General features: G+C 59.5%; 163 protein-coding genes and 2 tRNA genes. 107 read left to right on the top strand and 58 right to left on the bottom strand.

Going from position 1 to position 197,334, the window contains the following annotated elements:
- Positions 1-186: 186 nt before the first annotated feature.
- Complete coding sequence (gene hutC, locus DA915_RS17375; RefSeq protein WP_192886586.1) at positions 187-909, bottom strand: histidine utilization repressor; 723 nt, start codon at positions 907-909, stop codon at positions 187-189.
- Between the two features lie 54 nt (positions 910-963).
- Positions 964-2,310, bottom strand: coding sequence for a formimidoylglutamate deiminase (locus DA915_RS17370; RefSeq protein ID WP_107676723.1), 1,347 nt, complete (start codon positions 2,308-2,310; stop codon positions 964-966).
- A 114-nt stretch (positions 2,311-2,424) separates the two neighbouring features.
- On the opposite strand from DA915_RS17370, the gene hutI reads away from it, so the two are divergent.
- The 5 genes from hutI to DA915_RS17345 all read left to right on the top strand — a co-directional run bounded on the left by hutI (position 2,425) and on the right by DA915_RS17345 (position 8,343).
- Positions 2,425-3,684, top strand: a complete 1,260-nt coding sequence (gene hutI / locus DA915_RS17365; protein ID WP_107676722.1) for an imidazolonepropionase — start codon at positions 2,425-2,427, stop codon at positions 3,682-3,684.
- Complete coding sequence (gene hutH / locus DA915_RS17360) at positions 3,681-5,225, top strand: histidine ammonia-lyase (RefSeq protein WP_003505803.1); 1,545 nt, start codon at positions 3,681-3,683, stop codon at positions 5,223-5,225. Before hutI ends, hutH (DA915_RS17360) begins: the two co-directional genes overlap by 4 nt.
- Position 5,226: 1 nt before the next feature.
- Complete coding sequence (gene hutG / locus DA915_RS17355) at positions 5,227-6,027, top strand: N-formylglutamate deformylase (protein WP_107676721.1); 801 nt, start codon at positions 5,227-5,229, stop codon at positions 6,025-6,027.
- Between the two features lie 11 nt (positions 6,028-6,038).
- Positions 6,039-7,712, top strand: coding sequence for a urocanate hydratase (hutU, locus tag DA915_RS17350; RefSeq protein WP_003505808.1), 1,674 nt, complete (start codon positions 6,039-6,041; stop codon positions 7,710-7,712).
- A 61-nt stretch (positions 7,713-7,773) separates the two neighbouring features.
- Entirely contained in the window at positions 7,774-8,343 is a 570-nt protein-coding gene (locus tag DA915_RS17345) for a HutD family protein (RefSeq protein WP_107676720.1), read from the top strand.
- A gap of 58 nt (positions 8,344-8,401) precedes the next feature.
- Here DA915_RS17345 and DA915_RS17340 read toward each other — a convergent pair whose 3' ends face one another.
- The 4 genes from DA915_RS17340 to DA915_RS17325 form a co-directional block, all read right to left on the bottom strand.
- Positions 8,402-9,880 (bottom strand): M81 family metallopeptidase, encoded by a 1,479-nt coding sequence (locus DA915_RS17340; RefSeq protein ID WP_107676719.1) that lies wholly within the window; start codon positions 9,878-9,880, stop codon positions 8,402-8,404.
- A 71-nt stretch (positions 9,881-9,951) separates the two neighbouring features.
- The gene (locus DA915_RS17335; protein WP_107676731.1) at positions 9,952-11,040 is read right to left on the bottom strand and encodes a D-TA family PLP-dependent enzyme; all 1,089 of its coding nucleotides are present in this window, start codon (positions 11,038-11,040) and stop codon (positions 9,952-9,954) included.
- A gap of 31 nt (positions 11,041-11,071) precedes the next feature.
- Positions 11,072-11,467: a RidA family protein gene (locus DA915_RS17330; protein WP_020009231.1), complete on the bottom strand. Its 396-nt coding sequence runs from the start codon at positions 11,465-11,467 to the stop codon at positions 11,072-11,074.
- 385 nt (positions 11,468-11,852) lie between these two features.
- Positions 11,853-13,238: an FAD/NAD(P)-binding protein gene (locus DA915_RS17325; protein ID WP_107676718.1), complete on the bottom strand. Its 1,386-nt coding sequence runs from the start codon at positions 13,236-13,238 to the stop codon at positions 11,853-11,855.
- Positions 13,239-13,672: 434 nt separating this feature from the next.
- Between DA915_RS17325 and repA the strand changes: the two genes are divergently transcribed.
- The 6 genes from repA to DA915_RS17295 all read left to right on the top strand — a co-directional run bounded on the left by repA (position 13,673) and on the right by DA915_RS17295 (position 19,634).
- Complete coding sequence (gene repA, locus DA915_RS17320; protein ID WP_026363408.1) at positions 13,673-14,887, top strand: plasmid partitioning protein RepA; 1,215 nt, start codon at positions 13,673-13,675, stop codon at positions 14,885-14,887.
- Positions 14,884-15,897, top strand: a complete 1,014-nt coding sequence (gene repB, locus DA915_RS17315; protein ID WP_003505821.1) for a plasmid partitioning protein RepB — start codon at positions 14,884-14,886, stop codon at positions 15,895-15,897. Before repA ends, repB begins: the two co-directional genes overlap by 4 nt.
- 185 nt (positions 15,898-16,082) lie before the next feature.
- The gene (repC, locus tag DA915_RS17310) at positions 16,083-17,360 is read left to right on the top strand and encodes a plasmid replication protein RepC (protein WP_107676717.1); all 1,278 of its coding nucleotides are present in this window, start codon (positions 16,083-16,085) and stop codon (positions 17,358-17,360) included.
- Positions 17,361-17,818: 458 nt separating this feature from the next.
- Complete coding sequence (locus DA915_RS17305; RefSeq protein ID WP_003505824.1) at positions 17,819-18,031, top strand: hypothetical protein; 213 nt, start codon at positions 17,819-17,821, stop codon at positions 18,029-18,031.
- Positions 18,032-18,096: 65 nt separating this feature from the next.
- The gene (locus tag DA915_RS17300; protein ID WP_107676730.1) at positions 18,097-18,381 is read left to right on the top strand and encodes a hypothetical protein; all 285 of its coding nucleotides are present in this window, start codon (positions 18,097-18,099) and stop codon (positions 18,379-18,381) included.
- Between the two features lie 53 nt (positions 18,382-18,434).
- Entirely contained in the window at positions 18,435-19,634 is a 1,200-nt protein-coding gene (locus DA915_RS17295; RefSeq protein WP_107676716.1) for a low temperature requirement protein A, read from the top strand.
- Positions 19,635-19,641: 7 nt separating this feature from the next.
- On the opposite strand, the gene DA915_RS17290 is transcribed toward DA915_RS17295, so the two are convergent.
- Positions 19,642-21,111, bottom strand: coding sequence for a glycosyl transferase family protein (locus DA915_RS17290; RefSeq protein WP_107676715.1), 1,470 nt, complete (start codon positions 21,109-21,111; stop codon positions 19,642-19,644).
- A 147-nt stretch (positions 21,112-21,258) separates the two neighbouring features.
- Here DA915_RS17290 and DA915_RS17285 point away from each other — a divergent pair, with 147 nt between their 5' ends.
- Both DA915_RS17285 and soxR read left to right on the top strand, forming a co-directional pair.
- The gene (locus tag DA915_RS17285; RefSeq protein ID WP_107676714.1) at positions 21,259-23,367 is read left to right on the top strand and encodes a TonB-dependent siderophore receptor; all 2,109 of its coding nucleotides are present in this window, start codon (positions 21,259-21,261) and stop codon (positions 23,365-23,367) included.
- Positions 23,368-23,523: 156 nt separating this feature from the next.
- Positions 23,524-23,979: a redox-sensitive transcriptional activator SoxR gene (soxR, locus tag DA915_RS17280; protein ID WP_003505833.1), complete on the top strand. Its 456-nt coding sequence runs from the start codon at positions 23,524-23,526 to the stop codon at positions 23,977-23,979.
- Between the two features lie 30 nt (positions 23,980-24,009).
- Here the strand turns inward: soxR and amyA are convergent, their stop codons facing one another.
- From amyA to DA915_RS17250, 6 genes are all read right to left on the bottom strand, one after another.
- Positions 24,010-25,497, bottom strand: coding sequence for an alpha-amylase (gene amyA, locus DA915_RS17275; protein ID WP_107676713.1), 1,488 nt, complete (start codon positions 25,495-25,497; stop codon positions 24,010-24,012).
- Positions 25,498-25,609: 112 nt separating this feature from the next.
- Positions 25,610-27,343: a biotin carboxylase N-terminal domain-containing protein gene (locus DA915_RS17270; RefSeq protein WP_003505838.1), complete on the bottom strand. Its 1,734-nt coding sequence runs from the start codon at positions 27,341-27,343 to the stop codon at positions 25,610-25,612.
- Positions 27,340-28,956: a 5-oxoprolinase/urea amidolyase family protein gene (locus tag DA915_RS17265; protein WP_107676712.1), complete on the bottom strand. Its 1,617-nt coding sequence runs from the start codon at positions 28,954-28,956 to the stop codon at positions 27,340-27,342. The genes DA915_RS17270 and DA915_RS17265 overlap by 4 nt, the downstream gene beginning before the upstream one ends.
- A 7-nt stretch (positions 28,957-28,963) precedes the next feature.
- A complete protein-coding gene (locus DA915_RS17260) occupies positions 28,964-29,773 on the bottom strand; it encodes a putative hydro-lyase (RefSeq protein ID WP_003505842.1) in 810 nt (269 codons plus the stop codon).
- 11 nt (positions 29,774-29,784) lie between these two features.
- Positions 29,785-30,552 carry a LamB/YcsF family protein gene (locus tag DA915_RS17255; RefSeq protein ID WP_003505845.1) on the bottom strand — a complete coding sequence of 256 codons (768 nt, stop codon included), beginning with the start codon at positions 30,550-30,552 and terminating at the stop codon, positions 29,785-29,787.
- Between the two features lie 20 nt (positions 30,553-30,572).
- Complete coding sequence (locus tag DA915_RS17250) at positions 30,573-31,829, bottom strand: NRAMP family divalent metal transporter (RefSeq protein ID WP_003505852.1); 1,257 nt, start codon at positions 31,827-31,829, stop codon at positions 30,573-30,575.
- Positions 31,830-32,095: 266 nt separating this feature from the next.
- Between DA915_RS17250 and DA915_RS17245 the strand changes: the two genes are divergently transcribed.
- The 19 genes from DA915_RS17245 (at position 32,096) to glpK (ending at position 55,551) form a co-directional block, all read left to right on the top strand.
- Positions 32,096-32,761, top strand: a complete 666-nt coding sequence (locus DA915_RS17245) for a GntR family transcriptional regulator (RefSeq protein WP_107676711.1) — start codon at positions 32,096-32,098, stop codon at positions 32,759-32,761.
- Positions 32,762-32,862: 101 nt separating this feature from the next.
- Positions 32,863-33,450, top strand: coding sequence for an ANTAR domain-containing response regulator (locus DA915_RS17240; RefSeq protein ID WP_003505855.1), 588 nt, complete (start codon positions 32,863-32,865; stop codon positions 33,448-33,450).
- Positions 33,451-33,485: 35 nt separating this feature from the next.
- On the top strand, positions 33,486-34,781 hold the full coding sequence (locus DA915_RS17235) for a CmpA/NrtA family ABC transporter substrate-binding protein (RefSeq protein ID WP_107676710.1): 1,296 nt from the start codon (positions 33,486-33,488) through the stop codon (positions 34,779-34,781).
- Between the two features lie 378 nt (positions 34,782-35,159).
- Positions 35,160-36,452: a CmpA/NrtA family ABC transporter substrate-binding protein gene (locus tag DA915_RS17230; RefSeq protein WP_003519750.1), complete on the top strand. Its 1,293-nt coding sequence runs from the start codon at positions 35,160-35,162 to the stop codon at positions 36,450-36,452.
- 113 nt (positions 36,453-36,565) lie between these two features.
- Positions 36,566-37,459 carry a nitrate ABC transporter permease gene (gene ntrB / locus DA915_RS17225; RefSeq protein WP_003505862.1) on the top strand — a complete coding sequence of 298 codons (894 nt, stop codon included), beginning with the start codon at positions 36,566-36,568 and terminating at the stop codon, positions 37,457-37,459.
- A gap of 13 nt (positions 37,460-37,472) precedes the next feature.
- The gene (locus DA915_RS17220; RefSeq protein WP_035225183.1) at positions 37,473-38,270 is read left to right on the top strand and encodes an ABC transporter ATP-binding protein; all 798 of its coding nucleotides are present in this window, start codon (positions 37,473-37,475) and stop codon (positions 38,268-38,270) included.
- A 5-nt stretch (positions 38,271-38,275) separates the two neighbouring features.
- The gene (gene nirB, locus DA915_RS17215; protein ID WP_020812588.1) at positions 38,276-40,723 is read left to right on the top strand and encodes a nitrite reductase large subunit NirB; all 2,448 of its coding nucleotides are present in this window, start codon (positions 38,276-38,278) and stop codon (positions 40,721-40,723) included.
- 5 nt (positions 40,724-40,728) lie between these two features.
- On the top strand, positions 40,729-41,064 hold the full coding sequence (gene nirD / locus DA915_RS17210) for a nitrite reductase small subunit NirD (RefSeq protein ID WP_003505867.1): 336 nt from the start codon (positions 40,729-40,731) through the stop codon (positions 41,062-41,064).
- A gap of 214 nt (positions 41,065-41,278) precedes the next feature.
- Positions 41,279-43,927, top strand: coding sequence for a nitrate reductase (locus tag DA915_RS17200; RefSeq protein WP_107676708.1), 2,649 nt, complete (start codon positions 41,279-41,281; stop codon positions 43,925-43,927).
- Complete coding sequence (cysG, locus tag DA915_RS17195; protein WP_162722653.1) at positions 43,899-45,377, top strand: siroheme synthase CysG; 1,479 nt, start codon at positions 43,899-43,901, stop codon at positions 45,375-45,377. Before DA915_RS17200 ends, cysG begins: the two co-directional genes overlap by 29 nt.
- 119 nt (positions 45,378-45,496) lie before the next feature.
- A complete protein-coding gene (locus DA915_RS17190; protein ID WP_003505873.1) occupies positions 45,497-46,270 on the top strand; it encodes a DeoR/GlpR family DNA-binding transcription regulator in 774 nt (257 codons plus the stop codon).
- A gap of 108 nt (positions 46,271-46,378) precedes the next feature.
- Positions 46,379-47,902, top strand: a complete 1,524-nt coding sequence (locus DA915_RS17185) for a glycerol-3-phosphate dehydrogenase (RefSeq protein WP_107676706.1) — start codon at positions 46,379-46,381, stop codon at positions 47,900-47,902.
- A gap of 37 nt (positions 47,903-47,939) precedes the next feature.
- Entirely contained in the window at positions 47,940-49,010 is a 1,071-nt protein-coding gene (locus DA915_RS17180; protein WP_060723061.1) for an ABC transporter ATP-binding protein, read from the top strand.
- Between the two features lie 12 nt (positions 49,011-49,022).
- Positions 49,023-50,093 (top strand): ABC transporter ATP-binding protein, encoded by a 1,071-nt coding sequence (locus DA915_RS17175; protein WP_107676705.1) that lies wholly within the window; start codon positions 49,023-49,025, stop codon positions 50,091-50,093.
- Positions 50,094-50,095: 2 nt separating this feature from the next.
- Entirely contained in the window at positions 50,096-50,962 is an 867-nt protein-coding gene (locus DA915_RS17170; protein ID WP_107676704.1) for a carbohydrate ABC transporter permease, read from the top strand.
- Positions 50,963-50,965: 3 nt separating this feature from the next.
- Positions 50,966-51,889, top strand: a complete 924-nt coding sequence (locus DA915_RS17165) for a carbohydrate ABC transporter permease (protein WP_107676703.1) — start codon at positions 50,966-50,968, stop codon at positions 51,887-51,889.
- A 2-nt stretch (positions 51,890-51,891) separates the two neighbouring features.
- Positions 51,892-52,185 carry a DUF2160 domain-containing protein gene (locus tag DA915_RS17160; RefSeq protein WP_107676702.1) on the top strand — a complete coding sequence of 98 codons (294 nt, stop codon included), beginning with the start codon at positions 51,892-51,894 and terminating at the stop codon, positions 52,183-52,185.
- Positions 52,186-52,260: 75 nt separating this feature from the next.
- Positions 52,261-53,982, top strand: a complete 1,722-nt coding sequence (locus DA915_RS17155) for an ABC transporter substrate-binding protein (protein ID WP_003505894.1) — start codon at positions 52,261-52,263, stop codon at positions 53,980-53,982.
- Between the two features lie 69 nt (positions 53,983-54,051).
- Positions 54,052-55,551, top strand: coding sequence for a glycerol kinase GlpK (gene glpK / locus DA915_RS17150; RefSeq protein WP_107676701.1), 1,500 nt, complete (start codon positions 54,052-54,054; stop codon positions 55,549-55,551).
- 55 nt (positions 55,552-55,606) lie between these two features.
- On the opposite strand, the gene DA915_RS17145 is transcribed toward glpK, so the two are convergent.
- Positions 55,607-56,467, bottom strand: a complete 861-nt coding sequence (locus DA915_RS17145) for a LysR family transcriptional regulator (RefSeq protein WP_060723063.1) — start codon at positions 56,465-56,467, stop codon at positions 55,607-55,609.
- 98 nt (positions 56,468-56,565) lie between these two features.
- On the opposite strand from DA915_RS17145, the gene DA915_RS17140 reads away from it, so the two are divergent.
- On the top strand, positions 56,566-57,585 hold the full coding sequence (locus DA915_RS17140) for a bile acid:sodium symporter family protein (protein ID WP_107676700.1): 1,020 nt from the start codon (positions 56,566-56,568) through the stop codon (positions 57,583-57,585).
- 62 nt (positions 57,586-57,647) lie between these two features.
- Here DA915_RS17140 and hspL read toward each other — a convergent pair whose 3' ends face one another.
- Positions 57,648-58,130, bottom strand: coding sequence for a heat shock protein HspL (hspL, locus tag DA915_RS17135; RefSeq protein WP_107676699.1), 483 nt, complete (start codon positions 58,128-58,130; stop codon positions 57,648-57,650).
- Positions 58,131-58,291: 161 nt separating this feature from the next.
- Between hspL and DA915_RS17130 the strand changes: the two genes are divergently transcribed.
- Both DA915_RS17130 and DA915_RS17125 read left to right on the top strand, forming a co-directional pair.
- Positions 58,292-58,537, top strand: a complete 246-nt coding sequence (locus DA915_RS17130) for a hypothetical protein (RefSeq protein WP_020810333.1) — start codon at positions 58,292-58,294, stop codon at positions 58,535-58,537.
- Positions 58,509-59,450, top strand: coding sequence for an alpha/beta fold hydrolase (locus tag DA915_RS17125; RefSeq protein ID WP_107676698.1), 942 nt, complete (start codon positions 58,509-58,511; stop codon positions 59,448-59,450). Before DA915_RS17130 ends, DA915_RS17125 begins: the two co-directional genes overlap by 29 nt.
- A 20-nt stretch (positions 59,451-59,470) precedes the next feature.
- Here DA915_RS17125 and hisN read toward each other — a convergent pair whose 3' ends face one another.
- Positions 59,471-60,247: a histidinol-phosphatase gene (gene hisN / locus DA915_RS17120; RefSeq protein ID WP_020810332.1), complete on the bottom strand. Its 777-nt coding sequence runs from the start codon at positions 60,245-60,247 to the stop codon at positions 59,471-59,473.
- A 318-nt stretch (positions 60,248-60,565) separates the two neighbouring features.
- The gene (locus DA915_RS17115) at positions 60,566-61,450 is read right to left on the bottom strand and encodes an N-formylglutamate amidohydrolase (RefSeq protein ID WP_107676697.1); all 885 of its coding nucleotides are present in this window, start codon (positions 61,448-61,450) and stop codon (positions 60,566-60,568) included.
- A gap of 181 nt (positions 61,451-61,631) precedes the next feature.
- Here DA915_RS17115 and cpdR point away from each other — a divergent pair, with 181 nt between their 5' ends.
- Together cpdR and DA915_RS17105 are read left to right on the top strand one after the other, a co-directional pair.
- The gene (gene cpdR, locus DA915_RS17110; RefSeq protein ID WP_003497910.1) at positions 61,632-61,994 is read left to right on the top strand and encodes a cell cycle two-component system response regulator CpdR; all 363 of its coding nucleotides are present in this window, start codon (positions 61,632-61,634) and stop codon (positions 61,992-61,994) included.
- Positions 61,995-62,075: 81 nt separating this feature from the next.
- Positions 62,076-62,150: transfer RNA gene (locus DA915_RS17105), tRNA-Val, on the top strand.
- 311 nt (positions 62,151-62,461) lie between these two features.
- Here DA915_RS17105 and DA915_RS17100 read toward each other — a convergent pair.
- A complete protein-coding gene (locus DA915_RS17100; protein ID WP_107676696.1) occupies positions 62,462-63,568 on the bottom strand; it encodes a class I SAM-dependent methyltransferase in 1,107 nt (368 codons plus the stop codon).
- Positions 63,569-63,844: 276 nt separating this feature from the next.
- Here DA915_RS17100 and DA915_RS17095 point away from each other — a divergent pair, with 276 nt between their 5' ends.
- The 11 genes from DA915_RS17095 (at position 63,845) to DA915_RS17045 (ending at position 78,411) form a co-directional block, all read left to right on the top strand.
- Positions 63,845-64,660, top strand: a complete 816-nt coding sequence (locus DA915_RS17095) for a class I SAM-dependent methyltransferase (RefSeq protein WP_107676695.1) — start codon at positions 63,845-63,847, stop codon at positions 64,658-64,660.
- Between the two features lie 437 nt (positions 64,661-65,097).
- Complete coding sequence (locus tag DA915_RS17090) at positions 65,098-66,111, top strand: substrate-binding domain-containing protein (protein WP_107676694.1); 1,014 nt, start codon at positions 65,098-65,100, stop codon at positions 66,109-66,111.
- Positions 66,112-66,180: 69 nt separating this feature from the next.
- Positions 66,181-67,701: a sugar ABC transporter ATP-binding protein gene (locus DA915_RS17085; RefSeq protein WP_087746183.1), complete on the top strand. Its 1,521-nt coding sequence runs from the start codon at positions 66,181-66,183 to the stop codon at positions 67,699-67,701.
- A 12-nt stretch (positions 67,702-67,713) separates the two neighbouring features.
- Positions 67,714-68,715, top strand: a complete 1,002-nt coding sequence (locus DA915_RS17080) for an ABC transporter permease (RefSeq protein WP_003505919.1) — start codon at positions 67,714-67,716, stop codon at positions 68,713-68,715.
- Positions 68,716-68,756: 41 nt separating this feature from the next.
- On the top strand, positions 68,757-69,731 hold the full coding sequence (locus DA915_RS17075; RefSeq protein ID WP_020009189.1) for a sugar-binding transcriptional regulator: 975 nt from the start codon (positions 68,757-68,759) through the stop codon (positions 69,729-69,731).
- On the top strand, positions 69,728-70,726 hold the full coding sequence (locus DA915_RS17070; RefSeq protein ID WP_107676693.1) for an aldo/keto reductase: 999 nt from the start codon (positions 69,728-69,730) through the stop codon (positions 70,724-70,726). Before DA915_RS17075 ends, DA915_RS17070 begins: the two co-directional genes overlap by 4 nt.
- 120 nt (positions 70,727-70,846) lie before the next feature.
- Positions 70,847-72,571 (top strand): glycerol-3-phosphate dehydrogenase/oxidase, encoded by a 1,725-nt coding sequence (locus DA915_RS17065; protein ID WP_107676692.1) that lies wholly within the window; start codon positions 70,847-70,849, stop codon positions 72,569-72,571.
- Positions 72,572-72,573: 2 nt separating this feature from the next.
- Complete coding sequence (locus tag DA915_RS17060; RefSeq protein WP_107676728.1) at positions 72,574-73,416, top strand: class I fructose-bisphosphate aldolase; 843 nt, start codon at positions 72,574-72,576, stop codon at positions 73,414-73,416.
- Entirely contained in the window at positions 73,409-74,908 is a 1,500-nt protein-coding gene (locus DA915_RS17055; RefSeq protein WP_192886585.1) for an FGGY-family carbohydrate kinase, read from the top strand. Before DA915_RS17060 ends, DA915_RS17055 begins: the two co-directional genes overlap by 8 nt.
- A 279-nt stretch (positions 74,909-75,187) precedes the next feature.
- Positions 75,188-77,392, top strand: a complete 2,205-nt coding sequence (locus DA915_RS17050) for a methyl-accepting chemotaxis protein (RefSeq protein ID WP_107676691.1) — start codon at positions 75,188-75,190, stop codon at positions 77,390-77,392.
- 113 nt (positions 77,393-77,505) lie between these two features.
- A complete protein-coding gene (locus tag DA915_RS17045; protein ID WP_003505935.1) occupies positions 77,506-78,411 on the top strand; it encodes a LysR substrate-binding domain-containing protein in 906 nt (301 codons plus the stop codon).
- A gap of 62 nt (positions 78,412-78,473) precedes the next feature.
- On the opposite strand, the gene DA915_RS17040 is transcribed toward DA915_RS17045, so the two are convergent.
- Positions 78,474-79,166 carry an SDR family NAD(P)-dependent oxidoreductase gene (locus DA915_RS17040; protein WP_099086284.1) on the bottom strand — a complete coding sequence of 231 codons (693 nt, stop codon included), beginning with the start codon at positions 79,164-79,166 and terminating at the stop codon, positions 78,474-78,476.
- Positions 79,167-79,176: 10 nt separating this feature from the next.
- Complete coding sequence (locus tag DA915_RS17035; protein ID WP_107676690.1) at positions 79,177-80,379, bottom strand: pyridoxal phosphate-dependent aminotransferase; 1,203 nt, start codon at positions 80,377-80,379, stop codon at positions 79,177-79,179.
- A 425-nt stretch (positions 80,380-80,804) separates the two neighbouring features.
- Here DA915_RS17035 and DA915_RS17030 point away from each other — a divergent pair, with 425 nt between their 5' ends.
- From DA915_RS17030 to DA915_RS17015, 4 genes are read left to right on the top strand one after another with little or no spacing between them, the layout of a single operon-like run.
- Positions 80,805-81,737, top strand: coding sequence for an ABC transporter permease (locus DA915_RS17030; RefSeq protein WP_020810717.1), 933 nt, complete (start codon positions 80,805-80,807; stop codon positions 81,735-81,737).
- Positions 81,734-82,537: an ABC transporter permease gene (locus DA915_RS17025; RefSeq protein ID WP_003505942.1), complete on the top strand. Its 804-nt coding sequence runs from the start codon at positions 81,734-81,736 to the stop codon at positions 82,535-82,537. The genes DA915_RS17030 and DA915_RS17025 overlap by 4 nt, the downstream gene beginning before the upstream one ends.
- Positions 82,538-82,562: 25 nt before the next feature.
- Positions 82,563-83,639 (top strand): ABC transporter substrate-binding protein, encoded by a 1,077-nt coding sequence (locus tag DA915_RS17020; RefSeq protein ID WP_003505945.1) that lies wholly within the window; start codon positions 82,563-82,565, stop codon positions 83,637-83,639.
- A gap of 9 nt (positions 83,640-83,648) precedes the next feature.
- Positions 83,649-84,752: an ABC transporter ATP-binding protein gene (locus DA915_RS17015; RefSeq protein ID WP_107676689.1), complete on the top strand. Its 1,104-nt coding sequence runs from the start codon at positions 83,649-83,651 to the stop codon at positions 84,750-84,752.
- Between the two features lie 135 nt (positions 84,753-84,887).
- On the opposite strand, the gene DA915_RS17010 is transcribed toward DA915_RS17015, so the two are convergent.
- Genes DA915_RS17010 through accB form a run of 6 tightly spaced genes read right to left on the bottom strand, consistent with a single transcriptional unit; the run spans position 84,888 to position 89,681 of the window.
- Positions 84,888-85,655: a 5-oxoprolinase subunit PxpA gene (locus DA915_RS17010; RefSeq protein WP_107676688.1), complete on the bottom strand. Its 768-nt coding sequence runs from the start codon at positions 85,653-85,655 to the stop codon at positions 84,888-84,890.
- A 25-nt stretch (positions 85,656-85,680) separates the two neighbouring features.
- Positions 85,681-86,679, bottom strand: a complete 999-nt coding sequence (locus DA915_RS17005; protein ID WP_107676687.1) for a biotin-dependent carboxyltransferase family protein — start codon at positions 86,677-86,679, stop codon at positions 85,681-85,683.
- A complete protein-coding gene (pxpB, locus tag DA915_RS17000) occupies positions 86,676-87,389 on the bottom strand; it encodes a 5-oxoprolinase subunit PxpB (RefSeq protein ID WP_107676686.1) in 714 nt (237 codons plus the stop codon). The genes DA915_RS17005 and pxpB overlap by 4 nt, the downstream gene beginning before the upstream one ends.
- Entirely contained in the window at positions 87,386-87,826 is a 441-nt protein-coding gene (locus tag DA915_RS16995; protein ID WP_107676685.1) for a biotin/lipoyl-containing protein, read from the bottom strand. Before DA915_RS16995 ends, pxpB begins: the two co-directional genes overlap by 4 nt.
- Positions 87,823-89,217 carry an acetyl-CoA carboxylase biotin carboxylase subunit gene (gene accC / locus DA915_RS16990; RefSeq protein WP_107676684.1) on the bottom strand — a complete coding sequence of 465 codons (1,395 nt, stop codon included), beginning with the start codon at positions 89,215-89,217 and terminating at the stop codon, positions 87,823-87,825. Before accC ends, DA915_RS16995 begins: the two co-directional genes overlap by 4 nt.
- Positions 89,214-89,681, bottom strand: a complete 468-nt coding sequence (gene accB, locus DA915_RS16985) for an acetyl-CoA carboxylase biotin carboxyl carrier protein (protein WP_107676683.1) — start codon at positions 89,679-89,681, stop codon at positions 89,214-89,216. Before accB ends, accC begins: the two co-directional genes overlap by 4 nt.
- Before the next feature lie 194 nt (positions 89,682-89,875).
- Between accB and DA915_RS16980 the strand changes: the two genes are divergently transcribed.
- Positions 89,876-90,802, top strand: coding sequence for a DMT family transporter (locus tag DA915_RS16980; protein ID WP_080864689.1), 927 nt, complete (start codon positions 89,876-89,878; stop codon positions 90,800-90,802).
- Here the strand turns inward: DA915_RS16980 and DA915_RS16975 are convergent.
- Entirely contained in the window at positions 90,783-91,700 is a 918-nt protein-coding gene (locus tag DA915_RS16975; protein WP_107676682.1) for a DMT family transporter, read from the bottom strand. The genes DA915_RS16980 and DA915_RS16975 overlap by 20 nt on opposite strands.
- A gap of 209 nt (positions 91,701-91,909) precedes the next feature.
- Here DA915_RS16975 and DA915_RS16970 point away from each other — a divergent pair, with 209 nt between their 5' ends.
- The 15 genes from DA915_RS16970 to DA915_RS16900 all read left to right on the top strand — a co-directional run bounded on the left by DA915_RS16970 (position 91,910) and on the right by DA915_RS16900 (position 105,298).
- On the top strand, positions 91,910-92,797 hold the full coding sequence (locus DA915_RS16970) for a LysR family transcriptional regulator (RefSeq protein ID WP_020810704.1): 888 nt from the start codon (positions 91,910-91,912) through the stop codon (positions 92,795-92,797).
- 94 nt (positions 92,798-92,891) lie between these two features.
- Positions 92,892-93,845 (top strand): tripartite tricarboxylate transporter substrate binding protein, encoded by a 954-nt coding sequence (locus DA915_RS16965; protein ID WP_107676681.1) that lies wholly within the window; start codon positions 92,892-92,894, stop codon positions 93,843-93,845.
- Positions 93,846-93,931: 86 nt separating this feature from the next.
- Positions 93,932-94,600, top strand: a complete 669-nt coding sequence (locus DA915_RS16960; protein WP_107676680.1) for a 4-carboxy-4-hydroxy-2-oxoadipate aldolase/oxaloacetate decarboxylase — start codon at positions 93,932-93,934, stop codon at positions 94,598-94,600.
- Positions 94,601-94,674: 74 nt separating this feature from the next.
- Positions 94,675-95,133, top strand: coding sequence for a tripartite tricarboxylate transporter TctB family protein (locus DA915_RS16955; RefSeq protein WP_107676679.1), 459 nt, complete (start codon positions 94,675-94,677; stop codon positions 95,131-95,133).
- Positions 95,130-96,641 carry a tripartite tricarboxylate transporter permease gene (locus DA915_RS16950; protein ID WP_107676678.1) on the top strand — a complete coding sequence of 504 codons (1,512 nt, stop codon included), beginning with the start codon at positions 95,130-95,132 and terminating at the stop codon, positions 96,639-96,641. Before DA915_RS16955 ends, DA915_RS16950 begins: the two co-directional genes overlap by 4 nt.
- Before the next feature lie 43 nt (positions 96,642-96,684).
- Positions 96,685-97,671, top strand: coding sequence for a D-erythronate dehydrogenase (gene denD, locus DA915_RS16945; protein WP_107676677.1), 987 nt, complete (start codon positions 96,685-96,687; stop codon positions 97,669-97,671).
- Positions 97,668-98,423 carry an SDR family oxidoreductase gene (locus DA915_RS16940; RefSeq protein ID WP_020810699.1) on the top strand — a complete coding sequence of 252 codons (756 nt, stop codon included), beginning with the start codon at positions 97,668-97,670 and terminating at the stop codon, positions 98,421-98,423. The genes denD and DA915_RS16940 overlap by 4 nt, the downstream gene beginning before the upstream one ends.
- 9 nt (positions 98,424-98,432) lie before the next feature.
- Positions 98,433-99,368, top strand: a complete 936-nt coding sequence (locus DA915_RS16935; protein ID WP_107676676.1) for a 2-hydroxyacid dehydrogenase — start codon at positions 98,433-98,435, stop codon at positions 99,366-99,368.
- 169 nt (positions 99,369-99,537) lie between these two features.
- The gene (locus tag DA915_RS16930; RefSeq protein WP_003505984.1) at positions 99,538-100,341 is read left to right on the top strand and encodes an SDR family oxidoreductase; all 804 of its coding nucleotides are present in this window, start codon (positions 99,538-99,540) and stop codon (positions 100,339-100,341) included.
- The gene (locus DA915_RS16925; RefSeq protein WP_003505985.1) at positions 100,338-101,045 is read left to right on the top strand and encodes an amino acid ABC transporter permease; all 708 of its coding nucleotides are present in this window, start codon (positions 100,338-100,340) and stop codon (positions 101,043-101,045) included. Before DA915_RS16930 ends, DA915_RS16925 begins: the two co-directional genes overlap by 4 nt.
- On the top strand, positions 101,042-101,803 hold the full coding sequence (locus DA915_RS16920; protein WP_003505987.1) for an amino acid ABC transporter permease: 762 nt from the start codon (positions 101,042-101,044) through the stop codon (positions 101,801-101,803). The genes DA915_RS16925 and DA915_RS16920 overlap by 4 nt, the downstream gene beginning before the upstream one ends.
- The gene (locus tag DA915_RS16915) at positions 101,800-102,564 is read left to right on the top strand and encodes an amino acid ABC transporter ATP-binding protein (RefSeq protein ID WP_107676675.1); all 765 of its coding nucleotides are present in this window, start codon (positions 101,800-101,802) and stop codon (positions 102,562-102,564) included. Before DA915_RS16920 ends, DA915_RS16915 begins: the two co-directional genes overlap by 4 nt.
- A gap of 33 nt (positions 102,565-102,597) precedes the next feature.
- A complete protein-coding gene (locus DA915_RS16910) occupies positions 102,598-103,434 on the top strand; it encodes an ABC transporter substrate-binding protein (protein ID WP_026363393.1) in 837 nt (278 codons plus the stop codon).
- A 94-nt stretch (positions 103,435-103,528) separates the two neighbouring features.
- Positions 103,529-104,203, top strand: coding sequence for a 4-carboxy-4-hydroxy-2-oxoadipate aldolase/oxaloacetate decarboxylase (locus tag DA915_RS16905; RefSeq protein WP_107676674.1), 675 nt, complete (start codon positions 103,529-103,531; stop codon positions 104,201-104,203).
- 63 nt (positions 104,204-104,266) lie between these two features.
- Positions 104,267-105,298: an L-idonate 5-dehydrogenase gene (locus DA915_RS16900; RefSeq protein ID WP_020810697.1), complete on the top strand. Its 1,032-nt coding sequence runs from the start codon at positions 104,267-104,269 to the stop codon at positions 105,296-105,298.
- 73 nt (positions 105,299-105,371) lie between these two features.
- Here the strand turns inward: DA915_RS16900 and DA915_RS16895 are convergent, their stop codons facing one another.
- A complete protein-coding gene (locus tag DA915_RS16895; RefSeq protein WP_107676673.1) occupies positions 105,372-106,313 on the bottom strand; it encodes a bifunctional helix-turn-helix transcriptional regulator/GNAT family N-acetyltransferase in 942 nt (313 codons plus the stop codon).
- A gap of 234 nt (positions 106,314-106,547) precedes the next feature.
- On the opposite strand from DA915_RS16895, the gene DA915_RS16890 reads away from it, so the two are divergent.
- Complete coding sequence (locus DA915_RS16890) at positions 106,548-106,892, top strand: hypothetical protein (protein WP_003505998.1); 345 nt, start codon at positions 106,548-106,550, stop codon at positions 106,890-106,892.
- A 40-nt stretch (positions 106,893-106,932) separates the two neighbouring features.
- Here the strand turns inward: DA915_RS16890 and DA915_RS16885 are convergent, their stop codons facing one another.
- From DA915_RS16885 to DA915_RS16845, 9 genes are all read right to left on the bottom strand, one after another.
- Positions 106,933-108,078, bottom strand: coding sequence for an alpha-hydroxy acid oxidase (locus tag DA915_RS16885; protein WP_003519654.1), 1,146 nt, complete (start codon positions 108,076-108,078; stop codon positions 106,933-106,935).
- A gap of 50 nt (positions 108,079-108,128) precedes the next feature.
- Positions 108,129-109,790 carry an acyltransferase gene (locus DA915_RS16880; RefSeq protein ID WP_107676672.1) on the bottom strand — a complete coding sequence of 554 codons (1,662 nt, stop codon included), beginning with the start codon at positions 109,788-109,790 and terminating at the stop codon, positions 108,129-108,131.
- A gap of 5 nt (positions 109,791-109,795) precedes the next feature.
- Entirely contained in the window at positions 109,796-111,661 is a 1,866-nt protein-coding gene (locus DA915_RS16875) for a DUF2264 domain-containing protein (protein ID WP_107676671.1), read from the bottom strand.
- 71 nt (positions 111,662-111,732) lie between these two features.
- Complete coding sequence (locus DA915_RS16870; RefSeq protein WP_003506006.1) at positions 111,733-113,013, bottom strand: sugar ABC transporter substrate-binding protein; 1,281 nt, start codon at positions 113,011-113,013, stop codon at positions 111,733-111,735.
- 48 nt (positions 113,014-113,061) lie between these two features.
- A complete protein-coding gene (locus DA915_RS16865) occupies positions 113,062-113,769 on the bottom strand; it encodes a DUF624 domain-containing protein (RefSeq protein ID WP_065695008.1) in 708 nt (235 codons plus the stop codon).
- Between the two features lie 19 nt (positions 113,770-113,788).
- Positions 113,789-114,898, bottom strand: a complete 1,110-nt coding sequence (locus DA915_RS16860; protein ID WP_107676670.1) for an ABC transporter ATP-binding protein — start codon at positions 114,896-114,898, stop codon at positions 113,789-113,791.
- 13 nt (positions 114,899-114,911) lie between these two features.
- Positions 114,912-116,090 (bottom strand): glycoside hydrolase family 88 protein, encoded by a 1,179-nt coding sequence (locus tag DA915_RS16855; RefSeq protein ID WP_107676669.1) that lies wholly within the window; start codon positions 116,088-116,090, stop codon positions 114,912-114,914.
- 4 nt (positions 116,091-116,094) lie between these two features.
- Positions 116,095-116,931 (bottom strand): carbohydrate ABC transporter permease, encoded by an 837-nt coding sequence (locus tag DA915_RS16850; protein ID WP_003506013.1) that lies wholly within the window; start codon positions 116,929-116,931, stop codon positions 116,095-116,097.
- A gap of 3 nt (positions 116,932-116,934) precedes the next feature.
- On the bottom strand, positions 116,935-117,864 hold the full coding sequence (locus DA915_RS16845; protein ID WP_112357198.1) for a carbohydrate ABC transporter permease: 930 nt from the start codon (positions 117,862-117,864) through the stop codon (positions 116,935-116,937).
- 246 nt (positions 117,865-118,110) lie between these two features.
- On the opposite strand from DA915_RS16845, the gene DA915_RS16840 reads away from it, so the two are divergent.
- Both DA915_RS16840 and DA915_RS16835 read left to right on the top strand, forming a co-directional pair.
- A complete protein-coding gene (locus tag DA915_RS16840) occupies positions 118,111-119,898 on the top strand; it encodes a heparinase II/III family protein (RefSeq protein ID WP_107676668.1) in 1,788 nt (595 codons plus the stop codon).
- Positions 119,899-119,908: 10 nt separating this feature from the next.
- Positions 119,909-120,706: a carbohydrate-binding protein gene (locus DA915_RS16835; RefSeq protein WP_107676667.1), complete on the top strand. Its 798-nt coding sequence runs from the start codon at positions 119,909-119,911 to the stop codon at positions 120,704-120,706.
- 55 nt (positions 120,707-120,761) lie between these two features.
- Here DA915_RS16835 and DA915_RS16830 read toward each other — a convergent pair whose 3' ends face one another.
- The 7 genes from DA915_RS16830 to DA915_RS16800 all read right to left on the bottom strand — a co-directional run bounded on the left by DA915_RS16830 (position 120,762) and on the right by DA915_RS16800 (position 132,518).
- Positions 120,762-121,514: a FadR/GntR family transcriptional regulator gene (locus tag DA915_RS16830; protein WP_020810734.1), complete on the bottom strand. Its 753-nt coding sequence runs from the start codon at positions 121,512-121,514 to the stop codon at positions 120,762-120,764.
- Positions 121,515-121,676: 162 nt separating this feature from the next.
- On the bottom strand, positions 121,677-122,669 hold the full coding sequence (locus tag DA915_RS16825; RefSeq protein WP_107676666.1) for a 2-hydroxyacid dehydrogenase: 993 nt from the start codon (positions 122,667-122,669) through the stop codon (positions 121,677-121,679).
- Between the two features lie 61 nt (positions 122,670-122,730).
- A complete protein-coding gene (locus DA915_RS16820) occupies positions 122,731-124,353 on the bottom strand; it encodes an ABC-F family ATP-binding cassette domain-containing protein (protein ID WP_003506023.1) in 1,623 nt (540 codons plus the stop codon).
- Positions 124,354-124,493: 140 nt separating this feature from the next.
- The gene (locus DA915_RS16815; RefSeq protein WP_080864705.1) at positions 124,494-125,732 is read right to left on the bottom strand and encodes a TadE/TadG family type IV pilus assembly protein; all 1,239 of its coding nucleotides are present in this window, start codon (positions 125,730-125,732) and stop codon (positions 124,494-124,496) included.
- Between the two features lie 169 nt (positions 125,733-125,901).
- Positions 125,902-126,780 carry a transglutaminase family protein gene (locus tag DA915_RS16810; protein ID WP_060723102.1) on the bottom strand — a complete coding sequence of 293 codons (879 nt, stop codon included), beginning with the start codon at positions 126,778-126,780 and terminating at the stop codon, positions 125,902-125,904.
- 4 nt (positions 126,781-126,784) lie between these two features.
- The gene (locus DA915_RS16805; protein WP_107676665.1) at positions 126,785-129,190 is read right to left on the bottom strand and encodes a circularly permuted type 2 ATP-grasp protein; all 2,406 of its coding nucleotides are present in this window, start codon (positions 129,188-129,190) and stop codon (positions 126,785-126,787) included.
- A 1-nt stretch (position 129,191) separates the two neighbouring features.
- The gene (locus tag DA915_RS16800; protein WP_107676664.1) at positions 129,192-132,518 is read right to left on the bottom strand and encodes a DUF2126 domain-containing protein; all 3,327 of its coding nucleotides are present in this window, start codon (positions 132,516-132,518) and stop codon (positions 129,192-129,194) included.
- Between the two features lie 293 nt (positions 132,519-132,811).
- On the opposite strand from DA915_RS16800, the gene DA915_RS16790 reads away from it, so the two are divergent.
- Positions 132,812-134,620, top strand: coding sequence for an ABC transporter ATP-binding protein/permease (locus DA915_RS16790; protein ID WP_060726977.1), 1,809 nt, complete (start codon positions 132,812-132,814; stop codon positions 134,618-134,620).
- 31 nt (positions 134,621-134,651) lie between these two features.
- Here the strand turns inward: DA915_RS16790 and DA915_RS16785 are convergent, their stop codons facing one another.
- Positions 134,652-134,885 (bottom strand): hypothetical protein, encoded by a 234-nt coding sequence (locus DA915_RS16785; RefSeq protein WP_107676663.1) that lies wholly within the window; start codon positions 134,883-134,885, stop codon positions 134,652-134,654.
- Between the two features lie 134 nt (positions 134,886-135,019).
- Between DA915_RS16785 and DA915_RS16780 the strand changes: the two genes are divergently transcribed.
- The 4 genes from DA915_RS16780 to DA915_RS16765 all read left to right on the top strand — a co-directional run bounded on the left by DA915_RS16780 (position 135,020) and on the right by DA915_RS16765 (position 139,807).
- Positions 135,020-135,409 (top strand): acyl-CoA thioesterase, encoded by a 390-nt coding sequence (locus DA915_RS16780; protein ID WP_003506036.1) that lies wholly within the window; start codon positions 135,020-135,022, stop codon positions 135,407-135,409.
- 168 nt (positions 135,410-135,577) lie between these two features.
- A complete protein-coding gene (locus tag DA915_RS16775; RefSeq protein WP_107676662.1) occupies positions 135,578-137,821 on the top strand; it encodes a polysaccharide deacetylase family protein in 2,244 nt (747 codons plus the stop codon).
- A 233-nt stretch (positions 137,822-138,054) separates the two neighbouring features.
- A complete protein-coding gene (locus DA915_RS16770; RefSeq protein WP_107676727.1) occupies positions 138,055-139,095 on the top strand; it encodes a four-carbon acid sugar kinase family protein in 1,041 nt (346 codons plus the stop codon).
- A 4-nt stretch (positions 139,096-139,099) separates the two neighbouring features.
- Positions 139,100-139,807, top strand: coding sequence for a FadR/GntR family transcriptional regulator (locus tag DA915_RS16765; protein ID WP_003506041.1), 708 nt, complete (start codon positions 139,100-139,102; stop codon positions 139,805-139,807).
- Positions 139,808-139,853: 46 nt separating this feature from the next.
- Here DA915_RS16765 and DA915_RS16760 read toward each other — a convergent pair whose 3' ends face one another.
- The 4 genes from DA915_RS16760 to DA915_RS28965 form a co-directional block, all read right to left on the bottom strand.
- Positions 139,854-140,981 carry an iron-containing alcohol dehydrogenase gene (locus DA915_RS16760; RefSeq protein WP_107676661.1) on the bottom strand — a complete coding sequence of 376 codons (1,128 nt, stop codon included), beginning with the start codon at positions 140,979-140,981 and terminating at the stop codon, positions 139,854-139,856.
- A complete protein-coding gene (gene pdxA, locus DA915_RS16755; RefSeq protein ID WP_107676660.1) occupies positions 140,978-141,934 on the bottom strand; it encodes a 4-hydroxythreonine-4-phosphate dehydrogenase PdxA in 957 nt (318 codons plus the stop codon). The genes DA915_RS16760 and pdxA overlap by 4 nt, the downstream gene beginning before the upstream one ends.
- Positions 141,931-143,127 carry an exo-alpha-sialidase gene (locus tag DA915_RS16750; protein WP_003506046.1) on the bottom strand — a complete coding sequence of 399 codons (1,197 nt, stop codon included), beginning with the start codon at positions 143,125-143,127 and terminating at the stop codon, positions 141,931-141,933. Before DA915_RS16750 ends, pdxA begins: the two co-directional genes overlap by 4 nt.
- Before the next feature lie 123 nt (positions 143,128-143,250).
- Positions 143,251-143,415, bottom strand: coding sequence for a hypothetical protein (locus DA915_RS28965; RefSeq protein ID WP_174014772.1), 165 nt, complete (start codon positions 143,413-143,415; stop codon positions 143,251-143,253).
- A gap of 33 nt (positions 143,416-143,448) precedes the next feature.
- Here DA915_RS28965 and DA915_RS16745 point away from each other — a divergent pair, with 33 nt between their 5' ends.
- The 14 genes from DA915_RS16745 to DA915_RS16680 all read left to right on the top strand — a co-directional run bounded on the left by DA915_RS16745 (position 143,449) and on the right by DA915_RS16680 (position 161,552).
- A complete protein-coding gene (locus DA915_RS16745) occupies positions 143,449-144,957 on the top strand; it encodes an ABC transporter substrate-binding protein (RefSeq protein ID WP_107676659.1) in 1,509 nt (502 codons plus the stop codon).
- A 76-nt stretch (positions 144,958-145,033) separates the two neighbouring features.
- The gene (locus tag DA915_RS16740; protein WP_003506052.1) at positions 145,034-145,948 is read left to right on the top strand and encodes an ABC transporter permease; all 915 of its coding nucleotides are present in this window, start codon (positions 145,034-145,036) and stop codon (positions 145,946-145,948) included.
- A 15-nt stretch (positions 145,949-145,963) separates the two neighbouring features.
- Positions 145,964-146,887 (top strand): ABC transporter permease, encoded by a 924-nt coding sequence (locus tag DA915_RS16735; protein ID WP_060726971.1) that lies wholly within the window; start codon positions 145,964-145,966, stop codon positions 146,885-146,887.
- Positions 146,880-148,523 (top strand): ABC transporter ATP-binding protein, encoded by a 1,644-nt coding sequence (locus DA915_RS16730; protein ID WP_107676658.1) that lies wholly within the window; start codon positions 146,880-146,882, stop codon positions 148,521-148,523. The genes DA915_RS16735 and DA915_RS16730 overlap by 8 nt, the downstream gene beginning before the upstream one ends.
- Positions 148,520-149,401 carry a dihydrodipicolinate synthase family protein gene (locus DA915_RS16725; protein ID WP_107676657.1) on the top strand — a complete coding sequence of 294 codons (882 nt, stop codon included), beginning with the start codon at positions 148,520-148,522 and terminating at the stop codon, positions 149,399-149,401. Before DA915_RS16730 ends, DA915_RS16725 begins: the two co-directional genes overlap by 4 nt.
- Before the next feature lie 197 nt (positions 149,402-149,598).
- Positions 149,599-149,688 (top strand) — tRNA-Ser (locus tag DA915_RS16720).
- A 377-nt stretch (positions 149,689-150,065) separates the two neighbouring features.
- Complete coding sequence (locus tag DA915_RS16715) at positions 150,066-151,652, top strand: hypothetical protein (RefSeq protein WP_107676656.1); 1,587 nt, start codon at positions 150,066-150,068, stop codon at positions 151,650-151,652.
- Between the two features lie 237 nt (positions 151,653-151,889).
- Positions 151,890-153,035, top strand: a complete 1,146-nt coding sequence (locus DA915_RS16710) for a hypothetical protein (protein ID WP_107676655.1) — start codon at positions 151,890-151,892, stop codon at positions 153,033-153,035.
- A 300-nt stretch (positions 153,036-153,335) separates the two neighbouring features.
- Positions 153,336-153,617: a hypothetical protein gene (locus tag DA915_RS16705; RefSeq protein WP_107676654.1), complete on the top strand. Its 282-nt coding sequence runs from the start codon at positions 153,336-153,338 to the stop codon at positions 153,615-153,617.
- Positions 153,618-153,623: 6 nt separating this feature from the next.
- Positions 153,624-154,934 (top strand): hypothetical protein, encoded by a 1,311-nt coding sequence (locus DA915_RS16700; protein ID WP_107676653.1) that lies wholly within the window; start codon positions 153,624-153,626, stop codon positions 154,932-154,934.
- A 477-nt stretch (positions 154,935-155,411) separates the two neighbouring features.
- Positions 155,412-157,214: a site-specific DNA-methyltransferase gene (locus DA915_RS29290; protein WP_107676726.1), complete on the top strand. Its 1,803-nt coding sequence runs from the start codon at positions 155,412-155,414 to the stop codon at positions 157,212-157,214.
- A gap of 5 nt (positions 157,215-157,219) precedes the next feature.
- Positions 157,220-159,829 (top strand): DEAD/DEAH box helicase, encoded by a 2,610-nt coding sequence (locus DA915_RS16690; protein ID WP_192886583.1) that lies wholly within the window; start codon positions 157,220-157,222, stop codon positions 159,827-159,829.
- Between the two features lie 66 nt (positions 159,830-159,895).
- Positions 159,896-160,501 carry a hypothetical protein gene (locus tag DA915_RS16685; protein WP_107676652.1) on the top strand — a complete coding sequence of 202 codons (606 nt, stop codon included), beginning with the start codon at positions 159,896-159,898 and terminating at the stop codon, positions 160,499-160,501.
- Positions 160,502-160,694: 193 nt separating this feature from the next.
- The gene (locus tag DA915_RS16680; protein WP_107676651.1) at positions 160,695-161,552 is read left to right on the top strand and encodes a hypothetical protein; all 858 of its coding nucleotides are present in this window, start codon (positions 160,695-160,697) and stop codon (positions 161,550-161,552) included.
- Between the two features lie 1,321 nt (positions 161,553-162,873).
- Here the strand turns inward: DA915_RS16680 and hutH (DA915_RS16670) are convergent.
- From hutH (DA915_RS16670) to DA915_RS16650, 5 genes are all read right to left on the bottom strand, one after another.
- Positions 162,874-164,382 carry a histidine ammonia-lyase gene (gene hutH / locus DA915_RS16670; protein ID WP_107676650.1) on the bottom strand — a complete coding sequence of 503 codons (1,509 nt, stop codon included), beginning with the start codon at positions 164,380-164,382 and terminating at the stop codon, positions 162,874-162,876.
- Positions 164,375-165,205, bottom strand: a complete 831-nt coding sequence (locus DA915_RS16665) for a glycine betaine/L-proline ABC transporter ATP-binding protein (protein ID WP_107676649.1) — start codon at positions 165,203-165,205, stop codon at positions 164,375-164,377. Before DA915_RS16665 ends, hutH (DA915_RS16670) begins: the two co-directional genes overlap by 8 nt.
- The gene (locus tag DA915_RS16660; protein WP_003506072.1) at positions 165,198-166,055 is read right to left on the bottom strand and encodes a proline/glycine betaine ABC transporter permease; all 858 of its coding nucleotides are present in this window, start codon (positions 166,053-166,055) and stop codon (positions 165,198-165,200) included. The genes DA915_RS16665 and DA915_RS16660 overlap by 8 nt, the downstream gene beginning before the upstream one ends.
- Before the next feature lie 95 nt (positions 166,056-166,150).
- Positions 166,151-167,188, bottom strand: coding sequence for an ABC transporter substrate-binding protein (locus tag DA915_RS16655; RefSeq protein ID WP_003506073.1), 1,038 nt, complete (start codon positions 167,186-167,188; stop codon positions 166,151-166,153).
- A gap of 91 nt (positions 167,189-167,279) precedes the next feature.
- Positions 167,280-167,765, bottom strand: coding sequence for a hypothetical protein (locus DA915_RS16650; RefSeq protein ID WP_244600750.1), 486 nt, complete (start codon positions 167,763-167,765; stop codon positions 167,280-167,282).
- Between DA915_RS16650 and hutC (DA915_RS16645) the strand changes: the two genes are divergently transcribed.
- Positions 167,752-168,492 (top strand): histidine utilization repressor, encoded by a 741-nt coding sequence (gene hutC, locus DA915_RS16645; protein ID WP_020012277.1) that lies wholly within the window; start codon positions 167,752-167,754, stop codon positions 168,490-168,492. The two genes, DA915_RS16650 and hutC (DA915_RS16645), sit on opposite strands and share 14 nt — an antisense overlap.
- 26 nt (positions 168,493-168,518) lie before the next feature.
- On the opposite strand, the gene DA915_RS16640 is transcribed toward hutC (DA915_RS16645), so the two are convergent.
- A complete protein-coding gene (locus DA915_RS16640; RefSeq protein ID WP_003506076.1) occupies positions 168,519-169,133 on the bottom strand; it encodes a TetR/AcrR family transcriptional regulator in 615 nt (204 codons plus the stop codon).
- 304 nt (positions 169,134-169,437) lie between these two features.
- Here DA915_RS16640 and DA915_RS16635 point away from each other — a divergent pair, with 304 nt between their 5' ends.
- From DA915_RS16635 to DA915_RS16620, 4 genes are all read left to right on the top strand, one after another.
- Entirely contained in the window at positions 169,438-170,514 is a 1,077-nt protein-coding gene (locus DA915_RS16635; protein WP_107676647.1) for an efflux RND transporter periplasmic adaptor subunit, read from the top strand.
- On the top strand, positions 170,514-171,599 hold the full coding sequence (locus DA915_RS16630) for an efflux RND transporter periplasmic adaptor subunit (protein WP_020808556.1): 1,086 nt from the start codon (positions 170,514-170,516) through the stop codon (positions 171,597-171,599). The genes DA915_RS16635 and DA915_RS16630 overlap by 1 nt, the downstream gene beginning before the upstream one ends.
- The gene (locus DA915_RS16625) at positions 171,596-174,667 is read left to right on the top strand and encodes an efflux RND transporter permease subunit (RefSeq protein WP_020808555.1); all 3,072 of its coding nucleotides are present in this window, start codon (positions 171,596-171,598) and stop codon (positions 174,665-174,667) included. Before DA915_RS16630 ends, DA915_RS16625 begins: the two co-directional genes overlap by 4 nt.
- Before the next feature lie 197 nt (positions 174,668-174,864).
- Positions 174,865-175,581: a FadR/GntR family transcriptional regulator gene (locus tag DA915_RS16620; RefSeq protein WP_003506080.1), complete on the top strand. Its 717-nt coding sequence runs from the start codon at positions 174,865-174,867 to the stop codon at positions 175,579-175,581.
- On the opposite strand, the gene DA915_RS16615 is transcribed toward DA915_RS16620, so the two are convergent.
- Entirely contained in the window at positions 175,550-176,977 is a 1,428-nt protein-coding gene (locus DA915_RS16615; RefSeq protein WP_244600749.1) for an aspartate ammonia-lyase, read from the bottom strand. The genes DA915_RS16620 and DA915_RS16615 overlap by 32 nt on opposite strands.
- A gap of 270 nt (positions 176,978-177,247) precedes the next feature.
- On the opposite strand from DA915_RS16615, the gene DA915_RS16610 reads away from it, so the two are divergent.
- From DA915_RS16610 to DA915_RS16575, 9 genes are all read left to right on the top strand, one after another.
- A complete protein-coding gene (locus DA915_RS16610; protein WP_003506083.1) occupies positions 177,248-178,705 on the top strand; it encodes an amino acid permease in 1,458 nt (485 codons plus the stop codon).
- Complete coding sequence (locus DA915_RS16605) at positions 178,702-179,655, top strand: asparaginase (protein ID WP_107676645.1); 954 nt, start codon at positions 178,702-178,704, stop codon at positions 179,653-179,655. The genes DA915_RS16610 and DA915_RS16605 overlap by 4 nt, the downstream gene beginning before the upstream one ends.
- A gap of 318 nt (positions 179,656-179,973) precedes the next feature.
- On the top strand, positions 179,974-180,063 hold the full coding sequence (gene kdpF, locus DA915_RS16600) for a K(+)-transporting ATPase subunit F (RefSeq protein ID WP_003506089.1): 90 nt from the start codon (positions 179,974-179,976) through the stop codon (positions 180,061-180,063).
- Between the two features lie 33 nt (positions 180,064-180,096).
- The gene (gene kdpA / locus DA915_RS16595; protein ID WP_060723125.1) at positions 180,097-181,800 is read left to right on the top strand and encodes a potassium-transporting ATPase subunit KdpA; all 1,704 of its coding nucleotides are present in this window, start codon (positions 180,097-180,099) and stop codon (positions 181,798-181,800) included.
- A gap of 9 nt (positions 181,801-181,809) precedes the next feature.
- Positions 181,810-181,974, top strand: coding sequence for a hypothetical protein (locus DA915_RS28960; RefSeq protein WP_020012266.1), 165 nt, complete (start codon positions 181,810-181,812; stop codon positions 181,972-181,974).
- Positions 181,975-182,018: 44 nt separating this feature from the next.
- A complete protein-coding gene (gene kdpB, locus DA915_RS16590; RefSeq protein WP_107676644.1) occupies positions 182,019-184,103 on the top strand; it encodes a potassium-transporting ATPase subunit KdpB in 2,085 nt (694 codons plus the stop codon).
- A gap of 12 nt (positions 184,104-184,115) precedes the next feature.
- Positions 184,116-184,682: a potassium-transporting ATPase subunit KdpC gene (kdpC, locus tag DA915_RS16585; RefSeq protein ID WP_107676643.1), complete on the top strand. Its 567-nt coding sequence runs from the start codon at positions 184,116-184,118 to the stop codon at positions 184,680-184,682.
- 55 nt (positions 184,683-184,737) lie between these two features.
- The gene (locus DA915_RS16580; protein WP_003506098.1) at positions 184,738-187,440 is read left to right on the top strand and encodes a sensor histidine kinase KdpD; all 2,703 of its coding nucleotides are present in this window, start codon (positions 184,738-184,740) and stop codon (positions 187,438-187,440) included.
- Positions 187,441-187,488: 48 nt separating this feature from the next.
- Positions 187,489-188,178, top strand: coding sequence for a response regulator transcription factor (locus DA915_RS16575; protein ID WP_107676642.1), 690 nt, complete (start codon positions 187,489-187,491; stop codon positions 188,176-188,178).
- Between the two features lie 31 nt (positions 188,179-188,209).
- On the opposite strand, the gene DA915_RS16570 is transcribed toward DA915_RS16575, so the two are convergent.
- Positions 188,210-189,262: a low specificity L-threonine aldolase gene (locus tag DA915_RS16570; protein ID WP_003506102.1), complete on the bottom strand. Its 1,053-nt coding sequence runs from the start codon at positions 189,260-189,262 to the stop codon at positions 188,210-188,212.
- A 369-nt stretch (positions 189,263-189,631) separates the two neighbouring features.
- On the opposite strand from DA915_RS16570, the gene gltB reads away from it, so the two are divergent.
- Genes gltB through DA915_RS16560 form a run of 3 tightly spaced genes read left to right on the top strand, consistent with a single transcriptional unit; the run spans position 189,632 to position 196,014 of the window.
- Positions 189,632-194,377 (top strand): glutamate synthase large subunit, encoded by a 4,746-nt coding sequence (gene gltB / locus DA915_RS16565; RefSeq protein WP_107676641.1) that lies wholly within the window; start codon positions 189,632-189,634, stop codon positions 194,375-194,377.
- 8 nt (positions 194,378-194,385) lie between these two features.
- Positions 194,386-194,544: a hypothetical protein gene (locus DA915_RS28955; RefSeq protein ID WP_154073954.1), complete on the top strand. Its 159-nt coding sequence runs from the start codon at positions 194,386-194,388 to the stop codon at positions 194,542-194,544.
- 15 nt (positions 194,545-194,559) lie between these two features.
- Positions 194,560-196,014: a glutamate synthase subunit beta gene (locus tag DA915_RS16560; protein WP_080864730.1), complete on the top strand. Its 1,455-nt coding sequence runs from the start codon at positions 194,560-194,562 to the stop codon at positions 196,012-196,014.
- 84 nt (positions 196,015-196,098) lie between these two features.
- Here the strand turns inward: DA915_RS16560 and DA915_RS16555 are convergent.
- Positions 196,099-197,334: HAMP domain-containing sensor histidine kinase (locus tag DA915_RS16555; RefSeq protein ID WP_107676640.1), on the bottom strand; the 1,236-nt coding region annotated here is incomplete at its 5' end.

Raw genomic sequence — 197,334 nt, 5'->3', positions numbered from 1 at the left:
CAACACAGCAATATCAAAAAAATCAAGAAATGTGACAGATCACTGATTTTAAAAGGGAATTTGAGATTAATCGTACAGATTAACGGATTTTAACGACTTTCGCCGTGCAAACGATAAGTGGGATTAGCCTTCCCCTATATAGGGTTTCCATTTCGCAATTAAAGGACGCGAGAGACCTTGCGGATATCAGTCGGAAGACGGGCTGAAACGGGCGACCAGAGCATGGGCATTGCCAGGATAGGTGAAGCGCACATAGGTCACGGCACCGGAATTGCTCCAGGTACGACGCTCGACCACAAGACAGGCCTGCCTGTCGGAGATGCCGAGCAGGCGCGCGATCTCCTTCGACGGCGCCTCGGCGCTGATCCGATGTTCGGCAGTGCTCCACGGAACATGGCCAAGCAGCCAGGGGCCCGGCGCAATTTCGGTAAAATCGGTTTCAGCCGCTTCCGGCACCGCCGTCAGACTGATAAGACGCTGCTCGACACAGAATTCGCGCGCACCGGCGAAATGGATGCAGAGAATCTCGAGCAACGATGTGCCGACGGAAACGTCGAGCCGCTCACGATCCCCGCTTTTGGCGCTGCGCTTTTCGCGCTCCAGGATCTTGAAGCCATATTCGAGGCCAAGGGATTCGACTTCCGCCCCGATGTCATGAATTTGCAGAACGGCAGACTGGATCTGCGGCTGGCGAACGAAACTGCCGGATTTCTTGCGGCGTTCGATCAAGCCGGCCTTGGCGAGTTGGCCCATGACCTTGTTCACCGTCATGCGCGAACAGTGATACTGATCGGCGAGGTCTACCTCGAAAGGCAGCCGGTGGCCCGGCGGCCATTCTCCCGAAACGATCCGGCCCTCGATGTCGCTGAGGATACGCTGGTGCAGGGTTTGCCCGGCCGCTGCTTTCATCACGTCCGCAATGCCTTTCCCCACTGGCTTTTTCCCGTTTCTGCCGAGCCCATATCAGCTATCGAGAAGTTCGGCCATGACCTTGTTGAAACGATCGGATATTTCACGACGGTGGATATGCCGGCCGGCTTGCACACGCTTTTTGCCACGCACCCAAACGGAATCGACGCCAACACCACCCGCAAATATCCACTGATCGAGAAACTGGGATATCGGAAGATAAGAAACGGCGGAAACATCAAGAGCGACAAAATCCGCACTTTTCCCGCTTTCCAGACCATTTGGCGACGCCAGAGCCCTTCCGCCGCCCTCGAGCGCCTGCCGGAAGAGTTTTTCTCCCGTGGAATGGCCGGCATCGGCGATGACATTGCGTGCCCGATGTGAGAGACGCTGCGAATATTCGAGGGTTCGCAATTCTTCCGGCACGGAAATCAGAATGTTGGAATCGGATCCGACGCCGTAATGGCCGTTTTCGCCGAGAAACGCCGGAGCCGGGAAAATACCGTCGCCGAGATTAGCCTCGGTGATCGGGCAAAGACCGGCCACTGCACCGCTTTTCGCCATACGGCGCGTTTCGGTTTCCGTCATATGTGTCGCGTGGATAAGGCACCAGCGACCATCGACCGGCGCGTTTTCAAGCAGCCATTCCACCGGTCTCGCACCGGAAAAAGCGAGTGAATCGTCCACTTCCTTCGTTTGTTCCGCCACATGAATATGGATCGGCCCACCCTTTGCCAGCGGCTCGATGGCTGCCAGCTCGTCGCCGGTTACGGCACGCAGGCTGTGTGGCGCAATGCCGAGGACCGCACCCGGCAATTTGTCCGCCACGGCCTGTGCGCCCTGCATCAGCTTTCCATAACTGTCGAGCGAATGGATGAAGCGTTTCTGCCCATCGATCGGAGTCTGGCCGCCGAAACCGGAATGGGCGTAAAAGACCGGCAGCAAGGTGAGACCGATGCCCGTCTGCGACGCGGCCGCGCCGATGCGTTCGGCCATTTCGGCGATATTGCCGTAATGCGAACCGTCCCTGTCATTATGCAGATAGTGAAATTCGCCGACCCTTCCGAAACCGGCCTCCAGCATTTCCATATAAAGCTGGGCGGCAACGGCCTCGACATGGTCAGGCGTCATGGAGAGCGCGAATTTGTACATGACGGTGCGCCAGCTCCAGAAACTGTCGTCACCCGGGCCGCGGATTTCGGCAAGCCCGGCCATGGCCCGCTGAAAGGCATGGCTGTGGAGATTGGGCATGGCTGGAACGATGACGGCGTGACGCTCATCCTGCGGCTGCGGGGAAACACCGGTTTCGACGGATGAAATAACGCCGTCATCGCAGATGATGCGAACATCCTTCGCCCATCCACCCGCCAGAAGCGCTGCGCCCGCGTGAATTGCCGTCATGCCACCCTCTCCTTTGGTTCTGTCCGGCAAGGCTATTTCAAACGCGAAATTGCAGCTTGCCAAGCCGATTATTATGTATATACATTTAACTCACAAAGGAAAGGCGAAAAGCAAATGCCAGGGAACAAATCTGCAAACGGAACGGCGACGGGGAACGCCACGGCTTTGTGGCGCAACGCCCGGCTGGCAAGCTTCAACCCCGACATGGATGGCATCGGCGCCGTCGAAAATGCCGTGATTGCCGTACGTAACGGCCGCATCGCCTTTGCTGGTCCTGAAAGCGATCTGCCCGCCGATCTGGCGACAGCCGATGACACCACCGATTGCGGCGGCCGCTGGATCACCCCTGCCCTGATCGACTGCCACACCCATCTTGTCTTCGGCGGCAATCGCGCCATGGAATTCGAGATGCGGTTGAACGGTGCGACCTATGAAGAGATCGCCAAGGCCGGCGGCGGCATTGTTTCTTCGGTGCGCGATACGCGCGCGCTTTCGGAAGAGGTTCTGGTGGCGCAGGCGCTTCCGCGTCTCGACACCCTTCTTTCCGAAGGCGTTTCCACAGTCGAAATCAAATCCGGTTACGGTCTCGACATCGAAACCGAACTGAAGATGCTGCGCGTTGCGCGCAGGCTTGAGGCATTACGGCCGGTGCGTATCGTCACCAGCTATCTCGCCGCACACGCGACACCTGCAGACTATAAGGGCCGTAACGCCGATTATATTGGCGACGTTGTTCTGCCGGGGCTGGAAAAGGCGCATGCGGAAGGACTGGCGGATGCGGTTGACGGCTTCTGCGAAGGCATCGCCTTTTCCGTCGCGGAGATCGACCGGGTTTTCAAGGCCGCTAAACAGCTCGGACTTCCGGTCAAGCTGCATGCGGAGCAGCTTTCCAACCTTGGCGGTTCCGAGCTTGCGGCATCCTATAATGCGCTGTCGGCCGATCACCTGGAATATCTTGATGAAGCCGGTGCGAAGGCGCTGGCGGAAGCAGGAACCGTGGCCGTGCTTCTTCCCGGTGCCTTTTATGCGCTGCGCGAAAAGCAGCTGCCGCCGGTACAGGCACTGCGCGATGCCGGAGCCGACATTGCGCTCGCAACGGACTGCAATCCCGGCACTTCGCCGCTCACCTCCCTGCTGCTGACCATGAATATGGGCGCCACGCTTTTCCGCATGACCGTGGAAGAGTGTCTGACGGCGACGACACGCAATGCGGCAAAGGCGCTCGGCCTGCTTGCGGAAACCGGCACGCTGGAGGCCGGAAAATCGGCTGATTTTGCCATCTGGGATATCGAGCGTCCGGCCGAGCTTGTCTATCGCATCGGTTTTAATCCGCTCCATGCCCGTATTTTCAAGGGACAGAAGGTTTCCCCATGACCATAAAAGCCATCACCCTTCATCCAGGCGCCGTGACGCTTGCCGAGCTTTCCACCATATACTGGGAAAACGGTACGGCAAAGCTCGACCGCAGCTTCGATGCCGGCATTGAAAAGGCAGCAGCCCGCATCGCGGAGATTGCTGCCGGCAATGCGCCGGTCTACGGCATCAATACCGGTTTCGGCAAACTTGCCTCCATCAAGATCGACGCGGCCGATGTGGCGACGCTGCAGCGCAATCTCATCCTGTCGCATTGCTGCGGGGTCGGCGCACCGCTTCCCGAAAATATCGTGCGGCTGATCATGGCGCTGAAGCTGGTTTCGCTCGGCCGCGGCGCATCCGGCGTGCGGCTGGAACTGGTGCGGCTGATCGAAGCCATGCTTGAGAAGGGTGTCATTCCCGTCATTCCCGAAAAGGGTTCGGTCGGCGCTTCCGGCGATCTCGCGCCGCTGGCCCATATGGCCGCGGTGATGATGGGCGAAGGCGAGGCCTTTTATGAGGGAGCGCTTCTGCCCGCCGGCCAAGCGCTTGCGAAAGCCGGATTGACCCCGGTGGTTCTGGCAGCCAAGGAAGGGCTTGCACTTATCAACGGCACGCAGACCTCGACGGCGCTGGCGCTCGCCGGTCTTTTCCGCGCCCATCGCGCGGCACAGGCGGCGCTTATCACCGGCGCGCTTTCCACCGATGCCGCCATGGGGTCGTCTGCACCTTTCCATCCCGATATTCACAGCCTGCGCGGCCATAAGGGCCAGATTGACGCGGGAGCGGCGCTTCGTAATCTGCTGGATGGTTCGGAAATCCGCGTTAGCCACATCGAGGGCGACGAGCGGGTGCAGGACCCCTATTGCATCCGTTGCCAGCCGCAGGTGGATGGCGCCTGCCTCGATCTTCTGCGGCAGGTGGCCCGCACACTGGAAATCGAAGCCAATGCCGTAACCGACAATCCGCTGGTGCTTTCAGACAATTCCGTCGTCTCCGGCGGCAATTTCCACGCGGAACCGGTTGCATTTGCCGCCGATCAGACGGCGCTTGCCATTTGCGAAATCGGCGCGATCGCCCAGCGTCGTGTGGCGCTTCTGGTCGATCCGGCCCTTTCCTATGGGCTGCCGGCCTTTCTTTCCAAGAAGCCAGGGCTGAATTCCGGCCTGATGATCGCCGAAGTCACCTCCGCCGCGCTGATGAGCGAGAACAAGCAGATGGCGCATCCGGCCTCGGTCGATTCGACGCCGACCTCCGCCAATCAGGAAGACCATGTGTCCATGGCCTGCCACGGTGCACGACGTCTGCTGCCGATGACGGACAATCTCTTCGCTATCCTTGGCATCGAGGCGCTTTCGGCAATTCAGGGTGTGGAGTTACGCGGGCCGCTGAAAACCAGCCCCGAATTGCAGAAGGTGATTGCCGCGCTACGCGCCACGATCCCGTCGCTGGAAGAAGACCGTTATATGGCGCCGGACCTGAAGGCGGCGGCAGAGCTGATCGCTTCCGGCGCTCTGGTCTCGGCAATTTCGGGCGGCATTCTGCCGAAGCTGGAGGTTTGAGATGCGTGTCTTTGACATCAAGGAAGGTTCATCGCCGATCATTCTCGGGCTACCCCACACCGGCACGGATGTGCCGGCGGATATCTGGCAACGCCTGAACGAAAACGGCAAATTGCTGGCCGATACCGACTGGCATATTCACGAGCTCTATGCGGATCTGATCCAAGAAGCGACGACGGTGCGTGCCACCTTTCATCGGTACGTGATCGACGCCAACCGCGACCCCGCCGGGGTGAGCCTTTATCCGGGCCAGAACACAACAGGGCTTGTTCCGGAGACCGATTTCGACGGCAAGCCGATCTGGAATGAAGGGCAGGAGCCCACTCAGGACGACATCGCATACCGTCTGGAAACCTTTCACGCGCCCTATCACGCAGCGCTTGCGGCGGAAATCGAACGGGTCAAATCCATTCATGGCATCGCCATTCTCTATGATTGCCATTCGATCCGTTCGCATATTCCCTTCCTGTTCGAAGGCAAGCTGCCGGATTTCAACATCGGCACGGATATGGGCGCAACTTGCGACCCCGCGATCGAAAAAATCGCTGTCGAAGCGACCGCCGCTGCAGAGGGTTACGACAGCATCCTGAACGGTCGCTTCAAAGGCGGCTGGACGACGCGCCATTACGGAAAACCGCAGAGCAGCGTGCACTCCATCCAGATGGAGCTGGCGCAGTCCACCCATCTTCAAACCGAGACGCCGCCTTTCGCCTATGACGCGGGCAAGGCCGACCGGCTTCGCTCCCATCTCAAAACCATTCTCACGCGCATGGAAAAATTTGCGCTCGACACGAAACGATAAGGGGAAAACACATGAACAATCCACGCCACAATATTCGCGATGTCCGCGCGCCGCAGGGCACTGAACTCAATGCCAAGAGCTGGATGACGGAAGCCCCGCTGCGCATGCTGATGAACAATCTCGACCCCGATGTCGCCGAGCGCCCGCATGAGCTGGTGGTTTATGGCGGTATCGGCCGCGCTGCCCGCACCTGGGACGATTTCGACCGCATCGTCGCCACGCTGAAAGATCTGAACGAGGATGAAACCCTCATCGTGCAGTCCGGCAAGCCGGTCGGTGTATTCCGCACCCACAAGGATGCGCCGCGCGTCCTGATCGCCAATTCCAACCTCGTGCCGCACTGGGCGAACTGGGATCACTTCAACGAGCTGGATAAGAAGGGCCTTGCCATGTACGGCCAGATGACGGCCGGTTCGTGGATCTACATCGGTACGCAGGGCATCGTGCAGGGCACCTATGAAACCTTCATCGAGGCCGGCCGCCAGCATTATGACGGCAACCTGAAGGGCAAGTGGATCCTGACCGGCGGTCTCGGCGGCATGGGCGGCGCACAGCCGCTGGCCGCCGTCATGGCCGGCGCCTGCTGCCTTGCCGTCGAATGCGATGAAACCCGCGTCGATTTCCGTCTGCGTACCCGTTATGTCGATGCGAAGGCGCATACGCTCGATGAGGCGCTGGCGCTGATCGACCAATGGACCAAGGCGGGCGAGGCGAAATCCGTCGGCCTGATCGGCAATGCGGCGGAAATCTTCCCGGAACTCGTCCGTCGCGGCGTTCGTCCCGATATCGTCACCGACCAGACCTCGGCGCATGATCCCGTCCATGGTTATCTTCCGGCCGGATGGACCGTTGCCGAATGGCGTGCCAAGCAGGAAAGCGACCCGAAGGCCGTTGCCGCCGCAGCGCGCGCCTCCATGAAGGTGCATGTTCAGGCCATGGTCGATTTCTGGAACGCCGGCGTTCCGACGCTCGATTACGGCAACAATATCCGCCAGGTCGCCAAGGATGAGGGGCTGGAGAACGCCTTTGCCTTCCCGGGCTTCGTGCCGGCCTATATCCGCCCGCTGTTTTGCCGTGGCATCGGCCCGTTCCGCTGGGCGGCCCTGTCAGGTGATCCGGAAGACATCTACAAGACCGACGCCAAGGTGAAGGAACTGCTGCCTGACAACAAGCATCTGCACAATTGGCTCGACATGGCGCGCGAGCGCATCGCATTCCAGGGCCTGCCGGCACGTATTTGCTGGGTCGGCCTTGGCGACCGCCATCGTCTTGGGCTTGCCTTCAATGAAATGGTGAAGAACGGCGAGCTGAAGGCGCCTGTTGTCATCGGCCGTGACCATCTCGACAGCGGCTCCGTCGCCTCGCCCAACCGCGAGACCGAAGCCATGAAGGACGGCTCGGACGCCGTTTCCGACTGGCCGCTCCTCAATGCGCTGCTCAACACGGCATCCGGCGCGACCTGGGTTTCGCTGCATCACGGCGGCGGCGTCGGCATGGGCTTCTCGCAGCATTCCGGCATGGTCATCTGCGCCGATGGCACCGACGATGCGGCCCGCCGGCTGGAGCGCGTGCTCTGGAACGACCCGGCAACCGGCGTGATGCGCCATGCCGATGCCGGTTACGACATCGCCGTGGAATGCGCCAAGGAACAGGGCCTGCGCCTGCCCGGCATCCTCGGCAATTGATCCTGCCACGGCCGGAAATGGGGAACACCGTTTCCGGCCGATCTTTCAAAAGTGGACAACCATGACCCTGCTGCGCACAAGCGACTACAAGCGAATGCCCTGGAAAAACGGCGGCGGCGAGACCGTGGAAATCGCCATCTTTCCGCCAGGCTCTTCCGTCGATGATTTCGACTGGCGTATCAGCATGGCGACGGTCGCAAGCGACGGGCCGTTTTCGATCTTTCCCGGAATAGACCGCACCCTGTCCATTCTTGAGGGAAACGGCATGGCGCTGGCAATTGCGGCCGCCGATCCACTGATGCTGACCGTGGAAAGCCAGCCCCTGCCCTTTCCGGCCGATGTTCCCGTCAATGCGATCTTATCCGACGGCGCGATCACCGATCTGAACGTCATGACCCGCCGTTCGACCTTTCGCCATGTCGTCAGGAGGCACTCCGGGCCGTTTTCGGGGAAAACAGGCGGCAACACGACACTTATCCTGGCACTCGATCCGCTGACGGTTTCCACCGGTGACGGCAAGGAGCAGCTGGGGAAGCTGGATGGTCTGCTGATCGAAGGCGGCTTACCGTTCACAGTCGAAGCAGGTCAAAACGAAAGCGCGTTTTTCCTGATCACGCTTGAGCGCCTCTGAAGCCTTTCCAGAAAAAGGCTTCAGAGTTCCGTCCCGATAGTGCTCGAACGGCTGCCGCTCAATCCAGGCCCAGCGGATCAGCCACCCGTGGCCAAAGCTCGAGGCTCGCCTTGCGATAGGGCGTTTTTGCCGGATCGGTCGGATAGGACGTCGGGGCCGCGATATAAACGATCTCGGAGGCGACCGGCGCAAAGCCGGCATGGAAATGGTTGGTCGACTTGACCAGCAGCACGTCTTTTTTCGCGAAATCGATGCCTAGATTGGAAAAGATATCCGGCTCATAAGTCTGCGTCCGGCTGGTAATGAGGATGATATCGATCTCCGTGCCGAGCGGCCGCACGACAGCGGCGCGGCCGAGTGTTACGCGGCTGTTGCGGAAACTCTGCCAGCCGGCCTCGGCCGTGCGCATCACCTTTATACGGAAATCGAGCGGTTCGCCGCCTTGCGGGCTGGATTTTCCGCCGATGCGCAGGTCAATCTCGGCACCCTCCCCCGCCGCGTGACAGAAAGACACGGCGATCGGGTCCCAGATCGTCGCGACAGCGAAATTGTCCATGCCGTGGTCCACCATGCGCCGCAGAATATGGGTGGCATCACCGGCGACACCGCCACCCGGATTGTCCCAGATGTCCGATACCACGACCGGCTTCTCCTGATTGCCGCTGCGAATGGCGAGAACCCGGTCGAGACCCGTTTCCGTATCCAGCATTGGCATGGCTGTCAGCTTGCGCATGGCATAGAGCTCGCGGCCGAGCTTTTCAGCCAGCGCCTCACCCTTCGCCCTGTTATTATCGGTGACGACAACGATGCGCGTTCCCATATCCGGTACGTCGCCGGCCATGAAACCATGAATGACCGAAATCGACAGGATGCCGTCCCTGCCCTCCATTGCCTTCAGCCGGTCGACATAAGAACGCATCGGCTCGCGGCTGGTGGGATAAATAGTGATCATGCGGCAATCGAAAGTCGAGATGACCGGTTTGATCTCTCCCCGAAGCGTGCGCAGCGCCATCTCCACCACATGTTCGCCGCGCTCTTCGAAATCCGTGTGCGGAAACTCCAGAAACGTCGCCATGATGTCGAGATTTTTGACCCGGAGCGCCGTCAGGTGGCTGTGGGGATCGAATTCCGCCGCGACCAGCACTTCCGGTCCAACCATCGCGCGGATGCGGGAGAGGAAATCGCCTTCCGGATCGTCATAACCCTGCGCCACCATGGCTCCATGCAGGCCAAGGACCACGGCATCGACGGGCATGGCGGCGGCGAGTTCGGCAAGAATCGTGTCCCGCAACGTTTCATAAGTCTGGCGCTGGATAAGTCCCGCCGGTTCCGCCCAGCAGGAGGTTCCCTCAATCACCGTGAACCCTTCCGCCTTGCCGCGACGACGCAGGATCGGCACGGGCGACGAGCAGAGCGTCGGCGTTTCGGGATGCTCGCCCGGCCCGGCATAAAAAGCCGCACGAAAAGCGTCCATATCCGTCGGCACGGGGGAAAACGTGTTGGTTTCAGTGGCGAGCGACGCCGTGAAGATGCGCATATTTCCAGATTCTCGTTGCCGGTATCTGCATTTTCGCAGCTTCCGATTCCAGTTTAATTAGCCGGGTAACTTTACCAGACGGTACCGCGCGCTGCGACCTTCTCAACGCGTGTTACGACACCGTTTCGATGGAAAACCATCCTGTCGAAAAGATTGCTGACGACGCAGGTATGGTTTGGCACGACCTTGACCACATCACCGATTTCAGGCCGCCCGGAGGCGCAGCCGGACAGATCAACGACGGCGTGTTCTTCCGAAAGCGAGACGATTTTTGCGCCCTCATAACCTTCGATCAGCCCATAATCGCTGAAACCCAGGAGATCCGAGGTCAAGGCCTTGGATCCGCTGTCCAGCACGGCCCGATCGGCCGTAGGCCTCGAAACGACGGTGGCGAGAACATGCATGGCGAGATCGCCTGCCGTGCAATGTCCCGCGCGCAGCATGGCGCGATCATTATAGACATAGGTGCCTGCCCGATGTTCGGTCGCGGAAGGAACGAGATGGGCGGAATAAAAATCGGGCGAACCGCCGCTGGAACGGACCGGGCAGTCAATGCCCCTTGCCGCAAGCAACGCCATGGTTTTGCGAAGGAAGTTTTCCACCGTCTCGGCCCCATCAGGTGCCGGATAGGTCAAAATACCCTTGAATGTGAGGCCCGGGGCCGCAACAATCTTTTCCGCAAGCGCCAATGCCGCTTCCGGCGTCTGCACACCGCAGCGCTTGCCGCCCGTATCGCATTCGACAAGTACGGCAAGCGGCTTTGCCGCCTCGAATGTATCGGCAAGACCGGCAATCGTGACCGCGCTATCGGCAACCACGCTCAGCCCGCCGATGCGCGCATTCAACGCCTTCAGTTGCGAAAGCTTTGCCGCACCGAGAATATTGTAGGTGATCAGGATATCATCGAAACCGGCATCCGCGAAAACTTCCGCCTCACTGACTTTCTGGCAATTAATGCCGATCGCGCCGGCCTGCAGCTGCTGTTTTGCGACAGCCGGTATCTTGTGCGTCTTGATATGCGGACGGAAAGCCTTACCGTGTTCATCCAGATAGGATTGCGCCCTGAGGATATTGGCACTGAGCCTGTCCTCGTCAATGACGGGCATTGGCGTCGAAATCGCATTGAGGGGTGTGCCCGCATCAGGCCAGGGATAGGTCATCATTTACTCTCAAAAATAGGCAAATTGGGCTTCAAGCCAGCGGCTTATAAGCGATAACGTCCATTTCCACCTTGGCATCGACCATCAGCGGTGATTGCACGGTCGAGCGCGCGGGTGGATGATCGATGAAATATTTCTGGAAAACGGCGTTGAAGCTCGAAAAATCCCGCGCATCATCCAGCCAGACATTGACCTTGACCACATCGGCAAGCGTACAATCCGCCAGCGCCAGAACATCCCTGATATTCGCGACCACCTGCTCGGTCTGCGCCACGATTCCGCCGGTCACGACCTCGCCATCAACAGTCGGCACCTGCCCCGAAACATAAACGAAATCACCGGCGCGAACGGCCTTGGCAAATGGCCGACGCTGTCCGCCGGCCTGACTGTCCGCCGTCTCGTATCTTACCAGTTTCTGTTTCTGCATTGGTCCTCGCAAATTATTTTCATAATTTCAGAAATTTACAGGGTTTATAGCCTCTTTTATGACGAACTTCCATAAGCTATGTAAATTATTTAGCAATCGCGGACATTACCCCGCAAAGACGGTCTCGTTCTATTACCCCAGTTGATTGCGGGAATGCGCGCTTTGAAGGCAAAAAGCGGTACTTCACCAAAGAACGTTTGTTGCTATCGTGCGGAAAGCCCACGCGACATTCATCAGCCGCCTCGAATCCGCGAATTCGGCCTCCAATGAATAGTCCGCACATTCATTCAAAGAAAAAGTTTGCCGCGGCTAACATCAGAATCAAGAGGCGCCGAGAATGTCTGTTATGACGGCACCTCTCGCTATGGTCGATTCTTCGGCCGGATCAGCCCTGTGCAGCAACCCGATCATTCGCGGTCACTCTCCGCGTAATCTCCCGTGCGATCTTCTGTGTCTGCACACGAATATCCGGAACAGCGGTTATCTCCCAGAACCGGCCTGCCGTCAGCGCACCCGCAGCGAAAAGACCGGGCCAGCTTCGTCCGTCCGTCCGCAGCAAATGGGAGTGGTCGTCAACCTCGACCCCGAGCCCGAAAGGGTCGAGTGAAATAACACCCTCGCCGCACATGGCTTCAAGAAGCCGCGAATGACCGATGCCGGCCCGCTCCATGCCCGTGCAATTGACGACCCAATCGACCTGAAGTTCCCTCACCACTTGTGTATGTCTGCGGCGGTAGCGCACGGCAATCCCCTCCTCCCCTTCGTCTATGGACCGGAGGTAACCCGCATGAATTTCCAGAATGCCGTCCGAGAGCAACTTCTCGAAAGCACCAGAGACCTCAGGCGCGATGCGGTGCCGATGGATATTCCACCAAGGCAAGGCATGCCGAAGAAACCGGCTGCGCTGCGCAGGTGTAAGGCGTTGCCACAGCAATTGTGTTTTCGGCCGCAAACCATCCATAACGGTGCGCCACGGTGCGCCATCGCTGACCTGTTTGCGTAGAGACTGCAGCAATAGGCTGATCTCCGTCGAGCCATCAGGCAGCTCAGGCTCCGTGGGGGGAGCAGGCGGGCTGACATGCGGATGCGGCACCAGGCCGCGTCGGGAGAGAACATGGATCGGGCCTTGATGCCCTTTTCCCCGCAGGGTTAGAACCTGATCGATCATCGTCAGACCCGAACCCAGAATACAGATGCGATCTCCGGCCTTGACTTTGGACAGCCATCCCGGCTGCCAGCAGTGACCGATGATACGTTGTGGCCCCTCTTCTTCCCTCGCGACAGTTTGCACCGGCAAACTCGCCGCGCCGACACCGAGACACAAAACGACATTTTGCGCGCGCAGCTGCTCGCCATTCTCCAGAGCGAAAGAGAATCCACCCTTGCCATCCGGGCGACAGGCCGAAGCCTTGGCCCGAACGAAATCCACCCGCGCCCGTTGCTCCCTACTTCTAAGCAAACCCGCCAGCCTGTCGCGAAGATAAAGACCATAGTCTCCACGCGAGGCGAACAGCAGAGGATCCTCCGCTATCCCATTTTCCGCCAACCAGTCGACAAAATCACCGGGGCGGTCAGGGAAGACACTCATTCGCCCGGCTGGCACATTCAGCCGATGATAGGGAAGTTCGGTACGATAGGCGGTGCCGCGCCCGAAATCCGATTCATCGCCCACGATAGCGATCGAGGCTTCCGCCGGCAGGGACGATAAAAGATGAGCGGCAGTACAAATGGCCGAGAAACCCGACCCGACGAGAGCGACATCATAGGACATTCATTCCTCCAACCTGCGACAGCTTGAACAGCCAGACGACGGGCGTCGAACCCAACGATACTCTAGTCAATGAGTAGAGATTAAACATCCGCGAATGTCCACCCTTCACTTTTTGCCGCGGGATGATCGGATGTGCCGTGGGTCAAAACCAAAAAGTTGGCCGCGGCAAACTTCTGCGCGGGCATGCATTCCTTGTGTGAAAAGACGCGATCCGCGCCCGTCTGTCTGATCGTCAGGGCGAAGTTAGCCGCGGCTAACCGTCAAACTGTCACAAAAAACAAAAGTGATTCTTCCACAATGCCTTAGCGGCACTTTCGCACCTGAGAAAAAAGCCTATTGCGCCAAAAAGAGAATCGGCGCTTATATCTCAGTTGCGGAAAAAACCGCCTTTTTCGAAAAAAACCGCTACTGCAATTTCGAGCGAAAGAAGACCGATGACACAGAGTGCCGATTTAAGACGTGCCGCAGGAGCACCCGACCTGACGAGTCTTATACAACAGCATTCGGCTGCGTTGTCAGCCCAATTGCAGGCTCATAATGCAAATACATTTTCACCACACACCGAAAAGAGCATGCGCCATTTCTCACCGGCAGAAACCGCGCGGCTGATCGGTATCGGCGAGGCCTATCTTCGTCAGATCGCCGCCGAACGCCCGGAACTCGATGCGGCCCAAGCCTCCGGCCGCCGTTCCTATTCGGTTGAGGATATGGACGAGATCAGAAAATTCCTTGATCAGGGCGCGCGCGGCACCCGCCGTTATCTGCCACACCGCCGTGATGGCGAAGAGTTGCAGGTCATCGCCGTCATGAACTTCAAGGGCGGTTCTGGAAAAACCACGACATCTGCACATCTGGCGCAATATCTGGCGCTGCGCGGTTACCGGGTGCTCGCCATCGATCTCGATCCGCAGGCCAGCCTGTCCGCGCTCTTCGGTCATCAGCCAGAGATTGATGTCGGTCCGAATGAAACGCTTTATGGCGCCATTCGTTACGATGACGAACGCCGGCCGATCGCTGAAATCGTTCGCGGCACCTATATTCCTAATCTCCATATCGTTCCGGGCAATCTGGAACTCATGGAATTCGAACATGACACGCCCCGCGCTCTGATGCGCCGCGCACCCGGCGATACACTCTTTTTCGCCCGCATTGGTCAGGCAATTGCCCAGGCGCAGAATTTCTACGATGTCGTCGTCATCGATTGCCCGCCGCAGCTTGGTTATCTGACGCTTTCGGCGCTGACCGCCGCCACATCCGTCCTCGTCACCGTTCATCCGCAAATGCTGGATGTGATGTCGATGAACCAGTTCCTTGCCATGACCGGCGACCTTCTCGCCGAAATCGGCAGGGCGGGCGCACGTTCCGACTATAACTGGATGCGTTATCTGATCACCCGTTTTGAACCGAGCGACGGACCGCAGAACCAGATGGTCGCCTTCCTGCGCTCGATTTTCGGTGAAAACGTCCTCATCCACCCGATGCTGAAGAGCACGGCCGTCTCGGATGCCGGACTGACCAACCAGACACTTTTCGAAGTGGAAAGAACCCAGTTCACCCGGTCCACCTATGACCGTGCGCTGGAAGCCATGAACAACGTAAACGCTGAAATCGAAGGACTGATTAAAAAAGCGTGGGGTAGGGCAGCATGAGCAGAAAACAGATATTCGCCAATCTTGGCACTCCGGCCGCCGACAGCAATGAGACCGCATCCGAGCGGTCGCGTCCGCGTATCAGGCCCATCCTTGGTTCCCCGGAACTCGTGACCGACGTTCTGAATTCCCCGGTTGGTATGATCGGCCAGTCGCTCAGCGAGGTATCGGAACGCGCCAAGCGTGCGGAAGAAATCGAAAGGCAGCTCGCAGAAGGTCTCACGATCGTTTCGCTCAACCCTGCCGATATCGATCCCTCTTTCATACCTGATCGCATGCCAGCCTCCGAAGAGGCGGATGCAGGTCTGGTTGAAGCCATTCGTGAACAGGGCCAGCAGGTTCCCATTCTGGTGCGCCCGCATCCCGAATTCCCCGGCCGTTATCAGGTCGCCTTTGGTCACCGTCGCCTGCGCGCCGTCTCCAGCCTCGGTATTCCGGTCAAGGCCGTCGTACGTGATCTCAGCGATGAGCAGCTCGTCGTTGCCCAGGGACAGGAAAACAACGAGCGTCGGGATCTCACCTATATCGAAAAGGCGCGCTTTGCCCAGAAACTGCAGATACGGTTTCCGCGGGATACGATCATGGCCGCCATGTCGCTGCACAAGGGCGATCTCTCCAACATGCTGTCGGTTGTCGGCCGCATTCCGGAGGATCTTGTCGATCTTATTGGCCCCGCCCCAACTGTTGGCCGTCGTAACTGGATGGACCTTGCCGATCAGCTTTCCTCTTCTCAGGTCAAGGAAGCGGCCCGTGCCTATGTGAGGGATGCCTCGGTTGCTGCCCTGCCATCGGAAGACCGTTTCAAGTCGCTTCTGGATTTTCTGAAGCCCAAGGCGCAGGCAAAAAAAACCGGTGTCTGGTCATCCGAAACCGGCGGCCGGCTGGCAAAGGTCGTCGAAAGCGACCGCAAGCTGGATATCTCTATCGACAAGAACGAAGCACCGGAATTTGCCGAGTTCGTTCTGGAACATCTTCAAACGCTGTTTGCCGAATACCGGTCCAAGCAGTGAGTTTTAACTCGAACGACTAACAGGAGACGCATCACAAAAGAAAAAAGCCCCCGAACGTTGCCGCGCGGAAGCCTTTCTTTGATTTAAGCACCCGAAGAATCTCATTTCCGCGAATCATAGTCAAGAGTCTTGGCATCGAATTTTTCGGTGAGCGATTTTCTTTTGCCTTGTGAAAGGTGAAAGACATGGACAGCACATGTGTAACGACGCCCTTTGGGCGGCGAGCGATGTCGTTTGGCGTCCTCGCGACTCAATTTGCCACGCAGAAAAACAAGAAGATCGAAGCGGTCGATAAATGGAAACTCTATCGTTCGGTCTGTGAAGCCAGGCCTTTGCTTGGCGTGACCGATCGCTCGCTTGCGGTCCTGAACGCGCTTTTGAGTTTTTATCCCAAGAACGAACTTTCCAGCGAAGCCGGTTTGGTCGTCTTCCCGTCGAATGCGCAATTGTCACTCCGTGCCCACGGCATGGCCGAACAGACATTGCGCCGGCATCTTTCGGCTCTTGTCGAAGCCGGCCTCATCATTCGCAAGGACAGCCCGAACGGAAAACGATACGCCCGCAAACACCGGGGAGGGGAAATCAGCGAGGCGTACGGTTTTTCGCTGGCACCGCTTCTTGCCCGCAAAGCGGAAATTGAGGAACTCGCCGAACGCATCGTCAGCGAGCGGCTCGATCTTCAGCGGCTTCGTGAAAGTATCAGCCTTTGCCGCCGCGATATCCAGAAACTCTGCGACATGATTGCTGCGAGCGGTCAGGTCGAAGCCTTCGAAGGGTTTCAGACACGTTACAACGCCATTGCCCGCTCTCTCGGTCGCAATTCCAAGCCCGCGGAACTCAAAGAAATCGGCGGTTTTTTGGCCTCTTTGCGTGCTGAAGTAACCAACTATCTGGAAAATATTGAAAAATCGGAAAATTTGGGCGGCAATGACTGCCAAAATGAGCGCCTCATAAAGAATTCAGAATCCGAATCCATATCTAAACGGCAGGATTTGCACGAACCGGTAACCACTGCACCTGCCAGCACGGTAAGCGCCCAGCCGGCATATGCGGCACCCATCAGTGCAAAACCTTCACCGCCATCGCCAAAGCCTGTTCTTCATAAGCAATTTTTTGTTCCTGATATTGTTTTGGTTTTGAAGGCTTGCCCTGATATCACGCTCTATGCCCCAGGCGGAGCGGTTACAGGCTGGCGCGATCTGGAAGTGGCGACATCGGTGATCAAAACCATGTTCAACATCAGCCAGTCCGCCTATCAGGATGCGCTTGCCACATTTGGCCGACAGGGAACCGCAGCCATTCTCGCCTGCCTTCTGCAGAAAGCAGACCAGATAAGTTCGCTTGGCGGGTATCTGCGCAATCTGACCCGTAAGGCGCAGGAAGGCGGCTTCGACCTGCAGACAATGCTTCTGGCGCAGTTGAGAGGGCGTAAGGACACTATGGAGGCCAGCATGCCATGCTGAGTTAACGGAGCGTGGAAAACGGTCTCTGCTTGCGGAAAAAGCAGACCGAAGTTACATTGACGCCGTTTCCGCAAGAAAAAGAGATTCGCATGAGGCTGCTGATATCAACAGTGCAGCCAAGGGGTTTCTATGGTTAATGCAGGGTAATGAAAACTAAGTCCGAATTAGCTTTCGTTTGCGTTTTTCCGTGATTGCTTTCAAACGCTTGAGTCGGGCATACTTTTCGTCGGAAAAGCGCTGGCAAGGGCAGAAAAGTGCAATCTGTATGCACCGATCACCTGTCAAAGTGGGCGTGTAGCACCGGATAAAAGGCGTGTCCGGCCGCTGTAAAAACCCGGGATGAGTTCCACGGGAATGCACATTTGAAAGACGATGGGCCTCGGGTGGAGGCGGGCGATGTTGAACTTTCGGCAAGGTCCCGCGTTTGCGCTTCATTGCTTAAACGGATGGCTGAGCCGATGAATTTTCCGGATGATATGGAACTCTCCGTCGCTCTCTATATGGCGGACAACGCTTTGCCCCGGGACAGGGCCATTGAAAAGCTTCTGAGGGCGGAGCTCGAAAACGCCGGCCATCTTCCCGGCGGTCAAGGTAGGCCGCCCGAAATCATCGATGGGCAACCGAGCGCGGACTATGTCCAATATAGCTCCTACCTCGATGAGGACATCTGAAAGGGGCGGAACCAAAGCGGGCGAGGGCGGTTTATGGCGCAAACAATTGTGCCAGGATGCGTCCCATGTTTCCAAGATCATTTTTTCTCGCAGCCGCGCTCGCCACTATGACGGGCTTGCCGGTATTTGCCCAACCTATCGAGGTCAGCACGCTCGAGGTTTCCAGGGCAGATAGCACCCCACTTCCGCCAAAGGTCTTGGTCCCGAACTACATCACCGACGTGTCGGGAAAAAAGGTTCGTCTGGTCGGGCCGCGTTTTTATCCCGACAGTGCGCGGGCGCTGGAGTTTCCCGGTCAAAAATTGAACCCGGTCGAAGCGGGCAGCGAAGAGATTTTTTCCCAACGGTGAGAGGCCATTGGTGAGCGGACGTATCGCGACAACCAACATCTGACGGGGGTGGCATGAGAGCCAAGGGCGAGACTTATTCACGCAAGGCGGATGGGGAAAGCTGGATAAGGCGGGAGGGGCAGGATGCCGGAAAAGCCAGTTTCCCCGAATTGTTCTTCGATCTGGTCTTCGTTTTCGCGCTGATCCAGCTCTCTCACGCCCTCGCCAAAGATTTTGGGCCGACGGCCGCGCTTGAGGCGGGCATCCTGATATTATCGCTTTGGTGGCTATGGATACACACCACCTGGATCACAAACCTGTTGAACACGGAAAAGGAACCGGTCAGGATTTTGCTGTTTGTCCTGATGTTCGGTGGCGTTTTGCTCGCCATCGCGCTGCCGGAGGCTTTTGCGGAACAGGGCCTTGTCTTCGCCCTGATCTACAGCGCGATGCAGGTGGGGCGAAGCCTCTTTGCGCTGTATGCTTTCAAGGATGAAGACCGGCAGTCTTTTCTGGTATTTGTGCGCGTGACGATCTGGCTCGCGGTATCAAGCCTGTTCTGGCTGGCCGGTGGATTGGTCGATCTGGCGGATCGCATTCTTCTGTGGGGCATCGCGCTTGCAATAGAATATGCCGGTCCCGCCTGCCGTTATGTCGTGCCGGGCGTGGCCTCAAGCGACGAGGACAGGCTGCATCTTTCCGGCGAGCATCTGGCGGAGCGATGTGCGCTTTTCGTCATCATCTGCCTAGGAGAAACGATCCTCACCACGGGGCGCACGGCCACGGAATATATGAATTCTGGTCTGACATTCATCGTCTTCTGCTCGGCTTTCGTCAGCACCGTGGCGATGTGGTGGATCTATTTTCATCACGGGCAGGAAGAGGCTTCGAGAAAAGCCGAGAACGCCGAAGAAAAAGCGAAGATTGCCCATAATCTTTTTAACTACGGGCACTTGCCCATTGTAGCCGGCATTATCCTGACGGCGGTAGGTGAGGATTTCAGCCTCTCCCACGCGCGCGAAGGCGCGACCATGCGGGAGGCCATCGCCATTCTCGGCGGTCCCGTCCTGTTTCTGGCCGGCAATATCGGCGTCAAGATTGCCGCCGCCTATCAGCGGCCGGTTTCGCATTTTGCCGGCGTGGTGGCGCTCTGCCTGCTTTTGCCGGTACCGGGTATTCCGCTTTTTGTGCTGCAACTGGCAAGCACGGGAATTCTCCTGCTCGTCGCCCTCTGGGAATATCTGGCGCTAAAAAAAGCAGGCACCAATGCCTGACGGCTAGTCACGCATTGGCCAGATTACGCGCCCTGTCGTTCCAGAGCCGAAGGCTACGTGCATAGGCTTCCTCAAAGGGCAGAGTCATATCATTGACCAGCATCAGCGCGATGGCGGCGGTGGAAATGATGATGGTTTCGGCTCTTTCGTCCCTCGCCGCCCCCGTCCAGACCGCCCGCCAATATTCGAAAGTGGTGAACATGGTCGGCATTTCGGCGGGCGGCGCCTCGCGGGCGGGAATGAGGAATTCGATATCCCTGCCCTTTGAAAGGCCAAAAATCCGGGTGGTGCGGAAAGGGGTGAATTGCGCAAAATCCCGCGTATTGCCGAGAATGGCGAGGTTTTCCACCGAAAGCAGCCGCGCTGTGTCCCGGTGAAGTTCCTGATAGGATGGCCGGGCCACGCCGATGATAGTGCTTCGGGCGCGAAGCGGGTTGAGAAGATGGACGACCGTGTTGAGCGGCAGGCGCATCTCCAGAATGCCATGCAGGCCGAGCAGGCTCTGAAATTGCAGGGACAGGCCACCGATCGGCAGATAGGCGATACGTTCTGAGGATGTGGCTTCGGCCGCCTGTGAAAGCGAATGGCAAAGGGGAATGCCGCAGGCCTGTGCGGCAAGTTCAAGCTTGCCGCCGTTTTCGCCCTGACCCACATGGCCGTGCAAGAGAACGCTGTATCCCGCCATGGAAACCAGGCGGGCTGAATGCAGGAACCATGGCGCATCGCGATGTTTCGGCGACATGTAGGCCGGCCAGTCAAGATCCGCCGCCGCCGGCTGCTGCCGATCTCTTTCGATATGTTGCCACATGGCCTCGATGAAGCCGGCAAGTTCGGCCGCGGTCACGCCGCGATAATGCATGGTGGCGAGCAGTGCGCCGATCTGTATGGGATCGGCATCGCCCTCGAGAATGATCGACAGCGCATCCATCGCCTCGTCTTGGGCGAGCGGTCGGCTGTTGCCGATGCCCATTGCCGAGGTCGCGATATATTTGGCAAGCCGGTGCTGCGGATCGGCATTGTGCCCAATGCGGGCGAGACGGTCGGCAATATTTTCCGGTGTCGGCTGGCCTTCCAGAAGAACGCTGGGGCGAAGGGAAAGCGGCGGCGCCTTCATCAATACCGGCTGTTCCCAACCGCTTTTATCGAAGGCGGCCGGCGCCTCCGGTCTGTCCTGCGAATAGTCGATCAGGTTTTCGGCCTCCGCCGCCAGCGAACGAATGCGCAGCCGCATATTCTCCGCAAAGGGGGTAGGGCGCAGGCCCTGGCCAGTACGCAAAAAAAGTTGGTCTCCGTATCTTTCCCGGAGCTGTTGCAGGATGCGGCTCATTGAAGATGTCGGCAGTCCCATGCCCGCCGCAGCCCGGCTTACACTGCCTTCCCGCAACAACGCATCAAAAGCGACAAGTAATTTCAGTTGTCCGAGCCTGTCGGGTTTTGTCGTGGAGGCTGGTTCTTCTTTTCTCTTGCCGGTTGTCATCTTGCGATTTTTTTACTCCGCCGCTTATTCGGGGAGCCCTTTTTGCAATTTCTGGAATTTAGAACTGTTCGAAAACAAACGCGTTGCGCCCGCACCCCCTCCTAAATAAGTGGGGTTAAATTCTCAAGTTAAATGCGGGGGCGTAACATGGAATTGAAGTACCGCGGTCAGAACAGGGCTGCGACAATAATAAAGACCGGTGTTTCTGCAGCAATGGCGGGCACGGCTTTGGGCCTTGCTATGCCGGCTTTCGCGCAGCAGGCCCCCGAGGGAACCACGGTTCTTCAGCAGATTGTGGTCACCGCATCCGGCTTCGAGCAGAATGTGAAGGATGCTCCGGCCAGCATCACGGTTGTCACGCGGGAAGATCTGGAAAAAGGGTCCTACCGCGATCTGACCGATGCATTGCGCGAAGTTCAGGGCGTGTCCGTCACCGGCATTGCCAATGAAAAGGATATTTTCATTCGCGGATTGCCCGGCGCTTACACGCTGGTTCTGGTTGACGGCAAGCGGCAGAGCACACGCGATGCCCGCACAAACGGCAATTCCGGCTTCGAACAGAGTTTCGTGCCGCCGGTTTCGGCGATCGAACGCATCGAGGTAGTGCGTGGGCCGATGTCCTCGCTTTATGGTTCGGATGCCATGGGCGGCGTCATCAACATCATCACCCGCAAGGTCGGCGATGTCTGGTCCGGCTCGGTCACGACCGAAGGCACGGTTCAGCAACATTCCAAATTCGGCAATAGCGGTCAGGTCTCCTGGTATGCCAACGGACCGATCCTGAAGGACCAGCTCGGCCTGCAGGTCTGGGGCAGGGGCTTCACGCGCGGCGAAGATGGTATTCTGAACGGCACCACAGGCGCCAGGGAATATGATTTCAACGGCCGCCTGACATTCACGCCGAATGAAGATCATGACATCTATCTCGAAGGCGGCAAGACGCGGCTGCGTCGCGACGCCGAACCCGGCGAGACGCTGGCAGCGACGGATGCCAACGGCACCTACAACACCAATACGCGTGACCATTGGTCCCTGTCGCATACCGGCCGCTGGGGGCCGACCACATCCGAATTCTCGTTCCAGCAGGAATGGGCGGAGCGCACCAACTTCACCAGAAATATCCGCACGGGCCGCGTGACCGAAAACCCGCGCTCGCCGGAAGTGCGCAATACCGTTCTCGACGGCAAGTTCACCACGCCCTTCGAATTGTTCGGCAACCACACGCTGGTCACGGGCGGACAATATTTCGAGGCGCGGCTGACGGACCAGAATCCGGGACGCCGCACCGGTCGCGATGAGACATTTTCGGCGACGCAATGGGCGCTCTTCCTTGAGGATGAATGGCGCATTGTCGATAATTTCGCGCTGACGGGCGGTCTTCGTCTCGATAATCACGAGAAGTATGGCAATCACTTCAGCCCGCGCCTTTATGGCGTCTGGAGTGCGACCGAAGAGCTGACCATCAAGGGCGGCATTTCCACCGGTTTCCGCGCCCCGGAAATCCGCCAGATCGCGCCGGGTTACGCCTATACGACGGGTGGCGGCGGCTGCAGCTATGGCCCAAGCGGCACCTGCGGCGTGATCATCGGTGATCCCAACCTCGAAGCGGAAAAGAGTACGAGCTACGAAGTCGCCGCCCTCTGGGACAATGGCGATGTTGCTCTCGGTGCCACCTATTTCTACACCGATTTCAAGGACAAGATTTCCAACGCGCTGGTGCTCAATCCGGATGGAACACCGGCCCGCTGGAGCGAAGACCGCAACTATCGTCTCTGGTATAACTACAACATCGACGATGCGGTCATTCAGGGTGTGGAACTGACGGCGACCTGGTATGCGACGCCGGAACTGACGCTGCGCGGCAACTATACCTATACGCATTCCGAACAGAAAACCGGTGACTACGAAGGTTTCCCGCTGGCGCGCACACCTGAGCATATGGCCAATCTACGCGGCGACTGGGTGACCCCGATCGATGGTCTGGAAGCCTGGGCCTCGCTGAATTACCACGGATCGGAAATCAACGCCGGCCCGCGCATCGGCACGAATGGCACGCCGGTGACGATCAATGGCAAGGCCGGTCGCAAATATGACGCCTACACCACGTTGGATATCGGGGCGAAATACGCGGTCGCCGAAAATGTCGACCTCAATGCCGCCGTCTACAATGTCTTCGACAAGGATGTCGGCACCGACGATTTTAACACCGTCATGGAAGGCCGACGTTTCTGGATCAGCATGACAGCGAAGTTCTGATCTGGACACAGTCACGAAATTCAGAGGCGCCTTCTGGCGCCTCTTTTTTTGACCATTCTTCTATTGACCTCAACTATGGTTGAGGAATTATACCGGCTGCTCTTCAGTGTGTTTCCGCGTTTTCCGAGCGGAAATCGTCCGGAAGCAGGAGCCAGAATGGAAAATACCATATTTAAACACAGCCTGACGGTCGGGGAGGTTGCCCGTCGCAGCGGTATTGCCGTCTCCACAATCCATTTTTACGAGGCGAAAGGATTGATCGAGGGCTGGCGCACCGCCGGTAATCAACGTCGTTATCATCGCGCCGTTCTGAGGCGCATCGCCATCATCCGCATCGCGCAGCGGGCCGGTATACAGCTCAGCATCATCAGGGATGCGATGGCCGATCTGCCGCAAGACAGGGTAGCGACGACGGCCGATTGGCGCAGGTTTTCCCAATCCTGGCGGGAAATGCTCCAGCTTCGCATCAACAACCTGATCATGCTGCGCGATCAGCTTACCGGCTGTATCGGTTGCGGGTGCCTTTCGCTGGATGATTGTCCGTTACGCAACCCGAATGATGTTCTGGCCGATGACGGCGCGGGTCCGCGCCGTCTCGTGTCCGCCGAGTGAGCAGAAGTTTCGGGACGGGGCGATTGTCCCTCACTCGGAATCGGCTGGAACCCACACGCTGACGCTGCCGCCATTGGTGGGAAAGACGCCCTTGCCGCTCTCATCAAAGGTAATATGTTCTTCACGGTGCCCGAGAAAGTCGCGCCAGACCGCCCCGGCGTGATCGGGACCGAGATCGATCTGCTTTTCCGCCGGCTCGCCATTCGACATCACCACCACACAGCCCGGCGCATCGGCGGTGCCGTGGCGAATAAAGGCAATGCAACTCGGGTCGTCGAAAATATCCGTCTGGGCTCCGTTGGCGAAAAGGCTGCGGGCCTCGATGAGTTTCGGCAGGCATTCGATGGCGGGAATGATGATCTCGTGTTCGTTGCCGTCATTTCCGGTGTCGGTATAACGGGTGCCGAACAGATCGGGATAAAAGACGCAGGGCACGCCCTCTTCGCGCAGCAGAATGATGGCATAGGCAAGAGGCTTGAACCAGGGTTCCACCGGCGCTTCCAGCGATTGCAGCGGCTGGGTGTCGTGATTATCGACCAGCGTGACGGCGTGGTCGGGAACGGCGGAGACAAGCGAGCCATCGAAGATGTTGCGCATGTCGAAATCACCGCCCTGTTTCGAGGCGTCATGGAAGCTGTGGTGAAGCGCGACGTCAAAAAGCATGAGCTGCTTGTCGACCAGTTCGAGATAGCTTTTCAGCGCCTCGAGATCGGGGTGCCAATATTCCGCCACGACGAAGAGATCCGGATCGACCGTTTCGCGCATATGGCCGACCCAGTCACGGAAGAACCAGGCCGGGATATGTTTTGCGGCGTCCAGGCGGAAGCCATCAACCTGCACCTGCTCGGAGAGCCAGCGGCCCCAATATTTGAGTTCCTCGTAAACCGCCCGGTTCCTGAACTCGACATCCGCACCCATCAGATAGTCGAAATTGCCGTTTTCCTGATCGACTTCCTCATTCCATTCCCCATCGCCATATTCGTTGACGAGGCGGAAAATGCCGTCTTCGGTCGGTTCCTCGATATGGTCGACACCGCTGAAGCACTTCAGGTCCCATATGAATTTGGAATGTTTGCCGTTGCGACCGGGAAAGGTGAAGCGTGTATAGGCAAGCGCCGGAAAGTCTTCATCATCGATCTCGGGTCGGTCCTCAGGATTGACGCGGCGAACCCGCACCTTTTCCTTCTCGTCGGCACCCATCTTATGATTGAGAACGACATCGTGAATGACGCGGATGCCGTTTTCCTTCAGCGTTCGTCCGGCATGTTCGAGCGCGGCGCGATCACCATATTTGGTGGCGACGGTGCCCTTCTGGTCGAATTCGCCGAGGTCGAAGAGATCGTAGGTGTCATAACCCACCGAATAACCACCGGCGGCGCCCTTGTAGGCGGGCGGCAGCCAAACATCGGTGATACCCATTTTCGCAAGGCTTTCGGCCTTTTCGGCCACCTCGCTCCATAATTTCCCTCCGTCCGGATAATACCAATGGAAGAACTGAAGCAAGGTGCGTCCGGCCATATTTCCCTCACAGTAGTTAGCAGGTCGCGCCATAAACGGCCCGGCGGCGAAAGGGTTCCGCCGCCGGGGATGCGCGATCTGCAATTGTGAGGCCTGATGGCCCGTCCGTATATTAGCCGGCTATGTCGAGAAGAGCAGCGCCCGCCTGCAGATAGTCGCCTTCCTTGACGATCAGACGGACTTTGCCGGCCTTGGGGGCGACAATCTGCGTCTCCATCTTCATGGCTTCCATGACGGCCAAAAGATCGCCTTGCGAAACCGTGTCGCCGTCTTCCACCTTGAAGGACTGCAAGGTGCCGGAAACCGGGGCGAGGATTTCACCTTCCTTTTCCTTGGTGGCGGCGGCGCCCGGAACAGCCGCGCTGCTGCCGCTAACCGCACCGAGACTGGAGAGCAGCAGGCTGGGCAGGCCAACCGATACGCGCTTGCCGTCGATTTCCAGAAAAGTGCGAGTAACGGAAGGGTCGTCGGCCGGTGCCGGTCGTTCCATCGCATCCGGCATGGCGGCGAAATCGGTCTCGATCCAGCGGGTATGAACCTTGAACCCATCCGTGCCGATGAAGTCTTCGGTTTCGATCGCGGCGCGATGAAATGGTAGCACCGTGGCGATGCCTTCGATGCGGAACTCCTTCAGCGCGCGGCGGGCGCGACGCAGGACCTGATCGCGGTCGGCACCGGTGACGATCAGCTTCGCCATCAGCGAGTCGAATACGCCAGGCACGCTGGAGCCGCTGACGACACCGCTATCCACGCGAATCCCGGGACCTGAAGGTGCGTCGAAAACCGAGATCGAGCCGGGTGTGGGCAGGAAACCCCGGCCGGGATCTTCGGCATTGATGCGGAACTCCATGGAGTGGCCACGCGGCTCCGGCGTTTCGAGCACCCGTAGCTTGTGGCCTTCGGCAATGCGGAACTGTTCGATGACGAGATCGATGCCTGTGGTCTCCTCGGTAACCGGATGTTCCACCTGCAGGCGCGTATTGACCTCGAGGAAAGAAATCGTGCCGTCGACGCCGAGAAGGAATTCGACGGTGCCGGCGCCGGAATAACCGGCGGCAGCGCAGATCGCCTTGGCGGCCGCGTGGATTTTCTGACGCTGTTCGGCGGACAGGAAGGGGGCAGGGGCTTCTTCGATCAGTTTCTGGTTCCGGCGCTGCAGCGAGCAGTCGCGGGTGCCGAGTACCAGCACATTGCCGTGCTTGTCGGCGAGAACCTGCGCCTCGATATGGCGCGGCCGGTCAAGGAAACGTTCGAGGAAGCACTCGCCGCGGCCGAAGGCGGCCGTCGCCTCGCGCACGGCGGATTCGTAGAGATCGGCGATCTCTTCCATCTTCCACGCAACCTTCAGGCCGCGACCACCGCCGCCATGCGCTGCCTTGATGGCGACGGGCAGGCCGTGTTCTTCGGCAAAGGCGGTGACTTCGGCGGCGGAAGAGACCGGGCCGTCGCTGCCGGCGACCAGCGGTGCGCCGACGCCTGTGGCGATGCGCCGCGCCTCGACCTTGTCGCCCAATGCTTCGATAACCTGCGGGTCAGGGCCGATCCAGATCAAGCCGGCATCAAGCACGGCCTGCGCGAATTCAGCACGCTCGGACAGGAAGCCGTAGCCGGGATGCACGGCATCCGCGCCGGCACGTTTGGCAATCGCGATCAGCTTGGTGATATCGAGATAGGTCTCGGCCGGGCGCACGCCTTCCAGCGCATAGGCTTCATCCGCCAGCCGGACGAAAAGCGCATCCTGATCGGGATCGGCATAAACGGCGACCGATTGCAGGCCATAATCGCGACATGCGCGGATGATGCGCACCGCGATCTCGCCGCGATTGGCAATCAGCACTTTTTTCATCGCTCTTCTCCTAGGAATTCTATGTTCTTGGCCGCGATTTCGGCGAATGGGCCGATCGGGCGGAATTTGATTTTGGCGTTGACGGGGATCTGCCCGGCAAGATCGAGATGATATTCCGCCACCGCGCCGATGACGGGATAACCGCCGGTCAGCGGGTGATCGGCAAGGAAGAGAACCGGTTGGCCGCTATGCGGTATCTGGATCGCCCCTGTCGCCGTGCCTTCACTCGGCAGTTCGGCGCTGTCCTTGCGTTCCACCGGCACGTCGCCGGCAAGGCGGATGCCGACGCGGTTCGATTGCGGCGTGACCTGCCAGAGCTGGCCGGTCAGCGTCTCGATACCCTTCTGCGTGAACCAGTCGGTACGGGGGCCGAGAACGACGTCCAGTGTCACGACCTCACCGGTTGCCGGCGGTTCGAAGGCCGGAACTTCGTTGATCGATACGCTGGAGAGGCCGGACGTCTCACCCTTGAGCGAAAGGACGGCGCCAGCACCCACCGGTTCGGGACCGACAACAGCCAGCGTGTCGGTTGCGAAACTGCCGAGTACCGGCTCGACATCAAAGCCGCCGCGTACCGCAAGATAACAGCGCATGCCCTTCGGCGGCTGGCTGAAAGTCACGACATCGCCGGGTTCGAGGGATACCGGGCCATCGGTCTTTGCCGCGAAGCTGCTCTCCGCCGTATTGATGGTGACGGGGCAGGGCGCACCGGCAATGCCGATGACAGTGCGGCTTGTGCTCCTGAAGGAAAAACCGCCGAGCGTCAGTTCAAGGCACGGCGTATTAACCGGATTGCCGACGATGCGGTTTGCGGCGTTGAACGCACCACGATCCAAGGCGCCGGAAGCCGATACACCCTGCCCGGTCTGGCCGAAGCGACCGAGATCCTGAAAGATGGCGGGCATGGGTGCGGCGAGCACCTCGAAATGTGGGCCGTCCTTTGTCGGTTCTTTTTGGGAGCTACGCGGTGTCGAGACGGGAATATCGACCGTCTTGCCGGCCTTGCTCATGTCGAAGAAACGCACCCGGTAACCCGGCTGGAAAAGTGCGCCGGGATCGCGGTCAATATCCCACATTTTCACCGGCGTCGTGCCGATGATCTGCCAGCCGCCGGGGCTGTTTTGCGGATAGACGCCGCTGAAGGCTCCGGCCAATGCCACTGAACCGGCCGGAATGCGGGTGCGCGGGCTTTGCCGGCGCGGCACATGCAGGCCCGGATCGCCGCCGACCAGATAACCGAAACCGGGGGCGAAACCGCAGAAGGCCACGGTGAATTCGCTTTCGGTGTGGCGACGGATGACCTCTTCTATGCTCATGCCGGTCAGTTCGGCAACATCGGCGAGGTCCTCGCCATTATAATGGACTGGGATTTCGACGAGATTGTCCGAAGGTGCAATTTTCGCCGAAAGATCACGGCTTGCGAGCTGCGCGGCCAGCGTCTCCGCACCGATCTTTTCGGGGCGGAAACGGATCATCAACGTGCGGGCCGCCGGCACCGTCTCTTCGATGCCCTCAACCGGATCACTCTGAAGCGAGGCGAAAAGCGCCAGCGTTTCATCGAGATCGGCAAGTTCGACAAGAATGGTGGTGAGGCTGACGGGGAGAAAACGCATCATATCCTCACGCGTGATAGGCGGAATCGGGAATATCGGTGATGAACATGTGGCCCGGCGCATGGGTGATCGCAAAAGGCACGCCGGATGCCATGACCGCGGCCTGAGGGGTCACACCGCAGGCCCAGAAGACCGGAACCTCACCCGGCTCGATCCGCACTGCATCACCGAAGTCGGGTTTGGCAAGATCGATGATGCCGATTTCTTCCGGCGCGCCGACATGCACGGGCGCGCCATGCACCGCCGGAAAACGTCCCGAAATTGTTGCCGCATCGGCAACACGCGACGCCGGGATCGGCCGCATGGAAACGACCATATTGCCCTTCAGCCGACCCGCCGGACGGCAGGGCCGGTTGGTGAGATACATTGGCACATTACTCTTGTCGGTCATGTGGCGGATTTCGATGCCCGCTTCCACCATCGGCGTTTCAAAGGTGAAGCTGCAGCCGATCAGGAAAGCGACGAGATCGTCACGCTCAGCCCAGGCAGCGGTGGCATCAGCCGTTTCCTCGGCAAGCTTGCCGTCCCGCCAGATGCGGTAGAGCGGCAGATCAGTTCTGAGATCGGCACCGGGTGCGAGAAGCGTGGTGGGCGAGCCGGGATCGGAGACATCAAGCACCGGGCAGGGTTTGGGATTGCGCTGCGCATAAAGCAGGAAATCAAAGGCCCAGTCGCGCGGCAGCACGATCATGTTCGCCTGCGTGAAGCCGGGTGCGATGCCAGAGGTTGGTGCGACGAGGCCGTCGCGATAGATGGCGCGGGCCTTTCGCGCGGCGTCCGCGTCCGTGTGGTTGAGATAGGATGTCGGTATCGTCATCGGCTACCCTTTCAGCGATTGGATGCGAAGGAGCGGATGTCGATGCCATCAGCCTCGAAACGGCGGCGGATTTCCTGGGCGATGGCAACCGCGCCGGGGCTGTCGCCATGCACGCAGATGGATTGCGCCTCGATTTTTATGATGCTGCCATCGATTGCCTCCAGCGTGCCTTCGCGGGCGAGCTGCACCATGCGGTCGGCGATCTTTGCCGCGTCATGCAATACGGCACCGGCTTCCCGGCGGGAAACGAGCTGGCCCTGAGGCGTATAGGCACGATCCGCAAAGGCTTCGGCAACGACGGCAAGACCGGACTTGCGGGCGAGATCGAGGATGGGGGCATTTGCAAGACCCATCAATACCAGCGACGAGTCTATCGCCTTGATGCCGTCGATAACGGCCTGCCCCTGTTTCGCGTCATTGGCGATGCGGTTGTAGAGCGCGCCATGCGGTTTGACGTAACGCACCGTGGTGCCGGCAGCGGCGGCGACGCCTTTCAGCGCGCCGATCTGATAGATGACATCTGCAATCAGCTCTTCCGAGGTCGCGTCCAGATCACGGCGGCCGAAGCCGACGCGGTCCGGATAGGAGACATGGGCGCCGACAACCACGCCTTTTTCGGCAGCGGCCTTGACGGTGCGGTAGATGCCGGCCGGATCACCTGCGTGAAATCCGCAGGCGATGTTGGCGCTGGAGACGATGGCGAGCATCGCCTCGTCGTCACCCATGCGCCACGCGCCGTAACTTTCGCCAAGATCGCTGTTGAGATCGATAGCGGCCATGTTTGCCTCCCTTGAATTTATCAGTAGCCGAGCAGGGCGAAGATAGCGCCCGCCGACTTATAGGCCATATACCAGGTGAGTGCGCAGGTCAGCACGCCAAGCACCAGCAACCAGCGCGGGTAGTGATAACCGTGCATCAGGTCCGCGCGTTTCCAGGCTGCATACATGAAGATCGAAAGGCCGATCGGCAGAACGAGACCGTTGAGGCCGCCGACGAAGACGAGCATGGCTGCAGGTGGTGTGGTGATGATGACATAGGCGATCAGCGAAATGGCGATGAAGCCGACGGTTGCCAGGTTTCGCTGGCGCTCCGTTATGTCAGGCTTGAAAGCCGTCAGGAACGACACGGAAGTATAGGCCGCACCAATGATGCTGGTCATGGCCGAGGCGAGGAAGACCGCGCCGAACAGGCGGAAGCCGATATCGCCGGCGGCGGCATGGAAAGCCTGGCCGGCGGGGTTTGCCGCCTTGCCGGAGAGATCGATGACCACGCCGCTGGCGACGACACCGAGGATGGCAAGGAACAGGATGTAGCGCAGCACGCCGGTAATCGCGATGCCGCTTAGCGCCGCACGATTGACCGCGTTGATATTTTCAACGCCCACCATGCCCTTGTCCAGCAGGCGATGTGCGCCAGCATAGGTGATATAACCGCCAACCGTGCCGCCGACGATGGTGGTGATGGTGACGAAATCGATGGTATCGGGCAGGAAGGTCTGGCGGAAGGCTTCCGCCACGGGCGGGCCGGAGACGTAAGCCGCATAAACGATCAGCGCGAGTTTGACGAAGGCGGCCACGAAAACGACGCGGTCCATGGCGATGCCCGCCCGGCGCGACAGGAAGATGCCGATGGCCGCCAGCGCGCCGATCGCGCCACCGATCTTCGGGTCGAGATCGATCATGGCGTTGAAGCCGAGGCCAGCGCCGCCGATATTACCGATGTTGAAGAACAGGCCGCCGATGATGACGAGAATGGCGAGCAGATAACCCGAGCCCGGAATGGCGGCATTGGCAATCGCCGGCGCGCGCATGCGGGTGATGGTGACGATGCGCCAGATATTGGCCTGCACGACGAAGTCGATCAGTATGGAAATAATGATGGCGAATGCGAATGCGGCGCCCAGTTTCACCGTGAAATTCGCCGTCTGCGTGATGAAGCCCGGTCCGACGGCCGACATCGACATCAGGAACATTGCCGAAAGCAAGGCATAACGCTGATTCTTCGCCTTGCGCGCAACCTCGTTAGGGTCGGCGGGCGAGAGCTTGTTCTGCTCCATGGATTTTCTCCGCTCCAATCGCAATCCGCCCCTCGCGGATGCTTTATGCGGCCGATCTTGTCGTGTTCCGCGAAATTGTCAATATTGTTCAACAATAAATAATAATCGTTCTCTTATTCTGTTCATTTGTTGGACGTTATGCGCAGGAATTCATCACGTTTTTTTCGTGCTTTGCTAATGCTTTGTGCTATGGGCAATCATGCCGTGTCCGAACATGCCTGTCACGGAATTCCCGATGCTGCATTGCTCTTACGGAAAGGAGCGTCATGACGGAAACGATAGAGGGTCTGCCGCTTGCGGATCGATTGGCCAAGGGTATCCGCACCCTGCTGATATCAGGCGAGCTGATGCCGGGGCAGCGCCTTTCAGAGGCAGCCTTCAGTGAACGTTTCGACGTCTCCCGCAATTCGCTGCGCGAAGCTTTCCGGCTTCTGACCAAGGACGGCCTGTTGCGCCACGAGGCCAATCGCGGCGTGTTTGTCGCCGTTCCCACCATGTCTTCGGTCATCGATATCTATCGGGTGCGGCGCATGGTGGAATGTGGCGCGCTGCGCCAGGCCTGGCACAAGCACCCCGCGATCAAAGTGATGCGGGCAGCGGTCGAAGATGCCAAGGTCAAGCGTGACGAGGCCGACTGGCTGGGCGTGGGCAGCGCCAACATGAAATTTCATGCCGCCGTCGTCGATCTTCTAGACAGCGCCCGTCTCAGCGACTTTTACGAGCGTATCGCTGCTGAGCTCAGGCTTTGTTTCGGTTTGCTGAAGGATCCCGAACAGCTTCATTCCCCCTTTGTGGACATGAACAGCAAGATTTTATCGCTGATGGAAGAAGGAAAGGCGCAAGAGGCTGGCGACGAGATGGAAATCTATCTCAATCTTTCCGAGCGGACGGTTTTGAAGGCGCTCGAACGCGCCGTCGAACACGCATCCTGATATGATGGGCGGCAGGGGAGAAAACGGCCCTTGTCGCTTCATCCATTTTTTGCATCCGCAGCCGATTGCCAAGTTTGCTGCGCTGCGTCATCAATGCTGACATGACGCTTCGCGACCTGACCATTCTCGTTTTAGACGAAAACGCGATCCGCGCCTCCATCATTGAAGAGGGGCTGCGCGAAGCCGGTTATAGTCGCGTCACTGTTATCCATGAGGTGAACGGGGTCGCGCGTACCATCGAGACGCTGCAGCCCGATGTCATCTTCATCGATCTCGAAAATCCCAATCGTGACATGATGGAGCATCTGTTCCAGCTCACCCGCACGGTCGGCCGGCCTATTGCCATGTTCGTCGATCGCTCCGATACGGCCTCCATCGAGGCTGCCGTCGAGGCGGGCGTTTCCGCCTATGTGGTGGACGGGCTGAAGAAGGAGCGGGTCAAGCCCATTCTCGATATGGCGGTCAGCCGCTTCAATGCTTTCAGCCGATTGCAGCGGGAACTCGCCGATGCCAAATCGGCGCTGGAGGAGCGCAAGGTCATCGAGCGCGCCAAGGGCATATTGATGAAGATGCGCGGCCTTTCCGAAGAGGAGGCCTTTGCGCTTCTGCGCCAGACGGCGATGAATGAGAAAAAGAAGATTTCCGAGATCGCGCAAAGCGTGGTCACCGCGGCTGGTTTGTTGATGTGACGAACCGCCGGTCGGACAGTCAAGGAGTGCATGATATGGCGGCACCGGAAAAAACGGCCGGATCAGACAGCGGAGTAACGAAAGCCCCGGGCGCGCCGGCAATCGTCGGCAGCGACCGGCAGAAAATCCTGCGTGCCGGCTTTATCCCGCTTGTCGATGCATCCGTCCTGATCGCCGCTGCCGAATTCGGTTTTGCCGAACGCGAAGGCCTTTCGCTCGATCTCGTCAAGGATGTCTCCTGGGCGAATGTGCGCGACCGGCTGGCGTTCCGGCAATTCGATATCGCCCATATGCTGTCGCCGATGCCCGTCGCCTCCATGCTCGGGCTCGGTTCCAACCCGTCGCCGACGATCACGCCTTTTTCGCTCGGACGCGGCGGCAATGCGATCACGCTTTCGACCCGCCTGTTTGCCCGGATGAAGGCCTTGACAGGGCTTTCCGAAATGGCGGGCGCACTCGAAAATGCCGAAGCGTTGAAGCGGGTACTCGATGATATGCGGGCGCGCGGCGAACCGCCGCCGACACTCGGCATGACCTATCCGTTTTCATCGCATAATTACGAATTCCGCTATTGGCTCGCCGCCGGTGGCATTCACCCCGATCACGACGTCAAGCTTGTGGTGGTGCCGCCGCCATTGACGTCGGACGCGTTGGCCGCAGGGGCTATCGACGGTTTCTGCGTCGGAGCGCCTTGGAACATCGTCGCCGCCGAGCGCGGTGTTGGCCGGATCGTTGCCGCCAAGCAGGACCTGTGGCCTTCTGCGCCGGAAAAGGTCATCGGCATGCGACCGGAATGGGCGGAAAACCAGCAGGAAACGGTCGGTCGGCTTCTGACGGCGCTCGATGCTGCCGCACGCTGGTGTGACCTTGCCGAAAATCACGACCAACTGAGCTGTGCACTCGCCGATCCCCGTTATATCGGCGCGCCTGAGGGTATCATCCGCCGTGTGCTTGCCGGTGAATTCAGCATCGACAGCAAGGGCAACCGCCGGGTGATCGACGATTATTTCATCTTCCACGGCGGTCACGCCAATTATCCGCGCCAGAGCCAGGCATTGTGGATTTACAGCCAGATGATCCGCTGGGGGCAGGCCGAATTTTCGCGAGGGGGCGTGGAAGCCGCCTTATCTGCCTACCGTCCGGATATCTACCGGGCGGCGCTGGGAGACGCCAATGCACCCGATGATGCCGATATCCGCATCGAAGGGCAGGAAGAGCAGGACCGTTTCGTGGACGGCCTCGTGTTCGATCCCGCCGACATCGAGGGCTATGTGAACGGCTTTTCCGTGCGCACATCAGCGCCTTTTTCTTCGGCTTCAGGAGAGGCATAAGCGGCGTCATGCTTGGCAGGCTGCGCAAATTTCAAGCGCGGAATTCTTCTATTTGCACAAATGGAAGACAAAAAACGCGCTGATTAAAATTTAATCAGCAAATTGGTCTCCCAAAATACCCCTTTATTTTCAGTGTTATGACCCAGTTTCGATAAACTGGCACGCCTCTTGCTTCTCATCTTGTGCACCGGTCAACGGCGATCGGGGCAAGCAGGGCGCGGCATAGGCGCTTTCAAAGACACAGACGTCGCAAGGTTTTGCTGCCCGGAACACCTCCCGTTCCGCCGGTGCAAACACCGAGCGGCGTTTTTTATTTTCAGGTTTTTTCGCAAGCGAAAACGTCACCCGCAGAGGTGGCCCAATAAGGGGAACATGCGAATGAAAAAGATATTCTCCGGCGCTGTCAGCCGCCGCACGATACTGAAGACGACCGCCACCGCAGCCCTTGTCAGCGCCGTGCGCGTGGCCTTTCCATCGGGTGCTTTCGCAGCCACCGCCGAGCCGGAAGTAAAAGGTGCGAAAATCGGCTTTATCGCGCTGACCGATGCCGCCCCGCTCATCATCGCGGCGGAAAAGGGGCTGTTCGCCAAGCATGGCATGCCTGATGTCGAGGTTCTGAAGCAGGCCTCCTGGGGCGCGACGCGCGACAATCTCGTGCTTGGTGGCGCATCCAACGGCATTGATGGCGCGCATATTCTGACGCCGATGCCCTATCTCATGCACACCGGCAAGGTGACCCAGAATAATGTGCCGGTGCCGATGACCATCCTCGCCCGCCTCAACCTCGACAGCCAGGGCATTTCCGTCGCCAAGGAATATGCCGAAACCGGCGTTCAGCTCGATGCTTCCAAATTGAAGGCTGCTTTCGAGAAGAAGAAGGCCGAAGGCAAGGAAATCAAGGCCGCGATGACCTTCCCCGGCGGCACCCATGATCTCTGGATCCGCTACTGGCTCGCCGCTGGCGGCATCGATCCGGACAAGGACGTCTCCACCATCGTCGTTCCGCCGCCGCAGATGGTTGCCAACATGAAGGTCGGCAATATGGACGTCTTCTGTGTGGGCGAGCCGTGGAATGAACAGCTCGTCAATCAGGGCATCGGCTTTACTGCCTGTACCACCGGAGAGCTCTGGAAGGGCCATCCGGAAAAGGCGCTCGGCATGCGCGCCGACTGGGTGGAAAAGAACCCCAATGCCACCAAGGCGCTGTTGATGGCCGTGATGGAAGCGCAGCAATGGTGCGATGAAATGGCCAATAAGGAGGAGATGTCCACCATCCTCGGCAAGCGCCAATGGTTCAACGTGCCGCCGAAGGACGTTCTTGGACGCCTCAAGGGCAATATCAATTACGGCAACGGCCGCGTGCTCGAAAATACCGGTCTGCAGATGAAGTTCTGGCAGGACCATGCGTCCTATCCCTTCCGCAGCCATGACAGCTGGTTCATCGCGGAAAACATCCGCTGGGGCAAATTCGCGCCCGATACGGACGTGAAAGCGCTGGTGGAGAAGGTAAACCGCGAGGATATCTGGCGCGCGGCGGCCAAGGATCTCGGCGTTGCGGATCTTCCCGCTTCCACCTCGCGCGGTAAGGAAACCTTCTTCGATGGCAAGGTGTTCGATCCTGAAAATCCATCCGCCTATCTCGAAAGTCTGTCCATCAAGGCGGCCTCCTGAGGAGGAGACCCGGGCGTCGCTCCTCATCCGCCAGCAGCTCTGCCCAACCGGCGCTGCTGAAGACCGGATGAGGGGCGAGCCCAGACCGCAACCGAAATCAAGAGGAAATGCCCATGTCCGCATTGGCCCGAAAATTCAACGAAGAGCCGCAGCAGCCGGTGGCGCAGAAGGCAAACGTCGTGGCGCTTGCACCGAAACAGTCGCCGCGGATCGATCTGCGCAAATGGGGTGCTGCGGCGGCTCGTAACATCATACCGCCGCTTGTCGTTCTCGCCATGCTGCTCGGCGTCTGGCAGCTGCTCTGTTCCGCGCCCGGCTCCTCGCTGCCGCCGCCTAGCCAGGTCTTCGAGGAAAGCTACGATCTCATCGTATCGCCGTTTTTCCAGAATGGTTCGCAGGATATCGGCCTTGGGCTGCGCGTTCTGGTCTCGCTTGAGCGTGTGGCCTATGGTTTCGGCCTCGCCGCCATTGCCGGCATCATCCTCGGTGCGGTGATCGGCCAGTCGGTCTGGGCCATGCGCGGCCTTGATCCGATCTTTCAGGTGCTGCGCACCGTGCCGCCGCTCGCCTGGCTGCCGCTTTCGCTGGCTGCCTTTCAGGACAGCAATCCATCGGCCATTTTCGTGATTTTCATCACCTCCATCTGGCCGGTCATCATCAATACGGCGGTTGGCGTACGCAATATTCCGCAGGATTACCGCAATGTCGCGCAGGTGCTGCGGCTCAACCAGCTCGAATTCTTCTTCAAAATCATGCTGCCGTCGGCCGCTCCTTACATCTTCACCGGCCTGCGCATCGGCATCGGTCTTTCGTGGCTCGCCATCGTGGCTGCGGAAATGCTGACCGGCGGCGTCGGCATCGGCTTCTTCATCTGGGATGCGTGGAATTCCTCGCGCCTGCCCGACATTATCGTGGCGCTCGCCTACATCGGCGTTGTCGGCTTCATGCTCGACAAGCTCGTGGCGGCGCTTGGCAAGGTCATCACCCGCGGCGCTGCGGCGAATTGAGAGGGCCAATATTATGAACGCTTATCTGAAGCTCGATCATATCGACAAATATTTCGACAAGGGCGGCTCGCGCGCCGAGGTGCTGAAAGGCATCAACCTCACCATCGAAAAAGGTGAATTCGTCTCGGTCATCGGCCATTCCGGCTGCGGCAAGTCCACCATGCTCAACCTCATCGCCGGGCTGACGAAAGTCTCCGCCGGTGCGGTGCTTCTCGAAAACCGGGAGGTCAATGAACCCGGGCCTGAACGCGCCGTCGTGTTCCAGAACCACAGCCTGCTGCCCTGGCTTTCGGTCTATGAAAACGTCAATCTTGCCGTGGAAAAGGTCTTCCGCAACACCAAGACCCGCGCCGAGCGGCATGACTGGGTCATGCGCAATCTCGATCTCGTGCAGATGGCCCATGCCAAGGACAAGAAACCTTCGGAAATTTCCGGCGGCATGAAACAGCGCGTCGGCATTGCCCGCGCGCTCGCCATGGAGCCGAAAATCCTGCTGCTGGATGAGCCCTTCGGCGCGCTGGACGCGCTGACCCGCGCTCATCTTCAGGACGCGGTGATGGAAATTCACGCCCGTCTCGGCAACACCATGGTCATGATCACCCATGATGTGGACGAGGCGGTGCTGCTTTCCGACCGCATCGTGATGATGACCAACGGGCCCGCCGCCCATATCGGCGAGGTGCTTGACGTGCCGCTGGCACGCCCGCGCAACCGCATCGAGCTTGCCTCCGACAAGACCTACCTCAAATGCCGCGAAGCCGTGCTGAAGTTCCTTTACGAACGTCACCGCTTCGTCGAAGCCGCGGAGTAACGACTATGGCGCAAAAACTCGTCATCATCGGCAATGGCATGGCGCCGGGGCGCATGCTGGAGAACCTGTTCGAAACCGCCCCCGGCCTTTACGACGTCACGATTTTCAACGCCGAACCGCGCGTCAATTACGACCGCATCATGCTCTCGCCGGTACTCTCAGGCGAAAAGAGCTATGAGGACATCGTCATTCATAATGACGAATGGTATGCGGCTAATAATGTGACGCTGCACAAGGGCGCGAAAGTCACCGGCATCGACCGTGACAAGAAAACCGTGACCAGCGAAAACGGCATCACGGCCTCTTACGACAGGCTGGTGATCGCCACCGGTTCCCTGCCCTTCATCATTCCCGTTCCCGGTCATCAATTACCCGGCGTGCTCGCCTATCGCGATCTCGACGATGTGACGAAGATGCTGGAAATCGCTGAAGGCAAAGGCCGCGCCATCGTCATCGGTGCGGGTCTTCTCGGGCTGGAGGCGGCTTACGGGCTGAAGCGTCAGGGCATGGATGTCACCGTCATCCATCTGATGCCGACGATCATGGAGCGTCAGCTCGATCCGGCAGCGGCCTATCTCCTAGAAAAGGCGCTGAACGAGCGCGGCATCGACATCATCACCAAGGCCAACACCAAGTGCATTCTCGGTGAGGACAAGGTCGAGGGCATCGAGCTCGAGGACGGCCGGATCATCAAGGGCGATATGGTGGTGATGGCGGTCGGTATCCGCCCGGCCTCGGGTCTCGCCAAGGAAGCCGGCATCGCTGTCAATCGCGGCATCGTGGTGGATGACGGCATGATGACGTCGGACGCCTCGATCTACGCGCTCGGCGAATGCGCCGAGCATCGCGGCATGTGTTATGGCCTCGTTGCGCCGCTTTATGAATCGGCCCGCGTGCTGGCTGACCGGCTTTGCGGCGGTTCGGCCGAATATCACGGCTCTGTCACCAATACGAAGCTGAAGGTGACAGGCATCAACCTGTTTTCCGCCGGCGACTTCGCCGAAGGCGATGACCGCGAGGAAATCGTGCTGCGCGATGCCACCGCCGGCGTATACAAGCGTCTCATTCTCAAGGAAAACCGCATCATTGGCGCGGTGCTTTACGGCGAGACGGCGGATGGGTCGTGGTTCTTCGACCTGATGAAGAAATCGACCGATATCTCCACCATGCGCGAAACCCTTATCTTCGGCCAGGCCTATCAGGGAGGGTCTCCGCTGGACCCTATGGCGGCCGTTGCAGCCTTGCCGGATGATGCGGAAATCTGCGGCTGCAACGGCGTCTGCAAGGGCAAGATCACTTCGGTTATAACTTCCAAAGGGCTGACCTCGCTGGACGATGTGCGTGCCCACACCAAGGCGTCCGCCTCCTGCGGTAATTGCACCGGTCTTGTCGAGCAGTTGATGACGATAACGCTGGGCGACAGCTACAATCCCGCCGCCGTGCAGCCCATGTGCAAATGCACCGATCTCGGCCATGACGATGTGCGCCGCCTGATCAAGGCCAAGGGTCTGAAGACCATTCCTGCCGTGATGCAGGAGCTGGAATGGAAAACCTCCTGCGGCTGCGCCAAGTGCCGGCCGGCGCTCAATTATTACCTCGTCTGCGACTTTCCGGATGAATATGCCGACGATTATCAGTCGCGTTATATCAATGAGCGCGTTCACGCCAATATCCAGAAGGACGGCACCTATTCCGTCGTCCCGCGCATGTGGGGCGGCGTCACCTCTTCCTCTGAGCTCCGGGCAATTGCGGATGTGGTCGACAAGTTTGAAATCCCGATGGTGAAGGTGACTGGCGGCCAGCGCATCGATCTTCTCGGTATCGAGAAGGAGGATTTGCCGGCGGTCTGGGCCGATCTTGGCAAGGCCGGTTTTATCTCCGGTCAGGCCTATGCCAAAGGCCTGCGCACAGTGAAGACCTGCGTCGGCCAGCAATGGTGCCGTTTCGGCACGCAGGATTCCACCGGTCTAGGCATCCGCATCGAAAAATTCATGTGGGGCTCATGGACGCCCGCCAAGCTTAAGCTCGCCGTCTCGGGCTGTCCGCGCAACTGTGCGGAGGCCACCTGCAAGGATATCGGCGTCATCTGCGTCGATTCCGGTTTTGAAATCCATTTCGCCGGTGCCGCCGGTCTCGATATCAAGGGCACGGAAGTGCTCGGTCTCGTGAGGACCGAGGATGAGGCGCTGGAGCATATCGTGGCGCTGACCCAGATGTACCGCGAACAGGCGCGTTACCTCGAGCGCATCTACAAATGGGCCAAGCGTATCGGCTACGACGAAGTCCGTCGCCAGATCATGGACGATGCTGAAAAGCGCAAGGGCTATTTCGACCGCTTCGTCTTCAGCCAGAAATTCGCGCAGGTTGATCCATGGTCCGAACGTGTATCCGGCCACGACAAGCATGAGTTCAGGCCCATGGCGGCAATCGGTTTCAGTGAAGCGGCGGAGTGAGAACGATGGACAGCAACTGGATTGATATTGGCGACATCTCCGACATCCCGCTGCGTGGTGCGCGTTGCGTGAAAACGCCGATGGGCAAGATCGCCGTATTCCGCACGGCGGAAAATCAGGTCTTCGCCATCGAGGATCACTGCCCGCACAAGGGCGGGCCGCTGTCTCAGGGCATCGTGCACGGGGCTTCGGTGACGTGTCCGTTGCACAATTGGGTGATTTCGCTGGAAACCGGCAAGGCCTTGGGGGCGGATGAGGGTGAGGTGAAGACTATCCCCGTCCGCAATCTCGACGGCCGGCTTTCCATCGCGCTTGAAACTCTGATGATTGCGGCGGAGTGAATTGCGATGGCGGCGATTTTACCCCCCTCTGTCCTGCCAGACATCTCCCCCTCAAGGGGGGAGATCAATTGCGGCACGCGCTTCCGTTCCCAGCTGGCCGCGCCGCCCGTCGATATAGAGCGGGGAGCCTTACGCTTGTCGACCTCCCCCCTTGAGGGGGAGATGTCTGGCAGGACAGAGGGGGGTAAACGCCGCTCACTGAGAGGGCAAACCCATGCCCATTGAAACCAAAACCACCTGTCCCTATTGCGGCGTCGGCTGCGGTGTCATCGCCACGGTCAAAGACAATGGCGTCGTTTCCGTCAAAGGCGATCAGGATCACCCCGCCAATTTTGGGCGGCTGTGCTCCAAGGGTTCGGCTCTGGCCGAAACCATCGATCTCGACGGCCGCCTTCTCCATCCCGAAATCGACGGCAGACGGGCGACGTGGGACGAAGCCCTTGATCTCCTCGCTTCCCGCTTCTCTCAAGCAATTGCAGAGCATGGCCCGGATTCGGTGGCCTTTTACGTCTCCGGCCAATTGCTGACGGAGGATTATTACCTCGCCAACAAGCTGATGAAAGGTTTCATTGGCTCCGCCAATATCGATACCAATTCAAGGCTCTGCATGTCGTCCTCCGTCGCCGGCCACCGCCGTGCCTTCGGAGCCGATACGGTGCCGGGCACCTATGAGGATATGGAGCTTGCCGATCTGGTGATCCTCACCGGTTCCAATCTCGCCTGGTGCCATCCGGTTCTTTATCAACGGCTTGCCGCGGCAAAGGCAGCACGGCCTGAGATGAAGGTCGTCGTCATCGATCCGCGCCGGACGATGAGTGCCGATATTGCCGATATGCATCTCGCCATCCGCCCGGATGGAGATGTGGCGCTGTTTGTCGGCTTGCTGGCGCATCTTGCTGATAGTCCTGCAATCGATCACGGCTATGTGGAAAACCATACGGTCAGCTTTGGCGCTGCGATGCAGGTAGCAACCGAATACAGCCTGCCGGAGATCGCTGAAGCGACCGGCCTGACGATTGCCGAACTGATTTCCTTTTACGAATTGTTCGAACGCACGCAAAAGACCGTCACCTGTTACAGCCAGGGCGTCAACCAGTCGGAAAGCGGCACCGACAAGGTCAATGCCATCATCAATTGCCATCTTGCCACCGGCCGTATCGGCAGGTCGGGCATGGGGCCGTTTTCGCTGACTGGCCAGCCGAACGCCATGGGCGGTCGCGAAGTCGGCGGGCTGGCAAACATGCTGGCCGCCCATATGGCCATCGAAAGTGCGGAGGACCGCGACCGTGTGCAGCGCTTCTGGGCCTCGCCCGCCATTGCGCAAAAGCCCGGCCTGAAAGCGGTGGATATGTTCAGGGCGGTGGCCGACGGCCGCATTAAGGCGCTGTGGATTATGGCCACCAACCCCGTCGTTTCCATGCCGGATGCCGGTGCCGTCGAGGCGGCCATCAAGGCCTGTCCTTTCGTTGTGGTCTCCGAGGTCATGGCCAGTACCGACACGGCCCGCCACGCCGATGTCCTTCTGCCCTCGCTCGGCTGGGGCGAAAAGGACGGCACCGTCACCAATTCCGAACGGCGGATCTCGCGCCAGCGCGGTTTTCTCGATGCTCCGGGTGAAGCGAAGGCTGACTGGTGGCAAATGGCGGAAGTGGGTCGGCGCATGGGTTTTGACGCAGCCTTCGCCTTTGGCCAGGCATCGGAGATTTTCGCCGAACATGCCGCTCTTTCCGGCTTTGAGAATGCGGGCAATCGCGATTTCGATATTAGCGGTGTCGAACGGGATTCCTATGATGCGATGACACCCTTTCAATGGCCGAAAGCCGAATCCGGTGACGCCACCGTTACCCGCTTTTTCGCGGATGGCCGGTTTTATCATGGCGATGGCAAGGCGCGGTTCATAGCCACCGCCTTGCCGGAGACCCGCAGGACGTCACCCGACTATCCGCTGACACTGAATACCGGCCGCATCCGCGATCAATGGCACACCATGACCCGCACCGGCAAAAGCGCGCGGCTTACCGCCCATATCGCCGAACCCTTCGCCGAGCTTCACCCGCGCGATGCGCAGGCGCTGGGAATTGAAAGCGCCGATCTGGTGGAGCTGGAAAGTCCCCATGGCAAGGTTCTGCTGCGGGCGCTGGTCAGCGAAAGGCAGGCGCGCGGTTCGGTCTTCGCACCGATGCACTGGAACGATCAGTTTGCCTCGCGGGCGCGCATCGATATGGTTGTGGCACCTGTTACGGATCCGCATTCCGGCCAGCCCGCTTCGAAAAACGTGGCGGTGAAGGCAAGGCGTTTTGCGGCGAAGGCCTATGGTTTTGCCATTTCCCGCACCCGGCCCGATGCGCCGGATTGCGCCTACTGGGCCATCGCCAAAGCCGATGGCGGCTATCGCATGGAGCTTGCCTTTGCCGAAGAGCCGCAGGACTCGACGCTCTGGGCGCGACAGGTTTTCGGCATCGATGCCAGGATCGAGCCGCTGGGTTACAGCGACCGGCAGACGGGAGATTTGCGTCTCGCCTTTTTCGACGGCGAAACACTGCTTGCGGCACTCTTCATTGCCAATGAACCGGTGGCCGTTGCCCGCAACTGGGCGATCTCGCAACTTACTGAGCGCCACGAGGATTTGCGCATGCGCTTTGCGCTGGTCGCCGGGCGTCCCGGTGCGGGCCGGGCTGATCCGGGTGCGACGGTCTGCTCCTGCTTCAATGTCGGGGTGAACCAGATCACGGCCGCTATCCGTGATGGCTGCCACAGTGTCGAAGCCATCGGCAAGGCGTTGAATGCCGGAACCAATTGCGGCTCCTGCCGCGCTGAAATCAGGGGGATCATCGATGGATGCCTTAAAACCGCAGCGGAATGAACCGGCTCGTATGGAGAAGCTCGCCAAGTTGCCTGTCTTCTGGGGACTTGAGGGCAAGCGCGTGGTGCTAGCGGGCGGATCGGATGGGGCGGCCTGGAAGGCGGAACTGCTGCTGGCCTGTGGGGCGGAACTTCATCTTTATTGCGAGGAAAGCGAGCTTTCGGAAAGCTTCGCGACGCTCGTCGCAAAAAGCCCGATGCTGATATGGCATGACCGTTCATGGGGTGCGGATATTTTCAAGGGCGCGGAACTGGCGCTGGCGGATTGCGAGACCGATGAAGAGGCGGAAAGATTTTACCGTGCCGCACGAGCGGCCGGCATTCCCGTCAATGTCATCGACAAGCCGGAGTTCTGCCAGTTCCAGTTCGGCTCCATCGTCAATCGCTCGCCGGTGGTAGTGTCGATTTCCACCGATGGCGCCGCACCCATCCTGGCGCAGGCCATCCGCCGGCGCATCGAAACCTTGCTGCCGCTGGCCCTCAAGGACTGGGGCGCGCTTGCCCAGACAATCCGCGAGCGCGTCAATCTGCGACTCGTGCCGGGTCCGGCGCGACGCTCTTTCTGGGAAAAATTTGTCGATCGGGCGTTTACCGAGAGGTTGGATGAAGGCAGCGAAGAACGGCTGCTTGCGGATATCGGAACGCAGGCCGGTCGGGTGGGTTCGCGCGCCGGGCTGGTGACGCTTGTGGGTGCCGGACCGGGCGATGCCGAACTGCTGACTCTGAAAGCGGTGCGCGCTTTGCAGGCGGCCGATGTCATCCTGTTCGACGATCTCGTTTCAGCCGAGGTACTGGAACTGGCGCGGCGGGAGGCGAAGCGCATGCTGGTCGGCAAACGTGGCGGCCGGGAAAGCTGCAAGCAGGAAGACATCAACGAGATGATGATCCGCCTCGCCAAGGCAGGCAAACGGGTGGTGCGGCTGAAGTCGGGCGATCCGATGATTTTCGGGCGTGCAGGTGAGGAGATAGCGGCGCTTGAGGCCGAAAATATCCCGGTTGAAGTTGTGCCCGGCATCACTGCCGCAAGCGCCATGGCCTCGCGCCTGGGCGTGTCCTTGACCCATCGCGACCATGCCCAGTCGGTACGCTTCATCACTGGTCATTCCCGGCAGGGGAAGCTGCCGGAGAATATCGACTGGCAGTCCCTGTCGAACCCCTCCGTTACCACTGTCTTTTATATGGGCGGACGAACCGCCGGCGATATTCAGTCCTGCCTGCTTGCCCAGGGAATGCCCGCGTCGACACCAGTGGTGGTGATGATTTCCGTCAGCCGCGCCAATGAGCGACGATGGTGCGGTTCGCTTGCGCAACTGGCTGCCGCAGTCGAGAGACTGGGCGTGAACGAACCTGTGCTGATTGGCATCGGTGATACGTTCCATAACGCCTCCGCGGCATTTTCCGTTACCCGCAACGAGGAAGCCGATGCTGGGCCTGTTCAAAAAGCCGGCTAACAAGATTTTCGACGGTTTCCGCTAACCGGCGATCCTTCTCACCGTAAACCCTCCCTTGACATTGGTTTTTCGTTCGCTCTTCAATAAAACGAAAAAATTGAAAGAGGAGAGAGGGTGAAATGCTGCTCACACCGCGTCAGGATGAAATCGTTGCGCTGGCGAAAGCGAACGGGCGGGTGCTGGTCGATGAACTGGCGGCGCGGTTTTCGGTGACACCCCAGACGATCCGCAAGGATCTGAACGACCTCTGCGATACGCGGGTGCTGACTCGCATCCATGGCGGCGCGCTCTTTCCAAGCGGCAATGAAAACGTCAAATACGAGGCGCGCCGCGCCATCGCATCCTCCGAAAAACAGGCGATCGGTGCCGCTGCCGCGGCCCTCATCCCCAATAACTCGTCGCTTTTCATCAATATAGGCACCACGACCGAGGCAGTTGGTGAAGCGCTCGCGGATCATCACGAGTTGATGGTTATTACCAACAACATCAATGTTGCCAACAGGTTGAGGGTTTTCCCCGGCATCGAAGTGGTGATTGCCGGCGGTGTCGTGCGCGGTTCCGATGGTGGTATCGTCGGCGAGGCGGCTGTGGATTTCATCCGCCAGTTCAAGGTTGATTTTGCCGTCATCGGCGTTTCGGCCATCGATGAAGACGGGGCTTTGCTCGACTTTGACTTCCGTGAGGTCAAGGTGGCGCAGGCGATAATCTCCAATGCGCGCCATGTCATTCTGGTGTCGGATTCGCTCAAATTCGAGCGCACGGCCCCCGTGCGTATCGGTCATCTTTCCCAGGTGCACACCTTCATTACCGATCATTGTCCTGTTGATTCCATCCGTACCATCTGTGCCGATCACGATGTCCGGCTGATCGAAACCGAGGGTCGCGACGCCTGATTCAAGGGGCTTTTTGATTTCGTTTGACATTCGTTTTGTCTTCGAATTAGATGGCTGTGCTTTCAATATATCGATGAGGAGAGCGTCGATGAAAGCACGGGAGGGTCCATGTCTGACGAGGCAATTCACGATATTTTCGTGATCGGCGGCGGTATCAATGGCTGCGGCATCGCGCGTGACGCCGTTGGCAGGGGCTATTCCGTGGCGCTTGCGGAAATGAACGATTTTGCCTCCGGAACCTCGTCCGCCGCGACCAAACTCATCCACGGCGGTTTGCGTTATCTCGAACATTACGAATTTCGTCTGGTGCGCGAAGCGCTTATGGAGCGTGAGGTGCTGTGGGCCATGGCGCCGCACATCATCTGGCCGATGCGCTTCGTACTACCGTTCCAGAAGGGTGGCGTGCGCCCGGCCTGGCTCGTGCGTCTCGGGTTATTTCTTTACGACCATCTCGGCGGCCGCAAGCTTTTGCCCGCCACACGCTCGCTTGATCTGCGCCGTGATCCCGCCGGAAAGCCGCTGAAGCCGATTTTCGCCCGCGCCTTTGAATATTCGGATGGCTGGGTGGACGATGCCCGTCTTGTGGTGCTGAATGCCCGCGATGCCGCTAATCGCGGTGCTTTGATCCTCAATCGCACGCAGGTGGTTTCGGCCCGGCGCGAAGGCGCCTTCTGGCGGATTGAAACGAAAAATGTCGCCGGAGAAGCCAAGACCCACCGGGCGCGCATGCTGGTGAATGCCGCCGGCCCCTGGGTGGACAAGGTGCTGTCTTCGACATTCGGCAAAAACAATGTCCACAATGTCCGCCTCGTGCAGGGCAGCCACATCATCGTGCGCAAGAAGTTTTCCGATCCGCGCGCCTATTTTTTCCAGAATCCTGATGGCCGCATTATCTTCGCCATCCCTTACGAACAGGACTTTACGCTGATCGGCACGACGGATCGCGACTATACCGCCGACCCCCGTGCTGTTAAGATCAGCGACGAGGAGATCAGCTATCTTTGCAATGCGGCGAGCGAATATTTCGCTGAACCGGTGGAGCCGGCGGATATCGTCTGGACCTATTCCGGCGTGCGGCCCTTGTTCGATGACGGCGCGTCAAAAGCGCAGGAAGCGACCCGCGATTATGTGCTGAAAACCGAAGGGGCGGAAGGCGAAGCGCCGCTTCTCAATATTTTCGGCGGCAAGCTCACCACCTATCGGCGGCTTGCCGAACATGCTCTTGAAAAAATCGGCGATGCGCTGGGTGAAAAGGGTGCGCCATGGACGGCGGGCTCGCATTTGCCGGGTGGAGATTTCGGTGCCGAAGCCTACGTCGCGGAAGTTTCGGCGCTGCGTTCGCGTTACCCCTTTCTCGAAGAGCGTCATGCAAAGCGGCTTGTGCGCTGCTACGGAACGGATGCGACGGCGCTGATCGGCAATGCGACTGAGACGGCGGCACTGGGGCGGTTTTTCGGCGGCACGCTCTACGAGGCTGAGGTTCGCTGGCTGATGGCGAGGGAATGGGCGCTGACGGCGGAGGATATTCTGTGGCGCCGCACCAAGCAGGGGCTGTTTTTAACCCCCGAAGAGGTGCGTGGGCTGGAGGATTATATCGAAGACATTGCGGGTGAACGCTTGAAGGCAATCTGACGATCCGATCGAAAAGCGGAGGAGGCTTTGGATCACCATGCTTGAATTGCGAAACGTCTCGAAGATGGTTGGCGGTGAATATCATATTCACCCGATCGATCTGACGTTGCAGCGCGGAAGCCTGAACGTCCTGCTTGGACCGACACTTTCGGGCAAAACGACGCTGATGCGGCTGATGGCCGGGCTGGACAAGCCGAGCGCCGGCTCGATCTTTTTTAATGGCGAGGACGTGACGGGCTTTCCGGTGCAGAAGCGTAATGTCGCCATGGTCTATCAGCAGTTCATCAACTATCCGGCGCTCTCGGTTTATGAAAATATCGCTTCGCCGATGCGGGTTGCCGGCAAGGATCAGGCAACCATCGACAGGGAAGTCAGGAAGGCCGCTGAGCTTCTGAAGCTGACGCCCTATCTCGACCGCACGCCCCTCAATCTTTCCGGCGGCCAGCAGCAGCGCACCGCGCTTGCAAGAGCCATCGTCAAGAACGCCAATCTGGTGCTGCTCGACGAGCCGCTGGCCAATCTCGATTACAAGCTGCGCGAAGAATTGCGCGAGGAACTGCCGCGCATTTTTGCGGAATCCGGTGCGATCTTCGTTTATGCCACGACCGAACCGTCAGAAGCGCTGCTGCTGGGCGGCAATACCGCGACGCTTAACGAGGGCAGAGTGACGCAGTTCAGCCGCACGATCGAGGTCTACCGGCGTCCGGTGGATATCGTGACTGCGGAAATCTTCGCCGACCCGCCGCTCAACACCATCGAGGTCATCAAGACGGGTGGGGCTTTCACCCGTGCCAATCAGGCCGTTGTCACGGTGCCGGCGCATCTTGCGGCCGTGCCGGACGGACCTTTGACCATTGCTTTCCAGCCGCATCATCTTTTCCCGCATGCGAAGGGTGAGGCGCGGCAATCCATCCGGGCGCGGACGCTGATTTCGGAAATCGCCGGATCGGAGAGCTTCGTGCATGTGGAATTTTCCGGCAGGCGATGGGTCATGCTGGCGCATGGCATCCACGACATCGAACCGGACAGAGATATCGAGCTGTTTCTCGATACAAAACACCTGATGGCCTTTGACGCGAATGGCCGCGCCATCGGCGAAGCGGCGTAAGGGAGATCGGTCATGGCACGCATCACGCTCGATCATATCCGCCACGCCTATAATGCCAAGGCGCAGGCTGCCGGCGAATATGCCCTGAAGGAAGTTCATCACGAATGGGAGGACGGCGGTGCCTATGCGCTGCTTGGGCCTTCCGGCTGCGGCAAGACCACGCTGCTCAACATCATTTCCGGCCTGCTGCGTCCGTCGGAAGGCCGCATCGCCTTTGACGGAACTGACGTGACCGATTTTGCCACCGAAGACCGCAATATTGCGCAGGTGTTTCAGTTCCCGGTCGTCTACGACACGATGACGGTCTACGACAATCTCGCCTTTCCGCTGCGCAACCGGCATGTGCCGGAGGCCGAGGTGGATCGCCGGGTGCGGGAAATTCTCGAAATGACCGATCTTTCCGGCATGGCCAAACGCCATGCGCGCGGGCTGACGGCGGATCAGAAGCAGAAGATTTCGCTGGCGCGCGGTCTTGTACGTTCCGACGTCAATGCCATCCTTTTCGACGAACCGCTGACGGTGATCGATCCGCATATGAAGTGGGTGCTGCGCTCGCAGCTGAAGCGCCTGCATCGCCAGTCCGGGTTCACCATGGTCTATGTGACCCATGACCAGACCGAGGCTTTGACCTTCGCGGACAAGGTGGTCGTCATGTATGACGGGCAGATCGTCCAGATCGGCACGCCCGCCGAGCTTTTCGAACGGCCGGGACACACTTTCGTCGGTTATTTCATCGGCTCACCGGGCATGAACGTGCTGCCCGCCAGCATCGAAGGGGCGACGGCGGTTGTCGGCGGTCTCGGCGTGCCGCTTGCCGGTGTGCCGAAGGTTGATGGAAAGCAGCGGATCGAGATCGGCATCCGCCCGGAATTCGTCCGGCTTGAACGCGGCGGTATGCCCATCACTGTCGACAAGGTCGAGGATATCGGCCGGCAGAAGATCGTGCGCGCCCGGTTCGCCGGCCAGAAGCTCGCGATCGTCGTTGCGGAAGACGAGGAAATTCCGGCGGAAGCGGGTGTTCGCTTCGATCCGGCCGCGATCGGTGTCTTTGCCGATTCCTGGCGCGTGAAGATGGGAGCCTGACCATGGAAAAGAGCTGGAACAACAAGGCGTGGTTCATGGTGCTGCCGGTGCTGGTGCTGGTCGCCTTTTCCGCCGTCATTCCGCTGATGACCGTCGTGAACTACTCGGTGCAGGATACGTTCGGCAATAATCAGTTCTTCTGGGCGGGAACCCAATGGTTCGAGGAAATTCTGGCCTCGGACCGTTTCTGGAATGCGCTGGGGCGCAATCTCCTGTTCTCCGGCATCATCCTGTCGATTGAAATTCCGCTTGGCATCTTTATCGCGCTCAAGATGCCGAAATCCGGCATTGGCGTGCCGGTCTGCCTCGTCACCATGGCGTTGCCGCTGCTCGTGCCGTGGAACGTGGTCGGCACGATCTGGCAGGTTTTCGGCCGCAGCGATATCGGGCTGCTTGGTTATTACGCCAATCAGCTCGGGCTTGATTACAACTATGTCAACGATCCGCTCGATGCGTGGATCACCGTCGTCATCATGGATGTCTGGCACTGGACGAGCCTTGTGGTGCTTCTTTGTTACGCCAGTCTCGTTTCCATTCCGGATGCCTATTATCAGGCGGCAAGGATCGACGGCGCTTCGCGTTTTGCGGTGTTCCGGTTCATCCAGCTGCCGAAGATGAAGCGGGTGCTGCTCATCGCTTTCCTGCTGCGCTTCATGGACAGTTTCATGATCTATACCGAGCCCTTTGTCGTCACCGGCGGCGGCCCGGGCAATTCCACCACCTTCCTGTCCATCGATCTCGTGAAGATGGCGCTCGGCCAGTTCGATCTGGGGCCGGCAGCGGCCATGTCGCTGATCTACTTCCTGATCATCCTGCTGCTGTCCTGGGTGTTCTACACTGTCATGACCAGCCACGACGCGGAGACCTGAGACATGAGCGCTTCGAACGTCACGACCGGTGTGGAACGTAATGGCATGGGTACTGGTTCTGCGGCAGTTGCCGGCTCGGTACGGCCCGGCTTTGCCGCAACGGCAAGGTCACGCCGCCACCATGGGCCGTCCAGGTTTTCCTGGCTTGTGCCGACGATCTATATCCTGCTGCTGCTGGTACCGATCTACTGGCTCGTCAATATGAGCTTCAAGACGAACACGGAAATCGTGTCGTCGATGACGCTTTATCCGCATCAGCCGACGCTGCAGAACTACCGGACGATCTTCACCGATTCATCCTGGTATTCGGGCTATATCAATTCGATCATCTACGTCGTCATGAACATGGTGATCTCGGTTGCCGCGGCGTTGCCGGCGGCCTACGCCTTCTCGCGATATCGCTTTCTTGGCGACAAGCACCTCTTCTTCTGGCTTTTGACCAACCGTATGGCGCCGCCCGCCGTCTTCGCGCTGCCTTTTTTCCAGCTTTATTCGGCATTCGGGCTGATCGATACACATATCGCGGTGGCGCTGGCGCATTGCCTGTTCAACGTGCCGCTGGCGGTGTGGATTCTCGAAGGTTTCATGTCCGGCGTGCCGAAGGAAATCGACGAGACCGCCTATATTGACGGCTATTCCTTCCCGAAATTCTTCGTGAAGATCTTCATGCCGCTCATCGCTTCCGGCATCGGTGTCGCCTGCTTCTTCAGCTTCATGTTCTCGTGGGTCGAGCTTCTGATCGCCCGCACGCTGACGACGACGGACGCCAAGCCGATTGCCGCGACCATGACGCGAACCGTTTCCGCCGCCGGCATGGACTGGGGCCTGCTTGCCGCCGCCGGCGTGCTGACACTGATCCCCGGCGCGCTGGTGATCTGGTTCGTGCGTAATTACATCGCCAAGGGCTTTGCGCTGGGGAGGGTTTGACCATGACGAAGATGCCCGATTTTACCTGGATGGCCTGGACCTGGCAGACGGCTGCGTTTTTCGGCGCCATTGCCGTGCTGCTCGTCGGCATGTGGTTCTGGGAATATCTCTCGCCCGGCGGCAATCCCCGCTTTGGCCTCTTGCGCTTCGAGACCACACGCGGCGACCGTTTGTTCATCTCGCTGCTCGGCAGCGCCTTCATTCATCTCGCATGGCTCGGGCTGGTCGGCCCGAACCTGTGGTGGGCTCTCGCTCTGTCTGCGGTCTACGCCATCGGCGTTTTCCGTTTTGTCTAGAGCAGGAAAAAGGTGCGGCGGAGGAAAACCGCACCAGCAGACTTCATGCAATCGCAAACCCTTGGGAGGACTGATATGCGACGGCATCTGATGACGACGACGGCGGCCATGCTGCTGGCAATGACGGGTTCCGCTTTCGCCGGAATGGAGGAAGCAAAGCAGTTTCTGGACAAGGAAATCGGCGATCTCTCGTCGCTTTCGCGTGGCGATCAGGAAAAGGAGCTGCAATGGTTTGTCGATGCCGCGAAACCTTTCGCGGGCATGGAGATCAAGGTCGTTTCCGAATCGCTCACGACCCATGAGTATGAATCCAAGGTTCTGGCTCCGGCCTTCACCGCCATTACCGGTATCAAGGTCACGCACGACCTGATCCAGGAAGGTGATGTGGTCGAAAAGATCCAGACCCAGATGCAGACCGGTCAGAACCTCTATGACGGCTGGGTCAATGACAGTGACCTCATCGGCACCCATTGGCGTTACCAGCAGGTGCGCAACCTGACCGACTTCATGGCCAATGAAGGCAAGGACGTCACCAATCCCGGTCTCGACCTCAAGGATTTCATCGGCAGCGCCTTTACGACGGCGCCGGACAAGAAGCTCTACCAGCTTCCCGACCAGCAATTCGCGAACCTCTACTGGTTCCGTTATGACTGGTTCAACAACGAAAAGAACAAGGCCGATTTCAAGGCCAAATATGGTTATGACCTCGGCGTGCCCGTCAACTGGTCGGCCTATGAGGACATCGCCGAATTCTTCACCGGCCGCGATGTCGACGGCAAGAAGGTCTTTGGCCATATGGACTATGGCAAGAAGGACCCGTCGCTCGGCTGGCGCTTCACCGATGCCTGGCTTTCCATGGCCGGCAACGGCGACAAGGGCCTGCCAAACGGTCTGCCGGTCGATGAATGGGGCATCAAGGTCAATGACAAGTCGCAGCCGGTCGGTTCCTGCGTGGCGCGCGGCGGCGATACCAATGGTCCGGCTTCCGTCTATTCCATCGAGAAATATCTCGAATGGTTGAAGAAATATGCGCCGCCCGAAGCGCAGGGCATGACCTTCTCCGAATCCGGCCCGGTGCCGGCGCAGGGCAACATCGCCCAGCAGATCTTCTGGTACACGGCCTTCACCGCCGATATGGCCAAGCCCGGCCTGCCTGTGGTGAACGAGGACGGTTCGCCGAAATGGCGCGTCGCACCTTCGCCGCATGGCGTCTACTGGAAGGACGGCATGAAACTCGGTTATCAGGACGTGGGTTCGTGGACGCTGATGAAATCCACCCCCGACGACCGCGCCAAGGCCGCCTGGCTTTACGCGCAGTTCGTGACTTCCAAGACCGTGGATGTGAAAAAGAGCCATGTGGGTCTGACCTTCATTCGCGACACCACCATCCACCACAAGAGCTTCACGGACCGGGCCACCAAGCTCGGTGGTCTCATCGAGTTCTATCGTTCACCGGCCCGCGTGCAGTGGTCGCCAACCGGCACCAACGTTCCTGACTATCCGAAGCTGGCACAGCTGTGGTGGCAGGCGATCGGCGATGCGTCTTCGGGCGCAAAGACGGCTCAGGCGGCAATGGACTCTCTCTGCGCCGAGCAAGAAAAAGTCATGAGCCGTCTGGAACGTGCCGGCGTGCAGGGCGATATCGGTCCGAAACTGGCGGAAGAGCACGATATCGAATACTGGAACAAGGATGCCGTCTCGAAGGGCAATCTGGCGCCGCAGCTGAAGATCGCCAACGAAAAGGAAAAGCCGGTCACCGTCAATTACGACGAACTGGTCAAAAGCTGGCAGAAGTGATGTCTGCGTAAAATCTTAAACCGGGGCGGCTTTGCCGCCCCGTCATTGCGTCTGAAAGGGAGTAGCATAATGGGCGGTTATATTCTGGCGATCGATCAGGGAACGACATCGACGCGATCGATGGTCTTTGATCGCGACATGCGGGTCATCGGTGTCGGGCAGCGAGAATTTCCGCAACATTTTCCGGCCTCCGGCTGGGTCGAACACGATGCAGAGGATATCTGGAAAAGTGTGCTGGAAACCATCCGGTTGGCGCTTGCCGATGCCGGCATCGCCGCATCCGATATCGCGGCGATCGGCATCACTAACCAGCGCGAAACGACCGTGCTTTGGGACCGCAATACCGGTGAGGCCGTGCATCGCGCCGTCGTCTGGCAGGATCGACGCGCCGCGCCTATCTGCGAGGATCTGAAACGCCGGGGACTCGAGCCGCTTTTTTCGAAGAAGACCGGGCTGCTGCTCGATCCCTATTTTTCCGGCACGAAGCTGAAATGGCTTCTCGACAGCGTCAGCGGCCTTCGCGAAAAAGCCGTGAAGGGGGAAATCTGCTTCGGCACGGTCGACAGTTTCCTGATCTACCGTCTCACCGGTGGCCGCCGCCATGTGACCGACGCCACCAATGCGTCGCGAACGCTGATCTACAATATCGAAGACAACGCCTGGGATGATGAACTCCTGTCGATCCTCGATATTCCGCGCGCCATGCTGCCGGAAGTGCTGGATTGCGCCGCCGATTTCGGCGTGACGGACAGGTCGCTGCTGGGTGCGGAAATCCCGATCCTTGGCGTCGCCGGCGATCAGCAGGCGGCCGTGATCGGCAACGCCTGCTTCGAGCCGGGCATGATGAAATCCACCTATGGCACCGGCTGCTTTGCGCTTCTCAACACCGGCACTGATCGCGTCGCCTCTACCAACCGCCTGCTGACGACGATCGCTTACCGCCTCGATGGCGTCACGACCTATGCCCTCGAAGGCTCGATCTTCATCGCCGGTGCTGCCGTGCAATGGCTGCGTGACGAGCTTGGCTTCATCTCGGTTGCATCAGAAGTCAGTGCGCTCGCCGAAAAGGCCGATCCCAGGCAGCGTGTTTATCTCGTACCGGCCTTTACCGGTCTTGGCGCGCCTTACTGGGACGCCGAGGCGCGGGGTGCGATCTTTGGCTTGACACGCGGCACCGGCCCGGCGGAATTTGCGCGCGCGGCGCTGGAAAGCGTGGCCTACCAGACCTTCGATCTGCTGGACGCCATGCGCAAGGACTGGGCGGGTGACAATGGCAAGACGGTGCTGAGGGTCGATGGCGGCATGGTCGCTTCCGATTGGACCATGCAGCGGCTGGCGGATATTCTTGCAGCACCCGTCGATCGTCCTGTCTTCCTCGAAACGACCATTCTCGGTGCCGCATGGCTCGCAGCATCGCGCGCTGGTATCTGGCCGGACCGCAAGGCCTTTGCCGACCATTGGCGGCGTGACCGCCGTTTCAGCCCGGATATGGAAGAGGGCGAGCGGAAAAACGCTATTGCCGGTTGGCGCGACAGCGTCGGCCGCTGCCTCTCGAAACGGGAAAACTAGAGTATTTCCAGCAAAGGTGTGAAGCGGCTTTGCTTTCGGAAATGCGTCAGGAAATCTATACGAAGCTGCCGGGTGCGATGCTCTTGCTCGACACGAGATCGGAAAGGGCGCGCACCAGCTTCGTATCCGCGCCCTTGCTGGGCTGAAGCACGAATTCCACATCCTCCAGAGCCGGCAGCACACCCGCCGCAATCTCCTTGAGGCCTGCCGGCGCCATGCTGCGCGGCTGCACCAGAATGCCCATGCCCGCTCTTGCAGCAGCGGTAAGTCCGCTAAGGCTGCCACAGGTGCAGACGATCCGCCAGGAGAGGCCGGCCCGGTCCAATGCTTCCTGCGCCGCCTTTCGGGTGATGCTGGGCGGCGGGAAGGCGATCAGCGGCAGGGCGTCCGGCTGGTTCAGCATGCGTTCCGGGTCGCGCGCCAGCCAGACCAGCGGTTCGCGGTAAAGGAAGTGACCCAGTTTGTCGCCGAGGCGGCGTTTGGCGAGCACCACATCCAGCTCACCATTATCCTGCATCTGGTAAAGCACGCCGCTCAGCGAGACCGTCAATTCGAGATCCACCAACGGATAAAGGCGGATGAATTCCTCCAGAATGGCCGTCAGCCGGCTGGCGACGAAATCCTCCGAGACGCCGAGCCGCAGCCGCCCGCGCAGACGGTTTTCGCTGAAGAGCGATGAGACCTTGCTGTCGATCTCCAGCATGTTGCGGGCATAACCAAGCAGCGCCTCGCCCTCGCCAGTCAGTTTCACCTGATGGGTGCTACGGGCGATCAGCCGGCGGCCAAGGGCTGCCTCAAGCCTTTGAATATGCTGGCTGACGGTGGATTGGCCAATACCCAGCCGCTCGGCAGCAAGCGTGAAACTGCCGGTTTGCTGAAGCATGACGAAGCTGGCAAGATGTTGAAGGTTCAGCATTATCTCAAATCGTGATAACTGTTAATCTTTGCATCCGAAATCATGATGAGCGATAGTGACGCCCGTTTCAAGCAAAACCGATGCCGGAAAGACCTCCCATGACCCGCTTCCTGCCCGATCGTTTCACCATGATGCTGGTGGCCACCGTGATTTTGGCCTCCATCTTGCCGATTAGCGGCGAGCCGGCGGAGTATTTCGGCCTTGCGACGAAACTGGCGATCGCGCTTCTCTTCTTTCTGCATGGTGCGCGGCTTTCGCGGGATGTGGTGATTGCGGGCATCCTGCACTGGCGCCTGCATCTGGCGATCCTGCTCGTCACCTTCGGCCTTTTCCCGCTTCTCGGCGTGGCAATCGGTTTCATTCCCGAAAGCATCCTGCCGGCACCGCTTTATATGGGTGTGCTGTTTCTCTGCGTGCTGCCATCCACCGTGCAGTCTTCCATCGCCTTCACCTCCATGGCGGGCGGAAACGTGCCAGCGGCGATCTGTTCGGCCTCGGCCTCGAATATCTTCGGCATGTTCCTGACGCCATTGCTGGTTGGCCTGCTGTTTACGGTGGGCGGCCATGGCGGCGGCTTTTCGCTGGACGCGTTCCTGCAAATCTTCCTGCAGCTTCTGTTGCCGTTCATCGTCGGGCAGGCTCTGCAGCCCTGGATTGGCGACTGGATCCGGGCGCGCAAGAAGCTGCTGTCCCCGGTCGATCGCGGTTCGATCCTGATGGTGGTCTATCTCGCATTCTCCGACGCTGTCATCGAGGGCATCTGGCACACGTTTTCGCTCAGGGATATCGGCGTTGTCATCCTCATCAACATCGTGCTTCTGGCGCTTGTTCTGTGCGTAACCATGTTCGGCAGCCGTCTGCTCGGTTTCAAAAAGGCTGATGAAATCACCATTACCTTCTGCGGATCGAAGAAGAGCCTCGCAAGTGGTGTTCCCATGGCGGGCGCGATTTTCGCCGGCCAGAGCATTGGCGCGATCGTTCTGCCGATCATGCTCTTCCATCAGATACAGCTGATGGTCTGCGCGGTTCTTGCCCAGCGTTATGCCCGCAAGGCGCATGAAAAGGCAGCGATCGCGGAAACGGCTGCCGCAGAGGGTGCGGCGGCGTCCGCTCGCTAACAGGATTTCCGCAAACAAAAACGGCCCCCTAAGGGGCCGTTCTTTTTGCATGTCAGAAAAGCTTAGTTGACCTGAGTCGGGGAAATCTGGGCTTCGATCGTCTTCGGCGCATCGGCGCTGTCGGACGAGATCGCGATGCGGCGCGGCTTCATTGCTTCCGGAATATTGCGGACGAGGTCGATGTGAAGCAGCCCGTTCTTCAAGGAAGCGGTCTGGACTTCGACGTGGTCGGCAAGCTGGAAGCGGCGTTCGAAAGCGCGCGTGGCGATGCCGCGATACAGGAATTCTCCCTCGGTCGTTTTTTCGTCCGTGGCCTTCTCGGCCTTTACCGTCAGCGCATTGGCGCGGGATTCGATGCTGAGTTCGTTCTCATCGAAACCGGCAACGGCCATGGTGATGCGATAGGTGTTTTCGCCGGTCCGCTCGATATTGTAGGGCGGATAGGACTGGGCCTGTTCGGGCTGGCCGAGGCCGTCAAGCATCGAAAAAAGACGGTCGAAGCCGACGGTGGAACGATAGAGGGGGGAAAAATCAACGTGACGCATGGTGTCCTCCTTAAGAAGCGACTGTTTGCGGTTAAGTCCGGCGTCCCGTTCTGGCTACGGCCGGACATATGGCGCGGTCCCGTTCTGGCGACCGCATGAATGAGATGGGAATGGCTTGCCGCCGCGTCAAGGGGCGTGAAAAGGTGAAAGCAACATGAACCATGGCTGAACGTCAGGTTCCGGCATCGTTCAGTTTGAGAGCCATAAAACATCGGTCATCGGAGACATTCTCCGTGGACAGAAGCAATAACGTCCCTTCTTCTTCTGTCTTATTCGCCGGAACCGCGACTGCTTTAACCGACGGTTCCGGCAATTTTTTCTTTGACCTTCCCGCGCCGCCGACCTATCCCGAAAAGGCACAAAAGCCGGAAAAGACCGATGATCGAAGCCACATTGCGCGCCAGTGAAGACAACCCGGTTCCCGGCAACCATACCGTCGGATATTTTACCGGCCATGGCGGCAAACAGCTTCGATATGCGATCTTCCGCACCAGCCGCCATATTGCCCGCGGAACCGTGGTTCTGCTGCATGGCAGGAATGAATGTATCGAGAAATATTTCGAAACGGTTGGCGATCTTACCGCCATGGGTTTCTGGGTTGCGACCTTTGATACACGCGGGCAGGGCGGTTCCGAGAGGTTGCTGAAGAAGCCTGGTGCCGGGCATGTGCGGCGGTTCTCCGACTACCAGCATGACATCAGCCTTTTTCTCGAGCAGGTGGTGCTGCCGGATACGCGGCTGCCATTCTTCATGATCGCGCATTCCACCGGCGCGCTTGCAGCACTTGCAGCTGCTCCCGGCCTGTCGAACCGCATTGACCGTCTGGCCCTTTGTTCGCCCTTCATCGAGCTGGATAGCCAGCAATCGGTTCCCTCACCCGTGATCCGGATTGTTGCTACGGTCTTGAGTCTTGTCGGTCTCGGCAGGGTTCAGCTCGGAAGAGACCAGCGCGAGCGGGATTTCGACGGCAATCCGCTGACCTCGGACGCCAGGCGTTTTGCCAGAAATCTGACCCTGCACCGGCAGTTTTCGGAATTGTTCATCGGCGCGCCGACGGCGCGCTGGGTCTATGAAGCGCTGAAGACCATGGGCCGCGTGATCCGCCAGGATCACCTGACGAACATTACCGTACCGACGCTTATTCTGGCGCCGATGCTGGACACGATCACGCCCTATAAGGCGCAGGAAGAACTCTCACGCAATTTCCGGGCGGCGCAGCTTCTTCCGATAACCGGCGCGCGCCACGAATTGCTGCATGAGCGCGATGTTTTCCGCAAACAGGCGCTGGCGGCCATCGACGCGTTTTTCGCGCCGGAGTGATGGCCGCCCAAGCGGGCTGCCTAGAGTTTGGACAGAATGGCGAGCGCCTGTTCGTGCACCGCTTTTGAGCCGGCTGCGAGAATGCGACCACCATTTTCCGGGCGCCCGCCATCCCAGGTGGTCATGATGCCGCCGGCCTGTTCGATGACGGGGATCAACGCGCCGACATCATAGGGCTTCAGGCCGGATTCGATCACCAGATCGACATGGCCGGCCGCAAGCAGGCAATAGGCGTAACAATCCACGCCGTAGCGGAAAAGGCGGACCTGATCCTGCACTTCTTCGTAAAGGGGCTTTTCTTCCGCAGTGAAGATGTGGGGAGTCGTGGTGAACAAAACGGCGTCCGATAGCGAAGCGCAATTGCGCGTGCGGATCTTCCGCTCGCCATCCGGCCCGAAATACCACGCCGCTTCGCCATCGGCGAAATAACGCTCCTTGGTGAAGGGCTGGTCCATGATGCCCATCGTGGCGCGGCCGGCCGACTGGAAGCCGATCAGCGTGCCCCACACAGGCACGCCCGAAATGAAGGCGCGGGTGCCGTCGATCGGGTCGATGACCCAGATATGGTCGCGGTCGAGACCGACATTGCCGTGTTCTTCGCCGAGAATACCATGCTGCGGAAAATGTGCTTCAATCAGGGTGCGAATGGCGGTTTCCGCTGCCTGATCGCCTTCCGTCACCGGGTCGTAGCCACCATCCTGCTTATTGGTGACGGCAATGCCCGTGCGGAAGCGGGGAAGCGTCTCGGCGCTGGCGGCATCGGCAAGTTTGAAGAAGAAATCCCGGTCGGGCAGCATGCGAAACCTCATCGCCTGAATATTGGGTCTGAATTCTGTGGCGCAATGCATAGACCGGAATCACATCCGTCGTCCACTGATACGGATGACGGGACCGGTGTTTCCATATTTTCAGCAGAAGCCTAAAAAATATGCATAAAATAAAATGATTGACAATTGTGCAGATACTGCGTAGCGTGACCCTGCAGTCTTTGACTGTAAATACCCTCCTTGGGTGTTTCCTCCCTAGACTTGACCGCGCCAAGGCGCGGTTTTTTTTGCCCGGCAAGCCGCCAGGTGATCCGGGATAAAGATTGAATTTGTGGGTGATTCGAGCTGCTACTCGGCAGCGAGCGACGTTTCGATTGCGTATTCGGAAACGAAGACGCCGAGCTGGCGCATGAAGATTTCAAGCGATGCCTGAATGGCCGGAAAATCGGCTTTTTTAAGAAGCGTCTTTTCATCGACATAAAGTGCGCGATTGACCTCTATCTGCAGCGCATGCAGCGAGCGGATCGGCCGGCCATAATGTTCGGTGATGAAGCCGCCGGCATAGGGTTTGTTACAGACCGCGACAAAACCCAGTTCCTCGAGAAAATGCAGGGCGGCGCGGGAGACTTCCTGGGATGCGCTGGTGCCGTAGCGATCGCCGATGATCACATCCGGCCTGAGATTTGAACCGGCGACACGGATATTGCCCGGCATGGAATGGCAATCGATCAGCACCGCCATTCCGAAATTGGCGTGGGTGCGTGACAGCAGGCGGCGCAGGCAGGCATGGTAGGGCTTGTAGATCGTCTCGATCCGCAAAAGCGCCTCGTCGACCGGCAGGCGGTGGGCGTAGATATCCATATTCTCGGCGACGATGCGCGGCACCGTTCCCAGACCGCCGGCGACCCGCATGGAGCCGATATTGGCATAAGGCGGCAACGTGCCTTCGAACATGCGAGGATCGAGTTCGTAGGGTTCGCGATTGACGTCCAGATAGGCGCGCGGGAAATTCGCCTTCAGAAGCGGTGCGCCGATCTCCGGTGCTGCCGCGAACAGCTCGTCGACGAAGTGATCTTCGGAGCGGCGGATCTCGTGCGAATCGAGCCGTGCCGATTCCAGGAAGGAAATGGGGTAGCAGCGGCCGCTATGGGGGGAATTATAGACAAATGGCAGGGTTTGAACGGCAGGTTCCGTTACCTCAAAAAGCTCATATTCACCCGTTACCCAGTCCATTCAGTGCCATTTACCATGTCGCAAACAATCGGGATGTTCATGTTGCCAGTTACGGTGCGGCAAGTCCATACTATCGCCTAAGCAGCGCTATACCGATTCACGTGTTCACACGATATTTACCGTGAAAATCCTATAATCGGGCTAGGGTATTTCAAACATTGAGTAGTTACGGTCACTTATGATGAATCAGAAAATTCTTCTCGCTGAAGACGACAACGATATGCGCCGCTTTCTCGTCAAGGCGCTGGAAAAAGCCGGTTACAAGGTTTCTTCCTTCGACAACGGCGCCAGCGCCTATGACCGGCTTCGCGAAGAGCCCTTTTCGCTCCTGCTGACCGATATCGTCATGCCCGAAATGGACGGCATCGAGCTTGCACGGCGCGCGACCGAACTCGACCCGGACCTCAAAGTCATGTTCATCACCGGCTTTGCAGCCGTTGCACTGAACGCCGATTCGAAGGCTCCGAAGGACGCCAAGGTGCTTTCCAAGCCGTTCCATCTGCGCGATCTGGTGGATGAGGTCAACAAACTCCTTGTGGCGTAAGGCCTCTCAAAAAACCTTCACAAAACCGAAAAAAAGCAGTTGACGCATCAACCGGTTTTGTGGTCTATCCGCCGCCACGGAGGGCGTGTAGCTCAGCGGGAGAGCACTACGTTGACATCGTAGGGGTCACAGGTTCAATCCCTGTCACGCCCACCATCCGAATTCCTTTGACAAAAAGGCCTTGCGAGAGATTGCAGGGCCTTTTTACATAATAGCCCCAAGGTTCAGCAAAACTCCGCCCCTATGAAGTACGTGCCAGCGTCCTAAGGAGGGTGAGCAATATGGCTCCGTCGGATCGCGAGCGAGATAGACGCACCACTTTGGAGGACGCACGCGAAATAACATGCCGCGAGTTTATGGATATACCGGGTGTCCTGATTGTGGGTAGTGGATGCCGGTGGACGGCCCCCAAAAAGGCCACCCAGAGGCGACCGTTTCATTTTTTCATGTCTTGGTCGTCGGACCGACTAACTGGTGAATACCAAGTTGCCATGCTCGGTCACCGACAGCGAAACCGTCGTGTCACCGCTGGCAACGCCGCCGAAGTGGATTCTCCGAACTGGTGATCGATCTACGGAGCCTATTCGTGGGAAGAAGTCAGATACTTGAAATGAGAACACGCTCGTTCCAACAGGGAAATCGCGCCAGAGATCAGCTTCTGCGCCATCCTCAGTGACAAAACAGAAGCGTAATGAACACCCTTTGTCTCCTGACACGGAAACTTTTGCTGACATCACCGAGCGCTGATTTATATTGAGCAACGTGGGTTCAAAAACGACATCGTCCCATTCGCCCGTTGCAGTCAAAGCGTGTTCATTCGAAAGCGCGCCCGCCGGCAGATGCAAGCCTCTTTTGGCGGCGAGATAATTTGACCTCAACTGATTTACAACGTCCGCATTCCAAACCCTGAGACGATCATGTAGGTCTAAACCAACCTCATAATTCGACACGAACAGTTGGCTTACTCCCAAGTCAACAGGCCCACCTTCGTGAGCAAACGAGATAGATGCTGTGACAGGATTAAACCCGATCTGCCTGAATTCCCTCCGCCACCAGCCGATGTTTTCAAGCAAACTGTGAGTCGGATCTCGGTGAAGGATTTCATCCACGATTTCCTTCTGTCCCGAATACGGCCCTTCACCTACAATCGGCAGCATGTGGAAATGGATTGCTGCTCCACTAACCCGCTTCAACTCTGAGAACGCGGAACCCTTTAGCGCGGTCGGGATATGTTCCAGAGCATGAACGGAATACACAAAGTCGAAATGACCATCAATGTACGGCAATTGCTCGGCACCGGCTAATGCGACGTTCTCATGCTCCCGATTAGAGATCGCCCATTCAGAAACATCGATACCATGCGCTTCAACGCCAAGGTCGTTGAGGTGCTTGACGATGATTCCTGTGGCACAGCCGATTTCTAGTGTCCTTTTGGGGCGGAAGACATCAAAAATAAGCTTGGCAATTTCCCGATAAATTGCCGAGGACCTCGCGACCTCAAGGTAATTGTTGTAAACGGTTCCCTTCGTCTGGCCGTTCTGAAAATAGTCCGCATCAAAGTAATCGTATTTCATGACGGCTCCCTTTGTCGGGAAACTACCACTCGGAAATTTCAAACTCAATGCGGTCGCAAGACTAGGCGGTTCACTGCCTCTTGCAATATCGCGTCAATCTGTGGCTCTGTCAGATCGCGAGGATGAAGCACGGACAAAAAATGGGTGACGTGGTTTAACGTGCCGGCATCTACCCATTGGATCTTTGTGTCTTCCTCCTCCAAGCCTTGGGTTTCTTTTGTTGCGCTCGGAGCGGCCACTCACTAATGTCGCGCAAATTTACTTTCGGGGGCCAAAATGAACCGCAACATTCACGACACGAGCGATATCGGGAAATTGTTCCCCATCGCTTCGCAAACATCTGATACTGACAAACTATTCCTAAAGAACGTGATTAGCCTGATGTCGGAAAAGACTGGGGCATTCTCATACATCGAGCTCGGCTCATTTTTGGGCGGCACTCTTGCGCCTTTTCTGGTTGCGAAAGACTGCAACAAAGTTCTATCGGTCGATGACCGTGAACGCCAGCAGCCTGATGAGCGCGGGCCAAAGTATGATTATGCCGGCATAACCAGCCAAACGATGATCGAAAATCTCCAGAAAAACGGACTACCAACTTCGAAGCTCGAGACTTTCGATGGGTCAGTTGAAAATCTTCCGTTGTCTCAGTCGAAATTTGATCTTGGGTTTATCGATGCCGAACACACTGACGAGGCGGTGTTCCGGGATTTCGTGTACCTTCTTGAGCATATGAAGCGTGATTGTGTTGTGATGTTCCACGACAGTTCCCTGACTGCAAAAGGGATCGCCAACATTATCACGCTTGAGCAACAGAAGCGTCACAATAAGAAGTCAGGAATATCCAGGGTTCTTTCCGGCCAGAAGAAGATCGGGGCGTGCAAATTCTTCAAGAAGCGCGATTCCGAGATATCGTGCATGCTTTTCGGTAAGTTCGCGCACATCAATGTGCCGGCTTATCTCGGAGAGCAGGAGCCCACCGAGGAATATATGGCCCGATCTGCACGCTATATTCTTGAACAAAAAATCATCCATCAGGTCGAATTTGATGGCCAATTCAAAATCTTGGATACAAGGGTCTTGAAAGCGTATTGAGTAATATTGGCGTGCCGCTTTGTTAGCGGCGCGCCCTCAGGCCGTTGGCCATCTTCAGGGTCGCGTCGATGAAGCCACTGGTACTCGGCTGCTGATATTCCCCTGCTTGCACCTTGGCCAGCCAGTTCGCCAGATGCGTATTCCCACTCCGTCACGCCACACGACAAAGGCGGATGCCTCTCTCCTCCATTTTGGGTTCGTGGAGGACACATAAGAGGGGAATGTTACTCCCTCTCTCGGAACCGGCGCTCTCTTGCGGTGCTGTCGACAAGGTTTTGGATGCCTGTAGCCGCGCTTCTGCAATAAATTTCAAGTTACAAAATAAAATTCAACCCACGTTGACGTGACCTCGGTTTCCGGCTATCTCAAGTGACGTGCAATAAATTACATCAGATAAAATTTATTGCGGACTAAGTCATTGTCCTTGGGAGGGGAATATGTTGGCTTTTCTGAAATCGACCGCTGCCGCGGGTGTTATAGCCGTGGCGATTTCCGCTGGTGCCGGCTCTCAGGCCGTCGCTGCGGACAAATTCGCCTGCGAGCCGGGCGAGACCTATGTGATGAACGTCATGGTTTCCAGCCACCCCTATTGGGTGCCGGTCTTTGAGGGCTTCAAGCAGGCAGCAAAGGCGCTCGGCTGCGAGGCCGTTTTTACCGGTACGCCGGAATATGACATCACCAAGCAGATCGCGTCCTTCGAGCAGGAACTCGTGAAGAAGCCGAAAGGCATCCTGCTGCACCCGATGCAGGCCGATCCATTTATCGAACCCATCAACAAGGCGATTGGCTCCGGCGTTTCGGTGACGACTTTTGCGGCGGATTCTCCGAAGTCGAAGCGCACTGCCTACATCACCTCTGATAATGTCGCCGAGGCGAAATTCGCGGCTGACGAAATCGTCAAGAAGCTTGGTGAAAAAGGCGAATATGCCGTTCTGGAAAATCCGGGACAGAGCAATCACGATCTGCGCGTCACCGCCCTCATCGACTATATGGGGCGCACCTATCCGGGAATGAAGCTGGTCGGCCGCCAGGCGACCAACCAGGATGCGAATGTCGCCTATCAGGCAGTTGGCGCCCTGCTGCAGGCCAATCCAAATCTCGGCGCATTATGGATACCCGAGGCCGGTTCGGCTGAAGGCGCGACCACCGCTGTTCTCGAGGCAAAAAAGAAGGTCCTGATCCTGCATGCGGATATCACGCCTGCAACGCTGGAACATATCAAGCAGGGCAATATCTACATGTCCATCAATCCCAATCAGGGCGTTCAGGGTTTCATGGGTTTCATGAATACCTTTCTCGGCGCCCATTCGGACCTGATCGACCCGTTCAACGACTACAAGGTTTCCGGCTTCAACCCGATGCAGGTTCCTTCGATGGACAATGGTTTCGCCGTCATCACCAAGGCGAACGCCGCTTCCTTCGATCTCAACGACTATATGAAGGGGCGCTGACGCGTCGCTCTGGACCCGGCGAGGTTTGTGCCTCGCCGGCCATAAGGGAAGCAGGTTCGGGAGGGCGTTATGGGTGAGGTCATCCTCAGCATGACGAATATTCAAAAGGCGTTCGGCCCCGTGCGGGCGCTGCGCAATGCGGCATTTGAGCTGCGGCGTGGCGAAATCCACGCACTGGCGGGTGAAAACGGCGCCGGCAAATCGACGCTGATGCATATCATCGACGGCATTCTGCAGCCGGATGGTGGGGAAATTCTGCTGGATGGCAAACCGGTCAAGATATCCTCGCCCAATGCGGCGAACCGGCTTGGCATCGGCTTCGTGCATCAGGAGATCGCGCTCTGTCCGGAGATTTCGGTCGCCGAAAACATGTTCATGTCGCAGACCGGCCAAAGCCGTTCCTGGTTCATGAACTATCGCGACCTCGAAAGGCAGGCGGCAATCGTGCTACGGGAAATCGGCGATATCGATCCCACCCGCCGCGCCGGCGACCTTTCGATTTCGCAACAGCAGATCGTTGAGATCGCCAAGGCGCTGACGCTGGATTGCCGCATCCTGATCCTTGACGAACCGACGGCGGCTTTGACCGAGACCGAAGCCCAGACGCTATTCAGGATCATGCACCGGCTAGCGGAACGGGGCATTGCCATCATCTATATCTCGCATCGCATGGCGGAGATTTTCGACCATTGCGACCGCATCACCGTCATGCGCGACGGCTGCCATATCAGGACGGAGAATATTGCCGACATTTCGCCCGAGGAGGTCGTCAACAGCATGGTCGGACGGGTGCTCGACAAGCTCTACCCGCCAAAGCTTTCGGACGACGAGAAGTCCGATGACGTCATTCTTTCGGTTCGGGGCTTGAATGAAGGAAAGCGCGTTTTCGATGTCAATTTCGATCTGCGTCGGGGCGAAATCCTGGGATTGGCAGGGCTGATCGGTGCGGGAAGAAGCGAGATCGCCCGGGCGGTCTGCCGGCTGGAGGGGAAGCCGAGAGGCGAGGTAACGCTGCGCGGCCGGCCGCTGAGGCTGAAAGACTACCGTGACAGCATCCGCGAGGGGCTGGTCTATCTGTCCGAGGACCGCAAGGGGGACGGGCTGTTCCTCAATATGTCCATCGCCTCGAATGTCTCCGCGCTCGATATCGGCAGGGTATCGAACGGCATGGGCTTCATCGAACGGCGCAAGGAGATGAAGCGGGCCGATGAGCTGGGACGTCGGCTGAAATTGCGGGCGAACAGTGTTGGCGATGCGGTGTCGACCTTGAGCGGCGGCAACCAGCAGAAGGTAGCGCTGGCGAAGATGCTGTCGGTAGAGCCGGAGGTCATCTTTCTGGATGAGCCGACACGCGGGGTGGATGTGGGCGCGAAGGCGGAAATCCACCGCCAGATCCGGGAACTGGCGCGTGAGGGGGTCGGCGTGGTCGTCATTTCTTCGGAACTGCCGGAACTTATCGGCGTCAGCGATCGCGTGCTGGTGGTGCGCGAGGGACGGATCACGGGTGAGGTCGAGGGCGAAGACATGACGGAGGAAAAGATCATGCAGCTTGCATCGATCAATATTGTGCATAGCCCGGAAAGGGCCTGAGGGAGCGGGAAAATGGCAACATCGGAAACACCTTCAAGCCTTGCCGAAACGGCGGTTCGCCGCACCGCCTGGTGGGAGCCGGCGCTCAAGGCGCGGGAAACCGGGCTGATCGTCATCATCCTTGCGCTTTTTGCAGTGATGTCCTTCATATCTCCCTATTTCCTGACCGTGGACAATCTGCGGGCCATGGCCATGGTCTTCGCCATTGAAAGCATCGTCGTGGTTGGCATGACGATCCTGTTGATCTCGGGCGGCATCGATCTTTCGGTCGGCTCCGTCACCGCACTGGCGATGGTAGCGGCCGGCTGGCTGTTCCTTAACGGTGTCGATCCCTGGGTGGCGGCGGGGCTGGCGATCTGCCTGACGACATTGGTCGGCATGGCCATGGGATTCCTGACCACGGTCATCGGCCTGCATCATTTCATCGTATCGCTGGGCGTCATGGTGATTGCGCGCGGTGTTTGCCTGCTGGCAACGGGCGGGCGGCCGCTCGGGCTCTATTCCCTGCCGCCCGAATTCAAGTTCATCGGCCAGGGTGTGATTGGCGGCATTCCGCTGGTGCTGATCATATTTGCGGTGGTGGTCGTCTCTTTCGATCTGCTGCTGCGGCGCACGACCGCCTTCCGCAAGGTGTTCTATACCGGCAGCAATCCCAAGGCCGCAGCCTATTCCGGCATCCGCGTCGGCCGGGTCGTGTTTGCCACCACCACGCTTTGTTCGATGCTGTGCGGTGTTGCAGGCGTTATCTATATGGCCCGCTTCGGTTCTGCCCAGCCGAGCTTCGGCGTCGGCATGGAACTCAACGTTATTGCGGCGGCGGTTATCGGCGGCGCGAGCCTTTCGGGCGGCTCGGGCACCATTCTCGGTGCAATCCTTGGGGCGATCCTTCTCTCGGTCGTTTCCAGTTCGCTTGCCTTGCTCAATGTGTCTGTCTACTGGCAGGACATCATCAGGGGAAGCATATTGCTGACTGCGGTTCTGTTCGACCACTATCTGGTCAGGCGTCGCCGCTGAGCGCCCATTGAACGCCCATGGGTAACTGGAGAAAGACGATCATGCTGGATATCAAGGACGATTTCGATCAACAGAGACAGATGTATTCCGTCCTGGTGCTGCATTTCATCGAGGGGGTGAAGCAGTCGGAGATCGCCGAGCGGCTCAATCTTTCCCATACCAAGGTGAACCGCATGATTGCGGCCGGCCGCAAGGCGGGCATGGTGAAAATCACCATTGCCAGCCCCTATCAGCGGTTGGTGGATCTCGAAAGCGAGATCACCCGTCGTTTCGGCCTCAGGCAGTCTGTGGTCACACCGACGGTATCCGATAATCCGGAAACCGCCTTGCAGATGGTGGGTCGGGTGGCCGCCAACCACTTGCTGGAGACGATCCGTGACGGTGACGTGATCGCGATTACGGGCGGCAAGGCGGTGAGCGCGGTTGTCGACAATCTGCAGGCGGAGCGTCGTTTCGATGTGCGGGTGGTGCCTTTGACGGGCGGCGTGCAGGGCAAGCACTATACGGATGTCAATCATCTCGCCACGCAGCTGGCGGAGAAGCTCGGCGGCAGCGCCTCGCTCGTGCATGCGCCGCTGTTTGCCGAGGATGAGGAGCAGCGCGATCTGCTGATGAATGTCGCATCGATCCGCGAGGTCTTCGATCTGGCGCGTCAGGCGCAGGTGGCGCTGGTCGGCATCGGGTCGGTGGAAGCGCCGGGTTCCGGTTATTACGATCTTCTGCCGGATGCCGCCCGCGGCGGGCAGGCGCTGGTGGATGCGGGCATCGCCGGGGAGTTTCTCGCCCACCTCACCATGGCGGACGGTCAGCTGGCGCGGATCGATCTCAACTCGCGCGTCGTGGCGCTGGACCCCGGGCAGCTTGCCCGGTGTCCGAATATCATCGGCGTGGCGGCGGGCGCAATCAAGGCCGGCCCGGTGGCTGCCACGCTTGCCGGCCGCTATCTGACCTCGCTCGTCGTCGACGAGGCGATAGCCGGCTATTTACTGGATCATGAAGAAGGGGAAACCTCGTGACGGACAATTCAATATTGACCCGGACGATCGGCGGCAGCGCCATCAGCGCATCCGCCGTGGGGCTTGGCACCTGGGCCATCGGCGGCTGGATGTGGGGCGGCACCGACGAACGGCAGTCCATCGCCGCTATCCAGGCCTCCATCGATGCGGGCATTTCCCTCATCGACACCGCGCCGGCCTATGGCATGGGGCTTGCAGAAACCATCGTTGGCAAGGCAATTGCCGGCAGGCGCGACAAGGTTGTGCTGGTCACCAAATGCGGGCTTGTCTGGCATGTGAATGAGGGCTCTTATTTCTTCCATCAGGATGGCAAGCCGGTTCACCGTTATCTCGGTGCAGCATCCATAAGGCACGAGGTCGAAGAGAGCCTGAAACGGCTCGGAACCGACTATATCGACCATTACGTCACCCATTGGCAGGACGCCACGACACCGATTGCCGAGACGGTCGGGGCTTTGGTGCGGCTGAAGGAGGAGGGAAAGATCCGTTCCATCGGGGCAAGCAACGTCTCGCAGGACGATCTCGAAGCCTATATCGCAACCGGCGCGCTGGATGCCATTCAGGAAGAATATTCCATGGTGAAGCGCGGTATCGAGACGACGCTGCTGCCGCTTTGCCTGGAGAACGCCGTCTCGGTTCTCAGCTATTCGTCCTTGGCGCTCGGTCTCCTCTCGGGCAAGGTCGGGCCGGAGCGGGTTTTTGCGGAAGACGACCAGCGTCACGGAAATCCGCGCTTCAGCCAGGCGAACCGCCAGAAAATCGCGCGGTTGATGGGGGTGCTGGAACCGGTGGCGGCCACCCATGAGGCTTCGGTCGCGCAGGTGGTGATTGCCTGGACGATTGCGCAGCCCGGCATAACATTTTCGCTGTGTGGCGCGCGTGATCCGGCTCAGGCGGTTGAAAACGCCGCCGCGGCGCGTCTTCGCCTCACGGAGAGTGAACTGGCGCTCATCAGCGCCGGCGTCGCGGAGCATCTTGTGGGGCTCGATACCTGATTATGTAAGCTGAGACGGGACTTCAGGCGAACAGCGCATCATTTTCGTCCCGTCTCTCACGTCGCTTTAAACGGTCAACAACATTGGGACGCTGGTCATCAGCCAGCGAACGGTATTTCTATGCCCAGTTTTCGCGAGGACGCTCTGCGCCGCATCCGGCACGATGGTGATTTTGATGCCGTCGTTATCGGCGGCGGCATCAACGGAATTGCCGCCTATCGCGATCTCGCCTTGCAGGGGCTGCGGGTGCTGCTGGTCGAGCGCAACGATTTCTCCTCAGGCTGCAGCGCCGCACCCTCGCGCATGATCCATGGCGGCCTGCGTTATCTCGAAAATGGTGAATTCAGCCTCGTGGCAGAGTCTTTGCGGGAGCGGGACGCACTTCTGAGACTCGCCCCGCATATGGTTCGTCCGCTGCCGACCACGATCCCGATTTTCTCGACTTTCAGCGGCCTTTTCAACGCGGCAGCAACCTTTGCCGGCTCAGGCGGAAAACCCGCAAGCCGGGGCGCTCTCGCCATCAAGGCGGGTCTCATGCTCTATGATTTTGTCACCCGAAAAAACCGTATTCTGCCCCGTCACGCGTTTCGAGGCGCCCCCGGGACTTTGCAGCATTGGCCGGATCTGACGCCGGAAATCAGATACTCCGCCACTTACTACGATGCGTGGATAAGCCAGCCCGAACGGCTTGCGCTGGAGCTTCTGATCGACACCCGTACCGATGCGCCGCAAAGCATTGCGCTCAACTATGCCGAACTTGTCCGTCTTGACGATGAGTACCGTCTTCGGGTGGAGGGCGCGGATGAAACCCTACCCATCCGCCCAAGGATCATCGTCAATGCGACCGGCGCATGGATCGACGAGACGATTGGCACGCTGACCGCCGGGCCAGTGGCGGAGAAAGCAAAACCGACCGTCTCCGGAACCAAGGGATCACATCTGATCATCGCCAACGACGCGCTTCTCAACGCCCTGAACGGCCATATGATCTTTTTCGAGAATGCCGATAATCGCGTTTGTATCCTCTTTCCCTATCTCGGCCGGGTTCTCGCTGGCTCGACCGACATCAAGGTGGATCGTCCCGAACGGGTGCGCTGCGAGCCCGAGGAGCGGGACTATATTCTGGACGCGATCCGGCAGGTCTTTCCGCAGATTGACATCGACCATTCCGACATCGTCTTCAGTTTCAGCGGCATACGCCCGCTGCCGCGCAGCGATGCCGCCTTTACCGGAAAAATATCCCGCAGCCATTTCATCCACCGCGTTGCGGGCGATCCGCCACAGCTCTGCATGATCGGCGGCAAGTGGACCACCTTCAGAGCCTTTGGTGAGCAGGTGACCGACGAGGTTCTGGCCTTTCTTGGACGCAGACGACTGACCGGCACCATGGATCGCCCGATCGGCGGCGGCAGGAATTTTCCCACCGGCGCAGGCAGCCTACCGGCCTTGCTGTCGGAGGAGTTCTCGATCGCCGGAGACCGGGCGGAGCATCTGGCTCTGGCTTACGGCTCCCGCGCCTTCGATCTGATGGGCTTTTGCCGGGACCGCGCAGATGATGCACCGCTTTCAGAAAAATCGCCGATAACGGCCGCGGAGGTGATCTGGCTGATCCGCTGTGAACACGTGCGACACCTGACCGATCTCGTGTTGCGGCGTACGACGCTCGCCATCACCGGCGTCGTCGATGCCGAACTGATCGACGCGATCTTGAACGTCGCGGCACGCGAGCTGGGCTGGCCGACCACCCAGGCGGCAGCGGAACGGCAGCGGCTTACCCATGAGCTGGAGACTTTTTACGGCGTCACGCCGGCAATGCTTCAACACAGATGCAAGGAGAATGCATGATGATGCGGATTTCGAAAAAGGCGCGCATGAACCGGCTGTTTCGCAATGGCGGCTGCCTCGATGTGGCCATCGATCACGGGGTTTGCAACGAGCCGAGCTTCCTTGTCGGGCTGGAGGATATGGCGCAGACCGTGGGCAGGCTGGTCGAGGCCGGTCCCGATGCTATCCAGATGGCCTATGGGCAGGCCGATCTGCTGCAGCAGCGGTCGGAGCGCGACAAGCCGGCCCTCGTCATGCGTATCGACATGGGCAATCCCTATAATTCCACGCGCCACAGAACGATGTGGTCGCAGCTACAGAACCATCATGATCCGATCATCGGTGCGCTGGAAATGGATGCCGCCTGCGTCGTCGTGAACCTGTTCATGCTGCCGGACGAGCCGGACCTGTTTCGTCAGTGCGTCGAAAACATCAGCCGCGTGCGGGCAGATTGCCATCGTTTCGGCATGCCGCTGATGATCGAGCCGCTGGTGATGCTGCCCAATGATATCAGGGGCGGTTATCAGGTGGATGGCGATGCGGAAAAGATCGTCACGCTGGTGCGTCTTGCCTCGGAAATGGGAGCCGATATCATCAAGGCCGATCCGACCAGCGATCCGCGCGATTTTCACAAGGTGATCGAAGCCGCGCGGTGCCCGGTGCTGGTGCGGGGCGGGGGGCGTGAGGACTTGCGCAATGTACTGGCAAAATCGGCGACTCTGGTGGCCGAAGGCGCGAACGGCATGGTCTATGGGCGCAATATCTATCAGCACGACAATCCCAAGGCCGTCGTTGCGGCGTTGATGGCCATCATCCATCAGGGTGCAGGTGGTGAGGAAGCATGGGATATCTATAATCGTGGCTGACAAAAATTACATATTGGGTCTCGATGTCGGCAACACGGTCATCAAGGCCGTGCTGTTCGACACGGCGGGCCGGCAGATCGCGCAACACGCCATCGATGGACATTCGACGTTCCCCCAGCCCGGCTATGTCGAGCGCGATCTCGAGGAATTATGGCGGAACGGCTGCGAGGCGATCCGCCAGCTTCTGGTAAAATCCTCTGTCGATCCCTCCAGCATCCTGGCGGTGGGCTGCGCCGGCCACGGCAATGGTCTTTACCTCCTGGACAAGAACCAGCAGCCCCTGATCGGCATCCAGTCGCTCGACAGCCGCGCCGCCGATGTGGCGGCCGAGCTTGACCGGAAAAGCGGAGCGCAGTTGCAGGCTCGTTGCCTGCAGCGGCCATGGCCTGCGCAAACACCCAGCCTGCTTGCCTGGGTCAAACGGCATGCGCCCAATCTATACGGGCAGATCGGCACGGTCCTGTTCTGCAAGGATTTCGTCAATTTCCGCCTGACGGGTTGCCTTGCCAATGATATTTCCGACCTCAGCGGCGCGGGGCTGCTGGCCTTGCCGGAAGCGCGGCTCGACCGCGAGCTTCTGTCACTTTACGATCTTGAGGACGCGTTCGCGTTTTTCCCCCGTCTCGTGGAATCGGCCGACATCGTCGGCCATGTGACGGGCGAGGCCGCGGCTATGACGGGGCTTTCCGAAGGCACACCCGTCATCGGCGGCTTCTTCGATGTGGTCTCCAGCGCCATGGGGTCGGGCGTCATCAATGCCGGGGAAGCTTCCATCATCGCTGGCACCTGGAGCATCAATCAGGTTTTCGCAGACAAGCCGGTCATCAGCCCCGATGTCTTTATGGTCACGACCTTTGGCCGTGACCGCTATGTCAATATCGAATCCAGCGCCACTTCCGCCGCCAATCTCGAATGGTACGTGCATCGTGTTCGCGGCGACCATGGCGACCATGCCTTCGAGCGCTGCAACGAACTGGTCGGCTCCGTCACGCCGCGCGCTGACGATCCGTTCTTCCATCCGTTCATTTTCGGATCGAGGCTGGGTGCGGAATTTCGGGGCGGCTTTTATGGCCTCGCCGGATGGCATGGTGAGGGCCATATGTTGCGTGCCCTGTTCGAAGGCGTGTGTTTCGAACATCGCCGCCATATCAGTGTCCTGCGCGAAGCGGGATTGCCGGTGGAAACCGCCGTGATGTCCGGCGGCGGTTCCCGCAGCCAGCATTGGCCGCAGATCATGGCTGATGTTCTGGAAATTCCGCTGCGTGTCGCGGAGGCGCGCGAGACGGGCGCACTCGGCGCGGCCATTGGCGCGGCCGTGGCGATTAGGCTTTATCCTGATTATGAGGAGGCGGTTGCGGCGATGACACGGGTTGCGAATGCTTATCAGCCGGATGCTGCGCAAGTCTCGCACTATGGGCGGCGCTATCGTCTCTATGCAGAATTGACCGCACAGTTGCGTGGCTTCTGGAGCGCCTTGAGGTTACCGCAATAGTCTCCGGCTTCGGCAGAGCGCAATCCCGCGCTGCATCAAGCAGAGCCCCTGCGCAGAGAAGTATCTGTGCAGGGGATAAAATATCGCGTAATAGTTTGTATATACTTCAGTATTGCAACTTTATAAAGTATTGATGTTTTTTAATTGCGCATGAAAAATAGAATTGAAAGTAAATCTTAAGCTTAACTTCTTAAGCTCACTCTCCAGCCCGGTCGCCAACAGTTGCGCACGCACCCGTAACTCCCGCTACCGTCGCAGCATAGTTTTGAGGGATGGGACATGCTTTTTAAATCGACAACGGGCCGGAATATTTTTGCGGTTGCCGCATGTGGTGTCTTTGCGACGATCGCGGCTTCGGCCGTGCTGTTTTATCGGTCCATGGAGGATACCAGGGCCAACAATCTCGAGCGTATGCGGCAGATCGCCCATGCCGAAGCGCTAGTGACCGAAAAGAATATCGGCGGTACCATTCACATCGTCAACAGCCTCGCCTCGGTTCTGGAATCGATGAAACAGTCAGGTGATGCCGACCGGGGCAAGGCCGATCAGATCATTCACCAGATGCTGGTCAATAACCCCGATATCCTTGGCCTCTGGACCGGATGGGAGCCCAATGCGTTTGACGGTAAGGACGCGGATTTCGCTAACAGGGAAGGCCATGACGCGACAGGCCGGTACATACCCTATTGGGTGCGCAGCGGCGGCAAAATAAGCAATACCGCTTTGACCGACTATGCCACCGCAGGCCCGGGCGATTATTATCAATGGCCCTTTACCCTGAAGAAAACGGTCGTCATCGAACCCTATTCTTATGCAATCGACGGCAAGGAGGTTCTGATCACCTCGATCGCCAAGCCGGTTATGGTCGATGGCAAACCTCTGGGCGTTGCTGGCCTCGACCTGTCGCTTGATGAAACAGGCAAGGCGCTTTCGACCGTGCGGCCCATGGGAACGGGTTTCGTCAGTCTCGTCAGCGGCGGCGGCAAGATCATCAGCCACCCGGATGCGGCGATCATGGGAAAAAGCCTTGCGGATGGCGGTGCGCAGACCGCTGGCTGGGATCAGCTGATTGCAAATCCCGGTGCGGAGCGGGAGATTACCACACAGGACGGAACGAAGTCCTTCGCCATCGCCTTGCCCGTCATGCTTACCCAGGACATGAAATGGTACGCAATCATCTCGGTGCCGGAAGAAACAGTGCTTGCGCAGCTGCATGCCATGATGCGTGACGCCGCTGTGACGATCGTGACGGCCACCGTGCTGCTGGCGCTGGCGGGATGGTTCATCGCGCGGCGGTTCATCGGGCGCATCGCCAACATCATCGATGAGACCGCCCAGATTGCGCAGGGAAATCTTCAGCTGACACTGAAGGATATCGAGACAAGGGACGAGATCGGCGATCTTGCCCGCTCGCTTGACGTTCTGCGCGAAAACAATCGACAAAAGGCCTCGCTGGAACAGCAGGCGGAGAGCAACCGCGCGCTTGGCGAAGAAGAGCGCACGGTCCGGGAACGCAGGGCCGCCGATGAGGCGAGCAGCATCCGCTTTGCCGTCGACAGCCTGGCCTATGCGCTGGCAAAGCTCGCCGACGGCGATGTGTCCTGTCGAATAGACGATCCCTTTGTCGAGCAGCTCGATGCGGTGCGGAGCGACTTCAACGGCTCGGCCGGGAAATTGCAGGACGCGCTTCTGCGGGTATCGGAAAATGCCTCTGGCATCGATGCCGGCGCCAATGAAATCAAGGCGGCGTCCGATGATCTGGCGCGGCGAACGGAGCAGCAGGCGGCGGCCGTTGAAGAAACCGCTGCCGCCCTTGAGGAGATCACGATCACGGTAAAGGACGCCGCGAACCGTGCACATGAGGCGGGCCGGCTCGTTTCCCGCACGCGCATCGGCGCGGAACGGTCGGGTGAGGTCGTACGGCAGGCCGTGCTGGCGATGGAGCGGATAGAGAAATCGTCAAACGAGATTTCCAGCATCATAGGCGTGATCGACGAGATCGCCTTCCAGACGAATTTGCTGGCGTTGAATGCCGGGGTGGAAGCGGCGCGTGCCGGAGAGGCGGGCAAGGGTTTTGCCGTGGTGGCGCAGGAAGTGCGTGAGCTTGCCCAACGCTCCGCCGCCGCGGCGAAGGAAATCAAGTCACTGATCACAAAGTCGAACCAGCAGGTCGAAGAGGGCGTGAATCTTGTCGGCGACACCGGCAAGGCGCTCGATGTCATCGTTGCCGAAGTGCAGGAGATCAACCAGCACGTCGCCGCGATCGTGGAATCCGCGCAGGAACAGTCGTCCGGCCTCCAGCAGATCAACGTTGCCGTCAACCAGATGGATCAGGACACGCAGAAAAATGCGGCAATGGTCGAGGAGATGACTGCCGCTAGCCACACGCTTGCAACGGAGGTCGATGCGCTGAACCGGCTGCTCGGCCAGTTCGAACTCGGTCAGGGAACGGGTGTCCATCGGGGTTCTCTCAGGGCGGCCTGATTGGACGCCTTCGCCATCGGCGCTGTTGGGGCCGGCGGGGAAATGGAAGATGGACTTTGTCTGCAAATTGAGCATCTTATTCCTGCAAGCAGTAATGGGATGATCAACAGCAGATGGATATCAGGCGCCTGAAATCGTTTATCACGATTGTCGACATGGGTAGCATAACCAGGGCGGCCGATGTGCTGCATATTGCCCAGCCGGCGCTTAGCCAGCAACTGGCGAGTATCGAGGAGCATTTCCGCCAGAAACTGCTGACCCGAAGCCAGCAGGGCGTGGTCATGACCGATGCCGGCAAGGTCGTCTACAGGCATGCGCAGGTCATTCTGCGACAGATGGAGCAGGCGCAGGCGGAGGCTCTGGAAGCGGGCGCGGTGCTTTCCGGCAAGGTATCGGTGGGGCTTGCGCCTTTCAGCAGCGCCGCGACGCTCTCGCTGCGTCTGATGGAAGAAACCAAGCGGCTTCATCCCGGCATTCTGCTGCACATCACGGAAAGCGTCAGCCAGCCCTATAGCCAGATGATCATGAATGGTCGTCTGGAAATGGGCTTGATTCACGGCACCGGGCCGATCAGGGGCGTCAAGTTCACGCCGCTGTTGCGTGAGGAATTCGTGCTGGTCGTGCATCGCAGCTTCGGCGTGGAACCGGGCGACGCGCCGATCACGGTGGCGGATCTGGCGTTTCTGCCCTTCCTTCTGCCGCCGACCTATAATTTCGTACGCCGTGCCATCAATCTCGCTTTCACCCGCAGCCGCAAGGATCTGATCGTCATGGCGGAGCTGGAATCGGTAAGAACCATCGCGCGCGGCGTGGATGCCGGGCTTGGCGCGACCATAACGCCCAAGGCCATCGCCGACCGTATCGTGGCGGAATCCAATGAGGAAATCGTCGTCAGGCAGATCGCCAGCCCGATGATCGAGGAAACGCTGTCCTTCTGCGTATCGGACAATACGCCGCTCTCCGAGCCTGCGCTGGCCGTCAAGGAGATATTGCTGCAACTGGCGGAGACCCTGAAATAAAAGGGTCAGGCCGGTTTTAAACTACGCGCGGCACAGTCATTCTGTACCGCGCGCAGAAAAGATTAAAGCATTGATTCCTTGCGGCAATTCACCAGCAATTCGGCCACCGAAAGGTTGTTCGGCAGGCAAAGCAGGGTTTCCACCATTTCAGCGAGATCCTCCGGCTGGGTCATATCCTCGCGGCTGACTTCCGTTTCGCCTGCTGTCATGTCGGTCGCGATGTAACCTGGGCAGAGGGCGGTAGCGCGCACGCCGCTGTCCCATAATTCCTGGCGGATGCCGTGGGTGAGGGCGACGACGGCGAATTTCGTCATTGCATAACCGACATTGGAGCCAACGCGGCGTCCCGCCAGCGAGGCGACATTTATGACCCTGCCCTTTCCGGACTTGACGAGATGGGGAATGGCGGCGCGTGTTACCCTCAGGGGCCCCTTGACGTTGATGCGCCACATCTGGTCGAGGCTTTCTTCGCCCGCATCCATGACCCGGACCTTCGGGTTGATGCCGGCGCAATTTACCAGACCGTCGATCCGGCCATATCTTGTTGCGACGGCTTCAACCCAGGCCTCGGCCGAGCCCGCCTCTTCCGCATCGTATCGATCAGCCGAAAGCCGGTCCTTTACCGCAACAGCGGCCGGATTTCGCGCTCCCGCCGCGACGGTGAAACCGGCTTCGTGAAGCCTCTTGGCGATCGCAAGGCCAAGGCCTCGCGATGCGCCGGAAACCATGATGACACGGCCACTTCCTCCCAACATGCTGCTCTCCCTATTTCATTCCATTGCAGAATTCGGCGATGCGGGCGCAGCCTTCGGCCAGGTTCTCCATGCTGGTGGCATAAGAAAGCCGGAAGAAGGGGCTCAAGCCATAGGCCGCACCCTGCACAGTCGCAACGTGATGTTCGGCGAGAAGCGCCATGACGAAATCGGTGTCGTTCTCGATCTTCGTGCCGCCCTTCGTCGTCTTGCCGATCAGCGCCCCAATGTTCGGGAAGATGTAGAAGGCGCCTTCGGGCTTGTGGCAGCGGATGCCGTCGATCTCGGCGAGCTTGCCGAGCACGAAGTCGCGGCGCGTCTTGTAGATATCGGCGCGTTCCTTCAGCAGATCCTGCGGACCGTCGAGAACCGCGACGGCGGCAGCCTGTACGATGGTTGCGACACCACCGCTGTTCTGGGTGTTGACGTTGCTGATGGCCTTGATGAGGTCCTTCGGGCCGCCGCAGAAGCCGAGACGCCAGCCGGTCATGGCATAGGCTTTCGATGCGCCGTTGACGGTCAGAACCCGATCATAGAGCCGCGGTTCGACTTCGGCGATGGTGCAGAATTCGAAGTCGTCATAGATCAGATGCTCATACATATCGTCAGTCATGATCCAGACATGCGGATGCCGCAGCATGACTTCGGCGATCTCTTTCATTTCCGCTCGCGAGCAGGCGGCGCCGGTGGGGTTGTTTGGGAAGTTGAAAAGCAGCCATTTGGTTTTCGGGGTGATGGCGGCTTCGAGATCTTCGGCCCGCAGGCGGAAACCGTTATTTTCGGGGCAAACCACCGGCACCGGCACGGCGCCCGAAAACTTGACGATATCGGCATAGCTGATCCAGGACGGCGCGGGGATGACGACTTCGTCGCCTGGGTCGCAGGTGGCCATGATGGCGTTGAAGATGATCTGCTTGCCGCCGCCCGCCACCAGAATCTGGCTTGGATCGTAGTCGAGATTGTTATCACGCTTGAACTTCCGCTGGATGGCGGCGCGCAGGGCAGGCGTTCCGTCGGCGGGCGGATATTTCGTATCGCCGGCAAGGGCGGCCGCGTGCGCCGCTTCAACCGCGTGGGCAGGGGTCGGGAAATCCGGCTCGCCGGACGACAGGCTGATGACCTTGATGCCCTGAGCCGCGAGGTCGCGGGCTTTCTGGGTCATGGCAAGCGAGGCTGAAACGGTGACGTTGTTGAGGCGTTGGGCGATAGCGGGCATGGATCATTTCCGATTGTAACGGTGAAGGCAGGCATCTTCGTGGTGCCAGTGCATGACAAAGAGGTTACGGGAAATTTCCGCCGTTTCCCCAATACGACTTCGATGTGAGGTCATACGGGATTTTGATGCATCGCTCTGAGAGGGCGCAGGTCCATACTCGTATGCGATGACCTAAGAGCAATAAACTATTATGCAGCGCGTCGGCTTAGCCCCTAAGCTCCTGACAACAACAAGGGAACGACGCATCGGACAATATTACCCAAAGAGGTAACCGGCGCGAAAATGCAGAAACATGCGACAGGGGCCGGCAAAAGACCGGATACCTCGACAGGGAGCACACCAGCAAATTCTAGTCATAGGGCCTGGACGATTTCGTTCGGCTCAACGCGATGCCTCGTGCCGTATTCAACGCGACGGGAGTATAGATGTCGGATATTGCGATCATGGAACCACATGCCCCGCCACGCCGTGGAGTTTCCGGCTGGAAAGCCATCGAGCGCCGGCTGTTTTCGCCCGGCATACTCATCCTGCCGCTTCTGATCTTTCTCACGATCTTTTTCTTCTGGCCGGCAATTCGGCTGATGACCTTCAGCGTCATGACGCAGAATTCGCAAGGGTTGATCGGTGCCCCCTTCACGCTTGCACACTATGTGAGGTTTTTCGAGGTCGATCTTTACCAGAAAGTGCTCTGGGCGACGATCCGCATCAGCCTGATCACTTCGGCTCTCGCGGCTATACTCGCCTATCCGGTCGCGACCGTTCTCGTGCGCGGCAATATCGTCACGACCCGCATCATCACGCTGATCGTCATCGCACCGCTGGCCGTCAGCGTCGTGGTTCGCGCTTACGGCTGGCAGCTCATTCTGGGCAATGGTCCGACCGGTCTCTTGAACTACATCCTGATGAATCTGGGCATCATAGATAGCCCGTTGACGCTGCTTTTTTCGGACGCCGCCGTCATCATCGGCTCTCTGCACATCTTCTTCCCGATGATGGTGCTGCCGCTGTCGTCCGCGCTTGGCAAGATCGATCCCAATCTGCAGCAGGCCGCGCGCACGCTCGGCGCGCCAGCGTGGAAAGTTTTCCTGCGGATCACTTTCCCGCTCAGCCTTCCCGGCCTCGTGGCGGGTTTCACGCTGGTGTTCTCACTCGCCTCCGCATCCTATGTCATTCCTGCTTTGATCGGCGGTCCCGGCTCGCAAATGCTCGGCAACATGGTCGAACAGCAGGTTCTCGCGGTCTATGACTGGCCGTTCGGCGCCACCATCGCCACCATCCTCGTCTTCATCGTCATTCTGATCAACGCCGTCTCGATGAGGCTGCTCGGCGGGCGTCGTATCAAGGCAAGTGCATCATGAACAACAAGCTGACCGGCACACCCGCCATCGTACTTTATGCGATCACCGCTGCCATGATGGTCTTCATTTTGGCTCCGATCGTCCTTGTCGTCGCCATCTCGTTTTCCGACAGCTATTTCGTCACCTTCCCGCCGCAGGGTTTCACCTTCCGCTGGTATGCGGCGGTAATGCAGAACGAGGAATTCACCGCCGGCCTCACCTTCAGTGCGGCGCTTGCGGTGGCGACCACCATTCTGTCGCTGGCACTTGGCGTTCCCGCAGCCTTCGCGCTCTCCCGGGGTAAATTCATCGGCCGCTCGCTGATGAAGGGGCTACTGCTTTCGCCGCTGATCTTTCCCGTGCTGGTGACCGGCCTTGCGCTGCTGCAGCTCTTTTCCGGCTATGGCTGGATGGATACCAAGCTGAAGCTTCTCATCGCCCACACCGTCGTGACGTCGCCCTATGTGATCCGCACGGTGTTGACCAGCCTCCAGCTCGTCAATGTCAGCCTCGAGGAAGCGGCGCGCACGCTTGGCGCCACCCGCTGGAAAACCTTCACGCGGGTGATCTTTCCGCAGATCGCGCCCGGTGTCGCCTCCGGCTCGATCTTCTGCTTCATGGTTTCTTTCGACAATTATCCCGTTTCGATGTGGCTGGCCGATTCCGCGAACCTGCCCGTGCCCATCGTTCTCTATCGCCAGATTGGTACGGTCTTTGATCCTTCGGTCGCGACCATGTCCACCATCATCATCGTTCTGGCGGTTACCGTCGTGCTCGTTCTCGACAGGCTGGTTGGGCTGCGCCGGGCAATGGCAATGTAAATCAACAACAAGAGGGGTACCGGAAATGACAGACAAGACCATCATCATGAAACGGCGCAGTTTCCTCACAGTCACCGCAGGCGCGCTCGCCACACCCTATTTTTATACCGCGGCTTCCGCGCAGGACCGCACCATGTATGTCGGCGTCTATAATTCGGCGCAGGGCGGGCTGATCAAGAAGGAAGTGATCCCGGCCTTCGAAAAGGAATATAAGTGCCGGGTCCTGACGACTGAAGGCGCAACGCTTGCCAATATCGCCACGCTGCGCGCCACCCGCGAAAATCCGCAATATAGCGTGATGTCGATGGACGATGTCGGCGTTCCCCAGGCCAAGGAGGAAGGCCTGATCGAGCAATTGCCGATCGACGAAATCCCCAACCTCAAGAACGTCTATTCCCGTTATCTTTTCGAAGACAATTTCGGCGTCGGTTTTGCAATTTCGATTGCCGGCCTGTTCTACAATCCGACAACGGGCAAGCCGTTCGAAAGTTACGAACAGATGTTCGACAAGAAATATGCCCGCCGGATGCTTCTGAATACGCCGAAGAATACCCAGAGCGTTCTGATGCTGATGGTGGCAGCCGCACTTGCGACCGGCAAGCCGCTGAAAGAAGCGCAATATGCCACCGATGCAGGCTGGGCGAAACTTGCCGACCTGAAGCCGAACGTCCTTTCCATCTATGATGCGGAAGCGCAGACGATGATGGTTGCGCAGGGCCAGGCGGATTTCGGCGGCATCGAATATTCCAAGGCCGTTTATCCACACACCAAAAAGGGCGTGCCGCTGGACATGACCTTCCCGAAGGAAGGCGCATTCACCGGCATCAACTCCATCGCGCTGGTCAAGGGCGGGCCGCACCGCGATCTCGCTCTCGCCTATATCAACCGCATCCTCGACCCCGGCGTGCAGAAGATGCTGTCTGAAGCCACGCTCAGCGCCCCCTCCGTCAAGGGCATCGAGTTCGGCGCGGATACGGCGAAGTTCCTTGCCTATCCGGAAGCGAAGATGGAATCGCTGAACCTCTTCACGCCGGACTGGAAATACATCATTCCGCGCCGCGCGCAGTGGCTCGAAAAATACAACCAGACCTTTAACGGCTGAGGAACGCAAATGAAATCCGTAGAAGTCCGCCTGGAAAGACTGACCAAGCATTACAGCGGTCAGGTCGTTGCCGTCGATGATGTTTCGCTTACCGTCAAGGCAGGGGAAATCCTGGCGCTTCTCGGTCCGAGCGGATGCGGGAAAACGACCTGCCTTCGCATGATTGCGGGGCTCGTCGATCCCACCTCGGGTGAAATCGTGGTCGGCGGCAAGCCGACCACGCGCACCCCGGTTCATCGCCGCAATGTCGGCATGCTGTTTCAGAACTACGCCCTGTTTCCCCATATGACCGTTGCCGAAAACGTCGCCTTCGGTCTCGAGATGCGGGGCGTTTCCAAGGCCGATCGGGAAGGGCGTGTGAAGCAGGCGCTCGATCTCGTTCAGCTGCACGCCTTCGGCGACCGGCTGCCGGCGCAGCTTTCCGGCGGCCAGCAGCAGCGTGTCGCACTGGCGCGCGCTCTGGTGATCGAACCTTCGATGCTGCTTCTGGACGAGCCGCTTGGGGCGCTCGACAAAGGCCTTCGGGAAAGCATGCAGGTCGAAATCCGCAGCCTGCAGCAACGGCTTGGCCTCACCACCATCATGGTGACGCATGATCAGGACGAGGCCCTGACCATGGCGGACCAGATCGCCGTGATGCGGGACGGTAATCTCGAGCAGATCGCGCCGGCAGGCGAAATCTACCAGAAGCCGCTGACACGTTTCGTCGCCGGTTTCATCGGCGCCTCGAACTTTTTCGAGGCGACTGTCAAGGAACGCAATGGTCGCGCAGCGCGGCTTGTGACCGGTGCCGGGGTGCGGCTGGATGTGGATGACATGGGTACGGTCCAGGGCGACAAGGTCGTCGTGACCGTCCGCCCCGAGGCCATCTCGGTCTCACCGCTTGCGGCCGATACGGATGAAAACGCCGCCAATTCCACGATGGCGCGGGTGGAGCAGGTCGTCTATCGCGGCTTCATGCTCCACTATTATCTGCGGCTTGATAATGGCGAGCCGATGATCGCCTACCGGCAGACCCAGACGGAAGGGTTCACCAATGCCGTCAGTGCTGCTGGCGACCGGGTGAGGCTGAGCTGGACGAACGACAGCAATCACGTGATCCAGCTGAATTGATGCTTCGTCGGCCGGATCGGTTCACCAGTCCAGCCGACGAACAATACCTGAAAATGTAACGGCACCGTGCTCCAGAAATGATGCACGGTGTCGTAATTGTTTGATTGTCAATGATAAGGGCAAAGCGGGCCGCCCTCAGACGACCACTTCGCGGGCCGGAACGACGCTGCCGCCGCAGGCTTCCACTTCGCTGCGCACCGTGCGAGCAAGCTCCAGCGAACCGGGTGTATCGCTGTGAACGAGGATCGATCTGGCGCGAACGGGGATGATCTCGCCTTCGATCGTCGTGACCGTGCCTTTTTCCAGAAACTGGCGCACGCGTGCGCGCACTTTTCCCTCTTCCTTGATGACGGAATTGGGCAGCTTGCGCGGCACGAGCTGACCTTTTACATCATAGGCACGATCGGCGAGGAAGAGGTTGAGCACCTTCAGCCCGCAATCCAGCGCGGCCTTTTCGATCAGCATGTCCGGCATCGAAAAGACGATGAGATTGGGATCGACCGCTTTGATCTTTTTCATGATCCGTTCGGCAAGGGCCGCGTCGCGGTTGATCATGTTGCCCATGGCAGCATGGAAGCTGATGTGAGAAAGCGCGACATCCTGCGCCCTCGCAATCGCCGATAGCGCGCCGAGCTGGTAGAGAACCTGCTGTTCCATTTCTTCCGCGTCGACGGGAATTTCGCGGCGGCCAAAGCCGAGACGGTCGGCAAGGCCCGGATGAGCGCCGACGCCGACGCCGTTCTGTTTGGCCAGACGCACCATGCGCGCCATCATTTCCGGATCGCCCGCATGGAATCCGCAGGCGATATTTGCCGAAGAGACGACTTCCATAAGTTTCTCGTCGTCGCAGACCTTATAGACGCCGAAACCTTCGCCCATATCGGAATTAACATCGATCTTCATGGTTCCCTCTCCTTGTTTTTCAGGATTATCGTTTTGCGAGCGTGCCGAGTGCGGCGGTAATCAGCGGCAGGGTCTTGCGGATATCTGCGAAATAGGCGTCGATCGCCTGTTCGACTTCCAGCGCTTCGCGCACCGTTGCCTGCACGAAGCGGATGCGGCTGCCGATGCGCGCCTGTCCGAGCCGCCACAGATCGCTGTCGATGATGCCGGCCATCTTGGGATAACCGCCGGCCGTGTTTGCGTCGCTCATCTGGATGATCGGCTCGCCGCTTGGCGGCACCTGAACCACCCCGGGAATGACGCCGTAAGAACGCAGCTCCACCGGGGCCGAAAGTGTCATCGGCGTTCCGGCAAGCCGGTAACCGGTGCGGTCGCTCTGTGAGGTGATTTTCCAGGCCTCCGACCAGAAACGTTCGGCGCCTTCGCCGAAAAGATCGTGCTCGGCGGCTGGAATGGCGCGCAGCAGCAATTCGCCATTGTCGGACACTGGAAACATATCCGGCATCGCATCGGCAAGCGGCATGACGCCAAGACCGCTTGCGGGCAGCGCTGGGGCCTCGGATAGCAGAACGGCAAGCCTGTCGCCGGTGGCGAGATGGCGTCCTTCGTGGCCGCCAAAGGAACCGCGAAGCGAGGTGCTGCGCGATCCCATCACCACCGGAACGTCGATACCGCCCTGAAGGCAGAGATAGGCACGGGCATTCTTCAGCGGTGTCGAAAGCTCGAGTATTTGACCTTTTTCAGCCCGAGTGCACCAGTAGGGTGGCAGGTCCGCACCATCAAGCCGTGCCGCGCAATCTGCGCCGGTCACGGCGAAGGTCAGGGCCTCTTCGAACTCGATGCGGAAAGGGAAGGTCTGGATTTCAATCGCGGCGGCGTCTTCGCCGTTGCCGACGAGGATATTGCCGACCCTGAGCGCAATGGGATCCATCGCGCCCGTGGCGGTGATGCCGATATTGCGGTAACCCGCGCGGCCGAGATCCTGGACGGTGTTCAGCGGTCCGCAGGCAAGAATATGGATCATAGTTCGATCCTTTCAGGAAGGAAACGAACCCGGTCGCCGGGCGCAAGCACCGCCGGCTGCTCGGCCGCGGCGTCGAACATGGTGATTTCGGTGAAACCCAGCGAATTCCAGCCATTAGGCCCGGTCAGGACCGAGATGCCAGACTGCATACCGCCGATCGTCACCATGCCTTTCAGCATGCGCAGCGACGGGACTTTCTTGCGTGGCATGAAAATGCGTGGATCGAGACCGCCGAGATAACCAAAGCCCGGCGCGCTGCCGACGGCGAAAACCGTATAGGTCTGCTCGAAGTGCAGGCGCACGACTTCCTTGTCCGGCAGACCCGAATAATCGCAGATCGCGGCAAGGTCGATGGCGTGCTCGCCGCCATAGGTCGTCGGCACCTCGATGGTCTTGCCCAGAAGATCGAGTTCGGTCGTGCGTTGCCAGATGTCGAGAAGCTCGTCCTGCAAACGCCCGGCATCTTCAGGCGTACCACGCAGCACGATCAGGAGGTTGGTCATGCCGGGTATCAGTTCCAGCACATCGGGGCGGTCCTTCAGCGCGCGTGTCAGCGCCCAGATGCGCCGCTGTGCAGGCAGGTCCAGCTCGCCGGGCGCTTCGATCAGAAAGGTCTTGTTGCCGATCATCGAGATTTTCGGCAGGCCCAGATGGGCGGGGGAAAGATGGGGCGTTTTCAGCGGGAGGTTGCTCATTGACGTCACCATCATGCTTCGGTCTTGAGAAGGGTGGAGCCATATCCGACAAGCGCACCGGCTTCTGCCACCACTTCGGTGACGGTGCCGGCTTTGTCGGCGATCACCGGAACGATCACGGGTCCGACTGTCACGAATGCAACGATTTCGCCCTTCACTACCGATTTTCCTGTCTGGATCGGGCGGTCGGGGCGCTGCGGATGCGCTGGGGTGAAGATGCCGGCAATCGGTGCGCGGGCAAGGATGTCTCCGGTCTTTGCCGGCGCCTTGGCCGTCTCGGCAGGGCGCGGTGCGGCAGGAGCCTGGCCCCCTGCCATGGCGACGATCTTCAGTGACCCATCCGGCGTCTCTATTTCGATGGCGGATACGTTGTTGCGCTCAAGGTAAGCGGCAAGATCGGCAATGATGCCAGGCTCGCTGTAGCGGGATATCGAAACAGACTGTCGCTTCATTTTGAACTCCGCGCTGCAAGCCAGTGTTCGAGGTAATGGATGTCAGTGCCGCCTTCGGAGAAGGCCGGGTCTTCCAATATTTCCCGATGCAGCGGCAGGTTGGTGGAGACGCCTTCTATGCGCATTTCGCCAAGCGCGCGGCGCATGCGCATGATCGCCTGCTCGCGCGTCGGCGCATGGACGATGAGCTTGGCGATCAGGGAATCGTAATGGGCGGAAACCCGATAGCCCGCTGTTACATGGGTATCGACCCGCACGCCGGGGCCGCCCGGCAAGTGGAGAGCCGTGATCAGACCGGGGCAGGGAATGAAGCTGTAGGGATCTTCGGCATTGATGCGGCACTCGATCGAGTGTCCCTCGCAGACGATGTCCTCCTGCGAAATTTCCAGCGGATGGCCGAGAGCGACGAGAAGCTGCTGGCGCACCAGATCCACGCCCGAGGTCATTTCCGTTACCGGATGTTCGACCTGCAGACGTGTGTTCATCTCGATAAAGTAGAATTCGCCGTTTTCGTAGAGAAACTCGAAGGTGCCGACGCCGCGATAACCGATCTGGCGGCACGCTTCAACGCAGCGATTGCCGACAAAGGCCGCAACATCAGACGGGATGCCGATGGCCGGACCTTCCTCGACGACTTTCTGGTGCCGGCGCTGCATCGAGCAATCGCGCAGGCCAACCCAGACGCCGCCGCCCTGACCATCGCAGAGAACCTGAATTTCGACATGGCGCGGATGTTCGAGGAATTTTTCGATATAGAGTTCCGGCGTTCCGAAGGCACGGCTTGCCTCTTCGCGCGTAACGAGAACGGCGTCGTGAAGGGTGGAGGCATCATGAACGACGCGCATGCCACGTCCACCGCCGCCGCCGGCTGCCTTGACGATGACGGGATAGCCGATCTCAGTGGCGATTTTCGAAACCTCCGCCATATCATCCGGCAGGGCGGAATCGGGGCCGGGAACGCAGGGCACGCCGGCCTCCATCATCGCCCGTTTTGCCGCGATCTTGTCGCCCATGGTGCGGATGGCGTCGGCACGTGGGCCGATGAAAACCGCACCCGCTTCCTCAACCGCTTCCGAAAACGATGCCCTTTCGGAGAGAAAACCATAACCGGGATGAACTGCACCGGCGCCCGTCAGCTTCATGGCAAGCAGGATAGCCGGCACGTTGAGATAGCTCTGGCCGGGAGAAGCCGGGCCGATGCAGATGGCGGTATCGGCCGCCTTCAGATAATCCGCATCCTTGTCCGCTTCCGAATAGACCATGATGGTCTTCAGGCCGAATTCACGGCAGGCGCGCTGCACGCGGAGTGCGATTTCGCCGCGATTGGCGATGAGGACGCTGTCGAATGCCCTTTGCCCGGCTGCTTCCTTTGGAAGTGTTGCATCCATCATTCGAACTCCAGCACTGGCTGTCCAAGTTCGACGTCTTCGCCGTCATTGGCGATGAATCTGGCGATCCTGCCGCTTCGTTCGGCTCTCACGGTGTTGAACACTTTCATCGCTTCGATGATGAAGAGTTCCTGCCCTTCCCTAACCTCGTCTCCGGCTTCAGCGAAGGGTGCCGAGCCCGGGCTCGGAGCGCGATGGAAAAGACCGAATGAGGGTGCCGCGACGATGCCGGAGGGCGCCGGTGCCGCTGTGGCGGATGCCGGTGCCTGTTCTTCGGCGCGGGGTGCCTCGTCGGGTGCCGCTTCCGCCACCGGAATGGTGCGGGGCTGCGATGATGTCGCGTGCTGTGAAACGGCATTGTTTTCGCGAATGATCCGGACCGTGGTTCCCTCCTGGCTCACGGTCAATTCGGACACTCGCGAAGAGCCGACAAACTCGATCAGTTTCTTGATCTTTTCCAGATCCATATTGGTTTCCAACGTCTTTTTTGTCCCCACGGCGGCGGGCAAGCGGAGCGGAATCCGCACCCTGTCCATCAGCAACAGCTACCATGGAGGCGGGATTGATGGGGTCAGACGAAGTTTCTATGGACACGGGTTTGAGGTTTGATATCCCGCCGCCGCGTGGTGAAACGGTTCGAAGACGTCCGAAGGAACGAACCATGGATTCCCGCAAAGGCATTCTCCTCAAAATCTCCGCAGCGCTCGCTCTGGTGCTTATGGGCGCCTGCATCAGCGGTCTCAGGGGCGAAATACCCATCGGACAGGTCGTTTTTTTCAGGTCGGCGGTGGCCATGCTGCCGCTCTGTCTGTGGATGGCCGTGCAGGGAGGATTTCGGAAACAGGTTGCGACCAGCCACATTGGCGGGCATCTGGTGAGGAGTTTTTCCGGCACCGGCGGCATGGTCTTCAGCTATCTGGCGCTGGCTTACATTCCGCTCGCCGATGCGACGGCCATCAGCTATGCCACGCCGCTTTTTACCGTCATTCTGGCGGTCTTTCTTTTGAAGGAGGTCGTGAGGATTTATCGCTGGACGGCGGTGGTCTTCGGGCTGTGCGGCATCGTGCTGATCCTGTCGCCGCATTTTTCCTTCGATGTTTCGGATGTCGCCTCCGGTTCGGGTGTTGCCATGCTCGGTGGTCTGTTCGGTCTGGCAGCGGCTTTTTTCTCCGCCATATCGATGATCCAGATCCGGCATCTGACGCAGACGGAAAATACCGGTGCGATCATCTTCTATTTCACTCTCCTCACAACGGTCATCGGTTTTGCCAGCATCGGCATGGGCTGGACAATGCCGACCGCGTGGCAATGGACCCTGCTGATCGGCACCGGTCTCATTGGCGGGATCGCGCAGATACTGGTGACGCTGAGCCTGCGTTATGCCGAGGCTTCGCTGCTGGCTCCGTTCGATTACACGACGATGATCTGGGCGCTATTGATTGGTTATGCCTTCATGGATCAGGTGCCCGCACTGACGACCATTCTCGGAGCCTCGATCGTGGTTGCCGCCGGCTTGTTCACGTTGTGGCGGGAAAGGCGGCTGCACAAAAAGCGCGTCACGGAACAGCTTACGCTGTCGGCTCCCTGACGGCCTGTTTCGTCAGCCGGTTTTCGCGCCACATGGCGAACAGCCCGGCGGCGATGACCGTCAAAGCGCCAATGATGGTCGCACCTGTCGGCACTTCGGCCATGAAGAGATAACCGAGGGCGATCGCCCAGATCATCGTCGTGTAATCGAACGGCGCCAGCAGGGAGGCCTGGGCATGGCGCAGGCTGAGCGTCATGGTGATCTGGCCGATGCCGCCGGCAAGCCCGCCGCCGGCGAGCAGCAGAAACTGGTTGAAATCCGGCATCTTCCATCCAAATCCAAGCGTGGCGAAGCCGGCGACGACACCCGTCAGCGTATAGATGAGCACGATGCGCGACGGCTTTTCGATGCTGTTCAGATGGCGGACGGCGATGGAGGAAAAGGCCGCGCAAAGCGCGCCGGTCAGCGCCAGCGCCGTTCCGATCATCGCAATGCTGTCGATCTGGGTGGGGCCTGACACGGCGTCAAACACCAGGTTGGGCGAGAGCGTTATGAAGACGCCGATGAAGCCCGTCAGTACGGCGGACCAGCGATATATCCGCACTTTTTCGCGCAAAAGCAGCGCGGCCAGCATGATGGTGAAAAGCGGTGTCGTGTAGCTCAGCACCGTGACATTCACCAGCGGCAGATAGGCGAGCGCCAGAAAACCGAAGAACATGCCGCCCAATCCAGCCGAGCTGCCCGCAAGCAGGCGGCCGATATTTTTCGCGGCCGGCACGGTTATTCGCTCGGAGGAGGCGATGAACCAGAGACAGAGGGGAATGAGGGCAAAAAATCCCCGGCAGAAGACGACTTCGCCGACCGGAATCGCCCCCTCCAAACCCTTCACGCAGGCGGACATGACTGTGAATGCCAGCATGGCCGCCAGCTTGAGCAAAATACCTGTCTTAGGATCCATCCCGCTCCCCATCGCAGCAAAGACCGTGTCATGGGGAAGAGGCGGAGAATAGCCATGGTTGCTGGCCATAAGAATCTTGTCTTACCCCATCATGCGCAGCTTGCCCCTTTGAAAAGCGGTGGAACCACTCGATGGTGCTTTTGCCCTAGGCTCCGGCGGCGATTTGGTGTCATGATCGCATCTCGAACCGGTGGGAGGTTTAAGCCGACATGTTGGATTTGCGCAGGCTGCGATATCTGGTCGCGATTGCCGATTGCGGTTCCATGTCGGCGGCGGCGCGGCAATTGGGGATCGCCCAGCCGGCGCTCAGTCACCACATCACGGAACTGGAGCGGCTGGTGGGTTTCCCCGTGCTGCACAGGCTGGCGCGCGGCGTGAAGGCGACGGAGAAGGGTGAAATACTCCTTATTCATGCCCGGGAGATTACCGAGAAGGTCAGGCAGGCGGAGGCGGAAATCCGGGCCATGGCCTATCTGGATGAACGGGTGATCCGGCTGAGCCTTATTCCCTCCTGGGCCACGGCCTTTGCGCCGAACATCATCAGTGAGGTTGCCGCTTCTATGCCAAAGGTTTCGCTGCGGCTGATAGAGGCGCGCAATGACGAATCTCTGCGCCTCATTCGTCTCGGCAAGGTGGATATGGCTGTCGCGCTGGTCGGCGCGGAGGACAAGGCCGATGATCTTATCATCAAGGAGAGCCTTTTTGCGGTGTCTTCCCGACCCATCGGTCGGTCGATGCCGCTCGAGGCTGTGGCGGGGCTCAACCTTATCCTGCCGCCGAAGGACAACCCGCTGCGCGTATCGATCGACGAGGCCGCCGCCCGCGCCGGCATCACGCTGAACGTGACCATGGAGATCGACGGGCAGGATACAATCAAACGCGCCGTCAGCGCCGGTATTGGCGCGACGATTCTGTCATGGAATTCGGTGCAGCAGGAACAGGAGGCCGGTCAGCTTCAGGCCGCTCATATTACCGATCCCGTCATTTATCGCTCCATCCATTTGCTGAGGAACAGGGAGGTGGACGAGCGGACGTTCAGGCTGTTCCGAGACCTGTTGCGGGCCGTCGCAAGACGCGAGTCGGCATTCAACCCATAAACGATTTGTATGGGTAAGTTGAAAACTCGGTATTTGTATTGTTGATGGCTTCTTCCTAGCCTCCCCGGTGAAAGTATATCGGGGAGGAAAAGATATGCGTTTGAAGACATCTCTGTTCGGCATGCTGGCGGCTGCGGGAATTCTGGCTGCCGGAGGGGCGGCGGCGGAATATCCGGAGCGGCCGGTGACGCTCGTCATCGGTTATCCGGCCGGCGGCGGCACCGATATACAGTCACGGGCGCTGGTGCCCTATCTCGAAAAATATCTCGGCACATCGGTCGTGGTGGAAAACCGCGAAGGTGCTGGCGGGCTGATCGGCGCGACCTATATCGCCAATGCGAAACCTGACGGATACACGATCGGGGCGTTGAATTTCCCCTCCATGTATTCGCCGATCGTGCAGGGCAATGCCAGCTATAAGCAGGACGCCTTCACGCCGCTCGCCAACCAGATCGGCGGCGATCTGGCGTTGACGGTCAACAAGGTATCGCCGATCAAGACAGCCAAGGAATTCGTTGAAGCGGCCAAGGCGAACCCGGTCGTCGTTGGCGTGACGGGTATCGGCCATCCAAGCCAGATCACCGCCCTGCTGTTCGAGGAAGCGGCGGGCGTGAAGCTCAATTTCGTCCCCTTCAATGGGGGCGGACCAGCACGGCTCGCCATGCTCGGCAACCACGTCACACTCGGTTTCATGAACTTGAACGAGGTTTTTGCCGACAATCGTTCGGGTGCGCTTCGTGTTCTGGCGACATCAGGCACTGAGCGCTCGCCGCTCTCGCCAGATGTGCCGACCTTCAAGGAAGCCGGTTACGACGTTCAGTTCAGCCTGCTTGCAGGTTTTGGTGCACCGAAAGGCCTGCCGGCGGATGTCGAGGCCAAGCTGGTCGATGCATTCCAGAAGGCGCTGAAGGACCCGGATTATCTTGCCGAGGCCAAAAAGCGCGAACTGACCATGCTGCCGCTGACCCAGGCGGAATTTGCCGAGGCGCTCAAGAAGGGCAACGCCAATCTGGCCGAGCTCTGGAAAAGCAAGCCCTGGACGAAATAAGCGGCGCTTCTCTCACCACTAACCGAAATGACGCTTGGGCCTGTGCGTGGCCCGGGCATGACCCACTGTTGAAAGGAATCCGGCCAATGGCCCATGTCATCCGCAATTTCCAGCGCCCCTCAAGGGCTGATATTGAGGCGATCAGCAAATTCAGCCCCGCAACCATTCACGAGGCGCAGGGCAAGCTTGGCGCTCTCGATTATCGCATCAAGCCGATCAAGCCCGGCCTGAAAATCTGCGGCCCGGCAATCACCGCAAAATGCCATATCGGCGATAATCTGATGATTTTCGAAGCTATTAATCTGGCAAAGCCCGGCGACGTGCTGGTCATCGATGGCGGTGACAATCCAAATCAGGGCGGCTTTGGCGATGTGCTGGCCGCCGCCTGTATCGGCAAGGGCATTGTCGGCTTCGTGGTCAGCGCCGCGGTGCGTGATGGCAAGGGGCTGCGCGAAATCGGTTTTCCGGTTTTCTCGCTCGGGCTTTGCATGAAGGGCACGTCCAAGGACACGCTCGGCACCATCAACCATCCGGTCGTGGTGGGCGGTGAACTGATCAGCCCCGGCGATATCGTCTGTGGCGACGATGACGGCGTTGTCGTCGTGCGTGAGAAGGATATCGCGAAACTCGTCAAGGCCTGCCAGGAGCGCGACGACCACGAGAACCACATGATGGGACTGCACCGCCAGGGCAAGATGGATATCGAGGATCGTTACGACATGATGCGCTCGAAGGGGTGCGTCTGGGCGGATTGAGCCGGATATTCGATATTTGGATACGCCGTGTCGGGAGGCACGGCGTATCCCTCAACGAGGAGGGGAGAAAAAACATGGCCGAACACAAAAACGGCTCGAAACTGACGGCGAATATTCTGTCCGGGGTCTTCTTTCTGGTGGCCGCCGCCGGGCTTTATTACGGCGCGCGGCCGCTGAGCATGGGCACCAATTTCCAGCCCGGGCCGGGCTACATGCCAACGGTCATCGCGGCATTGATGTTCGCGCTCGGTATCGCACTGCTCTTGCAGGATCTGTTGGGAAAGACACCTTCCGAAGCCTGGGTGGCCCCGAAGATGCGTCCGTTTCTGGCAGTGGCCGGCATTGCCGGTTTTGCGCTGCTGATCGAGCCATTGGGCTTCATCGCCGCCGCTTTTGTGCTGATCCTGCTCGCCTGCATCGCCTATGGCAGAATCCGGCCGGTTGAGGTGCTGCTGCTTTCCGCGGTGCTCATCCTCGCCTGCATCCTCATTTTCGTCGTCGGCCTCGGACAGAGGATACCCCTGCTGCCATGACCGATCTTCTTGCCAATATCGCCCTCGGTTTCGGTGTTGCTGTCACGCCGGTCAACCTTTTCTATTGTCTGCTGGGCGTCACGCTCGGCACGATGATCGGCATCCTGCCGGGCATCGGCCCTTCCGCGACCGTCGCGCTGCTTTTGCCCATCACTTATACGATGCCGGACACGGCGGCGTTGATCATGCTTGCGGGCATTTTCTATGGTGCACAATATGGCGGTTCGACTACGGCGATTCTCGTCAATCTGCCGGGCGAATCCTCATCCGTCGTCACCTGCATCGATGGTTATGCCATGGCCCGGCAGGGCAGGGCGGGGGTGGCGCTGGCCACTGCGGCGCTCGGGTCGTTTTTTGCCGGCACGGTGGCGACCATTCTGATCGTCGTGGTCGCAAAGCCACTCTCCGCCATTGCGCTTGCCTTCGGGCCGGCTGATTATTTCAGTCTGGTGATCTTCGGGCTTCTGTTTGCCGTGTTCCTGTCCAGCGGATCGCCGGTCAAGGCGGTCGGCATGGTCGCCTTCGGCATTGCGCTGAGCCTCGTCGGCATCGATCCGACATCGGGTGAGCAGCGTTTCACCTTCGGCATGGCGGAACTGTTCGACGGCATCGATTTCGTCGTGCTGGCCATCGGGCTGCTCGGTGTCAGTGAAATCCTTTTTAACCTGCAGCAGGGTGTGGAGCGTGATGCAGGAACAACAAAGACCGGATCGCTGATGCCGACCCGGCAGGATTTCAAACAGGCATTTCCGGCCGTCCTGCGCGGCACGGCGCTCGGCTCCTTCCTCGGCGTACTGCCCGGCGGCGGTGCGATCATGAGTTCTTTCGCCAGCTACGCGCTGGAGCGCAAGATCGCCAAGGATCCATCCCGGTTCGGCAAGGGTGCGATCGAAGGGCTGGCGGGGCCGGAAAGCGCCAATAATGCCGGCGCGCAGACCTCTTTCATTCCGCTCCTGACGCTTGGCATTCCCGCCAACGGCCTGATGGCGCTGATGGTCGGGGCGATGATGATCCAGGGCATCACCCCGGGACCGGAGGTCATGCAGTCGCGGCCCGATCTCTTCTGGGGGCTGATCGCCAGCATGTGGGTGGGCAATCTGCTGCTCCTGGTACTGAACCTGCCGCTGATCGGCATCTGGGTTCGGCTTCTCGGCATTCCATACCGCTTCTTGTGCCCCGCCATTCTGATGTTTTGCGCCATCGGGGCCTATGGGCTTTCCTACAGCGTTGTGGACGTTCTGTTCTGCGCGGTCTTCGGCATCGTCGGCTTCTTGCTGCGCAAGATCGGCTGCGAGCCGGCGCCTCTGGTTTTGGGCTTCGTTCTCGGTCCGCTTCTGGAACAGAACATGCGCCTCGGGCTGCTGATTTCGCAGGGCAGTTTCTCAACATTCGTCACCCATTCGATCAGCGCCACGCTGCTCGCTTTGTCCGGCATGGTCGTCATCATGATGGCGATGCCGGCGATCATGCGCCGCCGCGAGGTGGTGTTTCAGGGTGATGACGACTGACAATCAATCGAGCCGGTGCCGCCGGCCAAGCAAAGGTGAAATAATGCATATTCTGATAATCGGCGCGGCCGGAATGATCGGCCGCAAATTGACGCAACGCCTTTCTTCCGACAGAACGCTTGATGGTGCGAAGATTACCGAAATGACGCTGACGGATGTTTTCGAACCGGCCGCGCCGAAAGGCTTCGGCGGTGCACTGACCATCGAGCGCAGTGATCTGTCGAATGCCGGCGTGGCCGAAAAGCTGGTCGCAAAACGGCCGGATGTTATCTTCAACCTCGCCGCCGTGGTTTCGGGCGAGGCGGAAGCCGATTTCGAGAAAGGCTATCGCATCAATCTCGATGGCGGGCGCTCATTGTTCGAAGCCATTCGTCTGGAGCATCAGAAGGACGGATATCGGCCGCGCGTGGTCTTCTGCTCATCGCTTGCCGTGTTCGGCTCGCCATTCCCCAAGGTGATCGGCGACGAGTTCCTGACGGCGCCGTTGACGAGCTATGGCACGCAGAAGGCGATCGTGGAGCTGTTGCTTTCGGACTATAGTCGCCGCGGTTTCTTTGATGGCGTCAGCATCCGTCTGCCCACCATCTGCATCCGCCCCGGCAAACCGAATGCGGCCGCCTCCGGCTTCTTCTCCAATATCCTGCGCGAACCGCTGGTGGGTCAGGAAGCGGTGCTGCCAGTTGCCGATACCGTGCGTCACTGGTTCGCCAGCCCGCGCTCGGCGGTCGCCTTCCTGCTGCGCGCCGCGACGGTGGATCTCTCCGGGCTTGGCGTTCGCCGCAATCTCATCATGCCGGGGCTGTCGGCCACGGTTGCGGATGAAATCGAGGCGCTGCGCGCCTTTGCCGGGCAAAAGGCTGTAGCGCTTATCAAACGCGTTCCCGACGAGCGGATCATCCGGATCGTCGACGGCTGGGCCGAGGATTACGATCCGCAACTCGCGCTGTCGCTCGGGTTCAGGGCGGAGGCCTCCTTCGCAGAAATCATTCAGGCGCATGTGGAAGATGAGCTGGAGGGGAAAGCAGCATGAGTGATGGAAAGATCGCGCTCGTCACGGGTGGAGGAACAGGGGTCGGCAAGGCGATTGCCAAAGCGCTCCTGGAAGATGGTTACAAGGTCGCGATAACGGGCCGGCGGCGGGAGGTTCTCGACACTGCCGCCGCCGAATGGAGCGAACATAAAGACTGTGTTCTGGCCGTCGCGGCTGATATTTCCGCTCCGGCCGATGTCGAGCGGCTGTTTGCGGAAATCATCGGGCGTTTCGGTCGCCTCGATCTTCTGGTCAATAATGCCGGCATGTCCGCACCGGCGGTGCATATCGAAGATGTGCCGTTCGAAACCTGGAATGCCGTGGTCGGGGCTAACCTCACAGGGGCTTTTCTCTGCACCCAGGCGGCGTTTCGCCAGATGAAGACGCAGTCGCCGCAGGGTGGCCGCATCATCAACAATGGCTCGATTTCCGCCACCACGCCGCGGCCGCGGTCTGCGCCATATACCGCGACCAAACATGCGATCACCGGACTTACAAAATCGGCCGCGCTGGATGGCCGGCGGTTCAACATCGCCTGCGGACAGATCGATATCGGCAATGCCAGCACCGAAATGACGCGCGCCATGGCAACCGGCGTGCTGCAGGCGGATGGCAGCACCGCCATCGAACCGACCATCGATGCCGGCATCGTTGCCAAGGCCGTGGTGCATATGGCCTCGCTGCCGCTCGAGGCGAACGTGCTGACCATGACGGTGATGGCGAGCGGCATGCCTTTCGTCGGTCGCGGGTAAGGAGCGCGCATGAAGCCCGATCTTCTGCAAACCTATCCGCTTCAGCCGCAGATCGAAGCCGAACTGCAAAAGCGCTTCAGGGTCCATCGCTGGCACGAAATATCCGACAAGCAGGCGTTTCTTCAGGCGGAGGCGGCGTCGATAAAGGCTGTCGTCACCGGCGGCCATATCGGGGTTGCTCCTGAACTCGCTGCCGGTCTGCCCGCTCTCGAAATCGTTGCCATCAATGGCGTCGGCTTCGACAAGGTCGATCTCGACCAGGCCCGCGCGCGCGGTTTCAGGGTGACGAACACGCCTGACGTGCTGACCGAGGATGTGGCCGATCTTGCCATCGGTCTCTCCGTCATGCTGCTGCGCCAGCTTGTGCGCGCCGATCATCATGTCCGCTCCGGGGAGTGGAAAAGAGGCGAAATGCCGCTGGGTAACAAGGCCTCGCGGCGGCGTTACGGCATTTACGGGCTTGGCCGCATAGGCCGCGCCATCGCGGTGCGGCTGGAAGCTTTCAATGCGGAGATTTCCTATTTCAGCCGGCAAAAACAGGACGTGGCCTATGAGTATCATTCGACGGCCATGTCGCTCGCGAGGGACTGCGACGTCCTGATTGTCGCGGCGGCGGCAACGCCGGAGACCAAACACGCGATCAACCGCGAGGTGCTGGAGGCGCTGGGACCGGACGGTGTTCTTGTTAACGTCGCCAGAGGGTCTCTGGTGGATGAAAAGGCGCTGATTGATGTTCTTGTGGCAGGCGGGCTGAAGGGTGCAGCGCTCGATGTCTTCGAGAATGAACCGCATGTTCCTGAGGCGCTGATCGGCATGCGCAATGTCGTTCTCGCTCCGCATATCGGCGCTGCGACGCATGAGACGCGGCTTGAGATGGGCGCTCTGGTTCTCGCCAATCTGGATGCACATTTCGCGGGACGGGACCTGCCGACCGCAGTGGTCTAGAATGTGCTGGTGGCTGGCATCGGCAACGTACGCGCCATCGGCCGGGTTGCCGCATCGCCGAATGTGGCGCATTCGCCATCCATACAAGTTGCTTATTACTCCAAAAAAAATCGGTCTTAGGCAAGCGATGAAAGCTTCACTACTGTTTGCTCAACGATAGGGGACAAACATGCCATTCTCAGACTACAAGACCGCACTCGTAACCGGCGCATCTTCCGGAATTGGCGCTGCTGTCGTCGAGCGACTTTGCCGTGAAGGGCTGGAAGTGCATGCTGTTGCCAGAAGTGTGGACGCTCTCAACCAGCTGGCGAAGCGCACGGGCTGCTTCGCACATGCCATAGATGTGACAGACCGGGCGGCGCTCGCGAAGCTCACCAGTGAGGTGGCGTTCGATGTCCTCGTGAACAATGCCGGTGTCGACCGCCCGAAGAAATTTCTGGAAGCGGATGAGAGTGACATCGATCTCCTGATCGACGTCAACCTGCGCGCCGTGCTGCATCTCTGCCGCATGGTGGTGCCGGGCATGGTGGCGCGCGATCGCGGCCATGTCATCAACATCTCCTCCATTGCCGGCAATTATAATTTCGGTGGCAATTCCACCTATCACGCCAGCAAGGCAGGCGTGGCGATGCTGTCCAACCAGCTGCGCATCGATGCTTTCGGCAAACGCGTGCGGGTAACGGAAATCTGCCCCGGCCGCGTCGCAACCGACATCTTCAACCATGTTCATGGTGATGATCCGAGCATTCGCGAACGTTTCATCGATGGTTTCGAGCTGCCGCAGGCCTCCGATATCGCCGATGCGATCGCGTTTGCCATCGCTGCGCCCGTGGCCATGAATATTGGCCACATGGAAATTACCCCGACGCTTCAGGTCATGGGCGGTCTGCAGACGGCCAAGCCCCAAACGGTTGAAAATCGACCGACTGAAAATAAGGCTGCGGCGGGTGGAGCCGGAGGAAGAGTCGCGTGAGCGGTTTTGACCTCTGGGCAATTCTGAACAATGCGGACTACGTCTCGATGTTTTTGCATGGCATCCAGATGACGTTCATCATCTATGCCGGCTCATGGCTGCTTGCCATGTCGCTCGCCATCGTGCTGCTTGCCATCCGCCTGTCGCCTTTCCGCTTCGGTGATCCGCTGGTGGCGGCCTATGTGTCCTATCACCGCAACGTGCCGACGCTGGTGCAGCTGATGCTCTGGTATTTCGGCGTGTTCACGCTGCTGCCGAGCGGACTGGCCAGCTGGCTTTCGAGCCATAATGCCGAAGCGATCTTCGCCATTATCGGTCTCGGTCTTTGTCAGGCGGCATATTTCAGCGAGGATCTGCGCTCCGGCGTTCGTTCGATCAATCCCGGCCAGATGGAGGCCGCACGTGCGCTCGGGCATAGCTATGTCTCGGCCATGCGTTTCGTCATCATGCCGCAGGGCGTGCGTAATGCGCTGCCGCCGCTGATCAATCACAGCACGTCCCTCTTCAAGAACAGCAGTCTCGGCGTTCTGATCGGTGCACCGGAACTGACCCATGCCGTCAAGGAAGTCGAGAATCTGAGTTTCCGGACATTTGAGGTCTATCTGGTCGCCACCGTGCTTTATCTGTTCTTCTCGCTGCTGATCATGGGTCTTGGAGCCTATATCTCCATGCGCGCCGATCCTCTCCGGAGGGCACGGGCATGATCCACGACATGATCGCAATCATCCAGGATTACTGGCTGCTGCTCCTCATCGGCCAATATCCCAACGGGCCGCTCGGCGGGCTTGCCAACACGCTTATCCTGTCGGCGCTCAGCATCGCGCTCGCCTTTCCCGTCAGCATCCTGATGGCGCTGGCACGGCTGTCGAAATGGCGGCTCCTGCGCTGGCCGGTCACTGCCGTGGTCTATTTCACCCGCGGCGTGCCGCTGCTGATGCTCATTCTCTGGAGCTATTTTCTCGTTCCGCTCTGGACCGGCGCCGACGTGCCGAGCTTTGTCACCATGCTGACCACGCTCGTCATCTATCAGGGCGCTTTCATGAGCGAAGTCGTGCGCGCCGGCATCGTATCGCTGGGCACGGGGCAGATGGATGCGGCGCGGGCGCTCGGCCACGGTTATTTCAGCGCGATGCGTTACATCATCTTGCCGCAGGCGCTCTACAACATGATCCCGAGCCTGATCTCGACCTTCGTATCCACCATCAAGGACACGACCCTCGGCTACGTCATCAATGTGCCGGATCTGACCTTTGCGGCGAACCAGGTGAACAACCAGCTCCTGACCCAGCCCTTCCAGGTCTTCCTCATTCTGGCGCTGGTCTATTACATCATCTGCTGGTCGCTCACCCAAGTCGCCAATCTTCTCGAGCGCCGCATCGCCCGCCGGCGCGCCGGCCCGCGCGGCAAGCTTGCCGTTGACACCGCACCGGCCCCCGCCAATATCGTTACGGAGCAGCTATGACCGCGCCAGTTTCCGCCACTCAGGACTACACCATCACGCTTTCGCAGGTCTGCAAAAGCTATGGCGATTATCAGGTGCTCAAGGATGTCAACGAAAACGTCACCCGTGGCGAGGTCGTGGTCATCTGTGGGCCGTCGGGTTCCGGCAAGTCCACCCTCATCCGCACGATCAACCGTCTGGAGGAGATCAGCAGCGGCTCGATCATGCTGGATGGCAGGAACATCCATGCCCAGATGCGCGCCAAGGAGCTGAATGCGCTGCGCAGCCGTGTGGGTTTCGTCTTCCAGAGCTTCAACCTCTTCCCGCATCTTTCCGTGGTGGAAAATGTCTCCGTGTCGCCGATCCGGGTGAAGGGTGTTTCCCCGGCGGTTGCGCATGAAAAGGCGCTGAAGCTTCTCGATCGCGTCGGCCTTGCCGACAAGGCCGGTTCCTATCCCGCCCAGCTTTCCGGCGGCCAGCAGCAGCGCGTCGCCATTGCGCGGGCGCTCGCCATGGAGCCGCCGGTCATGCTGTTCGACGAGCCGACCTCAGCGCTCGATCCGGAAATGGTCGGTGAGGTGCTCGCCGTCATGAAGAGCCTCGCTGCCGAAGGCATGACCATGCTCTGCGTCACCCATGAAATGGGCTTTGCCCGTGAAGTGGCCGACCGCATCTGGTTCATCGATGCCGGGCGCATTCTCGAAACCGCGAAACCGGACGAGTTTTTCAAAAATCCGCAACATCCGCGTGCCCAGCGGTTTCTTGCCGATCTGAGACACTAGGACCCAACCTCTATAATAACAGGGAGAACTGAAATGAACTGGAAGTGCATTACTCTTACCGCCATATTGGCGACCTCGGCTGCGGTCATTCCGGCCAAGGCGGATCAACTCGATACGATCATTGCAAACAAGACGCTGCGTTGCGCGACATTCGCCGACGTCCCGCCTTTCGCCTCGCCGGACCCGAAGACGCGTGAAATGGCAGGCTTCGACGTCGATTTGTGCGGCGCTATCGCCAAGGAACTGGGCGTCAAGGCCGAGATCAAGCCGGTGTCGGTCGAAGCGCGCGTTCCAGAAGTCAAGCTCGGCCGCGTCGATCTCTCGGTGGCGAACCTTGCCTATACCCAGAGCCGCGCGGAACAGATCCAGTTCAGCGATCCCTATTATCTGGCTAAGGAAATGCTGATCGTTCCGGTCGACGACCCCGGCACCAAGAAGTCCGATTTCGTCGGCCAGCGCATCGCTTCCAGCAAGGGCTCGACGTCGGAACTCTCCGTCAAGCTCAACAAGTCCGAGCCGCTGACGTTCCAGGATACGGCGTCCGCCTATCTCGCCGTGCAGCAGGGCAAGGCGCGCGGCATCGTTGGCAACACCATGACGATGACCAAGTTCGTCAACGAATCCAAGACCAAGGGCAAGCAGATGCGCATGATCGAAGAGCCGATGCTCTTCCAGCCGATCGGCATTGGCATGGCCAAGGACAATCCGGCGCTGACGGCCAAGATCAACGAGATTCTCCGCAAGCTCGATGCGGATGGCGAGATCAACCGTATCTGGGACAAGTGGCTCGGCCCGAACACCGAATACAAGATGACGCGCACCGACAAGGTCGTGCCTCTGTCCGAACTGAAGTTCGATCCGATCCCCTGAGCCTCGGCTCAGCCTCGGCCATCATTCCATCCATTCAACACCATCATCGGTCGGCGAGACGTTCTCGCCGACGGTTTCAACGTGGGAGGTTTTCATGATCCACATTAAAGATATCGCGCAGCGTCCGGCCAAGGCGGATGTCGAAGCCCTAGCCAAATTCTCTCCCGCCACGATTCATGAGGCACAGGGACGTCGCGGCGCATTGTCATCGCGGCTGAAGCCGGTCGATTATCGCATGAAGCTCTGCGGTCCGGCCTTCACGGTCAAATGTGCGCCGCGCGACAACATCATGCTGCAGCTTGCCATCAACTATGCCAAGCCGGGCGACATCATCGTCGTTTCCGCCGGCGAATATGAAGAAGCCGGTTCGTTCGGCGACGTTCTCGCCAATGCCTGCCTCGCAAAGGGTATCGGCGGCCTGGTGACCGATACCGGCGTGCGCGACACGCTGCAGCTGCGAGACCTCGGTTTCCCGGTCTTCTCGCTCAGCGTCTGCATCAAGGGCACGGTCAAGGAGACCATTGCCGCGGTCAATGATCAGGTGATCGTCGGCGGCGAGATCATCAATCCGGGCGATATCATTGTCGGTGATGCCGACGGGCTGGTTGTCGTCAGACTTGATGAAGCGCAGGAAGCGGCCAAGCTTTCGCAGGCCCGTGAAGATGCCGAGGCCGGTTACATCGAAGCCTACAAGCAGGGCAAGTCAGTGATCGAGGTCAGCAAGCTCGAGGCCGTGCTGAAAGCCAAGGGCCTCGTGGTCGATATCTGAGAAATCCGGGGAATGGCCTGGCGGCATTAGCCGCCATGCCGAACCCTCATGGGAGGAGAGACTATGAAAGCGGTCGTCATCCACGCGGCGAAGGATCTGCGGATCGAGGAACGGCCGGACGAACAGCCCGGCCCGGGACAGGTCGAGGTCGCCATCGAGGCGGGCGGCATCTGCGGCTCCGACCTGCATTATTACAATCACGGCGGTTTCGGCACCGTGCGCGTGCGTGAGCCGATGATCCTTGGCCATGAGGTGGCCGGTACCATCAAGGCTTTGGGAGAGGGGGTTTCCGGTCTAGCTGTTGGCGACCGTGTTGCCGTATCGCCGAGCCGGCCCTGCAACCATTGCGAATTCTGCCTGAAGGGTCAGCAGAACCAGTGCCTGAACATGCGCTTTTATGGCTCCGCCATGCCCATGCCGCATATTCAGGGCGCATTCCGTCAGCGTCTCGTCGCCGAAGCATACCAGTGCCACAAGGTGCGGGATGGCGTCTCCATCCATGAAGCGGCCATGGCCGAACCCTTCGCGGTAACGCTGCACGGCGTCAACCGCGCCGGCGCATTGACCGACAAACGTGTTCTGGTCACCGGCTGTGGGCCAATCGGTGCGTTGGCGATCATTGCCGCCCGTGCTCATGGGGCTCGGGAAATCGTCGCGACCGACATCATGGATGCGGTTCTGCAAAAGGCGCTCGCCATCGGCGCCGACCGCGTCATCAATGTGGCGAGCGACCCGGATGCGCTCTCCGCCTATTCGGCAAACAAGGGTTATTTCGACGTTCAGTTCGAGGCGTCCGGAAATGAAAGAGCCGTCCGTTCGGGTCTCGAAGCGCTGAAACCCCGCTCTACCGTGGTTCAGCTTGGCCTCGGCGGCGATGTGTCCATTCCGCAGAATATGGTGGTTGCCAAGGAAATCGAGATGAAGGGCACGTTCCGGTTCCATGAGGAATTCGGACTTGCCGTCGATTTCATCAACCAGCGCCGCGTCGACCTGAAGCCCCTGCTGACTGGAACCTTTCCATTGGAAGAAGCGGTTGCCGCATTTGAAGCCGCCGGTGACAGAAGCAGGTCGATGAAGGTTCAACTCGCCTTTTAACGGGCGCCGTTCCCTGGTTTCGAAACGGTCGCAGGAAGATTTCGATTGCGGCCGTTTACGCGCGGTTGAAAGATCATTCGGGCCGTGGCCGGACGAAGCGCTGTTCCAGCACCTCGCTTCCCCATTGGCTGCCCGGATGTTCCTCGACACATGCGAAACCATGGGCTTCGTAAAGGTATCGCGCGGCCAAAAGGCCGTTGAATGTCCAGAGGTGGGTTTCGGCAAACCCTCTTTCATCAACGAAGGCCAACGCAGTCTCCAGCAGTCTGCGTCCCACACCGCCACCGCGTACGCCGTCATCAACGATGAACCAGCGCAGATGCGCAATATCCGCTCCGAGATCTTCACCATCGATAGCGACGGAGCCGATGATCTCCTGTCCGCGCATTGCGACCCAGATCGCATTCTTCGGGCTTTCGAGCCGGTTGCAGAAAGCCGCGAGGCCTTCGGCCACGACGGATTCGAAACGCTGGCCGAAACCGGATGTCCGGGCGTAATAAAGCGCATGCATCTGCGTGATACGGGCAATGATACCCGGCCTGTACCCCTCCTGGATCTCTATGGAGGGAGCAACGGTATCGGTCCGGTCTCCCAGCGCATCGGCGTAAAGACGGAGCCCTTGGAGGATCGTGTGGGCATCCGCCGACGTAAGCTGCGTCAGGGCGTCGGAGACCTGCCGGTTCGCAAAGCCGTGAATGGCGCCCGCCTTCTCCTGCCCTTTCCCCGTCAGACGCAACCGCTTGATACGGCTATCCTCCTCATCCGTTTCTTCGCGAACATCGCCGGACAGCACGAGCTTGCGCAGCATGCGGCTGACACTCGATTTTTCAAGCCGCAGCAGCTTTCCCAGATCCCGCGCCGTGATGTTGGGGCATGTCTCGATCTCGATCAGTGCATGCACGGCGGAGGGCGGCAGATCGGTGCCGGCAAAATCTCCGCCCATGAAGCCGAGTTCGCGGACGAGCCGGCGCGAGGTGGAGCGGATATCGCTTACGGGGAAAGGTTGCCGGGACACGGTCGATCCATTATGGTTGCATCATGCAACCGTAATCACATTCTGCTTCGCTTGCCAAGATTGCTGCCAACGTAAAAGGCTGGCTTTCTCAGCAAAAGCGGGCAATCTGCTCTCCCGGTCGCCGACAATGGTGGCTAAACCGATATCATTGGCAAGATGGATGGTCGCTGAGACCGTACGGTGGAATTTCCCGGCCGCGTTCGCGGCAGTTGATTATCCGGCTATGGAGCAGGCATGCCCGACACGCCCCGATTTTTCCGTTATGCGGTTTTGGCCGCCATGTTTCCCGTGGCCGTCCTCGGCCTGGTGGCGACTCCGAACGAATATCGCGCCATCGGCATGGAGGCTGTCGATTGCGATGGCCCCATATCCGTTCTGATTGCCGCCGTGCCGGCGCTTGCGGTCTATGCAATTATCGGCTGGATGTTTCTCTCCGGAGCCAAGCGCCATCGGTCGCTGATTTCAGCCTGTTTTTGTGGACTTGTGTGCCTGGCGCTCGTCTGGAATATCGGCATGGCGCTTCAGGAGCAGCGACGAAACGCGGCTGAAATGGCATGCGGTTTCAGTGGTCGATTGTGACCGCGCTCCGCTCAAGTCCTTCTGTAACCGTCCTGCCTGCTCAACGGAACCGAAGGTTTCGGCGTGTGAGCTGATCGACGGAGGTGCAACCCATCAGCTTCATGCCGCGCTCGATTTCGATACGCATCAGCTCAAGCGCCCGTTCCACGCCCGGTTGTCCGGCGGCGGCAAGGGGGAAAAGGTAATAGCGGCCGAGCCCCACGGCTTTCGCGCCGAGAGACAGTGCTTTCAGAACATGGGTGCCGCGCTGCACACCGCCATCCATCATCACGTCGATCCGGTCGCCGACCGCATCGACGATCTCGGCCAGTTGATCGAAGGCGCTGCGGGAGCCATCGAGCTGGCGCCCGCCGTGATTGGAAAGCACAATGCCGCTGCAGCCGATTTCCACGGCGCGTCTGGCGTCATCCACCGACATGATGCCTTTAAGGCAGAACGGCCCGCCCCATTCGCGCACCATCTGCGCCACATCGTCCCAGTTCATCGAAGGGTCGAGCATGTCGGTGAAGTAGCGGCTGATGGAAAGAGCGCCGCCGTCCATTTTGATGTGGTCATCGAGCTGCGGCAGGCTGAAGCGCTCATGTGTCAGGTAATTGATGCCCCAGGCCGGCTTGATGGCGAATTGCGCGATGCCGGAAAGATTGAGCTTGAACGGAATGGCAAAGCCGGTGCGTTTGTCGCGCTCGCGGTTTCCGCCCGTGATGCTGTCGACGGTCAGCATCATCGTCTCGACACCGGCGCTCTTGGCACGCGCCATCATATCGCGGTTGAGGCCTCGGTCCTTGTGGAAATAGAACTGATAGACCTGTGGGCCGCCGCTGATCCGGCGCGCTTCTTCCAGGCTCGTGGTGCCGAGCGAAGAGACGCCGAACATCGTGCCGTATTTCCCCGCCGCTGCCGCAACCGCCCGTTCCCCTTGATGATGGAAGAGGCGTTGCAGCGCCGTCGGGGAACAATAGACCGGCATGGACAGCTTCTGCCCCATGACGGTGACCGACATATCCACATCGGCCACGCCCCGCAGCACATCGGGAACGAGATCGCATTTTTCGAAGGCGGCCGTGTTTCGCCGATACGTCACCTCGTCATCGGCAGCACCGTCTATGTAATTGAAGATCGGTCCGGGAAGACGCTGTTTGGCCATGCGGCGAAAATCGTGGAAATTATAGCAGTCTTTGAGTTGCATCTGTTACCCGACCGGTCCGGTTTGAAAGCTTTCAAAAGAGTATCGGAAACCTATACCGGAGATTTAGGGCGGGCAATCATGCCATGGACGATTTCCGCAGGCTCAAAGCGATGGATGCCGCGAGGTCGGAACGGCAAGAGCTGTTCTGCACCGAGAAGCTTCGCTGAAAGCCAGAGAACCGACATCCACATTTCCGTGCCCTGCAGCCCGGCCGGGTGCCCCTCGGCGAAGGCAAAGCCCTTGCCTCTTTGCCAGCGCGCCTCATTTCGGCGCAGAATTTCCCGGGCTATCTCCTTTGCCTCATCTTGCCGGTGATCCGTCTGTTTCAGGCAGAGAAGAAGGGGATGGATCGTATCGAGCAGGTTGCAGGCATTAAAATTCTCGCCATGAAAACCGCCATAGGCATGATAATTGGCGATGACGGAGTCTATTGCTGCTGCCGGATAGGGAACGGGCAGGCCGAACTGGGCATGGGAGCCGCGGGTAAGCCGGTAAAAGCCGTTGACCGGTTGCAGCAGGCCCTGTGTGGAGGTCGGCTCACCCCAAAGCCCGATGGTTTTCTCCACGTTCATGGCCAGCCAGCCGAAGAGAACGGTGAGATTGTCGCCGGATGTGAAATAGCGCCTGTTGACATAAAGCGCGGTGGCGATGGCGTCTATGGTGGCGCCGCAATGCCATGCCCGGCTTTGCCACGGCAGTTTTTCCAGCAACAGGATGAGTTCGTCGGCACGGAGATGCTCGACGAAAGCGATCGGCTGTTTCGGCGCGGCGCCGAAACATTCAAGCGCATATCCGACCGCCAGAATATTGTAGAGGACGGCAGGGTCCTTCTCGGGCGGCGTTAACGGGCGGTGGTCACCGGCGAAAAACAGTCCGGTTTCCTGATCCTGCAGGGCCTGAAGGCTGGCCACGGTTTCTCCGGCATCGAAAGCGATATCCTCCTGTCCGAAGGCCGCCGCGATCTCGATCGCATCGCACAGATGCCTGACGCTTTCGACCTCATGTCCGGATGCATCGGCGGAACGATAGATGCCATCTTCGCCATAGGAGCGGATGGCGGCAAGCCAGTCGCCGGCAATCTCCTTGCCGAGTTCTTGCAGCAGATGATCGGGCAGCTTCGGTGCGGCCGCTTTTCCTCCGCGGTATCGCAGAACCCGGGCGGGAACGCCGCCTGCAATGGCCATGGCGGGAATGTTTTTCGCCACCACCGCGCCTGCGGCGATAACAGCGCCGCGTCCTATCTTCACGCCATCAAGCACAACCGCATTGGCGCCGATCCAGACGTCGTCACCAATCTCTATCCCGAGCGAGGTCAGCGGTTGGCGATAGATCGGAGTTTCAATGTCGTCGAAACCATGGTTGAAGCCGACGATGCTGACATGTGAGGCGATACGCACGCCGTTGCCGATCGTCACCTTGCCGGAAAGACAGGCATAGGGATTGATCGAGACATTTTCACCCAGTTCGATATTGCCGCGCACGATTGCATAACCGGCGACCCACGACTGCGCACCCATCAATAACCTGTCCGTATGCACCTCGGCCTTGTCGGCAATGTAAACGCCCTGCTCGAAAACGGCGTTGGCGGAGCGCTCAAGGCCGCGCAGCCGCGCCTGATGGTCGGGGCTGTCGATATCCTCCTGCTTCCGCTCCCAGGTCAGGATGTTCAGCCGATCCGGCCTTTGGGAAACACCCGGTGTGTCGTCGGTCATCTCCGTCAGCCTGCGCGGTTTTCATCGAGAGCATGGGCGGGGACGCGCCGTCCTTCCCGCTTGAACATCTTTTCCAGCCCTGCGAGATCAGGAATATCGGGAAGGGCAGCCAATGCAGCCTCTGCCTCTTTGCCGACCGGCAGTGCCATGGCCATCGTCACCAGCAGCGTGTCGCCGGAGGCGAGGGTGCCGCGCAATTGCGGAACAAGGGTTCTGGCGTGGATAAGGTTGGTATTGGCGATCGCCTGATGGCATAGGCCTTCGCGCCGAATACCAGCCGAAAGATCGGCGATGAGGCTGGTGTCAGTCTGTCCGTAACAGACGGCGCGACCTTCGCCCGCCTCGGTGCGGTCGCTATTGAAATCGGCCCGCTCTATGGCAAATCCGCCTTCTGATGTTTGCAAGGGGCGTGGGGTGCGGATGCGGTGCAACCTTATGTGCCAGGGGTTTTGCGGCACGAGCCAGGTCTCGATCTCGACATCCGCCCATGGCCGCCAGCGGGAATAGAGGCAGTCTTTGGCAATCAACGCCTCTTCCATCGTCTCGCGGGTGCGGAAGTGCACCCCATCGTCGGAAAGGCCGAGCATGCCGTCGAAACTCGCGGCGGCAAAATGCCGGTCATCCGCTTCGATATTGAAGGCATAACGGGTGGAATAGACGAATTTCGAATATTTTTCCTGCGCGCCGCGCATCCTGTCGTGCTGCTGTCCGGAGGATAGAACCACGATATTGCCGGGTGTATGAAAGGCCACCATGCCCGGCTCCGGTAAGGCAACCGGTTCGCTAAACGCCTGCGGTTCGGCCTCTTCCGCAGCCCAGAAGGGATGATCGGCGGGCAGCGCCAGCGGCAGGAAAAATTTAAGCGCCCAATAGGGCGAACAGGGAGAATTATAGCTCTCGCTCATCAGAAGGTTCGGATAGGCGTATCCAACTGACAGGACGCCATCGCGATCGGCGATAGGCCGCTTCGACCACCAGCGGATATGGCGCATGTAGTAGCCCTTTATCTCCGGCCACGGCAGCGCTTCCAAACCTGAAAAGGCGAGAGCGCCCCAGAAACCGCCTGCAGCAAAACGATAGGTCTGGCTGCGCCCGAAGGCGAGCGAGGCTCCGTCCGGCCCGAACCAGTGGCGCATGTCGCGGGCGAAGATGTGCGAGCGTTCCAGCAACCGTGTTTTTCGCGCGTCGTCCCCTTTTGCCAGCACGGTATAGATCAGACCGTAAAAATGCATGGCGAAGGGAATATAATGATCGACCCGGCGCACCGGCCCGTCTCGATACCAGCCATTGCCGATATCGAAAGCCTCGAGCTCATCGAGATAGGCTTGGGTTTTGGTCCGGTCGAAATCCACACCCACCCTTTCCAGTCCGAGATCGATCAGGACGCGGAAGAATTTCCAGTTATTGTCGACGAATTCCCGCTCGCGGGCGGCCAGCAGATAGGCGGCGACAGCCTGTTTGTCCGTTTCGGCGAGTGGCTCCCAGATATGCTCGGGAACCATGGCGAGCGCAAATCCTATGGCCGCCAGTTCGACCAGCCGCTGATGACGGTCGGCGGTATCGCCCCAATATTCGGGGTGAGCCGGGTTGGCGCCATTGGCCAGTCCACGCCGATAGAGATCCCAATGCGGAAAGTCATAACCACCGGCGGCAAGCGGGACGATGCCCCATAATGGCCGGGCAAAACCCTCCAGTTCCGCCGCAGGAAAATCGAAAATCGCCCCGGTTGCACCGAGCCGTACACGCGCGCCGCCGGGCGAAAAACAGGCAAGCAGCGGGTTGAAGAGATCGATCACCGCCTTTGCGAGATCGTCCCTGCTGCGAAGCGGGTTGTGAAAGAGTGGATTGGCTTTGGCGGTCTCGTGAGGCACGGTTACGAATGTCCGGAATTCATGATCAAAGGAAAGGGCCGCGGGCTTATCGCCCGCGGCCCCCGCGATAATTATTTGATGGCTTTGACGCCGTCATTCATGTCCTTGATGCCGTCATCGATGGAGATATTGTCGGTCATCAGCGCGTCATGCACGCGGTTCAGAACGACCTCGATCTTGGCTGCATTCGGGTTGACCGCCATTTCCAGATAGGCCTTGCCCGCCTGCAGCGCGTCCTTGCTGTTCTGATCCTGCGGAAAGCCCGGCAGCGCTGCGATCTTCTGAGCTACATCGTCGGTTCTGAGTGCAGGGAAAGTGCCGGTGGAGGCGATGATCGCCGCACCCTCAGGTCCGGTGACGAAGTGGATGAAATCCAGCGCTGCTTCCTTGTGGCCGGAGTTGGCATTCACCGACAATCCGGCAATCTGCGCAGCCGTCGCGCCTGCCGCGACCCCATCCGGATGGGGGAATTTCACGATACCCCAGTTGGCGCTTTTCGACTCGCCCGATTTTACCTTGGCGATCTGGGTTCCGACGAACCATGTGCCCATGGGCAACATCCCGATCGTTCCGTTGAAGAACAGGGCGGAATAGTGGGTGTTGGATGTTTTCAGCGAGGCATAGGACGGTATCGCGCCGCTCTTTTGCAGGGCAAGTGCCCGCTCATACCAGGGTTTCAGGAATTCATAATTGCCGTCCACCAGCGTGTGTTTGCCATCCTGAATTCCCGGCAGCTGCACCGTCGAACGCCAGGTGTGCAGCAGCGCGCCATAGGTGCGGTTGGCGCCCATGCCGCTCTTCAGCTTGCCGGCGATTTCATCGAATTGCGCCCAGCTCATGTCATTGCTGGGGTAAGGCACGCCCGCCTTGTCGAAAATATCCTTGTTGTAATAGACCACCCAGAAATCCGAGCGGAACGGCAAAGCATAAATCTTGCCATCGATGGTCAGTTCCTCGATCAGGCCGCCATAGGGGGCCGTCTCGATCTTCTGGTCCTTGATGAAGCCGCTGAGATCGGTGATGTTGCCGGCGCGCACCAGATTGGCGTAGCCGGGCACATCCTTGATGGTGACGACATCAATATCCTTGGAGCCGCCGGTCAGCTGCGTGGATATCATCTGCGTATAGTCCTGCGAGCCGAGGTCCACCACCTCGAACGTCACATTCGGATGCTTCTGCTTGTAGGCCTCCATCAAGGGCTTGAAATAAGCGCCCTTATCCAGATCCCACAACGCCCATTTAAGCGTGACGGGTGCATCACCCGCAGCAAGCGCGGTTCCTCCCATGCCGATCGCAATGCCGAGACCGGCGGTTGCGAGAGCAAATGCACGTCTGGTTGTCGTAAACTCCATAGCCCGTTTCTCCTTCCCTGACTGATGTCGTTTTGATTTTGGTCTGCCTTAAGTGCCGCTCCCCGCCGGTTCGGGCATCCGCACACGCGTTTTCGCGGCGGCGTTTCTCGCCGCGAAACACAGGGCGAACATGCCGAGCGAAAAATTGATGGTTGCCGGCATGAACACGGACACCGGATAAAAAAGGATATGTGCGAGCCAGAGCGCTGCGACGAACCCGAGCGCCGCCAACATCGGCAACGGTTTCGTGAGTGCAAGAAATGCCGCCTGCCGCAGGGTTTCCGAAAGCGGCAGGTCCTGCTGCCTGGCCAGAACAACACTGGCATAGGCACTGAGGAGGATGAGGAATAGCGTTACCGCCAGGCTGATCGCAAAAGGCAGGCTGTAAGCGAGCTGAAGCCGGGCGGCCCCGGCATAACTGACAGTCGCATAAGTACCGGCGCTCACCAGCAATGCGCTTAACACCACAAGCGCGGTGCCGCGCAGGGCGAGTTTTCGCAGGGCTTCGAGAAAGTCACGTAGCAGATAGGTATTTTTATCGTCCGCGAAGGACACACAGATGCGGGCCATGGCGAACATCGCCGCCGGCATCGTCACCACCGGCAGACTGGCGATGATGAAGAGGATGTTGAGCTTCACCATCTCCCACCATTCGCGTTTGAGGATATCCAGGAAGAGCGCAAGGCCGGTCAGCGGCGGGGCGTTCTTGTCGATCCCGGCTCCTTCCTTCGTCCATAACCCTTCCAGCCATTGCATCGCGTTTCTCCCGGCCGCGTCAGTAAAGGATCGATCGTTCGGTGACAGGATCGAAAAGCTGCGCATTTGTCAGATCGGCCACCAGTTCGACGGGATCGCCGATCTTTGCCCTGAAACGTGGTGAGACGCGCGCAACGAGGTTTCTGCCGCCGGAGACGAGGTTGAGATGCACTTCCGATCCCATCGGCTCCGCCAGTTCCACCGTCGCACTGAAGGGCGCGACATTGCCGGCATCGATATCCGCGGGGGCGAATTCGTGGAAATTTTCCGGTCGGATGCCAAGAATGATGTCCTTTTCCTCGTAAGGTCGCAGACGCCCGGCATCGATTTCGGTTGGCAGCGGCAGGGAAGTGCCGTCGAACAGGGCGGTGAAACGGTCCCCGTCACGGCGTAGCGTCACGGGGAGCATATTCATCTGTGGTGCGCCGATGAAACCTGCGACGAACATGTTGATCGGCCGGTCGTAGAGGTTTTGCGGCGTATCCACCTGCTGGATATGGCCGTCCTTCATCACCACGATGCGATCCGCCATGGTCATGGCTTCCACCTGATCATGGGTCACGTAAATGAAGGTGGCGTCCAGCCGCTTGTGCAGCTTGGAAATTTCCGACCGCATGGTGCCGCGCAGCTTGGCGTCCAGATTGGAAAGCGGTTCGTCGAGCAGGAAAACTTCCGGATTGCGCACCATCGCCCGGCCGAGAGCGACACGCTGGCGCTGGCCGCCGGACAGCGCCTTGGGCTTGCGGTTCAGCAGATGGGTGATGTCGAGAATTTTCGCCGCTTCCTTGACCTTGGTATCGATGAGATCGCGCGGCGCTTTCCTAAGTTCCAGGCCGAAGGCCATGTTCTTGTAGACGGTCATATGCGGATAAAGCGCATAATTCTGGAACACCATGGCGATATCGCGATCCTTGGATGGCACGTCATTCATCACGTCTTCGCCGATGCGCAACTCGCCGCCGGAAATTTCCTCCAGCCCGGCGATCATCCTGAGCGTGGTGGATTTTCCACATCCGGAAGGGCCGACCAGAATAATGAATTCCTTGTCGGCAATATCCAGATCGATATCGTGAACGACCTTGAGTGCGCCGAAGGTTTTGTTGAGTTTTTTCAGGGAAATGCTAGCCATCTGTTCCTCGCGCTCACCAATAGGAAGACCAGTTGCGCGAAAGCCGGATCAGCGCTTCCAGATAATAATAATCGCCCCATGAGACGCACTCATCGACGCCTTCGCCCCGGCAGGTATTATGGGGCGTCTTCTTGGAATAGGTGCCGTGCAGAAGCTGCCCGTTGGAGATCGCGGGATCGCGAACCGAATAGATATCGGCAAGGCTTTTCACCATGCGCCTCGCCAGATTGCGGTATTCTTCTGCCTTTTCCGGCGTCTCCAGCTCCGCCATTTCCAGGAGGCCGCAGGCGACGATGGCCGCTGCCGAACTGTCGCGCGGCTCTCCATCGCCATCGCCATCGGCAAAGATCAGGTCCCAATAGGGCACGAGATCGTCGGGCAGGCGTTTGAGATAGAAAGCGAGAAGCCGCTCGAACGTGTCGCGATACGCGGGCAGCCGCTCGTAACGATAGGAGATGGCCATGCCGGCGATGCCCCAGGCCTGTCCACGGGCCCAGTAGCTCTCGTCGCTATAACCCTGCTTCGTGACGCCGCGCACCGGCGCGCCGGTTTCCGGGTCCATGTAAAATGTATGATAGGTGGAATCGTCAGGCCGGACGGAATGGGCAAGTGTGGTGCGGGCATGGGCGAGTGCGACGGTCCGGTAGTCTTCCCGGCCCGTTTCGCGGCTAGCCCAATAAAGCAGCGGCAGGTTCAAAAGGCAGTCGATGATGTAGCGATATTCGTTGGGGTTGTCCCTGCGGCCCCAGGCCTGAATGAATTGCCCGACGGGCTGGAACCGCTCCATCAGCTGATCGGCCGCCATAAGCGCCGCGCGCCTGCCGTCTTCGTCTCCCACCAGTTTCCATGCGGCGATGCAGGAGGGCGAATAGAGAAAACCCATATCGTGATGGTCGGTCTCGATGCGGTTTTCGATACGGTGCAGGAAGCTCTGCACCTGTATTTGCGCCGCATGCTGAAAGGTCCTGTCGCCGGTATGTTCGAAGGCGAGCCATATCTGGCCCGGCCAGAAACCGGCGGTCCATTGGTCGTTGGCGACTGCCGGGTAAAAATTCTTCACGCTCGAATGGTTCTGCGCCGCGTAGGTGAATTGCGGCAGATTGCGCCTGACCTGCGCGATGGCGGCCGTCAGCGCAGCATCGATTTCCGCTGTGGTGATCGGGGTTGGAAGGGACGTGGTCAAATCGAGCATGAAATCAACCCTTGAGGCCAGTGGAAGCGACGCCTTCGACGAAGAAGCGCTGCAATGCCAGGAAAACGACGAGAACCGGGATGAGGGCGACGACCGAGGCGGCCATGATCAACCCGTATTCGGCCGAATATTGCGAAATGAACATGCGCAGGCCGATCTGGATGGTCTTCAGCTCGGTTTTGGTGAGATAGATCATCGGCCCGAGAAAATCGTTCCAGGTCGTGACGAAGGTGAAGATCGTCAATGTGGAAAGCGCCGGTTTGGAAAGCGGCAGCATGATCTTCGCCCAGATCTGGTACTCGTTCATGCCGTCGATGCGGGCCGCTTCGCATAGCTCGTTCGGGATCGACATGTAGAACTGCCGCATCAGGAAAACGCCGAAGGCGGTGAAGGCTTGCAGGAAAATCAGGGCGAGATGGGTGTTGTTGAGCCCGAATTCTCGCATCAGCAGGAATTGCGGCACCATATAGACCTGCCAGGGCATGGCGATGGTGGCGATATAGCCGAGAAACAACGTGTTCTTGTAGGGAAAATGCAGCTTGGCAAAGGCATAGGCCGCAAAGCTCGATGTCAGCAATTGCAGCAGCGTGACGATGATCGTCAGCTTCGACGTGTTGTAGATGAACAGCGCCAGCGGGATCTTCGTCCAGATTTCCACGTAGTTCTCCCAGCGCGGCTGAGAGGGTATCCATTCGATCGGGAAGGCGAAGACATCACGGCTGAGCTTCAGCGATGCCGACAGCATCCATGCGAAGGGCAAAAGCATGACGATGGTGACGACGATGACGGTCAGATAGATGCCGATCGTCGCGGTGGGGATTTTACGGCCCATGATGCGCATGGATCAATCCTCCCGCTGCCGTTTGAACTGGACGATGGTGACGACAAGGACCAGGAAAAACAGGACGAGGGCGATCATGCTGGAATAGCCGAGATCCCAGGAAATGAAGGCCTCATTGTAGATGTGGTAGACGAGAACGAGCGTCGAGGTGCCGGGGCCGCCTTGCGTGATCATGTAGACCTGATCGAAAACCTTGAAGGACTGGATCGTCAGCATGACGGTGACGAAGAAGGTCGTCGGCGCAAGCTGGGGCAGGGTGACGTGGATGAATTTCTGCCAGGCATTGGCGCCATCCAGCCCTGCGGCTTCATAAAGCTCCGAATTGATGCCCTGCAACCCGGCGAGATAGATGACCATGTAATAGCCCATGCTCTTCCACACGCCGAAGAGAATGACCGTGACCATGGCCCAATGCCGGTCGGCCGCCCATCCCGGCATGTCGGCGGGATCGAGGCCGAGCGTATAGAGCAGCATGTTGACCGGACCCATCTCCGGATTGAAAATCATGTTCCAGACGACGGCCACGGCGACCAGCGATGCGACATAGGGAAAGAACATCGCGGTACGAAAGAAATTGCGGCCGCGGATTTTCTGGTTGAGCAGGATCGCAAGCCCCAGCGCGCAGGCGAGCGTCGCCGGCACCGATGCGACCGTGTAGATGACCGTGTTCCAGAAGGCAGCGATGAAGGCCCTGTCTTCGAAAAGCCGCCAGAAGTTATCGAGGCCGGCGAAACGCATTGCATTGGAGCCATCCCAATGCATGAAGGCCAGCGCAAAGGCGAAGAGGATCGGCCCGAGCGTGAAAATCGCAAAGCCGATAAAATTGGGTGCAATGAAGGAATAGGCGACGAGCGCATTTTCAATCCTGCGCCGCCGCTTGGAGACGACCCGGACTTTCTTCTTCCCATACGGAACCGCCTGCTTGTCGGACATGGTCGCGGTTGCGATTGCCACAGCCTACCTCCCATTGCTGCCGTTTCACCGCGTCATCGGTGTCGGCTGCTGCGTTTTCCATTACGGCCGGGGTTTTCACCCTGCCGCCTCCCGCGCTCTGGATAACACAATATCAATATTGGTCAAACAACTTTGCATAAAGTCAGACAAATTTTCTGGTTTTCTAGAAATACGTATGATAGGAGCCGCATATCGGATTGCGGAACGCGCGGGAGGTTTGAGGGCGTGTTTGTCGAAATGATGCGGCTCCTGCCCGAACGGCTCGCCGATTTCGGTGTGGAACTGACGGTGGAAAAAATACGGTCTTCAGCGCCCGATACGGTTTGCCGCAACCTCGTCGAGGCGGCGGAAAAGGCGCTTGGCGAGCCGTGGTCCGTCATTTTGGCGGGCGATTACCGGGAATATAGCCGCACCGGCAATCGCGATCGTTTCGAGGGGCTTTATTTTTCCCGGCGACTTAAGCTGAACGCGCTGGTTCTGGGGGAATGCGCCGAAGGGCAGGGCCGTTTTCTCGATGCCATCATCGATGGTCTCTGGCTGATATGTGAGGAAAGCGGCTGGCAATTGCCCGCCCATAATTCCCATATTCGCGGCGGTCCGCGAGATTCTCTGCCCGATCCGCAAAATCCGGTGATAGACCTGTTCGCTGCCGAAACGGGTGCCAACCTCGCTTTATGTTTGCATTTGCTTGCACCGGGACTGGAAGGGACAAATGCAAACCTTGTTTCTCGCGTCCGCGTCGAGATCGATCGGCGGATCACGAAACCCTATCTCGCCCGGCATTTCTGGTGGATAGGGAATGGCGACGAGCGGATGAACAACTGGACGGCCTGGATCACCCAGAATGTCCTGCTCTCGACCCTGCTGTTGCCTACCGACCAGCCGACGAGACGTTCGGTTGTGGAAAAGGCGCTTAGAAGTCTAGATGCCTTTCAGAAGGATTATGCAGAAGACGGCGCCTGCGAAGAGGGCGTTCTCTATTACGGTCATGCAGCACTTTGTATGTTCGGGGCGATGAGCATTCTCGAAACCTCCGCGCCCGGCTCCATGGCACCGCTCTTTCATGCGCCGAAGCTTCGCAACATGGCCGAATTCATCGTCAACATGCATGTGGCGGGGGACAAGTTTTTCAACTTCGCCGATGCGCCGGCGAAGATCGAGACATCCGGCGTGCGGGAATATCTTTTCGGCAAGGCCGTTTCTTCGCCGTCACTCCAGACTTTCGCTACCGCCTGCTGGAACCGCTCGCCGGACCGGCTTATGCACAAGGAGTGGAGCCTCTGGTATCGCGTCCAGGCGGTTCTGGCCACACAGGAATTGTCTGCGCTCACTGCCGCCGACCCCGCAAAGACCGACATCGTCTATCCCGGCATCGGTCTGGCGATTGCCCGCGACGGGGTTTTCGATCTTGCCGTGAAGGCGGGCAATAATGGCGAGAGCCATAACCACAACGATGTCGGCAGCTTTACGCTTTATAAGAACGGCAGGCCGTTCATCATCGATGTCGGGGTGGAAACCTACACTGCAAAAACCTTCTCGCCGCAGCGCTATGACATCTGGACGATGCAGTCGGCCTTTCACAATCTGCCGACTTTCGGCGGCGTCATGCAGGTCGCCGGGGCAGAGTTTGCAGCTGCAGATTTTGTGACCAGGTTTTCTGAAGAAGAGGCGGAATTTTCTCTCGATATGGCCGGGGCCTATCCCAGCGTCGCGGGTGTTGAACATTATCGTCGCCGTGTACGACTGCTGCGCGGCCGCCATGTGGAAGTCCTTGACGATTATCAGGGTGGCCCGGAGGCGGTTCTGTCGCTGATGGTCGCCGAAAAACCTGCCCTCATGCCGGGTGGCCTGATCTTTGCGGGGCTGGGAGAGATAGCCTGCGAAGGCGCAGGAGAACCTGCCATCGAAGCCATAACAATCAACGATGCCCGCCTTCGCCAGTCCTGGCCGCCGGAAATCTATCGCGTTCTCATTCCCATCAAAGCCAAACGTCTGTGCCTGACGATCAGTTAAGGAAGTGCCGATGAAGCTCACACTCAAGGTCGTCAATGCGGCGGGAGATGTTCTGGCGGAAGCCGGAGCGGAGGATGAAGTTTTGCTGGTCTATCGCGCAGAATATTGCGAGGGAGACAGGCTTATCGTCGCGGTTTCGCAGCCAGGCCACATCTGGCTCGCGCTCGATGCCGGCATGCCGCCGACGCTGGTTTTCTTGCACGGGAACGAGTTCATCCTGCCTGTTCCTTCCGCTGCAAAGCGCAAATCCTATCCGCCGCAGGCCTTCAGCGGTAACCTTCACCGGATCGCTGCCCGCCGCACACTTGCCGGCGAGATTGGAGTTCGCAGGAATCTGGCCCTGAACCCGTTTGATGATCATGAAAACACCTCGCTGTTTCCGCATGTCTATGCGAGCACCGAAACGCGTGGGGAGGCGGCCTTTGCAGCCCGCAACGTCATTGATGGCGAAAAGGCGAGCGCCGGTCATGGTTTCTGGCCCTATACCAGCTGGGGCATCAACCGCGATCCCGAAGCCTCGTTGACACTGGTATTCGGCCGCGCAGTCCTCATCGACCAGCTAACCTTTTATCTGAGAGCGGATTTCCCCCATGATGCCTGGTGGGAAAAAGCGAGCGTCACTTTTTCCGACGGTGAAAGCGCGAGCTTTTCCCTGCAAAAAACCGGGGCTGCCCAGAGTTTTCCGGTCGTGCCGCGCCGGGTGGAGTGGATCCGTCTCCATGATCTCAAGAAAGCAGACGATCCTTCGCCCTTTCCCGCACTGACGCAGATCGAGGTCTGGGGTGCGGATCTGCGGGAAGCGCCGTAGTTCCTGATCGCGCCCTTCAGAGCATAGAGCGACGACGCAGTTTACCGGAAATCCCTTAGCTGTGCGCGATGCCGCGCAGGTCGCGCATCATGTCGCGGTAGCGGTGCTGGCTGCCCCGCAGATGCGCCTGCATCGCAAGCTTCGCGGCCTGTTCGTTTCGGTCGGATATGGCGATGACGATGGCTTCATGCTCCTTGTGGATCAATCGCCGGTAAGCTGTCTGGTCGTTCTCCACGGTTTCGGAAACCACGCGCGATTGTGGAATCACGGCCTGGCCGTGCAGTTCGAGAAACTGTGTGAAGAGCGGATTGTTGGTGGCGGCCGCAATGGCCAGATGCAGCGCGAGATCGGCTTCGCGAATGGAACGGTTCTCTTCGATACATTGCAGAAGCCGGGCGTGACAGTCGAAAATCGCCTCCTCCTGTGATGGCGAGCGGCGAAGGGCGGCGAGCCCCGCCGCTTCGATTTCGAGCGGCGTCCTGATTTCAAGCACTTCCAGATCGGAAGAGAGGCGGGCGCGGTCGATACCGGGCGTGGGTGACGCTTCCTTTTCACGCTTCAGCACGAAAATGCCTGCCCCCTGGCGAACTTCTACCAGCCCGTCGCAGCGTAGCGCCGTGACCGCCTCGCGCACGACGGTGCGGCTGACACCATGGGTTTCCGTCATCTCGATTTCGCTGGGCAAGCGGTCACCGGGTCCGTATTGCCCTGATGCAATCGCGTTTCTCAGACTGAGGCTAACTCTGCTGACCAGAGAACCGGAGGATTTGCTGCGCTGTTTTTGCTGTTCAGGCACGTCGGTCACCATGCATTAAAATCGAGGCAGGCGTGGAGCCTGTCAAATATGTATGATGAATTTCAATAAAACTCAATGATCATACCAATTTTACCCGCTTTCCTGCAGAAGTCGGGCAGGATGGCATTAAAATCTTCCCGACTCTGGCAGGAGATACTAGGCTGGGCCGGCAAACTATTCCGTGGAAACGGCATGCAACGCCCTGCCGGTTCTGAAAAAGCTCTCGATATTGCCGATCGTGGTGTCCGCGATGTTCGTGAGGGCTTCCTGCGTGAAGAAGCCCTGATGGCCGGTCACCAGGACATTGGGGAAGGTCAGCAATCGGGCGAAAACGTCATCGCGCAGCACGTCATTGGAAAGGTCCTCGAAAAAGAGATCGGCTTCTTCTTCATAGACATCGATGCCGAGGCTGCCGATCGTGCCGTCTTTCAGACCCGCAATCGCGGCCTGCGTGTCGATGATGGCGCCGCGGCTGGTATTGACGAGCATCACGCCCTTTTTTAGCAGCGGCAGTGTCTCCCTGCGAATGAGGTGACGGGTCTCCGGTGTGAGTGGGCACATCAGCGCCAGAATGTCCGATGTCCGGAATAGTTCCTCGCGCGTGACATATTCCATGCCCAGCGCCTCGCAATCGGGATTTGGCCGGAGATCGTGGCCGACGAGACGGCAGCCGAAACCGGCCACAATGCGCGCGAAAATCGCCCCAATCTTCCCCGTACCCACAATGCCGACGGTCTTGCCGTGGAGATCGAAGCCAAGCAGCCCATCAAGGGCGAAGTTTCCTTCACGGACACGGTTATAGGCGCGGTGAATCTTGCGGTTGAGCGACAGGATGAGCGCCATGGTGTGTTCGGCAACCGCATAGGGCGAATAGGCCGGGACGCGCGCAACGGTCAGGCCGAGCTTTTCGGCGGCGGCGAGATCGACCTGATTGAAACCGGCGCAACGCAGGGCAATGAGCCGAACACCCATTTCCGCCAGTTTCTCAAGCACCGGTCGCGACAGGTCGTCATTCACGAAGGCGCAGATCGCCGTCGCCCCTTCCGCCAGCGCCACGGTCTCGGGAGACAGGCGTGCTTCGCAATATTGCATCCGCATGCCAGGGCGGGCGGCGGCGTCAAAGAACTGCCTGTCATAGGGTTTGGCGCTGTAGACCACGATCCGCATCTGTTTCTCCAGTCTCCAAACGAAAGCTGCCGTTACAGGGCGGTGCCGTCCGGCAGGTGGCTTAGCTGCGAAGGCCCGGCGCTTCCTGTCCCGTGCTTTCGACATATTCGGTATAGCCGCCGCCATATTGGTGGATACCATCAGGCGTCAGTTCTAGCACCCTGTTCGAGAGCGCAGCCAGGAAATGGCGATCGTGCGAAACGAAGAGCATCGTGCCTTCATAACCCGACAGGGCCTTGATCAGCATTTCCTTGGTGTCGAGATCAAGGTGGTTCGTCGGCTCGTCCAGCACGAGGAAGTTCGGCGGATCGAACAGCATGGCGGCCATGACGAGACGGGCTTTTTCACCGCCGGAAAGAACACGGCAGCGTTTTTCCACGTCGTCGCCGGAAAAGCCGAAACAGCCAGCAAGGGCGCGCAACGGCGCTTGACCCGCCTTCGGAAAACGCTCCTCCAGCCATTCGAGAATGGTGCTGTCGCCATCCAGCACATCCATGGCATGCTGGGCGAAATAGCCAAGCTTGACGCTGGCGCCGAGGGTGACATTGCCGGAATCCGGTTCCGCCGTGCCGGTCACCAGTTTCAGCAGCGTCGACTTTCCAGCGCCGTTGACGCCCATGATGCACCAGCGCTCCTTGCGCCGCACCATGAAGTCCAGCTCACCATAGATCGTGCGGCTGCCATAGGCCTTGTTGACCTTCTTCAGCGCCACGACATCCTCGCCGGAGCGAGGCGCCGGCGCGAATTCGAAAGCAACCGTCTGACGCCGTTTTGGCGGCTCGACGCGGTCGATCTTCTCGAGTTTCTTCACACGGCTCTGCACCTGCGAAGCGTGAGAAGCGCGAGCCTTGAAGCGTTCGATGAACTTGATTTCCTTGGCGAGCATGGCCTGCTGGCGTTCGAACTGCGCCTGCTGCTGCTTTTCGTTCTGCGCGCGCTGCTGTTCGTAAAAGCCGTAATCACCGGAATAGGTGGTGAGGTTGCCGGCATCGATTTCGATGATCTTGGTGACGATGCGGTTCATGAATTCGCGGTCATGCGAGGTCATCAGCAGCGCGCCGTCATAATTCTTCAGGAAATCCTCGAGCCAGATCAGGCTTTCAAGATCGAGATGGTTCGAGGGTTCGTCGAGCAGCATCACATCCGGGCGCATCAGAAGAATGCGGGCAAGCGCCACGCGCATCTTCCAGCCGCCGGAAAGCTTGGAAACATCGCCGTCCATCATCTCCTGGCTGAAGCTCAGCCCGTCCAGCACCTCGCGGGCGCGGCCTTCCAGTGCGTAGCCGTCCAGCTCCTCATAACGCGCCTGCACTTCGCCGTAACGTTCGATGATGGCGTCCATCTCGTCCATCCGGTCGGGATCGGACATGGCCGCTTCCAATTCGCGAAGTTCGGCTGCCACTTCACTGACCGGGCCTGCGCCTTCCATGACTTCGGCGACGGCAGAGCGGCCGGACATTTCACCGACATCCTGATCGAAATAACCGACCGTCATGCCCTTCTCGACAACGACCTGGCCCTCATCGGGCTGCTCTTCACCCGTTATCATCCGGAACAGCGTGGTCTTTCCGGCGCCGTTCGGACCGACAAGACCGATCTTCTCGCCGCGATTGAGCGCGGCGGAGGCCTCGATGTAGAGAATGCGGTGACTGTTCGACTTGCTGATATTTTCGATGCGGATCATGACAGGGCCTGTGAATGGGAGCGGCCCTCCTATGCCACGGGCCGCCGCCGCTGTCACCTGCCGTGCGTGTCTTGCCAGCCATGCAGTCTGGCAACATCAGCCCCGAAGCAATATCGCCCCGGGGATTCCTTGTGCGCTTGTCAGTTGGTCAGCGTGGCCATGCTGCCGGCTGCCTTGCGGGCGATTTCACCAAATGCGGTGACGATCTGCTCCATGTTTTCAGGGGCGTAATAATTGTCGATGCTGGATGCGCAATATTGCAGCAGCGACTTGCCCTTGTCCGGCGCCATGAAAGCGACGCTGAAAATCTTGATCCCATCTTTCTTGGCAGTCTCGCAGGTGGTGCGTACCGACTGGTCGATGCTCGAATTCCACGCGGCGCTGTTTCCCGTCATTTCACCGTCGGTCATGAGAACGATATAGCGCTCGAAGGATTCACTCCCCTTCGTTTTATGTGCTTTCGCTTCATCCGGGTTGGCTTTTTTAAGGGCGTTATATGCGGCGTTCAGGCTGCTGCGGGCGTCGGTGCCGCCGGATGGAAATTCCGGGATTTGTTTGTCGACATAGCTGGCAACGCTGCTGGTGCCCCAGCTGATGGTCTGCGCGGCATAGGTCTCATGTGTATAGACCGACGCACCCGTGCGAACGAGCTCGGAACCGCCGTTGGCGGTATAGGTCGGATCGGCCTTGTTCAACGTCGCGACCAGGAACCCGACGGCGGTTTTGAGCGACGTGGCCTTGTTGACATAGCAGGGCGATGTCTTGCCCAGATTGGGATATCTATTCCAGTTGTCAGCCGTATAGTTCTGGCATGACGTTTTTTTTGTATCGATCGTATCCGTCTTGAATGACATCGAACCGGAACGATCAAGCGCCAGATACATGGAGATCGGTGCGCCCTTGTTGACGGTGCTCTTTGCGGTACCGGTTACCGAAAGATCGAGTGTTTTTGCGCCAATGAACCCCAGCAGTGGGTTGAGCTGTACCCGGTGGTTGATCGTCGTCTCGACGGTGTAGGTCTTGCCGCGGGCATTTTCCGTCGTCGTGATAGCGGTTGGAGAGTTCTGCTCCAGTTCCTTTTTCTCTTCCACGGTCAGGTTCTTTTCCATCTGGGCCGCAATGAAGTTCTTGGCGATTGCCCTGATCTGCTCGTCCGTCAGGTCGCCCATTTTCAAACGGGCCTCGGTCGCCGCCGCAAGGGCTGCAGAATCCGCGGTATTCTGCAGATCGGCTTTCACCTGCATCACATTCGCCAACTCCATGCCGGCGCCGGCAAAACCCAGCAGGACCGGCAGCAGAATGGCCGTCATCATGCCGAAATTGCCGCTCTTATCGGCAAGGAAACGGCGCTTCAATTTGTGAGGTGCGGAGGCGGTCATAGTGGTGCTCACCGATTAGAATATTCGATTGAGCGCAGGAAACCCGCAAACGATGTAGAATCCGCTAACGTGATCGGTTCAATTTTACGCAGCGTTCAATTTGGTGCAGTTTTCAAAGTATTTTCAAGAATTGTTTCGCGCGATGGCCGCAATAATACACATCGTATCATTACTGGACGGGGATGACGTCGACGGCCTGTTTTATCTGCTGGTTGCCATAGCTCTTCAAGACACCGATGACCGGGGCGACATCGGAATAATCCCGGCCATAACCGACGACGATGTGGTCGCTTCCCGCGACGATATCATTGGTGGGATCAAGCTCCAGATAACCGGCTGCCTCGCCGCACCAGATGCGAACCCAGGCATGCATGGCATCGGCGCCTTCCAGCCGTTCCTTGCCCGGTGGGGGAATGGTACGCAGGAAGCCGCTGACATATCCGGCGGGAATGCCGAGGCTGCGCAGCGCCATGATCATGATATGCGAAAAATCCTGACACACGCCGCGCTTCAGCTTGAAGGCTTCCGATGGCGTCGTATCCACCGTCGTCGCCTCGCCATCATAGGTGAAATCCCTGTGGATGCGTTTGCACAGAGAGCGCGCGATTTCGCGAATGGTCATTCCGGGTTTCAGCAACTCCCGGGCATAGGCGGATATCGCCGCGTCCATTCCAATCCTCGGGCTTGCGCCAATGAAATGGTGCGGCGACTGGGAATCGAGCGACCAGACATCGGCAAGCTCCTGCGGCAGGCGGTAAAGCTCCGGAGAGAAATCCGCCGTCAGCGCCGGTGCCTCCACCATCACGCGGGCCTGCATGCGGATGTCGAGTTTTTCATGCGGCGCGCGCAGATGCACCGAGGTCGCCGATTGATGAAAGAAATCATCGAAGGCGACACGTTCTTCCGGTGTCGGCGAAACATCGATGGAACCGGCGACAAGCCGCTGCCGGCCGGGAATGGAGAGCGGCAGGACGCGGATGATGTGGCGCGCGCCGTGGGCCGGTGTGTCGTAGGTGTAACCCATATGCAGGGAAAGGTCGTAGAGCATAGGATTATCCGAGATAGGTTCGGGCAAGAACATCGGAGAGATGTTCCATATCGGTTTCGAGCTGACGATAGATCGCGCCGTTCATGTTTTCAGGCGTCATGACCGCCAGCCCGGAATGCAGGCGCATCGCCTCGCGGTAGAAGGGCGACATCTGGCCATTGACGAAGGCGTTAGGAAGCTGCTCCACCTCGGTGCGGATCTCGTTCAGCTGGAACAGGATCGAACGGGGATTGAGCGGGTCGAGCGCCAGAAGATCGGTCACGGTCAGGCCGGCCGTGCTGACATTGTAGCGGCGGCGATGGGTCATGACGCTGTCACCGATTTCGAGCAGCATGTCATAGGAACCGTCAGGCGCATCCGGGCCGGTCATATGGCCGAGAAGACGTGTCATATGCAGGCCACGTTCGAGATAACGGCCGATCGACAGGAAACGCCAGCCGGTAAAGCGATACATGTTTTCGTGCACGAGACCGGCAAAGCCCGCAAGTTTGCGCAAGAGGATCGTCATGGCATGGGTGGCATCATCGCCGGGGGCCACTTTCGCGTGGAAGCGGCGGGCGGTCTTGGCAAGATCGTTCAGCGCCAGCCATCCGTCAGGCGAAAAGCGGTCGCGGATATTGCTGGCGGAATAAAGCGCGCTGTTGATGTTGTTCAACAGGCTTTCCGGCACGGCGTCGTTCATCTCCACGTCCAGCGCTTCGAGATAATGCGTCACATGGGCGAGCAGCGGCTGGCGTGGATCAGCGGATTCGGCATAACGTCCATGCCAGGCGCGCAGGATGCGCAAGGCGCCTTCCGAACGCTCGATATAGCGGCCAAGCCAGAAGAGATTGTCGGCCGCACGGCTCGGCAGGCTTCCGGGCATGTTGCGGGTGAAGCTCTCCTCTGCGGGCAAAAGGGTGGTGCGTTCCACCGGCTTGTCGCTGACGATCCAGACGTCCGCCGCGCTTCCGCCAGATTGCATGGCGATTGCGGAAACGTCGTCGCCGCTTCCAATCCGTGCGAAGCCACCCGGCATGATCTGCCAGCCATCCTGGGTGCGGGCGGCAAAAACGCGAAGGCTCATCGGGCGCGGCACGAGCTTGTTGTCGATATAGGCCGGGGTGGTTGAAAGCTTCACCACTTCCTGACCCACCAGCCTGTGGCCGTCAGAGGCAAGCCAGTCGCTGATCGATTCCTTTGCCGTTTCCCGCAGCGAAGAGCCGAGCACGGATTGGCCGTTATCGTCAAAGAAAGGCATCCGCGAATAGGCCGGGCCGATGACCATACCTTCGATATTGCCGGCAACATGGCGGCGCTCGGCCTCCTGCCCGCACCACCAGGTGGCGATGGAGGGCAGCTTCAGTTCCTCGCCCAGAATGTGGCGGCAGATGCGCGGCATGAAGGCGAGCAGCGCCCGCGTTTCGAGAATGCCGCTGCCAAGTGCGTTGACGATGGTCAGCGCTTCATTGCGCAGCGCCTGCACCATGCCCGGCGTGCCGATATGGGATTGCTGGTTGAGTTCCAGTGGATCGGCATAGGAAGCGTCCAGACGCCGCCAGAGAACGCCGACGGGTTTGAGCCCCGCCACGGTTCTGACCATGACGCGGCCGTTGACGACGGTGAGGTCCTCGCCCTCCAGCAGCATGAAGCCGAGATAACGGGCGATATAGGCGTGTTCGAAATAGGTCTCGTTGGCGGGGCCGGGCGTCAGCACCGCGATGCGGTCGTCAGGGTGTTTCCGGTGCGCCTGCAGCGTATCGCGGAAAGCGCCGAAAAACGACGCCAGACGGTGCACATGGGTTTCCGCGTAGATGTCGGACAGCGCACGGGTAGTGGCCACCCGGTTTTCGAGCGCGAAACCAGCGCCGGAGGGCGCCTGCGTCCGGTCGGCCAGCACCCACCAGTTTCCATCGGGCCCGCGGCCGATTTCAAACGAGCAGAAATGCAGATAATGGCCGCTTGCCGGTTTTACGCCGACCATGGGCCGCAGATATTCCGGATTGGAAGCGATCAGTGCCGGCGGCACGTAACCTTCCTTCACCAACCGGTTTTCGCCGTAGAAATCAGCGACCATGGCTTCCAGAAGATCGGCGCGTTGTTTCAGCCCTTCGGAAAGGACGGCCCATTCCCTGTCGTCGATCAGCACGGGAATATGGGAGATCGGCCAGTTTCTTTCGCTGCTGCCCTTGCCGTAATCGCGGTAGAACACGCCGGCATCGCGCAGATAACGGTCTGTGCGGGCAAAACGCTCGTGCAGTTCCCGTTCAGACATGCGCGACAGGGCATCGAGCAGGTTTTTCCAGACCGGCCTCACCTTGCCGTTGGTATCGAGCATTTCGTCAGCGACGCCCGGCAAGGGGGAATATTCAAGCCCGCGCGGTTGCGCGCTCGTTTCCGTTTTGCGTTCCGTTGCCGGGGCTTTGGACAATTTACACTCCGTAAGGCCGACGCAGATCGAGCGTCAGCGGAAATTCTGGCGACACGGTTTCCGCCTGTAGCGGATATTGCCCTGCCGTATGCCCCCATGGTTCGAAACGGGCGAGGCGGCGTGCCTCGGCCTCATTGCCGTTGACGGGAAAGGTCTCGTAATTGCGCCCGCCCGGATGAGCAACATGGTAGATGCATCCGCCGATCGATCGCCTCGACCATGTATCATAAATGTCAAAGGTCAAGGGTGAATTGACGGGCAGAACGGGATGCAGGCCGGAGGCGGGCTGCCATGCCTTGAAGCGGACGCCGGCCACCGCAACGCTGCGGTTTTCCGTCGGCGTCAGCGGAACGGCGCGGCCGTTGCACGCCACGGTGTAGCGGGCGGGATTGGAGGTCTCCAGCCGCACCTGCAGGCGCTCGACAGAGCTGTCGACAAAACGCACGGTGCCGCCAATGGCGCCCTGTTCGCCCATCACATGCCAGGGTTCCAGCGCCTGGCGCAGTTCCAGCTTCGCGCCCTCATATTCCACCTCGCCGAAGAAGGGGAAACGGAACTCCTGCTGGGCGGTGAACCATTCCGGTTTCACGTCGAAGCCGTTTTCCCTGAGATCGGCGAGCACATCCAGAAAATCCGCCCAGATATGATGCGGCAGCATGAAACGATCGGCGAGCGCTGTGCCCCAGCGCACGAATTTGCCGGCGACCGGGTTTTTCCAGAAGCGGGCAATGAGGGCACGCACCAGCAATTGCTGGGCAAGCGACATGCGTGCGTTCGGCGGCATTTCAAAGCCGCGGAATTCCACAAGGCCGAGGCGGCCGGTCGGCCCGTCAGGCGAAAACAGCTTGTCGATGCAGATTTCGGCGCGGTGAGTATTGCCCGTCACGTCTGTCAGCAGGTTGCGGAACAGGCGGTCGACCAGCCACGGCAGCGGCGGCACGCCCTCGCCGGGTGCGGGCACCTGCGCAATCGCGATTTCCAGCTCGTAGAGACTGTCATGGCGCGCCTCGTCGATGCGCGGCGCCTGGCTTGTCGGGCCGATGAACAGGCCGGAAAAGAGGTAGGAGAGCGACGGATGTCGCTGCCAGTGCAGGACGAGACTCTTCAGAAGGTCAGGACGGCGCAGGAAAGGGCTGTCATTGGGGTTAGCGCCGCCCACGACCACATGGTTGCCACCGCCGGTGCCGGTGTGGCGGCCGTCGATCATGAATTTGTCGGCGCCGAGACGCGACTGGCGCGCTTCTTCATAAACGGCGGTAGTGATATCGACACAGTCCTTCCAGCCCGCGGCGGGGTGGATGTTGACTTCGATGACACCGGGATCGGGCGCGACGCGGATGACATTTATACGCTCGTCATGGGGCGGCGCATAACCTTCGATATGGACGGGTAATCCAAGATTGGCTGCTGCCGCTTCCGCAGCGGCGATCAGTTCCAGATAATCCTCGATGCGCTCGACCGGTGGCATGAAGACGCAGAGCCGGCCATCGCGCGGCTCGACGGAGAGTGCGGTGCGCACCGCGCCGCCGATTTCGCCGAGCGTCTGCTCGATGCGCTCCTGCCCCGCCCCTTCACTCGCCTGGAAGGAAGCCTCAGGCATGGCGCGGCCAGATGGCGTCAGGACATCGGGAAGCGGACCTCTCGGGATCGAAGGGTCGGCCTCATGAATATAGGGATAGGCGGATGGCGGCACATGAGGCAGGGTGCCGAGCGGCAGGCGGTAACCCACCGGGCTATCACCGGGAACGAGGAATATTTTACCGCGTCGCGTTTTCCATTTTTCGCTGATCCAGCGCTTGCCGACGGCGCGTGCATTCCACGCCTGAACAGGAAGAATATAGCCGGTCGGTGTCGTCAGTCCCCGCTCGAAGACGCGGGCAATGCGGTTTCGCTCTTCCGGGTCTTTCAGTCTGGAATTGGACGGGTCGACATTGTCGGGAAGACTGCCTTCCTTGATGATCCATTCGGCTGGATCCTCATAGGCCGGCAGCACCAGCTCCGGCTCGATGCCGAGGTGGTTGGCTATGCCGTCCAGCAATTTCTGCGCATCCTCCGCCCTGACGCCTGTATTGGCGCCCTCTTCGGCGATTAGTGCCGGGTTCTGCCAGATCGGCAGGCCGTCCTTTCGCCAATAGAGCGAGAAGGTCCAGCGGGGCAGGCTTTCGCCCGGATACCATTTTCCCTGTCCGTAATGCAAAAAGCCGCCCGGTGCGAAACGCTCACGCAGGCGGCGGATCAGGGCGTCGGCCTTTTCACGCTTCGTCGGCCCGACCGCGCCGGTGTTCCACTCGTCGGATTCGAAATCGTCGACGGAAACAAAGGTCGGCTCGCCGCCCATCGTCAGCCGGACATCATGTCTATTCAGAACCTCATCGACCTCCTGACCAAGCGCATTGAGTTCCTCCCAGCTTTCATCCGAAAAAGGCTTGGTGATGCGCGGCGTTTCGGCAACCCGACGAACCTGCATGTCGAAGGCGAATTCCGTGTTGGCATGGCCGAAATAGCCGCCGGAAATCGGTGCGGCATTACGATAATGTGGCGTTGCCGCCAGCGGAATATGGCTTTCGCCGGTCAGAAGACCTGAGGTGGGGTCGAGGCCGATCCAGCCTGCGCCGGGCATATAGACTTCCGCCCAGGCGTGAAGATCGGTGAAATCCACCTCGGTGCCGGATGGGCCGTCCAGCGCCTTGAGGTCTGGCGTCAGCTGGATGAGGTATCCCGACACGAAGCGAGCGGCGAGGCCAAGGTGCCTCAGAACCTGCACGAGCAGCCAGCTGGTATCGCGGCACGACCCCTTGCCGGAGGCAAGCGTTTCCTCAGGCGTCTGCACGCCTGGTTCCATGCGGATGACGTACCCGATCTCCTGTTGCAGGCGGGCATTGAGGCCAACAACCATGTCCACAGTCGGTTGCCCCGGTGCGCGGTCGACGGTGGCCATGAAGGCGGCGAGCAGCGGGCCGGTCGGTTCCGGCTTCATGTAGATGGAGAGATCGTCACGCAATTCCTGCGGATAATCGAAGGGCCACTTTGTCGCTTCTTCCTCCACGAAGAAATCAAACGGATTGTAAACCGTCATATCGGCGACAAGATCGACCTCGATCTTAAACTCCGTGGCCGGTTCGGGAAAAACGAAACGGGCGAGGTAATTACCGTAGGGGTCCTGCTGAAGGTTCACGAAGTGATTGGAGGGTGAAACCTTAAGCGAATGGCTGATGACGCGGGTTCTGGAGTGCGAGGCGGGCTTTAGTCTTATGATCTGTGGTCCAAGGCGAACCGGGTTGTCGTATTTATAATGCGTCAGATGATAAATGCTCGCTTTGATCGCCATTAATCTGCCTTGCCCGGTTTTTCCGGTTTATGCGGTTTGTCCGCCCCTCTGAAATTATTCGGATTTTGTGCAATGCAGGAAAAGAAAGCAAGGATCATTTCCGGGGGCAATCGCATTGTTGGTTGAGACCACGATGTTTGCCCGAACGAAGAATTGCCCGGGCTTTTCAATCACCGTCGCGGAGATTTCGCCGGGATTGTGGACAAGGTTAAACAGCATGTTATTGCTTGGCATCGCAAGGCGCAGAATCGCGACCCGCTTTCTTTGCCGACTGACGTTTCGGAATGGAATGAATGGCAACAACCGTGACCGACGATCAGCGCAAGAGCGCGGCTAATCTTTCGGGTTTCGATCTCGATTTTCCCGCCCAGCTGCGGATGATGGGGCGTGCCTTCTGGACATCGCCGGTACGCACCCGGCTGATATTGCTGTCGATCGCGCTGCTCACGGTGATATTGCTCACCGCCTATGGGCAGATCAGGCTCAATGAATGGAATGCGCCGTTTTACAACGCGCTGGAACGGCGCGATCTCGATGCCTTCATTCATCAGCTCGAGGTCTTCGCCATCATAGCCGGGCTATTGCTGCTGCTCAACGTCATCCAGACCTGGCTGAACCAGATGACGGCGCTGAACATGCGCGAAGGTCTTGCCAAGGACATGGTGGATCAATGGCTGAAACCGGGTCGCGCCGCCCGTCTTGCCGGTTTCGGCACGATCGCCATCAACCCCGACCAGCGCCTGCATGACGATGTCCGCAACCTTGCGGAAAGCAGTACGGCGCTTTCCATCGGTCTCGTGAACGCGACGATCCTGCTCGTCAGCTTTATCGGCGTCCTCTGGTCGCTCTCGGCCGGTTTTACCATCACCATCAGCGGCGATACCTATGCTATCCCCGGTTATATGGTCTGGGCGGCGATCTTTTATGCCGGTTCCGCCTCGCTTCTCAGCAATCTCGTCGGTTATCGGCTGGTCGGGCTGAATGCCGAACGTTATTCCAAAGAAGCGGAACTGCGTTTTTCATTGATGCGGGCGAGCGAAAATCTTGCCGCCATTGCCCTTGCACGCGGTGAGAAGAACGAAAGGCGTCGGATCGGTATCGATATTGACGCGGTGCTCGGCGTCATCCGGGGCCTTGCCATGGCGCTGACGCATCTCACATGGGTCTCGGCAGGGTATGGCTGGCTGGCGGTGGTGGCGCCGATCCTGATCGCGGCGCCGGTTTATTTTTCCGGCAACCTCACCTTCGGTGGGCTGATGATGGCCGTCGGCGCCTTCAACCAGGTCAATACGGCGCTGCGCTGGTATATCGACAATTTCGGCCCTATCGCCAGCTGGAAGGCGACATTGCAGCGCGTTTCCGTCTTCCGGAATGCCCTTATCCAGATGGACAGCGTTGAACAGCACGGCCTGACGATCGATCTGCAACGCAGCGCGGAGAATGAGAGGGTCCGCCTGCAGTCGGTCACGATCTGCCGTGATGCGGGCGGACAGGATATGGAGCGTGGGTTCAGGTTGCGCGAGGCCGAGATCGAGGTCGGGCCGGGCGGACGGCTGATGATAAACGGCGAGCAGGGCGTGAACAGGCGGCTGCTGTTTGCGGCCATGGCGGGGCTCTGGCCCTGGGGGCAGGGCAGGATCGAGATGCCCGAACAATCCGACACGCTTTTCATCGCCCAGCACGGCTATCTGCCGTCGGGTTCACTGCGCGAAATCCTCGCCTATCCGCGCGCGCCGCAACGGTTTACGGATGCGGATTATCTCGCGGCGCTCACCGCATGCGGGCTTGGAGAAATGGCCTCGCGTCTCGATGAAAATATCCGTTGGGACAAGAAACTCGATTCGGATGAGCAGGCCAGCATCCGTGTTGCCAATGCCCTGCTTTTGAAGCCGAAATTCCTCGTGATCGACGATTTGCTGGAAGGGCTGGAAAAACAGACGCAGGATACGCTGGCGGAGGTTTTGAACGGGATCGACGGTGCGGCGATCATCTATATCGGCCGGTCGGAAACATTCCTGTCGATCCTCACGCCTCAAGTGGCCCACCTCGACCACACCTTTCCGAAGGAAAATACTTCCAGGCCCGATAGTGCTCCGCAGTAGATCGTCGGGCCCTGAGTCTGATGGGAGCGGATCAGAGCCGCAAATGCCAGCTGTCTGAAGCGAGCCGTTGCTGTTTGACGAGACTTATCGCGGCTTCCGGCTCCACCTGCGAGCGCAGGGCAATTGTGCCTGTTGCCAGGCTGATGGCCACGACGCTTGCGACCGCCAGGACGATACGGTCGTAGCGCTGCTGTATTGTGTTGTTTCCACTCCAGTCATAGGCCATTTGCACGCCCTCGCGTTTTTTGGAATCGTGCCCCATCATGGTTAACCGAAGCTTACGATCACTCTGTGATTCCTTGCTGTTTTGGAGGGGCTGCCGCGAAAAATCGGCTATTGGCGGATGGAGCGCGGTTGTTTAAGTCCGGCAGCGGGAGGTTTGTGAAAGGATTTTGAGACATGGACCAGCAACCGCCCGCCGACATGGAACTCACGCTCAGAACGCTTGCAATGCCTGCCGACGCCAACCCGGCCGGTGATATTTTCGGTGGTTGGGTCATGTCGCAGATGGACCTTGCCGCTTTCGTTCGAGCCAATGATGTGGCCGGCGGCCGCACTGTCACCGTGGCAGTTAATGAGATCGTCTTCAAAAAGCCAGTCAAGATCGGCGATACATTGTGCGTCTATACCAGGATCGAAAAGATCGGCCGCACCTCCGTCACGCTCAAGATCGAAGCCTGGACCCGCAGGCATTATCAGGATTCACGCGAAAAGGTGACGGAGGCCGTCTTCATCATGGTCGCGGTGGATGACAATGGCGAGCCGCGCCCCGTTCGCAAAGAGGCATGAAGGTCGTCGTCTTTTCAAAGCAACGCCAAAGCGACTGCCAAAGGAATAAAGAGCACAGGCGCTTTGGCCTTCGCGCCATTCGATATCTCTCCGCTCAATACTTTCGAAATATCCAATTTATTTATCAATTTTTGCGATCAAGATATGGAATAGGACGGGGATCAGGCTTTGACCATTCCAGGTGTTGTTATTGTCGGCGGCGCTCACGGCACGCTTGCCCTTGCGCGCAGCCTCGGCGTCCTGAATGTGCCCGTCTATTATCTCACCCACGATTCCCCCTTGCCGGGCTGGTCGCGCTTCGTGCGGGAAACAATTCGCTGGGCTGGCCCGCATGATGCCGGGGCGATCGTGTTCCTGCGTCAAATGGCCGAGAAGCACGGTTTGAGGGGCTGTCTGCTGGTGCCGTCCGGCGATGGCGAGGTCCAGCTCATTTCGCAGCACCGTGAGGCGCTTTCCGCTCTTTACAAAATCGTTCTGCCGGATTGGGCGGCTCTGCAATGGCTGTGTGAAAAACCGCTGCTTTACAAGCGCGCGGCGGAGCTTGGCGTCAGCATTCCCCGGACCTATGCATTGACATCGGACGCCGACATCGATGCGCTGGATGTGATGTTTCCCGTCATTCTCAAGCCCAACATGGGGGGCGGTGATACCACGATTGCCCGGGCGAAAGTGATCCGGGCGGATGATCGCCAGGCGCTGAAGACCGCTTTCGCCGATGCGAGTGGAGAGATCGGCGCTGGCAATGTCGTTGTGCAGGAACTCATTCCCGGCGGCGGAGAAAGCCAGTTTTCCTACGCGGCACTGTGGCTCAATGGAGAGCCGGTGGCCGAATTCACGGCCCGGCGCGCCCGGCAATATCCCGTCGATTTCGGTTATACCAGCACCCGTGTCGAGGTTGTCGATAACGGGCAAGCGATCGATGCGGCCCGAAAAATGCTGAAATCCGCGGGCCATAGCGGGCTTGTCGAGGTCGAGTTCAAGCTCGACGGCCGGGATGGCGAGTTGAAACTTCTCGATGTCAATCCGCGCCCATGGTCGTGGTTCGGCCTCTGTTCGGCCGCAGGCGTCGATCTTGGTGCTTTGCTGTGGCGGGTCGCGAATGACGAACAGACTGGCCAGCCCGTCAGCGCGCGGCAGGGCGTTTCCTGGTCTTATCTTGTCCGCGATACCGTTGCGGCTTTCACCCTGGCCCGGAGGGGTCAGACGAGGATTGGAGACTATTTCGCCTCTTTGGGCAAAATCCGCAGCTGGGCCTCTTTCGCGCTGAACGATCCCTTGCCGGGCCTGATCGATCTGCCATTGACGGTCTTGCGGGTCATAAAAAAACGCATCCTTCCCGGTCTGGCGTCAGGGCAATCGAAAACGGGATTTTTACCGCCGCTCAAACGCCTCGGAAAATATGGGGCCATAAGGGCGGGGCTGGAAGTGAGTTCTTTCCCGCCTGTCCGGTCGGCGTTTCCGTCCTTGGCGGGGCGTGGTGTGATTTTTACACTTCACCATGTGCGCCCGGGCAGGGCTGTTTCGGCCTTTGCACCGAACGTTCAATTGTCAGTTACGCCGCAATTTCTGGAAGAGGCGATACAGGCCGCGCTCGAATGTGGCCTCGTTCCGGTCCATCTGCACGATCTGCCGGCTCTGCTTGCCGATAACCACGAAGGTCGGTCGTTCTGCGCCTTCACGCTTGATGATGGCTATCGCAACAATGCCGATCATGCAGCGCTGATCTTCCGCAAATATGCCGTGCCTTACACGATTTTCATCACGCCGGGTTTTGTCGAGCGAACACGCAGCCTTTGGTGGGAAACCGCCGCTGCCCTGACGCAGAAGGCCGCGTCTTTCGAATTCGATTTCGGGGCGGGGCCGGTGCAGGTGGCATGCGCCAACCCTTCGCAGAAAGCGGAGGCATTCACGCGGCTTGAAGATTTCGTCCAGAACTTTTCGGAAGACGAGGCGGTGGAAAGAATCGACCGTGCCGCGAGGCAACATGGCGTCGATCCCATCGCGATCGTGGACGAACTCGTCATGGATACGGATGAGCTCAGGACGCTGTCGGAAGATCCTCTGGTTCATTTTGGTGCCCATACCATGACGCATGTGAATATGCGCAAGGTCGATGCGGCGCGCCTGGCTTATGAGATCGCAGAATCGGCACGCCGGGTGGAAGCCTATACCGGCCATCGGCCACGGTCCTTTTCCTATCCCTATGGCTGGGTAAGGGCGGTGGGAGAACGCGAAGCGAAAGCCGTTCACGACGCAGGATTTTCTGCGGCCGTGACCACGCAGGCCGGCGTTATTGGTCCCCACAGCCTCGAAAAGCCGACGCAGTTGCCGCGGGTATCGCTGAACGGACGCTTTCAGAAAAAACGTTTTGTCAAAGCGCTCATCTCGGGCCTGCCCTTCCGGTTCATCTAGCAACCTCGGCGGTTTGTCATCTTTGCCCCGTCCAGCCATGTGTGGCTGCGGTCCGCGTTTGACATCCCCTGCCACTATTTCCGAATTCTGCCGTCGCTCTGCGGGCCTCTTCGCAGCCGTTTGGTCAATTCGAAATGGCGTGTTACAATTTTTGTTATTCACATCCCATTATCTATTGATTATAAATCAATTTATCGACGTAAAACATTACAACTTTTATGAAGGCTTCGTTCGTGCTGCTGATTTTTGCCGATGATCTGACCGGAGCGCTCGACGCCGCCGCCCCCTTTGCCGGGCGCGGGCTGGCGACCGAGGTTGCGATCGGGCTTGACGGTGTGCGTGCAGCGCTCGCGGATGCGCCTGCCGTCCTCAGCGTCAATCTCGGCTGTCGCGATGGCGAGGCGGATGAAGCCTGCCGCCGCACGCAGGAACTGTTGGCGCTGGTTCCGGCCGGTACAATTTTGTTCAAGAAGATCGATTCCCGCCTGAAGGGGCATATTGCAGCGGAAATGGATGCGATTTCCTATCGCCACGCGCTTGTCGCGCCCGCCATTCCGGACTTTGACCGTGTCGTTGTTGACGGAGCCGTTTCCGGCTTTGGCGTCGAAATTGCCATTCCTGTTTATGACAGACTGGGCGGACACGCCGGCCGCTGCACGATACCCGATACGCGATCGAAGGGCGATATCAGGGAAGCTCTCGCCGCCGCGCAGGCGGAGGGGGCCGATCTTCTGGTCGGCGCGCGTGGGCTTGCCGAGGCGCTGGCTGAGGCGATGACGGGCCAGACTGTCCCTGAGGCGGCGGCCGTTCCAGCCGGCAACGGGCTTTTTGTCATCGGGTCCCGCGATCCGATCACGGTGGAGCAGATTGACGTACTTGGGAGTGTTGGGCCTGTCTCGATCGTTGAGGCGCCGAATGGTATTGTGCCCAGTCATGCAGATGAGGGTGCCGGCCTGACGCTGGTTCAAGCAACGCAGGGTGCGGAAAATCTGTCGCCGCTTGCGGTTTCAGACCGGCTGGCGGAAGGCGTCGTGCCGCATTTTACCGCTAGGGCGGCAAGACTGCTGTTATCGGGGGGAGCCACGGCCGAAGCCGTGCTGCGGGCCATGGGCATTTCGCGCTTGCGTCTTGCCGGGGAATGCCTGCCGGGTCTCGGCGTCGGCTGGTCCGGAGACCAATGCATCATTGCGAAGTCCGGCGGTTTTGGGCAAGCTGACACGTTGAAACGGATCGCGAAAATGATGCTTGGCGACAATGACGCTGGAGAGAGCTGACCAGATGGGGCTGATGAAAGAAACGGCGCGCAAGGCACTTCCGGACATTATTTTCGAGAGAATGCACCGGGCGATCAAATCCGGCGCCTACAAGCCGGATGAGCGGCTGCCGACCGAACATGAACTCGCCATGGAATTCGAAGTATCGCGACCGGTGGTGCGTGAAGCACTCCGGCGGCTGCGCGAGCAGGGTTTCATCTATTCCCGCAGAGGCTCCGGCAGCTATGTCAGGGCCTTTGGCCTGCGTGAACCGCTCGGCTTCGGGCAGCTCGAAAACGTTGCTGATCTTCTCAACTGTTACGAATTCAGGCTGACGCTGGAGCCGGCGGCGGCCGCAGCAGCGGCATTGCGGCACGATGGCGAAAGGCTTGCGGCGATCCGGAAGGCGCTCGAACTGATGCGGGACGCGACCAATCGACAGTCTCACCGCGAGGATGCCGATTATCAGTTCCACCTTGCCATCGCGCGAGCGGCGCGAAACAGTTATTTCTCCACCGCGATGGAAGCGCTGAAAGACCATATTGCAGTGGGAATGAAGTTCCACGGCATGTCGGTGAAGCGGGAGGCATCCGGTCTGACGCGTGTTTTTGCCGAGCATGAGGCAATCGCTAAGGCGATCGCCGATGGGGATGCAGAGGCGGCACGCCAGCTTATGCTCCAGCACCTGACCGGATCGCGTGACCGCCTGTTTGAGTCTTCGCATACGGATTAATCGGGCGGCAAAGGCCGATGCGCGTGTCCGCGCACCGGATTTTTGCTCAGAAGGCGTGGCGGTAAATACCGAGCACGTCCTCGACGCTCATGTCGACGGGATTGTTGTCCATCAGCCGACGGATGGCATGCGCATCCTCAGCGTAGCGGGGAAGATCGGCTTCAGTCGCGCCGTGCCGTGCGAGCGACATTTCGATGCCGAGCCCGGCACAGAAATCCGTTGCCGCCTTGCGCAGATCATCCGGCGAAAGATGTTCGCGAAGCCCGAGCGCTCCCGCCACTTCCGCCGTCTTCGCAGAAACCGCAGGCTGGTTGAAGGCCAGAACATGCGGGAAGACGATGGCGTTCGCCAGCCCGTGCGGCAGGTTGAGAAGCGTGCCGAGCGGATAGGCAATGGCGTGACCGGCCGCCGTATTGACCGGGCCGAGACAGATGCCGCCATAATAGGAAGCGAGCATCATGCCTTCTCGCGCTTCGGTATCCGCGCCATCGCGGACGGCGCGCGCCAGATATTTGCCCACCAGCGCAAAGCCCATGCGGGCGTAACCGTCGATCATCGGATGGGCCTTGCGGTTGGTGAAGGCTTCAACGCAATGGGCCATGGCATCCACCCCCGTTGCCGCCGTAACCGCTGATGGCACGGAATAGGTCAGTTCCGGATCGAGTACGGCGAAATCCGCAATCAGATAAGGGCTTTCGACCGCGATCTTGTTGCCTTTGACGGGATCTGTGATGAGCGAACGGATGCCAGCCTCCGAACCGGTGCCGGCGGTGGTGGCGATCTGCACCAACCGCGTGTCGCGCCCGACAACCCTGTTCGGCCCCGCCACATCCTCAAGCGTCTGACCGGAATTCCAGAGCGCCGCGACCAGTTTTGCCACATCCATCACCGAACCGCCGCCGAGGCCGATGACCAGATCCGGTTTGGCGGCGCGGGCCGCGGCAAGGGCGGCATCGAGCGTTGTGGTGTCCGGCTCGCCGGGAATGGCATCGAATATGGTGAAAGGATCTTGCAATTGCAGCCGGTCGGCAAATTTCGCCGTCAGCGGTGTGGCGATAATAAGGGTCGAGGTGGTTTTTCCCGCCCAGGCGCCGACCTGTGAAATGGTGCCTGCGCCAACGGCGAGCCGGCGTGGCTGGTGGATGAGAATGGGAGCTGTAGACATGGTACTCATCCCTTCGGTTCTTTGCCCGCCACGAGCTTGCGCGCATAGGCAATGGCCGCATTCATGTTGCCGTGATTGGCGATGCCTTTGCCGGCGATATCGAAAGCCGTGCCGTGATCGACGGAGGTGCGGTCTATCGGCAGATCGACGGAAACGTTGACGGCGGTATCGAAAGCAACAAGCTTGATCGGGATATGGCCCTGATCGTGATATTGGGCGACGACAAGATCGAAAGCGCCGGAATAAGCCCGGTGGAATACGGTGTCGGCGGAAATAGGCCCCTGCACCTCGATGCCTTCGGCGCGGGCGGCGGCGACCGCCGGTGCGATCTGGTCGTCATCCTCAGTGCCGAACAGCCCGTTTTCACCACAATGCGGATTGATGCCGGCAACCGCGATGCGCGGCCGCTCGTAACCGATGCGCTTCAGATGCGCGTTGCCGGCGCGGATGGTCGCCAGTACCCGCTCCGTCGTTGCCCGGCGAATGGCCTCCTGCAGGGAAACATGGGTCGAGACGTGAATGACTTTCAGCCGTTCCGAGGCGAGGAGCATATAGGCGGCCGAGGAACCGGTGAGGCTGCGCAACATGCCGGTGTGCCCATCATAATGGTGGCCGGCGAGATTCAAGGCTTCCTTGTTGATCGGCGCGGTGACGATGCAGCCGATTGCGCCCGCTTCGGCATCGCGAACCGCCTTTTCGATGAAACGGAAAGCGGCGTCTCCAGCCACCGGCGACAATGTACCCCAGGGCAGCGGCGCGCCTTCCACGGGCAGGTCGACGACATGCTGAGAGAGATCGATATCAACGCCAAGCGCATCCCGCGCCGCTTCCAGCGTGGCGAGATTTCCGTAAATCCGCGTCGCCGCGCGATCCGGCGCGGACATGTCCGCCAGCGCCCGCACCGTGATTTCTGGGCCGACGCCGCAGGGGTCGCCCATGGTGATGCCAATGATATTGCTCATCTTTGTCTCCCGTCGTTCTCGTCAGCCCAGCCGGGCGCCAGCCGGACATATTTGATTGCGCGGCGATGATAGGTGTAGCTCGCATGCAGCGTACCGTCCGGCGCTTCCAGAAGCCATGGATAGGACATTTCCTGATTGCGGCCATCCGTCGAATCGTTCGACAGGCAGGTGCCCGGCCCGTCTTCGATCAGAATCCGGGTGGCAAAACTGCGCCCGTCATCATTGGAGAGGCAGATCGAAACCGGCGCGCGCGGCACGCCCCAGACCGGCACACAGCCACCGCTCGGATCGGCATCCGGCCTGTCGTCTTCCTCTCCCAGCTCGTCATAAAGCGAGGCGCGGCGATCGCTCGACTGCGCGGCGTTGATGGGGTTGCAGATCATTGCCAGCCTGCCATCGCCGAGCCTGATCACGGCAATGGAGGAATTATTGTTTGGCACATCGGTCGGCTGCGGCTTTGACCATGAGCGGCCGCCATCGGCGCTTTCCGTGCGGTAAACGAAATCGGCCTGACGACGGCGGAAGAAGGCGGCGTAGTGGCCATTGGTCACCGCGACCGGGCTCATATGCACACACCCGGTCGATTTCTGTAATTCCTGCAATTGCCAAGTCGCGCCATTATCTGTGGATATGCCGAGCGCCGCCGTATCGTGGCTGCCGTTCCATTTCTGGCCGGGACGCTGGACGCAGCGGAAGATTGGCAGCAGCCATGCGCCGTCATCGCGAATACGCAGCGGCGCGCGGATGAAGCAGCCCTGCGGGAGATCGAGAAACCGTCCTTCCTCGGAGGCAAGCTTTTCCGGTGCTGTCGGGTCGCGTGTGACCCGCGCCATGCGAATGCGGCACTCATCCTGGTTGCCGGAGGGCTGGGCTGTGTGAAACAGCCAGAGAACGCCATCCGGCGCGGTGAAAAGAACCGGGTTCTGTTCGGAATGGGCGGGGTCATGGCTCAGGCGCTGCGGTGGCCCCCAATGGGTTGAGCCAGGTGTCAGCACGGATGCGAAGATCGAAATATCCGATTTTCCCTCCAATGTGCCGCCAAACCAGGCGCAGAGCAGGGTGCCGTCATCCAGAAGGTGCAGGAAGCTCGCATGGTTCTGGATCATGGGTGATGGCAGGAATGCTTCCTGCCGGTTTTCCGACGCGGCATGCATGGCTCCGGTCATGGCGTGAGCAATGTCATCAGGGGTCATCGTGGTCTCCTCTTGTCCTGATGAAAATGGCATATTCAAAAAGTTGTCAAGTTTATTTGATAAAAAAAGACGGGCAGTTGGTTTTGGTTTAAGAAATTAACTAGATGTTTTTAAATGATAAAATCAAGAGATTTGACCTGAATAAAAACTGCTTTTGAAAAATAAATTGACAAAAAATTCGATAACGTCGATGCTCTGTTTACGGGTGGAGGAGACGATCATCCGCACGCCATGCTCCTCTATGCAGGAGACGGGGCTTTTAGAACGTCCCTTGCGGTGCGCCGCCATGTTGCTGAATTTCTGATCTGGGAGGAGAACGGAATGAAGAAGTCATTGATTGCGGGCGCCCTTGTCTTGGGTTCCCTCAGCGCCGCGGTTGCGCCGGCGCTTGCGGCATCGGGGCCGATCAAGATCGTGCTGGCGGAAGAGGCGGACCTGCTTGAGCCCTGCATGGCCACCCGCTCAAATATCGGCCGTATCATCATGGAAAATGTCAGCGAGACGCTGACCGAGCTCGATGTGCGCGGCAAGAAAGGCATTCAGCCGCGCCTTGCCGAGAAGTGGGAGCAGAATGCCGACGGAAGCTGGCGTTTCCACCTGCGTGAAGGCGTGAAGTTTTCCGACGGCACGGCATTTGACGCCAAGGATGTGAAGCACAGCTTCGAACGCATCATGAGCGACAAGAACGCCTGCGAGTCCCGCCGTTATTTCGGTGGTATGACCGTGACCCCGTCGATCGTCGACGACCACACGATCGACTTCAAGACCGAACCGGCGCAGCCCATTCTGCCGTTGTTGATGTCGCTCGTTACCATCGTTCCCGAAGAAACCAAGATGGAGTTCATTCGCGAACCTGTGGGCACCGGGCCCTACAAGCTGACCAACTGGACACCGGGCCAGCAGATTGTGCTCACCGCACGCGACGATTATTGGGGCTCCAAACCGCAGGTGACGGAAGCGACCTATCTTTTCCGCGCCGATCCTTCGGTTCGCGCCGCCATGGTGCAGACCGGCGAAGCCGATCTTTCGCCTTCCATTTCCCAGCTCGACGCCACCAATGCGAAGACCGACTTTTCCTATCTCGACAGCGAGACGGTCTATATGCGTCTCGATCACAATATAGCGCCGCTGAACGATGTGCGGGTGCGCCGCGCGCTCAACCTTGCCATCGACCGGCAGGCCTTCCTCGGTACGCTGGTTCCGGAAGGTGCCGTGCTGGCCACCGCGCTCGTTCCGCCGACCACGCTTGGCTGGAACCCTGACGTCAAGGTCTTCCCTTATGACCCCGATGGCGCAAAGAAGCTGCTCGAGGAAGCCAAGGCTGCCGGCGTCAAGGTGGATACGCCGATCACCATCATCGCGCGCACCGCGAATTTCCCTAATGTCACCGAGATCATGGAGGCGATCCAGCAGCAATTGCAGGAAGTCGGCTTCAAGATAGACCTGAAATTCGTGGAAGTGGCCGAGCACGAAAGCTATTATTCCAAGCCCTTCAAGGAAGGCCGCGGTCCGCAGATTGTCGCCGCCATGCACGACAATTCAAAGGGCGACCCGTCCTTCACCATGTTCTTCAAATATGCCACCAAGGGCACGCAGTCCGGCTTCTCGGACAAGAAGGTGGATGATCTGATCGAACGTGCATCCGCAGCCGTGGGTGACGAACGCGCCAAGCTCTGGTCGGAACTCATCGCTTATCTGCACGACGACGTGGTGGCTGATGTGCTGCTGTTCCACATGGTCGGCTTCTCCCGCGTCTCGGAACGGCTGGACTTCAAGCCCACCATTGCAACGAACTCGATGCTGCAGCTTTCGGAAATTGGCATCAAATAAGACCCCGTGTCTTGTCAATTGAGAAGCGGCGGCGCAGCGAAAGCTACGCCGCCGCATTGAAAAACCGGAGGCAACCATGCTGAGCTTCATCCGAAAACGTTCCGTTGCGAGCCTGATCTCCCTGATCGGCCTCATCGTTATGGTTTTCTTCTTGTCCCGCTTGACCGGGGACCCGGCCGCGCTGTTTCTGCCGGTGGAGGCTTCGGAGGAGTTGAAGCAGCAGTTTCGGGCGCTGCACGGGCTGAATGATCCGCTGATGGTGCAGTTTCTGCGTTATGCGGGCGATGTGATGACGGGGGATCTGGGAGAATCGCTCAGAAAAGCCCGCCCGGCACTGGATGTTGTGCTGGAGGCTTTCGTCTGGACGCTGTGGCTTGCGGTCATCACCATGTCGCTGGTCACAACCGCCGCAATCGTCGTGGGTTCGCTTGCGGCTTTCCGCTCCGGTGGCTTCTTCGACCGTATGGCCTCGAGCATCTCGCTCATCGGTGCATCCGTGCCGGATTTCTGGCTGGCGATTGTGGCGATCGTGGTTTTTTCCGTCAATCTCGCCTGGCTGCCCACGTCAGGCACGGGCTCCGTGCTGCACTGGATATTGCCGATCGCGGTCCTGTTCGTGCGCCCCTTCGGTATTATCGTGCAAGTGGTGCGCGGCTCGATGATCGGTGCGCTGTCTTCGGCCTATGTCAAGACAGCGCGCGCCAAGGGCGTGAAATCGGGTCCCATCATCTTCATTCACGCCTTGCGAAACGCCATGCTGCCTGTCATCACCGTCATTGGCGACCAGGCGGCAAGCCTTCTCAACGGTGCGGTCATCGTCGAAACCATCTTCGGCTTTCCCGGTGTCGGCAAGCTGATGATCGATTCCATTCTTCAGCGCGATTTCAACGTCGTTTTGGCCGCCATTCTCGTGACCGCGCTGGCGATCTTCCTGATGAATCTTCTGATCGATATCGCCTATGCGCTCCTCGATCCGCGTATCCGGCACTGAGGAGGCCCTTCAGCCATGAGCCTTTCCAACGCCGACACCGAGATCATAGCCGAACCCTCCTTCGCAACGCGCATGCTGCGCATGTTGTGGGCGGATAAATTCGCGCTCTGTGCCGCGATCTTCCTTATCATCGTCGTTATCCTCGCTTTTGTCGGCCCGGCATGGCTCGGTGATCTCGCGACGAAACAGAACCTGCGCGGACGCAATCTCGCCCCGTTCGACTGGCAGCGCGAGTGGTATTTCTGGCTGGGGGCGGACGCGCTCGGCCGTTCGCTTCTCGCGCGCATCGTCGCCGCCACGCAAAATACGATGATGATTGCGGCCGGCGCAGTGCTTCTTTCCGCCATAACTGGCACCGTGCTCGGCCTGATTGCCGGTTTTTCCTCAAACCGTGTCGGCCAGATCATCATGCGGCTCGCGGATGTGATCATGTCGTTCCCGTCGCTCTTGATCGCGGTCATCGTGCTTTATCTGCTCGGCTCCTCCATCCTCAACCTGATGCTGGTTCTCGCCATCACCCGCATTCCCGTTTACATCCGCACCACGAGGGCGGAGGTTTTGGAAGTGCGCGAACGCATGTTCGTGCAGGCAGCGCGCGTGATGGGCGCATCGGGCAAACGCATTCTGTTCCGCCACATATTGCCCGTGGTGCTGCCAACACTGACGACTCTTGCGACACTCGATTTTGCCTATGTGATGCTGGCGGAAAGCGCGTTGTCTTTTCTCGGCATTGGCATTCAGCCGCCGGAAATCACCTGGGGCCTGATGATTTCGCAGGGGCGGCAATATCTCACCAATGCCTGGTGGCTCTCTTTCTGGCCGGGGCTCGCCATCATCCTCACCACCCTGTCGCTCAACCTGCTTTCCAACTGGCTGCGCATCGCGCTTGATCCCGTGCAGCGCTGGCGGCTGGAAATGAAAGGCCGCAAACATGGCTAACCATCTTCTCGACGTGCGCAACCTTTCCGTGGAGTTCCACACCGCAAGCGGTATCGTCCATGCGGTGAAGGATGTCTCCTACCATATCGACCGCGGCGAAACGCTGGCTATCCTCGGCGAAAGCGGTTCGGGCAAGTCGGTATCATCGTCGGCCATCATGAACCTCATCGACATGCCGCCCGGGCATATCAGCAGCGGCCAGATACTGCTCGACGGTCAGGACCTTCTGACAATGCCGGTTGAAGCGCGCCGCGAGATTAACGGCCGGCGTATCGCCATGATCTTTCAGGACCCGCTCAGCCATCTCAATCCCGTCTATACCGTCGGCTGGCAGATACGCGAGGCGATGACCACCCATGGCATGGGCAAAGCGGAGGCCGAAGCGGAGGCGAGGCGGCTTGTCGCACGCGTCGGCATTCCCGATCCCGACGGTGCCCTGAAGAAATACCCGCATGAATTCTCCGGCGGCCAGCGTCAGCGCGTGATGATCGCCATGGCGCTTGCGCTTCGGCCTGATCTCCTGATCGCCGACGAGCCGACCACCGCGCTTGACGTGACGGTGCAGGCAGAAGTGCTTTCGCTGCTCAAGGAATTGCAGCGGGAGACCGGCATGGCCGTGCTCATCATCACCCATGATCTCGGCGTTGTCGCCGAAATCGCCGACCGGGTGGTGGTGATGGAAAAGGGCGTTCTGGTTGAGGCCGGCACGGTTCGTGAGGTCTATCGTAATCCGCAGCACCCCTATACCCGCAAGCTCATCAGCGCCGCACCCGGCAGAGGCGAAATGCACGAGCCGCAGGCGGCGGGCGAAGCGCTGCTCAGCGTGCGCGACGTGCGCAAGCGTTACGGCGCCTTCGAGGCGCTGAAGGGTGTTTCCTTCGATCTCATGGCCGGGGAAACCATTGCCGTTGTCGGCGAAAGCGGTTCTGGCAAATCGACGCTGGCGCGCATTCTCTTGCGGCTCGACGAGCCGGATGCGGGCAGTGCTTTGTGGAAGGGGCGGGACCTCTTCCAGCTCTCGCCTGCGGAACTCTTCGCGCTCAGGCGCGATCTGCAGATGGTGTTTCAGGACCCCACCCAGTCGCTCAATCCCCGAATGACGGTGTTCCAGCTTATTTCTGAAGCCTGGGTCATCCATCCCGATATATTACCCAAGGCGAAATGGCGCGAACGGGTCGCGGAATTGCTGCATCAGGTCGGCCTTTCGCCGGAACATATGCGCCGTTATCCGCATCAGTTCTCCGGCGGCCAGCGGCAGAGGATTGCCATTGCCCGTGCGCTGGCGCTGGAGCCGAAGCTCATCATCTGCGACGAGGCGGTCTCGGCGCTCGACGTTTCGGTTCAGGCGCAGGTTATTGCGCTTCTGGACAAGCTTCGCCGCGAGATGGGCCTTTCTTTCATCTTCATCGCTCATGACCTGCCCGTGGTCCGGGATTTTGCCGATCACGTCATGGTCATGCAGCGGGGAGAGGTGGTGGAGTTCGGCACGGTTCGGCAGGTTTTCGAGGCGCCGCGCGAAGCCTATACGCGTGCGCTCCTTTCGGCCAGCCTCGATCCCGACCCCGATATGCAGCCTACGCGTCGTCCGGCCGGTGCCGATCACACTATTGGAAATCCAAGCGGAGTTCTTTCATGACCAAACAAGCCTTCGTCGCGCTCGTCACCTGTTTCAACGAAGACGAAACCATCAATTACGAGGCGACACGCGCGCAGGTGCGCCACCAGGTGGCGGCCGGCAACAACATCATGTGCGCCGGTACCAATGGCGATTTCACCGCGCTGACGCATGAGGAAAAAATCCGGCTGACGGAAGAGGTGGTGGACGAAGTGGCAGGCCGCGCCCGGGTTATTGTCAATGCCGGCATGCCCGCCACTTACGAAACCCTGCAGCTCGCCGAGGCCTTCGACCGCATCGGCGTCGACGGTATCGCCGTCATCACACCCTTCTTCATCGCCTGTACGCAGGACGGGCTGATCCGCCATTTTTCGACGGTGGCCGACGCCGTTGAAACGCCGATCTATCTCTACGACATTCCCGCCCGAACCCAGAACCACATAGAGCCGGAAACCGCCCGCAAACTCGCGGCCCATGGCAATATCGCCGGTATCAAGGATTCCGGCGGTGCACAGCAGACGCTGGAGGCCTATCTTCAGGTGGCGAAGGAGATGCCCGGTTTCGAGGTCTATTCCGGCCCGGACCACCTCGTTCTCTGGTCATTGCAGAACGGTGCCGCAGGCTGCATTTCCGGCCTCGGCAACGCATTGCCGGATGTGCTCGCCGGCATTCTCAGTGCTTTCAACGCCGGTGACATCGCTGAGGCCGAACGCCAGCAGGCAATCTACGCGGACTTCCGCACTGATCTCTACGCACTCGGTTTCGCACCGGCCATGGTCAAACGCTCGCTTTATCTTCAGGACTCTTCTGTCGGTGCCAGCCGCCAACCGGCCCTTCTGCCGGATAAAGAGCAGGATGACAGAATCGTGGAAATCTTGCGGCGTTATCAACGGCTCTAACGCCGCTGCCGAATATGACGCGCACCGTCGCGGTTCGTGCGCGTCACGTCAAAATATCCGCCAAAAACAGCCGGAAGCCGAAGCATTTCCCTAGCCTCATCCATGACGAATAATTTGTGACACAAACACGAAATTCCCCTTGTCAGTCACGTCATTGATGTTTAAGAGGAGCGCGCAACGCAAGCGTTCGCGCATGCGGAGAGGTGGCAGAGTGGTCGAATGCACCGCACTCGAAATGCGGCATACCTGCAAGGGTATCGTGGGTTCGAATCCCACCCTCTCCGCCACTTTGATTTCACTCCCCGCCACTTATCCCGCAAATCCTTGGATTTTCACGTAAAGCCTCCGGTTGCCTGCGGCCTTACCGGGAGCAGAAAACATGCGGGTATCGCGCGGGGTACAGCCTGGGGTATCGCTGGAACGATCGAACGAAGGCACTGAAATCTCGACGCCGGGAAAGGCGCGCGGGCCGGGACCCTATCTTGTCAGATCAGGGTCCGTTTACATTTTCCAGATAAAGATCCCGAAGGACTTGGGAGGTGGACGTACTCCTCCTCCCGTTCGACTGAGTCTGGGGGCGTGTTCCCATCGGCGGGCAAGGCTGTTTGCCGATCTGTTGGCCGCACGAGCAAGACTGTTGTTCGATACGATGAGGATGCGACACATGAATGAACCCGGAAAGGGTGCAACGGATACCGACCCGGAGATGACTCCGGAGGCTTCCGCCGAAGCTCTCATCGAGATGCGCGGTGAACTGAAAGCCTACCTGCGGATCATCAATCAGCCCGATCCACCGCTCACCCCGGAGGAGTTGCAGAAGACTGCCGGAATACGCGATCTGGTCGGTTTGCATCGGGAGCTTCGAAAGCAGGAGGACGGCGAGCCGTATAGCGACCTGATCGTCAGCAATGCTCGATTGCTGGAGCAGACGGCTCTTGCCAAGCTAGGCCAGACCGCCCGCTCATCTGTTGCCCCCGCCGCCCTTGTTCATGAGCCTGCTGCCGTTCCACTTCAGCCTGTCATCGAGACGCCGCCGCAGGCGGCACGCGACAAGAGTGGCAAGTTGATTCCCGCTTTCAAGCTTGATCGCAGGACCGTGGCGCGTAAACCATCAAACCTGCCGCGCCTTGGCGAGATCATGGGCGAGTACCTTGAGAAGCGAAAGCTCAGGAGTGGTCCGAAGGGTGCCAAGGACATAAAGACGGCCCGCGCCAGGCTCGACGTCTTCATCGAACTGATCGGCGATCACCCCGTCGATACCTACAATCTCACTGATCTCCAAGCCTTCATCGACCTTATGCAGTTTTGGCCCGGAGACAACAATCTGCGTGATCCCACCATGTCTGCCATGCAGATCATTGACGGCAACCGTGACCTTCATCTGCAACCGCTGACCCTCAAGTCCCTTCAGGAAGGCTATGTCGCCGTCGTCAAGGCTGCCATCCGTTCCTTGATGACCGACGGAGAATATCCTGATCCCTTTCCGGGACCGAGACTCGTTTACCCCTCGACCGCTGCGGCAGCGGTGAAATCTGAGCCGCTGGCGACACGCAAGATCAGCCAGGTGTTCAGCACCGGGGTGGCTTCCGGGCTGATGGAGGACGTGATGCTGCCGTTGCTCGGCCATCTGACGGGTCGTCGCATCGGCCTTCTTATTCACCTGACGGGCAATGATTTCCGCGAGAAGTTCTCGGGTGTCTGGGTGGCGCAGCTCGCCAGCGTCAAGAAGATCGACGGTGTCTGGGTATCGACACCGCACAAGACCGAAGCAAGCACAAGTTACTTTGTTCTGCATCAGTTCCTGAGTGAGATCGGGTTTGTCGAATGGGCCGTCCGGCAGAAGGGTCGCTTCCTGTTCCCTAATCTGATGGGGCTTGCAGATCCCAGCAAGAGTGCATCCTCATACATGAACCGTTTGTTCGAGCGCGCCGGAATCAAGCAGAAGAAAAGGAAAGGCGAGGATGGAGAAGCTGGCGGCAGAGAGGTGTTCCATTCATTGCGTGGTGGCAACATCGACGATATGCGGGATGCGAAGATCGAGGGCCGCGCCAGGCGCATGCAGTCCGGTCATCAGGTCGGGAGTGACGAACACGACAACTACGGATTCATGAATCTGGGTGAGCGGCAGGCGCGGCAGATCGCTGAGCTTCCCCTTGATCCGGGAATCGACTTTTCTGTCTTCCGGGGGTTGGATTTCGATAGGATCGCCCGGAAGAAGCGGTTGTCAGGTCCGAAGCCCCGGAAGATGTAGCTCGGGTCGCTTGACCTTTGCTCGCCGACGATTGACCATTGAAAAGACCGCCATCATCGGGCTGGAACCCTCCGGCGGTCTTTTCAAGGTGTGTTCGAAAATGTTGAACGTCGGCGCTGAAATTGTAAAGACCCACAGTACGGGTCGGTGAGCCGGGGGCTGGTAGATAAGCCAGCCCGGACATCAGAACTTCACACCCTACAGCGTCAACAAATTTGGCCGGGAGATCGGGACAGGTTGCTCTGCCTCGATTGGTCGGTCGATGTCGATGAAATCGGCCAGCATGTTTCCATGCCAACCGCACGGTCGGCGAAGGCCGCGCACGTGCAGGCCGTCATTGTCGCCGATGCCATCATGTCGGCACGCCGCGAACCGCTCCGCCGCATCTCCTATTCCCGCCGCAAGGGGTGGTGGACGGAGAGCAGCCGATACCGGGGCCGTGAGTTCACCTATGACACCGTCGTGCCTGCCGTGGACGCCCTCATCGCTGCTGGAATCCTTGTCGACCATGATCTTCAGCCCGGAGGACGGGCGACCGGGATTCAGTCGAGCTATCGGCCCGCAGCCTGGCTTGCGGGTGCCAGCATGGTGAAACTTCGTCGGAGGCCGGGCGAACTGATCCGGCTGAAGGATTCAGCAGGTTCCCTCGTTGCCTACCGGGATACCGAACGGACGCATCGGGAGCGCAAGTTGGTGGAGAAGGTGAACCGCCTGATCGGAGAGGCGGACATTTCCCTGAATGCACCGGACGCCCATTTCGATGGCGACGTGATCCGGTTTGGGGAGCATTCGGTGTATCCGGACATGCTGTCCCTGTACCGGGTGTTCAATGGTGGCTGGACCCACGGAGGGCGCTTCTATGGGGGCTGGTGGCAGTCGGTGAAGTCGAAGGATCGGCAGCACTTCATTCTCGACGGCCAGCGCACGACGGAAGTCGATTATGAGCAGCTTCACCCGAGGCTGCTGTATGGGCTTGCCGGGGAGCACCTGGATGGCGATGCCTACACGCTTCCTGGTTGGGACAGGAAGCTGTGCAAGATCGCCTTCAATGTGCTCCTGAATGCTTCGGGCTATCATCAGGCACATGGCGCGCTGCTTCCTTACCTTGACGGCTGCGAAGTATCCGCCCGCGACCTGATCTACGACATGAAGAATCGGCATCCGAACGTGGCGCGTTATTTTCATAGCGGCATTGGGCTGCGATTGCAGAACGTGGATTCGGAGATGTGCCGCTTCGTCCTGGCGGAGATGTGCGTGAAGAAGGGGATCGTCGTACTGCCAGTCCATGACAGCTTCATCGTGCCGGAAACCGCAAAGGATGAACTGGTCGCGACGATGAAGGCGGCCTTCGAACGGGCATCGGCGCATATCGGAGATAAGTGAACGAAAACATATGGATGATGCGGTATTGGACTACAAACGCAAGTCCTCGCCGTCAGATGTGGTCGGCGGCCTGCCCCCGTGTGCCTGCCGATGTGGCCCGTGCTCCTCATCGGTGTGACGATGGCTACTTGCCGATCCCACGGCATGGTCCGGCTGAAGGCCTCCTCGAAGAGCCGATGCTTTGACTGGAAACCCTCAAGAGGTTGGGAGGGAAAAGCTTTAGTCGGTCACTAAATCTTCTTGTTCCCTGCTCCGCCGGCAGACACGATTCTTCCATGAACATCATTTGGGAGGATCGTGATGCAGAAATATGAGCGGCCGATGGTTCGGATGGAATGCGAAGGGCAAGCCGTCATCAGGTTCGGCGATGGGACAGTCATGAACATTCTCCCTCATTGCGAGGCCGTGCCGGACGTTCAAACCTCTGATAGCCGCTGGCTTTGTCTTGACTGCGCCGCATATCATCTAGGCGGCTGGGCCGATCCGGATGTAGAGCAGTGGGTTGTTCGACATCGCCGGGACATCGGCTTCGATCGTGATGAGGAAAGCAATGCTCAGGCCATCGCCTATCTGAACAGGTGACGGCGCATGGCCTTTCAATTCGTCCATCTCGAATCCTACGCGAGGAAGCCGGACACCAAGGGGCGTTCGACGGGATTCGTTCTGGCCGAAGCGCGCCGCGATCCTGCGGCGTCGATCCATGTCCCTGTTCCGGGAACGCCGATCGTCGTGTACGGGGTGAACCCGGAAGAGGTCGAGTCCTTGCATGATGCGGCTGCCGACGCAGCGCGCACAACACCGAAGGGCGGAAAGCCGCGTAAGATTCGCGTCGATCAGCACACCCTGCTGACGGTCGTCGCCAGCCATCCCCATACCGTGGATGAAGTCCATGCCGATCCTCGGAAGCGGTCCGAAGTCGATCGTTGGGAGGAACTCACGGTGGACTGGCTCCGGGAGCTGTATGGCGATGCTCTCGTCTCTGTTGTCCGGCATGAGGATGAAACCTACTGGCACCTTCACGCCTACATCTTGCCGCCATCGCAGGACCTAAAGGCAGCGGCGCTTCATCCGGGGCAAGCTGCCAAGACTGCGGTCATGCAAGCCCGTCCCGGTGCAGATGAGGATTCAAAGACTCTGAACCGCCGTGGTGACGCTGCCTACCGTGCCGCCATGCGCGCCTGGCAGGATTCATATTTCGAGACCGTGGCGGTGCAGTGCGGCCTGACCCGCCTTGGCCCCGCGCGACGTCGCCTGACGCGTGCCGAGTGGCAGGCCGAGAGGACGCAGGCGAACGCGCTGCGCGCCTCTCTCGATCGTGCCGACGCTATTCAAAGAAAGGTCGAATCCTTCGTCGCCTGCACGAAAACTGAAACTGAGACCCTGATGGCAACCGCCGTAGCAGATGCCGGAAAACTCCGAGCCGAAGCGGACGCCGCAAGAGCCGAATCCATGCGCCAGATGGGAGCCGCGAAGGAGGCGACCGCCGCCGCGCTGGTTGCGCAGGACCGAGCGGTTGCCGAACAGCGGCGCGCAAGGAGCATGATGGCGCGTGTCCGGACAGAGGCCGAACGGGTCCAGAAGGCAGCGGCAAGGATTCAACAGTTACCCGGCCTGCTGCGGACGTTCTGGGACGGCTTCCGGGTATCGAGGATCAGGGATCGAATCCGGCAGTCGGTGGATTCGGAAATGTCCCTGCTCCGGGATCAGGCAGCGGCGACAGCCGAACGTGCCAGTGCCGCCGACGCGGCGCGAAGAGCGGCGGAAGAGAAGCGCCGGACCATAGAGCAGAACCTTGCCGAAGTCGGCATCCAGCGCGACGCCGCCTGGCGGGAACTGGCCAAACTAAGGCTCCCGGAGACGCAGCCGTCTCCTTCCGGGCGACCGAGCCCAAGGCCGTGATTTTGGCCGGAAACGGTCTGTGTCAACAAATTGAAGGGCGGATTCAGGCCTGTACAGCGCGTTTGGCAGATGCTTCCGTATCCGAACCCATCCCGAAACGCAGTGAATCCAGTCTTGCCGCCGCCCCGGCTGCCGGCTGTTCTCACGACAAGGATTTGTCTATCCCCGTAACGAACGTTCGGCCCGATGTAGGACTTGTTCCGGGATCCCATGCGAGATGAGCATATCGGAGCGGTCAGCATCGCGCCGCCTTGGCGGGACCGCGGGCATTCGCCCATGCGGTGATCGGTTCCCGGTGGCAGCCACAGGAGCGGCAGTGAAGCGCCGCACACGCGGGACTGACTGCCCCCGACGTCGCATTCCGTGCCTCCTCCCAGAACACCATAGTGGACTGGCTCACCCTTCTCCCTTGCTTTTTGAGGCGGTAGGGATTCTAAGTGGGGCCTGATTTGATACGCGAATATGTTGGGGGCCACGATGACGGAGCTGAATTTCAAGGGCAAGGAATTCGTCTATAATCATCACCTCTCGGTTCCATTCCGTCCGCTGGAAATGCACGCCGAAAAGGGGATCGGCACGCCCCGGCTGGATGGCAACCTGATCATCCAGGGCGACAACCTGCATGCCCTGAAGGCCCTGCTGCCGATCTATGCTGGCAAGGTGGACTGCATCTTCATCGACCCTCCCTACAATACGGGCAATGAAGGCTGGGCCTACAACGATAACGTCAATTCGCCTATGATCAAGGAATGGCTTGCGTCCAATCCTATCGGGATCGATGACGGCCTGCGCCATGACAAATGGTGCGCGATGATGTGGCCCCGGTTGAGACTTCTTGAGGAGCTCCTCGCCGAAGACGGTAGCATCTGGATCACACTCGATGACAACGAAAGTCACAGAGGCAAGCTACTACTGGACGAGATATTCGGGGAGGACGCCTTTGTCGCCTCGATCGCTTGGCAAGCGCGGTATTCTGTATCGAACGACACAACGATTTCCAACTCTCATAACTACGTTCTTGTCTATTCAAAGGCGCCAGAAACATGGAAGCGTTTGAGAAATCAGCTTCCTCGGGATGAAGAGCAGGCGAAGCAGTATTCAAATGTCGACGGTGATACAGAGGGTCCGTGGAGAGCAATTCCATGGGATGCGCCGAACGTACGAGAGAACCTATCTTACCCGATCATTACCGAGAAAGGTTCTGTCAAGCTCCCCCCGCCGGGTAGATGCTGGTCAAGAGAGGAGAGCAAATGGCTGGAAATCGTAGCGCAAGGGCTCGCCTACTTCGGCAAAAGCGGCGACGGCGCCCCGTCGTACAAGCGGTACTTGAAGGATGCTGGAACTGTGGTTCCAACAACCTGGTGGCCTCACACGAATTCCGGTCACACCGATGAGGCAGCAAAAGAGCTTACGGCATTCAATCTCGGCGTGCCCTTCCAAACACCCAAGCCCGTCCGTCTGCTGGAAAAGATCCTCACTATTGCCTCCCGACCAGACAGCTTAATCCTTGATAGCTTCGCAGGATCCGGAACGACCGCCCACGCCTTGCTCAATCTTAACAAGCAAGATAGCGGCTGCCGTCGTTTCATACTCATCCAGATGGACGAAGGAGACGACGTCAACGCGGACACGCTGACGGCCGAGCGCGTGCGCCGCGTCATCAATGGATACAAGCTCAAGGGAACGCAGAAGACGGAGCTTCTCCGGGAGCGGATCAACTGGCGAACGCTGGAAAAGCCGAACGTGCTGACAGACAAGGTGCAGGCCATTGAGAACCTGCATGGACACGAGTTCGACCGGATCAAGAAGGAAATCAAGGATTCGGAACTGGTCGTGACGGGCGAGAAGGCCGTTGCCGAACGCGCCGAAGGACTCGGCGGTGAGTTCACCTATTGCACCTTGGGTCCGGCAGTGGAGCTGGACAAGATCCTGACAGGCGAAACTCTTCCAGACTTCGCGGCACTTGGATCAGTGCTGTTCCATACCGCCACCAACCATTCCTTTAATCCGGCGGCGGCGGATTTCGAGAAGGGCTATCTGGGTGCCAGCAGCGGCCAGCATGTCTGGCTGATCTACAGGCCGGATCTTGAATGGCTGAAATCTCCGGACGCGGCTCTGACGCTCTCGAATGCAAGGGAGTTCGCCGCTGCGTACCCGGAAGACAGACACCTCGTCTTCGCTCCCGCCCGCTACGTCTCCCAGAAACTGCTGGCTGAGGAAAACATTGCCGTCGAGTTCGTGCCGCTGCCCTTCGCGCTCTATCGTATTGAGCGGAGCTGACCGCGATGTTGCGCGAACTCGACTACCAGAAGCGCGTGCTGGAAACACTGGACGCCTATCTTGACCTACTGGGAGATGAGAAGGCCAAGGCCGATAAGGTGGCTGCGCTCGTCGCCGAACAGCCCGATCTCGGCATCGAACTCCCGGACTACGCTAGGAAGGCATGGGAGCGAATGGCGACGGCAGGCAAGTTGCCGACATCGCGCGCCGCCATTCCCTTTTCACCGAGGGCCGACGGCGTTGGCCGGACCGTGCCGAACGCGGTCTTCAAGATTCCCACGGGCGGCGGAAAGACCTTTCTCGCCGCCAATGCGCTCTCCCGGATTTTCGGACGCTTCCTGAACCGGAACACGGGATTCGTGCTCTGGATCGTGCCGAATGAAGCGATCTACAGCCAGACCCTGAAGCGGCTGAAGGATCGGCAGGACCCCTATCGGCAGGTTCTGGACCGCGCCGCTGCGGGGCGCGTGAAGATCATGGAGAAATCCGATCGGCTCGACGCCCGCGACGTGGAAGGTCAGCTTTGTGTGATGCTGCTGATGCTCCAGTCGGCGAACCGAGAGACCAAGGACACATTGAAAATGTTCCGGGACCGCGGCGACGTCGCAGGATTCACGCCCCCGGAGGGCGACCAGAAGGCGCATGCCGACCTGATCAAGGCCGTCGGCAATCTCGATTGCTACGACGATCTGTTTCCGATGGTGAAGGATTCGCTCGGCAATGCGCTGCGCATCATCCGCCCCGTCGTCGTGCTGGACGAAGGACACAAGGCGGTTTCCGACCTTGCCTTCAATACGCTTTATGGCTTCAATCCGCGCTTCGTGCTGGAACTGACGGCGACGCCGCACGATGTCCAGCCACGCGGCGGCAACGACCCCCGCGAAGGCCGTTATTCAAACGTTCTGGTGGAGGTGACTGGTCTGGAGCTTGATGGCGAGGGCATGATCAAGATGCCGCTCAACCTCATTCCCAAGCAGGGAACGGATTGGAAGAGCACGCTGAATGAATCCCTGAAGCAGCTAGACCTCCTGGATGCCAAGGCTGCCGAATTCCGGGCCGATACCGGGCGCTACATTCGCCCCATCATGCTTGTGCAAGTGGAGCGGACGGGCAAGGATCAGCGCAATGCCGAATTCATCCATTCCGACGACGTGAAAGAATGGCTGCTGACAGCTGGATTCGATGAGGCCGAAATTGCCGTGAAGACGGCGGAGACGAACGACCTCAACCAGCCGGAAAATCTCGACCTGCTTTCCCCGACAAACCGCGTGCGGGCCATCATTACCAAGTCCGCGCTTCAGGAAGGCTGGGACTGCCCCTTCGCCTATGTCCTGTGCTCCTTGGCCGCCAGTTCCAACCTGAACGCCATGACCCAGCTTGTGGGCCGCATTCTGCGCCAGCCGGCTGCCATGAAAACCGGGATTCCGGAACTGGACGAATGCTACGTCGTGACCCATCACGCCGGAACTGGCGACGTCGTGAATGCCATCAAGAAGGCTCTTGAAGGGGATGGGCTGGGCGATCTGGTGCTGCGGGTCGTTCAGACGGACGCCACCAGCACCGCGAAGGCTAGTCGCACCATCCAGCGCCGCAAGGATTTCACATCGACCGACATTTACCTGCCTTTGGTTCTGCATGTGGATGGCGAGCATGTCCGTCCGCTCGATTACGAGACGGACATTCTCGCCAATGTGGATTGGCGCGGCTTCAATCCCAAGGACATCGCCGACGGGATACCGGACAACGCCCATCGCCCGGAAGGACAGATTCAGCGCATCAGCCTCACGGATACGAGCGAGCATTTCAAGGCGGAGCGGGTGGCAGCGGCTGCGGAAAGCCTCGTCTTCGATCCGTCCTACGCTGTGCGGGTGATTTCCGACCTCGTGCCGAATCCTTTCGTGGGGCGAGCGATCATCGGGAAACTGGTCGATGCCCTTGTCGCGCGTGGATTCACCGTCGAGAAGATCGGAGAGCTCGCCGGGCTGATTGTCGAGGAGATGCGCCGCAAGTTGGATGCCGCCCGAACAGGACTGGCAGAGAGCCTGTTCCGGGACAGGGTCAAGGCCGGAAGGATTCAGTTCCGGCTTCGCCTCGACAGCAAGAACTGGCGTATGCCTTTCGAATACGAAATGCCCGAGCCCGCGAGCTTGCAGCACCTTCCCCGGAGTGATGGCAGTCCTCTGGAAAAGAGCCTGTTCTCTCCGGTCTTTGCCAACGAACTCAATGGCGACGAACAACAGGTGGCCGTCTACCTGGATGAAGACAAGGCCTTGAAGTGGTGGCATCGCAACGTTGCCCGGACTCAGTATGGCTTGCAAGGCTGGAAGCGGGCCAAGGTCTACCCGGACTTCGTCTTCGCCGCCAATCGTGACAACGGCAGCACCCGCATCACCGTTCTGGAGACCAAGGGCGACCAGTTGGATAACCTCGACACCGCCTACAAGCGCGAGCTTCTGAAACTCCTCTCGGAGAGCTTCGCCTGGGATTCGACGGTTCCTGCGGGACAGCTTCAGCTCGTGCAGAATGACGGTGCAACGGTCGAATGCTCGCTTATCCTAATGAGCGAATGGAAATCGAAGCTGCCGGAGTATCTGAAGGACAGCGACGTCGCGTAGTTGCCCCGGATTTGCGCCGGTCCTTCCGCTGCCTCATCCTTTCCTGAAGGATTGGGGAGGTCGCGTATGGACAGGGAAATCAAGCAGAGTAAGCGAAGGAGGACCTGCGCGGATTGGATTCGCCGCAACGTTGCCAGACGGCGCCGCCGCGATCCTGCTTCGAGAACCGTGCTCCATCTGCTCGGCCTGTTGTCGGCGATGCTGGCGCTTCTTCCGGAAAGCACTGCTGCCTCCCCGCTTTCCGGACGCGGAAATAATTTCCGCGGGGATCGCCGAATACGGCCCCCCGACTATGAGCTTGGCGCTGACGCATGGGCACGAGAACGCGGCCTTGAGCCGGGTTGGTATCCGGTCGATCGGCCGAAGCTTCGGCCTTCTTGGAATCGTCTGGTCAAGGATCTGGATCGCCGGACGACCAAGGACCGCGCGCGGATCATAATTGAAGAGCGCGTTCCGCCGGAGGCCCTGGAGTGGCTGCGGGAGGTGATCAAGACACGGGACTGGATCGCGCTTCGCATAGTTGGACATGATCGTCCTGAAGAGGAAATCCGGGACCGGGCGATGATGGTGGCCCGACGATGGCAGCTTGAGCGTCAGACGAGCGCCGTAGCCTCCTCGTGTGCGACTGACGACGCGGGGGCGCCGGGGCCTGCACTGAGGCCGAGGTTTTAGAGTTGCAAGGTCTCGTAGTCCGCGATACGCCCTGAAGGATCCCGATGCTCAGAGACCGCACTTCCGGACGTCGCGGTGGACCGCGCAACCCCCACATGAGATGCAGAAGAAGCGTCAAACCCGTTTAAGTTGACATAACGTGACCAGTAGTCGAATTCTTGGCCAATATTGTTATGATTCTTGAGGGGGAGTAATGGCTATATTAGCTGAGCATAAATTGAAAATTCGCTACGAGGGTGGGTTAGCGGATCAAAATGCGCTTCCGGGCTACGATGGGGTAACATCTATCGACGGAATTACTAGGGCCGTCCATATTGCTCTTCATGCATACATGACGGGAGAAATCACCACTCGGGCGACAGCCTTGAAAAACGCCTCGGTTCTTTTGAAGCCTGCTCGTCAAGGCAGCTTCATATTCGAGTTGATAGTCCTTGTTGAGGCCTATCCAGCAACCACTGGAATTGCGGCAGCTCTTGGCGGGCCGATGTTGTATGATTTCTTGAAGACCGCATTCAAGCGGGCGACGGGAAGTCTCGATGCGGAGCCGGAGACCACGAGCCTTCGAAAATTGTACGAAAGGAAAGACCCCCCACCTCTGAAACATCCTCCAGTGGATTTCGATGAGTTGGCCGAAGTCCTCGAAGGAAGCCTTCAAGACGCACACCGCCCCATCGGAGCCGATGGAACGATAGGTACCATCTCGATAGGTTCCACGAAGCAGGAGTTGGTCAAATTTGATGAAGGCACCAAAGACTGGGTAAATACTCGTGAGGAAGCCGTAGGGCTGGAAGTTTTGCGAGGAAATGTAACCCGCTACAACTCGATGTCGCGAAATTCACGTGTTTACGTTGATCAGTTCGACCGTATCGTCCCGATGAGACCGGGAGGCGACTTCGCTGTCGGGAACCTCGCGCTGTTAACATGGTCTCTTCACGGGAGCAACGTCGGTGCCCCCAACAAGCTGGATATGCGCGTTCGCCGCGTGAGTTCCGCAAGCGGCAAGGTCAAGCGTTTGCTTCTGTCAGATTGCGCGAGAGCGCCTATTGACTGAAGCTAGTGCCTCGGAGAGAGGACGACGGCTTTGATCCGATCCGATCGAATACGCGAATGCCGTTGCGTTGGACGTCGCGGGCAAGGGCTTGTCCGGAGTTTGCAATGCGAGTCCTCTGAACTAGGTGCTGCGCACCAGTTCGACGATGGCGGACATAAATCATAGCAATGTAGAAGAGTGTTCCGACGGCATCCGTGTGCATCGTTTCGACAACGATCACGTCGATGGCGAGGCCTCGAATGAGGGTCTTTTTCGTTCGCACCAATATTCCCCGTAACTCATTGAAAACATGAATTTTATAGCAGATTCAGAGAATTGAGCCCAGGGCGATCGGAAATGATTTTGATGCTCCCGGAAACACGGCGTCGAAGATGTTAACGTGATTCAGGATGGCACGACGGTCAGGCTGAGGTTGACTGTCGCATGGGGTGCTATGCTCGGGAGAGGCATGCCCCTCCAAAGGGGGATGCCGCAGGCCGCAGGCCGTTTCTGAGCAGCCCATGAGACTGTCACAGAAGCGCGGGGCCACGCGACTAATCGGGAGGAGCGGTCGCGGTAGGCGATCGGATCGAGACAAGCGGCTCGGTCCGAAGCGAAGGAGATTCGTCGTGGGGAAGCTGAGGGGAACCCGTGCCGGGTCAGATGAGGACCTGATTTCAATCATGGAAACGTGCGTTGGGTCGCGGTCCTTGCCAGCGGGTATCGCTTGGGGTACACCGCCGGGTATCGCAATTTCCGTAGCGTAGTCAGGGCTTTATCGGACACCTTGGAAACGCGGGTATCGCGCGGCAATCTGGCGGATTGTCCCACCCTCTCCGCCATAAAAATCAACTAATACATTGATTTGCAGTGATTTTTTCTCGACTTGAATGAGGCGAAGCAGATCTGCGAAATTCGCGGTGCGCTGGAATGGCGGCGTGCCCTTGTGCCGAGCGCCGCGATGCTGCCATCGTGGAAGCGCTCGAAAGGTCGCTCAAACGTATCCTCGAAAGCTATGTCGCCAGGGATATACGGGCGTTCTGGCGCATACCTCATCCTTTTATTAGGCGCTATTCAGCAAGATCGACCCGCATGTCGCACGGGGCAACCTCAATCTGCAGACGATGCGTATCAATCATCTTCATTCGATGACGATCAAGGCGAAAGCCGCGATACTGAAGGCCCGGCGCAAATGGAAAAGATCGTCGAGGCCATTCGGCAGGGGGACCCGCCGCCTACACGGCGGATCTGGCCCATGTCGCCAGCGCGTGCGGAAGCGGTTTTCATCGCTCAGAGGACCGGTAAAGAGTAACCTCTTCCACTAAAATTTCCGGCACAGCAGTTAACCCGCGTCGGCGCGTATCCCCGCATGCGTGGTCCGCAGTATTTCCCGCACAGAAGCCAGCAAGTGGTTGAGCGGCCGGTCGTCGCGGTAACATGGCACTGCCGTCCGGATACGCTGGTAGAGCGTATCGGTGCTAGGTGCACGGCCGGCTTTGTCTGGTTGCATGTCGTAAGCCTGCGCCGCGCTCATGATCTCGATCGCCAGAATGGTTTCCAGATTGCCGATAATCGAAAGTGTCTTGTCGGCAGCGGCGGTGGCATGAGTGAGTATGTCCTCCTGCAGAGCGGAGGTGATGCCGCCATCGAGGCTGGCGGGGGCGGCAAGGCGGCGATTTTCTGCGGCAAGCGCTGCGGCCGTGTACTGGATGATCATGAAACCGGAACAGACACCGTCACTTTCTGCCAGAAAGGCAGACAGCCCGCTGACAAGCGGGTTGACGAGCCGGTCGATACGGCGCTCGGAAATCGCGGCAAGTTCGGCTGCAGCCGTTGCCAGCCCATCCATGGCGAGCCCGAGTGCCGCGCCAACTGCATGGGCCTGGGAATGGACCTCGGGCGCCTGCGGCGTGCCGGTGACAACAGGATTATCCGTGACGCTCGCAAGCTCGCGGTTCACGACGTCGGCGATCTGCGCGACGCTATCCCGAACGGCGCCGTGCACCTGCGGCACGGCGCGCAGGCTGAGCGGATCCTGCGTGCGCGATCCGGCCGACCGGGCAAGAAGCGGGCTTCCGGCCAGGAGTTGGCGCAGGTTCGCGCCGACGGTCTGGATGCCGGGCGAGGCGCGTAGCGCAAGCGGCTCTGCGGCGAAGGGGTCCGCCTGTGCGCCAAGATTTTCATAGCTCATAGCAGCTGCCGCATCGGCCCAGTCGATAAGGGAAGTGGTGCGGGCAAGTGCGAGGCTGGCGAGACCGGTGGCGCAGGGTGTGCCGTTGACGAGGCTCAGCCCTTCCTTTGCCTGCAGGACCATAGGTTCGAGGCCGAGCTTTTCCAGCCCTTGCCTGCCGCTGATCAATTCGCTCCCGTGGCGGGCCTCGCCCTCGCCGATCAGCAGGACGCCTATGGCCGCGGCATGGGTGAGGTAACCCACCGACCCCTTCGAGGGAATGACGGGAAGAATATCGCCATTCAGCAGGGCCAGCAGCGCTTCAACCGTTTTGACCTGCACGCCGGAGTAACCATGCGCGAAGTTGTTGATCTGGGCAGCCATGATGGCGCGCGTTTCTTCGCGCCCGAGCGGTTCTCCGACGCCGCAGGAATGGCTGAGCAGGATGTTTCGGGAGAGGGCCTGCTGTTGCGGAATATCCACGATCACATCGCAGAGCGCACCGACACCCGTGTTGATGCCGTAACCGCGCACGCGTTTTTCGACGAGTGCATCAACGATGGCGCGGGCATCGGCAATACGCTGCCACGCCGCATCCGACAGGGAAAGCGTCGCACCCTTTGCGACAGCGGCGATCTCTTGCCAGGTAAGGGGACGATCGATGGTGATCGTATCAGCCATGCTGGGCTTCCCCCGCACCTGCGCGGCGCTCCACGAAACGGGCGACATAGTCGTTTGCGGGGCTGTTGAGGATCTGGTCCGGCGTTCCCACCTGCACCAGTTTTCCGTCCTTCAGGATCGCGATCTGCGCACCGATGCGGAGCGCCTCGTCAAGATCGTGGGTGATGAAGACGATGGTCTTGTGCAGGTTCTTTTCGAGCTGGAGCAACTGGTCCTGCATGTCGGCGCGGATCAGCGGGTCGAGCGCTGAAAAGGCCTCGTCCATCAGGATGACATCGGTATCGGCCGCCAGCGCGCGGGCGAGACCCACACGCTGTTTCATGCCGCCGGAAAGCTGGTGGGGAAACTTGTCCTCGTAGCCTGAAAGGCCGACAGTCTCGATCCACTTCATGCCGATGGGTCGTGCGTCGGCCTTGGTCAGCCCGCGCACGCGCTGGCCATAAACGACGTTCTGCAAGACGGTGCGGTGCGGCATCAGGCCGAAATTCTGGAACACCATGCTGACGCGCCGATTACGGAAATCCCGCAGCTCCTTCGCCTTGAGGGCGAGAACATTGTCGTCTCCGACGAGAATCTCGCCGCTCGTCGGCTCGATAAGACGGTTGATGTGGCGCACCAGCGTCGACTTGCCGGAGCCGGAGAGGCCCATGATCACGAAAATGCGGCCGCCCGCTATATCGAGGCTGACATTGTCGAGGCCGACGCTGCATCCCGTCTTCGCCAGGATTTCGCTCTTTTCCGCGCCCTGCTGCGCCATGGAGAGCGCAGCCTTCCAGTTGCCGCCGAAGATTTTGGACACGTTGCGGATATGGATATCAGTCATTGCCCATTTCCTTCCGGCTGGATCGGCCAAAACCCTGGGTGATACGATCGAGCACGATTGCGAGAATAACGATGCCGAGACCTGCTTCGAGGCCCTTGCCGACATCAAGCGTCTGGATGCCGTTCAACACCTGTTCGCCAAGACCGCGCGCACCGATCATCGAGGCGACGACGACCATGGAGAGCGCCATCATGATCGTCTGGTTGAGACCGGCCATGATCGTAGGTGTGGCAAGCGGCAATTCGACGCCGAAAAGGATCTGTCTCGGGCTGCCGCCAAAAGCGGTCGCCGCTTCCACCACTTCCCGGTCCACCTGCCGGATGCCGAGATCGGTCAGGCGGATCAACGGCGGTACGGCATAAACGATGGTGGCAAGTACGGCCGGAACCTTGCCGAGGCCGAACAGCATGATGGCGGGGATGAGATACACGAAGCTCGGCATGGTCTGCATCACATCGAGGATCGGCAGGGTGATACGCCGGGCCCATTCGCTTTTGGCAAGCAGGATACCCATGGGCACGCCGATGACGATGGAGATGAGGCTGGCAATCAGCATCAGCGCCAGCGTCTGCATCGTCAGATCCCAGAGGCCGAGCGCACCGACGATGAAAAGCATCACCGCCACCATGATGACGAGCGAAATCTTTTTCGCCGCGAACCAGGCGAGCACCAGGAAGACCAGAAAAATGACCCACCACGGCAGACCGCGCAGCGCCCATTCCACGAAGAGGATCGCCTGCAGGATCGTCTGTGAGATCGCCTTGAAAAGGTAGCCGTAGTTCACCACCAGCGAACGCACGATCTCATTGATCGGGCCGCGGATGGAAATATGGAAAACTTCAGGAAACATTGGTGTAGTCCTCGCGCCTGCCGACCCCAATTTCGGGAGCCGGCCCCTGTCCTGACGGGAAAATGCGCGCCGGAAGTCCGGCGCGCCTGCGATGTTTACTTGACGGCGGCTTCGATACGCGCCTTGGCGTCCGCAGAAACCCAGCTGCTCCAGATATCGGCCTTGGTCTGAAGGAAGGTCTTGGCTGCGGCTGTCGCATCGACCTGCTTGTCCGTCATGTAGGCGAGGCTGGCGTTGATTTCCGTCAGCGGGAAGGTCGCCTTTTCAAGGATAGCGATGATCTCAGGCGCTTCCTTGGCAAAGGTGCTGTTCACGCCATAGGCCACCTCGACGGAGGGGAAGGCGCAACCGGCGTCGCGCTTTCCATCCGCGCTTGTCAGCTCCTTCCAGCAGGCATCGCTATAGGTCGGCTCCTGTAGCTGGACGAGCTTGTATTTGCCCATGATTGCCGTGGGGCTCCAGTAGTAGAACAGCATCGGCTCGCCCTGGAGATAGGCGGCGGCAATTGCGGCATCGAGCGCAGTGCCGGTGCCCGGGCGGAAGTTCACATAGTTTGCTTCCAGCTTGTATGCCTGCAGCTTGGCGGTGTTGACGCCTTCGCAGGTCCAGCCCGACGGGCAATTGAGGAAGCGGCCCTTGGTAGGCTCTTCCGGGTCCTTGAACAGTTCGACGATCTTCGGATCGGAAAGCTGGTCGACGCTCTTCAGGTCCGGAGCTTTGGCTTCGATGCCTTTTGCGGGGTCGCCCTTGATCAGATATTCCGGCACGAACCAGCCTTCGGCGGCGCCGACGAAGGTCTTGCCAACTGACGTGACCTGGCCTGCTTCCGCAGCCTTGTTCCAGACGTCGGAGCGGCCGATCCATTCTTCAGCGAAGATCTGCACGTCATTATTGGCGGTTGCCTGTTCCAGCGTCACGGAGTTGCCGGGAATGGAATCGACCTTGCAATCATAGCCCTTGGAAAGGATTTCCTTCATGACTTCGGTGATGAAAGCGCCGCTTTCCCAGTCGATGCCGGCGAAGGTGATGGTCTTTCCTGCGCTGCAATAGCCTTCCGCCTTGGCCGCGCCTGCGGATGCTCCCATGATGAGCGCGGTGGTGGCCAGCGCGATTTTCAGTTTTGAATTCAGCATTGCATTCCCCTTTTGGTTTGATGATTGGCAATTTGCTGGCATGCGTGAGCCGGGCGCGCCCTGGGCAGGTGTTTGCCCCTGAGCCCGGTGGTCATTGGTGCATTTCATATCCCGTCGAAATCGGCGGCCGGGCGCTCGTCGAATCAATATGGAATTCGATGTTCACCTCGAAGCGGCGTGCCGGAAGTTCACTATACAACTTTGGGAAATTCGTATGGGGTGCGCGTATCGGCGACTTTGGGTCGAACGCGCCTGCGGCTGGCAGGTTCTGAAAAGGGCGAGCTTTCAGCGCATATTGCCCAAGCGAGCCTTCAAATACAACTTTAGCTCCGGCATGGCAGCTGCTGCCCTTGCGCTGAGCGGGCATTTGAATATCGCCCCGACCGTCGGCGGGAGACTTGCGGCTGCCAGAGATCGAGTCTTCGCTCGCCATTATTTTCCCCTCAAGTTGTATATGTAACTTCACATATTTGCGAAAGACAAGCAAGATAGGATGTGATAATTTTGTGCTTGCGCGGATTCTGGCTGCGTTTTGTGCAGTCGCCCGATTTTTAGGAGTTTTAATGCTGCCCGTCATCGAAAGCGAGTTTTCTGTCTCGGGCGATCGCTCCTCCCTGCCGCTGTATGAGCGGGTGAAAGAACAGATCAAGGAAAAGATCGCCAGCGGAGAGTGGTTGACGAACCACAGGATACCCTCAGAAAACGAGATGGTCGACATGCTGGGTGTCAGCCGCATGACGGCAAACCGCGCCTTGCGGGAGCTGGCAACCGAGGGGGTGATTGTTCGCGTGCAGGGGCGCGGGTCTTTCGTCGCTCCTAAAAAGCGAAGCGCCGGCATGATGGGCGTGCGTAACATCGCCGACGAGATCAAGGAGCGCGGTTCAACCCATCGGCCAAGCCTGATCCTCGCCCAGACGGAAGTTTGCGGTCCGGATCTCGCAACGGCGCTCGAGATCGCCGTGGGAGCGAAAGTTTTCCACTCCATCATCGTGCACCATGAAGATGACGTGCCGATCCAGCTCGAAGATCGCTTCGTCAATGCGGAGATCGCTCCGGATTATCTGATGCAGGATTTCAATACGCTCACGCCGAATGCCTATCTGACGGCGGCGGCACCTATTTCCCGGACCGAGCAGTTCATCGAGGCGGCGTCGCCCCAGCCCTGGGAATGCAAGCTGATGGCCATCAGCCGAAACGAGCCCTGCCTTCTCGTGCGCCGCAGAACCTGGTCGTCGAGCCGTGCCGTCACGTCCGTGCGGCTGCTCTATCCCGGTTCCCGATACCGGCTTGAAAGTCAGGAATAGAGGTCTGCAGCCGCGTGCAGTGATGCCTATGCCAGCAGCCCGCGCATGATCAGTTCGAGATGAATCTTCAGAACGGCCTGCCTGTCTAAAATGCGCCGGTCGTTGAAAATCAGCCGAAACACCAATGTTCCGACCATGGGCGACATCACGACCTTGGCGAGTTCGGGGGGATTGGCCCTGAACCTTTTTTTCGCCACGCCTTCCTCGAGGATCGTATTGATGCGCTCGAAGACCGGCGCCATCAACGTGTCATGATGCTGGTCGATGAGATCGGGGAATTTTGCGCCTTCCGCAAGGATGAGGCGGAACAGTTCCCGCATTTTCTTGTTGTCGACGAGTGCGTCGAACATGAATTCCAGTAACAGGCGCAGCTCCTCGACGGGGTCGTCGGATGTATGCGCATAGGCCTTGAACGCTTCCTGGAATGGCTGGGAGGCGTGCTTGACCATTGCCTCGAAGAGCGCCTCCTTGGTTTCGAAATAGACGTAGACCGTCCCTTTCGTCACACCCACCCGTTCCGCGATGTCTTCTACCCGTGTCGCGGTAAATCCCCTTTTGGTGAATTCCTCGAATGCGGCATCGAGAATTTGCAACGGACGTTGTATCTTCTGTTCAGCACGTGTCAGTTTTGCTTTCGCCATGGCCCCGGATCCCTTTGTTTTTTCGGCGCGTGCCCTTCTGTCCGTCGCGATAGGCGGAAATGAGAGATGGTTTGCCTATAGCACCGGCGCAAAAACCGGAATGGATTTTTGTGAAGGCGCGCGCATGCTTCAATATGCCGGAACATTGCCGACGCGCCCGCAAGGATGTGCCGGACGAAGTGGAATGATCATTCGGGAGGCTGGCCCGATGTTCCGGACAGATCCCCGATCGGCGGCATAAGAATTTCATTGACTATTCAGTCAGTCAAATATTATAGGATGAGGCGAAGATCAAGAGGTCACCATGAAAACCATCCTTATCGCGGCGGCGCTTGGCGGCATTTTCGCCCTGTCGTCCTGCAGCAATGAAGAGCCGCCTGCGGAAAAGTCGCTGCGCACCGTCGGCGTGGTCACGGCTGAAAAGAAGCCCGTCGATCGCGGCAGCGTCATAACGGGTGAAGTGAGGGCAAGGGTCCAGACGGACCTGTCTTTCCGGGTCAGCGGCAAGATCACCGAGCGGCTGGTGGATGTGGGTACACGGGTCAAGACCGGGCAATTGCTTGCCCGCATGGATCCTGAAGAGCAAAAGGCCGATCTCGATGTTGCGCTCGCCAACCTGCAATCCGCAGAAGCGCAGCAGACGCAGGCGCAATTGACGTTCGACCGTCAGCAAAGCCTGTTCAGGACGCAGGTGACCTCGCGTTCAGCGGTCGACAAGGCCCAGGAAACCCTGCTCACCACGCAGGGCGCGGTGAGATCGGCGCAGGCGCAGCTCGACACGGCGCGGGATGCCCTGTCCTACACCGAACTCAGGGCCGATGCGGATGGTGTGATCACGGCGCGCAATGTCGAAGTCGGCCAGGTGGCGCAGGCCGCCCAGCTTGTCTTCACGCTGGCGCATGACGGGCCGCGCGATGCGGTCTTCGATGTCTATGAATCCCTGTTTCTCGAGCGCGACATCGACAATCTCGTCAATGTCAGCCTCCTGTCGGATCCCACCCGCAGCGTTGCGGCGCCGGTGCGGGAGATTTCTCCGACGATCGACCCCGACAATGGAACGATCAGGGTCAAGGTGGGTCTGAACGGTGATCTGACCATGCCGCTCGGGGCGCCTGTATCCGGCCATTTCCGCTTCAAGCAGGTCGATGCGATTGAGCTTCCGTGGTCGGCGATGACGTCGCAGGACGGCTTTCCCGCCGTCTGGGTGGTCGATCCGCAATCCTCGGAAATCGCCATGCGGCGCGTCGAGGTCGCTGACTACGAGACCGGTCAATTCGTCATCGCGCAAGGACTTAATCCCGGCGATCTCGTTGTCACCGTCGGGACCAAATTTCTCCGCACCGGTGAAAAAGTCGCCTATGAAAAGGGGCAGGCACAATAATGTCCAGTATATACAGAAGCTTGTTTTTGGTGGCTGTGGCGATTGCGGTCTCCTCCTGCGAGGAGAAGCAGGAAGCCGCCGCCGAGGCGCCGCGTCCGGTGCTTTCCGTCGTCGTGGAAGAGAAGCCCGCCGATGCGCTGCGGCTGACCGGCACGGTGGAATCGCGTATTCAGACCGATCTCGGTTTTCGTGTTCTCGGTCGGATCATCGCCCGCAATGTCGATGTGGCCGATCTGGTCAAGAAAGGCGACGTGGTCGCGTCGATCGATCCGCTGGCGCTCGAGCTTGCGGTGAAGAGTGCGCAATCCGATCTTTCCAATGCGGAAGCGCAGCTGGCCAACGCGGTCACGACGGAACAGCGTCAGCGCGTGCTGGCTGAAGCCCGCAGCGGCACGGAAGCCGCACTGGAAGAAGCCGAACAGGCAACACGCACCGCCAACGCCGCCGTCGCCAAGGCCCGCGCCAATCTGGACAAGGCCGAGGAGCAGCTGGGTTATGCGCAGCTGCATGCGGAATTTGACGGCGTGGTGACGGCAACCTCAGGCGAAATCGGTCAGGTTGTTTCGGCCGGCCAAACGGTCGTGACGATTGCCCGGCCGGAAGTGCGCGATGTGGTGGTCGATGTTCCGCAATTTGCGGCGCAGCGGCTCGAGATCGGTTCCGCCTTCGAGATCGCCCTGCAGCTTGACCCGAAAATCCGCACCACCGGCGTGGTGCGCGAGATCGCTCCGGAAGCCGAAACGGCAACGCGCACGCGCCGCACGAAGATCAGCCTGCAGGATGCGCCGCCGGCATTCAGGCTGGGTTCCGTCGTCACGGCCTCGGTGCTTGCCGCATCCGAACCGCAGATCATGCTTCCCGCATCAGCCCTGCTGAAAACAGATAGTGGGTGGGGTGTCTGGATCGTCAATGCCGACAAGGCAACGGTGACGTTGCGCCCTGTCACGATAGAAGGTGAGCCGACTGAGGGCGGCAGCGTGCGTATCACCGACGGCGTCAAGCCCGGCGAGCGTGTCGCTAGCGCCGGTGTTCACAAGCTCAAGGATGGACAGGCCATCAGGATTGATCAGGAGGTCCGTCAGTGAAGAAATTCAATCTCTCCGACTGGGCGCTCGAACACCGTTCGCTCGTCTGGTACTTCATGCTGGTCTTCGTTCTCGCCGGCGTTTTCTCCTATCTCAACCTCGGCCGTGAGGAAGATCCGAACTTCACCATCAAGACGATGGTGATCAGCGCGCAATGGCCCGGTGCTTCCGCGGAGGAAGTAGCCCGGCAGGTGACCGACCGGATCGAGAAGAAGCTCGAGGAGCTCGACAATCTCGACCATCTGCGCAGCCAGACGGTGGCTGGCCGCACCACAATCTTCGTGGAACTGGTGCCGGAAACCAAGGCACGCAATGTCGAACCGACCTGGGTGCGGGTGCGCAACATGATCGGCGACATCAAAGGGGAGTTTCCCTCCGGCGTGGTCGGCCCCTTCTTCAATGACCGTTTCGGCGATGTCTATGGCAATATCTACGCCTTCACCAGCGATGGTCTCAGCCAGCGGCAGTTGCGCGATCTGGTGGAGGATGCCCGTGCGAAGGTGCTGACCGTCGACAATATCGGCAAAGTCGATGTTATCGGCGCGCAGGACGAGACGATCTATCTGGAGTTCTCCACGCGGCAGATCGCAGCCCTCGGCATCGATCAGCAGTCGATCATAAAGACGCTGCAATCCCAGAACGCCGTCACGCAATCCGGCTTCGTTAATGCCGGGCCTGAGCGTGTGGCGCTACGCGTCAGCGGCCAGTTCACCTCTGAAGACAGCCTGCGGTCCATCAATCTGCGGGTCAACAACCGGTTCTTCCCACTAACGGAAGTGGCGACGATCAGGCGCGGTTATGTCGATCCGCCATCATCGCTGTTCCGTTTTAACGGCCAGCCGGCTATCGGCCTTGCGATCGGCATGAAAACCGGTGCGAACCTGCTGCATTTCGGCGAGGCGCTGGATGCACAGATGAAGCGTGTGGTGGCGGATCTGCCTGTTGGTGTCGATGTGCATCGTGTGTCCGATCAGCCGGCCGTGGTCGATGAGGCGGTCTCGGGTTTCACCTCGGCGCTGTTCGAGGCGATTGCAATCGTTCTCGTCATAAGCTTCATCAGCCTTGGCCTCAGGGCCGGCATGGTGGTTGCCGTTTCCATTCCGCTCGTGCTGGCGATCACCTTCGTCTACATGGAATACACAGGCATTTCGCTGCAACGTATCTCGCTCGGCGCGCTCATCATCGCGCTCGGGCTTCTCGTCGACGATGCGATGATTGCCGTCGAGATGATGGTCGCGCGGCTCGAGGTCGGAGACGATCTCAGAAAAGCGGCGACCTATGTTTACACCTCCACCGCTTTCCCGATGCTGACGGGCACGCTGGTCACCGTGGCAGGCTTCATTCCGGTCGGTCTCAACAACTCCGCGGCGGGTGAATTCACCTTCACGCTTTTTGTGGTGATCGCCGTTTCGCTCATTGTGTCGTGGATCGTCGCCGTCCTGTTCACGCCGCTGCTCGGCGTCACGATCCTGCCGAAGACGATGAAATCGCACCATGAAAAGAAGGGCCGGTTCGCCTCCGCCTTTTCCTGGCTCCTCGGGCGGGCGCTGCGCTGGCGCTGGGTGACGATCATCCTCACCATTGCCCTCTTCGGCCTTTCCGTCGGCGGCATGAGCCTCGTGCAGCAGCAGTTCTTCCCGTCATCCGACCGCGTGGAACTGATCGTCGACTGGAACCTGCCGCAGAACAGCTCGATTGCCGAAACCAACCGGCAGATGGCGCAGTTCGAGCAGGAAATGCTGGCGAAGAATACGGATATCGACCATTGGACGACCTATGTCGGCGAAGGCGCACCGCGCTTCATCCTGTCCTTCGACGTGCAGACACCTGACGTCACCTTCGGCCAGACGGTCATCGTCACCAAGGGGCTGGATGTGCGCGACAAGGTGCGTGCCGAGCTGCAGGATTATCTGGACCGGACATTCATCGGCACCGACGCCTTCGTGAAGTTACTCGATATCGGTCCTCCCGTCGGGAAACCGGTCCAATATCGCCTGAGCGGTCCTGATATCCAGAAGGTCCGCGAACTCGGTCAGCAATTGTCCGGTATCGTCGGTGAACATCAGCTGCTCTCGAACCTCGTGATGGACTGGAACGAGCCGACGCGCGTGGTGAAGGTCGATGTCATCCAGGACAAGGCCCGGCAGCTCGGCGTCTCCTCGGAAGATATCGCCAATGCCATGAACAGCATTGTCGAGGGTTCTACCGTGACCCAGGTCAGGGACGATATTTACCTCGTCAACGTGGTGGCGCGCGCGCAACTGGCAGAGCGGGGGTCCATCGAGACGTTGCAGAACCTGCAATTGCCGGCGACGAACGGCAAGGCCGTGCCGCTCTCGGCGATTGCCAATTTCCGCTACGAACTGGAGCAGCCGACCATCTGGCGTCGTGACAGGATCCCGACAGTCACCGTCAAGGCCGCGATTATCGGCCCAACACAGCCAGCCACGATCGTGGAGCAGCTGAAGCCGAAACTCGAGGCTTTCGAGAAGACGCTTCCCGTCGGTTACAAGATGGAAGTCGGTGGCTCCGTGGAATCCAGCGCGGATTCGCAGGCTCCGATCGTTGCCGTGGTGCCCTTGATGCTGTTTGCGATGGCGACGATCCTGATGGTTCAGCTGCAAAGCTTCAGCCGGCTGTTCCTGGTCTTCGCCGTCGCGCCGACGGCCTTGATCGGCGTCGTGGTGGCGCTGCTCTTCTCCAATGCGCCGATGGGCTTCGTTGCCATTCTCGGCGTGCTGGCGCTGATCGGTATCCTGATCCGCAACTCGGTCATTCTGGTGGTGCAGATCGAGCATCTGAGAAGTGAAGGGGTCTCGGCATGGCATGCCGTCATCGAGGCGACCGAGCACCGCATGCGGCCGATCATGCTGACGGCGGCGGCCGCCACGCTCGCCCTCATCCCAATATCCAGGGAGATTTTCTGGGGTCCGATGGCCTATGCGATGATGGGCGGCATCGTGGTGGGTACGGCGCTCACGCTGCTTTTCCTCCCCGCGCTCTATGTCGCTTGGTTCCGTATTCCGCGTGAGGATGACAAGCCGGAGGGAACAGAAATCAAGGCGTGATATCGGTGCGGGGCGAGGGTACGGCGTCGTTGTTCCCTCGCTCCAACAAAAATATCCACCGTCGTTGTTCCCGCGGGCAGGATAATGTTAGGAAGGTCGGCTTAGCTGCGAGAGCGGCGGCCGTCCTTTTGCGTTTGGACGGTCGTCTGGTCTTGCGTTGATATTGCGGACATATTGAGAGTGCGGAGGGTTTAAAGATGGGCGGGTTGTCGGATTGGCTTGCGGATGGGCAGCCGATCAATCGCAAGAATGCCGCAGAAGCGGTGTTCGATGATATCCGTTCCGCCATCACCTCGGGGCAGCTTGCGGTCGGCATCCGGCTGCCTTCGGAAGCCCATCTGGCAGCGCGATATGGCGTCAGCCGGCCGATTATTCGCGAGGCGCTGCGCTCGCTCCAGACCCTGGGGCTGACGCAGACCCGCACCGGAAGCGGCACCTATGTGATGACGCCGACGCCACCTTCCGAATTGAATTACGGCGCCTATTCCGCCCGCGATCTGATCGAGGCCCGCCCCTTCATCGAGGTGCCGGCGGCCGGTTGGGCGGCGTTGAGGCGGACCGATGCCCAGCTGGAGGTCTTGCTTGACCTCTGTGATCGGATGGAAGCCGAAGAAAGGCCGCATCCCTGGGTGCTGCTGGATGGGCAGTTTCATTGCGCCATTGCGGAAGCTTCGGCCAACAGGCTGTTCGCCAAGGTGGTGGCCGATGCGCGCGAAGCCCTATCCCAGCAATCCGAGATGGTGAACCTGATGGCCGGCCGCCGCGTCGCGTCGAATTTCGAGCACCGCCGGATCGTCGAGGCGATCCGGCGGGGTTCAGCGCCAGAGGCGCGGGAGGCGATGGAGCTTCACCTTGGGCAGGTGAAGCAAGTGGTGACGACGATCATTGGCGAAGATCGGCTTCGCCAGCCGTGACGGCAGGCAGGTTGGCAAGGTGCCGCGGGCTCAGCGCCTGCTGCAATTGCGCATCGGTGAGATAACCGCGCTCCAGAACCACCTGTGGCACCGTGCGGCCGCTGGCAAGCGCTTCCTTGGCTACTTCCGTTGCCGCATAATAACCGATTAGCGGGTTGAGCGCGGTGGCAAGACCGATCGATTCTTCCACGCGCTGCGCCATGATGGCGGGATTTGCCACGATGCCGTCGACGCAGCGTTCCGCCAAGGTGCGGCAGGCGGCGCTGAGCTGGCTGATGCTCTGTGAAAGCGCGCGCACGATGATCGGCTCGAAGGCGTTGAGCTGCAGCTGCCCGGCTTCGGCGGCCATGGTGATGGTGATGTCGTTGCCGATCACCGCATAGGCCACCTGGTTGACCACTTCGGGAATGACCGGGTTGATCTTGCCCGGCATGATGCTGGAACCTGCCTGAACCGAGGGCAGGGTGATTTCGCCGATCCCGGCGCGCGGGCCGGAAGAGAGCAGGCGAAGGTCGTTGCAGGTTTTCGACAACTTCACGGCGACGCGCTTCAGCACGCCGGAGAGATGCACGAAGGCGCCGGGGTCCTGTGTGGCCTCGATCAGGTCGGCGGCCGTTACCAGCGGTCGCCCGGTCAGTTCCGCCAGATGCTGGCAGGCAAGCTCGGCATAACCGCGCGGCGCATTGAGCCCGGTGCCGATGGCGGTGGCGCCGAGATTGATCTCGTGCAGCAATGCCGCGGATTCGATCAGGCGCGCCTGATCTTCGCCGAGCATCACCACGAAAGTACGGAACTCCTGGCCGAGCGTCATCGGCACCGCGTCCTGCAATTGCGTGCGTCCGATCTTGATGAAGCCGGCAAATTCCTGCGCCTTGCGGTCGAAAGCGTCCTTGAGAACGCCCATGGAAGCCGCCAGATCGTCGATCGCCTCGATCAGTCCGACATTGATTGCGGTCGGATAGGCGTCGTTGGTCGATTGGCTGAGATTGACATGATCATTCGGGTGAAGGCGGGCATAATCGCCTTTTTCGTGACCAAGCAGTTCCAACGCGCGGTTGGCGATGACCTCATTGGCATTCATGTTGGTGGAGGTGCCGGCTCCGCCCTGAATTTCATCCACCACGAATTGCTCATGCAGCGCGCCGGCGCGGATTTCTCGGCAGGCCTCGACGATGGCTTCCATTCGTTCGGTGTCGAGCAGGCCGAGCTCGTGATTTGCGCGTGCCGCAGCCTCCTTCACATAGGCCAGTCCCCGGACGAGATAGGGGTTGTGGCCAATGGTCACCCCGGTGATCTTGAAGTTTTCCACAGCGCGCGCCGTGTGCACGCCCCAATAGACATCCGCCGGAATTTCCTTTGTCCCGAGCAAATCATGCTCCCTGCGCGTCACGCTCACTGTGTCCTCCACTGGCTTTAAGCGTTGCAAAATCTGTAAAGCTGTCTTACAGATTTGATGACCATATTCCCAAGGAGGGGGAAGGTCAATATTGCCCGGTGGCTCTTGACGAAAGCCAGTCTCTGCAATTAAGAGGGCAAAAATCTGTCATGCAGCTTTACAGCATGCGCGCATTCGCTGGCCATATTTCCAGCCTTGGGGACGACGCCAGTTCCACTTTGATTTCCGGCTTATTGCCGATTACAAGCGTTTTATCGGGAGGATAAATCCATGCATTCTGGAAAAACGGCACCCGCCGAACGTGAGGTCTTCATCGAAGAGGACCTCGGTTACCATAAGGCCCTGAAGCCGCGCCAGATCCAGATGATCGCCATCGGCGGCGCTATCGGCACGGGTCTCTTTCTGGGTGCTGGCGGGCGCCTCGCGCAGGCCGGTCCGGCGCTGGTTTTCGTTTACGCGCTCTGCGGTTTCTTCGCATTTCTGGTGCTGCGCGCGCTCGGCGAGCTTATCATGCATCGCCCGAGTTCCGGTTCCTTCGTCTCCTACGCCCGCGAGTTCTACGGCGAGAAGATGGCCTTCGCGGCCGGCTGGATGTATTGGCTGAACTGGGCCATGACCTCGGTGGCTGATGTGACCGCCGTCGCCCTCTACATGAATTTCTTCAAGCAATACGTGCCGTGGCTGGCGGGTATCGATCAGTGGGTGTTCGCGATGACGGCACTGGTCGTCGTGCTGGCGATGAACATGCTGTCGGTGAAGGTCTTCGGCGAGCTGGAATTCTGGTTCAGCCTGATCAAGGTGCTCGCGCTCGCCATTTTCCTCGTCGTTGGCGTCTATTTCGTCATTTTCGGCACACCGATCGAAGGCCACGTTACCGGCTTCAGCCTCATTACGGATAATGGCGGCTTCTTCCCGAATGGCATTCTTCCAGCCTTCGTCATCATACAGGGCGTGGTGTTCGCCTATGCCTCGATTGAGCTGATCGGCACGGCGGCGGGCGAAACTGAAGACCCGCGCAAGGTCATGCCGCGCGCCATCCGCGCCGTGGTCCTGCGTCTCGTCGTGTTTTATGTCGGCTCGGTACTGCTGTTCACGCTGCTTCTGCCCTACACCGCTTACAAGGCCGGCGAGAGCCCGTTCGTCACCTTCTTCGGTTCCATCGGCGTTGAGGGTGCCGATGTGATCATGAACCTCGTCGTTCTGACCGCTGTGCTGTCCTCGCTCAATGCCGGTCTTTATTCCACCGGCCGCATTCTTCATTCCATGGCGGTTTCCGGCTCGGCTCCGGCGGCGCTGGCGAAGATGAACAAGAATGGCGTGCCTTATGGCGGCATTGCGGTCACGGCCGTCGTCACCGTTCTCGGCGTGGCCCTGAATGCGGTCGTTCCCTCCGCCGCTTTCGAAATCGCGCTCAACCTGTCGGCGCTCGGCATCATCTGCGCATGGGCGGTCATCGTGCTTTGCCAGCTGAAGCTCTGGCAGCTTTCCAGGCGTGGCGAGCTTGCACGTCCGGATTTCCGCATGTTCGGCGCGCCCTACACCGGCATTCTCACGCTCATCTTCCTGTTCGGCGTGCTGGTTCTGATGGCCTTCGACTATCCCGTCGGCTCCTGGACCATCGCCTCGCTGCTCGTCATCATCCCGGCGCTTGTCATCGGTTGGTATCTGCTGCGTGAGCGCATCCACCGCCTGGCGGCCGAGCGTGCCGGTGCAGGAGCGTCGCATTGAGCGGGCAGGGCGCAACGCCTCTGGTGGCGGTCATCGCCACCGGCGGCACCATCGCCAGCCGGCGTAGCGCCGATGGCGTCAGCACGCCCAGCCTTTCGGGTGAGGACCTGCTGACGCTGGTTCCGCAAATCAGCGCCCGGCTGAAGCCGGTTGATCTGATGGCGAAGGATTCCTCCAGCCTGACATTGGCAGACATGCAGCGCATCAGCGATGCGGTGGGGGCAGAGCTTGATGATCCCGCCGTTGCCGGCATCGTGGTTCTGCATGGCACCGACGCCATGGAAGAATCCTCGCTGCTCGTGCATTTGCAGCAGACCATCACAAAGCCGGTGGTCTTCACCGGCGCGCAGTTTACGGCAGACCATAAGGACGCGGACGGGCCGGCCAATCTGGCCCGGGCCATAGAAACAGCGCTCGATCAGGCGAATGCCGGGAAGGGCGTGCTTCTCTCCTTCGGCGGCCGCTGTCTGCCTGCCTGGGGGCTTTACAAGCTGAGCGCGGACGAGGCGGACGCCTTCCGCTCGGCCCGGCCGCTGGCTGCTGCCGCAACGCTGCGGCTTACCGCCCCGGTAACCGATCAGCGCGTCGATATCGTCGCCATTCATCCCGGCTGTGATGCCACCCATATTGATGCAAGCCTGCAGGCGGGAGCGAAAGGTATCGTTCTTGCGGCGCTTGGTTCCGGCAACGCCAATCCGCGTATCGCTGAAGCCGTGAAGCGCTGCGCCGAACGCAACGTTCCCGTCATCGTTTCCAGCCGCGTGCCCGAAGGGCGGCTCGTGGCAAGTTACGGCGGCGGCGGCGGCGGGCATGATCTTGTCGCGGCGGGCGCCGTACATTCATCCACGCTTCGTCCGGGACAGGCCCGCATTTTGCTGGCCGCGCTGCTGGCCGATAAAAGTCCGGCGGAAACCATCATGTCCGCTTTCAGCGACAGCCCGCTCTCTTAATTAGCGGCAGCGATGTCCGCGACCGGCGGGCGTCGAAATTCCTATAGGATTCCTATTTTATTGCCTCTGTGGCCGTCTCGAACCTTTATGCGGTTCGGGTGCATTCTTCTGTGCGGGAAGGGATGGTGTTCCCTTCTCAGCCAGAAAGATTGAAAAGCGACGTCCCACATGACGGCGCTTTTCTTCCTGTCCGGCTCCTCGAATAAAAAGGAGTCCCATCGATGATGGATGTTGTTCTGATCGGTGCAGCCACGGTGTTTTTCGCCCTCTGCTTTGCCTATACGCGCGCCTGCGACCGGCTTTAGACGGGAGGCTGCGATGACATTCGACTATATCTTGAGCGGCGCCGTCACGGTCTTTATCGCCGCCTATCTCACCTATGCTCTCATTCGCCCCGAACGTTTCTGATCGGGAAACGACGGCTATTGAAAGTTCAATACCATGACCCTCAATGGATGGTTTCAGGTCCTGCTTTTCTGCGGGATCATTTTTGCGCTGGTGAAGCCGCTCGGCTTCTATATGGCGCGTGTCTTTAATGGCGAGCGCACCCTGTTGTCGCCGGTTCTCGCACCCGTCGAGCGCGGCCTTTATGCCCTTGCTGGGACAAGCGAGCGCGAGGAGCAGCACTGGACGACCTATGCCTTCTCCATGCTTCTCTTCAACCTCCTCGGTTTTGCCCTGCTCTATGCCCTGATGCGTTTTCAGGCCGTGCTGCCCTATAACCCACAGGGAATGGCGGCCGTGGGACCGGAACTCTCCTTCAATACGGCGGTCAGCTTCGTCACCAACACCAACTGGCAGAATTATGGCGGCGAAAGCACGCTGTCCTATCTGACCCAGATGGCCGGTCTCACCGTGCAGAACTTCGTTTCCGCGGCGACAGGCATGGCAATCGCCATCGGCCTCATCCGCGCTTTTTCACGCGCCTCCGGCAAGGCGATCGGCAATTTCTGGGTGGATATGGTCCGCTCAACGCTCTACGTGCTTTTGCCCCTCTGCATCGTGCTGACCCTCATCTATGTGTGGCTCGGCGTGCCGCAGACCCTCGGCGCTTATGTGAACGCGCAAACGCTGGAAGGCGTGCAGCAGACGATTGCCGTCGGTCCCGTGGCGTCGCAGCTGGCGATCAAGATGCTGGGCACCAATGGCGGTGGTTTCTTCAACGCCAATTCCGCGCATCCCTTTGAAAACCCCGACGCCATTTCCAACATGATCCAGATGGTGTCGATCTTCGCGATCGGCGCCGCCTTCACCAATGTTTTCGGCCGCATGGTTGGCAACCAGCGCCAGGGCTGGGCGATCCTCGCCGCCATGGGCGTTCTGTTCATCGCCGGCGTCGCCGTTACCTATTGGGCGGAAGCGGCCGGAAATCCGCTGATGCACAGCTTCGGCCTTGCTGGCGGCAATATGGAAGGCAAGGAGGTCCGTTTCGGCGTGGCGCTCTCGTCGCTCTTCGCGGTCATCACCACCGCTGCGTCCTGCGGCGCGGTCAATGCCATGCATGGCAGCTTCACGGCGCTGGGCGGTCTTGTTCCGCTCATCAACATGCAGTTGGGCGAGGTGATCGTCGGCGGTGTCGGCGCGGGCTTTTACGGCATCCTGCTCTTCATCGTCATCGCCATCTTCGTGGCGGGTCTGATGGTCGGACGCACGCCGGAATATCTCGGCAAGAAGATCGAGGCCAAGGAAATGAAAATGGCGGTTCTGGCCATTCTCTGCCTGCCGCTCGCCATGCTGGCTTTCACGGCAACGGCCACCGTCCTTCCCTCGGCCGTGGCGTCGATCGGTACGGCGGGACCGCACGGCTTCTCCGAAATCCTCTATGCCTATACCTCCGCCGCCGCCAATAACGGCTCCGCCTTCGGCGGGCTGACGGGCAATACCACCTGGTACAACATCACGCTTGGCCTTGGCATGCTGATGGGTCGTTTTCTGGTGATCATTCCGGCGCTCGCCATTGCCGGTTCGCTGGTCGCCAAGAAGACCGTTCCGGCCTCAGCCGGCACCTTCCCGACGGATGGTCCGCTCTTCGTCGGCCTGCTTGCCGGCACGATCCTGATTGTCGGTGGTCTCACCTTCCTGCCAGCGCTCGCACTCGGCCCCGTTGCCGAACATCTTGTCATGGCGGCGGGCCAGCTCTTCTGAGGTGATGCCATGAATGACGAAAAGTCTCGAAGTAACCGCATCGTCTCCGCCCGCAAGGGCGCTCCCGGCAAGGGGAGCGCCACGCCCGGCGGCTGGTGCGCCTCCAATCTCATTCTTGCGATGATGGCGGCTCTGTTCGCCGCCGTCGTCGCTCTCGAAGTTATCACGGGCTGATCGATCCTTATCGGTCGCCCTGTTTCAAACGCTGGAGCCTCTTCATGAGCCAGTCCAAACAAGCGAGCATCCTTGATTCTCGCATTCTCGTGCCGGCCATTGCCGCCGCATTCAAAAAGCTCAACCCGCGCACATTGGCGCGCAACCCGGTCATGTTCGTGGTGGCGACAGTGTCGGTGCTGACGACAGTGCTGTTCATCCGCGATCTCATCACCGGTGGCGCCAATCTCGGCTTTTCCTTCCAGATCAATCTCTGGCTCTGGTTCACCGTGTTGTTCGCCAATTTCGCGGAAGCCGTCGCCGAAGGGCGCGGCAAGGCGCAGGCGGATTCGTTGCGCCGGACCCGCACGGAGACCCAGGCGAAACTGCTGACCGGCGATGACCGCAGCCAATATAAAATGGTGGCGGGCACCAGCCTGAAGGTGAACGATGTCGTTCTCGTCGAGGCGGGCGATATCATCCCCTCCGACGGTGAGGTCATCGAAGGTGTCGCCTCCGTCAACGAGGCGGCCATCACTGGCGAATCCGCCCCCGTCATCCGCGAATCCGGTGGCGACCGCTCGGCGGTTACCGGCGGCACGCAGGTGCTGTCGGACTGGATCAGGGTTCGCATCACTGCCGCTGCCGGTTCCACCTTTCTCGACCGGATGATTTCGCTCGTCGAAGGCGCGGAACGCCAGAAGACGCCGAACGAGATCGCGCTCAATATCCTGCTGGCCGGCATGACGCTGATCTTCGTTCTGGCCACAGCCACCATTCCGAGTTTCGCGGCCTATGCCGGAGGTTCGATCCCGATCATCGTGCTGGTGGCATTGTTCGTGACGCTCATCCCGACCACCATCGGTGCGCTTCTGTCCGCCATCGGCATCGCCGGCATGGACAGGCTGGTGCGTTTCAATGTGCTGGCCATGTCCGGCCGCGCCGTCGAGGCGGCCGGCGATGTGGATACGCTGCTGCTCGACAAGACCGGCACCATCACCCTTGGCAACCGTCAGGCGACCGAGTTTCGTCCCGTTGCCGGCGTTTCCGAGCAGGAACTGGCCGATGCGGCGCAGCTTGCCTCCCTTGCCGACGAAACGCCGGAAGGCCGCTCGATCGTGGTTCTGGCCAAGGAAAAATACGGTATCCGCGCCCGTGACATGCAGAAACTCCATGCGAATTTCGTACCTTTCACCGCCCAGACCCGAATGAGTGGTGTCGATTTCGAAGGTTCCTCCATTCGCAAGGGCGCAGTCGATGCCGTTCTTGCCCATGTTGATGGCGGCGCTCCGCAACAGGGCAATGTGGCGCTTGCCGTCAAAACCGAAACGGACGCCACGCGCGGCATCCGGGCAATTGCGGAAGAGATCGCCAAGACCGGCGGCACGCCGCTCGCTGTCGTGCGCGATGGAAAATTGCTCGGCGTTGTGCAGCTGAAGGACATCGTCAAGGGCGGCATTCGCGAGCGTTTTGCGGAGCTTCGCCGCATGGGCATCCGCACGGTGATGATCACCGGCGACAATCCCATGACGGCCGCGGCAATAGCGGCGGAAGCAGGGGTGGATGATTTCCTCGCCCAGGCGACGCCGGAAAACAAGCTGGAGCTTATCCGCGAGGAACAGGCCAAGGGCAAGCTCGTCGCCATGTGCGGCGACGGCACCAATGATGCTCCCGCGCTGGCGCAGGCCGATGTCGGCGTTGCCATGAACACCGGCACGGTTGCGGCCCGTGAGGCCGGCAACATGGTCGATCTCGACAGCGATCCGACCAAACTCATCGAGATCGTCGAAATCGGCAAGCAGTTGCTGATGACGCGCGGTGCGCTGACGACGTTCTCCATTGCCAACGACATCGCCAAATATTTCGCCATCATCCCGGCGATGTTCCTGGCGCTCTATCCGCAGCTTGGCGTTCTGAACGTGATGGGGCTTTCGACACCCCAGAGCGCCATCCTGTCGGCCATCATCTTCAACGCGCTCATCATCATCGCGCTCATCCCGCTCTCGCTGAAGGGCGTCAAATATCGTCCGATCGGCGCGGGTGCGCTGCTGTCGCGCAATCTGGTCATCTATGGCCTCGGCGGCATCATCGTTCCCTTCATCGGCATCAAGGCCATCGACCTCGCTATTACGGCGCTCGGTCTCGCCTGAGGAGTAAAGACAATGTTTAGACAGCTTCGTCCCGCACTGGTGCTCATCCTCGCCACCACCGCCATCACCGGCCTTGCCTATCCCTTGGGCATGACAGGTCTCGCGCAGGCGATCTTCCCCTTTCAGGCAAATGGCAGCCTGGTCGAAAAAGGTGGTGCCGTGGTGGGTTCGCAATTGATCGGGCAGACCTTCACCGGTGAGAAATATTTCCACGGAAGGCCGTCCGCTGCCGGCGATGGTTATAATGCCGCCTCGTCTTCCGGCTCCAATCTCGGGCCGACGAGCGCCAAGCTCATCGACCGGGTGAAACAGGATTACGAGGCCGCAAAAGCCGAAAATCCGGCGGCCGAGGTTCCCGCCGATCTGGTGACGGCTTCGGGCAGCGGCCTTGATCCACATGTTTCGCCTGAAGCCGCCTATTTTCAGGTTCCCCGCGTCGCCAAGGCGAGGGGCATGGATGAGGCGTCCCTGCGTAGCATCGTCGAGCGCCATGTCGAAGGACCGGAACTCGGCTTCATGGGAGAGCCTGTCGTGAATGTGCTGGCACTCAACATGGCCCTTGACGCAGCCGGCTCATGAATTGAAATGGCTATGGCTTGTTCGCAAGCCATAGCCTCGACCACTGGTGGGTTAAATGCCTGACGACAATCGTGATATGCCGAGCCGACCATCGCCCGATGCGCTGCTGGAAAACGCCCGGCGCGAGGCGCGGGGCCGGTTGAAGATTTTTCTGGGCGCAGCGCCCGGCGTCGGCAAGACCTATGAAATGCTGATGTCCGGCCGGGCGAAGCTGGCGGATGGTGTGGATGCCGTCATCGGCGTCGTTGAAACCCATGGCCGGCGGGAAACCGAAACGCTGGTGCAGGGTTTCGAGATCATCCACCGCCGTCGCATCGATTATCGCGGTCAGGTGCTGGAGGAGATGGATCTCGATGCCATTCTGGCCCGTCGTCCCGCTCTGGTTCTGGTCGATGAACTGGCTCACACCAATGCCACCGGCAGCCGCCATCCCAAGCGTTATATGGATGTTCAGGAGATTCTGGCGCAGGGCATCAACGTCTATACGACGCTGAATATCCAGCATGTCGAAAGCCTGAACGACATCGTTGCGCAGATCACCCGCATCCGTGTTCGTGAAACGGTGCCTGACAGCATCATCGACCGGGCCGACGATGTCGAAATCATCGATATTACCCCTGACGATCTGATCAAACGCCTGCAGGATGGCAAGGTGTACCTGCCCCGCACCGCCCGGCGCGCCATCGAGAATTATTTTTCGCGCGGTAACCTGACGGCCCTGCGAGAGCTTGCCCTCCGGCGCACTGCCCAACGGGTGGATGAGCAATTGCTCAACCACATGCAGTCCCATGCCATTTCCGGCCCCTGGGCGGCGGGAGACAGGGTTCTGGTCTGTCTCGACCATGGCGGCAATGGTCCGGGGCTGGTGCGTTACGCCCGCCGACAGGCGGATCGCCTGCGTGCACCCTGGACGGCGCTGCATCTCGATACCCCGCGTTCGCAGCAATTATCGGAGGCGGAAAAAGACCGGCTGGCGGGCACCATGCGGCTCGCGCAGCAGCTTGGCGGCGAGACGGTGACCCTGCCGGCACTGGACCTGACCCGTGAGATCATCTCCTACGCCAATGCCAATAATTTCACCCACATCATCATCGGCCGCCCGCGAAAATCCTGGTGGCAGCGAATTTTCCAGCGTTCGCTGACGCATGATCTGATCGACCACGCGGGCGATATCAGCGTGCATGTCATTTCCGGCGACAAGAGGGAAGAAAAGCAGGGTCAAGCCGTAAAGCCCGCACCGGCGCGGTCACGCCAGTCCTTCCGGTCCTATCTCAACAGCACCCTGTTTGTCGGGCTGGCGATCGTGGTCGGCATCGTGCTCGATCAGACGCTCGATGTGCAGAACCTCGCGCTTGTTTTCCTGATGGCCGTTCTGGCGGCCGCCGTGCGCGGCGGTTTGGGCCCGGCGCTTTATGCTTCGCTGCTTGGCGCGGTCGCCTTCAACTTCTTCTTTCTGGAGCCCCGTTACACGCTGACGGTCAGTTCTCCGGACAGCCTTGTCGCTCTTTTGTTTTATTTCGGCGTGGCGCTCGTCGCCTCCAACCTTACCGTCGCGGTGCAGCGGCAGGCGGCCTCCGCGCGGGCAAGGGCGCGAACGACGGAAGATTTGTATCTGTTCTCCAAGAAGCTTTCGGTGACCGGAACGCTGGACGACGTGTTGTGGGCAGCCGCTTTCCAGATGGCCTCGATGCTGAAGGTTCGGATCGTTCTGCTTCTGCCGGAAAACAATACGATAGCGGTCAAGGCGGGATATCCGCCTGATGATACGCTTGTCGATGCCGATATTGCTGCAGCCCAGTGGGCCTGGGAACACAACAAGGCTGCGGGCAGGGGCGCAGATACGCTTCCCGGCGCCAAACGTCTTTATCTGCCCTTGCGCACTGGCAGTGGCGCCGTCGGCGTGGTGGGGCTGGACGATGACCGGCTCGGCCCGCTTCTGACACCGGAGCAGCAACGGCTGTTTGACGCATTGGCCGATCAGGCGGCACTCGCCATCGAGCGGATTCAACTCGTCTCTGACGTCGACCGGGCAAGGCTTGCTGCGGAAACCGACCGGCTGCGCACCGCACTCCTGACATCCATTTCCCATGACCTCAAGACGCCGCTTGCGGCCATCCTGGGTTCGGCCGGAACACTGAAGGATTTCGCCGAGGACATCCCGCCGGATGCGCGCGCCGAACTGCTTTCAACGATTGTCGAGGAATCCGAGCGGCTGAACCGTTTCATCTCCAATCTTCTTGATATGACGCGGATCGGTTCGGGCGCGATGGAGCCGAACTATGGTCTGCATTTCCTGGGCGATATGGTCGGAACCGCGCTGTCGCGCGCAGCTAAAATCGTCGTCAGGCATGAGATCGTTCTGGATATTCCATCCGACCTGCCGATGCTGAAGGTCGATCCCGTGCTTTTCGAACAGGTTCTGTTCAATCTCATCGACAATGCCGCCAAATACGCCCCCGAACATACGACCATCGAGATTCGCGGCTGGCGACATGGCAAGAATATCTTCCTGTCTGTGGCCGATGCGGGGCCGGGTATTCCACCCGATGATACCGAGCGGGTGTTTGACAGTTTCTACCGGGTGCGCAAGGCGGATCATGTGCAGGCCGGAACGGGTCTCGGGCTGTCCATCTGCAAGGGGTTTATCGAGGCCATGGGCGGGTCGATCCGCGCGGAAAACAGGCCGGGTCGCACCGGTGCGCAGTTTACCGTCAGTCTGCCGGTTCCTGCCGATGCGCCTGTGATAGATCATGATTAAGGCACGATTGCCGGCGACAAGCGGCTATGCCGCTGAAGGAGATCGGGAATGACCAATTCCGCCGTTCGTATTCTGATCATCGACGACGAACCGCCGATCCGCAAGCTTTTGCGCGTGGGGCTGTCGACTCAGGGATATTCGGTGAGCGAAGCGATGAATGCGAAGGTCGCCATGGAGCTGGTCAGTGAGGACAAGCCCGATCTCGTCGTTCTCGATCTCGGCCTACCGGACATGTCGGGGCATGATCTCTTGGCGAAATGGCGCGGCGAGGGCCTGACGCTGCCGGTTATCATTCTCTCCAGCCGCACGGATGAGGCGGGTATCGTCAAGGCGCTGGAACTGGGGGCGGATGACTATATCACCAAGCCTTTCGGCATGAACGAACTCGTCGCCCGTATCCGCGTCGCTCTGCGCCATCGTCTGCAAAGCCAGGGAGAGAGGCCGGTGTTTCAGACCGGCGACCTCTCCGTCGATCTGGTCAGACGCATCGTCCGGGTGGAGGACCGGGAGGTGAAGCTCTCGCCGAAGGAATATGACATCCTGCGGGTTCTCGTGCAGCATGCCGGCAAGGTTCTGACCCACCGTTTCCTGCTGGAGCATGTGTGGGACGAACTGACCGACGTGCAATATTTGCGGGTTTACGTGCGCCAGCTTCGCCAGAAGATCGAAAAAATTCCGGATCAGCCCCGTTATATCCTGACGGAAACCGGTGTGGGTTACCGGCTGCAGGAGGTGTGAGGGCGCGGTTATGAGCGCCCTCCGATATTTGTCAGACGGCAGCGCAGATCGACAGGAATTCGTCCACATCGGCCTCAGTTGTCGCGAAGCTGGTGACCATGCGGATCAGCACCTCGTCCTTGCCGACTTCTTCCGGCATGTCGCGCGGCTCCAGCCAGTCATAGAACTTCGCACCCTTTGCCGTGGCAGCTTCGGCGGCCGCCTTCGGCAGAATAGCGAAAACTTCGTTCGCCGTGGTCGGCCAGGCAAGGCGGGCGCTGTTTAGCGAAGCGAAACCGGCGCGGAGCCGGTTGGCCATGGCATTGGCGTGGCCGGCGAGACCGAGCCACAGGTCATCCTGCAGATAGGCCTCGAACTGTGCGGCAATGAAGCGTGATTTCGAAAAAAGCTGGGCGGTGCGTTTGCGCAGGAAGGAAAAGTCCCGGGCGAGCGAGGGATCGAAGAAGACGATTGCCTCCGCGCACCAGCAGCCGTTTTTCGTGCCGCCGAAAGACAGGACGTCGACGCCGCGTTTCCACGTCATTTCGGCGGGCGTGGTGCCGAGTGCGGAAAGCGCATTGGCGAAACGCGCGCCGTCCATGTGTAGCGGCAGGCCGTTGTCTTTTGCGATTTTGGCGATGGCGTCGATTTCATCGAGCGTATAGACGGTGCCGGCTTCGGTTGCCTGCGTCATGGTGATGGCTGCGGCGCGGCCGTGGTGCACGGCATCCTGCGGATAACGGGCAATGCGCTCGATCAGGTTTTCCGGCAGCATCTTGCCGTTCGGTCCCTCGACTGCGACCATGCGCATGCCGGAAAAGAAATCCGGTGCACCGCACTCGTCCTCGATCACATGCGCTTCGGAATGACAGAAGGTCAGGCCGCCGGCGCGGGCAATGCTGGCCAGTGAAAGCGAATTGGCCGCCGTGCCGGTCGCGACGAAAAACACCGCGACTTCGCGTTCGAAAATCTCGTTGAAGCGCTTTTCGATGGAGAGATCAAGTTCGCTGGTGCCATAAGCGGCGGCAAAGCGTGTGGATTCCCGCGAAAGCCGTTCGTTGACGGCCGGATGGGCGCCAGCCCAATTGTCTGAAGCAAAAAACATCTCTGAAGGCTTTCCGATAGCTGAGGTTCTGTTCGGGCTGTTCGAAGCGATAACGGGAAAGTTCTAGGTCGGAACATTGAGATTGGCAAATCCGGTAATGAAAGCAACGGGTCGGGCTGCTTTGCGACAAGAAAGTTTCGCACAATAGGTCAGTATCGAAACTTCGCTGCAAAATGGGGCTTTCACTAATTGGATTCGCACCCTTGCAAAATTCGCCCGTTTCTGTCAAAATCCTCGTGAATTGAGACAGCTTTGCTGTCCTAAATTTGATCGAGCCGGGTTGAATACGGGTTTTGCGGGAAGCGAAAATTCGTGTCGAGCCGGATCTTCGCATGAAACCATGCAAGTAATTTTGCAGGAGGGACAAAAATGACGAACAAGCCGCAGGCAGAGATCGCCGCCGCAACCCTGACCACAGACTGTCCCACCGCGGCTGCGGCCGCACCCGTTTCTGCGAAAGCGCGTTTCGCGGGCGGCTTGCCGGAAAGGCAGGGTCTTTACAATCCCGCCAATGAACATGATGCCTGCGGCGTCGGCTTCGTTGCCCATATGAAGGGCGTCAAGTCGCACCAGATCGTCAAGGACGGCCTGTTTATCCTCGAAAACCTGACGCATCGTGGTGCTGTCGGTGCCGACCCGTTGATGGGCGATGGTGCTGGTATTCTCGTGCAGATCCCCGACCGTTTCTTCCGCGAGGAAATGGCGGCGCAGGGCGTGACGCTGCCAAAGGCTGGCGAATACGCTGTCGGCCACATCTTCATGCCGCGGGATCCGGCCCGCATCGAACACTATAAGAAGGTCATCATCGACGTCATCGGCGAGGAGGGGCAGCAGTTCCTCGGCTTCCGCGACGTTCCGGTCGACAATTCCTCGCTTTCCAGGGCGCCTGACATTGCCGGGACCGAACCGCACCACGTTCAGGTCTTCATCGGCGCCGGCCGCGATGCGGCGACCAATCATGACTTCGAGCGCAAGCTGTTCCTGATCCGCAAGGTTCTCTCCAACCGCATCTATGACGAGGGCGGCGGCAAGGAAACGCAGGATTTCTATCCCGTGTCGCTCTCCTCCTCGACTATCGTCTACAAGGGCATGTTCCTCGCCTATCAGGTTGGCGCCTATTACAAGGATCTGGCGGACCCGCGTTTCGAATCCGCGGTTGCGCTGGTGCATCAGCGTTTCTCCACCAACACCTTCCCTTCGTGGAAGCTGGCGCACCCCTACCGCATGGTCGCCCATAACGGTGAAATCAACACGCTGCGCGGCAACGTCAACTGGATGGCGGCGCGTCAGGCGTCTGTTTCCTCCGTGCTGTTCGGCGATGACATCTCCAAGCTCTGGCCGATTTCCTATGAAGGCCAGTCGGACACCGCCTGCTTCGACAACGCGCTCGAATTCCTCGTGCGTGGCGGTTATTCCATGGCGCATGCCGTGATGATGCTGATTCCGGAAGCCTGGTCGGGCAACCTGTCCATGTCGGCTGAACGCAAGGCGTTTTACGAATATCATGCCGCGCTGATGGAGCCGTGGGACGGCCCCGCCGCCGTCGCCTTCACCGATGGCAAGCAGATCGGCGCGACGCTCGACCGTAACGGTTTGCGCCCGGCGCGTTATCTCGTCACCGATGATGATCGCGTCATCATGGCGTCCGAAGCCGGCACATTGCCGGTGCCGGAGGAGCGCATCATCAAGAAGTGGCGTTTGCAGCCGGGCAAGATGCTGCTGATCGACATGGAAAAGGGCTCTATCATTTCCGATGAGGATGTGAAGCACGAGCTTGCCGCCAAGCACCCTTACCGCACCTGGCTCGATCGCACCCAGCTCATTCTTGAAGACTTGAAGCCGGTGGAGCCGCGTGCTCTGCGCCGTGACGTGTCGCTGCTCGACCGTCAGCAGGCCTTCGGTTACACCAGCGAAGATACGAAGCTCCTGATGTCGCCTATGGCGACGACGGGTCAGGAAGCTATCGGCTCGATGGGCACCGATACGCCGATTTCGGCCATGTCGGACAAGTCGAAGCTGCTTTACACCTATTTCAAGCAGAACTTCGCACAGGTCACCAACCCGCCGATCGATCCGATCCGTGAAGAACTGGTGATGAGCCTCGTTTCCTTCATCGGTCCGCGCCCGAACCTTCTCGATCACGAAGGTGCGGCCCGCGCCAAGCGTCTGGAAGTTCGCCAGCCGATCCTGACCAATGGCGATCTGGAAAAGATCCGCTCCATCGGCCACACGGAAGACCGTTTCGACACCAAGACGCTCGACTTCACCTATGATGTGGAGCGCGGTGCGGAAGGCATGCCTGAAATGCTCGACCGCCTGTGCGAGCGGGCGGAATCCGCCGTTCGCGGCGGCTACAACATCATCGTTCTCTCCGACCGTCAGCTCGGCCCGGACCGCATCGCGATCCCGGCACTTCTGGCGACGGCCGCCGTGCACCATCACCTGATCCGCAAGGGTCTGCGCACCTCGGTCGGTCTCGTCGTGGAAACCGGTGAACCGCGCGAAATCCACCATTTCTGTCTGCTCGCCGGTTATGGCGCGGAGGCGATCAACCCCTATCTCGCCTTCGATACGCTTCTCGACATGCACAAGCACGGTGCATTCCCGAAGGAAGTGTCCGATGATGAAGTCGTTTATCGCTACATCAAGGCAGTTGGTAAGGGCATCCTCAAGGTCATGTCCAAGATGGGCATTTCCACCTACCAGTCCTATTGCGGCGCGCAGATCTTCGACGCGATCGGCCTGTCTTCGGAATTCGTCGAGAAATATTTCTTCGGCACCGCCACCTCCATCGAGGGCGTCGGCCTGACCGAAATCGCCGAAGAAACCGTAACGCGCCACACGGCTGCCTTCGGCAAGGATCCGATCCTTGCCAACACGCTCGATATTGGCGGCGAATATGCCTATCGCATGCGCGGCGAAAGCCACGCCTGGACGCCGGATGCCGTTGCCTCGCTGCAGCATGCCGTGCGCGGCAACAGCCAGGATCGCTACCGCGAATTCGCCGGCATGGTGAATGAGACGGCGCTGCGCATGAACACCATCAGAGGTCTGTTCAAGGTCAAGTCTGCGGAAGCTCTCGGCCGCAAGCCGGTCTCCATTGATGACGTGGAACCCGCGGCTGACATCGTCAAGCGCTTCTCGACCGGCGCCATGTCCTTCGGCTCCATCAGCCGCGAGGCGCATACGACGCTTGCCATCGCCATGAACCGCATCGGCGGCAAGTCCAACACCGGCGAAGGCGGCGAAGAATCCGACCGTTACATGCCGCTGTTGAACGGCCAGCCGAACCCGGAACGCTCGGCCATCAAGCAGATCGCATCCGGCCGTTTTGGCGTCACGACCGAATATCTGGTCAATGCCGACATGCTGCAGATCAAGGTGGCGCAGGGTGCGAAGCCCGGCGAGGGCGGACAATTGCCCGGCCACAAGGTGGATGCGACGGTTGCCAAGACCCGTCACTCCACACCGGGTGTCGGCCTCATCTCGCCGCCGCCGCATCATGACATCTATTCCATCGAAGATCTGGCGCAGCTGATCTACGATCTGAAGAACGTCAATCCGGAAGCTGATGTTTCGGTGAAGCTGGTATCGGAAGTGGGTGTCGGCACGGTTGCGGCCGGTGTCGCCAAGGCACGCGCCGACCACATCACCGTTGCCGGTTTTGATGGCGGTACGGGCGCTTCGCCGCTCACCTCCCTCAAACATGCGGGTTCGCCGTGGGAAATCGGCCTTGCCGAAACCCAGCAGACCCTGGTGCTGAACGGCCTTCGCTCACGCGTTGCGCTGCAGGTGGATGGCGGTCTGAAGACCGGCCGTGACGTCATCATCGGCGCGTTGCTCGGTGCTGATGAATTCGGCTTTGCCACCGCACCGCTGATTGCGGCCGGCTGCATCATGATGCGCAAGTGTCACCTCAACACCTGCCCGGTGGGCGTCGCCACGCAGGACCCGGTTCTGCGCAAGCGCTTCAAGGGCACGCCGGAACACGTCATCAACTACTTCTTCTTCGTTGCCGAAGAAGTGCGCGAAATCCTTGCCTCGCTTGGTGTTACCAGGCTGGACGAGATCATCGGCGCTTCCGAACTGCTGGAAAAGGATGAGATGCTGGCGCACTGGAAGGCCAAGGGGCTGGATTTCAGCCGCATCTTCCACAAGGTCGAGGCTCCCAAGGAAGCGACCTTCTGGACCGAGCGCCAGAAGCACCCGATCGACGACATTCTCGATCGCAAGCTGATCGAGAAGTCGCTGCCCTCGCTGGAAAACCGTGAGCCTGTCGTGTTCGAAGTGCCGATCAAGAACGTCGACCGTTCCGCCGGCGCCATGTTATCAGGCGCGCTTGCCAAGCGCTGGGGCCACAAGGGCCTGAAGGATGACACGATCCACGTGACGCTGCGCGGCACGGCGGGCCAGTCTTTCGGTGCGTTCCTGGCCCGTGGCATCACCTTCGATCTGGTGGGTGACGGCAACGACTATGTCGGCAAGGGGCTTTCGGGTGGCCGCATCATCGTGCGTCCGCCGGAAAACACCCGGATTGTTGCGGAAAACTCGATCATCGTCGGCAACACCGTTCTCTATGGTGCGATCACCGGCGAGTGCTATTTCCGCGGTGTTGCGGGTGAGCGCTTTGCGGTGCGCAACTCCGGCGCCGTCGCGGTTGTCGAAGGCGTCGGCGATCATGGTTGCGAATATATGACGGGCGGCATCGTGGTCGTTCTCGGTGAAACGGGTCGCAACTTCGCGGCCGGCATGTCCGGTGGTGTGGCTTACGTTCTCGATGAGAAGGGCGATTTCGCCACCCGCTGCAACATGGCCATGGTCGAGCTGGAGCCGGTTCCGGAAGAGGACGACATGCTGGAGAAGCTGCACCATCACGGCGGCGACCTCATGCACAAGGGACGTGTTGACGTTTCCGAAGACATGACGCGTCACGACGAGGAGCGTCTCTACCAGCTGATTTCCAATCACTTCCACTACACAAACTCGTCGCGTGCCAAGGATATACTCGACCGCTGGAGCGAGTTCCGTCCGAAGTTCCGCAAGGTCATGCCGGTCGAATACCGTCGTGCGCTTGAGGAAATGGAACGTATGCGCATGGGCGTGGCGGCGGAGTAATCCGCCGCGTGAGGACACTACACCAACTGGTCTCGCTGATGATCGCGGTCGCCGTTCCCACGGCGATCTACTGGACGAGCGGCGAGACCGGATTTGAATTCATCGTATTGGGGGCGGTTTTCGGTTTCGCCACCTGGTACTGGGGCCCGACAGGCGCTCCGCTTTGATGTGAGGACATATACGTGGGCAAGGTAACAGGTTTTCTGGAAATCGACCGGCAGGTGGGCAAGTATCAGCCCGCATCGGATCGTATCCGCCATTTCCGCGAATTCACCATTCCGATGTCGGATGCCGAGGTGCAGAAGCAGGCTGCACGCTGCATGGATTGCGGCATTCCATACTGTCATGGTCCGACGGGCTGTCCCGTGCACAACCAGATCCCCGACTGGAACGATCTGGTCTATAACAACAACTGGGAAGAGGCGATCCGCAACCTCCATTCCACCAACAACTTCCCGGAATTCACCGGCCGCGTCTGTCCCGCACCCTGCGAGGAGGCCTGCACGCTGAACCTCGAGGATGCGCCGGTCGCCATCAAGACCGTCGAGCAGGCGATTGCCGACAAGGCTTACGAGCTGGGCTTCATCGTTCCGAAGCCGGCGACGATCCACACCGGCAAGAAGGTTGCCATCATCGGCTCCGGTCCCTCGGGCATGGCCGCTGCGCAGCAGCTTGGCCGCGCCGGTCACGAGGTTCACGTCTATGAGCGTGAATCCAAGCCCGGCGGATTGCTGCGTTACGGTATTCCGGATTTCAAGATGGAGAAGAACTTCATCGATCGCCGTGTCGAGCAGATCAAGGGCGAAGGCGTCACCTTCCATTGCGGCGTTAATGTCGGCGTGGATGTAACGGTTGAAGCGCTTCTGGCCGATCACGATGCGGTTCTTTATTGCGGCGGTTCGGAAACCCCGCGTCCGGCCGGTATCGGCGGTGCCGATTTTAATGGCGTTTATGATGCCATGCCTTATCTCGTGCAGCAGAACCGCCGTGTCGGCCGTGAAAACATCGACAGCATCGGCTGGCCGGCCGATCCGATCCTCGCCGGCGGCAAGCATGTCGTCGTCGTTGGTGGTGGTGATACGGCCTCTGACTGCGTCGGCACGGCTTTCCGTCAGGGTGCAGTGAAAGTCACGCAGCTCGACATCCGCCCGATGCCGCCGGAAAAGGAAGACAAGCTTGCGGTATGGCCCTTCTGGGCAACGAAGATGCGCACCTCGTCCTCGCAGGCCGAAGGCGCCGTTCGCGAGTTCCAAGTGGCCACGCTGGAATTCGTCGGTGAAGACGGCGTTCTGACGGGTGTGAAGTGCTGTCAGGTGGATGATCGTCGCAAGCCGATCGCCGGCACAGAATTCATCATCAAGGCCGATCTCGCCTTCATCGCCATCGGCTTCTCCGGTCCCTTCACCGATAGCGTGCTGAAGGAAATGGAAGGCCAGCTGACGCTGAATACCGATCGCCGTGGCTCCACCAACGTGGTCGCCAACGAAACGGATTACAGGACCTCGGTCGACAAGCTGTGGGCGGCGGGTGACGTGCGCCGCGGCCAGTCGCTGGTGGTCTGGGCCATCCGCGAAGGTCGCCAGGCGGCGCGCGCGATCGATGAGGCGCTGATGGGGGCGACCGTTCTTCCGCGCTAAGCACCGAAGGTAGTACGAACGGAAAAGGCCTGTTGCGTCTGCAACAGGCCTTTTCTTTTGTCTTCGAAAATGAGGGCTTCTTCTTCAGCAATAGGGAAGGGTGATACGGAAGCAGGCGCCACCGGCGGAAGCATCGCTGATAGTAATCTCTCCGCCATGATAGCGCATGATTTCCTGCACGAGGTTGAGCCCGAGCCCGGTGCCGCGATCTTTAGGCCGCAGGCGGTGGAAGGCCTCGAAAATCAGCTCCCGTTCCTCTTCGGGAATGCCATTGCCTTCGTCAGCTATCTCGATCACCCGGTTCGCCGCGACCCTCATCGTGATCGTTCCGCGATTGCCGCCATGTTCGATGGCATTCTGCACGATGTTCATCAGGGCGCGCTGCAACGAGGCGTCGTCGGCAAGGGCGAGGATCGGCTCTTCCTCCGGCTCAAAGGAGAGCGCATATCCCTGTGATATGGCGAGCGGAGCCATATCGGCGACGACCGATCTACAAAGGCCGACAAGATCAAGCGGCACCAGAGGTGCCTTCTGCCCGCCGAGACGTTGTAGATCCAGCAATTGTTCGGCCAGCACGGCAATGCGGCTGGCATCCGCCAAAATTCTGTTTCGGGCCGGGCCGTCCAGCAGCGTTTCAACGCGGGTCTGGAGAATGGCGACGGGGGTCCGCAATTCATGGGCGGCATCGAGAATGAAGCGCTTGTGCCGTTCGTAGCCGTCATCCAGCCGTTTCAGCGCGCCGTTGACGGCATGCACGAGCGGTTGCACCTCTCGTGGAATATCGCCATCCGGCAATCGATATCCACGTCTGTCGATATCTATGGTTTCCGCTGTCCGGGCAATGGCGGAAAGGGCGCGAAATTCCCTGCGGATGAGCCAGGGAATGGCGACGATCGTCACAATGGACATGAGAATGAGGACCGGCATGATCAGTATGTTTGAGAACAGCAGGACGGGGAAAGTCATGCTGAACGGGCCGCCCTTGCCGATCATGACGAATTCTCCCGCTGGGCCGGAGGCGCGACGAACGACGGCGATGCGCACCACGGCAAGATAGGAATAGGAAAGCGCTGCGTCGCGTACGTCCGAGATCCTGACGTCGCTAAGCTGTTGATCCATGTTGCTGAAGGCCTCAGGCACCTGCCCGCCCTGAACGATCTCGCCTTTTTCGCTGACGGCGACAAACCAGAAATCAGAGGTGCCGTTGCGCAGGTCGATGAACTCAGGTGTTTCCCTGAGAACCAGCCGATTATCCTTATCCCGCACGATCGCATTGGCGGTTATCTGGGCTGCCTCAGGGCTGAGCAGTGCGCTGCCCGC

It is taken from the genome of Agrobacterium sp. LAD9, assembly GCF_003031125.1.
Taxonomy (GTDB): Bacteria; Pseudomonadota; Alphaproteobacteria; order Rhizobiales; family Rhizobiaceae; genus Agrobacterium; species Agrobacterium radiobacter.
The sequence above is the reverse complement of the archived record's forward strand: the minus strand, read 5'-3'. Positions and strand labels throughout refer to the sequence as shown.

What these genes read in the sequence shown, in the direction of transcription:
- hutC (WP_192886586.1), bottom strand. Translation starts at nt 909, where the DNA reads ATGAAAGCAGCGGCCGGGCAAACCCTGCACCAGCGTATCCTCAGCGAC.
- DA915_RS17370 (WP_107676723.1), bottom strand. Translation starts at nt 2,310, where the DNA reads ATGACGGCAATTCACGCGGGCGCAGCGCTTCTGGCGGGTGGATGGGCG.
- hutI (WP_107676722.1), top strand. Translation starts at nt 2,425, where the DNA reads ATGCCAGGGAACAAATCTGCAAACGGAACGGCGACGGGGAACGCCACG.
- hutH (WP_003505803.1), top strand. Translation starts at nt 3,681, where the DNA reads ATGACCATAAAAGCCATCACCCTTCATCCAGGCGCCGTGACGCTTGCC.
- hutG (WP_107676721.1), top strand. Translation starts at nt 5,227, where the DNA reads ATGCGTGTCTTTGACATCAAGGAAGGTTCATCGCCGATCATTCTCGGG.
- hutU (WP_003505808.1), top strand. Translation starts at nt 6,039, where the DNA reads ATGAACAATCCACGCCACAATATTCGCGATGTCCGCGCGCCGCAGGGC.
- DA915_RS17345 (WP_107676720.1), top strand. Translation starts at nt 7,774, where the DNA reads ATGACCCTGCTGCGCACAAGCGACTACAAGCGAATGCCCTGGAAAAAC.
- DA915_RS17340 (WP_107676719.1), bottom strand. Translation starts at nt 9,880, where the DNA reads ATGCGCATCTTCACGGCGTCGCTCGCCACTGAAACCAACACGTTTTCC.
- DA915_RS17335 (WP_107676731.1), bottom strand. Translation starts at nt 11,040, where the DNA reads ATGACCTATCCCTGGCCTGATGCGGGCACACCCCTCAATGCGATTTCG.
- DA915_RS17330 (WP_020009231.1), bottom strand. Translation starts at nt 11,467, where the DNA reads ATGCAGAAACAGAAACTGGTAAGATACGAGACGGCGGACAGTCAGGCC.
- DA915_RS17325 (WP_107676718.1), bottom strand. Translation starts at nt 13,238, where the DNA reads ATGTCCTATGATGTCGCTCTCGTCGGGTCGGGTTTCTCGGCCATTTGT.
- repA (WP_026363408.1), top strand. Translation starts at nt 13,673, where the DNA reads ATGACACAGAGTGCCGATTTAAGACGTGCCGCAGGAGCACCCGACCTG.
- repB (WP_003505821.1), top strand. Translation starts at nt 14,884, where the DNA reads ATGAGCAGAAAACAGATATTCGCCAATCTTGGCACTCCGGCCGCCGAC.
- repC (WP_107676717.1), top strand. Translation starts at nt 16,083, where the DNA reads ATGGACAGCACATGTGTAACGACGCCCTTTGGGCGGCGAGCGATGTCG.
- DA915_RS17305 (WP_003505824.1), top strand. Translation starts at nt 17,819, where the DNA reads ATGAATTTTCCGGATGATATGGAACTCTCCGTCGCTCTCTATATGGCG.
- DA915_RS17300 (WP_107676730.1), top strand. Translation starts at nt 18,097, where the DNA reads ATGTTTCCAAGATCATTTTTTCTCGCAGCCGCGCTCGCCACTATGACG.
- DA915_RS17295 (WP_107676716.1), top strand. Translation starts at nt 18,435, where the DNA reads ATGAGAGCCAAGGGCGAGACTTATTCACGCAAGGCGGATGGGGAAAGC.
- DA915_RS17290 (WP_107676715.1), bottom strand. Translation starts at nt 21,111, where the DNA reads ATGACAACCGGCAAGAGAAAAGAAGAACCAGCCTCCACGACAAAACCC.
- DA915_RS17285 (WP_107676714.1), top strand. Translation starts at nt 21,259, where the DNA reads ATGGAATTGAAGTACCGCGGTCAGAACAGGGCTGCGACAATAATAAAG.
- soxR (WP_003505833.1), top strand. Translation starts at nt 23,524, where the DNA reads ATGGAAAATACCATATTTAAACACAGCCTGACGGTCGGGGAGGTTGCC.
- amyA (WP_107676713.1), bottom strand. Translation starts at nt 25,497, where the DNA reads ATGGCCGGACGCACCTTGCTTCAGTTCTTCCATTGGTATTATCCGGAC.
- DA915_RS17270 (WP_003505838.1), bottom strand. Translation starts at nt 27,343, where the DNA reads ATGAAAAAAGTGCTGATTGCCAATCGCGGCGAGATCGCGGTGCGCATC.
- DA915_RS17265 (WP_107676712.1), bottom strand. Translation starts at nt 28,956, where the DNA reads ATGCGTTTTCTCCCCGTCAGCCTCACCACCATTCTTGTCGAACTTGCC.
- DA915_RS17260 (WP_003505842.1), bottom strand. Translation starts at nt 29,773, where the DNA reads ATGACGATACCGACATCCTATCTCAACCACACGGACGCGGACGCCGCG.
- DA915_RS17255 (WP_003505845.1), bottom strand. Translation starts at nt 30,552, where the DNA reads ATGGCCGCTATCGATCTCAACAGCGATCTTGGCGAAAGTTACGGCGCG.
- DA915_RS17250 (WP_003505852.1), bottom strand. Translation starts at nt 31,829, where the DNA reads ATGGAGCAGAACAAGCTCTCGCCCGCCGACCCTAACGAGGTTGCGCGC.
- DA915_RS17245 (WP_107676711.1), top strand. Translation starts at nt 32,096, where the DNA reads ATGACGGAAACGATAGAGGGTCTGCCGCTTGCGGATCGATTGGCCAAG.
- DA915_RS17240 (WP_003505855.1), top strand. Translation starts at nt 32,863, where the DNA reads ATGACGCTTCGCGACCTGACCATTCTCGTTTTAGACGAAAACGCGATC.
- DA915_RS17235 (WP_107676710.1), top strand. Translation starts at nt 33,486, where the DNA reads ATGGCGGCACCGGAAAAAACGGCCGGATCAGACAGCGGAGTAACGAAA.
- DA915_RS17230 (WP_003519750.1), top strand. Translation starts at nt 35,160, where the DNA reads ATGAAAAAGATATTCTCCGGCGCTGTCAGCCGCCGCACGATACTGAAG.
- ntrB (WP_003505862.1), top strand. Translation starts at nt 36,566, where the DNA reads ATGTCCGCATTGGCCCGAAAATTCAACGAAGAGCCGCAGCAGCCGGTG.
- DA915_RS17220 (WP_035225183.1), top strand. Translation starts at nt 37,473, where the DNA reads ATGAACGCTTATCTGAAGCTCGATCATATCGACAAATATTTCGACAAG.
- nirB (WP_020812588.1), top strand. Translation starts at nt 38,276, where the DNA reads ATGGCGCAAAAACTCGTCATCATCGGCAATGGCATGGCGCCGGGGCGC.
- nirD (WP_003505867.1), top strand. Translation starts at nt 40,729, where the DNA reads ATGGACAGCAACTGGATTGATATTGGCGACATCTCCGACATCCCGCTG.
- DA915_RS17200 (WP_107676708.1), top strand. Translation starts at nt 41,279, where the DNA reads ATGCCCATTGAAACCAAAACCACCTGTCCCTATTGCGGCGTCGGCTGC.
- cysG (WP_162722653.1), top strand. Translation starts at nt 43,899, where the DNA reads ATGGATGCCTTAAAACCGCAGCGGAATGAACCGGCTCGTATGGAGAAG.
- DA915_RS17190 (WP_003505873.1), top strand. Translation starts at nt 45,497, where the DNA reads ATGCTGCTCACACCGCGTCAGGATGAAATCGTTGCGCTGGCGAAAGCG.
- DA915_RS17185 (WP_107676706.1), top strand. Translation starts at nt 46,379, where the DNA reads ATGTCTGACGAGGCAATTCACGATATTTTCGTGATCGGCGGCGGTATC.
- DA915_RS17180 (WP_060723061.1), top strand. Translation starts at nt 47,940, where the DNA reads ATGCTTGAATTGCGAAACGTCTCGAAGATGGTTGGCGGTGAATATCAT.
- DA915_RS17175 (WP_107676705.1), top strand. Translation starts at nt 49,023, where the DNA reads ATGGCACGCATCACGCTCGATCATATCCGCCACGCCTATAATGCCAAG.
- DA915_RS17170 (WP_107676704.1), top strand. Translation starts at nt 50,096, where the DNA reads ATGGAAAAGAGCTGGAACAACAAGGCGTGGTTCATGGTGCTGCCGGTG.
- DA915_RS17165 (WP_107676703.1), top strand. Translation starts at nt 50,966, where the DNA reads ATGAGCGCTTCGAACGTCACGACCGGTGTGGAACGTAATGGCATGGGT.
- DA915_RS17160 (WP_107676702.1), top strand. Translation starts at nt 51,892, where the DNA reads ATGACGAAGATGCCCGATTTTACCTGGATGGCCTGGACCTGGCAGACG.
- DA915_RS17155 (WP_003505894.1), top strand. Translation starts at nt 52,261, where the DNA reads ATGCGACGGCATCTGATGACGACGACGGCGGCCATGCTGCTGGCAATG.
- glpK (WP_107676701.1), top strand. Translation starts at nt 54,052, where the DNA reads ATGGGCGGTTATATTCTGGCGATCGATCAGGGAACGACATCGACGCGA.
- DA915_RS17145 (WP_060723063.1), bottom strand. Translation starts at nt 56,467, where the DNA reads ATGCTGAACCTTCAACATCTTGCCAGCTTCGTCATGCTTCAGCAAACC.
- DA915_RS17140 (WP_107676700.1), top strand. Translation starts at nt 56,566, where the DNA reads ATGACCCGCTTCCTGCCCGATCGTTTCACCATGATGCTGGTGGCCACC.
- hspL (WP_107676699.1), bottom strand. Translation starts at nt 58,130, where the DNA reads ATGCGTCACGTTGATTTTTCCCCCCTCTATCGTTCCACCGTCGGCTTC.
- DA915_RS17130 (WP_020810333.1), top strand. Translation starts at nt 58,292, where the DNA reads ATGGCTGAACGTCAGGTTCCGGCATCGTTCAGTTTGAGAGCCATAAAA.
- DA915_RS17125 (WP_107676698.1), top strand. Translation starts at nt 58,509, where the DNA reads ATGATCGAAGCCACATTGCGCGCCAGTGAAGACAACCCGGTTCCCGGC.
- hisN (WP_020810332.1), bottom strand. Translation starts at nt 60,247, where the DNA reads ATGCTGCCCGACCGGGATTTCTTCTTCAAACTTGCCGATGCCGCCAGC.
- DA915_RS17115 (WP_107676697.1), bottom strand. Translation starts at nt 61,450, where the DNA reads ATGGACTGGGTAACGGGTGAATATGAGCTTTTTGAGGTAACGGAACCT.
- cpdR (WP_003497910.1), top strand. Translation starts at nt 61,632, where the DNA reads ATGAATCAGAAAATTCTTCTCGCTGAAGACGACAACGATATGCGCCGC.
- DA915_RS17100 (WP_107676696.1), bottom strand. Translation starts at nt 63,568, where the DNA reads ATGAAATACGATTACTTTGATGCGGACTATTTTCAGAACGGCCAGACG.
- DA915_RS17095 (WP_107676695.1), top strand. Translation starts at nt 63,845, where the DNA reads ATGAACCGCAACATTCACGACACGAGCGATATCGGGAAATTGTTCCCC.
- DA915_RS17090 (WP_107676694.1), top strand. Translation starts at nt 65,098, where the DNA reads ATGTTGGCTTTTCTGAAATCGACCGCTGCCGCGGGTGTTATAGCCGTG.
- DA915_RS17085 (WP_087746183.1), top strand. Translation starts at nt 66,181, where the DNA reads ATGGGTGAGGTCATCCTCAGCATGACGAATATTCAAAAGGCGTTCGGC.
- DA915_RS17080 (WP_003505919.1), top strand. Translation starts at nt 67,714, where the DNA reads ATGGCAACATCGGAAACACCTTCAAGCCTTGCCGAAACGGCGGTTCGC.
- DA915_RS17075 (WP_020009189.1), top strand. Translation starts at nt 68,757, where the DNA reads ATGCTGGATATCAAGGACGATTTCGATCAACAGAGACAGATGTATTCC.
- DA915_RS17065 (WP_107676692.1), top strand. Translation starts at nt 70,847, where the DNA reads ATGCCCAGTTTTCGCGAGGACGCTCTGCGCCGCATCCGGCACGATGGT.
- DA915_RS17060 (WP_107676728.1), top strand. Translation starts at nt 72,574, where the DNA reads ATGCGGATTTCGAAAAAGGCGCGCATGAACCGGCTGTTTCGCAATGGC.
- DA915_RS17050 (WP_107676691.1), top strand. Translation starts at nt 75,188, where the DNA reads ATGCTTTTTAAATCGACAACGGGCCGGAATATTTTTGCGGTTGCCGCA.
- DA915_RS17045 (WP_003505935.1), top strand. Translation starts at nt 77,506, where the DNA reads ATGGATATCAGGCGCCTGAAATCGTTTATCACGATTGTCGACATGGGT.
- DA915_RS17040 (WP_099086284.1), bottom strand. Translation starts at nt 79,166, where the DNA reads ATGTTGGGAGGAAGTGGCCGTGTCATCATGGTTTCCGGCGCATCGCGA.
- DA915_RS17035 (WP_107676690.1), bottom strand. Translation starts at nt 80,379, where the DNA reads ATGCCCGCTATCGCCCAACGCCTCAACAACGTCACCGTTTCAGCCTCG.
- DA915_RS17030 (WP_020810717.1), top strand. Translation starts at nt 80,805, where the DNA reads ATGTCGGATATTGCGATCATGGAACCACATGCCCCGCCACGCCGTGGA.
- DA915_RS17025 (WP_003505942.1), top strand. Translation starts at nt 81,734, where the DNA reads ATGAACAACAAGCTGACCGGCACACCCGCCATCGTACTTTATGCGATC.
- DA915_RS17020 (WP_003505945.1), top strand. Translation starts at nt 82,563, where the DNA reads ATGACAGACAAGACCATCATCATGAAACGGCGCAGTTTCCTCACAGTC.
- DA915_RS17015 (WP_107676689.1), top strand. Translation starts at nt 83,649, where the DNA reads ATGAAATCCGTAGAAGTCCGCCTGGAAAGACTGACCAAGCATTACAGC.
- DA915_RS17010 (WP_107676688.1), bottom strand. Translation starts at nt 85,655, where the DNA reads ATGAAGATCGATGTTAATTCCGATATGGGCGAAGGTTTCGGCGTCTAT.
- DA915_RS17005 (WP_107676687.1), bottom strand. Translation starts at nt 86,679, where the DNA reads ATGATCCATATTCTTGCCTGCGGACCGCTGAACACCGTCCAGGATCTC.
- pxpB (WP_107676686.1), bottom strand. Translation starts at nt 87,389, where the DNA reads ATGATGGTGACGTCAATGAGCAACCTCCCGCTGAAAACGCCCCATCTT.
- DA915_RS16995 (WP_107676685.1), bottom strand. Translation starts at nt 87,826, where the DNA reads ATGAAGCGACAGTCTGTTTCGATATCCCGCTACAGCGAGCCTGGCATC.
- accC (WP_107676684.1), bottom strand. Translation starts at nt 89,217, where the DNA reads ATGATGGATGCAACACTTCCAAAGGAAGCAGCCGGGCAAAGGGCATTC.
- accB (WP_107676683.1), bottom strand. Translation starts at nt 89,681, where the DNA reads ATGGATCTGGAAAAGATCAAGAAACTGATCGAGTTTGTCGGCTCTTCG.
- DA915_RS16980 (WP_080864689.1), top strand. Translation starts at nt 89,876, where the DNA reads ATGGATTCCCGCAAAGGCATTCTCCTCAAAATCTCCGCAGCGCTCGCT.
- DA915_RS16975 (WP_107676682.1), bottom strand. Translation starts at nt 91,700, where the DNA reads ATGGATCCTAAGACAGGTATTTTGCTCAAGCTGGCGGCCATGCTGGCA.
- DA915_RS16970 (WP_020810704.1), top strand. Translation starts at nt 91,910, where the DNA reads ATGTTGGATTTGCGCAGGCTGCGATATCTGGTCGCGATTGCCGATTGC.
- DA915_RS16965 (WP_107676681.1), top strand. Translation starts at nt 92,892, where the DNA reads ATGCGTTTGAAGACATCTCTGTTCGGCATGCTGGCGGCTGCGGGAATT.
- DA915_RS16960 (WP_107676680.1), top strand. Translation starts at nt 93,932, where the DNA reads ATGGCCCATGTCATCCGCAATTTCCAGCGCCCCTCAAGGGCTGATATT.
- DA915_RS16955 (WP_107676679.1), top strand. Translation starts at nt 94,675, where the DNA reads ATGGCCGAACACAAAAACGGCTCGAAACTGACGGCGAATATTCTGTCC.
- DA915_RS16950 (WP_107676678.1), top strand. Translation starts at nt 95,130, where the DNA reads ATGACCGATCTTCTTGCCAATATCGCCCTCGGTTTCGGTGTTGCTGTC.
- denD (WP_107676677.1), top strand. Translation starts at nt 96,685, where the DNA reads ATGCATATTCTGATAATCGGCGCGGCCGGAATGATCGGCCGCAAATTG.
- DA915_RS16940 (WP_020810699.1), top strand. Translation starts at nt 97,668, where the DNA reads ATGAGTGATGGAAAGATCGCGCTCGTCACGGGTGGAGGAACAGGGGTC.
- DA915_RS16935 (WP_107676676.1), top strand. Translation starts at nt 98,433, where the DNA reads ATGAAGCCCGATCTTCTGCAAACCTATCCGCTTCAGCCGCAGATCGAA.
- DA915_RS16930 (WP_003505984.1), top strand. Translation starts at nt 99,538, where the DNA reads ATGCCATTCTCAGACTACAAGACCGCACTCGTAACCGGCGCATCTTCC.
- DA915_RS16920 (WP_003505987.1), top strand. Translation starts at nt 101,042, where the DNA reads ATGATCCACGACATGATCGCAATCATCCAGGATTACTGGCTGCTGCTC.
- DA915_RS16915 (WP_107676675.1), top strand. Translation starts at nt 101,800, where the DNA reads ATGACCGCGCCAGTTTCCGCCACTCAGGACTACACCATCACGCTTTCG.
- DA915_RS16910 (WP_026363393.1), top strand. Translation starts at nt 102,598, where the DNA reads ATGAACTGGAAGTGCATTACTCTTACCGCCATATTGGCGACCTCGGCT.
- DA915_RS16905 (WP_107676674.1), top strand. Translation starts at nt 103,529, where the DNA reads ATGATCCACATTAAAGATATCGCGCAGCGTCCGGCCAAGGCGGATGTC.
- DA915_RS16900 (WP_020810697.1), top strand. Translation starts at nt 104,267, where the DNA reads ATGAAAGCGGTCGTCATCCACGCGGCGAAGGATCTGCGGATCGAGGAA.
- DA915_RS16890 (WP_003505998.1), top strand. Translation starts at nt 106,548, where the DNA reads ATGCCCGACACGCCCCGATTTTTCCGTTATGCGGTTTTGGCCGCCATG.
- DA915_RS16885 (WP_003519654.1), bottom strand. Translation starts at nt 108,078, where the DNA reads ATGCAACTCAAAGACTGCTATAATTTCCACGATTTTCGCCGCATGGCC.
- DA915_RS16880 (WP_107676672.1), bottom strand. Translation starts at nt 109,790, where the DNA reads ATGACCGACGACACACCGGGTGTTTCCCAAAGGCCGGATCGGCTGAAC.
- DA915_RS16870 (WP_003506006.1), bottom strand. Translation starts at nt 113,013, where the DNA reads ATGGAGTTTACGACAACCAGACGTGCATTTGCTCTCGCAACCGCCGGT.
- DA915_RS16865 (WP_065695008.1), bottom strand. Translation starts at nt 113,769, where the DNA reads ATGCAATGGCTGGAAGGGTTATGGACGAAGGAAGGAGCCGGGATCGAC.
- DA915_RS16860 (WP_107676670.1), bottom strand. Translation starts at nt 114,898, where the DNA reads ATGGCTAGCATTTCCCTGAAAAAACTCAACAAAACCTTCGGCGCACTC.
- DA915_RS16855 (WP_107676669.1), bottom strand. Translation starts at nt 116,090, where the DNA reads ATGCTCGATTTGACCACGTCCCTTCCAACCCCGATCACCACAGCGGAA.
- DA915_RS16850 (WP_003506013.1), bottom strand. Translation starts at nt 116,931, where the DNA reads ATGCGCATCATGGGCCGTAAAATCCCCACCGCGACGATCGGCATCTAT.
- DA915_RS16845 (WP_112357198.1), bottom strand. Translation starts at nt 117,864, where the DNA reads ATGTCCGACAAGCAGGCGGTTCCGTATGGGAAGAAGAAAGTCCGGGTC.
- DA915_RS16835 (WP_107676667.1), top strand. Translation starts at nt 119,909, where the DNA reads ATGAAGCTCACACTCAAGGTCGTCAATGCGGCGGGAGATGTTCTGGCG.
- DA915_RS16830 (WP_020810734.1), bottom strand. Translation starts at nt 121,514, where the DNA reads ATGGTGACCGACGTGCCTGAACAGCAAAAACAGCGCAGCAAATCCTCC.
- DA915_RS16825 (WP_107676666.1), bottom strand. Translation starts at nt 122,669, where the DNA reads ATGCGGATCGTGGTCTACAGCGCCAAACCCTATGACAGGCAGTTCTTT.
- DA915_RS16820 (WP_003506023.1), bottom strand. Translation starts at nt 124,353, where the DNA reads ATGATCCGCATCGAAAATATCAGCAAGTCGAACAGTCACCGCATTCTC.
- DA915_RS16815 (WP_080864705.1), bottom strand. Translation starts at nt 125,732, where the DNA reads ATGACCGCCTCCGCACCTCACAAATTGAAGCGCCGTTTCCTTGCCGAT.
- DA915_RS16810 (WP_060723102.1), bottom strand. Translation starts at nt 126,780, where the DNA reads ATGCTCTACGACCTTTCCCTGCATATGGGTTACACCTACGACACACCG.
- DA915_RS16800 (WP_107676664.1), bottom strand. Translation starts at nt 132,518, where the DNA reads ATGGCGATCAAAGCGAGCATTTATCATCTGACGCATTATAAATACGAC.
- DA915_RS16790 (WP_060726977.1), top strand. Translation starts at nt 132,812, where the DNA reads ATGGCAACAACCGTGACCGACGATCAGCGCAAGAGCGCGGCTAATCTT.
- DA915_RS16785 (WP_107676663.1), bottom strand. Translation starts at nt 134,885, where the DNA reads ATGATGGGGCACGATTCCAAAAAACGCGAGGGCGTGCAAATGGCCTAT.
- DA915_RS16780 (WP_003506036.1), top strand. Translation starts at nt 135,020, where the DNA reads ATGGACCAGCAACCGCCCGCCGACATGGAACTCACGCTCAGAACGCTT.
- DA915_RS16765 (WP_003506041.1), top strand. Translation starts at nt 139,100, where the DNA reads ATGGGGCTGATGAAAGAAACGGCGCGCAAGGCACTTCCGGACATTATT.
- DA915_RS16760 (WP_107676661.1), bottom strand. Translation starts at nt 140,981, where the DNA reads ATGAGTACCATGTCTACAGCTCCCATTCTCATCCACCAGCCACGCCGG.
- pdxA (WP_107676660.1), bottom strand. Translation starts at nt 141,934, where the DNA reads ATGAGCAATATCATTGGCATCACCATGGGCGACCCCTGCGGCGTCGGC.
- DA915_RS16750 (WP_003506046.1), bottom strand. Translation starts at nt 143,127, where the DNA reads ATGACCCCTGATGACATTGCTCACGCCATGACCGGAGCCATGCATGCC.
- DA915_RS28965 (WP_174014772.1), bottom strand. Translation starts at nt 143,415, where the DNA reads ATGGCGGCGCACCGCAAGGGACGTTCTAAAAGCCCCGTCTCCTGCATA.
- DA915_RS16745 (WP_107676659.1), top strand. Translation starts at nt 143,449, where the DNA reads ATGAAGAAGTCATTGATTGCGGGCGCCCTTGTCTTGGGTTCCCTCAGC.
- DA915_RS16740 (WP_003506052.1), top strand. Translation starts at nt 145,034, where the DNA reads ATGCTGAGCTTCATCCGAAAACGTTCCGTTGCGAGCCTGATCTCCCTG.
- DA915_RS16735 (WP_060726971.1), top strand. Translation starts at nt 145,964, where the DNA reads ATGAGCCTTTCCAACGCCGACACCGAGATCATAGCCGAACCCTCCTTC.
- DA915_RS16730 (WP_107676658.1), top strand. Translation starts at nt 146,880, where the DNA reads ATGGCTAACCATCTTCTCGACGTGCGCAACCTTTCCGTGGAGTTCCAC.
- DA915_RS16725 (WP_107676657.1), top strand. Translation starts at nt 148,520, where the DNA reads ATGACCAAACAAGCCTTCGTCGCGCTCGTCACCTGTTTCAACGAAGAC.
- DA915_RS16715 (WP_107676656.1), top strand. Translation starts at nt 150,066, where the DNA reads ATGAATGAACCCGGAAAGGGTGCAACGGATACCGACCCGGAGATGACT.
- DA915_RS16705 (WP_107676654.1), top strand. Translation starts at nt 153,336, where the DNA reads ATGCAGAAATATGAGCGGCCGATGGTTCGGATGGAATGCGAAGGGCAA.
- DA915_RS16700 (WP_107676653.1), top strand. Translation starts at nt 153,624, where the DNA reads ATGGCCTTTCAATTCGTCCATCTCGAATCCTACGCGAGGAAGCCGGAC.
- DA915_RS29290 (WP_107676726.1), top strand. Translation starts at nt 155,412, where the DNA reads ATGACGGAGCTGAATTTCAAGGGCAAGGAATTCGTCTATAATCATCAC.
- DA915_RS16690 (WP_192886583.1), top strand. Translation starts at nt 157,220, where the DNA reads ATGTTGCGCGAACTCGACTACCAGAAGCGCGTGCTGGAAACACTGGAC.
- DA915_RS16685 (WP_107676652.1), top strand. Translation starts at nt 159,896, where the DNA reads ATGGACAGGGAAATCAAGCAGAGTAAGCGAAGGAGGACCTGCGCGGAT.
- DA915_RS16680 (WP_107676651.1), top strand. Translation starts at nt 160,695, where the DNA reads ATGGCTATATTAGCTGAGCATAAATTGAAAATTCGCTACGAGGGTGGG.
- hutH (WP_107676650.1), bottom strand. Translation starts at nt 164,382, where the DNA reads ATGGCTGATACGATCACCATCGATCGTCCCCTTACCTGGCAAGAGATC.
- DA915_RS16665 (WP_107676649.1), bottom strand. Translation starts at nt 165,205, where the DNA reads ATGACTGATATCCATATCCGCAACGTGTCCAAAATCTTCGGCGGCAAC.
- DA915_RS16660 (WP_003506072.1), bottom strand. Translation starts at nt 166,055, where the DNA reads ATGTTTCCTGAAGTTTTCCATATTTCCATCCGCGGCCCGATCAATGAG.
- DA915_RS16655 (WP_003506073.1), bottom strand. Translation starts at nt 167,188, where the DNA reads ATGCTGAATTCAAAACTGAAAATCGCGCTGGCCACCACCGCGCTCATC.
- hutC (WP_020012277.1), top strand. Translation starts at nt 167,752, where the DNA reads ATGCTGCCCGTCATCGAAAGCGAGTTTTCTGTCTCGGGCGATCGCTCC.
- DA915_RS16650 (WP_244600750.1), bottom strand. Translation starts at nt 167,765, where the DNA reads ATGACGGGCAGCATTAAAACTCCTAAAAATCGGGCGACTGCACAAAAC.
- DA915_RS16640 (WP_003506076.1), bottom strand. Translation starts at nt 169,133, where the DNA reads ATGGCGAAAGCAAAACTGACACGTGCTGAACAGAAGATACAACGTCCG.
- DA915_RS16635 (WP_107676647.1), top strand. Translation starts at nt 169,438, where the DNA reads ATGAAAACCATCCTTATCGCGGCGGCGCTTGGCGGCATTTTCGCCCTG.
- DA915_RS16630 (WP_020808556.1), top strand. Translation starts at nt 170,514, where the DNA reads ATGTCCAGTATATACAGAAGCTTGTTTTTGGTGGCTGTGGCGATTGCG.
- DA915_RS16620 (WP_003506080.1), top strand. Translation starts at nt 174,865, where the DNA reads ATGGGCGGGTTGTCGGATTGGCTTGCGGATGGGCAGCCGATCAATCGC.
- DA915_RS16610 (WP_003506083.1), top strand. Translation starts at nt 177,248, where the DNA reads ATGCATTCTGGAAAAACGGCACCCGCCGAACGTGAGGTCTTCATCGAA.
- kdpF (WP_003506089.1), top strand. Translation starts at nt 179,974, where the DNA reads ATGACATTCGACTATATCTTGAGCGGCGCCGTCACGGTCTTTATCGCC.
- kdpA (WP_060723125.1), top strand. Translation starts at nt 180,097, where the DNA reads ATGACCCTCAATGGATGGTTTCAGGTCCTGCTTTTCTGCGGGATCATT.
- DA915_RS28960 (WP_020012266.1), top strand. Translation starts at nt 181,810, where the DNA reads ATGAATGACGAAAAGTCTCGAAGTAACCGCATCGTCTCCGCCCGCAAG.
- kdpB (WP_107676644.1), top strand. Translation starts at nt 182,019, where the DNA reads ATGAGCCAGTCCAAACAAGCGAGCATCCTTGATTCTCGCATTCTCGTG.
- kdpC (WP_107676643.1), top strand. Translation starts at nt 184,116, where the DNA reads ATGTTTAGACAGCTTCGTCCCGCACTGGTGCTCATCCTCGCCACCACC.
- DA915_RS16580 (WP_003506098.1), top strand. Translation starts at nt 184,738, where the DNA reads ATGCCTGACGACAATCGTGATATGCCGAGCCGACCATCGCCCGATGCG.
- DA915_RS16575 (WP_107676642.1), top strand. Translation starts at nt 187,489, where the DNA reads ATGACCAATTCCGCCGTTCGTATTCTGATCATCGACGACGAACCGCCG.
- DA915_RS16570 (WP_003506102.1), bottom strand. Translation starts at nt 189,262, where the DNA reads ATGTTTTTTGCTTCAGACAATTGGGCTGGCGCCCATCCGGCCGTCAAC.
- gltB (WP_107676641.1), top strand. Translation starts at nt 189,632, where the DNA reads ATGACGAACAAGCCGCAGGCAGAGATCGCCGCCGCAACCCTGACCACA.